Annotated in this window: 174 protein-coding genes and 8 pseudogenes (1 of these 182 only partly in view); 93 read left to right on the top strand and 89 right to left on the bottom strand. The window is 71.3% G+C overall.

The window, feature by feature from the left end:
* Positions 1-167: 167 nt before the first annotated feature.
* Positions 168-1,181: a hydroxyacid dehydrogenase gene (locus IF78_RS0102170; protein ID WP_031475242.1), complete on the bottom strand. Its 1,014-nt coding sequence runs from the start codon at positions 1,179-1,181 to the stop codon at positions 168-170.
* Positions 1,182-1,727: 546 nt separating this feature from the next.
* Between IF78_RS0102170 and IF78_RS0102165 the strand changes: the two genes are divergently transcribed.
* The 6 genes and pseudogenes from IF78_RS0102165 to IF78_RS0102140 form a co-directional block, all read left to right on the top strand.
* Positions 1,728-3,080, top strand: a complete 1,353-nt coding sequence (locus IF78_RS0102165) for an extracellular solute-binding protein (protein ID WP_031475244.1) — start codon at positions 1,728-1,730, stop codon at positions 3,078-3,080.
* A complete protein-coding gene (locus IF78_RS0102160; protein WP_031475246.1) occupies positions 3,077-4,075 on the top strand; it encodes a carbohydrate ABC transporter permease in 999 nt (332 codons plus the stop codon). Before IF78_RS0102165 ends, IF78_RS0102160 begins: the two co-directional genes overlap by 4 nt.
* Positions 4,072-4,935, top strand: a complete 864-nt coding sequence (locus IF78_RS0102155; protein WP_031475248.1) for a carbohydrate ABC transporter permease — start codon at positions 4,072-4,074, stop codon at positions 4,933-4,935. The genes IF78_RS0102160 and IF78_RS0102155 overlap by 4 nt, the downstream gene beginning before the upstream one ends.
* A 113-nt stretch (positions 4,936-5,048) precedes the next feature.
* Positions 5,049-8,384, top strand: coding sequence for an alginate lyase family protein (locus IF78_RS0102150; protein ID WP_234439689.1), 3,336 nt, complete (start codon positions 5,049-5,051; stop codon positions 8,382-8,384).
* A gap of 27 nt (positions 8,385-8,411) precedes the next feature.
* Entirely contained in the window at positions 8,412-9,677 is a 1,266-nt protein-coding gene (locus IF78_RS0102145) for an alginate lyase family protein (protein WP_031475252.1), read from the top strand.
* A 112-nt stretch (positions 9,678-9,789) separates the two neighbouring features.
* Positions 9,790-11,364 (top strand): annotated as a pseudogene (locus IF78_RS0102140) (carboxylesterase/lipase family protein); the annotation flags it as partial.
* Here the strand turns inward: IF78_RS0102140 and IF78_RS50600 are convergent.
* Positions 11,297-11,434: pseudogene (locus IF78_RS50600) on the bottom strand (hypothetical protein); the annotation flags it as partial. The pseudogenes IF78_RS0102140 and IF78_RS50600 overlap by 68 nt on opposite strands.
* Here IF78_RS50600 and IF78_RS50770 point away from each other — a divergent pair.
* Positions 11,367-11,612, top strand: a pseudogene (locus tag IF78_RS50770) (nSTAND1 domain-containing NTPase); the annotation flags it as partial. The pseudogenes IF78_RS50600 and IF78_RS50770 overlap by 68 nt on opposite strands.
* Before the next feature lie 45 nt (positions 11,613-11,657).
* Here the strand turns inward: IF78_RS50770 and IF78_RS0102135 are convergent.
* Entirely contained in the window at positions 11,658-12,713 is a 1,056-nt protein-coding gene (locus IF78_RS0102135) for a LacI family DNA-binding transcriptional regulator (RefSeq protein WP_031475256.1), read from the bottom strand.
* Positions 12,714-13,036: 323 nt separating this feature from the next.
* Between IF78_RS0102135 and IF78_RS0102130 the strand changes: the two genes are divergently transcribed.
* Positions 13,037-14,521: a peptidoglycan D,D-transpeptidase FtsI family protein gene (locus IF78_RS0102130; RefSeq protein WP_031475258.1), complete on the top strand. Its 1,485-nt coding sequence runs from the start codon at positions 13,037-13,039 to the stop codon at positions 14,519-14,521.
* Positions 14,522-14,580: 59 nt separating this feature from the next.
* Here IF78_RS0102130 and IF78_RS50350 read toward each other — a convergent pair whose 3' ends face one another.
* The 3 genes from IF78_RS50350 to IF78_RS0102115 form a co-directional block, all read right to left on the bottom strand.
* Positions 14,581-16,821, bottom strand: a complete 2,241-nt coding sequence (locus IF78_RS50350) for a D-alanyl-D-alanine carboxypeptidase family protein (protein ID WP_267882925.1) — start codon at positions 16,819-16,821, stop codon at positions 14,581-14,583.
* A 282-nt stretch (positions 16,822-17,103) separates the two neighbouring features.
* Complete coding sequence (gene mmuM / locus IF78_RS0102120) at positions 17,104-18,027, bottom strand: homocysteine S-methyltransferase (protein WP_031475262.1); 924 nt, start codon at positions 18,025-18,027, stop codon at positions 17,104-17,106.
* A 100-nt stretch (positions 18,028-18,127) separates the two neighbouring features.
* Positions 18,128-20,242, bottom strand: a complete 2,115-nt coding sequence (locus tag IF78_RS0102115; protein ID WP_031475264.1) for an autotransporter — start codon at positions 20,240-20,242, stop codon at positions 18,128-18,130.
* Positions 20,243-20,420: 178 nt separating this feature from the next.
* Between IF78_RS0102115 and IF78_RS0102110 the strand changes: the two genes are divergently transcribed.
* Together IF78_RS0102110 and IF78_RS0102105 are read left to right on the top strand one after the other, a co-directional pair.
* Entirely contained in the window at positions 20,421-21,503 is a 1,083-nt protein-coding gene (locus IF78_RS0102110) for a glycoside hydrolase family 43 protein (protein ID WP_031475266.1), read from the top strand.
* Between the two features lie 21 nt (positions 21,504-21,524).
* The gene (locus IF78_RS0102105) at positions 21,525-22,937 is read left to right on the top strand and encodes an RICIN domain-containing protein (protein WP_031475268.1); all 1,413 of its coding nucleotides are present in this window, start codon (positions 21,525-21,527) and stop codon (positions 22,935-22,937) included.
* A gap of 7 nt (positions 22,938-22,944) precedes the next feature.
* Here the strand turns inward: IF78_RS0102105 and IF78_RS0102100 are convergent, their stop codons facing one another.
* Positions 22,945-24,612, bottom strand: coding sequence for a rhamnogalacturonan lyase B N-terminal domain-containing protein (locus IF78_RS0102100; protein ID WP_031475270.1), 1,668 nt, complete (start codon positions 24,610-24,612; stop codon positions 22,945-22,947).
* A 194-nt stretch (positions 24,613-24,806) separates the two neighbouring features.
* Here IF78_RS0102100 and IF78_RS0102095 point away from each other — a divergent pair, with 194 nt between their 5' ends.
* The 3 genes from IF78_RS0102095 to IF78_RS0102085 all read left to right on the top strand — a co-directional run bounded on the left by IF78_RS0102095 (position 24,807) and on the right by IF78_RS0102085 (position 29,762).
* Positions 24,807-25,862 (top strand): rhamnogalacturonan acetylesterase, encoded by a 1,056-nt coding sequence (locus tag IF78_RS0102095; protein ID WP_031475272.1) that lies wholly within the window; start codon positions 24,807-24,809, stop codon positions 25,860-25,862.
* A 70-nt stretch (positions 25,863-25,932) separates the two neighbouring features.
* The gene (locus IF78_RS0102090) at positions 25,933-27,621 is read left to right on the top strand and encodes a DUF2264 domain-containing protein (protein ID WP_031475274.1); all 1,689 of its coding nucleotides are present in this window, start codon (positions 25,933-25,935) and stop codon (positions 27,619-27,621) included.
* A 158-nt stretch (positions 27,622-27,779) separates the two neighbouring features.
* Complete coding sequence (locus IF78_RS0102085; protein WP_031475275.1) at positions 27,780-29,762, top strand: hypothetical protein; 1,983 nt, start codon at positions 27,780-27,782, stop codon at positions 29,760-29,762.
* Here the strand turns inward: IF78_RS0102085 and IF78_RS0102080 are convergent.
* Positions 29,734-30,153, bottom strand: a complete 420-nt coding sequence (locus IF78_RS0102080) for a hypothetical protein (protein WP_031475277.1) — start codon at positions 30,151-30,153, stop codon at positions 29,734-29,736. The genes IF78_RS0102085 and IF78_RS0102080 overlap by 29 nt on opposite strands.
* 285 nt (positions 30,154-30,438) lie before the next feature.
* Here IF78_RS0102080 and IF78_RS0102070 point away from each other — a divergent pair, with 285 nt between their 5' ends.
* The 3 genes from IF78_RS0102070 (at position 30,439) to IF78_RS0102060 (ending at position 32,169) form a co-directional block, all read left to right on the top strand.
* On the top strand, positions 30,439-30,897 hold the full coding sequence (locus IF78_RS0102070) for a hypothetical protein (RefSeq protein ID WP_031475279.1): 459 nt from the start codon (positions 30,439-30,441) through the stop codon (positions 30,895-30,897).
* Positions 30,894-31,670: an isocitrate lyase/PEP mutase family protein gene (locus IF78_RS0102065; RefSeq protein ID WP_031497982.1), complete on the top strand. Its 777-nt coding sequence runs from the start codon at positions 30,894-30,896 to the stop codon at positions 31,668-31,670. The genes IF78_RS0102070 and IF78_RS0102065 overlap by 4 nt, the downstream gene beginning before the upstream one ends.
* Positions 31,671-31,743: 73 nt before the next feature.
* Entirely contained in the window at positions 31,744-32,169 is a 426-nt protein-coding gene (locus IF78_RS0102060; protein WP_031475283.1) for an NUDIX hydrolase, read from the top strand.
* Here IF78_RS0102060 and IF78_RS0102055 read toward each other — a convergent pair.
* The 3 genes from IF78_RS0102055 to IF78_RS0102045 form a co-directional block, all read right to left on the bottom strand.
* Positions 32,156-32,884, bottom strand: coding sequence for a hypothetical protein (locus tag IF78_RS0102055; protein WP_031475285.1), 729 nt, complete (start codon positions 32,882-32,884; stop codon positions 32,156-32,158). The genes IF78_RS0102060 and IF78_RS0102055 overlap by 14 nt on opposite strands.
* Positions 32,885-32,950: 66 nt before the next feature.
* On the bottom strand, positions 32,951-34,381 hold the full coding sequence (locus IF78_RS0102050) for a prenyltransferase/squalene oxidase repeat-containing protein (RefSeq protein WP_031475287.1): 1,431 nt from the start codon (positions 34,379-34,381) through the stop codon (positions 32,951-32,953).
* Between the two features lie 61 nt (positions 34,382-34,442).
* On the bottom strand, positions 34,443-35,045 hold the full coding sequence (locus IF78_RS0102045; protein ID WP_031475289.1) for a TetR-like C-terminal domain-containing protein: 603 nt from the start codon (positions 35,043-35,045) through the stop codon (positions 34,443-34,445).
* Between the two features lie 126 nt (positions 35,046-35,171).
* On the opposite strand from IF78_RS0102045, the gene IF78_RS0102040 reads away from it, so the two are divergent.
* On the top strand, positions 35,172-36,080 hold the full coding sequence (locus tag IF78_RS0102040) for an aminoglycoside phosphotransferase family protein (RefSeq protein WP_031475291.1): 909 nt from the start codon (positions 35,172-35,174) through the stop codon (positions 36,078-36,080).
* Here the strand turns inward: IF78_RS0102040 and IF78_RS0102035 are convergent.
* From IF78_RS0102035 to IF78_RS0102025, 3 genes are all read right to left on the bottom strand, one after another.
* Positions 36,070-36,573 carry a hypothetical protein gene (locus IF78_RS0102035; protein WP_031475293.1) on the bottom strand — a complete coding sequence of 168 codons (504 nt, stop codon included), beginning with the start codon at positions 36,571-36,573 and terminating at the stop codon, positions 36,070-36,072. The two genes, IF78_RS0102040 and IF78_RS0102035, sit on opposite strands and share 11 nt — an antisense overlap.
* A gap of 93 nt (positions 36,574-36,666) precedes the next feature.
* Entirely contained in the window at positions 36,667-38,211 is a 1,545-nt protein-coding gene (locus IF78_RS0102030) for an MFS transporter (protein ID WP_031475295.1), read from the bottom strand.
* A gap of 18 nt (positions 38,212-38,229) precedes the next feature.
* Entirely contained in the window at positions 38,230-39,549 is a 1,320-nt protein-coding gene (locus tag IF78_RS0102025; RefSeq protein WP_031475297.1) for a jacalin-like lectin, read from the bottom strand.
* 260 nt (positions 39,550-39,809) lie between these two features.
* Between IF78_RS0102025 and IF78_RS0102020 the strand changes: the two genes are divergently transcribed.
* The 3 genes from IF78_RS0102020 to IF78_RS50345 are packed head-to-tail and all read left to right on the top strand — an operon-like array spanning position 39,810 to position 42,186.
* On the top strand, positions 39,810-41,534 hold the full coding sequence (locus IF78_RS0102020; RefSeq protein WP_031475299.1) for a PHP domain-containing protein: 1,725 nt from the start codon (positions 39,810-39,812) through the stop codon (positions 41,532-41,534).
* Positions 41,531-42,043: a hypothetical protein gene (locus IF78_RS0102015; RefSeq protein ID WP_031475301.1), complete on the top strand. Its 513-nt coding sequence runs from the start codon at positions 41,531-41,533 to the stop codon at positions 42,041-42,043. The genes IF78_RS0102020 and IF78_RS0102015 overlap by 4 nt, the downstream gene beginning before the upstream one ends.
* An 11-nt stretch (positions 42,044-42,054) precedes the next feature.
* A complete protein-coding gene (locus IF78_RS50345) occupies positions 42,055-42,186 on the top strand; it encodes a hypothetical protein (protein WP_267882926.1) in 132 nt (43 codons plus the stop codon).
* On the opposite strand, the gene IF78_RS0102005 is transcribed toward IF78_RS50345, so the two are convergent.
* The 9 genes from IF78_RS0102005 to IF78_RS0101965 form a co-directional block, all read right to left on the bottom strand.
* Complete coding sequence (locus tag IF78_RS0102005) at positions 42,165-42,965, bottom strand: ABC transporter permease (RefSeq protein ID WP_031475303.1); 801 nt, start codon at positions 42,963-42,965, stop codon at positions 42,165-42,167. The genes IF78_RS50345 and IF78_RS0102005 overlap by 22 nt on opposite strands.
* A gap of 1 nt (position 42,966) precedes the next feature.
* Positions 42,967-43,773 carry an ABC-2 family transporter protein gene (locus IF78_RS0102000; RefSeq protein WP_031475305.1) on the bottom strand — a complete coding sequence of 269 codons (807 nt, stop codon included), beginning with the start codon at positions 43,771-43,773 and terminating at the stop codon, positions 42,967-42,969.
* A 1-nt stretch (position 43,774) separates the two neighbouring features.
* Complete coding sequence (locus IF78_RS0101995) at positions 43,775-44,782, bottom strand: ABC transporter ATP-binding protein (protein WP_031475307.1); 1,008 nt, start codon at positions 44,780-44,782, stop codon at positions 43,775-43,777.
* A 128-nt stretch (positions 44,783-44,910) separates the two neighbouring features.
* Positions 44,911-47,781, bottom strand: a complete 2,871-nt coding sequence (locus tag IF78_RS0101990) for a glycoside hydrolase family 2 TIM barrel-domain containing protein (RefSeq protein WP_031475309.1) — start codon at positions 47,779-47,781, stop codon at positions 44,911-44,913.
* A gap of 27 nt (positions 47,782-47,808) precedes the next feature.
* A complete protein-coding gene (locus IF78_RS0101985; RefSeq protein WP_031475311.1) occupies positions 47,809-48,690 on the bottom strand; it encodes a carbohydrate ABC transporter permease in 882 nt (293 codons plus the stop codon).
* Positions 48,687-49,652, bottom strand: a complete 966-nt coding sequence (locus IF78_RS0101980; RefSeq protein WP_031475313.1) for a carbohydrate ABC transporter permease — start codon at positions 49,650-49,652, stop codon at positions 48,687-48,689. The genes IF78_RS0101985 and IF78_RS0101980 overlap by 4 nt, the downstream gene beginning before the upstream one ends.
* A 20-nt stretch (positions 49,653-49,672) precedes the next feature.
* On the bottom strand, positions 49,673-50,935 hold the full coding sequence (locus tag IF78_RS0101975; protein WP_031475315.1) for an ABC transporter substrate-binding protein: 1,263 nt from the start codon (positions 50,933-50,935) through the stop codon (positions 49,673-49,675).
* Between the two features lie 183 nt (positions 50,936-51,118).
* On the bottom strand, positions 51,119-52,366 hold the full coding sequence (locus IF78_RS0101970; RefSeq protein ID WP_031475317.1) for an ROK family protein: 1,248 nt from the start codon (positions 52,364-52,366) through the stop codon (positions 51,119-51,121).
* Positions 52,367-52,489: 123 nt separating this feature from the next.
* The gene (locus IF78_RS0101965) at positions 52,490-53,743 is read right to left on the bottom strand and encodes an FAD-binding protein (protein ID WP_031475319.1); all 1,254 of its coding nucleotides are present in this window, start codon (positions 53,741-53,743) and stop codon (positions 52,490-52,492) included.
* A gap of 148 nt (positions 53,744-53,891) precedes the next feature.
* Here IF78_RS0101965 and IF78_RS0101960 point away from each other — a divergent pair, with 148 nt between their 5' ends.
* From IF78_RS0101960 to IF78_RS0101915, 10 genes and pseudogenes are all read left to right on the top strand, one after another.
* Positions 53,892-54,827 (top strand): hydroxyacid dehydrogenase, encoded by a 936-nt coding sequence (locus IF78_RS0101960; protein WP_078662271.1) that lies wholly within the window; start codon positions 53,892-53,894, stop codon positions 54,825-54,827.
* Between the two features lie 187 nt (positions 54,828-55,014).
* Entirely contained in the window at positions 55,015-56,334 is a 1,320-nt protein-coding gene (locus tag IF78_RS0101955) for a radical SAM protein (RefSeq protein WP_031497977.1), read from the top strand.
* Between the two features lie 200 nt (positions 56,335-56,534).
* A complete protein-coding gene (locus IF78_RS0101950) occupies positions 56,535-58,028 on the top strand; it encodes a cellulose binding domain-containing protein (protein ID WP_031475325.1) in 1,494 nt (497 codons plus the stop codon).
* Between the two features lie 186 nt (positions 58,029-58,214).
* Positions 58,215-58,400, top strand: a pseudogene (locus IF78_RS49395) (ribosome small subunit-dependent GTPase A); the annotation flags it as partial.
* 125 nt (positions 58,401-58,525) lie between these two features.
* A complete protein-coding gene (locus IF78_RS0101940; protein ID WP_031475327.1) occupies positions 58,526-60,364 on the top strand; it encodes a GmrSD restriction endonuclease domain-containing protein in 1,839 nt (612 codons plus the stop codon).
* Between the two features lie 270 nt (positions 60,365-60,634).
* The gene (locus IF78_RS0101935) at positions 60,635-62,158 is read left to right on the top strand and encodes a DUF6880 family protein (RefSeq protein ID WP_031475329.1); all 1,524 of its coding nucleotides are present in this window, start codon (positions 60,635-60,637) and stop codon (positions 62,156-62,158) included.
* Positions 62,159-62,331: 173 nt separating this feature from the next.
* A pseudogene (locus IF78_RS43250) lies at positions 62,332-63,636 on the top strand (AAA family ATPase); the annotation flags it as partial.
* A gap of 271 nt (positions 63,637-63,907) precedes the next feature.
* Positions 63,908-65,002, top strand: coding sequence for a ribosome small subunit-dependent GTPase A (rsgA, locus tag IF78_RS0101925; RefSeq protein WP_031475331.1), 1,095 nt, complete (start codon positions 63,908-63,910; stop codon positions 65,000-65,002).
* A 185-nt stretch (positions 65,003-65,187) separates the two neighbouring features.
* On the top strand, positions 65,188-66,579 hold the full coding sequence (locus tag IF78_RS0101920) for a DNA-3-methyladenine glycosylase 2 family protein (protein ID WP_031475333.1): 1,392 nt from the start codon (positions 65,188-65,190) through the stop codon (positions 66,577-66,579).
* A 2-nt stretch (positions 66,580-66,581) separates the two neighbouring features.
* A complete protein-coding gene (locus IF78_RS0101915; protein WP_031475335.1) occupies positions 66,582-67,085 on the top strand; it encodes a methylated-DNA--[protein]-cysteine S-methyltransferase in 504 nt (167 codons plus the stop codon).
* A 2-nt stretch (positions 67,086-67,087) separates the two neighbouring features.
* Here IF78_RS0101915 and IF78_RS0101910 read toward each other — a convergent pair whose 3' ends face one another.
* The 4 genes from IF78_RS0101910 to IF78_RS0101895 form a co-directional block, all read right to left on the bottom strand.
* Positions 67,088-67,459 carry a PPOX class F420-dependent oxidoreductase gene (locus tag IF78_RS0101910; protein WP_031475337.1) on the bottom strand — a complete coding sequence of 124 codons (372 nt, stop codon included), beginning with the start codon at positions 67,457-67,459 and terminating at the stop codon, positions 67,088-67,090.
* A gap of 61 nt (positions 67,460-67,520) precedes the next feature.
* The gene (locus IF78_RS0101905; RefSeq protein WP_209439675.1) at positions 67,521-67,694 is read right to left on the bottom strand and encodes a hypothetical protein; all 174 of its coding nucleotides are present in this window, start codon (positions 67,692-67,694) and stop codon (positions 67,521-67,523) included.
* A gap of 55 nt (positions 67,695-67,749) precedes the next feature.
* Positions 67,750-68,232, bottom strand: coding sequence for a DUF456 domain-containing protein (locus IF78_RS0101900; RefSeq protein ID WP_031475341.1), 483 nt, complete (start codon positions 68,230-68,232; stop codon positions 67,750-67,752).
* A gap of 65 nt (positions 68,233-68,297) precedes the next feature.
* Positions 68,298-69,287, bottom strand: a complete 990-nt coding sequence (locus IF78_RS0101895; RefSeq protein ID WP_031475342.1) for a helix-turn-helix transcriptional regulator — start codon at positions 69,285-69,287, stop codon at positions 68,298-68,300.
* Between the two features lie 473 nt (positions 69,288-69,760).
* On the opposite strand from IF78_RS0101895, the gene IF78_RS0101890 reads away from it, so the two are divergent.
* Positions 69,761-71,059 carry a protein phosphatase 2C domain-containing protein gene (locus tag IF78_RS0101890; RefSeq protein WP_031475343.1) on the top strand — a complete coding sequence of 433 codons (1,299 nt, stop codon included), beginning with the start codon at positions 69,761-69,763 and terminating at the stop codon, positions 71,057-71,059.
* A gap of 15 nt (positions 71,060-71,074) precedes the next feature.
* Here the strand turns inward: IF78_RS0101890 and IF78_RS0101885 are convergent, their stop codons facing one another.
* Positions 71,075-72,391 carry a helix-turn-helix domain-containing protein gene (locus tag IF78_RS0101885; protein ID WP_031475345.1) on the bottom strand — a complete coding sequence of 439 codons (1,317 nt, stop codon included), beginning with the start codon at positions 72,389-72,391 and terminating at the stop codon, positions 71,075-71,077.
* Positions 72,392-72,644: 253 nt separating this feature from the next.
* On the opposite strand from IF78_RS0101885, the gene IF78_RS0101880 reads away from it, so the two are divergent.
* Both IF78_RS0101880 and IF78_RS0101875 read left to right on the top strand, forming a co-directional pair.
* Positions 72,645-73,262, top strand: coding sequence for a hypothetical protein (locus IF78_RS0101880; RefSeq protein WP_031475347.1), 618 nt, complete (start codon positions 72,645-72,647; stop codon positions 73,260-73,262).
* 565 nt (positions 73,263-73,827) lie between these two features.
* Positions 73,828-74,310, top strand: coding sequence for an ATP-binding protein (locus tag IF78_RS0101875; RefSeq protein ID WP_199921336.1), 483 nt, complete (start codon positions 73,828-73,830; stop codon positions 74,308-74,310).
* A gap of 128 nt (positions 74,311-74,438) precedes the next feature.
* On the opposite strand, the gene IF78_RS0101870 is transcribed toward IF78_RS0101875, so the two are convergent.
* Both IF78_RS0101870 and IF78_RS0101865 read right to left on the bottom strand, forming a co-directional pair.
* Positions 74,439-75,482, bottom strand: a complete 1,044-nt coding sequence (locus tag IF78_RS0101870) for a DUF2637 domain-containing protein (protein ID WP_031475351.1) — start codon at positions 75,480-75,482, stop codon at positions 74,439-74,441.
* Positions 75,483-75,786: 304 nt separating this feature from the next.
* The gene (locus tag IF78_RS0101865; RefSeq protein ID WP_031475353.1) at positions 75,787-76,638 is read right to left on the bottom strand and encodes a (2Fe-2S)-binding protein; all 852 of its coding nucleotides are present in this window, start codon (positions 76,636-76,638) and stop codon (positions 75,787-75,789) included.
* Positions 76,639-76,802: 164 nt separating this feature from the next.
* On the opposite strand from IF78_RS0101865, the gene IF78_RS43245 reads away from it, so the two are divergent.
* The gene (locus IF78_RS43245) at positions 76,803-77,780 is read left to right on the top strand and encodes a GntR family transcriptional regulator (protein ID WP_425314587.1); all 978 of its coding nucleotides are present in this window, start codon (positions 76,803-76,805) and stop codon (positions 77,778-77,780) included.
* Between the two features lie 419 nt (positions 77,781-78,199).
* On the opposite strand, the gene IF78_RS0101855 is transcribed toward IF78_RS43245, so the two are convergent.
* The gene (locus tag IF78_RS0101855; RefSeq protein ID WP_031475357.1) at positions 78,200-78,988 is read right to left on the bottom strand and encodes a hypothetical protein; all 789 of its coding nucleotides are present in this window, start codon (positions 78,986-78,988) and stop codon (positions 78,200-78,202) included.
* Between the two features lie 332 nt (positions 78,989-79,320).
* A complete protein-coding gene (locus IF78_RS0101850) occupies positions 79,321-80,994 on the bottom strand; it encodes a PucR family transcriptional regulator (RefSeq protein ID WP_031475359.1) in 1,674 nt (557 codons plus the stop codon).
* A 399-nt stretch (positions 80,995-81,393) separates the two neighbouring features.
* On the opposite strand from IF78_RS0101850, the gene IF78_RS0101845 reads away from it, so the two are divergent.
* The 5 genes from IF78_RS0101845 to IF78_RS0101825 all read left to right on the top strand — a co-directional run bounded on the left by IF78_RS0101845 (position 81,394) and on the right by IF78_RS0101825 (position 88,212).
* Positions 81,394-82,284: an FAD binding domain-containing protein gene (locus IF78_RS0101845; RefSeq protein WP_031475361.1), complete on the top strand. Its 891-nt coding sequence runs from the start codon at positions 81,394-81,396 to the stop codon at positions 82,282-82,284.
* Complete coding sequence (locus tag IF78_RS0101840) at positions 82,284-82,895, top strand: (2Fe-2S)-binding protein (protein WP_031475363.1); 612 nt, start codon at positions 82,284-82,286, stop codon at positions 82,893-82,895. Before IF78_RS0101845 ends, IF78_RS0101840 begins: the two co-directional genes overlap by 1 nt.
* Before the next feature lie 2 nt (positions 82,896-82,897).
* Positions 82,898-85,282 (top strand): xanthine dehydrogenase family protein molybdopterin-binding subunit, encoded by a 2,385-nt coding sequence (locus IF78_RS0101835; protein ID WP_031475364.1) that lies wholly within the window; start codon positions 82,898-82,900, stop codon positions 85,280-85,282.
* Between the two features lie 263 nt (positions 85,283-85,545).
* Complete coding sequence (locus IF78_RS0101830; RefSeq protein WP_031475366.1) at positions 85,546-87,003, top strand: NCS2 family permease; 1,458 nt, start codon at positions 85,546-85,548, stop codon at positions 87,001-87,003.
* A gap of 48 nt (positions 87,004-87,051) precedes the next feature.
* Positions 87,052-88,212 (top strand): XdhC family protein, encoded by a 1,161-nt coding sequence (locus tag IF78_RS0101825; protein ID WP_031475368.1) that lies wholly within the window; start codon positions 87,052-87,054, stop codon positions 88,210-88,212.
* Here IF78_RS0101825 and IF78_RS0101820 read toward each other — a convergent pair.
* From IF78_RS0101820 to IF78_RS0101805, 4 genes are all read right to left on the bottom strand, one after another.
* Complete coding sequence (locus IF78_RS0101820) at positions 88,155-89,456, bottom strand: lanthionine synthetase LanC family protein (RefSeq protein WP_031475370.1); 1,302 nt, start codon at positions 89,454-89,456, stop codon at positions 88,155-88,157. The genes IF78_RS0101825 and IF78_RS0101820 overlap by 58 nt on opposite strands.
* Positions 89,457-89,488: 32 nt before the next feature.
* On the bottom strand, positions 89,489-89,932 hold the full coding sequence (locus IF78_RS0101815) for a hypothetical protein (protein WP_031475372.1): 444 nt from the start codon (positions 89,930-89,932) through the stop codon (positions 89,489-89,491).
* 266 nt (positions 89,933-90,198) lie between these two features.
* A complete protein-coding gene (locus IF78_RS0101810; protein WP_031475374.1) occupies positions 90,199-91,608 on the bottom strand; it encodes a family 43 glycosylhydrolase in 1,410 nt (469 codons plus the stop codon).
* A gap of 68 nt (positions 91,609-91,676) precedes the next feature.
* A complete protein-coding gene (locus IF78_RS0101805; protein ID WP_051827449.1) occupies positions 91,677-93,182 on the bottom strand; it encodes a family 43 glycosylhydrolase in 1,506 nt (501 codons plus the stop codon).
* A 229-nt stretch (positions 93,183-93,411) separates the two neighbouring features.
* On the opposite strand from IF78_RS0101805, the gene IF78_RS0101800 reads away from it, so the two are divergent.
* Positions 93,412-95,400, top strand: coding sequence for a flavin monoamine oxidase family protein (locus IF78_RS0101800; RefSeq protein ID WP_031475378.1), 1,989 nt, complete (start codon positions 93,412-93,414; stop codon positions 95,398-95,400).
* Positions 95,401-95,428: 28 nt separating this feature from the next.
* Here the strand turns inward: IF78_RS0101800 and IF78_RS0101795 are convergent, their stop codons facing one another.
* From IF78_RS0101795 to IF78_RS0101780, 4 genes are all read right to left on the bottom strand, one after another.
* Complete coding sequence (locus IF78_RS0101795) at positions 95,429-98,104, bottom strand: SpoIIE family protein phosphatase/ATP-binding protein (protein ID WP_031475380.1); 2,676 nt, start codon at positions 98,102-98,104, stop codon at positions 95,429-95,431.
* Between the two features lie 65 nt (positions 98,105-98,169).
* On the bottom strand, positions 98,170-99,306 hold the full coding sequence (locus IF78_RS0101790) for a PP2C family protein-serine/threonine phosphatase (RefSeq protein WP_199921337.1): 1,137 nt from the start codon (positions 99,304-99,306) through the stop codon (positions 98,170-98,172).
* A 105-nt stretch (positions 99,307-99,411) separates the two neighbouring features.
* On the bottom strand, positions 99,412-100,170 hold the full coding sequence (locus tag IF78_RS0101785) for an IclR family transcriptional regulator (RefSeq protein WP_031475384.1): 759 nt from the start codon (positions 100,168-100,170) through the stop codon (positions 99,412-99,414).
* A 173-nt stretch (positions 100,171-100,343) separates the two neighbouring features.
* A complete protein-coding gene (locus tag IF78_RS0101780; protein ID WP_031475386.1) occupies positions 100,344-102,416 on the bottom strand; it encodes a SpoIIE family protein phosphatase in 2,073 nt (690 codons plus the stop codon).
* A gap of 614 nt (positions 102,417-103,030) precedes the next feature.
* Here IF78_RS0101780 and IF78_RS0101775 point away from each other — a divergent pair.
* On the top strand, positions 103,031-105,511 hold the full coding sequence (locus IF78_RS0101775; protein WP_031475388.1) for a SpoIIE family protein phosphatase: 2,481 nt from the start codon (positions 103,031-103,033) through the stop codon (positions 105,509-105,511).
* A gap of 96 nt (positions 105,512-105,607) precedes the next feature.
* Here the strand turns inward: IF78_RS0101775 and IF78_RS0101770 are convergent, their stop codons facing one another.
* The 7 genes from IF78_RS0101770 to IF78_RS0101740 all read right to left on the bottom strand — a co-directional run bounded on the left by IF78_RS0101770 (position 105,608) and on the right by IF78_RS0101740 (position 112,611).
* Positions 105,608-106,351 carry an SDR family NAD(P)-dependent oxidoreductase gene (locus IF78_RS0101770; RefSeq protein ID WP_031475390.1) on the bottom strand — a complete coding sequence of 248 codons (744 nt, stop codon included), beginning with the start codon at positions 106,349-106,351 and terminating at the stop codon, positions 105,608-105,610.
* A complete protein-coding gene (locus IF78_RS0101765; protein ID WP_031475392.1) occupies positions 106,348-107,274 on the bottom strand; it encodes a fumarylacetoacetate hydrolase family protein in 927 nt (308 codons plus the stop codon). Before IF78_RS0101765 ends, IF78_RS0101770 begins: the two co-directional genes overlap by 4 nt.
* A 13-nt stretch (positions 107,275-107,287) precedes the next feature.
* A complete protein-coding gene (locus IF78_RS0101760; RefSeq protein ID WP_031475394.1) occupies positions 107,288-108,226 on the bottom strand; it encodes a VOC family protein in 939 nt (312 codons plus the stop codon).
* Positions 108,223-109,269 (bottom strand): amidohydrolase family protein, encoded by a 1,047-nt coding sequence (locus tag IF78_RS0101755; RefSeq protein WP_031475396.1) that lies wholly within the window; start codon positions 109,267-109,269, stop codon positions 108,223-108,225. The genes IF78_RS0101760 and IF78_RS0101755 overlap by 4 nt, the downstream gene beginning before the upstream one ends.
* Positions 109,266-110,429 carry an FAD-dependent oxidoreductase gene (locus IF78_RS0101750; protein WP_051827448.1) on the bottom strand — a complete coding sequence of 388 codons (1,164 nt, stop codon included), beginning with the start codon at positions 110,427-110,429 and terminating at the stop codon, positions 109,266-109,268. The genes IF78_RS0101755 and IF78_RS0101750 overlap by 4 nt, the downstream gene beginning before the upstream one ends.
* 239 nt (positions 110,430-110,668) lie before the next feature.
* Positions 110,669-111,631: a cyclase family protein gene (locus IF78_RS0101745; protein ID WP_031475400.1), complete on the bottom strand. Its 963-nt coding sequence runs from the start codon at positions 111,629-111,631 to the stop codon at positions 110,669-110,671.
* Positions 111,628-112,611 carry a fumarylacetoacetate hydrolase family protein gene (locus IF78_RS0101740; RefSeq protein ID WP_031475402.1) on the bottom strand — a complete coding sequence of 328 codons (984 nt, stop codon included), beginning with the start codon at positions 112,609-112,611 and terminating at the stop codon, positions 111,628-111,630. Before IF78_RS0101740 ends, IF78_RS0101745 begins: the two co-directional genes overlap by 4 nt.
* A gap of 118 nt (positions 112,612-112,729) precedes the next feature.
* Here IF78_RS0101740 and IF78_RS0101735 point away from each other — a divergent pair, with 118 nt between their 5' ends.
* Complete coding sequence (locus IF78_RS0101735; RefSeq protein ID WP_031475403.1) at positions 112,730-113,641, top strand: LysR family transcriptional regulator; 912 nt, start codon at positions 112,730-112,732, stop codon at positions 113,639-113,641.
* A gap of 95 nt (positions 113,642-113,736) precedes the next feature.
* Here the strand turns inward: IF78_RS0101735 and IF78_RS0101730 are convergent, their stop codons facing one another.
* On the bottom strand, positions 113,737-115,002 hold the full coding sequence (locus IF78_RS0101730) for an MFS transporter (RefSeq protein ID WP_031475404.1): 1,266 nt from the start codon (positions 115,000-115,002) through the stop codon (positions 113,737-113,739).
* A gap of 221 nt (positions 115,003-115,223) precedes the next feature.
* Here IF78_RS0101730 and IF78_RS49390 point away from each other — a divergent pair, with 221 nt between their 5' ends.
* Positions 115,224-115,586: a hypothetical protein gene (locus tag IF78_RS49390; protein ID WP_234439679.1), complete on the top strand. Its 363-nt coding sequence runs from the start codon at positions 115,224-115,226 to the stop codon at positions 115,584-115,586.
* A gap of 64 nt (positions 115,587-115,650) precedes the next feature.
* Here the strand turns inward: IF78_RS49390 and IF78_RS49385 are convergent, their stop codons facing one another.
* The 5 genes and pseudogenes from IF78_RS49385 to IF78_RS0101700 form a co-directional block, all read right to left on the bottom strand.
* The gene (locus IF78_RS49385; protein ID WP_051827447.1) at positions 115,651-116,664 is read right to left on the bottom strand and encodes a hypothetical protein; all 1,014 of its coding nucleotides are present in this window, start codon (positions 116,662-116,664) and stop codon (positions 115,651-115,653) included.
* 514 nt (positions 116,665-117,178) lie between these two features.
* A pseudogene (locus IF78_RS45590) lies at positions 117,179-117,654 on the bottom strand (substrate-binding domain-containing protein); the annotation flags it as partial.
* A gap of 247 nt (positions 117,655-117,901) precedes the next feature.
* A pseudogene (locus IF78_RS0101710) lies at positions 117,902-118,228 on the bottom strand (acetoacetate--CoA ligase); the annotation flags it as partial.
* Between the two features lie 43 nt (positions 118,229-118,271).
* The gene (locus IF78_RS45585) at positions 118,272-118,535 is read right to left on the bottom strand and encodes a hypothetical protein (RefSeq protein WP_031475414.1); all 264 of its coding nucleotides are present in this window, start codon (positions 118,533-118,535) and stop codon (positions 118,272-118,274) included.
* Between the two features lie 20 nt (positions 118,536-118,555).
* Positions 118,556-119,716, bottom strand: a complete 1,161-nt coding sequence (locus IF78_RS0101700; protein ID WP_031475416.1) for a magnesium and cobalt transport protein CorA — start codon at positions 119,714-119,716, stop codon at positions 118,556-118,558.
* Between the two features lie 146 nt (positions 119,717-119,862).
* Here IF78_RS0101700 and IF78_RS0101695 point away from each other — a divergent pair, with 146 nt between their 5' ends.
* Positions 119,863-120,984: a winged helix DNA-binding domain-containing protein gene (locus IF78_RS0101695; protein ID WP_031475418.1), complete on the top strand. Its 1,122-nt coding sequence runs from the start codon at positions 119,863-119,865 to the stop codon at positions 120,982-120,984.
* A gap of 16 nt (positions 120,985-121,000) precedes the next feature.
* Here IF78_RS0101695 and IF78_RS0101690 read toward each other — a convergent pair whose 3' ends face one another.
* The 4 genes from IF78_RS0101690 to IF78_RS0101670 all read right to left on the bottom strand — a co-directional run bounded on the left by IF78_RS0101690 (position 121,001) and on the right by IF78_RS0101670 (position 126,938).
* Positions 121,001-121,648: a LysE family translocator gene (locus tag IF78_RS0101690; protein WP_031475420.1), complete on the bottom strand. Its 648-nt coding sequence runs from the start codon at positions 121,646-121,648 to the stop codon at positions 121,001-121,003.
* 206 nt (positions 121,649-121,854) lie between these two features.
* Positions 121,855-122,643: a S1 family peptidase gene (locus IF78_RS0101685; RefSeq protein WP_031475422.1), complete on the bottom strand. Its 789-nt coding sequence runs from the start codon at positions 122,641-122,643 to the stop codon at positions 121,855-121,857.
* A 314-nt stretch (positions 122,644-122,957) separates the two neighbouring features.
* Positions 122,958-125,888, bottom strand: a complete 2,931-nt coding sequence (locus IF78_RS43235) for a helix-turn-helix transcriptional regulator (RefSeq protein WP_037639400.1) — start codon at positions 125,886-125,888, stop codon at positions 122,958-122,960.
* A gap of 225 nt (positions 125,889-126,113) precedes the next feature.
* A complete protein-coding gene (locus IF78_RS0101670; protein ID WP_037639397.1) occupies positions 126,114-126,938 on the bottom strand; it encodes a response regulator transcription factor in 825 nt (274 codons plus the stop codon).
* 129 nt (positions 126,939-127,067) lie between these two features.
* Here IF78_RS0101670 and IF78_RS0101665 point away from each other — a divergent pair, with 129 nt between their 5' ends.
* Together IF78_RS0101665 and IF78_RS0101660 are read left to right on the top strand one after the other, a co-directional pair.
* Entirely contained in the window at positions 127,068-128,738 is a 1,671-nt protein-coding gene (locus IF78_RS0101665) for an AMP-binding protein (protein ID WP_031475426.1), read from the top strand.
* Positions 128,735-130,321: an AMP-binding protein gene (locus tag IF78_RS0101660; RefSeq protein ID WP_031475428.1), complete on the top strand. Its 1,587-nt coding sequence runs from the start codon at positions 128,735-128,737 to the stop codon at positions 130,319-130,321. Before IF78_RS0101665 ends, IF78_RS0101660 begins: the two co-directional genes overlap by 4 nt.
* Here IF78_RS0101660 and IF78_RS0101655 read toward each other — a convergent pair.
* Entirely contained in the window at positions 130,318-130,821 is a 504-nt protein-coding gene (locus IF78_RS0101655) for a GNAT family N-acetyltransferase (protein WP_031475430.1), read from the bottom strand. The two genes, IF78_RS0101660 and IF78_RS0101655, sit on opposite strands and share 4 nt — an antisense overlap.
* Positions 130,822-130,862: 41 nt before the next feature.
* Positions 130,863-131,669 (bottom strand): hypothetical protein, encoded by an 807-nt coding sequence (locus IF78_RS0101650; RefSeq protein ID WP_031475432.1) that lies wholly within the window; start codon positions 131,667-131,669, stop codon positions 130,863-130,865.
* 230 nt (positions 131,670-131,899) lie between these two features.
* Between IF78_RS0101650 and gcl the strand changes: the two genes are divergently transcribed.
* Complete coding sequence (gcl, locus tag IF78_RS0101645) at positions 131,900-133,684, top strand: glyoxylate carboligase (RefSeq protein ID WP_031475434.1); 1,785 nt, start codon at positions 131,900-131,902, stop codon at positions 133,682-133,684.
* 812 nt (positions 133,685-134,496) lie between these two features.
* Here gcl and IF78_RS0101640 read toward each other — a convergent pair.
* The 3 genes from IF78_RS0101640 to IF78_RS0101630 form a co-directional block, all read right to left on the bottom strand.
* The gene (locus tag IF78_RS0101640; protein WP_031475436.1) at positions 134,497-135,969 is read right to left on the bottom strand and encodes a catalase; all 1,473 of its coding nucleotides are present in this window, start codon (positions 135,967-135,969) and stop codon (positions 134,497-134,499) included.
* A 184-nt stretch (positions 135,970-136,153) separates the two neighbouring features.
* Positions 136,154-137,068 (bottom strand): 2-hydroxy-3-oxopropionate reductase, encoded by a 915-nt coding sequence (locus tag IF78_RS0101635; RefSeq protein WP_031475438.1) that lies wholly within the window; start codon positions 137,066-137,068, stop codon positions 136,154-136,156.
* A gap of 27 nt (positions 137,069-137,095) precedes the next feature.
* Positions 137,096-137,917, bottom strand: a complete 822-nt coding sequence (locus IF78_RS0101630) for a TIM barrel protein (RefSeq protein WP_031475440.1) — start codon at positions 137,915-137,917, stop codon at positions 137,096-137,098.
* Between the two features lie 383 nt (positions 137,918-138,300).
* Here IF78_RS0101630 and IF78_RS0101625 point away from each other — a divergent pair, with 383 nt between their 5' ends.
* The 7 genes from IF78_RS0101625 (at position 138,301) to IF78_RS0101595 (ending at position 144,060) form a co-directional block, all read left to right on the top strand.
* On the top strand, positions 138,301-138,552 hold the full coding sequence (locus IF78_RS0101625; protein WP_031475442.1) for a YkoF family thiamine-binding protein: 252 nt from the start codon (positions 138,301-138,303) through the stop codon (positions 138,550-138,552).
* Positions 138,549-138,917: a helix-turn-helix domain-containing protein gene (locus tag IF78_RS0101620; RefSeq protein WP_031475444.1), complete on the top strand. Its 369-nt coding sequence runs from the start codon at positions 138,549-138,551 to the stop codon at positions 138,915-138,917. Before IF78_RS0101625 ends, IF78_RS0101620 begins: the two co-directional genes overlap by 4 nt.
* Before the next feature lie 149 nt (positions 138,918-139,066).
* Positions 139,067-139,579 carry a 2-oxo-4-hydroxy-4-carboxy-5-ureidoimidazoline decarboxylase gene (uraD, locus tag IF78_RS0101615; RefSeq protein WP_031475446.1) on the top strand — a complete coding sequence of 171 codons (513 nt, stop codon included), beginning with the start codon at positions 139,067-139,069 and terminating at the stop codon, positions 139,577-139,579.
* Positions 139,580-139,583: 4 nt separating this feature from the next.
* Positions 139,584-139,976: a hydroxyisourate hydrolase gene (gene uraH / locus IF78_RS0101610; protein WP_031475448.1), complete on the top strand. Its 393-nt coding sequence runs from the start codon at positions 139,584-139,586 to the stop codon at positions 139,974-139,976.
* Positions 139,977-139,983: 7 nt separating this feature from the next.
* Entirely contained in the window at positions 139,984-140,907 is a 924-nt protein-coding gene (gene pucL / locus IF78_RS0101605; RefSeq protein WP_031475450.1) for a factor-independent urate hydroxylase, read from the top strand.
* 109 nt (positions 140,908-141,016) lie between these two features.
* A complete protein-coding gene (locus IF78_RS0101600) occupies positions 141,017-142,396 on the top strand; it encodes an 8-oxoguanine deaminase (protein WP_031475452.1) in 1,380 nt (459 codons plus the stop codon).
* 290 nt (positions 142,397-142,686) lie between these two features.
* Positions 142,687-144,060, top strand: a complete 1,374-nt coding sequence (locus IF78_RS0101595) for a nucleobase:cation symporter-2 family protein (RefSeq protein WP_031475454.1) — start codon at positions 142,687-142,689, stop codon at positions 144,058-144,060.
* A gap of 74 nt (positions 144,061-144,134) precedes the next feature.
* Here the strand turns inward: IF78_RS0101595 and IF78_RS0101590 are convergent, their stop codons facing one another.
* The 4 genes from IF78_RS0101590 to IF78_RS0101575 all read right to left on the bottom strand — a co-directional run bounded on the left by IF78_RS0101590 (position 144,135) and on the right by IF78_RS0101575 (position 146,457).
* On the bottom strand, positions 144,135-144,584 hold the full coding sequence (locus IF78_RS0101590; RefSeq protein WP_031475456.1) for a hypothetical protein: 450 nt from the start codon (positions 144,582-144,584) through the stop codon (positions 144,135-144,137).
* A gap of 94 nt (positions 144,585-144,678) precedes the next feature.
* Positions 144,679-145,101, bottom strand: a complete 423-nt coding sequence (locus IF78_RS0101585; protein ID WP_031475457.1) for an acyl-CoA thioesterase — start codon at positions 145,099-145,101, stop codon at positions 144,679-144,681.
* Between the two features lie 51 nt (positions 145,102-145,152).
* On the bottom strand, positions 145,153-145,785 hold the full coding sequence (locus IF78_RS0101580) for a hypothetical protein (protein WP_031475459.1): 633 nt from the start codon (positions 145,783-145,785) through the stop codon (positions 145,153-145,155).
* A gap of 72 nt (positions 145,786-145,857) precedes the next feature.
* Positions 145,858-146,457, bottom strand: coding sequence for a histidine phosphatase family protein (locus tag IF78_RS0101575; protein ID WP_031475461.1), 600 nt, complete (start codon positions 146,455-146,457; stop codon positions 145,858-145,860).
* 225 nt (positions 146,458-146,682) lie between these two features.
* On the opposite strand from IF78_RS0101575, the gene IF78_RS0101570 reads away from it, so the two are divergent.
* Positions 146,683-151,245, top strand: a complete 4,563-nt coding sequence (locus IF78_RS0101570; RefSeq protein WP_031475463.1) for a type I polyketide synthase — start codon at positions 146,683-146,685, stop codon at positions 151,243-151,245.
* Between the two features lie 55 nt (positions 151,246-151,300).
* Here the strand turns inward: IF78_RS0101570 and IF78_RS0101565 are convergent, their stop codons facing one another.
* Positions 151,301-152,509 (bottom strand): pyridoxal phosphate-dependent aminotransferase, encoded by a 1,209-nt coding sequence (locus IF78_RS0101565; RefSeq protein ID WP_031475465.1) that lies wholly within the window; start codon positions 152,507-152,509, stop codon positions 151,301-151,303.
* Positions 152,510-152,596: 87 nt separating this feature from the next.
* Here IF78_RS0101565 and IF78_RS0101560 point away from each other — a divergent pair, with 87 nt between their 5' ends.
* The gene (locus IF78_RS0101560; RefSeq protein WP_031475467.1) at positions 152,597-153,223 is read left to right on the top strand and encodes a winged helix-turn-helix transcriptional regulator; all 627 of its coding nucleotides are present in this window, start codon (positions 152,597-152,599) and stop codon (positions 153,221-153,223) included.
* A gap of 51 nt (positions 153,224-153,274) precedes the next feature.
* Here the strand turns inward: IF78_RS0101560 and IF78_RS0101555 are convergent, their stop codons facing one another.
* From IF78_RS0101555 to IF78_RS0101545, 3 genes are read right to left on the bottom strand one after another with little or no spacing between them, the layout of a single operon-like run.
* Positions 153,275-154,078, bottom strand: coding sequence for a hypothetical protein (locus tag IF78_RS0101555; protein WP_031475469.1), 804 nt, complete (start codon positions 154,076-154,078; stop codon positions 153,275-153,277).
* A complete protein-coding gene (locus tag IF78_RS0101550; protein WP_031475471.1) occupies positions 154,078-155,346 on the bottom strand; it encodes a VWA domain-containing protein in 1,269 nt (422 codons plus the stop codon). The genes IF78_RS0101555 and IF78_RS0101550 overlap by 1 nt, the downstream gene beginning before the upstream one ends.
* A gap of 43 nt (positions 155,347-155,389) precedes the next feature.
* The gene (locus IF78_RS0101545) at positions 155,390-156,895 is read right to left on the bottom strand and encodes an IucA/IucC family protein (protein WP_031475473.1); all 1,506 of its coding nucleotides are present in this window, start codon (positions 156,893-156,895) and stop codon (positions 155,390-155,392) included.
* Positions 156,896-156,988: 93 nt separating this feature from the next.
* Between IF78_RS0101545 and IF78_RS0101540 the strand changes: the two genes are divergently transcribed.
* Positions 156,989-158,560 (top strand): IucA/IucC family protein, encoded by a 1,572-nt coding sequence (locus tag IF78_RS0101540; RefSeq protein ID WP_031475475.1) that lies wholly within the window; start codon positions 156,989-156,991, stop codon positions 158,558-158,560.
* Between the two features lie 101 nt (positions 158,561-158,661).
* Here IF78_RS0101540 and IF78_RS45580 read toward each other — a convergent pair whose 3' ends face one another.
* A complete protein-coding gene (locus IF78_RS45580; protein ID WP_078662268.1) occupies positions 158,662-158,868 on the bottom strand; it encodes a DUF2180 family protein in 207 nt (68 codons plus the stop codon).
* A 196-nt stretch (positions 158,869-159,064) separates the two neighbouring features.
* On the opposite strand from IF78_RS45580, the gene IF78_RS0101535 reads away from it, so the two are divergent.
* Together IF78_RS0101535 and IF78_RS0101530 are read left to right on the top strand one after the other, a co-directional pair.
* A complete protein-coding gene (locus IF78_RS0101535) occupies positions 159,065-159,979 on the top strand; it encodes a HipA family kinase (protein ID WP_031475477.1) in 915 nt (304 codons plus the stop codon).
* The gene (locus tag IF78_RS0101530) at positions 159,976-160,257 is read left to right on the top strand and encodes an Rdx family protein (protein WP_031475479.1); all 282 of its coding nucleotides are present in this window, start codon (positions 159,976-159,978) and stop codon (positions 160,255-160,257) included. The genes IF78_RS0101535 and IF78_RS0101530 overlap by 4 nt, the downstream gene beginning before the upstream one ends.
* Before the next feature lies 1 nt (position 160,258).
* Here the strand turns inward: IF78_RS0101530 and aceB are convergent, their stop codons facing one another.
* Both aceB and IF78_RS0101520 read right to left on the bottom strand, forming a co-directional pair.
* Positions 160,259-161,881 (bottom strand): malate synthase A, encoded by a 1,623-nt coding sequence (aceB, locus tag IF78_RS0101525; RefSeq protein WP_031475481.1) that lies wholly within the window; start codon positions 161,879-161,881, stop codon positions 160,259-160,261.
* 209 nt (positions 161,882-162,090) lie between these two features.
* Positions 162,091-162,693 (bottom strand): nucleotidyltransferase family protein, encoded by a 603-nt coding sequence (locus IF78_RS0101520; protein WP_031475483.1) that lies wholly within the window; start codon positions 162,691-162,693, stop codon positions 162,091-162,093.
* A 186-nt stretch (positions 162,694-162,879) separates the two neighbouring features.
* On the opposite strand from IF78_RS0101520, the gene IF78_RS0101515 reads away from it, so the two are divergent.
* On the top strand, positions 162,880-163,200 hold the full coding sequence (locus IF78_RS0101515) for a DUF5955 family protein (protein WP_031475485.1): 321 nt from the start codon (positions 162,880-162,882) through the stop codon (positions 163,198-163,200).
* A 100-nt stretch (positions 163,201-163,300) separates the two neighbouring features.
* Here the strand turns inward: IF78_RS0101515 and IF78_RS0101505 are convergent, their stop codons facing one another.
* Positions 163,301-164,095 (bottom strand): IclR family transcriptional regulator, encoded by a 795-nt coding sequence (locus IF78_RS0101505; RefSeq protein WP_031475487.1) that lies wholly within the window; start codon positions 164,093-164,095, stop codon positions 163,301-163,303.
* Between the two features lie 251 nt (positions 164,096-164,346).
* Here IF78_RS0101505 and allB point away from each other — a divergent pair, with 251 nt between their 5' ends.
* The gene (allB, locus tag IF78_RS0101500; RefSeq protein ID WP_031475489.1) at positions 164,347-165,687 is read left to right on the top strand and encodes an allantoinase AllB; all 1,341 of its coding nucleotides are present in this window, start codon (positions 164,347-164,349) and stop codon (positions 165,685-165,687) included.
* An 89-nt stretch (positions 165,688-165,776) separates the two neighbouring features.
* On the top strand, positions 165,777-166,892 hold the full coding sequence (gene alc / locus IF78_RS0101495) for an allantoicase (RefSeq protein ID WP_031475491.1): 1,116 nt from the start codon (positions 165,777-165,779) through the stop codon (positions 166,890-166,892).
* A gap of 163 nt (positions 166,893-167,055) precedes the next feature.
* Here the strand turns inward: alc and IF78_RS0101490 are convergent, their stop codons facing one another.
* Positions 167,056-167,811 carry an SDR family oxidoreductase gene (locus IF78_RS0101490; RefSeq protein WP_031475493.1) on the bottom strand — a complete coding sequence of 252 codons (756 nt, stop codon included), beginning with the start codon at positions 167,809-167,811 and terminating at the stop codon, positions 167,056-167,058.
* A gap of 130 nt (positions 167,812-167,941) precedes the next feature.
* Between IF78_RS0101490 and IF78_RS0101485 the strand changes: the two genes are divergently transcribed.
* Positions 167,942-168,568 (top strand): dihydrofolate reductase family protein, encoded by a 627-nt coding sequence (locus IF78_RS0101485; RefSeq protein WP_031475495.1) that lies wholly within the window; start codon positions 167,942-167,944, stop codon positions 168,566-168,568.
* Between the two features lie 155 nt (positions 168,569-168,723).
* The gene (locus tag IF78_RS0101480) at positions 168,724-169,110 is read left to right on the top strand and encodes a guanyl-specific ribonuclease (RefSeq protein ID WP_031475497.1); all 387 of its coding nucleotides are present in this window, start codon (positions 168,724-168,726) and stop codon (positions 169,108-169,110) included.
* 61 nt (positions 169,111-169,171) lie between these two features.
* On the opposite strand, the gene IF78_RS0101475 is transcribed toward IF78_RS0101480, so the two are convergent.
* Positions 169,172-169,372 (bottom strand): hypothetical protein, encoded by a 201-nt coding sequence (locus IF78_RS0101475; RefSeq protein WP_031475499.1) that lies wholly within the window; start codon positions 169,370-169,372, stop codon positions 169,172-169,174.
* Between the two features lie 169 nt (positions 169,373-169,541).
* Between IF78_RS0101475 and IF78_RS0101470 the strand changes: the two genes are divergently transcribed.
* From IF78_RS0101470 to IF78_RS0101460, 3 genes are all read left to right on the top strand, one after another.
* Positions 169,542-170,798 carry a sensor histidine kinase gene (locus tag IF78_RS0101470; RefSeq protein WP_078662267.1) on the top strand — a complete coding sequence of 419 codons (1,257 nt, stop codon included), beginning with the start codon at positions 169,542-169,544 and terminating at the stop codon, positions 170,796-170,798.
* Positions 170,799-171,075: 277 nt separating this feature from the next.
* Positions 171,076-171,765 (top strand): response regulator transcription factor, encoded by a 690-nt coding sequence (locus IF78_RS0101465; protein ID WP_031475503.1) that lies wholly within the window; start codon positions 171,076-171,078, stop codon positions 171,763-171,765.
* Between the two features lie 44 nt (positions 171,766-171,809).
* Entirely contained in the window at positions 171,810-172,991 is a 1,182-nt protein-coding gene (locus tag IF78_RS0101460; protein WP_031475504.1) for a cytochrome P450 family protein, read from the top strand.
* Positions 172,992-173,025: 34 nt separating this feature from the next.
* Here IF78_RS0101460 and IF78_RS0101455 read toward each other — a convergent pair whose 3' ends face one another.
* On the bottom strand, positions 173,026-174,048 hold the full coding sequence (locus IF78_RS0101455; RefSeq protein ID WP_031475505.1) for a Gfo/Idh/MocA family protein: 1,023 nt from the start codon (positions 174,046-174,048) through the stop codon (positions 173,026-173,028).
* A 129-nt stretch (positions 174,049-174,177) separates the two neighbouring features.
* Between IF78_RS0101455 and IF78_RS0101450 the strand changes: the two genes are divergently transcribed.
* The 6 genes from IF78_RS0101450 (at position 174,178) to IF78_RS45570 (ending at position 182,631) form a co-directional block, all read left to right on the top strand.
* The gene (locus tag IF78_RS0101450) at positions 174,178-174,915 is read left to right on the top strand and encodes a GntR family transcriptional regulator (protein WP_199921345.1); all 738 of its coding nucleotides are present in this window, start codon (positions 174,178-174,180) and stop codon (positions 174,913-174,915) included.
* Positions 174,916-175,122: 207 nt separating this feature from the next.
* Entirely contained in the window at positions 175,123-176,271 is a 1,149-nt protein-coding gene (locus tag IF78_RS0101445; RefSeq protein WP_031475509.1) for an ROK family glucokinase, read from the top strand.
* Positions 176,268-176,849, top strand: a complete 582-nt coding sequence (locus tag IF78_RS0101440; protein ID WP_031475511.1) for a hypothetical protein — start codon at positions 176,268-176,270, stop codon at positions 176,847-176,849. The genes IF78_RS0101445 and IF78_RS0101440 overlap by 4 nt, the downstream gene beginning before the upstream one ends.
* A gap of 134 nt (positions 176,850-176,983) precedes the next feature.
* Positions 176,984-179,824 (top strand): DEAD/DEAH box helicase, encoded by a 2,841-nt coding sequence (locus IF78_RS0101435; protein ID WP_031475513.1) that lies wholly within the window; start codon positions 176,984-176,986, stop codon positions 179,822-179,824.
* A gap of 696 nt (positions 179,825-180,520) precedes the next feature.
* Positions 180,521-180,649: a hypothetical protein gene (locus tag IF78_RS50765; RefSeq protein ID WP_425314590.1), complete on the top strand. Its 129-nt coding sequence runs from the start codon at positions 180,521-180,523 to the stop codon at positions 180,647-180,649.
* Complete coding sequence (locus IF78_RS45570; RefSeq protein ID WP_425314588.1) at positions 180,628-182,631, top strand: SWIM zinc finger family protein; 2,004 nt, start codon at positions 180,628-180,630, stop codon at positions 182,629-182,631. The genes IF78_RS50765 and IF78_RS45570 overlap by 22 nt, the downstream gene beginning before the upstream one ends.
* Positions 182,632-182,743: 112 nt before the next feature.
* Here the strand turns inward: IF78_RS45570 and IF78_RS44820 are convergent, their stop codons facing one another.
* From IF78_RS44820 to IF78_RS0101405, 4 genes are all read right to left on the bottom strand, one after another.
* Positions 182,744-183,298 (bottom strand): ATP-binding protein, encoded by a 555-nt coding sequence (locus IF78_RS44820; protein WP_051827445.1) that lies wholly within the window; start codon positions 183,296-183,298, stop codon positions 182,744-182,746.
* A gap of 77 nt (positions 183,299-183,375) precedes the next feature.
* A complete protein-coding gene (locus IF78_RS0101415) occupies positions 183,376-184,500 on the bottom strand; it encodes a PP2C family protein-serine/threonine phosphatase (protein WP_031475519.1) in 1,125 nt (374 codons plus the stop codon).
* Positions 184,501-184,999: 499 nt separating this feature from the next.
* A complete protein-coding gene (locus tag IF78_RS0101410; protein WP_031475521.1) occupies positions 185,000-185,827 on the bottom strand; it encodes a class I SAM-dependent methyltransferase in 828 nt (275 codons plus the stop codon).
* Positions 185,828-185,952: 125 nt separating this feature from the next.
* Positions 185,953-187,152: a hypothetical protein gene (locus IF78_RS0101405; RefSeq protein ID WP_031475523.1), complete on the bottom strand. Its 1,200-nt coding sequence runs from the start codon at positions 187,150-187,152 to the stop codon at positions 185,953-185,955.
* Between the two features lie 90 nt (positions 187,153-187,242).
* Here IF78_RS0101405 and IF78_RS0101400 point away from each other — a divergent pair, with 90 nt between their 5' ends.
* The 11 genes and pseudogenes from IF78_RS0101400 to IF78_RS0101350 all read left to right on the top strand — a co-directional run bounded on the left by IF78_RS0101400 (position 187,243) and on the right by IF78_RS0101350 (position 199,903).
* On the top strand, positions 187,243-188,220 hold the full coding sequence (locus tag IF78_RS0101400) for an ABC transporter substrate-binding protein (RefSeq protein ID WP_031475525.1): 978 nt from the start codon (positions 187,243-187,245) through the stop codon (positions 188,218-188,220).
* A 104-nt stretch (positions 188,221-188,324) separates the two neighbouring features.
* Complete coding sequence (locus IF78_RS0101395; RefSeq protein ID WP_234439691.1) at positions 188,325-189,470, top strand: FecCD family ABC transporter permease; 1,146 nt, start codon at positions 188,325-188,327, stop codon at positions 189,468-189,470.
* The gene (locus tag IF78_RS0101390; RefSeq protein ID WP_031475529.1) at positions 189,467-190,474 is read left to right on the top strand and encodes a FecCD family ABC transporter permease; all 1,008 of its coding nucleotides are present in this window, start codon (positions 189,467-189,469) and stop codon (positions 190,472-190,474) included. The genes IF78_RS0101395 and IF78_RS0101390 overlap by 4 nt, the downstream gene beginning before the upstream one ends.
* Before the next feature lie 20 nt (positions 190,475-190,494).
* The gene (locus IF78_RS0101385) at positions 190,495-191,316 is read left to right on the top strand and encodes an ABC transporter ATP-binding protein (protein ID WP_031475531.1); all 822 of its coding nucleotides are present in this window, start codon (positions 190,495-190,497) and stop codon (positions 191,314-191,316) included.
* Between the two features lie 58 nt (positions 191,317-191,374).
* Positions 191,375-191,488, top strand: coding sequence for a streptamidine family RiPP (gene amiA / locus IF78_RS49380; RefSeq protein WP_244889785.1), 114 nt, complete (start codon positions 191,375-191,377; stop codon positions 191,486-191,488).
* 93 nt (positions 191,489-191,581) lie between these two features.
* Positions 191,582-192,427 carry a hypothetical protein gene (locus IF78_RS0101375; protein ID WP_031475533.1) on the top strand — a complete coding sequence of 282 codons (846 nt, stop codon included), beginning with the start codon at positions 191,582-191,584 and terminating at the stop codon, positions 192,425-192,427.
* Positions 192,424-193,905, top strand: coding sequence for a CocE/NonD family hydrolase (locus tag IF78_RS0101370; protein WP_031475535.1), 1,482 nt, complete (start codon positions 192,424-192,426; stop codon positions 193,903-193,905). Before IF78_RS0101375 ends, IF78_RS0101370 begins: the two co-directional genes overlap by 4 nt.
* A pseudogene (locus tag IF78_RS43230) lies at positions 193,902-195,280 on the top strand (YcaO-like family protein). The gene IF78_RS0101370 and the pseudogene IF78_RS43230 overlap by 4 nt, the downstream one beginning before the upstream one ends.
* 14 nt (positions 195,281-195,294) lie before the next feature.
* On the top strand, positions 195,295-196,428 hold the full coding sequence (locus tag IF78_RS0101360) for a nitroreductase family protein (protein ID WP_031497961.1): 1,134 nt from the start codon (positions 195,295-195,297) through the stop codon (positions 196,426-196,428).
* A complete protein-coding gene (locus IF78_RS0101355) occupies positions 196,425-198,164 on the top strand; it encodes an ABC transporter ATP-binding protein/permease (RefSeq protein ID WP_031475539.1) in 1,740 nt (579 codons plus the stop codon). The genes IF78_RS0101360 and IF78_RS0101355 overlap by 4 nt, the downstream gene beginning before the upstream one ends.
* The gene (locus IF78_RS0101350) at positions 198,161-199,903 is read left to right on the top strand and encodes an ABC transporter ATP-binding protein (protein WP_031475541.1); all 1,743 of its coding nucleotides are present in this window, start codon (positions 198,161-198,163) and stop codon (positions 199,901-199,903) included. Before IF78_RS0101355 ends, IF78_RS0101350 begins: the two co-directional genes overlap by 4 nt.
* A gap of 195 nt (positions 199,904-200,098) precedes the next feature.
* Here the strand turns inward: IF78_RS0101350 and IF78_RS0101345 are convergent, their stop codons facing one another.
* Both IF78_RS0101345 and IF78_RS0101340 read right to left on the bottom strand, forming a co-directional pair.
* Positions 200,099-200,791, bottom strand: a complete 693-nt coding sequence (locus tag IF78_RS0101345; RefSeq protein ID WP_199921339.1) for a response regulator — start codon at positions 200,789-200,791, stop codon at positions 200,099-200,101.
* Complete coding sequence (locus IF78_RS0101340) at positions 200,776-201,921, bottom strand: GAF domain-containing sensor histidine kinase (protein ID WP_031475545.1); 1,146 nt, start codon at positions 201,919-201,921, stop codon at positions 200,776-200,778. The genes IF78_RS0101345 and IF78_RS0101340 overlap by 16 nt, the downstream gene beginning before the upstream one ends.
* A 198-nt stretch (positions 201,922-202,119) precedes the next feature.
* On the opposite strand from IF78_RS0101340, the gene IF78_RS48230 reads away from it, so the two are divergent.
* The 8 genes from IF78_RS48230 (at position 202,120) to IF78_RS0101300 (ending at position 210,348) form a co-directional block, all read left to right on the top strand.
* Positions 202,120-202,497: a DUF485 domain-containing protein gene (locus IF78_RS48230; RefSeq protein ID WP_051827443.1), complete on the top strand. Its 378-nt coding sequence runs from the start codon at positions 202,120-202,122 to the stop codon at positions 202,495-202,497.
* On the top strand, positions 202,494-204,161 hold the full coding sequence (locus IF78_RS0101330; RefSeq protein WP_063762117.1) for a solute symporter family protein: 1,668 nt from the start codon (positions 202,494-202,496) through the stop codon (positions 204,159-204,161). The genes IF78_RS48230 and IF78_RS0101330 overlap by 4 nt, the downstream gene beginning before the upstream one ends.
* Before the next feature lie 36 nt (positions 204,162-204,197).
* Positions 204,198-205,769: a long-chain-fatty-acid--CoA ligase gene (locus IF78_RS0101325; RefSeq protein ID WP_031475551.1), complete on the top strand. Its 1,572-nt coding sequence runs from the start codon at positions 204,198-204,200 to the stop codon at positions 205,767-205,769.
* Between the two features lie 90 nt (positions 205,770-205,859).
* The gene (locus IF78_RS0101320; RefSeq protein ID WP_031475553.1) at positions 205,860-206,267 is read left to right on the top strand and encodes a hypothetical protein; all 408 of its coding nucleotides are present in this window, start codon (positions 205,860-205,862) and stop codon (positions 206,265-206,267) included.
* An 87-nt stretch (positions 206,268-206,354) separates the two neighbouring features.
* Positions 206,355-207,020 carry a hypothetical protein gene (locus tag IF78_RS0101315; protein ID WP_031475555.1) on the top strand — a complete coding sequence of 222 codons (666 nt, stop codon included), beginning with the start codon at positions 206,355-206,357 and terminating at the stop codon, positions 207,018-207,020.
* A gap of 122 nt (positions 207,021-207,142) precedes the next feature.
* Positions 207,143-207,766 (top strand): hypothetical protein, encoded by a 624-nt coding sequence (locus tag IF78_RS0101310; RefSeq protein ID WP_031475557.1) that lies wholly within the window; start codon positions 207,143-207,145, stop codon positions 207,764-207,766.
* A gap of 106 nt (positions 207,767-207,872) precedes the next feature.
* A complete protein-coding gene (locus IF78_RS0101305; RefSeq protein WP_031475559.1) occupies positions 207,873-208,541 on the top strand; it encodes a discoidin domain-containing protein in 669 nt (222 codons plus the stop codon).
* 292 nt (positions 208,542-208,833) lie between these two features.
* Positions 208,834-210,348 (top strand): ricin-type beta-trefoil lectin domain protein, encoded by a 1,515-nt coding sequence (locus IF78_RS0101300; protein WP_158751244.1) that lies wholly within the window; start codon positions 208,834-208,836, stop codon positions 210,346-210,348.
* An 80-nt stretch (positions 210,349-210,428) separates the two neighbouring features.
* Here IF78_RS0101300 and IF78_RS0101295 read toward each other — a convergent pair whose 3' ends face one another.
* The 6 genes from IF78_RS0101295 to IF78_RS0101270 form a co-directional block, all read right to left on the bottom strand.
* On the bottom strand, positions 210,429-211,487 hold the full coding sequence (locus IF78_RS0101295; RefSeq protein ID WP_158751242.1) for a GAF domain-containing sensor histidine kinase: 1,059 nt from the start codon (positions 211,485-211,487) through the stop codon (positions 210,429-210,431).
* 308 nt (positions 211,488-211,795) lie between these two features.
* On the bottom strand, positions 211,796-213,307 hold the full coding sequence (locus tag IF78_RS0101290) for a glycoside hydrolase family 32 protein (RefSeq protein ID WP_031475565.1): 1,512 nt from the start codon (positions 213,305-213,307) through the stop codon (positions 211,796-211,798).
* A 38-nt stretch (positions 213,308-213,345) separates the two neighbouring features.
* Positions 213,346-214,218, bottom strand: coding sequence for a carbohydrate ABC transporter permease (locus IF78_RS0101285; protein WP_031475566.1), 873 nt, complete (start codon positions 214,216-214,218; stop codon positions 213,346-213,348).
* A 1-nt stretch (position 214,219) separates the two neighbouring features.
* Complete coding sequence (locus tag IF78_RS0101280) at positions 214,220-215,146, bottom strand: carbohydrate ABC transporter permease (RefSeq protein WP_234439681.1); 927 nt, start codon at positions 215,144-215,146, stop codon at positions 214,220-214,222.
* 87 nt (positions 215,147-215,233) lie between these two features.
* Entirely contained in the window at positions 215,234-216,538 is a 1,305-nt protein-coding gene (locus IF78_RS0101275) for an ABC transporter substrate-binding protein (RefSeq protein ID WP_031475568.1), read from the bottom strand.
* A gap of 138 nt (positions 216,539-216,676) precedes the next feature.
* The gene (locus tag IF78_RS0101270) at positions 216,677-217,711 is read right to left on the bottom strand and encodes a LacI family DNA-binding transcriptional regulator (RefSeq protein WP_031497957.1); all 1,035 of its coding nucleotides are present in this window, start codon (positions 217,709-217,711) and stop codon (positions 216,677-216,679) included.
* Between the two features lie 266 nt (positions 217,712-217,977).
* Between IF78_RS0101270 and IF78_RS0101265 the strand changes: the two genes are divergently transcribed.
* Positions 217,978-219,247, top strand: the 5' end (the start) of a protein-coding gene (locus tag IF78_RS0101265) for a glycoside hydrolase family 32 protein (protein WP_078662263.1). 1,667 nt of this gene lie beyond the right edge of the window; 1,270 of the gene's 2,937 nt are visible here — the first part of the coding sequence; it begins with the start codon at positions 217,978-217,980; its stop codon lies off the right edge, out of view.

Genomic DNA, 219,247 nt, shown 5'->3' with positions numbered 1-219,247 from the left:
CTCCTCCCCCACGCTCGAACCGAGCTTCGCTCGGCTCGCGCGGGGGCACCCCCATCGAGGGCGCTCCGGCGCCTTGCGATCGCACGCGCCCCCACGCTCGAACAACCTCGCGCGGGGGACCCCCATGACGCCGCGCGCTGATCCGGCCGGGGATATGACACAGGCTCTCAAGCCACTCGCCCCAGGTCGGCGAACCGCACCTCATGCACCAGCCGCGCGCCCCCCGCCACCCGCTCCAACTCCTCCACCACAATCCGCCCGAGCCGCTCCAGCTCGTTCCCCAGCGACCCGGCGATATGAGGCGTGAGAAACACATTGGGCAGGTGATACAGCGGCGAGCCCGCAGGCAGCGGCTCCGGCTCGGTCACGTCGAGCACCGCGTGCAGCCGCCCGGAAACCACCTCGTCCGTGAGTGCCTCGGGATCGATCAACGCCCCCCGCGACGTGTTGATCAGCACGCCTCCGTCCCGGATCAGGCCGAGCCGGTCCCCGTCGAGCATCCGGTACGTCTCCGGGATGTCCGGCGCGTGCAGGCTGACGATGTCGCTGTGCCGCAGCAGGTCCTCCAGCGACAGCAGTTCGGCACCGAGCTCGGCGGCCTCCGCGGCACTGACGTACGGGTCGTGCAGCAGCACCGTGAAGTCGAACGGCCGCAACAGTTCCAGCAACCGCCGGCCGACCCGCGAGGCGCCGATGACGCCGACCCGCCGGCCCACGTTGCCGGTCGTGGCCGTCTCGCCGGGCGTCGGATAGGAGTGCGTGGAACGGAAGCGCTCCCGGAAGGCGAAGGCGTCCTTCCCGGCGAGCAGGATCATGGCCAGTGTGTACTCCGCGACCGGCAGCGCGTTGCCGGTCACCGCGCTGGACACCACGACTCCGGCCTTCCACAGCGCGTCCCCGACCAGCGAGCGAACCGAGCCCGCCGCGTGCAGTACCGCACGCAGCTTGGGTGCGGCGATGAGGACGTCGGCGTCGAGGTGGGGGCAGCCCCAGCCGGTGATCAGCACCTCGGTGCGGGCGAGGATCTCGGCCCCCGCCGGGTCGGTGAAGTCCCGTACGACGAGCGCCGGGTCGAGCTCGGACGTCTGCCTCAGCCGGGTCATCAGCGGTGGCGGGAAGAGCAGGGGGAGGTGCACCGGATCCATCGCGAACACGGCCCTCGGCGGGAGCGGGCTGGGCATGGCTCTCCTGAGACAATGGGTGGAAACATTTTCAGAAAGCGCCTTCTACCGTAGATCTGCGGGAAGGGCCGGTCAATCACCTGGATGGGGAGCGGATTTCCGGACGTCGCAGGCGGCGACCGTGCTCGGGCTACCTACGCTGCGGACCGCCCTCCGAAATCGGTTTCCAGGCTTTCCGGAGGTTTCGGCGGGGCGGCGGTCAGGAGGGTCGCCGGCGTAGGAGGTCGTGGGTCGGCGGTGGGCTGTGGTCTGCGGTGGGTCTGCGATGGCAACCGGTTCCCGCCAGGAGGACCAGAATCGGTCGCCCCTTTGCCGCGGACTGCGCTGATCAGGCCCTGTTTCCTGCGGTTCGCAGGCCTTCGCCGACCGTGAAGCCGAGGTTACACAGTCTTTTCGAAAGTTCGTCAAGGCTCTTGACGCCGTTTCCGGACCGCAAGAAGCTCTGCCCCAACCCTACGACAACCGGTTGCCGAACGGCCGGATCTCGGCCAACGCACGGATCGATGGTCGACATCCCGAACGGACAGAGCAGGAGGTGGTGCGCTCATGCGACACCCACAGGCCGGTGCCCCCCTGAGTCGCCGCCGCTTTCTCGGCCTCTCGGCCGGCGGTGCCCTGGGCGGCGCCGCGGCGTTGAGCGGCTGTGCCATGCAGGTGTCCACCGGGGGCCGCAGCTCGGGAGAGACCGTCACCATGATGGTCAAGCCCGACGACATCACGCCTGAACTGGTCAAGCAGGCCCAGAAGGACACCGGCATCACGATCATCCGGGTGGACTTCGACATCACCAAGCTGATCGCGATGCTCACCGCCGGCAACCCGCCCGACCTGGTGCGCGCGGTCGGCGCCACGGACGCCGCGTACTTCGCGGCACGGGACGTGATGCAGGAGCTGGATCCCTACTTCGCCAAGAGCAGCGTCCTCAGGCTCGATGACCTGGACCCGGTCAACGACCTGTGGCGCTACGACGGGAAGACGCAGGGCAAGGGCCCGCGCTACGGCATGGCGAAGGACTTCTCCCAGGACTCCATGTTCTGGTACAACACGTCGGCCTTCGACGAGAAGGGCGTCGACTACCCGGCCGAGCTCGAGCCGATCACGTACGAGGAGTGGCTGGACAACGCGGGGCGCCTCGTCCAGCGCTCGAAGGGCCAGACGACCGTCTTCGGCGGCAGCTACAACGGCCTGACCAAGGGCACGCTGCTGGCGAGCATGACGGCGGCCGCCGGAGGCAGCCTCTTCAGCGACGACTTCTCCCGGGTCGACTTCACCACCCCCGAGGCCCGCAAGGCGCTGGGCTGGTACATCGAGTACTGCAGGACCAAGGTCGGGCCGAGCGCCATCCAGCCCGACCCCAACGGCTGGGACGGGCCGACCTACCAGGCCGGCCGGATCGCCATGTCGAACGCCGGTTACTGGATGGGCGGCCTGATCAACACCGACAGGAAGCTGGCGGAGGTGTCCCGCCTCGCCCCCGCACCGGTCTTCGAGGGCGGCCCGCGCATCAGCTCCTGCCAGGGCGGTACCGGCATGTGGATGCCGCGGAAGGCGAGGAACAAGGACGCCGCGTGGCGGATCTTCGAGTGGTACTTCGGCGAGGCGCCGGCCAAGTCCCGCGCCTCCGGCGGCTGGGGCATCCCCACCCTGAAGTCGCTGCGGTCGCTGATGCCGGCCCAGGAGGACTACCAGAAGCGGGTGCTGAAGGTGCAGGAGAACGAGCTCGAGCACTTCTCGGTGGTCGCCTTCTCCCCCTACACCACGGGGGACTCGTTCGAGGCCCTCTTCAACCAGGCCGCCCCGGCCGCGATGAAGGGCGACATCTCCGTCGACACTCTCGCGGGACGACTGAACTCGGCCATCAACGAGCAGCTCAAGCGCGGTAAGGAGCAAGTGGGATGACGGTCGACCAGATCTCCTCGGTCGCGGACCGGCCTCGCTCGACCGCGAGCGCCGGCCGGGGGCCGGCCGCCGACCGGCCGCGGTCCTCGATGACCACGCGCAGGCACCGGGCGTTCTACATGTTCACCTCGCCGTGGATCATCGGGTTCCTGCTGCTGACCATCGTGCCCATGGCGTACGCGCTGTGGCTGAGCTTCACCACGTTCGACGGCATCTCGCCGAACTGGCACTACGTCGGGCTCGGCAACTACCGCGAGCTGCTGAACGATTCGGTGACCTGGGACGCCCTGCGCCGCGCCGGCCTGTTCGCGGTGACCTCGGTGCCGCTGTCGATCGTCGCCGGGCTCGGGCTCGCCGTCCTGGTCAACCGGCCGCTCAAGGCGCGCGGTGTGTTCCGCACCCTGCTCTATCTGCCGGCCGTGGTGCCTCCGGTCGGCGCGGGCATCGCCTTCAAGAACCTCTTCGACCAGAACGCCGGTGCCACCAACGGCGTTCTGACCCTCTTCGGTTTCGACGCCCTCGGCTGGCTCGCCGACCCCTACGCCCGCTACGTGCTCATCATGACGGTGCTCTGGGGCGCCGGAAACATCATGATCATCTCGCTGGCCGGGCTCCAGGACGTCCCCCGCGAGCTCCACGAGGCGGCCCGTATCGACGGCGCGAGCGCCTGGCGGACCTTCCGCAGCATCACCGTGCCGCTGCTGTCGCCGGTCCTGCTCTTCCAGACGGTGACCGGGGTGATCGCCTCGGTGCAGACCATCATGCCGCTGCTGCTGGCGCCGATTGCCAGCACGGCCGGCACCACCACGGTGCCGCAGTCCAACTACCTGTACATGATCCATGTGTTCGCGCAGTACTTCGCGCTCGGCCGCTACGGCTACGCCTCGGCACTGCTGTGGGTGCTCTTCGCCCTGATCCTCATCGCGACCGGCCTCATCTTCAAGTTCACGTCCGGCGTGGTGTTCTACAACGTCGACCCGGAGGCGAAGAAGTGACCGCCACCAGCCTGAACCCCAAGCCGCCGGTCCGCGTGCGGATACGCGTCAACCGCCTCGTCCTCTACACGGTCCTCGTCGTCGTCACCGGGCTGTTCCTCGGCCCCTTCGGCTGGCTGGTCCTCACCGGTCTGAAGACCTCGGCCGAAACGGCCGCCGCGCCCGTGCACTGGGTGCCCGAGGTCTTCCAGTGGCACAACTTCGCCGACGCCTACAAGCTCATCGACTTCCTCGGATACGCCCGCAACTCCCTGATCATCGCCCTGATCTACGCCGTCCTCGTCACCCTCAGCTCGGCCTGGGTCGGCTACGGCTTCGCCCGGCTGGACGCGCCCGGCAAGAAGACGTTGTTCGGCATCCTGATCGGCTCGATGATGCTGCCGCAGATGATCACCCTGCTGCCGACGTACCTGATCTTCGCCAAGCTCGGCATGGTCGACACGTACTGGCCGTGGGTGCTGTGGGGCCTGTCCGCCGCCCCGTACCTGGTCTTCCTCTTCCGGCAGTTCTTCGCGGGCCTGCCCCGCGAGCTGGAGGAGGCCGCGATCGTCGACGGCTGCGGCTACGCACAGATCTTCTGGCGGATCTTCCTGCCGCAGTCCTGGCCCGTCCTGTCAGCGAGCTTCGTGATCGCCTTCACCTGGACCTGGGGCGACTACATCGCCCCGCAGTTGCTGCTGTCCACCGACCGCACCACGCTCGCCGTCGCCGTGATGACCAGCTACGTCACCACGGGAGGCCAACCCGTGACCAACCTCCAGGCCGCCGGCTCCGTGATGTACGTCGTCCCGATCCTGCTGATCTTCCTGATCGCCCAGCGCGGCTTCGTCGCCGGTATGTCCACCTCCGGCCTCAAGTGACCTCCCGCATTCCTCATCCCTCGCGCGGGCACCGCCACCCAGACCCTCACGCTCACCGTCCAGCAAGCGTGATGCGGCCCCTCAGAACCACCTTGGAGTCACCCGTGTCACCCGTGTTCCCCCTCAGCAGACGGTCCTTCCTCGGTACGGCCGCCCTGGTGGCCGCGGCCGGCGGCGGCCTGCTGTCCGCCTCCGCGGCGCCGGCGTGGGCCCAGGACGCCAAGCAGGCCCGGCTCCGGGCCTTCACCCACCCCGGGCTGCTGCACGGCGCCGCCGACCTGGCCCGCATGAAGTCGGCGGTCGCGGAAGGCCGCGCCCCGATCGCCGCCGGCTTCGCCGCGCTGGCCGCCGACTCCCGCTCCCAGCACAGTTACGCCGTCCGCAACACCGGCCAGATCACCACCTGGGGCCGCGGCCCCACCGACAACACCAGCCAGGCCGCCACCGACGCGGCCGCCGCCTACCAGAACGCCCTCATGTGGGCGATCACCGGCGATGCACGCCACGCCGACAAGGCCCGCGACATCCTGGACGCATGGTCGGCCTCCCTCACCGGAATCACCGGAGCCGACGGTCAACTGGGCGCCGGAATCCAGGGCTTCAAGTTCGTCAACGCCGCCGAGATCCTCCGCCACACCGGCTACGACGGCTGGCCCGAGGAGTCGATACGCCGCTGCGAGCGCTCCTTCACCGACGTCTGGTACCCGGCCCTGTCCGGCTACTGCCTCTACGCCAACGGCAACTGGGACGTCGCGGCGCTGCGCACCATCCTCGCCATCGCCGTCTTCTGCGACAACCCGGTGATGTTCGAGGACGCGCTGCGCTTCGCCGCCGCCGGCTCGGGCAACGGCTCGGTCCCGCACCGCATCGTCACCGCCGCCGGCCAGGGCCAGGAGTCCGGCCGAGACCAGGCCCACGAGCAACTCGCCGTCGGTCTGCTCGCCGACGCCGCCGAGGTCGCCTGGCAGCAGGGCGTCGACCTGTACGGCTTCGCCGACGACCGGATCCTCGCCAACTTCGAGTACTTCGGCCGCTACAACCTCGGTGACAACTCGGTCCCCTTCACTGCCGACCTCGACCGCACCGGCAAGTACATCAAGACGGCCGTGTCCGACCGGCAGCGCGGAGCATGGCGGCCCGTGTGGGAGATGGCGTACGCCCACTACGCCGGCCGGCTCGGCAGGCAGGCCCCCTACACCGAGAAGGTCGTCTTGCGGGGCACCGGCGGGACGGGCGTGGTCGAGGGCTACCAGGAGGACCACCCGGGCTGGGGCACCGTCACCCATGCCGGGACGACGGCCGCCGCACCCACCGCGCCGACGGCTCCCGCCGGCCTCACCGCGACCGGCGACGGCAGCTCCGTCACCGTGTCCTGGCTGCCGTCCGCCTGGGCGAGGACGTACACCGTCCGCCGGGCCACCCGCCTGGAGGGCCCGTACGAGGAGATCGCCTCCGGCGTCGACAAGCCGACGTACAAGGACACCGACGTCAACGCGGGACGGACGTACTACTACACCGTCACCGCCGCCAACTCCCAGGGCAGCAGCACCGATTCGCTCCCGACCGCCCTCACCGCCGGTCTCCCCGAGCCCTGGTCCACCCAGGACCTCGGCGCGGTGAAGATCCCCGGCTCCGCCGCCTTCGACGGCGAACGGTTCGTCCTGGAGGCGAGCGGCACCGCCGACACCTACCGCGTCGCCCACCTCCGGCTGCCCGGCGACGGTGCGATCACCGCGCGGGTCGTCTTCCCGCTCAGCTCGCAGTACTCCAAGATCGGCGTCACGCTGCGCGACTCCCTCGACCCGGACGCCGCGCACGCCTCGATGCTGATCCAGGGGCTGCCGCTGCACACCTGGAGCGGCGTGTGGAGCGTACGCCCGAAGGCCGGGGCATCCGTGTCCGGCACCGGCAGCACGCCCGTGCCGCCGTCGCAGCAGACGGCGATCACCAGCTCGGCCGCCTTCCCGATCTCCGACCTCGGAGCGCTGCCCGAGTCGGCGACCCCGCTGGAAGCCCCCTATGTCGAGGGCGCGGGCGACGGCTACCGGCTGCGGGCCCCGTACTGGGTGCGGGTCACCCGCAGGGGCCGCCGCTGCACCGGCGCCATCTCCCCGGACGGCATCCGCTGGACCGAAGTCGGCTCCACCGAGGTCGAGTTGGGGCACACCGTGTACGCGGGCCTGGTCCTCACCTCCTGCCTCGGCGTCGACGCGGAGTACGCCGAGACCGGCACCGGCGCCTTCGACAACGTCTGCGTGACCTCCAGGACCTCCGGCGAGGTCTGGTCCGTGCCACGCCCCGCCCGCACCGCGACCGGCCTCACGGCCTCCGCCGGAGCCGACGCCGTCGAACTCGCCTGGACCGACCCGGACCACTCCGCCCGCTACAAGGTGCTGCGCTCCACCTCCGCCGACGGCCCCTTCGAGACGATCGCCACCGGCGTCGGCCCGGTCGGCTTCGGCACCCGGGTGCGGTACGCCGACGCCACCGGCACGCCCGGGACGACGTACCACTACGTCGTCGCGAAGACGAACTGCGCCGGCCGCGGCCCGCTCTCCGACCCGACCTCCGCGCGGATGCCGACTCCCAGCGCGCCCCAACTGACCTCGGCCGCACCCGCGTTCGCGAACAAGGGCGTCGCCTTCCGGCACGTCCTGCGAGGCTCGCACGAGCCCGTACGGTTCACCGCGGACGGGCTGCCCGACGGCCTTCGCCTCGACCGGCGCACCGGCCTGATCACCGGAACGCCCAACGAGACCGGCGAGTTCACCGTCACCACCACCGCGGGCAACGCGGCGGGCGACGGTACGGGAACGCTCACCCTGACGGTCGGCACGCCGCCACCGGCCCCCTGGACGTACGGGGATCTGGGCGATGTGGTCCTCGACGAACGGGACTTCGCCACCTTCGGTGTGGCCGCGATCCGCACCCCGGGCAGCACGTCCCACGCCGACGGCACCTTCACCGTACGCGGTGCGGGCGTCGACCTGACCGTCAACAACCAGGGGATGACCGGGCAGTTTGTACGACGGCCCGTCAGCGGCGACTGCGAGATCACCGCCCGGCTCGTCTCCCGCACGGGCGCGAGTGCCGACCGGGTGGGACTGCTGATGGCCAAGTCGCTGTCGCCGTTCGACCAGGCCGCCGTGGCCATCGTCACCGGCGGCACCACCGCGCAGCTCATGCTGCGCACGACCGTCGCCGGACGGTCGACGTTCACCGGGAACGGGCCCGCCACCCTTCCCTCCCTGCTGCGGCTGAAGCGCGTCGGGAACGCCTTCACCGCAGCCCTGTCCACCGATGACGGCGCCACCTGGACCACCCTCGCCACCGGCGAGATCCCCGGGTTCGGTGACGCCCCCTACTACGTGGGCCTCGTGGTCTGCTCACGCGACCAACTGGCCCGCTGCACCGCCGAGTTCGACGAGGTGAGCATCACCACCGACTGATCCCCCCACGGATTGGAGTGCACGACCATGAGCCGCACTTCCCCCCACCAGCACCTTCCCTCCGCCGAGTTGAGCCGCCGCGGTCTGCTGAAGACCGCCGGCGGCCTCACCGCGGCCGTCGCGCTGGGTACTGCATCTGCCGTCACCACGGCGGTCACCGCCACCACGGCGGACGCGGCCCCCGCGACCTTCACCCACCCCGGCATGCTGCACAACGCCGGCGACATCAACCGGGCCAAGGTCAGGGTCGCCGCGGGCACCGACCCCTGGCTGTCCGGCTGGAACCGGCTGACCGCCAACTCCCACTCGCAGTCCACCTGGACGCCCCGCCCCACGGCCACGATCATCCGCGGCGGCGACGGCCAGAACTACCCCCAGCTCTACAACGACATCCACGCCGCCTACCAGAACGCGCTGCGCTGGCACGTGGGCGGCACCGCCGCCAACGGCGACTGCGCCGTGCGCATCCTCAACGCCTGGTCGTCCACGCTCACCGAGATCACCGGCAACGCCGACCGGTACCTCGCCGCCGGCCTCTACGGCTGGCAGTTCGCGAACGCCGCCGAGCTCATGCGCGGCTACGCGGGGTTCGACCTGGGCCGGTTCAAGACGATGATGCTCAACGTCTTCTACCCGCTGAACGACCGGTTCCTGCGCGAGCACAACGACGCCTGCATCACCAACTACTGGGCCAACTGGGACCTGTGCAACATGGCCTCGATCATGGCCATCGGGATCCTGTGCGACGACGGCGCCAAGTACGACCAGGCCGTCAACTACTTCAAGAGCGGCGGCGGCAACGGCCAGATCCAGCGCGCGGTGCCGTTCCTGTACGGCAACGTCGAGGGCTACGACCTCGGCCAGTGGCAGGAGTCCGGCCGCGACCAGGGCCACACCGTCATGGGCATGGGCCAGATGGGCGCCCTGTGCGAGATGGCCTGGAACCAGGGCGACGACCTGTACTCCTACGACGGCCGCCGGTTCATGAAGGCCGCCCAGTACGTTGCCAAGTACAACCTGGGCATGAACGTGCCCTACACCACCTACACCTGGGGCAGCGGCCAGAACTGCGCCCAGCAGTCACAGACGGTGATCGGCTCCGGCAGCCGCGGCCAGGTCCGACCCGTCTGGGCCATGCTCCACTACCACTACAACCGCCGCCTGTACCTCGACGACAGGTACATCTCCCAGATGTGCTTCTCGGTCGCCCCCGAGGGCGGCGGCGGTGACTACGGCTCCACCAGCGGCGGCTTCGACCAGCTGGGCTTCGGTGCCCTGATGTACGCCAAGTAGCCGCCCGTACGCCGAATGGCCGCCATACCCGCTCGTGCGCCGGAATATCGGGCCACAATGAGTTGCTCTGATCTTCACGGTGCACGAGCGCGGTGAGGAGGCTGGTGGACGTATGACGGCAGTCCAGGCAGACCCCGTGGTGAGCACGCCGTACGGTGCCGTACGAGGCCGGTACGAACGCGGCGTCGCGGTGTTCCGGGGCATCCCCTACGCAGCGCCCCCGTTCGGCCCGCGCCGGTTCCGCCCGCCCGTGCCGCCGGAACCCTGGGACGGTGTGCGCGACGCCGTCGCGTTCGGGCCGACCGCGCCGAAACCGCCGTACTCCGAGGCCTTCGCACAGTATCTGTCCGACCCGGTCGTGCCCGGCGACGACTGCCTCAACCTGAACGTGTGGACGCCCGAGCCGGGCCGCGGGGCCCGGCTTCCGGTCATGGTCTGGTTCCACGGCGGCGCCCTCACCCGAGGCTCGTCCGGTGTGCCCGTGTACGACGGGTACACCTTCGCCCGGGACGGCGTCGTCCTCGTCTCGATCAACTACCGGCTGGGCGTCGAGGGCTACGGCCTCTTCCCGGACGCCCCCGCCAACGCCGGCCTGCGCGACCAGCTCACCGCCCTGCGGTTGGTGCACGCCTCCATCGAGGCCTTCGGCGGCGACCCGGACCGCATCACTCTCTTCGGCCAGTCCGCCGGAGCCATCAGCATCGGCGCCCTGCTCGCCGCCCCGCAGGCCCAGGGCCTGGTCCGGCGGGCCGTCCTGCAGAGCGGGCCGCCCGAGGCCGCCGAGCGGGACAAGGTACGGCGGATGGTGCGCCGTATGGCCGCCCGGCTGAAGATCCCCGCCACCGCGGCCGCGTTCGCCGACGTCGACCGCGAGCTGCTCCTGCGCACCCAGGCCGAGGTGGGCAGACTCAGCAGCCCCGTGGTGGGCGGGCCGGCCTTCGGGATCGTCGTCGACGGCGACATCGTCCCCCGCGATCCCCTCGAGGCGCTCACGAAGGGTGACGCCGCGTCCGGCATCGACCTGATGACGGGCTGGACCCGCGACGAGTACCGGCTGTGGCTGGTGCCGGGCGGGCTCCTGGAACGCGTCGACCGGCTCGGCGCGGTCGCCCTCGCCGGGGCCATGGCCCGCTGCCACGTCGGTGCCGACGTGCCCCGCGGCTACCGCGCCCTGCACCCGGAGGCCGGCACCGCCGAGATCGTCGGCCAGATGGTCACCGACCACCTGCTGCGCCGGCCCTTGCACCGCCTGGCCGACGCCCGCCCCGGGTCGTCGTACGTGTACGAGTTCGCCTGGCCCTCCACCCTCCCCGACCTCGGCGCCTGCCACGCCCTGGAGCTCGGCTTCGTGTTCGACACCGGAGACGTCCCCGAGTCCCGCAAGCTGGCCGGCGAGGGCGCCCCGCAGGAACTGGCGGACGAGATGCACGGGGCGTGGGTGCGGTTCGCGCGGGACGGCGACCCGGGCTGGCAGGCATGGGACGACTCGCATCCGGTGCGGGTCTTCGGCGACGGCCCGACCCACACGGCCCGTGGCCCGCGCGACGCCGAGCTCGCCCTGTGGGCGGCGGCCGTCCCGCCCGCGGCCCCCACACCCGCATCGGCCCTTGCCGACGGTGCGCCCACGCGTAGTACGGAACTGCGGTCGGTCGTACGGCGTCTGCGGCTGCCCGGCGCAGTCCGTCGGCAATGACGGCGGTCAGCCCGCCCAGCAGCTCCGGCCCGGGGCGGCACAGGCACTGTGCCGTCGGCAACAACATCGGCTCGCCGCCTGACCCAGTTCGGCATCGAGTCCATCGGCTGGCCCGCCTGCCGGCCGCCGCCGAGCCCGCAAGCCGGCTGCGCGTCGTCCTCGGCGTACGCGCCGACTTCTACGGACGCTGCGCCGAGCACCGCGAGCTCGCCGACGCCCTGCGTGAGGCCAACCTGATGGTGGGAGACCTGGCGGCGGCGCCGCGGCCGGGCGCTCACCATGGACTCCTAGGCGCTGAGCGGTGCGACCGAGTCCCGTACCACCACATGCGTGCCCAGCAGCAGATGCTCGTCCGGGCTCTCCGGGGTCCGGCCGAGCGCGGTGCGTACGGCCAGGCGGCCCAGTTCCTCGTACGGAACGTGCACCGTCGTCAGGGCCGGGTGCAGGTCACGGGCGAAGGGAATGTCGTCGTAGCCGGCCAGGGAGACGTCGCCGGGGACGTCCAGGCCGGCCTCGTGCAGGGCGGTGAGCGCGCCGGCGGCGACCATGTCGGTGGCGGCGACCACGGCCGTGAACTCCAGCCCCTTCTCGATGGCCTCGCGCATCAGCCGGTGCCCGGCGTCGCGGGTGAAGTCGCCGTGCCGGAGCAGCGCCGGGTCGGGCTCCAGGCCGCGGGCGCGATGGGCGGCGAGGTAGCCGCGCTCACGGCCCTGGGCGGTGGTGTGGTCGGGCTTGCCGCCGAGGAACAGCACCCGCTGGTGGCCCTGGGCGAGGACGTGGGCGACCAGGGCATAGGCCCCGCCCTCGTTGTCGTACTCGATGACGGTGACGGGAGCGCCGGGGCCGAGGGGCGGCCGCCCGCACAGCACCAGCCTGGAGCCCGCCGACGCCAGCGAGTCGGCCATGCGGCGGGTGCGCTCGCGGTACTCGGGGGTGTCGGCGGAGCCGCCGACCAGGATCACGGCGGCGGCGCGCTGGGCGCGCATCATCTCGACGAAGTCCACCTCGTGCTGGACGTCGCCCTCCGTCGTGCACACCAGGCACAGATGCCCGAGCCGCCGGGCCTCCCGCTCCACGCCGTGCGCCATGTGCGCGAACGACGGACCGGTGATGTCCTCCAGCACGAACGCCAGCGTGGGGGTGCCGACCCCCGCGACCGCCTTGGCGCGCGCGTCGGCGACGTAGTCCAGGTCGCGGACCGCCCGCATCACGCGCGTACGCGTCGCCGAGCTCACGGGATAGACCCCGCCGAGCACCCGCGAGACGGTCGACGCCGACACTCCCGCACGGGCCGCAACGTCCCGGATCGTGCTGCGCCCCGCGTCCTCGCTCTTCCTGGTCATCCCTGCCTCGTCCCTCTCCCGGGCACCCTCGCCCACCCCCTGGGGAAACCCGCGGCAACACGACGGCAACCGGTTCCCGAGTCGGAGGCTAGCAGCGGGTGAAGGGCGGGGACGAGTCCGGTGCGCTGCGGTGTCCCCGGCGCGCTGGACGGCCGGTCGTCCTGGTCCGTAGTCCCGGAACGCGGCGACTCGCTCAACTATGGTGCACGCATGGTTCTTTGCTATCCGACTCATGTCCGATTAGTGCTGCCGCGAGGGCATCAGCCGGTCGTCCCCGCCTCCCGGGCGACGGGACACGCACCGGTCGCCGGAGGTGCGGCCGCGTGAACAAGCCGCTGAGGCGCATAGCCATCTTCTGCGGGATTCTGATCCTCGCGCTGCTGCTGCGGGCCAACTGGCTCCAGTACCTGGAGGCGGACGAGCTCGCCACCGACGACAAGAATCGACGCGTACTGATCAACCAGTACTCGGCACCGCGCGGCGACATCATCGTGGGCGCCAGATCGATCACGGGCTCGGAGGAGGTCGAGGGCGCGGAACTGAAGTTCCAGCGTACTTACACGAACGGACCCATGTACGCGCCGGTCACCGGATACGCCTCCCAGTCCATGGGCATGACGTTCCTGGAGAGTACGTACGACAGCGTGCTCAGCGGCCAGGACGACCGGCTGGCGTTCGAGCGCTTCACGGACGTCGTCACCGGAAAGGAACGGCGCGGCGGGGACGTCATCACGACGATCGACCCCAAGGCGCAGGAGGCCGGCTACAAGGGCCTGACGGATCTCGGCGCCCGTGGCTCGGTGGTGGCCCTGGACCCGGCGACGGGGAAGGTGCTGGCCCTCGTCTCGACGCCGTCCTACGACCCCGCGTCGTTCGCCGGCAACTCCCTCAAGGAGAGTGACAGGTTCCGGGCGCTCGGCGCCGACAAGACCAAGCCGCTGGCCAATCGCGCGCTGCGGGAAACGTTCCCGCCGGGTTCGACGTTCAAGATCCTCACCGCCGCCGCGGCGCTGGAACACGGCGTGGTGACGGACATCGACGCCGCTACGGGCGCGGCCTCGCCGTACCGCCTGCCGCAGTCGAGCAACACGATCGGCAGTGAGGCCGGGGACGGCGTCTGCGACAAGGCGTCGTTCAAGACGGCCATGCAGTACTCCTGCAACAACGTCTTCCTCGACGCGGCCGTGAAGGTGGGAGCGGACAAGATGCGCGAGACAGCCCAGAAGTTCGGCTTCAACGAGGACGTCTACTCGTCCGACTTCGGCGACCTGCGGGCCATCAAGAGTCTCTACCCCGGGGACCTGGACAAGCCCGGCACGGCGCTGACCGGCATGGGCCAGGGCAGCCTCACCAGTACGCCGATGCAGATGGCTATGGTGACGGCCGCGCTGGTCAACGACGGCAAGGTGATGCAGCCCTACGTCGTCGACGAGTTGCGGTCCCCCGATCTGAACAGCCTGGACAAGAACGAGCCCCAGGTCATGAGCCAGGCCGTCTCCGAGGCCACGGCCGAGAAGGTCCGGCAGATGATGGAGCACACCGCCAAGGAGGGCAGCGCCAAGAGGGCCCTCATCGACGGCATCACGGTGGGCGGCAAGACCGGAACCGCCCAGCGCGGCGTGGATGTGCGCGATCAGGTGCCCTACGGCTGGTTCGTCTCCTACGGCGTGAAGCCCGACGGCGAGTCCGTCGCGGTGGCCGTCTTCATCGACCCGACCGACATGGACATCTCACGCGAGGACATCTCCGGCGGCAGCCTGGCGGCACCCATCGCGCGGGACGTGATGGAGGCCGTCCTGCAGAAGTGACCAGAGGGGCGGGCCCCGGCGTTGCGCCCGAGGGCACCGCCCCACCCGCCCCACCGGTCTCACCCGAGCCGAGTCAGCCTCGTCCCCAGAGACGGCTCCCGAAGCTCCGACCGCAGCGCCACGGGCACGCTCAGAGCACCCGCCCCGCGGCCCACCACCAACTCGCCGACGACGGTCCCGGCCTTGGCCCCTTCGTCCAGGCCCTCGCCCTCGTCGCGCAAGGCGAGCGTCAGCTTCTGCCCCGGTACCCCGACGACCTTCAGGTCCTTCGTGGCCACCACCGGCGTACGGCCGCCGAGACCGTCGTCGACATGCCCGACGACCTGGCCCTTCTTCACCGCCGTCGCCGAGGTGAGCGCTTCCCGGACGGCCCTGATGACCGTCTCGCTGTTCTTCAGCACCAGCTTGAGGCTGTTCGAGCCGTCGGGGTCCGGACCCGTCACGTGCTGGTCCATCAGCGAGCCCAGGATCAGCCGGTCCTCGCCGTCCACGGTCCGGTACGCCGCCCAGGACAGGGTGCCGCCGGCCGCGGTGTTGGAGCCGGTCTTGATGCCCCGGACGCTCAGCCCGGCCACCGTCAGCCGGTCGTTGTTGTTGTAGATGCGCCCGACCCCGGGGATGTCGGCGTTGGGCATCGCGACGACCGCACGGAAGGACTCGAACCTCATGACCGCCTCGGCCAGCTTGAGCTGGTCGACGGCCGTGCTGACGGTTCCCTTGTCCAGGCCGCTGGGATCGGTGTACGTCGTGTTCGTCATGCCGAGCGACTCGGCCGCCTCGTTCATCTTCCGCACGAACGCCGTCTCGTCGTCGCTCTTCGTGTTCCACCGGGCCAGCAGTCGGGCCACGTTGTTGCCCGACGGGATCATCAGCATCTTCAGCATGTCCTGGAGGCTGAACGACTGGCCGACCCGCAGCCCCACGATGCGCGACTCGTGCTTGGACTTGCCGTCCTCCACGGTCCGGGCGTCGACGGTGACGCTCGGGCCCGGCTCGTCCCTCTTGAGGGGGCGCTCACGCAGCAGCACATACGCCGTCATGATCTTGGCCACGCTTGCCGTCGGGACGGGCTTCTGCTCGCCGAACGTCCCGATGGTGCCCGATCCCACGACCATGACCGCGGCCTGCCCCTCCTCGGGCCACGGCATGGTGAAGGCTTCCCCGCCGATGGTGAGGGACGACGCGCTCGTGTCGAGGGCGAGGGCCGGCTCCGGAAGCGGTCGGAGCAGTTGGACGACGAGGAGGACCAGCGCGAGCAGCGCCACCAGCGGTGACCAGATCCTGACCCTGCGGAGGGTCGTGCGGAGCGGGGTGGCCGGTGGCGGCGGCGTGTTGGTGAGCTGCGCGAGCAGGTCGATCGGGGCGGGAGGGGCGGACCGCGCGTCCTCCGGTTCGGCGCCGGGCAGGTCGGCGACGCTGATCGCCATCGTCCGGTCGGCTGCGGGGGCGTCCGCCGGGGGGCGTAGCGCCAGGGTGCGGGTGCTTTCGGAGCCCGAAGGGGTGGGGGTTTCTTCGGGTTCGTCCTTGGTGGTCGCGTCGGTGGCTGCGTCGGTGTTCGTGTCCGATGTGCCTGCGCCGTCGCTGTCGCTGTCGCCGTTGCCGTCGGCAGTGGCGTCGCTGTCCTTGTCCGTCGCGGTGTCGGCGCCCTTGGCAGGTGCCTCGGCGTGCTCCTCCGATGCCGTGCCGGCGTCCTCGGCCTCGGGAGACTCCTTGGCGAGGGACTCGGCGTTCTGGGCCGGCGTTTCGGCGGGCGGGGTGCCCGCATCGCCCTCGTCTGCCTCGCGCTCGTCTGCCTCTTCCGCCGGTTCACCGGCAGGGGCCTTCTTCGGTTCGGCCGGTTCCTCTGCCGGGACTTCGGCGGCGTCTTCTGGCCGATCCGGCTCCTGAGTCTCGTCGGTTGTCTCGGGCCCGTCCGCGCCGACCGCCGCCTCTGCCGCTGCCGGTATTTCCGGCTCGTCCGGTGTCTCGGCCTCGTCCGTCGCCGGCGATATTCCGGGCTCGTCCGGCGTCTCCGCTGATGCGGGCTCGTCCGGCGTCTCCCGCTCCTCCGCCGCTTCCGGCGACTCAGGTTCCCCCGCAGCACCCGCCGCCTCCGGCTCCTCCGCGGCCTTCGATCCGTCCGCCGAATCCGCCGAATCCGCCGAATCCGCCGACTCAGGTTCTGCCATCGCCTCCCCGGACGGCTGCCCGCTGTCCTCCTTGTCGGCCAAGTCCGGGCCCGAGTCGTGCTCTTCGCCGGAGGGCTCCGCCGACGGGTCGTCCTGGTCGAGGACGCTGGTGTCGGGCGTTCGGTCCGCCATCGCTGTCTCCTTCGTGCGCTCGCGGCACATGCGTCCAACGGGACAGGCGGACGGGCACGTCACGGACTTGACGCAGGTGCCGGTGATGCTCGCCGGGCGGTTCGCGGCCCCCAGGTTCCCCCCGACGATCGCCACGCGGCGGCGCGGTCAGGGTAACCGATCACTGTTCGAGGACGGCGAAGAGCGCAGCGTACGGTGACCGGAAACCGACGTGGCTCCGGGCGGGGCACGCGGCAAGCCACGCGCCCGGACCCGCTATCCCGCCCGCACCGTCTCTCCCGGCTACCGCGCCTCCGCCAACGTACGAGCAATGGAGCCGATCGCCTCCGGCCCCACCCTGCAGCACCCCCCGATCAGCCGAGCCCCGGACTCCCGCCACCCCCGCACCTGCTCGGCGGCGAAGGAGGAACGCCCGTCCCAGGCACGGGCCTCGGCGTTCCAGGCCTCGCCGCTGTTGGGGTAGACGACGACCGGCTTGCCCGTGACGCGGGCGGCGATCCGGACGGCGCCCTCGACGTCCTCGGGCGCGCAGCAGTTGACGCCGACGGCGATCACCTCGTCGGCGTCGGCGGCCAGGGCGAAGGCCTCCTCCAGCGGCTGCCCGGCGCGGGTGCGGTCACCGGCGACGGAGTACGACAGCCACGCCGGGACGCCGAGCCCGCGCACCGCCCGCAGCAGTGCCTCGGCCTCGTCGGCGTCCGGGACGGTCTCCAGCGCGAGCACGTCGGGACGGGCCCCGGCGAGCACTTCCAGGCGGGGCCGGTGGAAGCGCTCCAGCTCTTCCACGCTCAGCCCGTACCGTCCCCGGTACTCGGAGCCGTCCGCCAGCATCGCCCCGTACGGCCCGACCGAGGCGGCCACCCACAGCGGCCGCGTGATGCCCTTGCCCTGCGCCTGCCGTACCGCCTCGCGTGCCAACTCCACGCTCAGCGAGAGCAGTTCGGCGGCCCGCTCGTGGCCGATGCCACGTTTGGCGAACCCCTCGAAGGTGGCCTGGTAGCTGGACGTGATCGCCACGTCCGCCCCGGCCTCGAAGTAGGCGAGATGCGCCTCGGTGATCGCCTCGGGCCGCTCCGCGAGCAGCCGCGCCGACCACAGCTCGTCACTCAGGTCGTGCCCGGCGGACTCGAGCTGGTTGGACATTCCGCCGTCGAGCACGACGGTTCCGGCGGCGAGGGCTTCGGCGAGGGTGATGGTGCTGGTCATGATGACGACGGTAGTCGAGTGGGGGCAGGTTCCCGGTATGTCGTCGGTCGAGCGGAACCGGTCCTCGCTGCCGAGCTGATCCGAACGACAGGGCCCAGCCCTACGCCGCATGCCGCCCACCCCGCCGCCGGCCCCGCCCCCGTCCGAGCCGTGTCACCGGTACCGCGAGTCCGAGGAGCAGGCCGGCGGCCAGGACGTACGGCCACCAGCCGAGGCCGCCGGACGCCGTGCCGGCGGTGGTGGTGCCGGGGGAGGCGGCCGGGTCGGCCGCCGTGCGGGGGGTGTCGGAGGTGGGGGACGGGGTTGTGGTGGCGGCGGTGAGGACCACGTCGTTGCCGTCGCCGCCCCGGTAGCTGATCCGGTACGTGGTGTTGTCCAGCCGCAGCTTGGCGCCCTCCTTCAGGCCGGTGAAGGCGCCGGTCGTCCTCGCGCGCCCCTGGTGGTCGAGGACGGTGATCTTCCGTGCGGGTTCGGTCGCGTCGGCGGCGGACGCCAGGTCGAGGTCGCCGGCCAGGCGGACCGTGCCCGTCACCTTCAACGGGCCGTCGCGCAGGACCAGTTCGCCCTTGGCCGACTGCGTGTAGCCGCCGGAGACGGTCAGTCCGGTCGTGACCACACCGCTGTTCGTCACCGCTCCCTTGACCGTGCCCTTGCCGCTCAGCGACTTCCCCGTGCCCACGCGCAGTCCCGACGTCCCCACGTCCAGCCGGGACTTCGCCGACGTGAGCCGGATCGCCCGGCTGCGGGCGAGCGTCGCGCCGTCGCGCAGCGCGAGGGTGCCCTTCTTCACCGTCGTCGGGCCGGTGTACGTCACCGCGCTTCCCGTCAGGGTGGTCGTCGTGGCCCCCGACTGGGTGAGCGACCCGCTGCCGCTGATCCGGGACAGGGACAGGGCCCGCCGCGTGTTGTTCAGCACGAGGGAGCCGTTGTTGACGACCTTGTAGAGGCCGCCCCGCGTGTAGAGCCCCCCGTCGCCGCCCGACCTGCCGCTGCCCAGGCGCAGCACGGCGCCCTTCTCGACCGTGGTCGAGCCGTCGTAGTACTGCACGGCGGCGAAGGTGACGTCGTTGCCCTTCGTCCCCTTGATGACGATGTCCCCGGCCCCGGGCGCGGCCAGCGTGTCGTGGAATACGCCGCCACCGATGGGTGCGCCCAGCGTCACGGGCCCGTTGTAGTCGAACGTGAGCAGCGAACGGGAGCGGGCCGCCAGCAGGTTGATGTAGACCGTCTCGGCCGTGCCCGGCATGAAGATCTTGTTCGTCGTGCCGTCACCCCACTGGACGTTCGCGCCCTTGATGTTGGTGCCGCGCTTGTTGACGTTCTTGCGCGCGGGCGTCCAGTTCAGGGCGGGGTCGCTGAGCGAGGGGTTGGTGTCGCCGCCCTGGTTCGACCAGCTGTACTGGCCGGTGAGGATCACCTTGCTGCCCGGCCGGGACTGGACGTTGATGTCGCTGCCGTACTCGCGCTGGTAGAAGTCCATGCCCATGGTGACGGTCTGCCCGAGGGGCGTGTCCACCGTCCAGGTGCCCTGGTTGAGGACCTTGCGCATGTTCGGCAGCGACGTGGCGAACTCCGGCGCGCCGGCGTTGAGCTGCGTGCCGTTGTCGATCATCCCCGAGAAGGAGTGGGTGCCCGACAGGGCCCAGCTGCCCCACAGGAAGCGCGGCTGCGTGATGAGCCCGGAGCCGCTGATCGTGCCCAGGTTGTAGGCACTCGTCAGGGACAGCCGCAGCGTGCCGTCGACCCGGATGTTGTCCTGGTTGAGCCGGAACGCCGGGGTGTCGTACGGGAAGTGGCCGACGAGGCCGGTCGTGCCGCCGTCGCCGTACTGCAGTGTCGCCCCGCGCTCGACCGTGATCGCGGGTGGATCGGGGTTGGTCGTGGTGACGTACGGGTGGTTCCCGCCGAGGACGCTCACCTTCTGCCGCTGCCGGGACTTCGGCAGTGTGAAGTCGCTGTCCCTGGTCAGGATCAGGGTTCCGGTGCCGCGCACGGTGAGCGTGCCCTCGCCGCGGAAGACACCGTCGTACTTCGTCGTCCCCGACGGCACGGTGACCACCGTGTCGCCGGCGAGGGTCACATCCCGGTCCGCGAGAACGTCGGCGGTGGCGTCTCGCGGGCCGGCGGCCACGGCGGGGGGAGCGGTGACAGTAAGGGCGGCGACCGCCGCGAGGGCGCCGGCGGCGGCTGCTGTCGTATGGGTGAGGCTGCGCACGTGATGGGGGACGGTCGGGGAGGTCGGCCGATAACAGAAATTTCCGTTCCTCTTTTGTCTCGCCGGATCCGTTGACCTCCCGGTAACACACGCTTACCTTTCGGTCGTTCGTAATGTCAGATCTTGTTCGTTATCCCGAACAATCTCGAACATTCCCCCACTCCGAGAGGCAGGCCGCATGAGCCGCGATCACGATCTGCCCGAAGCCCCCGGCCGCCGACTGCTGTTGAAGGGCGCCGTGGCCGCCGGCGCCCTGACCGCCGCTTCGGCCGTCCCCGGCGTCGCCCACGCCGCACCCCCGAAGCCGGCCGCCTACGCCAACCCCCTCGTCCAGCAGCGTGCCGACCCGCACATCCATCGGCACACCGACGGCTTCTACTACTTCACGGCCACCGCCCCCGAGTACGACCGCATCGTCCTGCGCCGCTCCCGCACCCTGAACGGCCTGACCACGGCCGCCGAGTCGGTCATCTGGCGGGCCCACCCCACCGGCGACATGGGCGCGCACATCTGGGCTCCGGAACTCCACCGCATCGGCGGCAAGTGGTACATCTACTTCGCCGCCGCACCCGCCGAGGACGTCTGGCGGATCCGCATCTGGGTCCTGGAGAACGCCCACCCGAACCCGTTCGAGGGCACTTCGGTGGAGCGCGGCCAGATCAGGACCGCCTGGGAGACCTTCTCCCTCGACGCCACCACCTTCACCCACCGCGGGACCCGCTACCTGTGCTGGGCCCAGCACGAACCCGGCATGGACAACAACACCGGGCTGTTCCTCTCCGAGATGGCGAACCCGTGGACCCTGACGGGACCACAGGTGCGGCTGTCCACCCCCGAGTTCGACTGGGAGTGCATCGGCTTCAAGGTGAACGAGGGCCCCTACGCCCTCAAGCGCAACGGCCGTATCTTCCTCACCTACTCGGCCTCCGCCACCGACCACCACTACTGCGTGGGCATGCTGACCGTCGACGCCGACGCCAACCTCATGGACCCGGCCAACTGGTCCAAGTCGCCGACCCCGGTCTTCACCAGCAACGACACCACCCAGCAGTACGGACCCGGCCACAACTGCTTCACCGTCGCCGAGGACGGCCGCAGCGATGTCCTCGTCTACCACGCCCGCCAGTACAAGGAGATCGTCGGCGATCCCCTGAACGACCCCAACCGCCACACCCGCATCCAGCGGCTCGGCTGGAACCCGGACGGTACCCCGAACTTCGGCATACCCGTGGCGGACACCACCGCCGCGACCGTGCAGTGAAAGTGAAGGAGCGTGTGTGAGATGAGACGTGCGTACGCGGTTCTGCTCGCCCTCTGTCTGGTCCTGGCCGGCGCCCTGGCCACCGCCGGCCCCGCCCAGGCGGCACCCCGGACCATCACCAACGGCACCCAGTTCACCGACACCTCGGGCAACCCCGTGCACGCTCACGGCGGCGGTGTCATCAAGGTCGGCTCGTACTACTACTGGTTCGGCGAGCACCGCAACGCCGACAACACCTTCCGGTACGTCGACGCCTACCGCTCCACCGACCTGAAGAACTGGGAGTTCAGGAACCACGTCCTGACCGAGGCCGGCGCCCCCGAGCTGGCCACCGCCAACATCGAGCGTCCGAAGGTCATGTACAACGCGTCCACCGGCAAGTTCGTCATGTGGATGCACAAGGAGAACGGCGTCGACTACAGCGAGGCCCGCGCCGCCGTCGCAGTGTCCGACACCGTGGACGGCGACTACACCTGGCAGGGCAGCTTCCGCCCGCTCGGCCAGCACATGTCCCGCGACATCACGGTCTTCGTCGACACCGACGGCACCGGCTACATGGTCTCCGCCGCCCGCGAGAACTACGACCTGCACATCTACCGCCTGACCAGCGACTACACCGGCATCGCCGCGCTGGTCGCGGACCCCTGGCACGGCGGCCACCGCGAGGCCCCGGCGCTGTTCAAGCGGAACGGCGTGTACTTCATGCTGACCTCGGGCGCGACCGGCTGGAACCCCAACCAGCAGCAGTACGCCACGGCCACCAGCATCGCCGGCCCGTGGACGGCCATGAAGAACGTCGGCGACTCGACGACGTACGGCTCGCAGACCGCGTACGTCCTGCCGGTCCAGGGCAGTTCGGGCACCTCGTACCTCTACCTGGGTGACCGCTGGGGCAACTCCTTCGGCGGCACCGTCAACGACTCCCGCTACGTCTGGCTGCCGCTGACCTTCCCCTCCTCGACCTCGATGTCCATGTCCTGGTCCCCGGAGGTCACCATCGACACGGCCACCGGCTCGATCAGCGGCACGAGCGCCACGTACAACACGCTGATCGCGCGGCACAGCGGCAGGTGCGCCGACGTCACCAGCCAGTCGCAGTGGGCGGGCGCCCAGATCAAGCAGTACGACTGCAACGGCGGCAGCAACCAGAAGTACTGGTTCAAGTCCGTCGGCAGCGGCTACTACCAGCTGATGACCCGGCACAGCTCGCTGTGCGTCCAGGAGAACGCGAGCACGGTCACCCAGGAGAACTGCAACGCCTCGGCGACCAGCCAGCAGTGGTCGGTCACCACCACCGGCTCCTACGTGAACGTCGTCTCCCGGGCGACCGGCGAGTGCCTGGACGTGAACGGCGCGTCCACCGCCAACTCCGCCGCGATCATCACCTACACCTGCAACGGAGGAACCAACCAGCAGTGGACGCGCGGAACCTGAGGTGGTGTCAGGCGAGCAGGTCGATCGCGTCGATCGCCGTGCCCGCGCTGAGATAGCCCGTCGCCCCCGAACCGCTCACCACGTTGATCTTCAGCACGTTGTACTGGCTGGTGTCCGTCTTCCAGGCGGACGCCGGCACGCTGTAGGTGAACGTGTGGTTGTTGCCCCGGTAGGACCCGTTGGTCAGCGACCGGGTGCTCGGCTGGGCGGGCGGGGAGGGGATCGCCGACGTCCAGGTGTCATTGACGACGACCTGCGGCCGGCCGTTGGCGTAGGCCGTCGTCACGCCGATGCGCAGGGTGTGCGCGGCGGCGGCCTGGGCGGCGGTCAGCCGGAAGTACACCAGCAGACCGCTGTTGACGTCCTTCCAGATGTAGCAGGGGAAGGCCGAGGTCTCGCTACCGCTGCCGATGACCACGTTGCCGGTCCAGGCGGCGGCGCGGACGTCCGACGGGTGGGCGTACGTCATCAGGTCGGCGTTCTTGAAGCCGCTCGGCGTGCCGTTCCAGTCGTTGATCCGCCAGATCGCGGTGGCGTTGCTCGGGTCGTTCGACGACGGGACGGCGATGGTGTTGAGGGTGGTCGTGCCACCCGCCGTGACCGTCACCGACCCCGTGTGCACAGCGAGTTCGCCCTTGAAGACGGTCAGCGTGTACGTCCCGGGGAGCACACCCCCGATCGAGAAGTAGCCGTCCGACGACCGCGCCGAACCCCAGTACTGCGCCGCCGAGTTGGCGAGCCCCACGGTGTACGGGTACGCCGTGTTCCGCCCGGTGATGCCGACGCCCGCGACCCGGCCCCGGCCGCTCGCCGGGACGTAGCCCGAGATGCCGAGCGAGTCCGCCCAGGAGGTGGTGAGCGTGCCCGGGAACAGCGACGCGGAGGGGGCGCCGCCGTCCGTGAGGGCGATGACATAGGGGCCCTGGAGGCCGAAGCGCTCGGCCTCGGTCTGGTTCTGCGCGTAGTGCAGGATCTCGTACAAACCGCCGCCGTCCGCGCTCTGGTGGCGCAGCAGCGAGCGGTAGAAGGGGCCGCCGGAGGCCTTCTCGTGGTTGGAGCGGACCATCCACAGGCCGACGCCGTTCGCGCTCCAGCCGACGTAGTCGTAGTCCATGACCCGCAGCTTCGAGTAGTGCTTGGAGCGGGTCTGGCCGTCGGACTTCGCGAACACGTCCGAGGCCTCGATGGCGGTGGGCGCGTAGGTGTAGGAGTCCGGCTCGTCGTTGAGGAACAGGCCGGCCCTGACACGCAGGATGAAGCGGGTCGACGCGACCGACGTGTCGGCCCTGTTGGTCCACAGGTAGATGTTGTTCTCGCCGCTGCGGGCCGCGTAGTAGTGCCGAAGCGTGCCGTACGCGACCGAGATCAGGATCGTCGACCCCGACTGCCTGATGGACACGGTGGAGGTGCCGAGGCCGGACTCGATGTGCGAGTTCTTGCCGCCGTAGCCCTGGTACTCGATGCCCCGGTAGACGAGCGAGGTCAGGTCGCCGTTGGACTTGCTGACCTTGAAGACGAGGTTGGCGCCGGTGTCGACGACGTAGTTGGAGCCGTCGTCGCTCCAGCCGAAGGCCGCGGCGGAGGCGGTGCCGCCGAGGGCCGCCGTGCCCGCGGCTGCCGCGGTGGCGAGGACGAAGGCGCGGCGGCCGACCGGTCTGTTCGTGGATCCGGACATGGGGGGTGCCTCCTTCGGGAGGTGTGGGGGTCTGCGGGTGTCAGCGAGAGTGACAGTTGAATCGATTTCGCGAAAGGGCTTTCACGATGGGGAAGTTGGCAATCCTGTGAAATCGACGAGGGGCCTAGAAAGCGCTTGCAGTCCGCGGTACGGTCCAGCGCCAGGCCTTGTCGTCCTGTGGAGGAGCCGACCGTATGAGACGTTTCAACCTCGCCGTCCTGGCGGCGGTGACGCTGAGCACCGGCCTGGCAGCCGCACCGGCCCAGGCGTACGGGTCGTACGCCGGTCAGCGCCCCCTCGGCATCGACAACTGCACGGCCACCGCCTGCCACTTCGACGTCCCGCCCGGCACCTACGACGTGAAGGTCCTCCTCGGCGGCGAGGCCGCGTCCAGCACGGGCGTCAGCGGCGAGACCCGCCGCGGCCTGCTCTCCGAGACGGCCGTCCCGGCGGGCGAGCGTGTCGCCCGCAGCTTCACCGTGGACGTCCGCACCCCCGAGGGTGAGCCGACGGGCCCCGAGGGAACTCCCGGTCTGGACCTGCTGGTCGGCGGCTCGGCCCCGGCACTTGCCGGCGTCGAGGTCACCCCGGCCGCCCGCCACACCCGCCAGATCTTCATCGTCGGCGACTCCACCGTCTGCGACCAGCCCGGGGACCCGTACTCGGGCTGGGGCCAGCAGCTCCCGCAGTACCTCCGCAAGGGCCTGTCCGTCGCCAACCACGCCGACTCCGGCGAGAGCACGGTCAGTTACCTCGGCGACTCCCGTCTCTGGGCCACCGTCCAGCCGCGGATCCGCCCCGGCGACCTGGTCCTGATCCAGCTCGCCCACAACGACAAGACGACCGACGAGGCGACGTACCGCACGAATCTGGAGGCGCTGGTGGCGGGCGTGCGCCAGAAGGGCGGGGAGCCTGTGCTGGTGACCCCCGTCGTGCGACGCTGGTTCAATGCCGACGGCACGCTGAACAACAACACGGCCCTGCTCGTGAACGGCCTGGGCGTGGACCACCCCGCCGTCATCCGCTCGCTCGCCGCCACCCACGACGTCCCCCTGATCGACCTCACCGCGAAGACCAAGGCGCTGGTGGAGTCGCTGGGCGTCGAGGCCTCCAAGGCGCTGTACCTGTACAACGAGAAACGGGACAACACCCACACCTCGGTGCACGGTGCCACGGTGTACGCGGGTCTGGTCCGCGAGGAACTCGTCGCTCAGCACCTGGTGCCGCGGGGCCTGGTGAGGGTGGGATGAACCCCTGGGGCGCCCCGACCGGAACCGGGGCGCCTCAGGCCTGACCTTCCCGTAGCCGGAAAGAGAACCGATGCAGCTGCCTCCCGACCACCGCACCCTCAGCCCCCACACCGGCTACACCCGCGCCCACTGGGAGGCCGCCGCCGACTCGCTGCTCGCCGCGGTGGAGCCGTACGCCACGGAGGACCGCGCCCTCTACCACTTCCCCGGCGACCACGAGAGCTGGTCGGGCCGCCTCTCCGACGGCCTGGAGGGATACGCCCGTACGCTCCTCCTGGCGGCCTTCCGCCGTGACGAGACGGCGTTGGAGCGCTACGCCGACGGACTAGCCGCCGGCGTCTCGGGCATCTGGCCCCGCATCGAGGACCGCAGCCAGCCGCTCGTCGAGGCGGCGTCGATCGCGCTCGCGCTGCGGCTGACGCGGCCGCTGCTGTGGGACCGGCTGGACGACCCGGTGCGGCAGCGGGCGGCGCACTGGCTCGCGGACGCCCTGACCGCCGAGGCGTGGCCCTGCAACTGGGAGCTGTTCCCGGTGACGGTGGGCGGTTTCCTGCAGGAGATCGGACACGAGACCGAGGAGTCCCGCAAAGCGATCGACCGGGGCCTGGAGCGCATCGAGGACTGGTACGTCGGCGGCGGCTGGTACACGGACGGCGACGGCCGGAAGTACGACTACTACAACGGCTGGGCGATGCACCTGTACCCCGTGCTGCACGCCTGGCTGGCGCGGGACGAGAGGCTGCTGGAGCTGTACGGGGGTCGGCTCTCGCGGCATCTCGAGGACTACGCCCGCCTGTTCGGCGGCGACGGCGCCCCCATGCACCAGGGGCGGTCCCTGACGTACCGCTTCGCGACCACGGCCCCGCTGTGGCTGGGCGCGCTGACGGGCCGTACGCCGCTGTCGCCGGGGGAGACCCGTCGCCTGGCCTCCGGTGCGCTGAGGTACTTCCTGGAGCGCGGCGCGGTGGACGCGAACGGCCTGCTCACCCTCGGCTGGCACGGCCCCGACAAGACGGTCCTGCAAGGCTATTCGGGCCCGGCGTCCCCGTACTGGGCGAGCAAGGGCTTCCTCGGCCTGCTCCTGCCGGCCGAGCACGAGGTCTGGACGGCCGTCGAGGAGCCCGCCCCGGCCGAGCGCACGGACGCGGTCACCGCGATCGCCGCCCCCAACTGGCTGCTGCAGTCCACGAGTTCGGACGGCCTGGTCCGCCTCCACAACCACGGCAGCGAGGACGTCCGCTACGACCCGTACTACACGCGCCTCGCCTACTCGACGGCGACGGTGCCTTCGCGGTGGTACGACAACAGCGTGATCGTCGGCCACGACCCGAGCCGTACCGACATCGAGCCGCTCGGCGTGGGGGAGGGCTGGGCGGCCTCCCGGCACTCGGCGGGCGGGGGAGCCCGGGTGACCAGCCTCGTGCTCGCGCAGGGGGCCGTGGAGGTGCGGGCCCATCTGGTGGCGGGGGCGGAAGCGGGGACGCCGGTGCGGATCACCGGTTGGGCGTGCCGGGACGGTGTGCGTGCGGAAATCCGCCCGGTCGCAGGCCTGGACAACGAGCTCTGCGGCGTCACCGGCACCGGAGACACACTGTTCGTCGCGCTCGCCCGGCTCACCGCCGAGCGGGATCCCGCGCCGCTGGACGAGCTGGTGACGGTACGCGTGGACGGCGAGGGCGGGATCCACGTCCGCTGGAGCGACGGGCGTGAGGCCGAGGCACGGTTGGCGGACGGCGAGGGCGTCAGCGTACGAGCTTGAGCGGCCGCGGGAGTCTGCTGCCGACGGCCCCGCCCCATCACGCCGTCCGCACGCCCAGCCGGAACGACCGCTGCGGCTACCGCCGGGCCCAGGAAGGAACTCACCACCGGCGAGGGTCGCCGCGAGCGGGGCGGGCCGTTTCGGGGAGGATGGCGCTCATGGGTGGGAGAGACGAGCTGGTCGAACTGCTGGAGCGGGCCGGGCTGCTGATCGTGGGGGACTGGCAGGTCGAGGAGGTGCTGCCGCCCCCGATCGCGTGGCGGCAGGTCCTCGCGCCGGAGGCCGAACCGGCCGTCACAGTCGCCGCCGACCGGGCCGACCTGGTGGCGGAGGTCAACGCGCAGTGGCACCGGCTTGCTTGCGAGGCCGGGATCCTCGGCGGAGACGGGATGTTCCTCGTCCACGCCGTCGGCAACCGGTTCGGGCGTTGGGCCAGAGTCCGGCTCGGCGACGGCTGGGATCTGGCCGGAGTGCTGGGCGAGGGGCCCGGGCGGCCGGAGTTCGTGACGGTGTCGCTCGACGGGGACACGCTGGTAGGGGCCGCGACCGGGGAGCGCTCGGTGCGGCTGGTCGTCGTCGACCGGCTGCGGGAGCGGCGGGAGGAGGCGGCACGGGTGGCCGCTGAGGAGACGCCGCAGGAGCGCGAGGCCGCGTGGGCTGCGCTGCTCGAAGCGGCGGAGCCGACGGAGAGGCTGCTCGAGTCGTGGGCGAACGGACTCTCGCTCAACCCGACCACGCCGAAGGAGCTGTGGCCGCGGCTGCTGGAGAGGTCGTCGTACGCGATGTACAAGGCTCTGCCGACGGACGTCGTGGACGTGCTGCTGGCCCACCCGCAGTGGAAGATGCGGTCGAGCGTGGCCGAGCGGCAGCCGAACATCACTGCCGGGCAGTGGAGCCGCCTGATCCTCGCCGAGCAGGAGGAGCGGCACCGGTGGCTCCTCACCATGGTGGCCGCGGACCGCTGGGTCGAGCTCGACGAGGAGACCTGCCGTCGGCTCGCCGCGGATCCGTCCGCGCGTGTGCGTTCCGAGGTCGCCCGCATCAAGAGCCTGCCCGCCTCCGTGGCGGTCGCGCTGGCCGGCGACCCGGAGGGCAGTGTGCGGTCCGTGGCCTGCCCGGCCGCCTGGCCGTATCTCGACGCCCAGGAGCGACAGGAGCTGTTGAACGACCCGCACGGAAGTGTGCGTGTGGCGGCCCTGCTGCTGCACCACCGGGACCACCCCATGGCCCGCTCGGTGTACGAGCGCCTGGACGGCAAGTCCCGTGTGCTGGAGACCTGTTGGCTGGAGGACGAGCTCGCCGAAGACCTCGTGCGCCACGGCGAGTACGACGAACGCCGTGCCCTGGCGCGCAATCCACGCCTCGCCCCCGACCTGGTCGCTCTCCTCGCTGACGACACCGATGCCGCCATCCGCTTCACCGTGTCGACGCGCGCCGACCTCACGGAGGAGCAACGGGCGGGTATCCGCATCGACTTCGACCCGGGTATCCACTACCACGCCCTCGACTGGGTCGTCGCCCTCCACCACGACCACGACGCCATGCGCCGCCTCGCCGCCTCCTCCCACCCCCTCGTGCGCAGAAGCGTCGCCCGCGCCCGGCACCTGCCGCCGGACGTCGTAGAACGCCTGGCCGTCGACGAGGACCGCGTCGTCCAGCTCTTCCTCGCCGAGTCCTGCGACGACGCTCCAGCCGACATGCTCATGAGGGTGTGGCAGTGGTGGACCGGCAGCCTGAGCACGCCCAACCGCCCGCGCGGCCACCCGAACTTTCCCCGCCGAGGCCTCCTGCGGTACGCCGACGACCCGAACCCCCGCATGCGCCAACTCGCCCTGGACGACCCGGAGTCCACGCCCGCACTGGTGGAGCGGCTCAGCCGGGACCCGAGTGAGGAGGTGCGGTGCCGGGCCGCCGCCGATCCGCGCCTGTCATCGGTGGCGGCGGCACGGCTGTTGGAGGATCCGCACGACGACGTCCGGCACGCCGCGGCCCTGCATCCCCGGCTGCCGGTCCGGATCCTGACCTTGTTGCTGCGGGGTGCCGGCAACGCGGAGACCGCCGCCCGGAATCCGGCGCTGCCCGCCGAGGTGATGCGCCGCATGGTCGAGCGGATCAGCGCGGCCGCGGCGGAAGACGGGTGATCGCGACGAAGGTCGCCAGAGTCGCCAGGGTCCAGGCCGCGTGGACGCCGTAGTCGCCCCACAGGGAATCGGAGGCGCCGGGTACGACGACGTGGGCGAGCCGGACGACGCCCCAGCCGACGGCCAGCGCCGCCACGCAGGCCGGCCAGCGATGCCGTACGCCCTTGATGACGTCGTCGAGCAGCGTGAACACGGTCCCCATGGTCATGGCGAAGGTGCCCTCCCACTCCAGGCCGAGGGCGGCGCCGCCGGCTCCCACGGCCAGGAGGAACAACCAGACAAGGAGCAGGGACACCGGCTGCGCAGGGTCGCGTGGCGTCCCCCTGGGCAGCCAGAAGAAGCGCCGTACGCTTTGCACGACGCCGTGCGGCCGCTTGCTCTTGCCGGACATCGCACCGACCTCCCCCGTCCGCGCGTACCTCGCATGGGTGAGACGCGCCGGACGGGGGCGGTGGTTGTACGTCCGGTCCGCCCGCTCGGCCTCAGGGCTTCAGGCGGGCGATCCGCAGGGTCGTCGTGGTCGGGGACGCGCCGGTCAGCGGGGTCGCTTACGACGGGGTGACCGGCATGGACGCCCAGGTCAGCGTGCCGTCCTTCTGCACCGCGATGTCGCCGGTGATCCGGTGGCGGATCGCTTCGGCCAGCACCGAAACGACACGGGCCTAGCGTTCAGGACATGACCGAAGCCGCCTGCCAGAGCCCCTCCGAAGCCGTCATCGCCATGGTCGACCACGTCCTTGCCCTGGCCACGACCTGGCCGGACTGGGACGGCGAAACGGCCCACCTCGACGACCGCGTCTACACCCCGCACAAGGCCATCCGCCGCGTCGCCGACCACCTCATCGACCACCTGGCCGAGTTGGAGGCCCGGCTGGCCGGCGAGAACCCCCAGCCCGACCATTGGCACGCCTCCGCCATCACCACCGAGGCGGACCTCGCGCCCTTCACCCCACAGGACCTGGACGAGGCCCGCAGCCGGCTGACCCGGCTCGCCCGCATCTGGGCGAACCGGCTCGACGCCCTGAGCGACGAGCAACTCGACGACTCGCCGGGCGACGGCTGGAGCTTCCGCGAACTCGCCCGCCACCTGGGGGGATCGACGTACTACGCCGACGCCGTAGGAGATCTGTCGTGACCGCGTTCGCCGACCTTCACCGCGGCGACGAGCCACTCCTCCTCCCCAACGGCTGGGACCACGCCTCCGCCGCCGTCCTCGCGGCCCAGGGCTTTCGCGCGATCGGCACGACGAGCCTCGGAGTCGCCGCGGCGGCCGGGCTGCCGGACGGGACGTCGGACACCCGCGACGAGACGCTGCGGCTCGCTCTTGCCCTCGGCTCGGGGCCGTATCTGCTCTCTGTCGACGCGGAGGACGGCTACAGCGAGGATCCGGACGAGGTGGGGGAGTTCGCCCGGGAACTGGCCGCCGTCGGAGCCGTCGGCGTCAACCTGGAGGACCGTCTCGGCTCCCGTGCGCTGCACGCCGACAAGATCGCTGCGGTCAAGGCGGCGGCACCCGGTCTCTTCGTCAACGCCCGCACGGACACGTACTGGCTGGGCGACGGAGCCGGGACGATGGCCCGACTCGACGCCTATCAGCAGGCCGGAGCCGACGGGGTGTTCGTCCCGGGACTCACCGAACCCCGGGACATCGCCGCCCTGGTGAGGCATCTCGACGTCCCCCTCAACATCCTCTACACACCGACCGGACCCACCGTCCCCCACCTCGCCGACCTCGGCGTCCGCCGCGTCAGCCTCGGCTCACTGCTCTACCGGCGGGCGCTGGGCGCGGCGCTGGAGACGGCCGTGGACATCAGGGAGGGTCGGACACCGGGCGGTACCGTTCCCTCGTACGGCGCCGTGGACGCGCTGAGCCGCCGGCGCGATCCCGCTCACAGCGCGGGGACGTAGATTCCTGTTACCGTTGACACTTTCCCGGGTATCAGACCCTTTGGACTCATCACCGGCGAGGGACCGAGGAACCATGACCATGGACATCCCCGGCGACAGGCGACTGGCGGCCGCCGTCGTGATGGACGACAAGCAGCGGGTGCTCCTGGTGCGCCGCAGTGAGAAGGAGCGGTTCCTGCCACGGGTGTGGGGCGTTCCCTGCGGGAAGCTGGAGCCCGGTGAGAGTGCCGAGGACGGCGCGCTGCGGGAGCTGAAGGAAGAGACCGGACTGCTCGGCGAGGTCGTCCGCAAGGTCGGCGAGTCCTCCTTCGTCAGTGACTTCCGAGGCCATGAGATCAAGAACTGGCAGGAGAACTTCCTGGTCAGGCCCTTGTCCATGGGGGTCACGCTGCCCGAGCCCGACCAGGCGGCCGCCTGGCTGGCCCCGGCCGAGCTGACGGCGGTCGACATCGACGAGTACAACCTCGACATCGTCCGGCAGGCCTTCACAAAGCCCTGAGCCGCTCCGCCAGTTCACGTAACGCGTCCAGATAGTCCGGCACCTCCAGCGGCACCTTCGCCACCGCACCGGGATGCGGTCCCGCCGCCGTGAACACGTCCGTGTGCCGCCGACGTTCGGCACCGGTCTCCAGGAAGAGCGTCACCGTCGGCACGTCCGTGTCGCACCAGGCCCGGTGCAGGGTGTGCGCGGGCAGCGCGTACGAACTGCCCGCCGCGTACTGCCCCACATGCGTCAGCCGCAGCCGCGCCGCACCGGCCGGCTTCAGCACCCAGTCGGCCGACCGCTCCGCCAGCGACTCCTCGTAGCGGACCGCCGCGATACCGCCGGCATCGTCGCCGACCTCGTACAGCTCCATCGCCAACCGGCCCCGGACGACATAGGACGCCAGGGACGAACGGTGATTGTGAATGTCCTCCTCGCCGATCGCGCCCGCGCCCGGATGCCACACATGCGCGCGCAGCATGTGGCGCGGGCCGCCGTCGATCAGCAGCAGCTTGTCGAAGCCGAGGACATGACGGTAGGACAGCCTCGCGCAGCCTTCCGGATCGCCCTCGCCGGACGCGAGTTCGGCGACCAGCTCGGGCAGCCGGTCGGGGGAGCCGAGTTCGGCGATCACCGAGCGGGCGGCGGTCGCCAGCTCGTGCTCGGGCAGTTCACCGTCCAGCGCCCCGGCCAGCAGCCGCCGCGCCGCCAGGACCTGCCGACCGCCCATGCACTCATCCTCCAAGCGACGCTCCTCATCCGTGAGTTCGGCCACCGGGCCGATACCTTCACGAGGTCAGCCACCGGGCCGATACATCCATACGGCATGCGCGCGCAGCGCCGACAGCCCCTGATAGGTCATCCACATCGGCCGCCGCTGCTCGGCGCTGCCGCCCAGCCGCCAGAACCAGATGCCGTCCGTCTGGCCCGCCCACACCGCGGCGAGGGCCCCGTCCAGCCGTACCCGCCACTCGTCCTCCAGCCCGTCGGCGCGGGCGATCTCCAGGGCGCCCGGGCAGAGCAGGGCGCGGACCAGCCAGGAGGCGGTGAAGTGCCGTACGTTCAGCACCTCGTGACGGGAGGGGTCGTCGGTGCGGGGCCGGCGTACCTCCTCGTGCAGGTTCTCCAGGTCCGGGCAGGTGTCGTGCGGTGCGTCCGGGCAGGACAGCAGCCAGCGGATGCCGTCCTCGCGGGCGGCCCGGGCGCGGGCGGCGCGCGCGTCGCCGTCCTCGCCCAGGACCCGGGCCGCCCGGTCGAGGGCGACGACGGCCTGCGCGGTGTGCAGCGGGGACGGCCTGCCGTACGGCGGCTGCAGGCGGTAGCCCCAGCAGCGCAGATGGTCGCGGCGCGGGTCGCTGATCGCGCCGTCCGCGAGGGCCTCGCGCAGCAGGGGCAGGATGTCGGAGCCGGGCGCGGCGCGCAGCAGCCCGCGCAGCACGGTCGTCACCACGTGGGTCGACTCCCGTCCGGCACGGTCGAGTTGACGCGTGAAGGCGCTCGTGCAGCGGTCCACCTCCGCGGCCAGCCGCTCGCCCGACGCGCCCGCCCGGGCCAGCGCGCCCAGCACCAGCGCGGTGACCTCCGGACGGGCCTCGGACCCCTGCGACCGTGCCGACCAGCCGCCGTCCGGAAGACGCAGCCGCCACAGCGTGTCCACCAGGTCGCCGGTGCTCAGCCGGCCGTCGGGCACGCCGAGGTCGAGCATGATGTGCAGCCCGTACGCGGTGCCGACGGGGGTGGGCCGGGACGGCGAGTCCTCGCCGAGGGAGTGCGGCCAGCCGGTGAGGCGCCCCTGCTCGGGGTCGTCGACGACGGACACCTGGTCGACGAGGGTGGCGTAGGCGGAGGCGAAGACCTTCGGGAGCGGGCCGGGCGCCCCCGGAGCCATCGCGGCGGTTCCCACGGCGGGGGCCCGCGCGGGATCGGCGGACGCCGCTGCCGCCCTGGCGCGGAGCAGCGCCGCCGCCAGCCAGGCCGCGACGAATGTGCCGAGGCCGCTGATCCCGGCGATCACATAGCGGGCGGCCGAACCGTTCAGGGAGTCGGGCAGCACACTGAACAGGAACTGGAACACGCCGTACCCGGCGGCCGCGCACCCGAGGCCGCCGAGCCAGCCGACGAAACGCGCCGGGGGCGAGCTGTCCGGGGATTCCTCGTCGGGAGCGGGAGGTGTCGGGCCGGGCTGACGGGGCGTCAAGGGGCCGCGTCCGAGCTGCTGTTGGGACAAGACGCGCTCCCTCCCCCGTGGCGGCGGCGTGTGACCTCCGCGCAGCCTCCAGTCTAAGTGGTCAGGGTGACAACTGGGGCGGCCGCCGGTCGTGCCCGTTCCGTGGCCAGTTCACGAGCGCCACGTGCAGGGCGTCGACCGCGCGCTCCCAGGACTCCCGTACGTCCCGTGGTGCGCCGAACGCGCCGGTGGACTCCAGGGCGCAGTAACCGTGGAAGGTGCTGCGCAGCAGGCGGACGGCGTCGGTGAGGTCGGGTTCCTCCAGGCCGTAGGCGCGGAGCATGCCGTACGTGATCTCGGCGGTGCGGCGCATCGCGGGGGAGTCGGCGACCAGGGCCTGGTCGATCCGGATCTGGGTGGCCGCGTATCGCCCCGGGTGCCGCAGGGCGTACTCCCGGTAGGCGTCCGCGAAGGCGGCGAGCGCGTCCTTCCCGGCCCGCCCCGCCACCGCGGCGGCGATCCGGTCGATCATCTCCCCGCCGGCCAGCAGGGCGACCCGCGTCCGCAGGTCCTGCAGATTCCGCACGTGCGAGTACAGGCTCGCGTCCTTCACCCCGAAGTGCCGGGCCAGCGCGGACAGGCTGACGTTCTCGAACCCGACCTCGTCGGCGAGCTCGGCGGCGGCCGCGGCGAGCCGGTCGGCGGTGAGTCCTGCGCGAGCCATGGGGCGGCTGACCTCCGGATACGTGACCTGGCCTAGGGCATCTAGGAGGAATCCTAGGCCTCGGGGCGTTGTCGCCGTCGTGATATGGCCCGTCGTCGGGCCGTCGACTGGCTACCTTTGCTTCCCATGACCCACACCGAGATCGAGATCACCGCGGAGCTGGTCCGGGACCTGCTGCACGACCAGCACCCGGACCTCGCCGGACGTCCCGTACGACTGGGTGCGCGGGGCTGGGACAACCAGTTGTGGCGGCTCGGCGACGACCTCGCGGTGCGGTTGCCCTGGGCGACGCCGACCGCGGACGCGCTGCTGCGCAAGGAGCACGCGTGGCTGCCCGGCCTCGCGTCGCGGCTGCCCCTGCCGGTCCCGGTACCGCAGCGCCTCGGCGAGCCCTCCGAGCGGTTTCCGCGGCCCTGGATCGTCACCACCTGGGTACCGGGCGCGCCCGCCGACCGCGATCCCGTCACGCGTGGCGCGGAAGCCGCCGACACCCTGGCCGCCTTCCTGACGGCCCTGCACCGCCCCGCACCCGAGGGCGCTCCCGGCGGCCGTGACGGCCGCGGCGGGGCACTGGCCGACCACGCCAGGGGGTTCGCCGAGGGGCTCACCTCGGCCGTCGAGATGGGGCTGATCCCCGACCCGGACGCCGTCCGCGCGGTCTGGGAGGACGCCGTCGCCGCACCCGGGTGGGCGGGCCCGCCCGTATGGGTCCACGGCGATCTGCACCCGGCCAACGTGCTCACGGCGGACGGCACCTTGTGCGGGGTGATCGACTTCGGTGAGCTGTGCGCGGGCGATCCCGCCTGCGATCTCGCCGCCGCCTGGAACCTGCTGCCGGACGGCGCCGCCGACCGCTTCCACGCCGCCTACCGGCCGACCCCCGACGCCGCGACCCTGCGCCGTGCCCGCGGCTGGGCGGTGCTGCGCGCGCTCGGCGGCCTCCTCATCGGAGAGGCGGGGGTCAGGGGTCGCCCCGGAGGCAAGCCCAGTTGGGGTCCGCCGGCACGGGCGGCGCTGGGGCGCCTCATCGGCTAGGAGGTGCCTGCACGGCGGCGACGCGGGCCAACCTCAGCTCGGTCAACGGCCGCTGGCGGACTTCCTGCAGCCTCCAGCCGTACTCACCGGCGCGCTGCACCGCGTGACCGGCGCCCAACGCACGGTACTTGCGCACGCCCAGGTCCATGTCCCGCTGGATCTTGTTGGCCGACCACTTGGCGAGCACGGCCTCGAGACGCGCCCGGTAGAAGGCGGCGTCGCCTTCGTGACGGAGCTCGGGCCAGGTGACGAACCAGCGGGGCCAGAACGGGACGACCCTCAACACGGTGTCCATCAGCTTGTCGTATCCCTTCTCCACGCCGGGTATCAGGCTGAGCACCTCGATCACGAAGGCGAAGGCAATAAGCACCAGGAAGAGTGCTGCCCACAGCAGCCAGTGCACCGGCGCGTACACCGTGGTGAGCAGGAACTGGCACGTCAGTCGAGCGGTGCCGCGGACGGGCAGGGGATCCCAGGACGGGTCGCGATGCATGAGCTTCTCTCAGGCGTGGGGACAGGGAGACAAGGGCCGTCGTGATCACGGCTGCCGACCACATTGTGCAGCGCGCCGCGAACGGGCCCGCACTCAGCAGCGCTTGCCCTCCGTCACCACCAGCGCCACGTCCTCCGCCCGCACCCTGAGCGCGTGCCGTGTGGTGTCCTCGCCCCGGGACGAGGCCGGGTCCCACAGCCATACGGTGTCGCCGCTCGCCTGGAAGGACAGCACCGGATGCCGGGTCGGGACGGGACCGTTGATGACGGGCGTCTTGTCGCCCACGGGCCGGACGCAGACGAGTTCGGGGCGGATGCCGAAATAGGCCGGAGGGCGTCGGCCCTCGGCGGCCGCGTTCATCGTCCGGTCGGCCGCCTTGTCCAGGTCGTCCAGCGTGATCTGCGCGACCGTCAGGACCGCGACGATCCCCGACAGGACAAGCGCCAGCCGGAAGAACCCGCTGACGGGCGCCTGCACATTGAAGTGCCGGGCCCAGCCGGCCAGCGCGATGAGCACCAGGACGAACGCCACGGCCACCGCCAGCGGCCGGAACGCCACGGCGTACTGCCAGTAGAAGCCGACGTGCACCGCACCGGCCGGAACCCCGAACAGCTCCTCCAGGTAGAGGGCGTGCAGGATCGCCCCGACCCACGGCATGACGAACGGCAGCGGGGCCGCGAGCACGGGCAGGAACCACTGCACATTGCGGCTGAACCAGGAGGCGCTCAGTGCGTACCACAGCCCGAAGAGCGTCAGCCCGATGCCCAGGACCCAGCCCAGCCCGGTGAACAGCCCGTCCAGTCCCGTCTCCTGGGAGCGCCCCCACATCCAGCCGGCAAGCGTCATGGCGGCCGTCAGGATCACCCCGCAGCCCAGCCGGACCAGCTTCGGCGGTGGTGCGTTCGAGGTCATCCACGCGCCCACCGGCCAGCAGATGGCGGCGGGCACCAGCAGCGCCGTGAACCGCCACGGAGAGGTGAGGACGCCGAGAAGAATGCCGCTCGCGACGCAGACCAGCACGGTCGCGGAGGTCACCGCGATCGTCCCCACGTTGCGATGCGGTTCGGCCGGCCCGGTCCCCGACGCACGAGGTCCCATCGACGGGCGTATGTCGTGCGTGTCGGGGTCGAAGGGTGGACCGCCGATGTTGCGTGCGGCCAACTCCGCGAGCGCCCCGTCCCGTTGCTCGTCGGAGTACTCCCCGCGCAGATGCAGGGTGTGCCGTACGTCCAGCCCGCCCACGGCGATCCAGTGCTCGGCCAGCCACCGCATGACCGGGCGCACGTTGTCCGGCACCCTGCGGTGCACGTGGTAAGTGGTCTGCCGCTCGGCCGACTTGGCGGGAATCAGCTTGCTCTCCCGCACCCACAGGTCGAGCTTGCGCCGCTTGGCGAGCGAGGTGAGCCGCTCGACCGCCGTCGGCCGAGCGGTCCACCGGGAGCCGTGGACGGGGATCTCGACGACGAGCCCGGCGTACCCGTCGTCGGCGGTGACCGAGTCCCCGTCCCGCGCGGGCCGTACCCCCCATCCCTGGGCGGCGAACACGCCGGTCGCCAGGTCCAGTTCGTCCTGGTCGTCACGGACCTCGACGACCAGGCGAACCCTGCGGTTGTACGGTCCCTGCGGCTCCGGCGTCACCGGGGAAGTCTCGCACCGTCAGCCGATCGGCGCGTACAGCACCCCCAGCTTGTCGATCTCGTCGCCCGACCGCCCGGTGAAGCCGACGATCTGCCGGCCGGGCGGTGCCGTGAAGGTCTTCGTGTTCGATGTCGCCGTACCGGCGGACAGCGTGCGGCCCTTGTCCGTCGCGAACGACGCCGAGAAGATCCTCGTGCGGCCGTCCTTCTGGCCCTGCGTCAGCTTTACGGCGGTGAGGTGCTCGCCGGGGGCCAGCGTCAGGGAGGCGGCCGTGCCGCCCGTGCCGCCGTGGGTGAGGGTCGTGCCGCCGTCGTGGGTCAGCGAGACCGCGTCCAGACGGGAGGCGCCGCGCAGGGTCAGGGTGCGGGGCGCGGGCGTGTTCGGCAGGTCGTCGGCGTCGTTGAAGGCGGTGCCGTGCGGGCCGCCGAAGAAGTCGCTCGCCGTCAGGGCCGAGTTGAGGGTGTAGGAGAAGTCGACCGTGTGCGGGAAGTGGTCGGATAGGTGCTCGCCGTCCTCACGGAGGAACTTCGCCCAGTCGTTGTTGTAGCGGGTGGCGTTGAGGGTCAGCAGCTCGCTGCCGCGGTAGAGGACCTTGTCCACGACCTCGCAGTCGTTCGTCGGGGCCGTCGCGTCGCACAGCAGCGCGTCGCTGCCCGCCGCCGGTGGCGTGCCGCCCTTCACCAGTTGCACCCAGGCGTCCGTCAGACCGTTCTCGCCGGCGAGCGTGCGGATGTTGTCGCCGGTGCGCGTGTAACGGGTGTTGGTGTCGCCCATGACGATCACCGCGTTGCCGGACGAGTTGGCCTGGATGAAGTCCGACAGCTGCTCGACGTTGGCGCGGCGCGCGGCGAGTGCGGCGTCGTCGGAGTCGGCGTTGGTGTGGACGTTGTACAGGTCCACGAACACGCCCTCGGCGAGGCGCACCCGGGCGAGCGTGAAGCCCTTGGGGGTCAGGCAGTTGGTGCCGGTGCAGGCGTTCCACTTGACCCGCTGGAAGTCCTCGAAGGAGTAGTTCGAGAGGGTGTTGAGGCCGTCGCCGATGGCCGCCCCGCCGCTGGTCGCCGTGCGGTGCGGGTGGGTGTCGTTGGCGTACAGCGAGGCGTGGTAGTTGAAGTCCTCCTGGACGTTGACGATGTCGTACGGGGCGAGGCGCTGCCCGATGAGCGGAGTGTTCGTCTCGGGGTCGCTGTCGCCGAGACCCAGGGGGAGTCCGGCGATGTTGTACGTCAGGACGTTGAAGGTGCCGGAGGTGGCGGCCGTCGCGGGCGTCGCCGCTGTGGTGGTGAGGCCGGTGAGGGCCAGGGCGGCCGCCGCGAGGGTGCCTATCAGTCTTCTCATGGTGGGGGAGTCTCCGGTGGATGGTGAACGGTGAGAAGGTGAGCGCTGCTCAGGTTCGATGTCAACCAGGGTGACGTACAAGGGCCGTTGGGGAAACAGTGAGGGACGTGGCGTTCCGCCGTGTCCGGGGCACCCGGCGGCCACTCGCCGCTGGTTCAACGTTCATGTTTCGCCTTGATCCTCCACAGGCGGCGCAGAAGCGCCGCCCGAAGGCGGCCGCGGACAGCAGTCGTTGAAGGCAGCGGCATGGGGAGGCGTTCATGGGGCACGGGCACACGCACGGTCATCATCACCACCACGGGCACGACCACGACCACTCGCACGACGGGGCGGCGTCCGGCGCCCTGCCCGCCGCCTTCGACACCTCCGTCCCCGACGAGGCCCTGACCCCCGAGCAGCAGTCCCGCCGCACCCTGCTGCGCCGGGCGGGCCTGCTGGGCGCCGGTCTGGCCGCCGGCAGCGTGGTCGCCCCGACCCCGGCCGCCGCCTCCGCTCCCGCCGAGTCCCCCGCCTCCGGCGGCCGCAGGACGAACGGCTTCCTGTGGCTGGCCGGTGACCACCACATCCACACCCAGTACAGCAGCGACGGCAAGTACCGCGTCGTCGACCAGGTGCGTCAGGGCGCCAAGCACGGCATGGACTGGCTGGTCATCACCGACCACGGCAGCGCGACCCACGCCAAGATCGGCGTCGAGAAGGTCAACCCCGACATCCAGGCCGCCCGCGCCGCCTACGAGGACACGCTGGTCTTCCAGGGCCTGGAGTGGAACATCCCCGCTGCCGAGCACGGCACCGTCTTCGTGCACCCCGGCAAGAACGAGGTCTCCGTCCTCAAGCAGTTCGAGACCGACTACGACGGCAGCGTCAAAAGCGCCTCCGACTCGACGCCCGCCAACGAGGCCCTCGCCATCGCGGGCCTCAACTTCCTGGCCGAGCAGGTCGAGCGGCGCAAGGTCAAGGACGCGCTGATGCTCGCCAACCACCCGGCGCGGCGCGGTGTCGACTCCCCGCACGAGATCCGCGGCTGGCGGGACGCCGGCCACACCCGGCAGATCGCCGTCGGCTTCGAGGGCGCCCCGGGTCACCAGGCGGCCGGCCTCCCCGCCCCCCTCGGCATGGCCCGCGCCCGCGGCATCTACGACAACAACCCCAGCGCCAACTCCTTCCCCGGCTACCCGCTGGAGAGCTACCGCACCTGGGGCGGCTTCGACTGGATGACCGCGACCGTCGGCGGCCTGTGGGACAGCCTCCTCGCCGAGGGCAAGCCCTGGTGGATCACCGCCAACTCCGACTCCCACCAGGTGTACGCGGACACCGCGGTGCGCGGCACGGGCGGCGACTTCGCCACCGACGGCCGCTATCCGGACCCCGTCTACGGCGGCAAGATCGACATCACCCAGGGCGACTACTGGCCCGGCCAGTACAGCCGCACGCACGTCGGCTCCGACGGCTTCTCCTACGCCGCCGTCATGGACGGCATCCGCGCCGGCCGCATCTGGGTCGACCACGGCCAGTTGCTCAGCGGCCTCGACGTCCGCGTGTCCGGCGGCCGCCGCTGGGCAACGCTGGGCGGCGCGCTGCACGTCCGCAAGGGCACGAACGTCACGCTGACCGTCGACGTGGCGCCGGCCGGTGGCCCCAACTGGGCCGGTTTCGTACCGAAGCTGGCCCGCGTGGACGTCATCCAGGGCGATGTGACCGGCCCGGCCGCCGACAAGGACACCTTCACCGCGCCGACGGCCAAGGTGGTCAAGTCGTACGAGGTGAACAAGTCGACCGGCACGGTCCGCCTCACCTACGACCTCGGCAAGGTCGACCACCCCGTCTACGTCCGCCTGCGCGGCACCGACGGCAACCGCACCGCCGTCGGCCCGATGGGCGCCGCTGTCGACCCGGCCGGCCCGGCCATCGACGTCGTCGGTGACGCCGACCCGTGGCGCGACCTGTGGTTCTACTCCAACCCGGTGTGGGTCCTGCCCTCGTGACGACGTACGTCCTGACCGTGGACACGGAGGTCCGGGACCTCCGCGCGGCCGACCACCTCCTCCACACGCTGGCGGCCGAACTCGCCCTACCCGAAGGCGCGTTCGGCTGCACCCACCTGGTGCGGGGAGAGCGCCCACATGTGGCCCTCTCCCTCACCCTCCGGTCCGAGCCGCTCCTGCGTACCGCCCAGGAGCGGCTCACCGCCCGCGGACACGAGGTGGCGCCCGGTTCGCCGGACGCGGCGGGCCGGGCGGTGATCTACCCGGGCGTCTCGGCGCTGACCGGCACCCTCACGGTCGCCGACCTGCTCACCCGCTCGGCGATCGACCGCGTCACCGTCCTGGGCACCCCCGGCCGGCCGACCTCGGACACCCGGCTGGTGACCGGCGATCACGTACGCCCGCAATGGCAGAACGGCGAACTGGTCCTGACCGCCATGCCCGCGGTGGGCGGCACCCTCGTGCCCTTCGAGGTGCCGGATCCCACGCCGTGCTGCGCGGACCACTGAGGCGGACGCCCGTGGACGTCCAGGCGGTGCCGTCTCCGGAGCGCAGCCTGGCCCAGGACCGGGGCACCGCACTCGTACGGGCCCTGCTCGTCGGCCTGCTGTCCTCCCTGATGCTGCGATGTCATCCGTTCACCCCTGTGTAGTGCCCCAGCGCCCACCGCCACAGCCCCCGCGCCCCCACGTACGCCACCAGCCCCAGCAGGGGCGAGGACGCCGCCAGCCAGTACGGGACGGCCGTGTCGTGGCCCGTGAGGACCGCCGCCGGGAAGTACGCGACGAAGGCGAGGGGGAGGGCGAAGGTGAGGAAGCCGCCCACTGCCTTCGGGAGGACGTTCAGGGGATAGCTGCCGAACGTGCCGAGGAGTTCCTCCAGCCAGCGGCCCCAGTAGTCGGCGGCGGGATAGCGCAGGCACGCGGAGGCCACCGCCGTGAACAGCGCCGCCTCCAGGAGCATCCCGCCGATGACCGCGGCGATCAGGTAGGCGGTGCGGCCCGCCGTCCAGTCCAGCGTGCTGCGGCTGAGCGCGCCCACCATCAGGCCCGCCGCGACCGTCAGGTCGCCGATCGCGTTGGTCGGGAAGTAGTCGAGCTGGACCTGGCGGTGCACCGGCATGGGGCGCAGGAGATAGACGTCGATCCTGCCCTCCTGGATCTGCCGCCCGATGAAGTGCATGCGGCCCAGGAACAGCACGAACAGGCCGTGTGCGAGCATCCGGATCGCCGGGATCAGCAGGACGTCCGAGCTGTCCCAGCCGCCCATCCCGGCGAACCGCGCCAGCAGCACCGTCGCGAACACGATCACCGACACCTGCCAGATCGCGCCGATCGCGATCATCAGCAGGAACTCCGTGCGGTACTCCATCGCGGCCCGGATGTTCAGCAGCGAGATACGCCAGACGATGCGCAGAGCCTTCAGCGACATCTCAGCCTCCCTGCGCGATCACGCGCCGCGCGGCCCGCCGCCACACCCACCGGGTGAGCAGCGCCAGCCCGACGACCCACGCGGCCTGGATCGCCAACTGCGCGCCCGTGTCGGCCAGTTCGATACGGCCGACGTAGATCGACAACGGCACGCTCAGCGTCGCCTGGAACGGCAGGAAGCCGCTCAGCGTGATGAACCAGTCCGGGAAGAACCACAGCGGCGCGTACACCCCCGACAGCAGGTTCTGCGCGAAGATCAGGATCAGCATCGCGGCGTTGTTGCGGATGGTGAAGAAGCACATCTGGTCGAGGATGAGCATGACGTAGTACAGGACCCACTGGCCCAGCAGCATGCTCACCACGAACACCCCTGCCACGCCGGCGGACGCGGGGGGTTCCACGACCCCCGCGGCCAGGCAGACCGCGTATCCGCCCAGGGCCCACGCCAGGCCGTACAACTGCTCGCCGAGGGCGCGCAGGGCGTAGTAGCGCTGGGGTGGCAGCGGGCGCAGATACCAGTAGACGATCGTGCCGAAGTGCATGTGCTGCAGCACCATGTCCCGGCCCGCCGACTGGTCCAGCTCCCGCAGCCGGGAAGCGAGTACGGCCATCACGGCGTAGGTGACCGCCTGGTCGCGGCTGAGTCCGGCGGTGGTGCCCGTCTGGGCGTACAGGCCGCGCCACAGCGAGGCCACGAGGACGACCTGTACGGTCAGCCGCAGCAGGACGGCCGTCATCCGGGGCGGTGTGTGCAGTTCGCCGAGCGGGGTGACGCGGGCGGCGCGCCAGCCGTGCAGTACGGAGGCCATCTCAGGCTCCCTCCGCCGCCGGCTCGGCATGCACGTACGCGGCCCGCATCACGTCCTCCAGGTCCGCCTCGTCGAGGGCGAGGTCCGTCACCTCGTACCGCTCGATGACCCGCTTGAGCGCCTGGTGCACGGTCGGCGCGTCGGGGCCGTCCGGCCCGAAGACCGCATGCGGGCCCTCGCGCCGCAGCAGCGCGATGCCCGGCAGGCCGCCGACCTCGGTGTGCGGGTCGGCGAGCGTCACCCGCACCTGCCAGGTCGAGCCGAACTTGCGGCGGATCTCGTCGAGGGTGCCGTCCAGGACGAGCCGCCCGTGGTTGATCAGCACGACCCGCTCGGCGAGCCGCTCGACCTCCGTCATGTCGTGGGTGGTGAGCAGGACCGTACGGCCGCGCTCCTCCACCTGGTGCCGCAGGAACTCGCGCACCTGTTCCTTCACCACCACGTCCATGCCGATGGTCGGCTCGTCGAGGAAGACGACCGGCGGGTCGTGCAGCAGGGCGGCGGCCAGGTCGGAGCGGACGCGCTGGCCGAGGGAGAGGTGGCGGACCCGGGTGTCCCAGAAGGAGGAGAGGTCCAGGAGGTCGTCGAACTCCTTGAGACGGGTGGCGTGTTCGGCCTTCGGCACCTCGTAGATGTCGCGCAGGATCGCGAACGACTCCCGCACCGGGAGGTCCCACCACAGCTGGGTGCGCTGCCCGAACACGGTGCCGATGTTGCGGGCGTTGCGCTCACGCTCCTCGTACGGCACGACGCCCGCGACGCGGGCCTCGCCGGCGGTGGGGGTGAGGATGCCGGTGAGCATCTTGATCGTGGTGGACTTGCCGGCGCCGTTCGGGCCGAGCAGGGCGAGGAGTTCGCCGGGGGCGACGGAGAAGGTCACGTCGGAGACGGCGTGTTTGGCCACGCGCTCCGGGTTGACGAGTGAACGGAGTGCGCCCGCGAAGCCCGGGCGGCGGACGGTGGTGTGGAAGGTCCGGGACAGACCACGGACCTCGATATTGCCAATCAAACGACATCACTCCCTTGTGACGGACGCAAAGTGCGGCCGGTCGGCATGTCTGCCGAACCGGCCGCTCCGTCGACTGTCCGACGGTGTCGGAAAGTCGATCAATCGGTCAATCGATTAATGGGTCCGTCTCACCTGGCGGTCGAGAAGACGAACGAGAACTCCGTCGGCTCGGCCTTCAGGAAGTACCGCGGCAGCGGACCCGGGCCGCACGACTGCGAGCCGATGCCGTGCTGGCCGTGGTCGAGGTTGACCCAGACCGTGTCGCCCGGCGTGAGGTCGGTCAGGTGCCGGGCGGCGTCCAGCTGCTCGCTGGTCCAGCGACGGGCGCTGAACCAGAACTCCGGGTCGCCCTCGATCCGCAGCCCGCCGAGCTCCACCCAGCGGACGTCGGCCCGGGCGCCGTTCTCCTGGGGGCGCACGTACGGCGTCTGCAACTCGTCGACAGTGGAGTGCCAGAGGCCCACCATCGACGCCGTCCTGGTGTCCGGGTACGCCTCACCGGGACCGCCGCCGAACCACGTCACGGCGTCCGCCTGCGCGAGCCCGAGCCGGAGCCCGAGCCGGGGCAGCGGCACCTTCCAGTCGCCCTCCGGCGTCACGGACACGGTCAGCCGCAGCCGGGTGCCGTCGGAGGTCCACCGGTACACCGTGGCCAGGCCCAGCTCCCAGGCGGCGGGCGCCACCCTGGTCCGCACCGTCAGCGCGTCGTCGCTCAGCTCGACGGCGTCCAGACGGTGCCGCATGCGGTGCAGGCCGTACTTGCGCCACAGCATCCCGTAGCGGGTGTCGCTCTGCCATTCGGCGCCGTCGTCGTTGTCGGTGGGCGCCCGCCACACGTCCAGGCGCGGAGCCGTCACCTCGACGCCGCCGATGGTCTTGAGCGCGCCGGTGCGGACGTCGAAGGAGGCCGGGCCGAGGTAGATCAGCCTCTCGCTCGCGGTGGGGCGGTCGCTCGCAGCCACGGTGGGCAACGGCCGTGCGACGACGGGGAACTGACCCCAGGCGACCTCGTGGTCCTTCCGTCCCCATGCCGTGTCCGCCGCCAGCAGCGCCCGTACCGTCCACTGTGTCTCGGCACCGCGCCCGTCTGCAGGCGGCTGCGGCAGCTTCACGTCGGCCGACTCGCCGGGCGCCAGGTTCGGCACCGACAGGGTGCCCGTCTCGACCGTCTCGCCGTCCACCTGGTACGACCACTCGAAGGCGAGCGCCGACAGATCGGCGAAGTCGTACCTGTTCGTCACGCGTACGGTGCCGTCGGCGCCGTCGCCCTCGATACGGACCGGCTCGATGACCTTCTTGTACTCGACGAGCCCGGGGGAGGGCCGGCGGTCCGGGAAGATCAGTCCGTCGCAGACGAAGTTCCCGTCGTGCAGCTCCTCGCCGAAGTCGCCGCCGTAGGCGTAGCCCAGCTCGGCGTGCTTGACGCCGTGGTCGATCCACTCCCAGACGAAGGCGCCCTGGAGCCGCTCGTACGTCTCGAACAGCCGCTGGTAGTCGGCGAGACCGCCGGGGCCGTTGCCCATCGCGTGTGCGTACTCGCACTGGATGAACGGGAGTTCGCGCCGTTTGTGCGTCCCTCCGTCGAGACGCTGCCCGATCTTCTCGACCTCGTCGTGGAAGGCGTACATCCGCGAGTACACGTCCGTGTCCCGGCAATCGATGTCGCCCTCGTAGTGCACGAGCCGCTCGGGGTCACGGGCGTGGATCCACTCGGCCATCGCGGTGAGCCCGCGCCCGGTGCCGGCCTCGTTGCCGAGGGACCAGAAGACGATCGACGGGTGGTTCTTGTCGCGCTCGACCATCCGGGCCGCACGGTCCAGGAGGGCCGGCGTCCAGCGGTCGTCGTCGACGGGGTTGTCGCGCCAGGCCTGCTCGGTGAAGCCGTGCGTTTCGAGGTCGCACTCGTCGATGACCCACAGGCCGTACTCGTCGCACAGGTCGAGGAAGGCCGGGTGCGGCGGGTAGTGCGAGGTGCGCACGGCGTTGAGGTTGTGCCGCTTCATCAGCAGCACGTCCTCGCGCATGGTCTCCAGGTCGAGGGCGCGGCCCTTCTCGGGGTGCCACTCGTGGCGGTTGACGCCCTTGAAGAGGATCGCCTTGCCGTTGACCTTGATCAGGCCGTCTTCGAGGACGACGGTACGGAAGCCGATGCGCAGCGGCACGCGTTCGCCCGCCGTGACCAGCTCGCCGTCGTACAGCTTCGGCGTCTCCGCCGACCACGGCTCGACCGGGACCGTCACCGGCTCGCCGGTCGCGACATCGATGTCCAGGGCGGGGACGGACACCCGCCCCTCGACCTCGGAGTCGACGCGCAGGGTGCCCTCGCCCCTGGTGTGGTCGTAGGAGGCGTGCACGAAGAAGTCGCCCGCGCTGCCCGTCGGGCGGTGCAGCAGGGTGACGTCACGGAAGATGCCGGGCAGCCACCACTGGTCCTGGTCCTCCAGGTAGGAGCCCGCCGACCACTGGTGGACACGGACGGCGAGCACGTTGCCGGCCGGCTTCAGCAGCTCGCCGACCGCGAACTCGTGCGGCAGGCGGGAGCCCTTGAACTCGCCGAGCTCCGTGCCGTTCAGCCAGACGCGGGCGCAGGACTCGACGCCGTCGAAGCGCAGGACGGCGCCGCCGTCGCCCGGCCAGTCGCCGGGCAGGTCGAAGACCCGCAGGTGGTCGCCGGTGGGGTTCTCGGTCGGCACGTGCGGCGGGTCGACCGGGAAGGGGTAGAGGTGGTTGGTGTAGATGGGCGAACCGAACGCGCCGTCGCCCTGCAGGACCCAGTGGCCGGGGACCGTGACCTCGGCCCAGTCACCGGCGTCGTACCCCTCCGCGGCGAAGGAGTCGTCCTCGGCGTCGACGGTCGGCGACACCCGCAGGCGCCAACTGCCGTTCAGGGAAAGAGACTTCGCGTCCGAGGACGCGTACCAGGCGCGGGGCGGAAGGGCCCCGCGGCCGGGTGAGACGTCCTCTACGTAGTCGACGGGATGGGTGGTGCGGAAAGACATCTGTCTCCAGGTCTGAGGAAGAAGGCGTCAGCCCTTGATGCCGGTCTGTGCGATGCCCTGGACCAGCCAGCGCTGAAGGAACAGGAACACGAACAACAGGGGCAGGATGGAGATGGCCGTGGCCATGAAGATCAGGTGATAGTTGACGGTCTGGTTGGTCGCGTACGACGAGAGCGCGACCTGGACCGTCCACGCGCTGGGATCCTGACCGATGACCAGGGGCCACAGGAAGGCGTTCCAGCCGGCGATGAAGGTGATCGTCGCGATCGCCGCGAAGAAGTTCAGCGAGTTGGGTACGACGACACGCCAGTACGCACCCCAGTAGCTGAGCCCGTCCACGCGCGCCGCCTCCTCCAGCTCCTTCGGGAACCCCAGGAAGTACTGCCGGAACAGGAAGCAGGTGAAACCACTGAACAGGCCCGGAATGATGAGACCCCGGTAGGTGTCGATCCAGCCGAGCGACGAGACGAGCACGAAGCTGGGCACGAACGTGACGGCCGTGGGCACCATCAGGGTGGCCAGTACGGCGTAGAAGATCTTGTTGGCGTGCTTGTACGGGATGCGGGCGAGGCCGTATCCGGCGAGCGAGCAGATCAGCAGGATCCCCGAGGTGTGCAGGATGGCGACGACCAGCGAGTTCCACATCGACCGGGCGAAGTCGACCGTGACGTCGTCGAAGGGCTCCTTGACGTTGGACCACTGGATGTCGGTGGGGAACCACTTCCATTCCTCGCCCGTGATCTCCGGGTCCGTCATGAAGGCGTTGCGGACGATCAGATAGAACGGGATCAGGAAGAGGACGGCGGCCACGCCCGTCGCTATGTACAGACCGGTGTTGCCGATGACGCCGCCGCGGCGCGTGGCCCGCGCCGGCACCTGCTTGCGGACCTCGGGTGCTGTGGTGGTCACTGGGACTCGTCACCCCTTCCGAAGCCCATGATCTTGCCCTGGAACAGGGTCACGAGGCAGATGAGCGCGGTCAGGATCAGCGCACCCGCGCTGCCCGCGCCGTAGTTCTGGTTCTCACCGAGGGCCATCTTGTACAGCTCGACCAGCGGCGGCATGCCCCAGGTGGCCTTGCCGAGCAGGATGAAGAACTCGTCGAAGGCCTGGTAGGCGGCGATGAGTAGCAGCAGGATCACCGCGGTGGACGTCGCCCGCAGCTGGGGCAGCGTGATGTGACGGAAGGTCTGCCAGCCCGGCTTCGCACCGTCGATGGCGGCGGCCTCGTACAGCTCCCGCGGGATGTTCTGCAGCGCCGCCAGGAAGAGGATCATGTAGAAGCCGGACTGCAGCCACAGCCGGACGGTCACGATGACCAGCCAGTACCAGGGCGGATCGGGATTGCCCAGCCAGGCGATGTTCTCGATCCCGAACCAGCCGAGGAAGGTGTTGGCCATGCCGAAGCGGACGCCGTTGAAGATGGACATCTTCCAGATCAGCGCGGCGGCCGCGTAACTGACCGCGGTCGGCAGGAAGAACACCGACCGGAAGAACGCCCGCATGAACCGCAGCCGGTTCACCAGCAGCGCGAGCCCGAGCGACAGGGCCCAGGTGGTCGGCACGATGAACGCGGCGAACACGGTGAACGTGACCAGGGAGTTCCTGAAGTCCGTGTCCGACAGGATCTGCTTGTAGTTGTCGAGGCCGATGAACTCGCTCGGCGTGACGGTGAACCGTGCCTCGAAGAAGCTGAGATACAGGCTCCAGCCGATCGGCACGAAGACGAAGATCACCAGGCCGATCAGGAACGGCCCGGTGAAGAGCCAGAAGTTGAAGGTGCTGTTCGCCTTGAGGCCCCGCCGCGGCCGGTCCTTGGAGACCTTGGCCGGGGCGGGGGAGGCGACCCCGCGCGTGGTGGTGGTCGACATGTCGAGATCCGTCCGGCGGCCTATCCGAAGAGCTTCTGGAGCTCGGTGCTGACCTTCTTCTCACAGGCGGCGAGCTGGGCCTTGGGGTCGCCGTCCTTGCGGACGGAGTTGGCCATCACGTCGTTGAACGCGGCGATCATGGCCTGGGTCCAGCCGATGTTGTCGAAGTGCCCGAACTCGTTGAACAGCTTCACGCCCTCGGCCGGCAGGCCGGACTTCAGCTTCGACGCGGACTCGGCGAGGGAGGTGCGCGGCGGGATGTGGAAGCCGTAGGAGGTGGCGAAGTCCTCCTGGTACTCCTTCTGGTCGATCCACAGCCACTTCACGTACTCCTTGGCCGCCTCGACGTTCTTGCCCTTGGCGTTGACGAACATCGACCAGCCGCCGTTGTAGACCGACTCCTTGCCGGCGGAGCCGACCTTCGGGAAGGGGAAGACGCCGATGTCGTCACCGAGTGCCTCCTGCATGGCCGGCATGGCCCACATGCCGCACCACTGGATCGCCGTCAGCCCCTGGGTGAAGGCCGACGGGTCCCACCAGTCGGCGGGGGCGTCGAGCAGCAGGTCGCCGCTGGTGAACAGACCACGCAGCTGCTTCAGACCGTCGGCGACCGCGTCGGTGTTGAAGGCGGGCTTGTTGTCCGCGGTGAGGGTGTCGGCGCCGGCCGACCAGATCAGGCTGTGCTGGACCGGGGTGAGGTCGTTGCCGAGGTAGGCGCCCTTGACCTTGCCGGTCTTGAGCTTGGCGGCGGCCTCGATCAGCTCCTCCAGCGTGGTCGGCACCTCGACCTTCGCCTTCTCGAAGAGCGAGGGGCGGTAGAAGAAGAACTGGGGGTCGTCGATCATCCGGACCCCGTATATCTTCCCGTCGACCGTGTGCGACTTGATGTCGGCCTGGTTGAAGTCGGACTTGACCGGCTCGATGATGTCGGTCAGGTCCGCCACCTGACCGCTCTTGATGAGCTGGATCTGCGGGTGGAACTCGAACACGTCCGGCGCGTTCTTGGTGAGCAGCGCGGCGAACAGCTTCTGCTCGAAGTTGTTGCCGGTGATCCACTGGGTGGTCACGCTGGTTTCCTTGTACGCCTTCGCGTACCGCTTCACAGCCTGCTCGACGCCCGCCTCGCCGTAGGCGTGGAAGTACTGGACGAGACCGTCGCCCGAACCCCCGCTGCCCCGGCCGGTGTTGCTGCCGCACGCGGCCAGCCCGCCCGCGGCGGCCAGACCCATCGCGGCCCGCAGAACGGTTCGGCGGTCCCAGTTGCTGTTGCTCGATGCCGACATGCTGACGTCCTTGTCTCGAGTGCGGCTGCGCCCGGCGCCGGTGGTTGGAGCGGCTCAGCGCCGGTTGGCTCAAAGGGGCTTGCGGTGCGGGACGTTAACCTTCGGCTAAGGCTTCGGCAAGGGGTTGGACGAAGTCTGTGCGAAGCGTTGCGCAACGTTCGGGATACCGGACGTGACGGGGGTCTACGAAGGCGGTGCGGTACGGCTCCTGGCGGGCGCGGCGGTCCGCTTTGTCTGCCTCTGTCCTACGGACTGCAAGGCCCCCTCCAGCGCGAACGTGGCCGCGCCCAGGCACACCGGGTCGGTGGGGATGGGGGAGAGGACGATCCGGGTGGCGGCCATCGGCCGGGGCAGCGCGTGCCGGGCGACAGCCTCGCGCACCTCGGTGACCAGCGGTTCGCCCAGGGCGGCCGCGACCCAGCTGCTGAGTACGACCACTTCCGGGTTGAACAGGTTGACCAGGTCCGCGATGCCCGCGCCGAGGTAACGGACGGTGTCGCGAAGCGCCTTGAGTGCCACCGGGTCGCGTCCCCGCACTCCCCGGGCGAGCGCGTCGATGGTGGCCGTCTGGTCCTCCGGATGCAGCAGCGCGCTGTCCGCGCTCAACTCCCGCAGGGTCAGCATGATCCCGGACGCGCCGACGTACGCCTCCACGCAGCCGTGCCTGCCGCACCGGCACAGCCGGCCGTCCAGGACGATCGTGGTGTGGCCCCACTCTCCGGCGCTGTTGCTGACGCCCCGGTGCAGCCCGCCGCCCAGGACCAGCCCCGCGCCCACACCGGTGCCGAGGTTGACCACCACGGCATCCCCGCTCCCGCGTGCCGCCCCGAACCACCGCTCGGCCACCGCGCTGGCCCGCAACGGGTTGTCCAGGTACAGCGGGTAGGCGATGTGTTCGGTGAGCAGCTCCAGCAGCGGCACGTCGTGCCAGTCCCAGTTGGGCGCGTACTCGGAGATCCCGGTGGCCCGGTCCACCTGCCCCGGCACGCTCACGCCGACGCCGAGGACGCGCGCGCCCTCGATGCCGGCCTGTGCCACCACCGAGCCGACGGCGGCGGCGACATGCCCCACCACCTGCTCGGGGAGGCTCTCGCCGGGGCGGACGTCCTCCTCGGCGCGGGCCAGCACGTTCAGCCCGAGGTCGAACAGTTCGACATGGACGTACGTCTCAGCGATGTCGACGCCGATCAGCGCACCGCCGGACGCGTTGACGGCCACGAGCCCACGGGGGCGGCCGCCGGCCGAGTCCTCGAACCCGACCTCCGTGATCATACGGAGGTCGAGCAGCTCGCCCACGAGGGTGGCGACCGTGGCGAGACTGAGCCCGGTGGCGGCCGCCAGCTCCTGCCGGGAGGTGGGCGACGAGGCGATGATCTGGCGCAGCACCTCGTAGCGGTTCGCGGTGCGGATGTCGCGTGATGTGCGCTTCACCGGGTGCCCCCGTCCCTTCACGTCAGGCCGGGGCGACGTCGGCACCGGCGCGGCGCAAGGCTATGGCGTGCGGGGACTTTCGACAAGGGGTTAGGAAAGGGGGTTTACGAAGTCCCCCCGGGGTCAGTCACCCAGTATGTCCTGCACGAAGGCGTTGGCGAACTTCCGACCCGGATCCAGCTCCCGCGCCAGCCCCCGGAAGTCGGCCAGCCGCGGATACCGCCCGCGCACGACCTCCGCCGGCACCGCGAACACCTTCCCCCAGTGCGGCCGCGGCTCGAAGGCGTCCAGCGCATCCTCCAGCCGCCGCACCACCGGCATGACGGCCGCGGGGTCCTCGATCCAGGTGAAGTGCAGCGCCACGGTGTCCCGGCCGTACGACGGGCTGAGCCACTGCTCGTCGGCGGTGACCGTGCGCACCTCGCAGGTCTGCAGCACAGGGGCGACCGTCTCCCGGATCCCGTCGACGGCCCGCAGCGCGTCGACGGCGTACCGGCGCGGCAGCAGATACTCCGACTGCAGCTCTGCCCCGCTGCTCGGCGTGAACTCGGCCCGGAAGTGCGGCAGCCGCTGGTGCCACGGCCCCGGCACCCCGAACTGCTCCGTGCAGTTCACCGCGGGCATTCCCGGCACCGGGTGCAGCTTCTCCGTGGCGGGTGCCGCCCACGGGAAGGCGGGCAGCGGCTGGTCGGTGCGCCGCTTGAGCCACACCTGCCGGAAACCGGGCTCACGCCAGTCGGTGAAGAGGCTGACGCTGTACGCCGACGACATCACCGTCTCGAACATCGCCAAGTCCAGCCCGTCCAGCGGAAGTTCGGTGAACACGTGCTGCTCGACGTCGAAGGACGGCTCCAGGTCGAGGGTGAGCGCCGTGACGACACCGAGGGCGCCCAGCGAGGTGACCGCACCGCCGAACCGCTGCTCGCCGCGCCCGACGGTCACCACCGAACCGTCCGCCGTGACAAGCTCGACCTCCCGCACCGACGTGGCCAGCGAGCCGTTGCCGATCCCCGACCCGTGGGTGCCGGTGGCGACCGAGCCCGCCACCGAAATGTGCGGCAAGGAAGCCATGTTGGGCAGCGCCAGCCCGTGTGCGTACACCGCGCGGGCGAGCTCGGCGTACCGTACGCCGCCCGAGACCCGTACCGTACGGGCTTCACGGTCCACGTCGATCACCGGCGGCAGACCCGCGATGGACAGCAGGACGCCCTCGGGGCCCGGCTCGGCGATCTCGTTGAAGGAGTGCCCGCTGCCCAGCACCCGCACCCGGTCGCTTCCCGCCACCAGGGCGCTGATCGCGTCGAGCGAGTACGGGCGGTGCAACTCCTTGGCGGAGTAGGTGATGTTGCCCGCCCAGTTGGTGATCGTCTCGGTCATCCTTGCCGTCCCTCCAGCAGAGTGCCTACGTTGACCCTCTCATTCGCCGCCGCCTACCGTGGAGAGCGGTTTCTCGTGGTCTCTCGCGATGCCTCACGGTTCCTCGCGATCCCTCACGGTCACGCGGCCCAGCGGGAAGGTCACTTCGTTGCCCGAGCGTCACCAGGCGCTGTTCGCCATGACCCCTGAGAACCTGCCGCTCCTCTTTCCGCCCTACGTGCTGGCACGGCTGCGGGAGTCCGTGGACATCGATCCCGCGCTGGTGGCCGAGGACTTCGGTGACCCCGGCGTCGCCGAGGTGCTCGCCCGCACCGAGATCCTCGTCACCGGCTGGGGCTGCCCCCGCCTGGATGCGGCCGTCCTCGACGCGGCGCCAAGACTGCGCGCGGTGCTGCACTCGGCCGGCTCGGTCAAGAGCCTCGCCACGCCCGAGCTCTGGCGGCGAGGCATCGCGGTGAGCTCGGCGGCGGTGGCCAACGCCGTGCCGGTCGCCGAGTACACCCTCGCCATGATCCTGCTCGCCGGAAAGGACCTCTTCGCCGCCCGCGACCGCCTGCGCACCGAGCGCGCCTTCCCCGGCTGGGGGCTCACCTCCGGCATCGGCAATTACGGCCGCCGGGTCGGGGTGATCGGCGCCTCGCGCATCGGCCGCCGCGTGATCGAACTCCTCCGCCCCTTCGACCTGCCCGTGAGTCTCACCGACCCGTACGTCGACGAGGCGGGCGCCGCCGAGCTGGGCGTGCCGCTGCTGCCGCTGGTCGACCTCCTGCGCACCTCGGACATCGTGACGGTCCACGTCCCCGAGACCCCGGAGACCCGCCACCTCATCGGCTCCCGTGAGCTGGCCCTGATGCCCGACGGGGCGGTCCTGATCAACACCGCCCGCGGCGGCCTGCTCGACCACGAGGCCCTGATCGCCGAACTCCGCACCGGCCGCCTCTCGGCGATCCTCGATGTCACCGACCCCGAGCCGCTGCCCGCCGACTCGTCTCTGTACGACTTGCCGAACGCCTTTTCGACCCCGCTCCCAGGGGGCTCTGCCCCCTGGACCCCCGCTCCTCAAACGCCGGAGGGGCTGACTTAGCCCGTCCGGCGTTTGAGGACGAGGCCCCTGCAGGGCCGAAGCGGGGGTCTGGGGGCGGCAGCCCCCAGGGATGGGACGGGTAGGGGCGGCGGGGGCGAGAAAAGACGCCCCACCCCCCGGCGCCGCTCACGCCGGGGCGGGGGCATAACGTGAGGAGTCATACGCCTGAGCCGGGAGGAGAAAACGGATGGGCAGCCGCACCGCACTGGTCGAGGATCTGATGGAGCGATTCCCGCACGTTCCGCGGGAAGCCGTCTTCAAGGAGGACCTGCTCAGGGGTGGCGTGGCCTTCGACCCGTCCGCCCTCAGCGACAACGAGGGCGGCGAGGTCAAGCCGAAGTCGTACTTCATCTTCTCCTTCGACCACGGCACCCTGCCCGAGCTGGGCGAGGCCGCGCTGCGCCGCCCCCCGGAGGAGATCATCCTCACCGGCGGGCCGTACGACCTGCGCCGCACCGTCGTCTCCGTGCGCGTGAACCCGTCGTCGCCGTACCGGGTCGCGGCGGACGACGACGGCATCCTCGGCCTCTACCTCGACGGCAAGCGCATCGCCGACGTCGGGGTGCCCCCGATGCCGGAGTACTACCGGCACAAGCTCGCCAACGGGAAGTCCGTCATGGAGGTGGCCCCGACGATCCAGTGGGGTTACCTCATCTACCTCACCGTGTTCCGGGTGTGCCAGTACTTCGGCGCCAAGGAGGAGTGCCAGTACTGCGACATCAACCACAACTGGCGCCAGCACAAGGCGGCGGGCCGGCCGTACACCGGTGTGAAGGACGTCGAGGAGGTCCTCGAAGCCCTGGAGATCATCGACCGGTACGACACGGCCAAGGCGTCCACCGCCTACACCCTCACCGGCGGCGCGATCACCAAGACCGTCTCCGGCCGGGACGAGGCCGACTTCTACGGCCACTACGCCAAGGCCATCGAGGAGCGCTTCCCGGGCCGCTGGATCGGCAAGGTCGTCGCACAGGCGCTGCCGCGCGACGACGTGCAGCGGTTCAAGGACTACGGCGTGCAGATCTACCACCCCAACTACGAGGTGTGGGACGAGTACCTGTTCAAGATGTACTGCCCGGGCAAGGAGCGTTACGTCGGCCGGGACGTGTGGCACAAGCGGATCCTCGACTCGGCGGACGTGTTCGGCGCGCGCAACGTGATCCCCAACTTCGTGGCGGGCGTCGAGATGGCCGAGCCCTTCGGGTTCAAGACGGTCGACGAGGCGATCGCGTCGACCACCGAGGGTCTGCGCTTCTTCATGTCGCACGGCATCACGCCCCGCTTCACCACCTGGTGCCCGGAGCCCACCACCCCGCTCGGCAAGGCCAACCCGCAGGGTGCGCCGCTGGAGTACCACATCCGGCTGCTCGAGGCCTACCGCTCCACCATGGACGACTTCGGCCTGTCCTCGCCCCCCGGCTACGGGCCGCCCGGGCCCGGCCGCGCCGTGTTCTCGGTCAGCTCCTTCATGGACAGCCTTCCGGCGGGGGAGTCCGCCACGGTATAGGTGACCGTACGGGTGAGACAGATGAGGCTCGCATCCGTACAAGTGGCTGGAGTTGTGGGCGCGACGGTCTGTCATGACATCTGAATACAGCGCTTGTCAGTTGTGTTGAAAACGTGAAAGGCTCATGCCCTGCCGCGAGGTTCCCCCCAACTCCATTGCCAATATGGCGAGTTGACCTCGCTTGTGGATGCAGGAGACTCATGCCCGACCTGCCGACCCCCCAGGACGCCACCGAGGCCGCGCTGTTCTCCGAGTGCTGGGACGCCGTGCTGTCGTACGCCGATCTGTGCACGGCCGGCTCCACCGCGGCCGGCCAGTTGGCCACGGAGGCGTTTTCGACCGGCATACGCGAGGCCCGTGAGGCCGAGGCCGGGACCTTCCGGAGCGCGGGCCGCCGCCCTGCCCGCCTGCCCCGGATACCCCTCCTCCTGACCGCCGTACGCACCACGGCGGCCGCCTGGGAGGAGTCCGGCCAGGGCCACAAGCTCGACCCCGACCTGCGCCTGTGGCTCAACTCCGACAAGGCCGCCCGCTATACCGGACCCCCCCTGCAGCGCCCGATCGCCCTGCGCGGACTGCGCGACATGCAGGAGCCGGACGCCGCGCTGCTGTGGCTGGCCGAGGTGGAGGCGCTGCCGCTGCCCGTCGTGGCCCGCCGGCTCGGCCTCGACCCGGACACCGTCTCCGAGGAACTCAACCAGGTCCGGAGCCTGTTCCGGGACCGCTGCCGGCGCAGCCACCTCGACACGCCGATGGACGCGCGGTGCCGCAGCTACGCCCGCCTTCTCGACGCCGTCACCCGCTCGACGGCCCCCGACACCCCGGACGACCTCTCCCGCCACCTCGCCACCTGCGTGCAGTGCGCCGAGGCCGCCGCCTGTCTGCGGCTGCAGGGCGGCGGGCTGCCCGGGGCGCTCGCCGGCGGTGTGATCGGCTGGGGCGGCCTCGCCTATCTGGAGCGCCGCCGCCGGGCCGCCGAGGTGCGCCTCGCCGGTCCCCGTGACCCGGCGGACGCGGACGCCGGACCGCCGAACCCCGGCGCGCACAAGGCGCGCGTCGTACGCAACGGCCTCCTCGTCGCCGCCGTCCTCGTCTCCGCGCTCGCTCTCGCGGTGTCGGTGATGCCGGCCGGTTCCACCGGCGACGGCGCCACGGCGGGCGGCGACCCGTCCGACCGTCAGCCGGTCGCCGGCCCCGGCTTCACGATGCCGGTGACGTCCGCCACGCAGTCCGCGTCGGACTCGCCGCAACCGTCGCAGACCACCACACGCGACGACTCGCCCGAGGCGGAGAAGCCCGACCCGGACCCGGAGCCGCAGGGCACCACGTCGTCCACGGCCGACGAGGACGACCCGGAGCCGTCCACGAGCGAACCGCCCACCTGCGGCGTCCAGTACGACCTCGTCAACGAATGGCCCGACGGCTTCCAGGCCACCGTCACCGTCACCACCGAACGGGCCCTCGACGACTGGCGCGTCGCCTGGTCCTTCCGCGACGGCCAGAAGGTCGGCCAGATGTGGGACGCGAGCTTCGCCCAGAACGGCTCCCGGGTCACGGCCAAGGCCGCCGACTACAACCGGACGGTCCACGCGAACGGCACCCTCTCCTTCGGGTTCATCGCCTCCTGGGAGGGTGAGAACTCGGCGGGGTACGACTTCACGTTGAACGGGCACGACTGCGCGAAAACCAGTTGACGGGCCTTCGTGGGGCCGGGCTGGAGTGACGGCGGTTCAGGGCGGTGGCCGGTGGCCGCCGCCGTCGAGCGGACGTATATGAGGAGGTGTCGACCGATGGCTGTCCTTGCGATGGGCGCTGCCCGCCTCCAGTTCATCAAGTCCACCTCCGTGGCCCCGGCTGACCTCACCTGATCTCTCCGCGTCCTGTGTACGCGGCTGCGCACCGCCGACGGGGTCGTACGGGCCGACACGGCCTTCGTCACCCCGCACGATCCGATGCGGGTCGTGTGCACCGGTGACCGGGTCGCCGTCGAACCCGCGGGGAGCAATCCCCGCTACGTACGGACGTATCTGCCACGCCGAACCGCCTTCGTGCGCTCCACCTCCTCCTGATGAAGATCCGTTTTGCCGTTCTGGCACCTGATGTGTCATGACAACCAGTAGTTTCTTTGTGACACGAGACAAGTCGACCTCAGGCGCCCACCTTTGGTGTCCGGCAGCCTCAAGGAGCCGATGTGCCCGACGAAGCGTTCAGCATCGACAAGCGGCCGCTGCGAGATCTGCTGCGGCAGGTCGAGGTCGGCAAGGCCCAACTGCCCGAGTTTCAGCGGGGCTGGGTGTGGCCCTACCCGAACATCGCCGGCCTCCTTGCGTCGATCTCGCTGAGCTATCCCGTAGGCACCGTCATGTTGCTCAAGGCGGGTGGCGACGTCCGGTTCAAGTACCGGCCCATCGAAGGGGCCACCCCGGCCGGTGAGCCCGTGCCCGACACGCTCGTACTCGACGGGCAGCAGCGGCTGACGTCGCTGTTCCAGTCCCTGAAGCTGAACGGTCCGGTCGTCACCCAGGACTTACGCAAGCATCAGGTGTCGGGCTGGTTCTACGTCGACATGGTTCAGGCTCTCGACGAGAACAGCGACCGCGAGGAGGCCATCCGGTTTCTGCCGGAAACGCGCAAGGTCCTGAACTTCCGGGGGCAGGTCGTTGAGGACTACTCGACTGCCGAGCGCGAGTACGAGGCACATCTCTTCCCGCTTCACGCCGTCTTCGACGGCGGTGACTGGGGTTACGAGTTCACCGACTACTGGGACGGTGACAAGGAGAAGCGCAGACTGTGGCGCGATTTCAATGAGGCGTTCGTCCGCTCCTTCGACCGCTACCACGTGCCAGTCATCGAACTCGGGCAGGCAACGCCACGCCAAGCCGTGTGCCAGGTGTTCGAGAAGGTCAACACCGGCGGTGTCACCCTGACCGTCTTCGAGCTGTTGACCGCCACCTACGCGGCGGACGAGTTCGATCTACGCAACCACTGGGAGCGGGAGTGCCGGGCTGCGTGGAACGCGCCCGAGTACCGCATCCTTCGGGAGGTGTCCAACACGGACTTCCTCCAGGCAGTCACCCTGCTGGCTACGGCCGAACGGCGCAGGCGCGAGGCCGAACGCGGGACGGAAGAGGAGCGACTGCCGCGCATCGGGTGCAAGCGGAAGGACATGCTCGCCCTCGCCTTGGAGGACTACGTACGCTTCTCGCCGTCCGTCATCGACGGGTTCAAGGCAGCAGCCAAGTTCCTGCACCAGCAGTTTCTCTTCGATACGAAGTTCCTGCCTTACGGGACACAGCTGATACCGCTTGCCGCGATCCTGGCCCTGGCCGGGGATGCCGCGCAGAGCGCCGGGGCCCAGCACAAGCTCGCCCGCTGGTACTGGTGCGGTGTGTTCGGGGAGCTGTACGGGGGCTCGACCGAGACACGCTTCAGCCAGGATTTGCCGGATGTCGCCGACTGGATCCGCGAGGATGCGGCAGAGCCCCGGACCGTCACCGCTGCGCAGTTCGCCCCTGGACGCCTGCTGACTCTCCGTACGCGCAACAGCGCTGCCTACAAGGGGATTTACGCACTCCTGCTCAAGGCGGGGGCCCTGGACTGGCGCACCGGAGAGAAGGCCGAAGTCACCGGGTATTTCGATGAGTCCATTGACATCCACCACATCTTCCCCAAGACGTGGTGCGAAAAAGCTGGATACGCCCCCGCCGACTACAACTCGATCATCAACAAGACCCCGCTGACTGCCCGCACCAACCGAATCATCGGAGGGGCGGCTCCCTCCGACTACCTGGGCCGTCTGGTCAAGACCGCGCAGACCCCTCACGAAAGCGTCGCCGAACGTATTCGCTCCCACCTGGCCCCACCGGAACTCATGGCCATCGATGACTTCGACGGATTCTTCACCGCCCGTAAAGCGGCGCTGCTCCGCAGCATCTCGGACGTGATGGGCAAGCCGATCCTGGAGGACGAGTCGAGCGCCGAGGGCCTGGCGATCAGCCTCGACGCAGTGGACGACACCGACGATCTGTGAGCAACGACAATCGGTGATCAACGAGATCCTCGTATGCACTGTGATCAACGATGGATTCGAGATGCCGCTGCCAGTTGCACCGAGACGAGTTGCAGGACTGGTCGTGAGAATGGCGAGGCCGGACCTTGTCGCGGTCGTGAGCTGCTGCTTGGCGTGAGCTGCCGCTCCACTCCTGCGGTTGAATGTTTCTGTGGCACAGGGCTTCGACTTCGACGAGGACGACCTGCGAGGACTGGCCGGGCCGAGCGGGGTCGAGGGTATCTGGCCGCGGTGTCCGCCGTGGAGGTCGGCGACGGCTGGATCACGGCCACCGTCCAGGGGACGGACACCTACCAGGCGGAGCTGACCCTGCTGGTCGCCCTGGGTCTGACCGTGCTCGCCGAGCCGGAGGCGGTGCCGCGGCAGCGGCGCCAGGCCAGGACTCGTGCTCAGGAGTTGGATGCGTGGCTGGCTGCGCTCTCCAGGGACGAGTTGCTCGCCCTGGTGCGGGAACAGGTCGGTGAGGACCGGAAGTTGGCGCGTCGCCTGGGGTTGCAGGCGGCGAGCACCCGTGGGGATCTGGTCGAGGTTTGCGCCCGGGTCCGGGAACTCCTGGACACCTCCCCCTTCTCGCGGTACGGCTACGTCGAGTACGCCGATGCCCACGCATACGGCGAACAGGCCTCTCAGGCGGCGTCCGCGATCGCCGCGCTGACCGCCGCCGGGCGGGCCGTGCACGCGATCTCACTGTCCCGGGAGGCGATGCGACTGCTGAGCGAGGCGCGAGATGCCATCGACGACTCCGACAGTCACCTGGGCCGAATCGGGGCTGCGCTCGCCGAAGCCCACCTCGACGCATGCCGCGCAGCACGCCCCGACTCGGATGAGACCGCGCGGTGGCTGGTCGGCCATCTGCTCAGTGACCTGGACGTTCTCACCGGCATCGATCCTCTTGACTACGAGGATGCCCTCGGCGCACAAGGGATGGCCCAGGTAAGGGAGTTGGCAGCTGCTGCATGGCGCCGCCACCGTACCGGTCGGGCAGAGAAGCACCTGATGGAACGGCTGGCCAAGGCGGGAGGAGACGTGGACGGATGGGTCGCCGGGCACGCGGCCGACCTCGCCCCGGACGGCAGCACCCACCTGGGCATCGCCTGCGAACTGGACACCGCCGGCCGTCCGGACGAGGCCCTGCGGTGGGCGGAACGCGGCACCGAGGAAACACCCGACGACGTCACCCCCGACAACGCTCTGATCGACTACCTCTGCGACCGCTATACCCTCGCCAACCGGCTCCGTGACGCCGTTGCCCTGCGTCACGGCCAGTTCGCCAGGCGCCGCTCTTTGGCCGCGTACCGGCAGCTACGTGCGGCGGCACAGGCGGCCGGCTGCTGGCAGGCCGAGCGGGAACAGGCGCTTGTGCTGCTGCGCGCCGAAGCCGGGCAGCGGCAGCAGTCCTGGTACGGCGGCCCGGTCCTGGTCGATGCCCTGCTCGACGACGGCGACGTCGACGCTGCCTGGCGGGCCGCGGACGAAACGCGTGCGCACGACCGGCAGTGGCTCGCCCTCGCCGACCAGGCCCGCGCCGTCCGTCCTGCCGGCGCGCTCGGGGTCTACCTACGGCTGGCCGAACCACTCATGAACCAGACGGGCAACGCCGTCTACGAGCAACTCACCAGCCTGCTGCTGAGCATGCGCGATTGCCACCGCCGCCTGGGCACCGAAGACGAGTTCACCGCACACCTCGACGCTCTGCGTGCCGACCAGAAGCGCAAGCGCAACCTGATGCGGCTCCTCGACCGGCACGGCTTGTGATGCTTCTCGTCCCTTCGGCTCATTCCGCTTCGTCGCACTCGCTGGCCCCGGATGGCTGGGACGAGCGAGTGGGAAGCGGGGTTCGCTTCGTCGTTCCGCGGGCCCGATGGAGGTCGAGTGGTTTCCGGCTCCGGTCAAGTCGACGGAGGGATAGATAGGGGTACAGTTTATAGTTCGGCGCGACCGAGGCCGCCGATGCCGAGTCGCTGCGGCGTATCAGCGCCGCGCTCACCACGCATGTGCGACCTGCCAGTCCGTACCACTTCGCCGACTGGGCCGAGGCTGTCGACGCGCTCCTCGCGCTGGGCACAGAGCGGCCCATGCCCGTCGTGATCGACGAGTTCCCATACCTTGCCAAGGCGAATCCGGAGCTCCCCTCGATCATCCAAGAGGCGCTGCGAACCCTGCGCGACCAGCGCAGCGGCTCCCGCACCCGGCTACTGCTGTGCGGCTCGGCGCTGTCGTTCATGGGCAGGCTGCTGTCCGGCAATGCCCCCTTGCGAGGCCGGGCAGGGCTGGAGTTGGTTGTCCGCCCTCTCGACCACCGCCTGGCCGCCGAATTCTGGAACATCACAGACCCGCGCCTGGCCCTGCAGGTCAACGCGATTGTCGGCGGCACACCTGCGTACCGACGGGAATTCGCCCGCGGCGACACTCCGAACGGAGCCGACGACTTCGACGACTGGGTCGTCCGCACCGTCCTCAACCCAGAGACCCCTCTGTTCCGTGAGGCCCGCTATCTGCTCGCGGAAGAGCCCGACCTGCGGGACACCGCCCTGTACCTGTCCGTACTGACCGCGGTCGCCGACGGCAACGCCACCCGCGGAGGTATGGCCGGGTACCTGGAACGCAAGGCCACCGACATCGCACACCCCATCAACGTCCTCGAAGACGCCGGCCTGCTGCACCGAGACGCCGACGCCTTCCGCGACAACCGCCCCACCTACCGCATCGCCGAACCGCTGATCGGCTTCTATCACGCCATCATGCGACCCGTCTGGGACCAGCTGGAACGCCCCGGCAGCGCAGCTCGGGTCTGGCAGGCCAGCCGCCGCCGCTTCACGAGTAACGTCCTCGGCCCTCATTTCGAACAGGTCTGCCGCGACTGGGCGCTGCACCACGCCGACCCAGAACTGATCGGAGGTCTGCCCGCCCGGGTCGGGCACGGAGTGGTGCACGATCCGAAGGCCCGCATCGGACACGAAGTGGACGTGGCGGTCATCGGCATCGCCGACGGTTCCAAGCCACCGCTCCTGGCCATCGGCGAGGCCAAGTGGAACGACACCATGGGCATCGCCCACATCGAGCGCCTCCAGCACATCCGCGACGTCATCACCCAGGCGGGACGCTACGACACCACCGGTACCCGACTCATGTGTTTCAGCGGCGCGGGCTTCAACGACAAGGCATACGCGGCCGCACATGCCGACGCGGATATCCAACTGGTCGACCTGCAGACGCTCTACGGCATGGCATGACCCGTGCCCCGAGGACGTGAACATGGGTCGTCATAATTCGATGGCGTCATGGGCCCATGTACCTCTAGGGTCGAGGCTGTTCGAGCGGTAGCCCCACATTGCCGGGGTGCCTTGACCTGTTCGGGAGGTGTGACCGATGGCTGTCGTTGAGATGGGCGCTGCCCGCATCCAGTTCATCAAGTCCACCTCCGTGGCCGCCGGCTGACCTCACCTGATCTCTCCGCGTCCTGTGTACGCGGCTGCCGGGGCCACCCTTGTGAAGGGTCACCCGTTGACTTCCACCTCTGTTTTCTCCGCGTTGGCTCCCTACGGCTGGGACTCGGCCTGGGCCGACGCGTTCACCCCGTACGACACCGAGGGGCTGGTGCCCGGGCGGGTCGTGCGGGTCGACCGTGGGCAGTGCGACGTCGTCACCGCCGACGGGGTCGTACGGGCCGACACGGCCTTCGTCACCCCGCACGATCCGATGCGGGTCGTGTGCACCGGTGACTGGGTCGCCGTCGAACCCGCGGGGAGCAATCCCCGCTACGTACGGACGTATCTGCCACGCCGTACCGCCTTCGTGCGCTCCACCTCCTCCAAGCGGTCCGAGGGGCAGATCCTCGCGGCCAACGTCGACCATGCGATCGTCGCCGTGTCGCTGGCCGTCGAACTCGACCTCGGCCGTATCGAGCGGTTCCTCGCGCTCGCCTGGGAGTCGGGCGCCCAGCCGGTCGTCGTCCTCACCAAGGCGGACCTCGTGCCGGACCCGGTGACGCTGTCGCATCTCGTCCAGGACGTCGAGACGACTGCGCCGGGGGTGCCTGTGCTGCCGGTCAGCGCCGTGGACGGGGACGGGCTCGAAGTGCTCGTCGCCCTCGTCTCCGGTGGTACGTCCGTGCTGCTCGGGCAGTCCGGTGCGGGCAAGTCGACGCTCGCCAACGCGCTGCTCGGCGAGGACGTCATGGAGGTCCAGGCCGCGCGTGACGTCGACGGCAAGGGGCGTCATACGACCACCACGCGCAATCTCCTCGCCCTGCCCGGCGGCGGGGTCCTCATCGACACCCCGGGGCTGCGGGGTGTCGGGCTCTGGGACGCCGGGGCCGGGGTCGGTCAGGTCTTCTCGGAGATCGAGGAGCTGGCCGAGGGGTGCCGATTCCAGGACTGTGCGCATGATGCCGAGCCGGGGTGCGCGGTGCGCTCCGCCATCGACGCGGGTTCGCTGCCGCTGCGCCGACTGGAGAGCTACCGGAAGCTGATGCGGGAGAACCAGCGGATCGTGGCGAAGACGGACGCGAGGGTCCGTGCGGAGCTTCGGCGGGACTGGAAGAAGAAGGGCGCTGAGGGGAGGGCGGCGATGGAAGCGAAGCAGCGAGGCTGGCGCTGACGATCTCGGTGTTCGTGTGGCCGTCTCTGGGGGCTGCCGCCCCCAGACCCCCGCTTCGGCCCTGAAGGGGCCTCGTCCTCAAACTCCCCCAGAGGGGGTACCCCCAGACGGGCTGGATGTGGCTGAGCTTCGTGTCCGATTCCCGCTAGCTCCGCCCATCCTCCCGGCGGACACTGGACACCGTGATGGACGAAGACACCAGGTACGAGGCGGTGCGCAGCCGGGACGCGCGGTTCGACGGCGAGTTCTTCTTCGGCGTCGAGACGACCGGCATCTACTGCCGCCCCAGCTGCCCGGCCGTCACGCCGAATCGGCGCAACGTGCGGTTCTTCGCGACGGCCGCCGCCGCGCAGGGCTCGGGTTTCCGGGCCTGCCGGCGGTGCCGGCCGGACGCCGTGCCGGGGTCCGCCGAGTGGAATGTGCGGGCCGATGTGGTGGGGCGGGCGATGCGCCTGATCGGCGACGGGATCGTCGACCGGGAGGGCGTCGCCGGGCTCGCCGCACGGCTCGGCTACAGCGCGCGGCAGGTCCAGCGGCAGCTCACCGCGGAGCTCGGCGCCGGGCCGGTGGCGCTCGCCCGGGCACAGCGGGCGCACACCGCGCGTGTGCTGCTGCAGACCACCGGGCTGCCGATCACCGAGATCGCGTTCGCCTCCGGGTTCGCGAGCGTGCGGCAGTTCAACGACACGATCCGGGACGTGTACGCGTCGACGCCGAGCGAGCTGCGGGCCGCCGCCGCGCGGAGCGGCGCCCGGCGTGCGGGCACTCCGTCGGCCGGGATTCCGCTGCGGCTGGCGTACCGGGGCCCGTATCAGGCCGGTGCCGTTTTCGACCTGCTGGAGCGCCAGGCCGTGCCCGGCGTCGAGGAGGTCGGCGGGCCGGTCGGGCGCCGGACGTACCGCCGCACCCTCCGCCTTTCCCACGGCACCGGCATCGTCGCCGTCGACGAGCGGACCGGTGCCTCCGGGGCGCGGGGCGGTGCCCATCCGGGCGGCTGGCTCGACGCCCGTATCCACCTCACTGACCCCCGCGACCTGACCACCGCCGTCCACCGGCTGCGGCTCCTGTTCGACCTCGACGCCGATCCGTACGCCGTCGACGAGCGGCTCGGCGCCGATCCCCGGCTCGCGCCGATGGTCGCCGCCCGGCCGGGGCTGCGGTCGCCGGGTGCCGCCGACGCGGAGGAGCTGGCGGTCCGGGAACTGGTCGGTGCCGCGGAGGCCGCGAGGCTGGCGGCGAGGTACGGCAAGGCACTCGACTCGCCGTGCGGCAGCCTCACCCATCTGTTTCCCGAGGCGGCCGTCCTCGCCGAGGACGAGCCCGACGGCCCCCTGGGCGTGCTCTCCGCCGCCCTCGCCGACGGAGCCCTCCGGCTGGACCCCGGCGCCGACCGGGACGAGGCGCGGCGTGCGCTGCTCGGTATACCCGGGCTGGACGCCCGTACCGTCGCCGTCATCCGCACCCGCGCCCTCAGCGACCCGGACGTCGCCCCGCCGGGCGTCGCCGCCCCCGACAGCTGGCGCCCCTGGCGCTCCTACGCCTGGCAACACCTGCGCGCAGCAGGGGAGTTGGAGTAAGCATGACCACCCTGATCCACTGGACCGAGCTCGACAGCCCGCTCGGCCGTCTCCTCCTCACCGCCGACCCGACGACCGGTGCCCTCACCTCCCTCTCCGTGCCGGGGCAGAAGGGCGGCCGGACGGTCCAGGACGGCTGGCGGCACGACCCCGAGCTCTTCCGCGCGGCCGAGGAGCAGCTCGCCGCCTACTTCGCCGGTGAACTCAACGAGTTCCAGCTGGAGTTGCGCGGCGAGGGCACGGAGTTCCGGGAGCGGGTCTGGGCCGCCCTCGACTCCGTTCCGTACGGGGCCACGACGACGTACGGCGAGATCGCCGCGCGGATCGGGGCGCCCCGCGCCGCCGTACGGGCCGTCGGCGGAGCGATCGGCGCCAACCCGCTGCTGATCCTCCGCCCGTGCCACCGTGTCATCGGCGCCGACGGGGCGCTGACCGGGTACGCGGGCGGCCTCGACCGCAAGATGCGGCTGCTCACGCTGGAGGGCTCGATCCGGGCCCCCGAATGAGGTCAGTCCTCCTCCAGTCCCCAGCTGCGGATCCACCGCGGATGGATGCGGATGACCTCCTCGCTGAAGTAGGGGCCCAACTCGTGCGGACCCGTGAGGAGTTCGGCGTCCCCGCGGATCTCGATCCCGCGCACCCGCCACGGCCGTACGCTGACGAGGTCGTCGACGACCAGGGCGACCTTGGGGTTCTTCCGCAGATTGCGCCACTTCTTCGTGCTGCCCATGGCCTGTCCGCCGATCAGGATCGTCCCGTCGTCCTGGGGGAAGAACCCGACCGGGTTCGCCTGCGGCTGTCCCGCCGGGTCGACGGTGGCCAGCCGTCCCAGGCGCTGTGACCGCAGGTACCCGTGTTCCGCCTCGCTGAATTCGGTCATGCGGCCAGCGAAACACGCCGCCCGCACCGGCGCATCGGCTCCTCGTCCTAGGACCGTCGGCCTACTCCGTGCGCCGACCCCGTGCGTCCCGTACCTCCACCGGTCCCGCGATGCCACGGCGTACGACGCAGGGGGCGCCCGCCTCGCTCGCCAGGCGCACCCAGCGGGTGGCCCCGCCCTCGCGGACCGCCGACAGCAGGAAGGCGCCCTGCGTGCGGAACCCGTGCACCGTCACGTCCGCGAGCAGGGTACGTCTGGACGGGCTGGACATGGTTCGGCAGCCCGGCGCATCAGCCCCAGATCACCGCCCCCACCCAGGCCCCCACGATCAGCTGGCATGTGAACAGCTCCGCCAGCACGCTCGACCCGCCCGCCCGCATCGCCGTGCGCAGCGCGGCCCGCGCCTCGCCGTGGCGGCCCAGGCGGAGCCGTTCCCCGAGATAGATGCCCGCCATGAAGCCGGGGATCGAGCCGAGCACGGGAATCAGGAAGAAGCCCAGGAACGACCCGGCGCCGGCGTACACCGTCATGCGACGGCCGGCCCAGTTGGGGCGCAGCCGGCGGGGCGGGAGGGCCCAGCGCACGACCTGGGAGAGGAACAGCGCGACGGTGGCTCCCACGAGCACCCACCACGCGACCGGCTGGGGGTCCTGCAGCGCCCACCACATGACCCCTGCCCACACCAGCCACGACCCCGGCACTCCGGGCACCAGCACTCCGCACAGGCCGAGCAGGAGGACCAGGCCGGCCAGCACGAGGTCCCACACTCCCATCTGACCAGAGTGCCGGAGCCCACGAGAAAGCGCAGATCAGCCTTGTGGCCGCAGGTGCAACCGCGTCACCCCTGCCGCTTCCGGGCCACCCACCCCCGCTCGTACGCGTGCCACCCCAGCTGCAGCCGGGTCGTCACCCCGGTCAGCTCCATCAGCCGCCTCACCCGGCGCTGCACGGTCCTCAGGCCCAGGTCCAGCTGCTTGGCCACGCTCGCGTCGGTCAGGCCGGCCAGCAGCAGGGAGAGCACCTCCAGGTCGGTTTCGTCGGGCCCGTCCGGCTGCTGCTCGGTGATGCCGGACGCACCTAGGCGTACCGGCAGCGCCTCCCGCCACACCGACTCGAACAGCCCGGAGAGCAGCTCCAGGAGCCCGCTCGCGTGGACGACCAGCGCGGCCGGCTCCGAGGTGTGCGAGGTGAGCGGTACGAGGGCGAGGGTGCGGTCGGCGATCACCAGCTTGGTCGGGACCTGGTCCACGACCCGTATCTGCTCCTCGCGCCCGAGCGCGGCGGACAGCTCGGTCATGCCGTGCGGCTGGTCGAGGACCGAGCGCTCCAGGACCACCCGGTAGCGGACGCCGCGCTCGGCGGCCTGCTCCTCCGCGTGGTTCTCCATGCCGGTGACGGCCACGGGACTGCCGGTGACCAGCGCGCACACCTCGTCGCTCGCACCGAGCTGGAGCTGCAGGAACCGCTGCGCCACCGCCGCCGCCCCGATCACCACCTCGACCAGGTCGTGCACGGCGGGCTCGGTGGCCCCCGCCCGGTACTCCTCGGCGAGCACCGCGGCCGCCAGCTCCGCCTTCTCCAGCTCGTGCCGCTGCCGGGTGAGCAGCGCGCCCAGCGCCACCCCGGGCGGCGCGGCGACCCAGCGGCCGGGCCGGGCCGAGGACTGGGCCGCGAGCCCGTGCCGCTCCAGCCGGCGCAGGGCGCGCTCGGTGTCGTACTCGCCGAGAGTCAGCCGCCGCGCGAGATCCGGTACGTCGGCGGCGCCCACGGACACCAGGGCCCGGTACGCCGACTCGTGCGTCTCGTCGAGACCAATCGCTCCCAGCATCGGGCCGCGCCCCTCCCCAGGTCGAACACCGGTGTCCGGTCCGTGGCGGAAAACAGCCACGGCGTAAAACCGCCTCGGCACATCATCGCCGCACCACCCGTCACTCTGCCAAGGTGTCGCCACCGCAGCATCATTCGGTGCCCGCTTTGCCTGACTTGGGCCATCTTGGCCTGCGCTTTCGTGTCCTGAGGCAGGCGGCAGCACGGGATGAGGCGATGTTGGGAGAGCGACCTGGTCCTTCCGCTCGGCCCTGGACGAGGACGCGTGCTCGCAGGGCATACCGCTGCTGTTCCCGAGGTACACGCTGCCGGAGGACGGCCTCAAGACGCTCCCCGCCGAGGACGGTCGGACGATCAACCCTTCGCAAGGTTGTTCAACACCTCACCCGGCAACGGCTTTTCCCGGCCCTTCACCGGGTCGGATTTTCCGGATGCCCCGTTTTCATCCGGCCCGTGCGGTGGACAATTGGGGGCATGAGCCAGCAGGGGGGAAGGCCCACCGGTCACGAGGACGACTGGTGGGGGCAGCTGTACGGCGACTCCGCCGAAGACACGGGTGCCACGGCCGCGGCCGACACACTGGACGACCGGTTCGCCTCGGCCGCCGGGGTGTCGGGGAAGGGCGCCCCGGTCCCGTCGCCGCGGGTGGGCGCGGATGCCGTGGAGGTTCCGTCGACCTTCCCGCCCGGACTGCCGAAACCCCCGGGATTCACGGTGAAGGCGCCACCCCGGGAGCGAGCGACGCCCACGCTCGACGACGACGAGCCCGGCCCGGCCACCCACGTGGACGTTCCCACCCTCTTCCCGGCCCCGCGCGACTACGTGGGCAGCGGCCCACCCACCTACGCCCCCGAACCCACCGCCCTCCCACCCGCGGACCCGGACGACCTCGACGACCTGGTCGCCGACACCGTCCTGGACGGCGCGCACTACGGCGCCTGCACCCTGCGAGCCGCCTCCCAGCGCGGCGACTCCGCCCGCTACCGGGGCGAACCCCGCCGCGACTCCCTCCTCACCGCCCGCTTCGGCACCGGCGAACACGCCGTGATCCTCGTGGCGATGGCGACCGGCGCCCGGGCCACCCCGAACGCGCACCGCGCCGCCGCCGAGGCCTGTCACTGGATCGGCCGGGCCGTGGGCCGCAGTCACCCGAAGCTCGCGGAGGACATCAGGGCCGCACGACGCGGTGAACTGAAGTCGGGCCTGCACCGCCTCACCGACCGCAGCCTCGGCAAACTCCGCGCCAGCGCCGCGGAACAGGGCATCGAGCCGGAGGAGTACACGGCGACCCTGCGCTGTCTGCTCCTTCCCGCCGACCCCGACTGCCGTACGCGCGTCTTCTTCGGCGTCGGAGGGGGTGGACTCTTCCGCCTGCGCGACGGCGAGTGGCAGGACATCGAGCCGCGCGTCACCGACGCCACCGGCGAACCCGTCGTCGGCTTCGGCTCGTTGCCCGCCGAGACTCCCGAGGGCGACCGCCTCACCATGGACCTCGGCATCACCACACCCCCGAGCCCCTACGATCCGGCGCCCGACCCACCCCGCGAGCCCTTCCGCTTCCGCGCCTCGGTGGCCCGCCCGGGAGACACCCTCCTGATGTGCACCGGCGGCCTCGCCGACCCACTGCGCGGCGAACCCGAACTCGCCGCCCATCTGACCGGACGCTGGTCCGGCCCCGAACCGCCCGGCCTGGCCGCGTTCCTCGCCGACACCCAGGTCAGAGTGAAGGGCTACGCCGACGACCGTACGGCGGCCGCCGTCTGGGAGACGTAACCGAGGCCGGCCCTCCTACTCCCAGGGCACCCACTTGCGGGCCGAGGTGTCGTACGAGTACTTCGGCAGCCCCTTGATGCTCGTCGTGCGGAACGGGCGGCCGTGGTCGTCCATCCGGACCGTGCCGGTGCGGCCCTGCGAGGACCAGTCCAGTTCCAGGTACCAGCTGCAGTCGCAGCCCTCCGTGCGCGCGTCGACCAGCAGCACCTCCGGGTCCTCGGCGGACACGCGGTACGGCAGCTTCATCGCCGGGATCGGGGTGCCCGTGTCGTTGCCGTCGGCGGGGCGGGCGATGGGCCGGTCCATGTCCAGGTCGACGTCGAAGTAGCGGGGCGTCAGCGCTCCGCCGCAGCCGTCGCTCATGGAGTAGGCGTTACCCTCCACGGGCGCCGAGCGGCCGACGACACGTACCCGGAGCGCCTCCAGGACGACGGCCGTCGACGTCCGCCCCTGCACGCTGATCTCCACCATCGTCTGCCGTCCGTGCACCGCGTTCTGCGACGCCGCCCAGGTCGCGGCGTCCTGCGGAGCCGGCGGCGGGGCCACGTGCTGGGGGGACTCGGTGAGGACGTAGTGGTGGCCGCAGCCGGCCTGCCAGACATGGGAGTCGGCGCTCCAGGTGAGGGGGACCCCGGTCGCGGGCGGCTGCTGACCGGTTTCCTTCGGAGGACTTCCGGCGGTCGGCGTGGCCTTCGGCGAGGGTTTCTTCGAGTCCGAGGGGCCGGCGGGTGGAGAGGGCGTGGTGCGGGAGGACTTCGGAGACGGGGTCGAGGTCGGGCGGGAAGGGCCCGCTGGCGTCGTACGGGTGGGATCGACGCCCTGGACGGAGTCGCTCGCCCGCGGCCGGTCGTCGTCGTCCGGCAGGGCGGAGAGGCTGCCTAACGTGGCGAGGAGCGCCGTCGCCACGGCGGCGGCGACCAGGAGGCGACGGCGGCGGTACCAGGGGCGGCGGGAGAGCTCGGCCGGTGATGGTTCGTCGGGGCGCTCCGAAGGGGAGCCGTCCGCAGCCGAGGGGGCGCTGTCCGGCGAGGGGACGTTGTCCGCCGTGGCGGCATGCGTACTTGTGGTCCGCGCCCGCCGGCGCGCCGCCACCGCAAGGAGCCACAGCCGGTGCAGCTCCAGCCGCTCCTCCGGTGACGCCTGGCACAGCGCCGCAAAGCGTTCCACGGGCGCGAAGTCGAGGGGGACGGCGTCACCGGCGCAATAGCGGTGCAGCGTGGAGGTGTTCATTTTCAGGCGGCGGGCCAGCTGGCCGTAGCTGCGGTCGGTGCGCTCCTTGAGCCTTCTGAGCAGCGCCGCGAACTCCTGGACGTCGTCCCGCACTTCCGACACCGTTCCCCCGGGTCCTCCGCGTCCCGGGACGGCATCCCAGGCACTCCATATACCTGCACGTCAGAAGGGCTGGGATGGTTCCACCGTCGCGGATCGGGCGCCGGCGGTTGCGTCCGCAGGCTGTGACGGCTGATGCTCTTGGTGTCGCACCGACCAGGGCCTGACGCACTGGCCTGAGCCGGACCGACCATCCGGCGCCGGTGACGGCCCACTTCGATCGTTCACGCTCTCATCTCACTCACGGGGGACACCCATGCCCAAGCGCACCCGAGCCGGCACGCTCGCCGCACTCGCCGTCGCCGGCCTCACCGCAGGCGCCGCACTCTCCGCCGCACCGGCGGGCGCCGCGACCAAGGCGCCCGCGCCCAAGTTCCTGTCGGCGTCCGAACTCCCGCCGCACCCCTCCTCCGCCTGGACCGCCGGCAGGATCACCGACGGCGTCCCGGAGGAGATGCAGGGCTGCCTGGGCGAGGCGCTCCTCGCCTACGACTCGCGCTACCGCACCTTCCGCACCGACGTCGAGGCCGGCGCCGAACAGCTCAACGTCGTCGTCGGCGACAACACCAAGGCCAAGGCTCTGGCCAACCGCCTCAACAAGGAGATCCGGGCCTGCGCCGCGCGCAGCGACGCCGACCCGGAGATCGAGGCCGAGTACCGCAGCTTCGGCAGCCTGCCGGTCGAGGAGGGCGCCCGTGTCCACGGTGTGAACACCCGTGCCTCCTGGGGCGCCATGGACATTCACCTCGTCTCCGTCGGCCGGGACGGCGGCACCGTCACCGTCGTGCAGTGGGGGCAGATGGGCGACTTCACGAGCGCGCCGGTGAAGGCCTTCAAGAAGACGACCACCACCGCCGTCAACAAGCTCTACTGACCCACCCACCACCGGGCCACCACACCAGCGGGGCCGCCCTCCCGGACGGGGGTCGGGCGGGCGGCCCCGCACCAACCCAATTCCGGCCAGTTTCGCGGCCCTCGGGCACCGGCGCCGACCGTGCCCCGACGTCGAGCCCCAACCGCCACAGCCCTTCGTCGGGTACGGCGGAGTCGGCAGGCCGGAATCGGCGAACGGACCGATCCGCCACCGTCAGGACGCCGTCGGGGCCGTCGGCACGTGACCGTGCGGTTCTGCCCTGGTCGGCCGCCCTGGCCGGAAGCAGATGAACCGCCTCGCCTCCCCTCGCCGGAAACCCGCGCCCGGCCTGGCGACAGCCTGCGTCGCCGGTGGCCGACACGGTTCGGTCATCGCGTCCGGCGACTTTCGGGCGGCCGGTGGGTGACGTTCCAGGTTTCATCCACCGGGCCTGGACCGCCACAACCATGGCCGAACACCCGGTCGTTGACGATTCGACATGACTGTCGGGGGTCCGACTGGGAAATGGTTCCCGTGAACGTGTTCGAGCAGGAGGGGAACCGACATCGGCACGCAGGCGGGGGTCATGAAGAGGCAGGCACGGGGAGGCGGTCCCACAGCATTCGGGGCCTCCTCGGTGGAGACGGTGGAGGACAGGGTCGCGAACGCCGGGGAACACGCGCAGACGCCTCAGCTCAGGCGCAGACTCGGGCGGGCGGACCTGCGGGCCGTACCGGAGGCACGCAAGGCGCTGCGCGAACTGTTACGGACCTGGGGGAGGCCCGGACGATCGGACATAGCCGAACTGCTCACCAGCGAGCTCGTCACCAACGCGATCGTGCACACCGACCGTGAAGCGGTCCTGACGGCCACCGTCGGACCGGGCGGACTCCGGGTGGAGGTGCGGGACTTCGTGGCCCGCCGGCCCAGACTGCGCGTACCGAACGCCGACGACGGTACGAACGGCAGAGGCCTGGTCCTGGTCCAGTCCCTCGCGGACTCCTGGGGCGTGCGGGCGCACGGCGTGGGGAAGGCGGTGTGGTTCGAGCTCGGCGCGGGTGCCGCGTGAAGCCGTACGGCAACGGAGGCGCCGTAGGGCATCGGAGGCGCCGTAGCGCAACGGCAAGGGGCGCGACCCGAGTCCCGGGTCGCGCCCCTTGCCGTCATCAGAGGCGTGCGGCGCTCACAGCCTCAGCGTCAGCCGAACTGCTGCTCGAGATCCTTGAGCTTGCGCTCCAGGGAGTCGAGTCGCGGCAGCGCCATGGTGTCGTCCTCCGCGGTGAGGTCGACGGTGACCGGATCAGAACCGGTGCGGACGGGCTGCAGTGAGGGACGTGATCGCACGGGCAGTTGCTCCGGCGTCGATATGGCAGGCTCCGCGGAGACCTGGGCCGAGGCGCGCTCCAGGGCCGCCTGCGGCTCCGCGTGGCGTCCGCCGCCGCGGCCGACGAAGCCGCGGTGGCCCCTGCTGATGGCCTTCAGCTGGGCACGCTCCATACGCTGCTGCTCCCGCCGGCGCAGCCGGGCCTCGTCCTTGGCCCGCTTGTCCTCGCGGACCTCGTCGACCGCCTCGTCCAGGCTGCGCACGCCCTCGAGGAGCATCAGCGACCAGGCCTTGTAGGTCTCGCGGGGAGCCCGCAGCCAGCGGACGATGCGGATCTGCGGGAGGGGCCTCGGCACCAGGCCCTGCTCGCGCAGGGCGGCCCGGCGGGTCTGCTTCAGCGCCCGGTCGAACAGCACCGCCGCGGACAGGGACATGCCTGCGAAGAAGTGCGGGGCGCCGTCGTGGCCGATGCCCCTGGGTGCGTGCACCCAGTTGAACCAGGCCGCGGCGAACGCGAACGTCCACACGAGTATGCGGGAGCCGAGGGCCGCGTCACCGTGGCTGGCCTCGCGGACGGCGAGGACGGAGCAGAACATGGCCGCCCCGTCGAGGCCGAACGGCACGAGGTACTGCCAGCCGCCGGAGAGTCCGAGGTTCTGCTCACCGAAGCCGACCAGGCCGTGGAAGGAGAGCGCCGCGGCCACCGCCGCACAGCAGAACAGCAGGACGTAGGAGACGGTGCCGTATATGGCCTCCTTGCGCCTGCGGCGCTCCTCGCTGCGCTCCCACGAGTCGTCCGCGCTCGTGTCCTTCCCCGAGGCCTTCCCGCGCCGGAGCACCGCTATCGCCGCCAGCAGGCCCAGGAGCAGGACGGCGCCCGGAAGCAGCCAGTTCAGCGATATGTCGGTCAATCTCATCTGGGGTCCCTTGCATTGGGATAGGGCGTAACGCCCGCCATAGTGGCCCAATCCCACCGGCCCTCAGGGGGTTTCGGGGCAAGAGGCCGCCAAGGAGGTGCAAGGGGATGCCCAGGGCGGCGTTCTGCTCGAACTGCCGCTTGAGGGGCGGGAGTTGAGTTCGAACAAGACTACCCGTACGGGTGGTTCCACGGAAAGTTCCTGTGGTGAGTGAGGAATTTGTGAAACGCCTGTAACCGTGGCGGGTGCTCTGCTCGCGGGTGATCTTACGGCACGGCGAGTTACAGCCAAGTCTGAGGGGGCCTCAACTGGCGGCGGCCAGAAGCCTGGTGACCCGATCGGCGTCGCAGGTGCGCGGGCAGGTGGCGCAGGTGTCCTCGGGACGCAGCGTGTAGAACATGCAGCAGCTCGCCCGGTCCCTGGTCGGAAGCGATTCCCCGTTCGGGCCGGTCAGCTCACGGAAGGCGGCCGATCCGACGTACGGCTGCGTCGCGCCCGGCAGCAGCAGTTCGAGTTCGCGCCGCGCCCGGTCCTGCTCGCCGTCGCCGAACAGATGGGCGACGTACCACAAACCCTCGACGACCTCGTCGGTCACCATGCCCCACAGCGCGCGTCCACGTCGCCGCATCCGCGGCCCGAAGCCGCCGAGGACGGGCTCGAGGTGCTCGGCGACGGCCGACCGCACCTCCGCGCGCAGTGCCTCCTCGTCCGGTACGACCCTGGCGCCGGGCAGGGCTGCCGCCGGGTCGCCGGGGAGGCAGGCGAAGCCGGCGGGGCGGGCGGCGAGGCGGCCTATGGAGAGGCCGGGGGCCGTGCGGTCGTACGAGACATGCGTCACGGGAAAGCGGGGGACGCGGCGCAGCAGGAACCAGGGCACGGTGATCAGCAGGCAGGCGGGCCAGGCGTAGCGGTGCAGGCCGAAGCCGGCGACCACGTCCGGGCGTGCGGGCTGTCCGTAGTCGCGCAGTGTCTGTGCGTCGTCCCAGGCCAGGAACGCGTCGAGGCCGGTGCCGCCCTCTGCGAGGGCCCTGGCCGGGATCCAGCCGCCGTGGCGGGGGAGCTGCTCGTCGGTGGTCGGCTGGGTGATGTCGAGCCCCGGGAAGACCTCGGTGAGACGGGTGTAGGCGTCTGCGAGAACTATGGGGGGCACGGGCATGGGGGGCCGCCGATTCGCTCGACTTCATAGGTAAGGCTTACCTTACCAAAGATCGCTTCGGTTTGAACTGTCGAGTTCTGCGCCTAAGGTGCTTGACGGGTGAGTAACAAGCCGCCGTAATGACGCTAATGATCCCAAGTACCGACACGTCCGGAGGAGGACCCGTGAAGCAGGGCGCGCAGGGCTCCGCGGGAACGGGGAATCCGCGGGTCTCGGACGTCTCGGACGTCTCGCGGGGCGCGGAGGTCTCGGGGGGTTCGGCCGCTGCGGAGGCTCGGTCGGGTCGGGCAAGTGTCCCGTCGGGTGTGCCGCGGGTGCCGCCGCAGGGTGGGGCCGCAGGCGTGGGCCGGGGCCTGGAGTCGGGGTCGGGGTCGGGGTCGGGCCTGGGGTTCGGTGTGGGTTCGGGTCTTGGGGCCGGTGAAGGCCAGGCACGGTCGCTGGGGGCCGCCGGGGTGGCTGCGGCGCGTGGTGAGCACACCCACAGCGAGCAGCCCATTCCGCGGCCGCGGCCGGTCGTGCAGCGGGCCTCGGTGCGGGGGCAGATCCTCGACGCGCTGCGCACGGCGCTTGTCACCGGTGAGCTGACGCCGGGGGAGGTCTACTCGGCTCCCGCGCTCGGCGAACGCTTCGGGGTTTCCGCGACGCCGGTTCGCGAGGCGATGCAGCAGCTCGCGTTGGAGGGGGCTGTGGAGGTCGTTCCCAACCGGGGGTTCCGGGTGGTCGAACGCGGGGCCCGGGAGCTGGCCGAGTTGGCCGAGGTCCGGGCGCTGATCGAGGTGCCGGTGATGTTGCGGCTGGCGCGCAGCGTGTCTGCCGAGTGCTGGGCGGAACTGCGGCCGTTGGCCGAGGCGACGGTTCGGGCGGCGGCGACGGGGTGCCGGGCGACGTACGCGGAGTCGGACCGTACCTTCCATCGCGCCGTGCTGTCGCTCTGCGGCAACGAGCAGCTGGTCCAGATCGCCGACGACCTCCACCGCCGGGCCCAGTGGCCCCTGGTGGGTCCGGGTCGGCCGGTCGGCCGTGGCCACGCCGACCTCATCGCCGACGCGGCTGAACACATGGCGCTGCTGGATGCGTTGATCGCCGGGGAGTTGGAGGTTGTGCGGTCGTTGGTGGGGGAGCACTTCGCGGGGGCGGGCTGAGTGTGGGTCGGGGTGCGGCGGCCTGTTGCTGTTCGGTGGGGGTGTGCGTTGATGCCTGCGGCGCCTGTGCGGGTGTGGTGGGGGTTCGCGTAGCGCCTGCGGTCGTGTTGTGGGTCGGGGCCGGGGGGTGTCCGTCCTCGGACCGGCGGCTGGACTTAGGCCGGGAGGTGCTGCGTGTTGACGCCGGCCACTGCGGGCGGACACCCCCCGGCCCGTCCCCTTCCCGCTGTACGCGACTGCGGGCCCGTGGGGTACGCGCCGATCCCCCCGTCACCATCCGCAGGGCCGGCGCGCGTCATTCAGCCCGTCCGGCGTTTGAGGACGAGGCCCTTTTGGGGCCGAAGCGGGGGGCTGGGGGGCGGTAGCCCCCCAGGGGTGGGACGGGTAGGGGCGGCGGGGGCGAGACAGTGGGCGGTGGTTCAGGCCGTGGCCGCGCCCGCCGCGGGCGGCATCGGTGCCAGCTGGTGGGCCAGCCATGTGGGGACGCCTCCCAGGAGGCGGAACAGGCGGCGGGCCTCCTCGCGCAGCCGTGTCGCCTCAGGTTCGGCCTCCGCGTCGGCCAGGGACGCCAGGGCGGGGGCCGTGCCCACCAGATAGCCCAACTCCTCGCGGATGCGGAGGGATTCGGCGAATCCGTGCCGGGCCTCCGCCAACTCGCCGTCGCGCAGCGCGAGTCCGGCCAAATGGCGCCAGGTGAAGGAGAGGAGGAGGGGGTTGGCATGAGCCGTCGCGCCCGCGTGTGCGCGACGGTATGCCGCACGGGCCGCCTGCGGGGACCGGGCCAGGTTCTCCGCCAGCAGGCCCCGCCGGAAGTCCAGCGTCGCCCGCCCCGCCGCCCCCGGAGGGATCAGCGCCGCCGCCCGCCCCAGCGCCGCCCGCGCCTCGTCCGCCCGGTCGCGCACCGAGTGCAGGGTCGCCGCGTACGCAAGTTGCCCGCGTTCACAAGCGGCAGCCCCCCGCTCCTCGTCGCTGTGGGCCAGCGCCTCGGCCGTGCGCAGCGCGTCCTCGGCCTCCTCCCAGCCCTGCTCGGTGTAGAGACACCGCTCCACCAGCAGCGCGGCCCGCTGCAGCGCGGCCTGCGCGGTGACCGGCTGGAGCAGTGCCGCCGCGTCCGCCCAGCAGGCGCGTGAGCGCAGCCGCCATACCGCGGTCTGGAGTGGATCGTCACCGGCGGTCGTTCCGTTACCAGACATGGCGGTATGCGCCACCTCGCCCTCCCCAAGGTCCTGTCCTGCGGATCAGCTCGGGGTCGCGGCACACGGCACGCGCGTCCGCTGAGGCTGTGTCGTCGGTCGTCGACGCCCGCCCACGGCTGCACGCACCACGCCCCGCTCGCCGGCGTCGCCGGGCACCATCCCTGGACACCCGACCTGCTCCGCGGAACAGGCCCAGCACGCCATCGAGCTGTTGAGTGGTGGCGGCATCTCAGCACGAATCTCCGGGCCCGGCCAAGAGGGTGGGTGAAGGATTTCACAAAGTCGTGGGACAGCGGCGGCACTTGGTGCCATCCGTGCGGCCGTCGGAGAGGGCTCGCGCGGGCTCAACTCATCCGCAGTGCCAAGAAGAAATCCAGCTTGTCCTCCAGGCGGGAGAGGTCCCGGCTCGTCAACTGCTCGATCCGGCCCACTCGGTAGCGCAATGTGTTGACGTGCAGGTGGAGGCGGGTGGCGCAGCGGGTCCAGGAGCCGTCGCACTCCAGGAAGGCCTCCAGGGTGGGGATCAGTTCGGCGCGGTGGCGGCGGTCGTAGTCGCGGAGTGGGTCGAGCAGCCGCGCGGTGAAGGCTCGGCGTACGTCGTCCGGGACGAAGGGGAGCAGCAGGACGTGCGACGCCAGCTCCTGGTGGCCGGCCGCGCAGACCCGGCCCGTGCGGGCGGCCGCCACCCGGCGGGCGTGGCGGGCCTCCTCCAGCGCGCCGCGCAGGCCCTCCGCCGAGTGCACCGCCGCGCTCACGCCCAGGGTGACCCGGCCGTCGTCGTCCAGGCCCGCCGACAGCGGGTCCCGGATCGAGTCGAGGAGGGCGTCGGCGAGGATCCCGGCCTCCGAGCCGTCGTGCTCGGAGGAGACGGCGGGCAGCGGGACCAGCGCGATGGCCTCGTCGCCCGTGTGGGCCACGGCGATGCGGTCGGAGGGTTCCGGGCCGGTTGCCAGTGGGTCCACCAGGATCTCCTCCAGGAGGGATTGGGCGATGGGGCCCGCTTCGATGTCCCCGCCGTCCCATTCGACGCGGGCCACGACCACCTGCCAGTGCGGGGCCGCGCCCAGGCCGGGCAGCAGCACCGGGGCCGCGACCCGCAGGCGCGCGGCGATCTCGGCGGGGGCCGCGCCCGTCTGGACCAGTTCGAGGACCTCCTGCGCGAGGCGGCGGCGGACCGTGCGTGCCGCGTCGCGCCGGTCGCGTTCCACCGCGATCAGCTGGGTGACGCCCTGGAGGAGGTCCAGGCGCTCCTCGGGCCAGTCGCTCGCGTCCGCCTCCACGGCCAGCAGCCAGTCCGACAGCACCGTCTCGCGCACGTCCCGTGAGGCCTGTGGGGAGCGGCCGCTGCTGCGGATCGGGAAGAGGGAGTACGTCGTGGTGCCGAGGGTCAGCCGGTGCGGGCCGCGGCGTCCGGTGCGGGCGGCCGACAGGTGCTCCGCCGCCAGCCTCGCGCAGATGTCGGCGGGCAGCGCCGGGCCCGCGACCTTCGGGTCCGCGATCAGCCGCCCCGTCGGCGACAGCACCCACGCGCGCAGGTCCAGGTCCGAGCCGAGCAGGTCGAGGACCACGTCCGGGCCGCCGCCCGCCGGGCCCGACGTCATCATCCGCCGGTGCCGGTCGACGACGGCCGCGAGGTCCCCGGCCCGCTCGCCGCTCACCTGCCGTACGACATGCTCGGTGATCGTCGCGAACGCCACCGACTCGTGCACGGCGAACAGCGGCAGCCGGTGCCGGGCGCAGGCCACCACCAGGTCCTCCGGCACGTCCCCCAGCTCCGCCTCGCCCGCCGCCAGGGCCACGACCCCGTTCTGCACGAGGAGGTGCACGAAAGGATCGGAGTCCGCGGCGTTCCTTCGCCACGCCAGCCCGGTGAGGACCAGCTCACCGCCCGAGAGATAGCGGCTGGGGTCCCTGAGGTCGGTGGTCATCACACCGCGCACGGTGCGGTCCAGCTCGTCCTCGCCGCCGAGCAGCTTGAGGCCCAGCGCGTCGGTGTCCAGCAGTGCGCGCAGCCGCATTCTCGTCGCCGCCGTTCTTTGTCTCGAAATCTACGATGGATCTAGAGGGTCGTGTGGTGAGCGGCCCGTTCGAGGGCCCGTGAGTGGTGACCGGCGTCCGCCGGGGCCGTGTCCCGGCTGTGTCCCTGGTCACAAGGGCTGTGTCTCACGTCTTCCCGGAGCTGTGCTTGATGTTTCCCAGGGAAAACGGGGAGGTTACTGGTGACCTCCGTTCATACGAATCTACAAGATGACCTCCCTGGCCAGCCAACTCCTTCATGGTTTCCGTGACTGACCCCGGTGGAGGACGGCGCTGTGTACTGACGTCAATGCGCGTTAACAGCACATGAACGAGCCGGGCCCGCCGCACCAGATCTGGCTCAAACCGTACGACCCACGAGACCAAGAAGAGAGCCGGTCATGGACTTCCTTCGCCCCGCCAGCTGGGAGGAGGCGCTCGCCGCGAAGGCCGAGCACCCCACCGCTGTGCCGATTGCGGGTGGCACCGACGTGATGGTCGAGATCAACTTCGACCACCGCCGGCCCGAGTACCTCCTCGACCTGAACCGCATCGGTGACCTCTACGAGTGGGAGGTCGGCGAGGACAGTGTGCGGCTCGGTGCCTCCGTCCCGTACACCAAGATCATGGAGCACCTGCGCGCCGAGCTGCCCGGGCTCGCCCTGGCCTCGCACACCGTGGCCTCCCCGCAGATCCGCAACCGCGGCGGCGTCGGCGGCAACCTCGGCACCGCCTCCCCGGCCGGAGACGCCCACCCCGCCCTGCTGGCGGCCGGCGCCGAGGTCGAGGTGGAGTCGGTGCGCGGCAGCCGCCGTATTCCGATCGACGAGTTCTACACGGGTGTGAAGCGCAACGCGCTCGCCGCCGACGAGCTCATCAGGGCCGTACACATCGAGAAGGCCGACGGGCCGCAGCAGTACTCCAAGGTCGGCACCCGCAACGCCATGGTCATCGCCGTGTGCGCCTTCGGTCTCGCGCTGCACCCCGAGACGCGGACCGTCCGTACGGGTATCGGCTCGGCCGCCCCGACGCCGGTGCGGGCCAAGGCCGCCGAGGAGTTCCTGAACGCGGCGCTCGAAGAGGGCGGCTTCTGGGACAACGGCAAGATCATCACTCCGTCGGTCGCCAAGCAGTTCGCGGACCTGTGCTCCGCTGCCTGCAACCCGATCGACGACGTCCGGGGCACGGCGAGCTACCGCCGGCACGCGGTCGGCATCATGGCCCGCCGCACGCTGACCTGGACCTGGGAGTCGTACCGCGGCACCGCCGCCACCACGGAGGGAGTCGCCTGATGCGCGTCAACTTCACTGTCAACGGACGTCCGCAGGAAGCCGACGACGTCTGGGAGGGCGAGAGCCTTCTGTACGTGCTGCGCGAGCGGCTCGGTCTGCCGGGATCCAAGAACGCCTGTGAGCAGGGTGAGTGCGGGTCCTGCACGGTTCGGCTCGACGGCGTGCCTGTGTGTTCCTGCCTGGTCGCCGCCGGTCAGGTCGAGGGCCGTGAGGTCGTGACCGTCGAGGGGCTCGCGGACTACGCCAAGCAGCGTGCGGAGGGCGGCGGTTGCGCCTCCGGTGCCTGTGGTACGTCCCTCCAGGACGCCCAGCTGGGGGTCCCCCCGGGCGAAGCCTGGGGGAGGGCGGCCAAGGGGCAGGACTCCCAGACCGGCGAGGGCACCGAACTCTCCCCGATCCAGCAGGCGTTCATCGATGCCGGCGCCGTCCAGTGCGGCTTCTGCACGCCGGGTCTGCTGGTCGCCGCCGACGAGATGCTGGAGAAAAACCCCAACCCGACCGACGCGGACATCCGCGAGGCCCTGTCGGGCAACCTGTGCCGCTGCACGGGCTACGAGAAGATCATGGACGCGGTCCGCCTGGCGGCCGCCCGGCAGGGAGAGGCGGTCTGAGCATGCCCACCAACGGCGCTCCTACGAAGATCACCCAGGGCTCCCAGACCAAGGGCGGCATCGGTGAGTCGACCCTCCGCCCGGACGGCACCCTCAAGGTCACCGGCGAGTTCGCGTACTCGTCCGACATGTGGCACGAGGACATGCTCTGGGGGCAGATCCTCCGGTCGACCGTCGCGCACGCCGAGATCGTGTCCATCGACACGAGCGAGGCGCTCGCCATGGCAGGCGTCTACGCCGTCATGACGTACGACGACCTGCCGACCGACGTGAAGAACTACGGCCTGGAGATCCAGGACACCCCGGTTCTCGCACACGGCAAGGTACGCCACCACGGCGAGCCGGTCGCCATCGTCGCCGCCGACCACCCGGAGACGGCCCGCCGCGCCGCCGCCAAGATCAAGGTCGAGTACCGCGAGCTGCCCGTCATCACCGACGAGGCCTCCGCGACCGCCCCGGACGCGATCCTCATCCACGAGAACCGCGACGACCACCACTCCGGTCACGTCCCGCACCCGAACATCGTCCACCGCCAGCCGATCATCCGCGGCGACGCCGAAGCGGCCGCGAAGCGGGCCGACTTCGTCGTCAAGGGCGAGTACACCTTCGGCATGCAGGACCAGGCCTTCCTCGGCCCGGAGTCCGGCCTCGCCGTACCGGACGAGGACGGCGGCGTCCACCTCTACATCGCCACCCAGTGGCTGCACTCCGACCTGCGCCAGATCGCGCCCGTGCTCGGCCTGCCCGAGAAGAAGGTCCGCATGACGCTGTCCGGCGTCGGCGGCGCCTTCGGCGGTCGCGAGGACCTGTCGATGCAGATCCACGCCTGCCTGCTGGCACTGCGCACGGGCAAGCCGGTCAAGATCGTCTACAACCGGTTCGAGTCCTTCTTCGGGCACGTCCACCGTCACCCCGCCAAGCTCTACTACGAGCACGGCGCCACGAAGGACGGCAAGCTCACCCACGTGAAGTGCCGGATCGTGCTGGACGGCGGCGCGTACGCCTCCGCCTCCCCGGCGGTCGTCGGCAACGCCTCCTCGCTGTCGATCGGCCCGTACGTCGTCGACGACGTCGACATCGAGGCCATCGCCCTCTACACCAACAACCCGCCCTGCGGCGCCATGCGCGGCTTCGGCGCGGTCCAGGCGTGCTTCGCCTACGAGGCGCAGATGGACAAGCTGGCCGACGCGGTCGGTATGGACCGGGTGGCGTTCCGGCAGCTGAACGCCATGGAGCAGGGCACCATCATGCCGACCGGGCAGCCGGTCGACTCCCCGGCGCCGGTCGCCGAACTCCTGCGCCGCGTCAAGGCGATGCCGATGCCGCCGGAGCGCCAGTGGGAGTCCAGCGAGGGTGCGGACGTCCGGCAGCTGCCGGGCGGTCTGTCCAACACCACGCACGGTGAAGGCGTCGTACGCGGTGTCGGCTACGCGGTCGGTATCAAGAACGTCGGCTTCTCGGAGGGCTTCGACGACTACTCCACCGCCAAGGTGCGCATGGAGGTCATCGCGGATGAGCCCGTCGCCACCGTGCACACGGCCATGGCGGAGGTCGGCCAGGGCGGTGTCACCGTCCATGCCCAGATCGCCCGCACCGAGCTGGGCGTCACGCAGGTGACGATCCACCCCGCGGACACGCAGGTGGGCTCGGCGGGTTCGACCTCGGCATCCCGGCAGACGTACGTCACCGGCGGTGCCGTCAAGAACTCCTGCGAGCTGGTCCGCGAGAAGGTCCTGGAGATCGGGCGCCGTAAGTTCGGCTCCTACCACCCCGCTTGGGCCACGGCGGAGCTGCTGCTGGAGGGCGGCAAGGTCGTCACCGACGGCGGCGAGGTCCTCGCCGACCTGGTGGACGTACTCGAAGGTGAGACGGTCGAGGTCGAGGCCGAGTGGCGGCACCGTCCGACCGAGGCCTTCGACCTGCGCACCGGTCAGGGCTTCGGCCACGTCCAGTACTCCTTCGCCGCGCACCGCGCCGTCGTCGAGGTCGACACCGAGCTCGGCCTGGTGAAGGTGATCGAGCTGGCCTGCGCCCAGGACGTCGGCAAGGCGCTCAACCCGCTGTCCGTCATCGGCCAGATCCAGGGCGGTACGACCCAGGGTCTCGGCGTGGCGGTCATGGAGGAGATCGTCGTCGACCCCAAGACGGCGAAGGTGAAGAACCCCTCCTTCACGGACTACCTCATCCCCACGATCCTCGACACGCCGACCATCCCCGTCGACGTGCTCGAACTCGCCGACGACCACGCCCCGTACGGGCTGCGCGGCATCGGCGAGGCCCCCACCCTGTCGTCCACCCCGGCCGTTCTCGCGGCGATCCGGAACGCGACCGGGCTGGAGCTCAACCGCACGCCGGTACGTCCGGAACACCTCACCGGTACGGCGTAAGGAATCCCGTAAGTCCCTCCGGGCGGCGTGTGGGAACGTCACACACTCCGCCGCGCCGCCCGGAGTACTCGGACCGCCGCACCGCTCGCGGTCGTCGGAGAACCAGCACGTACCAGCCCCACAGATCCTGTTCGTTCGTCTCGGGCCGTCCCCCGGGTCGTGCGGCCGAAGCACCTTCCCAAATCCCGCCGCCGCGCACGCGGTTGATCGACCGTCAGGGTGGTCGACGCGGGTGCCCCTTTGAACCTTGGGAGTAGGCCCACATGACCCAGCAGTCACTGGAGCCGACGACCACTGCCGAAGACGCGGGAGAAGGCACCCGCGTCCCCGCCGGCAGGTCGTGGCTCGACCGGTACTTCCACATATCCCACAGAGGATCCACGGTCGCGCGTGAGGTGCGCGGCGGCGTCACCACCTTCATGGCGATGGCGTACATCCTGCTGCTCAACCCGCTGATCCTGTCCGGCAAGGACGCCGCCGGGGACACGCTCGCCCAGAAGGCGCTCATCACCGCGACCGCGTTCGCGGCGGCCTTCACCACGCTGCTGATGGGCTTCTTCGGCAAGGTGCCGCTCGCCCTCGCCGCCGGCCTCTCCGTCTCCGGCGTGCTCGCCTCGCAGGTCGCCCCGCAGATGACCTGGCCGCAGGCCATGGGCATGTGTGTGATGTACGGCGTCGTCATCATGCTGCTGGTCGTCACCGGCCTGCGCGAGATGATCATGAACGCGATCCCGCTCGCGCTGAAGCACGCGATCACCATGGGCATCGGCCTGTTCGTCGCCCTGATCGGCTTCTTCAAGGCCGGTTTCGTGCACCAGGGCGAGGGGACCCCGGTCACCCTCGGCCCGGCCGGCGAACTGGCCGGCTGGCCCGTCCTGCTCTTCGCGGTCACCCTCCTCGCGATCTTCATGCTCCAGGCGCGCGGCATCCCCGGCGCGATCCTGATCGGCATCGTCGGCGGCACCGTGCTCGCCGTCATCCTCAACGCCCTCGACGTCATCGACCCCAAGCAGTGGGCCAGCGGCGCGCCCGAACTGCACGGCAGCGCGGTGTCCATGCCCGACTTCTCGATCTTCGGCAACGTCGAGTTCGGCGGCTGGGGCGAGGTCGGCGCGATGACGGTCGGCATGATCGTGTTCACCCTCGTGCTCGCCGGGTTCTTCGACGCGATGGCGACGATCATCGGCGTCGGCACCGAGGCCAAGCTCGCCGACGACAAGGGCCGGATGCCGGGCCTGTCCAAGGCGCTGTTCATCGACGGTGCGGGCGGTGCGATCGGCGGTGTGTCCGGCGCGTCCGGTCAGACGGTGTTCGTCGAGTCGGCGACCGGCGTGGGCGAGGGTGCCCGCACGGGCCTGTCCTCGGTCGTCACCGGCCTGTTCTTCGCGGCCTGCCTGTTCTTCACGCCGCTCACGGCGATCGTGCCAGGCGAGGTCGCTGCCGCCGCCCTGGTGGTGATCGGCGCGATGATGATGATGAACGCGCGGCACGTGGACTGGGCCGACCGGGCCACCGCGATCCCGGTGTTCCTCACGGTCGTGATCATGCCGTTCACTTACTCGATCACCGCGGGCGTCGCGGCCGGTGTCATCTCGTACGTCGCCATCAAGATCGCCCAGGGCAAGGCGCGGGAGATCGGGGCGTTCATGTGGGCCCTGACAGGCATCTTCCTGGTCTTTTTCGCCCTCAATCCCATTGAGAGCTGGATGGGCGTGCACTAGTCAGTGCGTGAATTGCCCTTCACACAACCGCTTTAAGGAGACCGACAGATGCTGGACATCGCCGAAGAGCTGCACCGGTGGGTCGAGCAGGGACGCGACTTCGCCGTGGCCACCGTGGTGGCCGTCGGCGGCAGCGCACCCCGCCAGCCCGGCGCCGCGCTCGCGGTGGACGCGGACGGCACGGCGATCGGCTCGGTCTCCGGCGGCTGTGTGGAGGGCGCGGTCTACGAGATGTGCCAACAGGCGCTGCAGGACGGCGAGACCGTCCTGGAGCGCTTCGGCTACAGCGACGAGGACGCCTTCGCGGTCGGCCTGACCTGCGGGGGCGTCATCGACATCCTGGTCACGCCGGTCCGGGCCGGGGATCCCTCCCGCCCGGTGCTCGCGACCGCGCTGCGGGCGGCCGCGGGCGGCGAGGCGGCGGCGGTCGCAAGGATCGTGTCCGGGCCACGGGAACTGCTGGGGCGCGCAACTCTCGTGCGTCCCGACGGTTCGTACGACGGCGGCTTCGGCGCCCATCCCGAACTGGACCGCACGGTCGCGGCGGAGGCGGGCGCCTTCCTGGACGCCGGCCGCACCGGCACCTTGGAGATCGGCGAACAGGGCTCGCGCTGCGGAGCCCCGCTCACGGTGCTGGTCGAGTCCTCGGTCCCGCCGCCCCGGATGATCGTCTTCGGCGCGATCGACTTCGCGTCGGCGCTCGTGCGCATCGGCAAGTTCCTGAACTATCACGTGACCGTGTGCGACGCCCGCCCGGTCTTCGCGACGAAGGCCCGCTTCCCGGAGGCGGACGAGATCGTCGTCGAGTGGCCGCACAAGTACCTGGAGCGCACGGAGGTGGATGCGCGGACCGTCCTGTGCGTGCTCACCCACGACGCGAAGTTCGACGTACCGCTGTTGCGGTTGGCGTTGCGGTTGCCGGTGGCGTACGTGGGCGCGATGGGGTCGCGGCGGACGCACCTCGACCGGAACGACAGGCTGCGTGAAGTCGGCGTCACCGAGCTGGAGTTGGCCCGGCTCCGCTCCCCGATCGGCCTGGACCTCGGCGCCCGTACCCCGGAGGAGACGGCCCTGTCGATCGCCTCCGAGATCGTCGCCAACCGGCGCGGCGGGAGCGGCGTCTCACTGACGGGCGCGCACACGCCGATCCATCACGACGCGACGTCCACGTCGTCGTCGCCGGCGGGCCGGATCGGGTCGGTGGCCTGAACCCGCGGCACCGGCTGGTCGGGCCAGGCGAAGGAGTACGCCGGGTCACCGCCCCGGCCGATCCTGATGTACCGCAGGAGCTCACGGACGATCCCCGCGTTGCCCATGGCCCACCCCGTCTCCGGTTCCAGGTCGCTCGGGGTGGCGCGGTGCTCGACGTTGGACCAGCGGGCGCCGTCGGCGTCCCGGGTGGCGTGGGCGGCGATGTCAGCGACGAGGACGCCCGCGAACTCGGGGGAGTCCCCCTGTTCGGCGATCCGGTCGCAGGCGAGGGCCAGGACGCCCGCGGTGCCGCAGCAGCGCCCGTTGTTGTCCCAGAAGCCGGGGCGCAGCCGGCGGGGCAGACCGGAGTGCGTGACCGTGTGCCAGCAGCGGTCGGCGAGGGCCGACCAGGCGGGGTCAGCGGTGATGTCCCGCAGCAGCCGGAAGACATGGGCGTCACCGGCCGGACCATGACACCAGCCGTAGCTGTGGCGGTCGATCAGGTCCGGGGCGCGCTGCGGGTCGGAGTGCGGCACGAGGAAACCGTCGGGACCGCCCTCGTCGCGGGCCACGACGTCAGCGATCCCGGCCCGCGCCAGCTCTACGAGATCCGCACGGCCGGTGGCCGACCCGACGGCGGCCAACGCGTACGCGATCCCGAGCGTGCCGTGCGACATGTGGTGCAGCCGCGACTCGATGCCGCGCCGGTACTCCCAGGTGATGCCCGCCGCCGTCGTCTCAGCCGTCCGCGCGTACGGCTCCAGCGCCAGTACGGCCAACTCGGCGTCGCCCGCCGCCAACGCGCCAAGGCCGATGCCCGCGTTGCCGCCCATCAGCTCGAACAACTCGCCCCAGCGCGTCCCGTCGAACCGTGACCGCACCCGGTCGAGGGCGCGACCGGCGGCCAGGTCGGCGTCCGGGTACCCGAGTTCGCGGTGGACGGTCCGCAGGACGAGCGCGATGCCGGTGAGCCCGAAGTAGAGCGAGTCGTCCGGGTACTCGTCGACCGTGTCCGCCAGGGAACGCGCGGCGCGCAGCGCGAGGTCGGCATACGCGTCGTCACCGAAGTGCCGCCACGCCTCCAGCAGCACCGGCACGACCCCGGCCGTACCGTTGTAGAGCATCGGGTCGACTTCGTCGTCCGAGCCCCGGACGGGCCACCCGAGCCCACCGTGCCCGGTCTCCCGCGCACCCGAGACCATCCAGCGCAGGCCGTCCACGGCGAGTGCCTCGACCTCGCTCGACTCCACTGCCACGGTCATCATGTCCTCCCCGTCGACCCGCTCGACACCTGTCACGGCCGCCGCAGCAGCCGGTTCACCGCCCGACCGAACACATACCGAGCCGTACGCTCCACCACACCGTCCAGGCCCCCCGGCACGAACCGCACCCGCAGCTCCTCCCGCCACACCACGCGTGCCCGTCCGCCCGGCCCGGGCCACACCTCGATCTCGGCCCAGCCCATGATCACGCGGCCCCGCTTCTCCAGTCGGCACAGGCCAGGCGTGTCGTCGTCCCCCGGCGGCTGCCACACCGTCACCTCCATCGGGTCGTCGAAGGACAGCGGGCCCAGGCCGGAGCGGGCGACGAAGAGGGTGCCCACGTGGGTCGGTACCGGGGGCGTGACGCGGACGCGGGTCAGGGGGACCACGTCGGCGTGGCGGGGCCACTCCGTCAGGCGACGCCAGGCCTCCGTGAGGGGGAGTGGAACGGTGCGTTCGAGGAGGATGTTCGCCACGGACGCGATCCTACGGAACGGTCCTGCGGAATCCGGCCTGGTCAGGGCGCGCTCGTATATGGGTCGTGCAGGCGGTCCAGTCGGCTTCGGGCAATCCGCCCGTCCCCAGGGGGAGTTGACCGGCTGGCACATCCAGGACCGGCTGGGCCAACGGTCCACGGTCCCGCCCGGCCCGATCGCGGCCGGCGCCTGCCTCACCGTCCGCCCTCAGCGGGGCGCCCAACTGGGTACTGCCCTGAGTGGGGCCGGAGCCGCGGCGAGGTGCCCTATTGGGCGTAGAACGTGGCGTCCGCCCTGTCCGTCGCCGTGCTCAGCGACTGCACCCGCAGCAGGTAGTCGTAGTGCCGGAGGTAGCGCCCGGCGTAGTTGTACGACTCGTACGAGACACCTGCCGAGTCGGACAGCCCGGCCCGCTTGTGGAAGCTCGCGTCGCTCGCGAACCGCGCGGTGCCGTCGTTCTTCTCCAGCCACACCTCGAAGTTCTTGTGCCGCAGGTAGTAGCCGGGGAAGTTGGCCGACTCCAGGGAGACCGTGCCGCTGCCCGTCAGGCCGGTGACCACGCGGAACTGCGAGTCCGCCAGCGGGGAGACATTGGCCTCGATCCGGGCCCGGTACTCCCAGTGCCGGATGAACCGGTCCGCGAAGTTGTACGACGAGAAGCGCTGCGGCGTGACCCCGTCGGCCACCGGGATGCCGAAGTCGGGAGTGCCGTCGGCCTTCCAGTACAGCTTCTGGAAGCGGGTGCGGCGGTTGGGGTCGTTGAGCGGGTCGCCGCTGATGTTCTTGTAGTCGCGGTCGTGGTAGACGAGGATGTCCGACTTGCCGTCCTCGGAGACGGTGAAGCTGTTGTGACCGGGACCGTACTGGCCGGTGGCGTCGTTGCTCTTGAAGACCGGCTCGGGGTTCTTGGTCCAGGACGCCGGGTTCATCAGGTCGGCCGTGGCGTCGGCGGTCAGCAGACCGAGGCAGTAGTTGGCGTCGGTGGCGCTGGCGGAGAAGGTCATGAAGACCTTGCTGCCGTGCTGGATGAAGGCCGGGCCCTCGTTGACGGTCGCGCCGACCTTCTCCCAGGCGTGGGTGGGCCGGGCGATCATCACGGGGCTGCCGGTGATGGTCCATGGGCTGGACATCCGGGCCAGGTAGATGTTGGTGCCCGCGCCGACGGCGGGGTCGTTCTGCGCCCAGCTGAGGTAGCGGGTGCCGTTGTGCACGAATGTCGTGGCGTCGAGCGAGAAGGTGTCCAGGGGCAGGGAGATGCGGCCCTTCTCGGTCCAGGTGCCGGTGAGCGGGTTGGCGGAGCTGGACTCCAGGACGTACGGCCGGATCCGCCACTTGTCGTTGGACCACCCGGCGGTGAAGTAGACGTACCACTTGCCGTCGATGAAGTGGATCTCCGGGGCCCAGATGTGGGCGCCCATCTCACCGCTCGCGTGCTTGGTCCAGATCGTGGTCTCCGGGGCGGTGGAGAGCCCCTGAAGAGTGGTGGCCCGGCGCATGACGATCCTGTCGTACGCCGGAACGGTCGCCGTGAAGTAGTAGAAGCCGTCGGTGTGCTTGAAGATGTGCGGATCGGCGCGCTGCAGTGCTATCGGGTTGGTGAAGGTCACGGCGGGGGAGGCGGGCACGGCGGCCCGGGCGGCAGGACCGGGCCCGGCGAGGCAGGCCGCGAGGGCCATCAGGACGGCCGTGAGCAGCCGTACGGCGTTGCGTCTCAAGGTGCTTCTCCGATACAGGAGTTGGAAGATCAGGTTGCGGGTACGAGGCGCCACTGCTGGCAGTTGTTGTTCAGCCAGGTCCACTGGCGTACGTCGGTGCCGTTCGCGGTGCCGCAGTCGGCGACGTCGGCGACCTTGCCGCTGGACTCGTTGACGATCCGGACGTGGTCGCCGCTCGCGGTGAACACGAGCCGGTAGCGCTGGCACTTGTTGTTCAGCCAGGACCACTGCCGGATGTCGGCGCCGTCGGCGGCGGAGCACTCGGCGGTGTCCATCACCTTGCCGGTGGCGACGTTGACCAGGCGATTGGTGTCGTCGCCGAGGTCCTCGACCCGCCACTTCTGGTTGGCCCCGCCGGTGCAGGTCCACTGGAAGATGTCGGTGCCGTCGGCGGTGTTGCCGCCGTTCACGTCCAGGCATTTGCCGCTGTTGCGGTTGACGAGGGTGTACGACGTCGGCGTCGCGGCCGTTTCGCCGGACGGGCCGGGGAGGGTGGTGCCGAGGGCGACGGGGGTGCCGAAGTTCGGGGTGCCGTCGGCGTTCCAGGTGAACTCCTGGGCGCGGGTGGTGCGTCCGTTGCCGCAGCCGCCGTTCGACGCGGAGTTGGCGTGGTAGACGATCCAGTTCTCGGTGCCGTCGGGCGAGGTGAAGAAGCCGTTGTGACCGGGTCCGTAGACGCCGTTCGCGTCACTGCGCTGGAAGACGGGGGTCTGCTTCTTGGTCCAGGACGCCGGGTTCAGCGGGTCGGAGCCGGTCAGCTCCAGCTGGCCGAGCTTGTAGTCGGGGGTGCCGCAGAAGCTCGCGGAGTAGGTCAGGAAGGTGCGGCCGTTCCGGTACAGCGGCTCGGGTCCCTCGTTGACGGGGCTGCCGGAGCGCTCCCAGTCCAGGGTCGGGCTGGAGATGATCGTGAACGTGCGGCTGGCCAGGGTGTACGGGTTGCTCAGCGGGGCAATGACCAGGCTCTGCGTACTGCCGTTGATGAACCCGCTGCCCACCAGGTACAGCTTGTTGTTCGCCTGGAGCACACTCGCGTCGATCAGCCAGCCGCCCGGGGTGAGATTGGAGCCGGTGAGTGAGCCCTTGTAGGTGTACGGACCCATCGGGTCGGTGCCCGAGCTCTCCAGGACATGCGTGCGCTGGGAGTCGCAGCAGGCGACGCCGCTCTGGCCGGCCGAGTAGTAGACGTACCAGCGGCCGTTCAGGAAGTGCATCTCCGGCGCCCAGATGTTGGTGTTCCGGGTCGACGTGGTGTCCGACCACACCTGCACGTTGGGCGCGGTGGCGAGGCCCGCGAGCGTCGGCGACTTGCGGATGCCGAGGATGCCGGTGAACGTCGTGGTGATCAGGTAGTAGTTGCCGTCGTGGTACTGCAGCCACGGGTCGGCGCCCTTGGCCGACTTCAGCGGGTTCGTGTACGGGCGGCCGTCCGCCGCGGACGCCGGTTGCGTCGTCGGAAGGGCGAGAAGGGCCGCGAGTACGCAGAGGATCAGTGATCTGCGGCGTTTCCCGAGCGGTGGGGGAGACATCCGGGGCATACGGGACCATCCCTGTCCGTTATTTCGAACGGAGTTCGTAATTCCGATCGCGATTGGGACAGAAGATAAAAGTGGGCCATCTTCGCGTCAACGGTTTCGTCATACGCGCTTTACAAACCCGCGTGCGGACGCACACCCCGCGCGGATGCGCGATCATGCGCTTGCCCGTTCAGGTGATGAACCACCCATTGCGACTGCATCCGTCCAACTGCCCCCGTATCCAAGGCTCATGGACACTCACCGCGCGGGCCCAAACGGCCTCTCCCGTCGGCAGTTCACGACCGCGTCCGCCACGACCGCCGGACTGGCAGCGCTCACCTCCACATCAGCGGCAGCCGCCCCTCACCTGGCTCCCGCCCGACCGAAGTCCACCGCCGACTGGGACACCTGTCTGGCCGTAGCCCGCGCCCTCCTCCTGGTCGACGACCGGGACCGGCCGCTCGCACCGGCGTACCGGAAGATCCTCGACTCCGGGCTCCCGCGCGCGAAGACGAAGACCGCCAAGAAGGTCCTCGTCATCGGCGCCGGCCCCGCCGGCCTGGTCGCCGCCTGGCTGCTGAAGCGGGCCGGACACCACGTCACGCTGGTCGAGGCCAACGGCAACCGCGTCGGCGGCCGCATCAAGACCTTCCGCACCGGCGGGCACGAGCACGCGGCGCAGGCGTTCGCCGATCCGGCCCAGTACGCGGAGGCCGGCGCCATGCGCATCCCCGGCAGCCATCCGCTGGTCATGCAGCTGATCGACCAACTCGGCGTGAAACGCCGCCGGTTCCACCTCCTCGACGTCGACGCCGAGGGCAAGCCCGTCAACAACGCCTGGCTGCACGTCAACGGCGTCCGCGTGCGCCGCTCCGAGTACGCGAAGGCGCCCCGCAGGATCAACCGCTCCTTCGGCGTGCCCCGCGAGCACTGGGACACGCCCTCCTCGGCCATCCTGCGCCGGGCCCTGGACCCGGTACGCGACGAGTTCAGCACCGTCGGCCCGGACGGCAAGCGCGTCGACAAGCCGATGCCCGAGCGGGTGCGGGGCTGGGCGCGGGTCGTGCAGAAGTACGGCGACTGGTCGATGTACCGGTTCCTGACCGAGGAGGCGGGCTTCGACGAGCGGACCATCGATCTGATCGGCACCCTGGAGAACCTCACCTCGCGGCTGCCGCTCTCCTTCGTCCACAGTTTCGTCAGCCAGTCCCTGATCAGCCCCGACACCGCGTTCTGGGAGCTGGTCGGCGGCACGGCGGCCCTTCCGGACGCGCTGCTGAAGCAGGTCGCCGACGTCCTTCGCCTCGACCGGCGCGCGACCCACATCGAGTACTGGGCGCCAGGCCGGCCCGGCGCCGACGACACCTCCCACGTCAGCGAAAAGGGGCCGCACGTCTGGATCGACACGGTCTCCGAGGGGCGGGACGGCAAGGTCGTGCGCGAGGAGTTCACCGCCGACCTCGCGATCGTCACGGTGCCCTTCTCGGGGCTCAGGCAGGTGCAGGTCAGCCCGCTGATGTCGTACAAGAAGCGGCGCGCGGTCGCCGAGCTGCACTACGACAGCGCGACCAAGGTGCTGCTCGAGTTCAGCCGCCGCTGGTGGGAGTTCACCGAGGCCGACTGGAAACGGGAGCTCGAGGCCGTACGGCCCGGGCTCTACGACGACTACCGCAAGGGCAAGGCGCCCGCCGACGGCAGCCTCCTCGGCGTACATCCCTCCGTCCCGGACGGCCACATCAGCGACGCACAGCGCGTCCACTACGCCGCCAACCGGTGGGCCACCCGCGACCAGCCCGAGGCGGCGCACATCATCGGGGGCGGCTCGGTCTCCGACAACTCCAACCGGTTCATGATCAACCCCTCCCACCCGGTCGAGGGCAGCAAGGGCGGTGTCGTCCTCGCCTCCTACAGCTGGGCCGACGACGCGTCCCGCTGGGACTCCCTCGAGGAGAACGCCCGCTATCCGCACGCGCTGCGGGGTCTGCAGCAGGTCTACGGCCAGCGCGTCGAGGTCTTCTACACCGGGGCCGGGCGCACCCAGAGCTGGCTGCGCGATCCGTACGCGTACGGCGAGGCGTCCGTGCTCCTTCCCGGCCAGCACACGGAGCTGCTGGAAGCCATCCGCACCCCTGAGGGTCCGCTGTACTTCGCCGGAGACCACACCTCCGTGAAGCCGTCGTGGATCGAGGGCGCCGTCGAGTCGGGCGTGCGCGCGGCGCTGGAGGTTCACGGGGACTGAGCCTCCGCCCGGCTCCGTCCGGACACCGCTACGAGCCCGCCAGGGGCTGTTCCGTCCAGATCACCTTGCCGCTCGCCGTGTACCGCGTGCCCCACCGCTCGGCGAACTGCGCCACCAGGAACAGCCCCCGGCCGCCCTCGTCCGTGGTGGCCGCGCTGCGCAGATGCGGGGCGGTGCTGCTGCCGTCGGACACCTCGCAGATCAGGGCGCGGTCGCGGATCAGGCGGACGCGGATGGGGCCGGTCGCGTGGCGGAGGGCGTTGGTGACGAGTTCGCTGAGGATCAGCTCGGTCGTGAACGCCTCCTCCGCGAGGCCCCAGTCGTCCAGCGTGCGGGTGGCCGCCGCCCGGACACGGGCCACGGCGGCGGGGTCCTCCGGGACGTCCCAGGCCGCCGTGCGGTCGGCGGGGAGCATCCGCGTCCGGGCGACGACCAGGGCGACGTCGTCGCGCGGCCGCTCCGGCAGCAGGGCCTCCAGGACCGCCTGGCAGGTCTCCTCCGGCGTCCGGCCGTGCGTCGGCGGCGCGGCGGCGAGCGCCCCGCGCAGCAGCTCCAGCCCCGCGTCGATGTCCCGTCCCTGGTGCTCGACCAGCCCGTCCGTGTACAGGACCAGCCCGCTGCCCTCGGGGAGCCGCAGCTCGGTCGCCTCGAAGGGCAGGCTGCCGCTGAGGCCCAGCGGCGGCCCGCCGGGGACGGTGGGGAACGCGACCCGTCCGTCGGGGTGGACGAGGGCCGGTTCGAGGTGGCCGGCGCGGGAGAGGGTGCACAGCCCGGTGGACGGGTCGTACACGGCGTACAGGCACGTCGCTCCGGTGACCGGCGCGATCTCGCCGTCGCCGCCCTCGTCCTGGTCGATGCGGGCGACCAACTCGTCCAGATGGCCGAGGAGCTCGTCGGGCGGGAGGTCCAGGGTGGAGAAGTTGTGGACCGCCGTACGCAGCCGTCCCATCGTGGCCGCCGCGTGCAGTCCGTGTCCCACGACGTCCCCGACCACCAGCGCCACCCGCGCGCCCGGCAGCGGGATGACGTCGAACCAGTCCCCGCCGACCCCGCCCTGCGCCGCGTGCGCGGGCAGATAGCGGTAGGCGACCTTGAGGGCGCTCTGGTCCGGCAGGGCCCGGGGCAGCAGGCTGCGCTGGAGCGTGACCGCCAGGGTGTGCTCGCGGGTGTAGCGGCGGGCGTTGTCGATGCTGACGGCGGCGCGCGCCACCAGCTCCTCGGCGAGGGAGACGTCTTCCTGCTCGAAGGGCTCCGGCCGGTCGGCGCGCCAGAAGGTGGCCATGCCCATGATGACGCCGCGGGCGCGCAGCGGGACCGTCAGCATCGCGTGGATGCCGAAGTCGACCAGCCTGCGGGCGTTGTCCGGATCCTGCCTCTGCCAACCCGAGAAGGCGGGCATGTCCGGTTCCAGCACCGACCTGCCGGTGCCGAAGCCGAAGGCCTGCGGGGTGTCCTTGGCGAAGTGGATCAGCTTGCCGACCGGATACAGCGGGCTGCCCTCCCGTACGCCCTGGAAGGCGACCCGGCGCATGTCGGTACGGCCCTCCTTCGGCTCCTCGCCGCGCAGTACCGGGTCCGCCAGGTCGACGGAGACATAGTCGGCGAACCGCGGCACCGCGAAGTCGGCCAGTTCCTGCGAGGTGCGCGTGACGTCCAGGGTGGTGCCGATCTCCAGCCCCGCGTCGTACAGCAGCTTCAGCCGCTCCCGCGCGACGTCCGCCCGGCCGGTCATCGTCCGCAGCTCGGTCGTGTCCCGCAGCGTCGCCACACTGCCCGCGGGCCCACCGTCCCGGTCGGTCGCGCGCTGGCTGACGGCCAGCAGCCGGCCCTGCGCGAGGTGCACCTCGTCGGTGGCGTCCCGCCCGGAGGTGAACAGCCGGGCGAGGTCGCTGCCGATGCCCAGGGCGAGACAGGGCCGCCCCTCCGCGTCCGCGGCCAGCCCGAGCAGCCGGCGCGCCTCGTCGTTCGCGAGCGCCAGGCGCCGCTTGCCGTCCAGGATCAGCACGCCCTCCCGTACGGAGTGCAGGACGGCGTCGTGATGCTCGTACATCCGCGTCATTTCCTCGGGCCCCAGCCCGTGCGTCTGCCGCAGCAGCCGTCGGCTGACCAGCGCGGTCCCGCCGGTGGCGAGGGCGAGCGCGACCGCCGCCGAGCCCAACACCCACGGCAGCTGGTGGTCCACGACCCCGCCCACGCTGGCCAGCGTCACACCCGCGGCCACCAGGCCGACGATCTCGCCGCCCTCGTCGTTCACGGGGACCACGGCCCGCACGGACGGACCCAGGGTTCCGGTGTACGTCTCCCGGACGACCCCGCCCGCCGCGGCCGGGGCGATCGTGCCGACGAAGTGCTTGCCGATCTGCTCGGGGTTGGGGTGGGTGTAGCGGATCCCGTCCCTCGTCATCACCACGATGAAGTCCACGTCGGTCGCCACGCGCGCCGCCTCGGCACGCGGCTGGAGCACCGACGACGGATCCGGTTGCGCCAGGGCCTCGACGACGCCCGGCGAGTGCGCGAAGGCCTCGGCCACCGCCAGGGAGCGGTTGCGGGCCTCCCGCTCGGTGTCGGTGCGGACCTGCAGCACCAGGGCCACCACCGCGGCGACGACGAGGAGCGCGACGATCGCCGCCTGCAGCACGAAGACCTGCCGGGCGACGGTACGCGCGCTCAACATCGAGCGCAGGCGGCCGAGGAATCCGGCCATGCCTCTTTTTTAACACCGTTGGGTGGGGGTGGGCAGAGTGTGGGCGTGGGTGGGGCGCGCGGCAGCTAGGTACAGCTGCGTACGGTGCGGTCGGTGGCGGCCGGCGAGTGGGTGACTGCCGTCTCGGGGGCCGTGGGCTTGTGGAGCAGGAGGAGGGCAGCGTCGTCGTGGAGGCGGCCGCCCACGTGGGCGAGCAGTTCGTCGTGGAGGGCGGTGACGGTGCGGGTCGGCTCGTCGCAGGTGTGGCGGGCCAGGCCCTCGGCGAGCGGGTAGAACTCGCGGGCGTGGTTGCGGGCCTCGGTGACGCCGTCGGTGTACAGCAGCAGTTGGTCGCCGTCGGCGAAGGGCAGCACCTGCAGTGACGGCGTCTCGCCCGAGAGGGTGCGCAGCCCGAGGGGCGGGGCCGGGCGGTCCGGGTCCACCGGGACGACGGCGCAGTCGCGCACCAGCAGCGGCGGCGCGTGGCCGCAGTTGACCACCTCCAGCTGCCCTTCCCCGGGGTACCCGGCGACCACGGCGGTGACGAAGTCGTCGCTGCCCAGGTTGCGCGCCAGGCTCCGCTCGATCCGGGCGACGACGGCGAGGAGGTCGGGCTCGTCGTAGGCGGCCTCGCGGAAGACACCGAGCACCAGCGCGGCGGTCCCCACGGCGGGCAGCCCCTTGCCGCGGACATCGCCGACGATCAGCCTGACGCCGTACGGCGTCGACACGAGCGCGTAGAGGTCGCCGCCGATCCGGGCCTCCGCCGCGGCGGCGCTGTAGCGCACGGCCACCCGGAACGGCCCGACGGTCGCCGGTATGGGCTGCAGCAGCGCGTGCTGGGCGGCCTCGGCGACCGAGCGGACCGCCGCCAGCACCCGCTCGCGCCGCCCGCGCAGCACGCTGGTGAGGCCGCATGCCAGGGTGACCACGGTGAGGGCGGCGAGCGCGATCGCCAGCTCGGTGCCGGGGGCGCCGCCGCGGATGCCGAGGGTCACGCACAGGGCTACCGCGAGCAGCCCCACGAGAACGACCCAGCGCGGCCCGCAGGTGGTGGCGGCGAGTGCGGGGCCCGTGGCGAGCAACGGGACCCACGTCATCCCCGATCCGCCGATGAGATCGAACAGCACCAGGGCGGAGACGATCAGTATCGGCAGTACGGGCGTAACGGCGACCAACCGCCTCGGCCAGTGGTCACGACCGTGGTCTGGGGCGTGGCTCATGTCTTGTCCGCTGTCCTCACTTGTGCGCGGGGGCAGGCACCCTCGTTTTATGTCCGGTTTATTCATGAAATCGGGTGATGCCCGGACGGGACAAGGAGCGCAATTTCAGATAGTGAGCGACAGCCCTCTGGTCACCCGGCTCGCGGTCGGGATCAGGCGCTCCTTGATCTCCTCCAGCCGGGAGAGCCGGTCGGCGCGCAGCGAGACGCCGAGCGAGCCGAGCGTGGTCCCGCTGTAGACGGGCACCGCGACACAGACCGTACCGAGGGCGTACTCCTCCAGGTCGGTCACGGCCGGGGCCATCGGCTCGGCCGCGAGCCGCCGGAGCAGCTCCGGACGGTCGGTGATCGTCCTGGGCGTGAGGTCGGCGAGCGCGTGCCGGGAGAGGTAGTCCTTGCGTGCCTCCTCGTCCAGCTCGCGCAGCACCGACTTGCCGAGCGCCGTGGCGTGCCCGGCGTCCTCGAACCCCACCCAGAGATCGACCCGGGGCGCACGCGGCCCGTCGACGATCTCGGCGACCCGGATCTCGCCCTCCTCGTAGAAGGTGAGGTAGGCGGCGGTCGACAGCTCGTCCCGCAGCGCGGCGAGCGTGGGGCGGATCCGGCTCAGCAGCGCCTGCGTCCGGCCCGCCGTGTGCAGTGTCTGGAGCCGCTCGCCCAGGATGAACCCGCCGTCGTCGAGCTTGCGCACGTATCCGTCGTGGACCAGCGTCCGCAGCAGGTGGTAGGCCGTGGCCAGGGGCAGGCCCGTCTCCCGGGCGAGCTGCTTGGCGGGCGCGCCGTTCTCGTGCGCGCTCACCGCCTCCAGCAGGCGGAAGGCGCGCTGGACGGACGAGATGAGCGTAGGGCCGCTCTCAGCACCCATACGAACAGCGTGCGCCGGGCGCGGGCCGTGGGCAAGCAGGGCCTGCCCGGCGGATCGGACCGGATCCGGGAAGCCGAGCCCTTCGGCCGACCCGAGCGCCGGGCGACGGCGGAGGGCACGGCAGTAAGACCTGGTCCCCGCGACGCCGGGATGGTCCGTCGGACGGGTCGGCCCTAAAGGACCCGCGCGACGAGCAGTGCGACGTCGTCGTGGTCGTCGGGATGGCGCAGCCCGTACAGCAGCAGGTCGCAGGTCTCCTCCAGGGGGCGGCCGGGTTCGTCGAGGAAGCCGAGGAGGACGTTCAGCCGGTCGTCGATGGCGTGGTGGCGGGTCTCGACGAGGCCGTCGGTGTAGAAGACCAGCAGATCGCCGGGGTCGAGGGCGACGGTGGTGGTGCCGAAGGGGATGCCGCCGACGCCGAGCGGGCCCCCGGCGGGCAGTTCGAGCAGTTCGGCCGGGCGGCCGGGGCGGGCCAGCGCGGGCGGCATGTGTCCGGCGTTGGCGATGTGACACCGCCTGGTGAGGGGGTCGTACGCGGCGTAGAGGCAGGTCACGATGTAGTGCTCCAGATCGCAGGTGATCTTGTCCAGGTGCTGGAGCACCGCGCCGGGTTCGAGGTCGAGGTCCGCGTAGGCGCAGGTGGCGGTGCGCAGCCGGCCCATGGTGGCGGCGGCGTCGATGCCGTTGCCCATGACATCGCCGACGACCAGGGCGGTTCTGTCGTCGGTCAGCGGGAGGACGTCGTACCAGTCGCCGCCGACCTCGGTGGTGGCCTGGGCGGGCTGGTAGCGGGAGGCGAGCTCCAGGCCGGTGTGGTGCGGAGGGTGGTCGGGCAGCAGGCTGCGCTGCAGGGTGAGGGCGGTGTTGCGCACGCTCTGGAACCAGCGGGCGTTGTCGATGGCGACGGCGGTACGGCTGGCCAGCTCGCTCGCCAGGACCACGTCGTCCTCGTCGAACGGCACCGGGTTGCGGGTCCGCTTCAGATCCAGGGCGCCGAGCACCTCACCGTGCGCGATCAACGGCACCGCGAGATAGGAGTGCACGCCGGCGCGTGCCAGCAGCGAGGTGGCCTCGTCGTCCCGGGCGATGCGCCGCAGATCGTGCTCGCCGACATGACGCACCAGCACCGGGCGGGCGGTGTGTACGCACAGGGTGACCAGGCGGTCCCCGTCGTAGGCGGCGAGGTCACCGGGCGGGTCGGCGGCGCGCAGGGCCACGCTGGGGTAGGCGGCCTTGAGGGCGAGGGAGCGGAACAGCTCGGGGCCGTTGTCCGGCTTGCGCATACGGCGGCAGGCCAGCGCGGAGTCCAGGACGTCCACGGCGACCACGTCGGCCAGCTCGGGCGTGGCGATGTCGGCCAGTTCGCGGGCGGTCTGCTCCACCTCCAGCGTGGTGCCGACGCGGGTGGAGGCGTCGGCGACCAGCGCCAGGCGCCGCCGGGCCCGGTCGGCCTCGGCGGCCGCGCGGTGCCGTTCGGTGACGTCGACGAACGAGATGGCCGCGCCCAGGACCCGCCCGCCGGAGTCCTCCAGCCGGTAGAAGGACAGCGACCAGGCGTGCTCGTGCTCGGGGTCGGCCGGCGGGCGGCCCACGTGGTACTGGTCGAGCAGCGGAGTGCCCGTGGTCAGGACCTGGCGCAGGGCTGACTCGATGGTGTCGATGTCGGGCAGCGGCAGGGTCTCCCGCAGCCGGCGGCCGATGTGCTCCTCCGCCGGGGTGGCGTCGATGCGCTCCAGTGCCGGGTTGACCAGCAGATAGTGCAGGTCGGGGTCGAGGAGGGCGATACCGATCGGAGACTGGCTGATCAGCCGTTCGCACAGCGCCAGGTCGGTCTCGACGCGCTGGAGCAGGGAGTGGTCGGCGGCGATGCCGAGGGCGTAGACGTCGCCGAGGTCGTCCAGCAGCCGCATGTTGCGGAACTCCGTCAGCCGGGTGCTGCCGTCCTTGTGCCGCACCGGGAAGGCGCCGGCCCAGCTACGGCCGGTCTCCAGCACGTCGGCGAACAGCTTGGCCACGGCGGGCAGGTGCTCGGCGTGGATGAACAGCCGCGCGGCGTACGTGCCGAGCGCCTCCTCGGCGGTGTAGCCGAACAACTCCTCGGCCTGCGGGGTCCAGAACACGATGCGCCCGGCGGCGTCCACGACCACCGCGGCCACGCTCAACACGTCCAGCAGGCCGGTCGGGCGGGGCGGCTCCTGGCCGTACCCGCCACCGTCGGACTGGAAGGATTCGGATTCGGCTGTCATCCCAGCTCCTCCGCACCGGCCGGCAGCTCTGCCGACCCCGGCCACCCCCGGGTACCACGGCAACGCCAACCGGCACCTCCATGCTCCCCTCGCCCCGGCGCATTGCCCAGCCCGGCCGCCGCGAGCCCGCCCTCGGGACGGCACATGAAGCCGCCGACCTGCACGGATCGGGACTCCGCCGTGCCTGAGCCTCAAGCCCGGCGTTGGGACGGACGGGGGCGTCGGACTGTGAGGACGGGGGCTCTTCATCCCCGCGCCTTCGACCCGGCCCTCGGGACGGACGGGGGGCGTCGGTCTGTGAGGATCGGGGCTCTTCCCTCCTCGTGCCTGAACTGGGCTTTCGTGACTGGCCAGGACCGTCGGTCACTGCGGCTCGGGCTCCTGAGGCCTGGCGCGACGTGTCCAGCTCGCGCGCCCCAAGCCCGCACGCGGGACAGGCGGGCCGTCGCCCGTGCGGATCGGGGCTCCTTCCTCCCCCGCCCTTCTGCCCGTCCCGCGTGCCTCAAGCCCGCCCCTCCGGACGGGCCGGTGCCCGTCGGCCCGTGCACATCGGGCGGACAAGCAGGAACATGGTCGTGTACGGGACGGGACCCATGGACGCTGCGTGAGGACCCATGGATGCACCGCGAGAAGAACGGGACGCGCCCACGTCCGAAGGACCGCGCGCGCTCTTCGACGCGTCCTCCGACGCGGCGGCGGTGCTGTCCGGACACGGCGTGGTGCTCGGCTGGACACGGGCCGCCGAGGAACTCCTCGGTCACCCGGCCCCGGAGATCGTCGGCGGCCCGGCCGCGCGCCTGCTGGCGATGCCCGGCGATCCGATGCGGGTGGCCGGCGTCGCGGAGCGCTGCCGCGCCGGGATGGGGTGGAGCGGGCTCATCCCGCTACGGCACCGCGACGGCCGCCGTATCGACGTGGACCTGCGGGTCTCCGCGTCCTTCCGGATCGGCGCCGACGAGTGCTTTCTGATCTCGGCGCGGGAGCGGCGGCCGCAGTGGACGGTGGGCCAGTCCGTCCTCGACGGCTTCCTGACCCGCTCGCCGGTCGGCATGGCCGTGATGGACACGCAACTGCGCTACGTCTGGCTGAACGACACCCTGGAGCGCTTCGGCGGCGTACCCCGTGAGCAGCGCCTCGGCAAGCGGCTGAGCGAACTGCTGCCCGGGCTGCAGGCGGAGACCATCGAGGGCCTGATGCGTAAGGTCCTCGACACCGGCGTCCCGGTCACCGACTACGAGTACGTCGGATGGAGCTGGGCCGACCCCCACCGCCAGCACGCCTACTCCACGTCCTTCTTCCCGCTCGTGGACGCCGACGACTCGATCACCGGGGTCTGCTACATGGTCCTGGACGTCACCGAGCGCTGGAACGCCCGCCAGCTGCTGGCGCTGGTCAACGAGGCCGGCACACGGATCGGCACGACGCTGGACGTGCTGCGCACCGCCCAGGAGCTCGCCGACTTCGCCGTCCCGCGCTTCGCGGACTTCGTCCTCGTGGACCTGCTCGAGCCCGTCCTCAGCACCGAGGGCCACGGAGCATGGCTGACCGACGCGGGTCCGGCCCCCGCCAAGCCCGTGATGCGCCGGGCCGGCCTGAGCTCGGTGCGCGAGGGCGCCCCGGAGGCCGTCGCGCGGGTCGGGGACCGGGTGGACTTCGTGCCTCCGCCGCACGACGCGAACCTGCTCATCGACGGCGAGCCGATCCTCATCCCGGTCCTCGACCCGTCGGACGAACTGTGGGCCACCGAACAGCCCGAGCGAGCCGCCAGCATGCGGGAGTTCGGCCTGCACTCCCTGATCTCCGTGCCGATGCGGGCACGCAACACGGCCCTGGGCCTCACCACGTTCGTACGGTCGCTCAATCCCGTGTCGTTCCAGCCCGACGACATCCTGGTCGCCCGCGAGCTGGTCGCCCGGGCGGCGCTGTGCGTCGACAACGCCCGCCGTTACACCCGCGAGCACACGGCGGCCGTCACCCTGCAGCGCAGCCTGCTGCCCCAGGCACTGACGGGCGGTACGGCACTGGAGGTGGCCTCCTCCTATCTGCCGGCGGATCCGACGGGCGGCGTCGGCGGCGACTGGTTCGACGTGATCCCGCTGTCCGGCGCCCGGGTGGGCCTCGTCGTCGGCGACGTCGTCGGCCACGGCATCACCGCGGCCGCAACCATGGGCCGGCTGCGCACCGCCGTACAGACCCTCGCCGACATGGAGATGCCCCCCGACGAACTGCTGGCCCACCTCGACGACCTCGTCCTGCGGCTCAGCGAGGAGCAGCCCGACGGCGACACGGCCGAGGACGCCGAGGCGATGCGCCGGAGCACGACCGGTTTCCTCGGCGCGACCTGTCTGTACGCCGTCTACGATCCGGTCACCAGGCGCTGCACGATGGCCCGGGCCGGGCATCCGCCCCCGGTCGTCGTCGCACCCGACGGACAGGTCACCTTCCCGGAGCTCCCCGCCGGGCCGCCGCTCGGCTTGGGCGGGATGGCGTTCGAGGCCGACGAGATCGAGCTCGCCGAGAACAGCCTGTTCGGCCTCTACACCGACGGCCTCGTCGCGGCGGTCGACCGCGACGTGGAGCGGGGCATGCACCGGCTCGGCGACCTGCTGTCCCGGCGTGACCTCGACCTCGGCACCCTGTGCTCGTCCGTGGTTCGCCAGCTCGTGCCCGCGCCACAGCCCGACGACATCGCCCTGCTCCTGACGCGCACCCACGCCCTCGGGGCCGAGCACGTCGTCTCGTGGGAGGTGCCCGTGGACCCGGCCGCCGTCGCCGACGTCCGGGCCCGGGCGACCCGCCAGGTGGAGGCCTGGGGCTTCGCAGAACTGGCCATGACGACGGAGCTGATCGTCAGCGAGCTGGTCACCAACGCGATCCGCTACGCCGACCCCCCCATCCGCCTACGACTGCTTCGCGACTCCCGCCTGACCTGCGAGGTCGCCGACGCCAGCAGCACCGCTCCGCGCCTGCGGCATGCTCGGAGCACGGACGAGGGCGGCCGGGGTCTGTTTCTGGTGGCTCAGCTCGCCCATCGCTGGGGGGCGCGCTACACGGCCGATGGGAAGATCATCTGGGCCGAACAGGAAATCGCCTGAACAATGCGCCGAGTCCACCCGGCGCGCTCGCCTACGAGCGCGGGTGGCCCGTCTTGTCGGACCTTGTTCACAAGGGGCCTTTCTCGCAGTGACGTCTCACGAACGCAGGGCGTCCGAGAGGGACTTGACGCCGCCGTGCGCGGTGAGACCCCCGTCCACGGGGATCTCGGCGCCGGTGACGAAGGACGCCTCGCCGGACAGCAGGAACACCACGAGCGGGGTGATCTCGTCCACGGTTCCGGTGCGGCCGAGCGGCGTCTCGCGGATGTTCGCCTCGCGGAAGGCGGGGGCCGCGGAGGCGGTCATCTCGGTCTCGATGTAGCCGGGATGGATGGTGTTGACGCGGATGCCGCGCGGGCCGAGCTCCAGGGCGGCCGCCTTGGACAGGCCCCGCAGCGCCCACTTGCTCGCCGTGTAGGCCACCGGGTAGTGGCCGGTGAGCGCGGCCGTCGAGCCGACGTTGACGATCGACGAGCCCGGCGGCATCAGCGGGGCGAGATGCTGGATGCCCAGCAGCGGCCCCGTCACGTTGACGGCATGGACGCGGGCGAAATCCTCCGGACGCACCTCACCGAGGCGGGCCCGCCAGGTGATGCCCGCGTTGTTGACCAGGCCGTGGACATGGCCGTACGACTCCCCGAGCTCGGCGGCGAGTGCGGCCCACTCCTTGTCGCTGGTGACGTCGAGCCGGCGGCATCCGGGTGCCTCCGTGACGTCGGTGGCGATCACCCGGGCGCCCTCGCGTGCCAGGGCCTCGGCCTCGGCGGCGCCTTGGCCACAGGCCGCTCCCGTGACGACCACGACCTTCCCGAGCAGCCTCCTGGGACATGGTTCGCTCACGGCCGCTCCCGGCTGCGGCGGCGGCCCGTGGGTACCGGCACCGGATCCACCCCCGGCACCACGGTGTTGGACACGGAACCGATGCCCTCCACGGTGAGCGTCACGGTGTCACCGGGCTTCAGCGGCGGCGGGTCCTGCCTGCCGCGCACGCCCCACAGCTCGGCCAGGCAGCCGCCGTTGCCGCAGGTCCCGGAGCCGAGCACGTCTCCGGGACGTACCCAGGTCCCGCGCGAGGCGTAGGCGACCATCTCCTCGAAGGTCCAGCTCATGTTGGACAGCAGGTCCTGGCCGACGACTTGGCCGTTGACCTCGGCGGTCAGGGCGAGCCGCAGGAAACCGTCGGCGTCCCGGTACGGCTCCAGCTCGTCGGCGGTGACGAGGCAGGGGCCCAGGGTGGTGGCGGTGTCCTTGCCCTTGCAGGGGCCGAGTCCCACCTTCATCTCCGCCGACTGCAGGTCACGGGCCGACCAGTCGTTGAAGATCGTGTAGCCGACGATGTGGTCGCGGGCCTGCTCGGGGGTGAGGTCACGGCCCTCGCGGCCGATCACGGCGGCGACCTCCAGCTCGAAGTCGAGCACGGCCGACCCAGGCGGCATGGGGATGTCGTCGTGCGGGCCGTACACCGCGTAGGGGTTGGTGAAGTAGAAGCTCGGCGCCGCGTACCAGCGCTCCGGCACGCCGACGGCCCCGTCCACCGAGCGCCGTACGCCCTCCACGTGCTCCTCGAAGGTGACGAAGTCCCGCACGGTGGGCGGCTGGAGGGGCGGCAGCAGGAGTACGTCGGACAGGGGGACGGCTTTACCCACGGGGCGGGCACCCAGGGCGTCGAGGGGGGAGGTGCCGTCCGGCAGGGCGCGGACGAGGGTGTCCTCCACGACCCCGCAGTGACGGCGCCCCTCGTACAGGTAGGTGACGATGCGCAAGCGTCGGCGCCCCTTACACCGGCGGGGCGACGAAGCAGCCGCGGTCGACGTCGTTGAACGACTCCTTGGCGACCAGCTCGTTCATCGGGTTGGCCGTGCCCCACTGGTCGGTGACCTCGGGCTGGGAGAAGTCGTAGACGTGGGGGTGCCAGGTGTCCTCGTCGAGCTCCTCCAGCTCGGTGGTGTACTCGACGGTGTTGCCGTGCGGGTCGAGGAAGTACGTGAAGGTGTTGTCCCCGGCCATGTGCCGACCGGGACCCCAGATCTTGCGGACGCCGGCCCGCATCACCCGGCCGGAGCCGCGCATGTACTCGTCCAGGCCGCGCATCTCGAAGGAGATGTGGTGCAGCGAGGTGTGCGGGCACTGGGCGATGGCCATGGAGTGGTGCTGGTTGCTGATCCGCATGAAGTGCATGACCTCGCCCATGTGCGGCGAGCTGAGGGTGTCGGAGAGACGGAAGCCGAGGTGGGTCTCGTACCACTCGCGGGTCTTGTTCAGGTCGGGGGAGTTGAGCACCACGTGCGACAGGCGGACGGGGATGGCCTCCTTCTCCTCGATCCGGCGGTGCTGCCGGGCCTCGACGTCGGCGGAGACCTCGATGGTGCGGCCGTCGCCGTCGAAGAAGCGGAAGCCGTAGCCGCCACCGGGGGTGTCGATCTTCCCCGGCCGCGCGATCAACTGCACGCCCTGGGAGAGGAGTTGCTCGGCGAGGGCGTCCACGTCGGCCGGGCTGCCCGCGCCGTAGGAGACCAGGTCGAGGCGCTTCTCGTCGGCCTTGCGCAGCCGCACGACGTACTGCTCGGGGCTGCCCTCGGCGGCGAGGAAGGAGATCCCCGAGTCCTCCGCGACCTTGGTCAGGCCCCAGACGCCGGCGTAGAAGTCGAGTTGCTTGTCGTAGTCGGGCACGGCCAGGTCGACGTGCCGCAGGTGGGTGAGCAGACGGTTGCTCATCGGGGGGTTCCTCCTCGGGCGAGGTTGAGCAGGGCGGCGGCGTTGCCGCCCCGCACCGCGTGGAAGTCGTGGTTGGGCAGGCCGGCCGCGCGCAGGGCGCCCAGCGGATCTTCGGTGCCCATGTCGAACGGGAAGTCGGAACCGAGCAGGACCCGGTCGGCGCCGACGACGCGGATCAACTCCCGCAGGACGTACGGGTCGTGGACGAGGGAGTCGAAGTAGAGCTGTCCCAGGTAGCTGCTCGGCTCCCGGGAGCAGACCTGGGCGTCGGGGCGGGCCCGCCAGGCGTGGTCGGAGCGGCCGATGTGGGTGGGGAGGTAGCCGCCCCCGTGCGCGGCCACCAGCTTCAGGCCCGGATGGCGGTCCAGGGTGCCGGAGAAGATCAGATGGGACAGCGCGACGGCGTTCTCGGTGGGCTGGCCGACGGTGTTGGACAGGTACCACTGGTCCAACCGGTCGTCGAGCGTGCAGCCGAACGGGTGCAGGAAGACCAGGGCGCCGGTCTCCTCCGCGCGCGTCCAGAAGGGCGCGAGCCGCGGGTCGGAGAGCTCGACTTCCCGTGTCCCTCCCGGGCCGGGCGCGTGCGAGGAGATCTCGACGCCCTTGAGTCCCTGCTCCAGCGCGTGGTCGAGCAGAGCGACCGCGAGGTCGGGGTGCTGGAGGGGGATGAGGCCGAGGCCGTGCAGGCGGTCGGGGGCCTTGGCGCAGTGTGCGGCGGTGCCCTCGTCGGCCAACCGGCAGATGCGCTCGGCCAGTTGAGGGTCGGCCCAGTAGTGGTAGTGGCCGGGCGAAGGGCTCACCAGCTGCACGTCCACGCCGGCCTCGTCCATGGCCGCCAGGCGCACGGCGACCTCCGTCAGCCTCGGCACACGCGCGCCCACCATGGGGCCGTTCACGGCGAGGGCCGCGGGCCCGTTGCGGCGGGCGTCGAGGGCACGGGCCTCGGCGAGACCTGAGTGACCGGCGACGGCCTCCTCGATCTCCGGGAGCAGGAGGTGGGCGTGGACGTCGATGGTCGGCGCGGAGGATGCGGTGACCGTCACGGGAGCTCCTTGAGGACGTTCATGGTGCGGCCGATCAGCCCCGGCACGTCGGCGTCGCGCACGCGGTCCAGCTGCCACTGGCCGATCTGCACCGACGCGTCGACGACGGTGCGCACCCGGGGGACCCGGCGGTCGTAGTAGGCCTGGAACAGCTCGTCGTCCCACTTCCGGCCGCTGGTCAGCAGCTCGGCGAGGACGGAGGCGTCCTCCAGGGACATGGCCGCGCCCTGCGCCATGGTCGGCGGGCAGCAGTGGGCGGCGTCGCCGGCGAGCACGACCCGGCCGCGGTGCCAGGAACCCTCGACCAGCATCCGGGTGAACCAGGTGTAGTTGACCTGCTGCGGGTCGGTGATGTGCTTGGTGATCTCCGGCCAGGCCCCGCCGTACGACTGCGCCAGCCGGCGCATCTCGTCGGCGCGGTCGGCGGGGTCGACGCCGGAGCGCTCGCGGCATCCCTCGACGACGAACGCGTAGATGGTGTTCTCGCTGGTGGGGGTGTATCCGGCGATGTAGGCGGGCCCGCCGTAGGCCAGGTCGCTGCGCTCCACGCCCTCGGGGCGCGGGGCGGCGATGCGCCAGATGGCCATGCCGGTCGGCTCGGGCTTGTCGGTGATGCCGATCGCGGCGCGGGTGGCGGAGTTGAGCCCGTCGGCGGCGATCACCAGGTCGTAGCGGCCCTCGCTGCCGTCGCTGAACCGCACCGAGACGCCATCGGCGTCCTGCTCCAGCACCTCGGCGACGGTGCCCAGACGCACTGTGGCACCGGAGGCGCGGACCGCGTCGATGAGGATCTGCTGGAGCTGCGGGCGCCGCATGCCGAGAGTGGCCGGCAGGTCCTCGCCGCCGGTCTGGATGTCCTCGGCGACATGCAGAACGGTGCCGTCGGGGGTGGTGATGCCCAACGTGCCGAAGGGGAATCCGGAAGCCGCCACCCGTTCCCACACGCCCAGTTCGCGCAGCACCCGCAGGGCGTTGCCCTGGAGGGTGATGCCGGAGCCGGTGGTGGCGTTCCAGTCGGGCTTGGCCTCGACCAGGTCGACGGCGATGCCGGCGCGGCGCAGCAGGATGGTGACGGCGTTGCCGGCGGCGCCCCCGCCGATTACGAGGACGGTGGGGGTGCCCCCAGCCGGTGGCTGGGGGAGGGTGCGGCTGTCGGTCATGTCGGGGGTCCCTCCCGAGGTTGGGCCGCACGGCGTCGGGCGGCTGGGGTAACGGGGATGCGGCGGGTGCGGTGGGTGGGGTAGGTGCATGCTCGGCACGCTCCGAGTGCGGGCCGGACGATCTCGGCGGATACTCGAAGTCGGTGGTGTGAGCGGCCACCCGGCAGTGAGCGGACTGGCGGGTGGCCAGGGGGTCGGATGTGCCGCCGGGGATGTGTGACGGCGTCGGCAGCCGGGGGCTACTTGACGGCGATGGGGTTGACGGGGGAGCCGACGGCGCCGGTGATGGGCAGCGGAGCGGCGGTCAACCAGAACTCGTACACGCCGTCACCGGCGCAGTCCTCGGAGAGGGCCTCCAGGTCCCACATCTCCCCGATCAGCAGCCCCATGTTGGGGATGACGACCTGGTGCAGCGGCTGGAAGGCGTTCTCGAACTCGTTCGGCCGTACCTCGAAGCCCCAGGTGTCGGTGGCGATCGCGGCGATCTCGGTACGGTGCAGCCAGCCCGCCGTCGTGAAGGACAGCCCCGGCGCGGGCCCGCCCGCGTAGTCGCCCCAGCCGTCGCGGCGCACCCGGGCCAGCTGCCCGGTCCGTACGACGACGATGTCACCGCGTCCGACGGTCACCCCGTGCGCCTCGGCGGTCGCGGCCAGGTGCTCCTCGGTGACGGCGAAACCGTCGGGCAGCTCTCCACCCTCGCCGACCACGCGGCCCACATCCAGCAGGACGCCACGCCCGGCGACGTACGGCGCCATGTGCTCGATGCCGGTGACGAGGTCGCCGTCGGAGGTGACGACCGTCTCCGCCGCCCGCCCGTTCCAGGCGTTGCCGTGGTCGAAGATGTGCCCGAGCCCATCCCACTGGGTGGAGCACTGCAGCGGCATCGCGATCACGTCGTCGGCGCCGCCGATGCCGTGCGGGAAGCCCTGGTTGCCCAGCGCCGCGTCGGTGCCGGTGTCGAGCATCGTGTGCACGGGGTTGGTGCGTCGGCGCCAGCCCTTCTGCGGGCCGTTCATGTCGAATCGCTGGGACAGCGAGAAGCTCACGCCCCGCCGCACCAGCGCGGCGCCCTCCCGGCGCTTGGCCTCGTCGAGGAAATTGAGGGTGCCGAGTACGTCGTCCTCACCCCAGCGCCCCCAGTTGGAGTACGCCTTGGCGGCTTCGGCGACGGCGCCCTCCGGGTCCTGCCGGTTCGGGCTCATCGCCGCTTCTCCGCCACGCAGCGGGTGCGCTGCACGCCCAGCCCGGTGATCGACCCCTCCATGACGTCGCCGTCGCGCAGCAGCCGTCCCCAGTGGATGCCGTTGCCGGCGGGGCTGCCGGTCAGCACCAGGTCGCCGGGCAGCAGTCGGGCGGTCTGGGAGATGTACGACACCAGCCGCGCGATGCCGAAGAGCATGTCCTTGGTGGACTCGTCCTGCATGGTGTCGCCGTTGAGCTTGAGGGTGACCCGCAGGTCGCCGGGGTCGGCGATCGACTCGGCGGGGACGAGCCACGGCCCGAGCGGTGTGAAACCGGGGGCGTTCTTGCACCGCAGCCAGTCGGTGCCGATGGCCTTCATGTCCCGCCGGAAGACGGTCGCCCGGTCGGTGAGGTCGTTGGCGATCGTGTACCCGGCGACGTACTCCAGCGCCTCCGCCACGGACACCCGGTGGCAGGGCTTGGCGATCACGGCCGCCAACTCCAGCTCCCAGTCGGGCTGTTCGGCCCACGCGGGCAGGACGACATCGTCGTACGGACCGGCGACGGTACTCGGCAGGCCGATGAACACGTACGGCAGGTCCTCGGCGGCCCGCCGGTCCATGACGGCGGCGATTTCGGCGCGGGCCTCCTCGACCGAGCGCGGGTCGTCGGGGGAGCGGTGGGCGATCTCCAGGTCGATCACGTGCTGCCGGTAGTTGGCACCGGACTGGAAGATCTGCCGGGGCTCGACGGGGGCGTGCACCCGCAGGCCCTCCAGAGGCTGCCACTCCTGCTCGTCGTCGTCCGCCAGGGCACGGAGCACCGGGAGCGTCTCCGCCCACCGCTCCAGTACGGCACGCACCTCGGACGGCGCCGAGTCCAGGGCACGGCCCAGGTCGAGCACCCGGCCCCTGGCCAGGAGACCGGGGAACGGGTCCCCGCCCGGGGCGGAGAACGTGCCGAGCGCGAACGGGCCGGCAGGTTGCGCGAGCGTTGCCATCAGATTTCCTCCTGCTGGGTTGCGGTCTACTCTGACCCCGTTCGACTGATCACGGAAATCAATCTTGTGGATGCACCGCATCCACGACATGGATGGCCCTCTTGCCAGGTGGTGCCCGGTGAACCTGTCCCGACTCGACCTGAACCTGGTCGTCGCCCTGCGCGCGCTGCTGGAGGAGCGGAACGTCACCCGGGCCGGCGAGCGCATCGGACTCAGCCAGCCGGCGATGAGCGCGGCACTGTCACGCCTGCGCCGCCACTTCGACGACGAACTGCTCGCCCGGACCGGCAACTCCTACGAACTGACGCCGCTCGGCGTCGCGTTGCGGGACCGCAGCGCCACCGCCTGCGACCTGCTGGAACGCGTCTTCGCCAGCCAGGCCGACTTCGACCCGGGCGCCGAGTCCCGCGAGTTCACACTCCTCGCCTCCGACTACAGCACGGCGGTGTTCGGCTCGGCGCTCGCCCGCGCCGTCCACCACGAGGCGCCCGGCATCCGGCTCGCCTTCCAGCACCCGGCGCCCTCCGTCACCGAGAACACCGCATCCCTGCTGAGCACAGTCGACGGACTGCTGATGCCGCACGGCGTCATCGACGGTTTCCCCGCCATCGACCTCTACCAGGACCGCTGGCTGTGCATGATCGCCGACGACCACCCCGAGGTCGGCGACGCCCTCACCCTCGACCACCTGGCCCGGCTGCCCTGGGCCGTCTACCAGCGGCCGTACGACGCCCCCGCCGCCCGCCAGTTGAGCATGCTCGGCATCAGCCCTCATGTGGAGGTCTCGGTCCAGACGTTCCAACTGCTGCCGTACATGGTCAAGGGCACCCGCAGGGTCGCGATGATCCAGGAGCGGCTGGCGCGCAGCGCGGTGCGGTCGGCGGGGGTGCGGGTGCTGCCCTGTCCGTTCGAGGCGGTACCGGTGCAGATGGCGTTGTGGTGGCATCCGGTGCATGCGCAGGACGCGGCGCACATCTGGCTGCGGCAGAAGGCGGCGGAGGTGGGGGCGACGCTGACGGACGGGAGCTGAGGTTACGGACCTACGGTGAGTGCCACGATGGGCCGTCCTGCGGCTGCGGGTCCCTCGTGGCTGGTCGCGCCCGTGCGGCGGAGCCGCACATCAATTCAGCCCCGCGCCCCTGAGGGCGTTGCGCCGGCCGTCAGCCCAATTGCCGCCGCCACCAGCGCCGCAGCCAGCCCCAGCACCCCCACCGCACCCGCGAGGCTGCCGACCGCCGACTCCCCGGCGAGCAGCACCAGCGGGCACACGAACTCGCCGCCGAAGAAGGCCGCCGTCCACAGCCCCGTCCCACGCCCGCGGTCCTCGAACGCCAGCCGGGACATGGCGCTCGTCAGCAAGGCGGGCAGCAGCATCCCCGTCCCCAGGCAGTTGATCACCGCTCCGACGACCAGCAGCGGCGCGTTTCCCGCCAGGGACATCACCCCGAACCCGGCCGCGCAGACCGCGAAGACGGCGGGCAGCATCGGGTCCGGGGAGCGCTTCAGCCGGGCGAAGGTGATGGCACCACCCACGGTGGCGGCACTCGCGATCGCGGTGGCCAGACCGATCACACCGGAGTTCTCCACGCCGAGGTCGTCGAGCAGGTACGCCATCTCCACCGGGACGGTGTAGAAGACCATCGCTCCGAAGAAGGTGAGGGCGCAGATGCCCGCCAACTGCCGCCAGGGGAAGGGGCGTCGGACCGTCGGGCCTGCCGCCTGCGCCTCGGCCGGGGCTTCGTCGGTGGTCGCGCGGGCCGCCGGGTCGGGCAGGGCGGACGCCATCAGCGGAGCGAGGACCAGGCTCACGGCGTAGACCCAGAAGGGCACCTTCCAGCCCGCCGAGCCCACGGCGCCGCCGAGCACGAAGAAGACGGTGGCCGACGCGGAGGCGCACATGGTCTGCAGGGCGAGGTACTTCACCCGCCGGTGACCGCTGTAGTAATCGCCGATCAGGGTCGTGCAGCAGGTCATGATGGCGGCCTCGGCGACACCGACCAGGGCCCGGCCGGCGATGATCGCGCCCAGCGAGTCCAGCCAGAGCGGCGCCGTGCCGAACACGGCGTACAGGACGGTCGCCACGATCAGCAGCCGCTTGCGGCCCAGCCGGTCCACGATCACCCCGGCGAACGGGGCCAGCAGGGCCAGCGACAGCGCCGGAACTGTCAGCGCCAGGGGAACGAGCGCCTTGGCCCCCGCGGTCGACGCGAAGTGGTCCTCCATCTTCGGCAGCACCGGGGCGATCAGCACCGCACCCAGGATCGGCAGACAACTCCCCGCCATCAGCAGGGTCAGGCGCAGCAGATGGGCCGGGCCCGACACGGCGACGGGCGACGGCGCGGCGTCGTCGACCGCTGAGGTGGGCGGGGTCGGGGACACGGAACCGGGCATGGCGACTCCAGGGGACGGTGTGCGGGCGCGGGCATGCCTCTCACGGGCGCCGACGGCGCACGGCATGCTGTGGATGCCCACACGGCGGACGCGGTGGGCGACCGCAGATCAGCCGCTGGTCCGGACTGCGGCGTGCGGGTAGGACGACTATGGGCCGTCCGATTCCCCGCCGCCATCCTCCGGGCGATCCGAATCCCGGATCCGGCTCATCCATGCCGTGGATGACCTTGGGAAGTGCGGGGGCCCGCGCGGGCCGGCGCGCGGGTCAGCGCGCCGCGACCGAGGCCGAGGTCGGCGTACCGCTGCTGGAACCGGTCGGGCGGCGGGTACGGCTGACCGAGCAGGCGGAGATCCTCGTGGCCCACACCCCAACGTCGGCTTCGAACCCGACGTACGGTTCGAGACCACCGACCTTCTCCGCCACGTCCGCCTGGTCGAGCAGCGGACCTCCGACGGTCCCCCTGCGGCAACTCCCACGCGGCCAACGCACCCGCCGCGTCTTCACCGTCGTACGCCGCGGCCGCGGCCGCCATCCAGCAGTCCTGGCCTGCAGGAACGCCCTCCACCGCGCGGCCGCCGGCTGACAGGGAAGTGCCGGGCCCGGATACCCGGGCCCGGCAGGGGGTCAGCCTTTCCTGGCCGGTGTCATCAGTCGTGCTTCTCGGAGTCCTTGTGATGCTCGGACTTCTCGTGGTGCTCGGACTTCTCGTGGTGGTCGGACTTCTTGGGGTGCTCGGACTTCTTGGGGTGGTCAGGCTTGGAGGGCTTGGAAGGGAGTTCCGGCTTGGAGGGGAGAGAGGGCTTGGAGGGGAGTTCCGGCTTTGTCGGCTTGACCGGGATGGCGGGCTTCGAGGGAAGCTCCGGCTTCGTCGGCTTGGAGGGGATGGCGGGCTTGGACGGCAATTCCGGCTTGGCAGGAAGTGCAGGCTTGGCGGGGAGTGCGGGCTTTGCGGGGAGCGCGGGCTTTGCGGGGAGCGCGGGCTTCTCTGGGAGTGCGGGCTTGGCCGGCAGTTCCGGCTTGGCGGGAAGGGCGGGCTTTGCGGGGAGTGCGGGCTTGGCCGGGAGTTCCGGCTTTGCGGGGAGTGCGGGCTTGGCCGGGAGTTCCGGCTTTGCGGGGAGTGCGGGCTTGGCCGGGAGCTCCGGCTTTGCGGGGAGCGCGGGCTTCTCCGGGAGTGCGGGCTTGGCCGGCAGTTCCGGCTTGGCCGGCAGTTCCGGCTTGGCCGGCAGTTCCGGCTTGGCGGGAAGGACGGGCTTTGCGGGCAGCGCGGGCTTCGCGGGGAGTTCCGGCTTTGCGGGGAGCGCGGGCTTGGCCGGGAGTTCCGGCTTGACCGGCTTTACCGGGTAGGCGGGCTTCGCGGGGAGCACGGGCTTGGAGGGGAGTTCCGGCTTTGCGGGGAGCACGGGCTTTGTCGGGAGCTCCGGCTTGACCGGGTAGTCAGGCTTCACGGGCTTGACCGGCAGTTCGGGCTTGACCGGGAGCACGGGCTTCTCGGGCTTGACCGGGTAAGCAGGCTTCACCGGCTTGACCGGGAGCACAGGCTTTGCGGGGAGTTCCGGCTTGACCGGCTTGACCGGGTAGTCAGGCTTCACGGGCTTGACCGGCAGCTCAGGCTTGGCCGGGAGCACGGGCTTGACCGGCTTGACGGGGTACTCCGGCTTCACGGGCTTGTCCCCGGCCTCCGGGGGGCGCCCCGGACACGGGGGCTTCCCCACAGGGGGGGGGGGGGGGGGGGGGGCCGGGTACGGCGGGTGTGGGTTGGTGTGGTCCTGGGCGCCGGCGGGGCCGGCGCTCCCCAGCGCGGCTGCGGCGAGTGCGGCAGCCATGGCCGCCGGCGTCAGAACAGATCGCCATCTAGGCGATGTCGTCATTGTCTCCACTCTCCTCGACTTGGTTCAGGGCCTCGTGACGGATGGTCAGCACCAAGAGCCGGACAGTGAAATGAATAGGAAATAAGGTGATATGAATAACCCTGTAGCGGCTATAAGCCACCGGATGGGGTAGCGCCAGGGGTGGTCCGTCACTTGAGTCCGGACGTCGAGACGCCCATGGCGACCCAAGATCAGCCGTTTACCCGGCGCGTCGAGGCGGGCGTAGCCGAGGTGGTCGAAGAAAGGTCAGCGCCTGCTGGAACTTGTGCACGGCGGCGGCGTGCTGCCCCATGGTCGTCCTCGGCCGGAGACTCCTCGCGGCGAACACCGCGGTGAACCCCGGCCCGGCGCGCACCGCGTCGCGGGTGCGGACATAGCCCGAGGAGCGGGTGTACGTCCCGGTCGTGTCCAACTCCTCGACGTGGTCGGCGCCATGGGCGCAGGGCGTCCCGGTAGCCGGCCCGCCGCTGCTCGGCGCTGCTGATTCCGGCCTCCCCGCCGAGGAACAGCAGGCGCCGGTGCCGGACGGCCGACGAGGACCAGCCGGGAGCCCGCGGCGTCCAGTGCCTTCGCGTATCCGGCGACGCGACGGTCGTAGGCCTCGTCCGGCACCACACCGCCGACGAGGAGCACGGCGGCGGCGTGCTGCTCCCGCATGAGCTGCACCAGGTCGTCCTCGCGGACCGTGTCGTCGTGCGGGGCGCAGACCGGGCTCAGTCTGCCGCGCTCGGCGGCCGCCTGTTCCACTCCATCGGCGACGTGGGCGAGCGACGGACCGGTGATGTGGACGACCTGGTCCGCGTACGTGGCGTCGTCGCTACCGGGCTGTGCGTGCCGCAGTGAGCTCGCGCCGACATCCGCGAGTTCGGCGATGTCCAGGATCGAGACGTCGGTGCGGCCCTCGGCGAGCAGCCGCTGGGCCGCGCACACCAGGGCGGCACGTCCACGCGCCCGCCGCTGGACGTTGACTCAGCGAACGTCCCGGGCCACCCCGCGCTGATGCGGCGCGGTGGCCCTTCGGGTGCCGTTCTCAGGGCCCGGTGCTTCGCCGCTCGCGGCGCTCGGCTCCCAGGCGGGCGTAGTAGTCGATGAGGTCGGGCGCGTCCACCGCCGCGGGGTTGACGACCTGCTCGGCGGGGGCGCCCTGCAGGAGGCGCTTGACCGGGACCTCCAGCTTCTCTCCGGTGCGGGTGTGCGGAATGGCCGGGACCTCGAGGATCTCGTCGGGAACATGGCGCGGTGAGGCGCCGGTGCGGATCGCGTCGCGGATCCGGTCGCGCAGGGCGTCGTCCAGACCGGACCCGGCCGTGAGGACCACGAACAGCGGCATCCAGTAGCCGCCGTCCGGCTCCTCCGCGCGGCTGACCGACCTCGGCTGACGAGGGGACGGCTGCCCGGCGTCACGCGGACGTCGAACTCGGGCGGAACGTCACGGACTTGCCCGTGAAGCGGGCCTCGATCCCGTCCGCCGTGGTGGTCACCGACCTCAGGCGCAGCCCCTCGGGGATGTTGTGGAGGGGGACGGGTGCTTCCAGGGCCTTGTCGAGCAACGCCTCGGCGGGCGGGACGAGTTCGCCCTCGGTGACCCGGACGCCGATGTCGGAGCTTTGCCCGCACCTACGACGAGGGCGGTCGCGGCTGCAGTGGGAGGCCGTCGACGGCAATGCGAGTACCTCGACTCGGCTCAGAGCCAGTCCCGCCGCTTGAAGATCGCGTACAAACTGGTGCACACCAGTGCCATCAGGGCGATGGCGAAGGGGTATCCCAGCACCCAGTGCAACTCCGGCATGTGCTTGAAGTTCATCCCGTAGATCGTCCCGACCAGCGTCGGAGCGAACAGGATCGCCGCCCACGACGAGATCCGCTTGATCTCCTCATTCTGCTCGAACCCCGCCTCCGCCAGCGCCCGCATCTCCGCGTTCTGCTGCTGCGTGACCAGCGTCGCGTTCACCGTGAGGATCTCGGTGAGGGCCTGGCGGAAGCCGTCGACGCGTTCGCTGGTGTGGGTGACGTGGTCGGCCACGTCGCGGAGGTAACGCTGGAGTTCCTCGTCCGTGCCGTACTTGGAGAAGCCGGCCATCAGGCCGTGCAGCATGCCGACCAGCGGCCGGGTTGCGCGCTGGAACTCGACCATTTCACGGGAGAGTTCGTAGATACGGCGGGAGACCTCGGGGTCGCCGCGGAAGACCTCGGTCTCGATTTCGTCGATGTCGTTCTGGACGCCCGCCACCACCGGCTCATAGCCGTCGACGACCGCGTCCAGTATCGCGTAGAGCACCGCCTCCGGGCCGAGCTTGAGCAGCTCAGGCGTCTCCTCCATGCGCCGGCGCACCGCCGACAGGTCGGGGGCCGCACCATGGCGCACCGTGATCACGAAGTCCGGTCCGACGAACACGTGGAGCTCGCCGAAGTCGACCTCCTCGGGCGCGTCGAGATAGCGGGCCGCGCGCAGGACGACGAAGAGCGTGTCGCCGTAGCGCTCCAGCTTGGGCCGCTGGTGTGCCTCCATCGCGTCCTCGACGGCGAGGGGGTGCAGGGAGAACTCGGCGGCCAGGGAGAGGAGTTCGGACTCGGTGGGGCGGGCCAGGCCGATCCATGCCATGCCGGACGGCTGGTCGCGCAGCTCACGGTAGGTATCGGCGAGGGTGGCGGGGGAGGACACGCGCACGCCGTCCCGGTACAGCACCGCCTGCACGACGCTCGCCACCTCGGAGGCGTCGGGTGCCGAAGAGTGGGCCGGGGGTGCCGGCGGCTCCGGCTCCGGTGGCTGCGCCGGGTTGGCGGCCCGGCGCCAGACGGATTTCATCGGGTTCTTCGAGGCGGGGCGTGCGCGTCGCTCGGACATCGCGGCTGCCTCCCGGTCGGGACGACGAGTGCGTGATCTCGGAGCAGGATATACGGGGGCGAATGGCATGGGTGGGGCGGGCCGGTCCTGGATTACGTGAGAGTTGCGGACGGAAGGTGTCCGCAAGTCTCGCTAGCGTGCCGGGTATGACGAAGCGCAGCACCAAGAAGACGACGGCCGCGGCAGTCCCCGTGCTCAGCACGCGCGCCCTCAACCGCGCCACCCTCGACCGGCAGCTGCTGCTGCGCCGCTCCCCGCTGTCCGCCCTCGCGGCCGTGGAGCATCTGGTCGGCCTCCAGGCCCAGGAGGTCAAGCCGCCCCACTACGCGCTCGCCGCCCGCCTCGACGGCTTCACGCCCGAGGAACTGTCGGGGCTGCTGGCCGACCGTACCGCCGTGCGCATCGTCACCATGCGGTCGACGATCCATCTGCACTCCGCCGACGACAGCCTCACTCTGCGCCCGCTGGTACAGCCCGCCCGGGACCGTGAGATCAACTACTTCCGCAAGGGTCTCGTCGGCGTGGACCTGGACCGGCTCGCCGTACTCGCCCGCGAACTCGTCGAAGCCGAGCCCCGCACCATGAAGCAGCTCCGCGAGGCCCTCAGCGGCGAGTGGCCGGACGCCGACCCGCAGTCCCTGGCCGTCGCCGCCCGCTGCAAGCTGCCCCTCGTCCAGGTCACCCCGCGCGGCATGTGGGGCCGCAGCGCCCAGGTCGCGCTCACCACCGCCGAGCACTGGCTGGGCCGGCCCGCCGAGCCGGCCGCTTCCGCGGAGGCCACGGTGCTGCGATATCTGGGTGCCTTCGGGCCCGCATCGGTGAAGGACATGCAGACCTGGTCCGGCCTGACCCGGATGCGCGACGCCTTCGAACGGCTCCGCCCCGAGCTCATCACCTTCCGGGACGAGAACGACGTCGAACTGTTCGACCTCCCGGACGCCCCGCGCCCGGACCCGGACACCCCGGCCCCGCCCCGCTTCCTGCCCGAGTTCGACAACCTCCTCCTCTCCCATGCCGACCGCACCCGAGTGATCCCGCCCGCGAACCGCGGCCGCACCTGGCAGGCGAACACGCTCTACTGCCCGCTCCTCGTCGACGGCTTCCTCGTGGGCGTGTGGCGGATCCTCGGCGACGCCCTCGTCATCGAGGAGTTCACCGAACTCACCAAGGCCCAGCGTGGGGAGGTGACGGAGGAGGCGGAGCGGATGCTGCGCGTGATGCATCCGGAGGCGTCGTACGACATCCGCTTCGGGACCGTCATCCCGTAGGCGATCGACTCGGGCGTCAGTCCGCCCGACCCGTCACCGCGACCGTCACTCCGAGCCCGATCATCGTGCACCCACCCGCTCCGCCTATCAGCGACAGCCGGCGGTCGGAGCGCGCGAACCAGGTGCGGGCCGCCGACGCGGTCAGGCCCCACAGGGTGTCCGTGACCAGGCCGATGGTGATCGGGACCAGGCCCAACAGGAGCATCTGCAGCGGGACATGGCCCGCCGAGTGGTCCACGAACTGGGGGAGTACGGCGGCGAAGAACACCACGCCCTTGGGGTTGGTGACACCGACGAGGACGCCGTCGAGGACCGTCCGCAGATCACCGCGTTCCGGACCCGTCGACCTGGCCCGTATCGCCGACGCCTTCAGCTCCTTGCGGTGCCGGAACGCCTGCACGCCCAGGTAGACCAAGTAGGCCGCGCCGGCGAGCTTCACCGTCAGATAGACCGCCACCGACCGCTCCACCAGGGAGCCGATGCCCACCGCGACGGCCACCACCAGCAGATACGAGCCGAAGACATTGCCGACGGCGGTCGCCACGGCCGAGCGGCGGCCGTGCGCCAGGGCGCGGCCGATGACGAACAGGACGCTCGGCCCCGGAATCACGATCACCAACACCGACATCGCCGCGAAGGCGAGCAAACGGTCTGCGGACACCATGCCCATCACCCCCATCCGGCAGCCATTCAAACAGGCGCCACTGACAACGGCCATGGACGCGGGGCGGCGGACCTGGCCGGGAGGCATGGATGAGGCATGGATGAGGCATGGATAGGGGGCGTTGCGGGCCGCTCGTGGAGGCCCGCAACGCCCCCTGGTCTTGCGCCTGAGGTGTGCTCAGGAGACCTTCTGGGTGCCGTTCCCGGTTACGACTCGACCTGTTCGGTCACTTCGTCCGAGAAGGTGGTCAGCCGGGTGTAGACACCCGGGTAACCGGCCTGGGCGCAGCCTTCGCCCCAGGAAGTTATCCCTGCCAGGACGCCCCCGATGAGCAGGGGACCGCCGCTGTCGCCCTGGCAGGTGTCAACGCCGCCGGAGGTGTATCCGGCGCAGACCATGTCGGACGCGATGAAGCTCGAACCGTAGGAGCTCGAACAGCTGGAGTTGGAGACGATCGGCACGGTCGCCGTGCGCAGCTGGTTGGAGGAGCTGCCGTTCGAGGAGGTGGTGCCCCAGCCGATGATGCGGGCGGTGGCGCCGGTCGCGTACACACCGGTGTCCGAGGAGTCGACGTACGAGGCCGTCGTGTACGGCATCGAGGTCGACAGGGTGAGCACGGCCACGTCGTTGCCGTCGGTGGCGTCCGTGTAGTCGGGGTGGATCCAGATGTCGCTGACCCGGCTGACCGTGCCGTTCGTGCCGTTGCGGTAGGTGCGGCCACCGACGACCCGGACGCTGCTGGTGGTCTCGTCGACCATACAGTGCGCGGCGGTGACGACCTTGGTCGCGGAGACGAGCGTGCCACCGCAGAACTGGCTCTGCGAGGCGTCCGTGATCTGCATCATGAACGGGTACGCGGTCGTCGTGGTCGTCGTGCCGCCCACGATGCGCGTGGACGCGGCCTCAGCGGTGGGGGCGCTGAGCAGTGCGGCCGCGGCGGCGGCCGCGGTCGCCGCGACGGCGGCGGTCTTTCTGGCACGGGTGAGCCCGAACATGAGTCTCCTCATTGGGGGTTGCTGCCGGTGGGGGGTCGCGCGGGTGGGGGGTGTGCACGGGGGCGCGGGACCGACCCCCGTGTGCCCGGGCGAGCGGCACATCCATAAGGTAGGTCCCGGAAGTTCCCCTTCCCAATGAGGGAACCCCCTAAGGGAGTTGGGCAGGGAAAACCCTCGGTCGTGCCGGATAAACCCGCGCGGACCGACAAAAACGGGTGAACTCACGTCGCAGGGCGCCCCGAACGCACATCGCACGACGTCACGAACTCAAGGTCGTACGGCGCCACGAACTCAGTTCGCCCGACCTCGGGAAGTCAGCTCGTACGACGTCCCGCCGCGAGTCTGACGATGTCGACCCGCGATCGGATCCCCAGCTTGCGATAGACCCGGGTAAGTGTCGCCTCGACCGTTTTGACGCTGATGAACAGACGCGCGGCGATCTCCCGATTGGTCGCGCCCTCCATGACGAGCGCGGCGACCTGACGCTCCATCGAGGCGAGCCCTTCCAGGGCGTCGGGGCCGACGAGGACCTCGGGCGCGGAGACGGGGGCGGGGGCGGCCTCCGGGGGGCGTGCCTCGGCCGCCGCCTCGACCTGCCGCAGCCAGGGCAGCGCCCGGCAGCGGCGGAACAGCCGGGCCGCCTCGTCGTACGACGTCGGGCCCGGAGTGCCGGTGCGCAGCTGGGCCAGGGCGAAGGCGGCCCGGGCTTCCTCCAGGCCGTAGCCCAGCTTGCCGAGCCGGTCCTGTGCCGACGTCAACTGGGCCGCCGCGGCGTCCTGTTCGCCCCTGGCCGCACGGATCAGTGCCTCGGCGCGATCGAGGACGGCGAGCACGCTGTAGCGGTCCAGCCGCAGCGCCTGCTCGCGCGTGACGTCGACGACGTCCTGCGCCTCCGCGAACTCGCCGCTGCGCACCAGGGCCTCGGCGAGGTCGCCGTGCCACCGGCCGCGCGCCGGGTCGGTGATGCCGAGGCCCTGTTCCACCTCGCGCACCCGGCGCAGCGAACGCACCGCCGCCTCCGCGTCCCCGGCTACCAGCTGGGCGTGGCCGAGGGCGGCCAGGGCACGGGAGACGTACATCTGGTCGCCGTCCTCCTCGGCGTGCTCCACCGCTTCCCGGGCCAGCGCGAGGGCCCGGTCCACCTCCCCGCCCGCGGCCTCCGCGAGCGAGGTCAGCACCGCGGAGGCCACCTCGCCGATCCCGGTGTCGCGGGCCAGCCGCAGGCTCTCGCGGGCCAGGTCGAGGGCGCGACCGCAGTGCCCGGAGTGCAGCTCGGTCTCGGCGACCCCGCGCAGGAAGTGCACCTCGCTCTCCACCCACCCGTGCCGGCGCACCTCGCGCAGCAGCGCGGTGACGGCCGCGCGCGCCTCGGGCAGCTGGTCGCTCATGATGAGCCAGCGGAAGCGGGAGTAGCCGGCCCCGTTGTGATGGCAGGCCACCCTCGGGTCCTGGGGTTCCTCCAGCGCCCGCCGGATGGTCGCGGGGGCGTCCGGGTGGCCCATGAGGGTCTCGATCTGGGCGCGGAAGGCGAGCGCCATGAGCTCGGTGTACCGGTCGCCAGCCCGCGCGGCCAGCTCCGCCGAGTACGTGGCCTCCTCGCGAGCCTCGTCGAAGTCGCCCTTCACGAGCAGGGCGCGCCAGGTCAGTTGGTAGTGGACCAGGGCGAGCAGCTGCGGGTCGTCACCCGCGTCGGCAAGCGCCTGCGGAAAGATCGCGTCGACCTCGTTCATCGCGTGGCCCGCCGTGTCGATCACGGCGATCCAGGCCCGTACCCGTTCCGCGGGCACGGTCGTGCGGGCGAGCACCTCGCGGGCGATGTCCCGGGCGAGGTCCAGCTCGCCGGCGGTGATCGCGTCCTCCACGGCCTGCAACCGCAGTGCCTCCGGGCTGGGGCCGGTCCTTCGGATCGGCCCGGCGTCGCGAGATCCGGCAGTGCCGCCTGCGACGGCGTCGTCGGCCGCCGACTCGCCCGGGCCCGCGGCTTCGCTCGAGCGCGCACCGTCCGCCGGGGTGTGCCGGGCGGCGAGCAGGCAGAGCTGTGCGGCGACCGACGGCGCTCCCCGGTCCCGGGCCAGGGTGGCGGCCTCGGCGAGGCTGGCGGCGACCTCCGGGTCGGTGCCGGTGGTCGCGAGGGCCAGGTGCCGGGCGCGCTCGATGGGGTCGGAGGCGGCCGTGGACAGCGCGGCGTGCGCGGCCCGGCGCTCCTGCGCGGGCGCCTCCGCGTACAGCGCGGCGGAGATCATCGGGTGCGCGAACCGTACGGCGGGCCCCTCGGGCTCGGTCGCCAGCAGGCCGAGCCCGGCGGCCTGGGCGGTCTCGGCCTCGGCGTTCGCACGGCCGGCCGCGTGCAGTAGGGCCAGCGTGGGGCGGGCGCCGGCGCTCGCGACCAGGAGGGTGCGGCGGGCCTCCTCCGACAGCATCTCCAGGCGGTTGAGGACGAGCGCACGCAGTGAGGTGGGCACCGGCAGGGGTTCGCCGGGGCGGGGCGGCGTGGGGTTCTCGGCGAGGGCGCGGCCCAGTTCGAGGGCGAACAGGGCGTTGCCGCCGCTGGTGCGGTGGATGTCCCGGACCGTGGAGCGGGGCAGGCCGGTGAACCCTCGGTGATCGAGGAGGGCGGACATCTGGGCGCGGGAGAGCGGGCCCAGCCGTACGGCGAGGGTGTCCGGCGGGGACGCGCGTAGATGGCGGTCGTACTCCTGGCCGTCGGTCCGCACCGCGCACAGCATCCGCACCGGGGTGTCGCCGAGGCGGCGGGCGGCGAAGCCGAGGAGTTCGGCGCTGGCCGGGTCGAGCCACTGGAGGTCGTCGGCGACGACGAGGACGGGGCCGGTGTCGGCGAGGGCGCGCAGGGCGGACAGCACGGCCAGGCGCAGCGCGAGGCCGTCGCGCTGGAGGGTGGACTCGCCGCGGCCGGTGAGCGCCGACTCCAGGGCCGTGAGCTGGGCGGCGGGGATCCGGTCGGCCACCTCGTCCAGGACCAGGCCGAGAAGGTCGGCCAGGGCGAGGAAGGGAAGGTGGGATTCGGACTCCGTGGGCGAGCAGCGCAACACGGTGCGGGCCGCCTCGCCGTATTCCGTGGCCAATGCCCGCAGGACGGTCGACTTCCCAATTCCGGCAGGCCCGTGAAGCAGCACGCTGCCGCCCCGCCCGAGCTGCTCACGCGCCGCGCCGAACAGCTCCTCCCTGCCGATGACCTGGTCGGGGCGGCATCTCGCAGGCTCCTTGAAGTCCCGTCGCACGGTCACCGCTCCCCTCCGTGTGTCGTGTTCGGGCCAATATTAGGCAACGGATCTTTGAAATTCGGACCGACGGAGAGGTGAGGCAAATAACAGCGGTGGAGCATGGGGAAATTCAGAGCGCGGATGAATGAATGACAGGTGGTCGGGATGGGCTGGACCACCGCTGCACCCTCGCAGGGCAGAACCGCGCGCCCACGCAGGACAGGACAACCGCCCCGTGCCCCCGCAGGGCTACGGCAGCAACCCCGCCCGGCGTGCCGCGACCACCGTCTCCCCGCGGGTGTGGGTGCCCAGCTTGCGCATGGCCGAGCGCAGATAGCCCTTGACGGTCTCCGCCCTCAGCCCCAGCCTCTCTGCCGTGGCCGCGTTCGTCGCGCCGGCGGCAACACACGCCAGCACGTCCAGTTCGCGGGGCGCCAGCTGCACGCCGTCGCGCCGGGGCCCGTCCGTCAGCAGCCCGCAGGCGGCCAGGAGCTCCGCGCGCAGGGCGGGGTCGCCGATACGCGGTGCCAGGGCGCGCAGCGTGGCGTGCGCCTCACGGACCTGTTCCCAGGCCGCGTCCCGGTCGGACGGCACCGCCTGCGGACGCGCCGTCTCCAGCAGCCCCCGCACCTCGTCCCGCACCACCAGCGCCTGCTCCACGTCCCGCGCCGCGTCCACGGCAGCAGTCAGCGTGCGGTCGCCCAGGGGCTGCACCGTGCGCAGGGCGCCGTACAGGACACCGCGCACCCGGCGCCGTACGACGACCGGGACCGCCACCACCGAGCACAGCCCCTCCATGGCGACGGCGGCGTCGTACTCATGGGTGATCTGCCGTGAGGCCGAGTAGTCCGTTACCGCGCAGGGGCGGGCGAGGGCGACGGCCTTGCCGCCGAGGCCGTTGCCGGCGGCCACCGTGAGTCTGCGCAGGGAGTCGGTGGCCGTGCCGTTCAGTTCGCTGATGCGCATCCGCCGGTGCCCGGCCTCGACCAGGCCGCCGAACGCGACCGGCAGTCCGGTCGAGCGGCGCAGGCGCACCAGCGCGCTCCTTATCTCCACCGATGCGGCCGCGTCCACTGCCACGCACTCGCCCTTTCGCCGCTGCTTTCCGGAGCGCACACCCCCGTTCGGGGGTAGTGAGACCCACGTCACGGATTACACGATGGCAGAGAGCCGCCCGGCAAGGTCCGGAGACCAGGAGGACAGATGACGACGGGGACGGAGCTGTTCCGCAGTGCGCGGGATTTCCTGCTCGACCACCGCGAGGACTACGCGAAGGCCTACGAGGGCTTCACCTGGCCCCGGCCGGACCGCTTCAACTGGGCGCTCGACTGGTTCGACGTGATCGCCGCGGGGAACGACCGCCCCGCCCTGCACATCGTCGAGGAGGACGGCAGCGAGGTCCGGCTGTCCTTCGCCGAGATGGCCGAGCGCTCCGACCGCGTCGCGGGCTGGCTGCGGGCGCGCGGTGTCCGGGCCGAGGACCGCGTCCTCGTCGTGCTCGGCAACCAGGTCGAGCTGTGGGAGACCGCCCTCGCCGCGATGAAGCTGCGCGCCGTCGTCATCCCGGCCACCCCGCTGCTGGGCCCCGCCGATCTGCGCGACCGGGTGGAGCGCGGCCGCGTCCGGCATGTGCTGGTGCGGGCCGAGGACACCGAGAAGTTCGACGAGGTGCCCGGCCGCTACACGCGCATCAGCGTCGGCGGGGCGCGCGAGGGCTGGCAGACGTACGAGGACGCGTACGCCGTCTCCGCCGACTTCACGCCCGACGGGCCGACCGCCGCCGACGACCCGCTGATGCTCTACTTCACCTCCGGCACCACCGCCCGCCCCAAGCTGGTCGAGCACACCCACACCTCGTACCCGGTCGGGCACCTGGCCACCATGTACTGGATCGGCCTCAAGCCCGGCGACGTGCACCTGAACATCTCCTCGCCCGGCTGGGCCAAGCACGCCTGGTCCAACCTCTTCGCGCCGTGGAACGCGGAGGCGACCGTCTTCATCCACAACTACACGCGCTTCGACGCGGCCCGGCTGATGGCGGAGATGGACCGCGCGGGCGTCACCACGTTCTGCGCCCCGCCGACCGTCTGGCGCATGCTCATCCAGGCCGACCTGAGCGCCCTGCGTACCCCGCCCCGCGAGGCCGTCGCCGCCGGTGAGCCGCTCAACCCCGAGGTCATCGAGCGGGTCGGCGAGGCCTGGGGCGTGACCATCCGGGACGGCTTCGGGCAGACCGAGACCGCGGTCCAGGTCTCCAACAGCCCCGGCCAGCCCCTGAAGACCGGCTCCATGGGCCGCCCCAGCCCCGGCTTCCGCGTCGAACTCCTCGACCCGGTCTCGGGGGCGCCGGGGGCCGAGGAAGGCGAGATCGCCCTCGACCTGTCCGCCCGCCCCGTCGGCGTGATGACCGGCTACCACGGCGACGCCGACCGTACGGCGGAGGCGATGGCCGGCGGCTACTACCGGACTGGGGACATCGGTTCACGGGACGCCGACGGATACATCACCTATGTCGGGCGCGCCGACGACGTCTTCAAGGCGTCCGACTACAAGATCAGCCCCTTCGAGCTGGAGAGCGCCCTGCTGGAGCACGAGGCGGTGGCCGAGGCGGCCGTCGTGCCCGCGCCGGACGAGCTGCGGCTCGCGGTGCCGAAGGCGTACGTCGTCCTGGCGGACGGCTGGGAGCCGGGCCCCGACACGGCGAAGGTCCTCTTCGAGCACTCGCGCGAGGCCCTCGCCCCCTACAAGCGCGTGCGCCGCCTGGAGTTCGCGCCGCTGCCCAAGACCGTCTCCGGCAAGATCCGCCGCATTGAGCTGCGCGAGGCCACGGCAGCGGGTTCGGACGCCGAGTACCGCGAGGAGGACTTCCGGTGAGCTCCTACGCCCATGGGATCGGCGACACCCCGCTGCTCGGCGAGACGATCGGCGCCAACCTGGACCGCACGGTCGCCACCTGGCCGGACCGGGAGGCGCTCGTGGACGTACCGTCCGGACGGCGCTGGACCTACGCCCAGTTCGCCGCCGACGTCGACGAGCTGGCGTACGCACTGCTCGCGAGCGGGGTCGTCAAGGGCGACCGGGTGGGCATCTGGGCGGTCAACTGCCCCGAGTGGGTCCTCGTCCAGTACGCCACCGCCCGCATCGGCGCGGTCATGGTGAACATCAACCCGGCCTACCGCACCCACGAGGTCGAGTACGTCCTCAACCAGGCCGGGATCTCGTTGCTGTTCGCCTCCCTCAGCCACAAGACGAGCGACTACCGGGCGATGGTCGAGCAAGTGCGGGGTACATGCCCGCAGTTGAGGGAGACGGTGTTGATCGGGGACCCGAGCTGGGAGGCGCTGATCGCGCGCGGGACGCCGGTGCCGTTCGAGGCCCTGTCCTGCGACGACCCGATCAACATCCAGTACACGTCGGGTACGACGGGCTTCCCCAAGGGGGCCACCCTCTCCCACCACAACATCCTCAACAACGGCTACTTCGTGGGCGAGATGATCGCCTACAGCGAGCAGGACCGGATCTGCGTCCCCGTGCCCTTCTATCACTGCTTCGGCATGGTGATGGGCAATCTGGCCGCCACATCCCACGGTGCCTGCATGGTGATCCCGGCCCCCTCCTTCGACCCGAAGGCCACGCTGGAGGCCGTCCAGCAGGAGCGGTGCACTTCGCTCTACGGCGTACCGACGATGTTCATCGCGGAGCTGAACCACCCCGACTTCGCGTCGTACGACCTCTCCTCCCTGCGCACCGGCATCATGGCGGGCTCGCCCTGCCCGGTGGAGGTGATGAAGCGGGTGGTCGCGGAGATGCACATGGCGGAGGTCTCCATCTGCTACGGCATGACCGAGACCTCGCCGGTCTCGCTCCAGACCCGGCGCGACGACGACCTGGAACACCGCACCGGCACGGTCGGCCGGGTCCTCCCGCACGTCGAGGTGAAGATCGTCGACCCCGCGACGGGCGTCACCCAGCCGCGCGGCACGGCGGGCGAGTTGTGCACGCGCGGCTACAGCGTGATGCTCGGCTACTGGAACGAACCCGAGAAGACCGCCGAGGCCGTCGACGCCGGCCGCTGGATGCACACCGGTGACCTCGCGACGATGCGGGAGGACGGCTACGTCGAGATCGTCGGCCGCATCAAGGACATGATCATCCGCGGCGGCGAGAACATCTACCCGCGCGAGATCGAGGAGTTCCTGTACGCCCACCCCAAGATCGCGGACGTCCAGGTGGTCGGGGTCCCGCACGAGCGGTACGGCGAGGAGGTGCTGGCGTGCGTCATCCCGCGCGATCCGGGTGACGCGCTGACCCTGGAGGAGCTGCGGGCCTTCTGCGACGGCCGACTGGCGCACTACAAGATCCCGAGCCGCCTGCGCATCCTCGACTCGTTCCCGATGACGGTCTCCGGGAAGGTGCGCAAGATCGAGCTGCGGGAGCGGTACGCCGCGGGCGACTAGTGGCGGCGCATGCAGACCCGGGGCCACTCGTCGAGGCCGAGTTCCGCCTCGTGGGCGCGGATCCTCCGGAGCCCGGGGGTGAGTTCGGTTTCGTCCAGGACGCGGAAGCCGAGGCGTGCGTAGTACGGCGCGTTCCACGGGACCTCGGTGAAGGTGGTCAGGGTGAGACCGGTCAGGCCCTCGTCGTGTGCGCGGTCGGTGGCGTACGCGAGGAGGGCCCGGCCGATGCGGCGGTGCGCGAAGTCCGGGTGCACCGTGACCTGCTCGATGTGCAGGGCGCCGTCGACGGGTTCGCAGACCAGATAGCCGATCGGGTCGTCGCCGCCGGCGCAGGCGACCCAGGCGCGGCCCGCCCGGCGGAAGCGCTCCAGCGCGTCCAGGTCGGGCGGCTCGTCGTCGGCGATCGCCGCCATGTCCAGGGCGCGGAACGGGGTGCCCGCGGCACGCTCGATGTCCTGAAGGGCCGGGAGCTCGACCGGCGTGGCGGGGCGGATGCGCATGCGCCGAGTGTCTGTCGGCGGGGGTGCCGGGCGCGAGCGGATTACCGGGCGCCCGTCGCGTCCAGGTCGTCGGCGAGGCTGTTGACCGGCTGCGGGGTGCCCGTGAGGTCGAGGACGAAGAGGGGGACGCCCAGGGTGTCGGCCCGGGTGCGGGCGTCGGGGGCGTATCCGGCGAGGGAGAAGTAGACACAGGCCGCGGACTCCGTCATGGCCGTCAGCCACAGACACTCCACGTCCCGCAGGGAGGCCGGCCGTACGGTCGGGTCGACCTGGGCGAGCAGACCGTGGGCGGCGATGCCGATACCGGTCGGCGGCCGCTGGTCGGCGCGGCGGATGTCCCGGTAGCCGAGCCAGCGCAGATAGACGGCGGCCGCCGTGACCGCGTCGCGCGCGGTGCGGATCGTGACGGGCTGGAAGGGGCGGCGGGTGGAGCGGGTCTGCCGGTGCGGCGTGCCCGTGACGCCCTGCGGCGCGCCAGTGGCCGTGTGCGGTACGTCCGTGGCCTCCTGCGCTGAGTCCGTTGCGCACCGCGGTGCGTCCGTCGCCTCCCGGCGTGCGTCCGTGGTTTCGCGCTGAGCGCCCGCGGACTCCTGCGCCACGGGCACGCGCAGCACGGTCCCGCAGGTGCAGCCCAGCTCCGGACGGGGCCACTCGCCTTCCCGGCCGCACGCCGCACAGCGCGCGGTGATCCATTCGTCGTCCCAGGCGCGATGGGTGACCGCCGAAGCGATCCCCTGCGGGTCGAGCGGCGGCGAGACGGGCGCCCCGCACTCGCAGGGATACGCGGGTGCCTCGTACAGATGCTCGCGCCGGCAGACCGGGCAGCGCACCGACACGCTCTCGGACATGGCCACTCCAGGACGACCTCGCAGCGGGACAGCGCACCCATCGTCCTCCAGGGCGCGCCCGGTTGTCCGCCCCTTGACGGTCTTCACCCGTCCACTTACATTGCTTCCAGATAGTAGAAAAATATTTCCGCGATACGGAATAACTGATCGCGGACTTGTCATCGTCACGGAATTGCTCACCGCGGGGCGCGACGGGAGTGCGAATCCGACAGCCGAAGCAGGAGTACTCAATGGCTCGTATGACCGCTGCCCGAGCGGCAGTCGAGATCCTCAAGCGCGAGGGCGTCAGCAACGCGTTCGGTGTGCCGGGCGCGGCGATCAACCCCTTCTACGCGGCGCTCAAGGCCTCCGGCGGCATCCAGCACACCCTCGCCCGCCATGTGGAGGGCGCCTCGCACATGGCCGAGGGCTACACCCGCACGCACCCCGGCAACATCGGCGTCTGCATCGGCACGTCCGGCCCGGCCGGCACCGACATGATCACCGGCCTGTACTCCGCGATCGGCGACTCCATCCCGATCCTGTGCATCACCGGCCAGGCGCCGACCGCCGTCATCCACAAAGAGGACTTCCAGGCCGTCGACATCGCCTCGATCGCCAAGCCGGTCACCAAGATGGCGGTGACGGTCCTGGAGGCCGCGCAGGTCCCCGGCGTCTTCCAGCAGGCCTTCCACCTGATGCGCTCCGGCCGGCCCGGCCCGGTCCTCATCGACCTGCCGATCGACGTCCAGCTCACCGAGATCGAGTTCGACCCGGAGACGTACGAGCCGCTCCAGGTCTACAAGCCCGCCGCGACCCGCGCCCAGATCGAGAAGGCGATCGGGATGCTGAACGCGTCCGAGCGGCCGCTGATCGTCGCGGGCGGCGGTGTCATCAATGCCGACGCCGCCGAACTCCTCGTCGAGTTCGCCGAGTTGACCGGCACCCCGGTCGTCCCGACCCTGATGGGCTGGGGCCTGCTGCCCGACGACCACGAGCTGAACGCCGGCATGGTCGGCCTGCAGACCTCGCACCGCTACGGCAACGCGACCTTCCTGGAGTCCGACTTCGTCCTCGGCATCGGCAACCGCTGGGCCAACCGCCACACCGGCAAGCTGGACGTCTACACGGCCGGCCGGAAGTTCGTCCATGTCGACGTCGAGCCCACCCAGATCGGCAAGATCTTCGCCCCGGACTACGGCATCGCGTCCGACGCGAAGGCGGCCCTGGAGCTGTTCGTCGAGGTGGCCCGGGAGCTGAAGGTGGAAGGCAAGCTGCCCGACCGCTCGGCGTGGGCCGCGTCCGCGCAGGAGCGGAAGGCGACCCTCCAGCGCCGTACGCACTTCGACGACATCCCGATCAAGCCGCAGCGCGTCTACGAGGAGATGAACAAGGCCTTCGGTGCGGAGACCCGGTACGTCTCCACGATCGGCCTCTCGCAGATCGCCGGCGCCCAGATGCTGCACGTCTTCAAGCCGCGGCACTGGATCAACTGCGGCCAAGCGGGCCCGCTCGGCTGGACCATCCCGGCCGCGCTGGGCGTGGCGAAGGCCGACCCGGAGGCGCAGGTCGTCGCCCTGTCCGGGGACTACGACTTCCAGTTCATGATCGAAGAACTGGCGGTCGGCGCGCAGCACAAGATCCCGTACGTCCATGTCCTCGTGAACAACTCCTACCTGGGCCTGATCCGTCAGGCGCAGCGGGCGTTCGACATCGACTTCCAGGTCAAGCTGGAGTTCGAGAACATCAACTCGCCCGAGCTGGGCGTCTACGGCGTCGACCACGTCAAGGTCGCCGAGGGGCTCGGCTGCAAGGCGATCCGGGTGACGGACCCGAGCGAGCTGGGCGCGGCCTTCGAGCAGGCCAAGAAGCTCGCCGCCGAATTCCAGGTGCCGGTCGTCGTCGAGGCGATCCTGGAGCGGGTCACCAACATCTCCATGTCGACGACCAACGACATCAGCAACGTCGTCGAGTTCGAGGAGATCGCGACGGAGCCGGGTCACGCGCCGACGTCCATCAGGACGCTGAAGGTCTGACACACCCCGGACGACCAAGAGGGCGGCCCGACCTTTCGGTTGGGCCGCCCTTTTCCGTCCCCCGTGCCGGTGCCCGCCGCCCCCGTGCCGGCGGGCACCGTGTGACGAGAGTGTGCCCGCGGCGGGGGGCGGTTGAAGCCTTCCGGCGCATGTTCAGAGGTTGATCTGAGGTTCCGTAGCCGGCATACGGCCGCCGGCGTAGGCGACCCGGCGGGGGCCCGGGCGTCGGAGCCACTCGGCTGAAAGGGCGTCACATGGTGGAGCGCCGGTGGCAACTGGCGGGGCGCGGAGCCCAGGGCAACCAATGGGGCGATCGCGGCACAGTTGCGGAAACAACGGCCTGATCATGGCTGATGCGCAGGCATTCGACGATGACTGGCCCCCGGATTGGCACCACATTCCCAGCGGGGAGTACCGATCGCGGTGGATCCAGCACCTGCGGTAGGCAGTGCAGCAGGAGGACGCCGAAGAGCGCCGTATGCGGGACCGTCCGCATACGGCGCTCTTCGGCCGGTGAGGTATTCGGTTGTGGCCGTCCGGCGGTGCGAGGCTGGGCGCGACAGGACTTTCGCGCCGCCGGACGGGGTCTGGGGGGCTCGGGACCGCGGCGGCAGCGACGGAACCGGGGCTCCTTCCCTCTGGTCGAAGAAGGAGACCGGACCTTCACCACCGCACTGGCTCGCACGCCGCCGCGGTCCTCACGTTGCCCGCGCTCGTGCTGATCGACCACCCCTCATCCGGGTCGCTCAGTCGAAGCGCGGGCGGTGCGTCCGGCCTGACCTCCCGTCAGGAACCGGACGCAGTCTTGGGGTTCAGCCCTCGCGCAGGGCGCGGACCGCCTCCTCCACGCGCTTGCCGTACTCCGGGTCGGCGGCGTGGAAGTGGGCCAGGTTCTTCTCGATCACGTCGTCGCGGGAGACCTGGGACAGGCCGCCGGCGATGTTGGCGATCAGGCGGGACTTCTCCTCGGCGGACATCAGGCGGTACAGCTCGCCGGCCTGGAAGAAGTCGTCGTCCTTGGTGTGGAGAGGGGCGGAGTGGGTGCCCGTGTGGCCGCTCACCGCCAGCGGGGCCGACAGCGGGCGGCCGGTCTCCACCGGGCCGTCGTAGGAGTTCGGCTCGTAGTTCTTGGCGTACCGGCCCTGGGAGTTGGTCGCCATGAAGCCGTCGCGGCCGTAGTTCTGCGCGGTCGTCGCCTTCGGGGCGTTCACCGCGAGCTGGGTGTGGTTGACGCCCAGGCGGTAGCGGTGGGCGTCCGCGTAGGCGAACAGACGGCCCTGGAGCATCTTGTCGGGGGAGGGGCCGATGCCCGGCACGAAGTTGTTCGGGGAGAACGCGGCCTGCTCGACCTCGGCGAAGACGTTGTCCGGGTTGCGGTCGAGGACCAGCCGGCCCACGCGCTGCAGCGGGTAGTCCTTGTGCGGCCATACCTTGGTGAGGTCGAAGGGGTTGAAGCGGTAGTCGGCCGCCTCGGCCGCCGGCATGATCTGGACGTAGAGCGTCCAGGACGGGTGTACGCCCCGCTCGATGGCCTGGAGCAGGTCCGTGTGGTGGGAGTTGGGGTCCTTGCCGGCGAGCTCCGCGCCCTGCTCGGCGGACAGGCAGCGGATGCCCTGGTTGGTCTTGAAGTGGTACTTGACGAAGAAGGCCTCGCCGTCGGCGTTCGTCCACTGGTAGGTGTGCGAGCCGTAGCCGTTCATGTGGCGGTACGACGCCGGGATGCCGCGGTCGCCCATCAGCCAGGTCACCTGGTGCGTCGCCTCGGGGGCGTGCGCCCAGAAGTCCCAGACGTTGTCCGGCTCCTGGCGGCCGGTGAACGGGTCGCGCTTCTGCGAGTGGATGAAGTCGGGGAACTTGATCGGGTCCTTGATGAAGAACACCGGGGTGTTGTTGCCGACGAGGTCGTAATTGCCCTCCGCCGTATAGAACTTGACGGCGAAACCGCGCGGGTCGCGCACGGCGTCCGCGCCGCCGAGACTGTCGGCCACGGTCGAGAAGCGCAGGAACACCTCGGTCCGCTTGCCCACCGCGCTGAGGAAGTCGGCGTGGGTGAAACCGGTGACGTCGTCGGTCACCTCGAAGTGGCCGTACGCGCCGGAGCCGCGGGCGTGCACCACGCGCTCCGGGATGCGCTCGCGGTTGAAGCGCGCCAGCTTCTCCAGCAGGTGCTGGTCCTGGAGCAGGAGCGGGCCGCCGACGCCGGCGGAGGCGGAGTTCTGGTTGTCTGCGACCGGGGCGCCGGACTCCGTAGTGAGAGTTCGCGCCGAGAGCACGCGCTTCGACATCGTGGACCTTCCGTGCGGTGGCACTTCCGTGCGGGTGGCAGCGGAAAACACTTTCCGCTTGATGGAGCCTAGAAGTGGGAGAAACTGAGCGTCAACAGTTTGTTGAAGTTGATTCCGGGCGGCGCCCCGCCTGGGCGCGACAGGACAGGTGTCAGCGGAGCGCCGCCCGGAAGTCTCGGGTGGGTCAGACCTGGGCGCCGGAGAGGCGCTCGACCGCGCGCAGCAGCGCGGAGTGGTCCAGCCCGCCGTCGCCCTGGGCGCGCAGGGACGCGACCAGCTGGGCCACCACGGCACCGACCGGCAGGGCGGCGCCGACGTTGCGGGCGGCGTCCGTCACGATGCCCATGTCCTTGTGGTGCAGGTCGATACGGAAGCCGGGCTTGAAGTCCCGGTTCAGGAAGTTGTCCTTCTTCCGCGTCAGCACGGTCGAGCCCGCCAGGCCGCCGTTGAGGACGTCCAGCGCGGCGTTCAGGTCCACGCCCGACTTCTCCAGGAAGACCACGGCCTCGGCGCACGCCTGGATGTTCACGGCGACGATCAGCTGGTTGGCCGCCTTCACGGTCTGACCCGAGCCGTGCGGACCGCACAGCACGATGGTCTTGCCGAGGGCCTCGAAGATCGGCTTGGCCTGGTCGAAGTCGGCCTGCTCACCGCCGACCATGATCGACAGTACGGCCTCGACGGCACCGGCCTCACCGCCGGACACGGGGGCGTCCAGGACGCGGATGCCCTTGTCCTTGGCGGCCTTCGCCAGGTCGACCGAGGTCTGCGGGGTGATCGAGGACATGTCGATCAGCAGGGCGCCGGCCTTCGCGTTCTCCAGGATGCCGTCGGGGCCGTAGGAGATGGCCTCGACGTGGGGGGAGGCCGGGACCATCGTGATGACGACGTCGGCGTCCTTCACGGCCTCGGCGATCGAACCGGCGGCGGTGCCGCCCGCGGCGGCGAGGCGGTCCAGCTTGTCCTGTTCCAGAGTGAAGCCGGTGACCTGGTAGCCCGCCTTGATCAGGTTCTCGGACATGGGGGAGCCCATGATGCCGAGGCCGATCCAGGCAATCGCCGGGCGGGTCGGGTGGGAAGAACCTGCGAGGTTGCTCATGATGGGGGTGCCTTTCAGGTAAAGGGGTCAGCGGGGCAGCCAGTCGAAGGCCTCGGCGCTCGGGCGGTCGCCCGGCTTGTACTCGAGGCCGACCCAGCCGTCGTAGCCCGCCTTCTTCAGCTGGTCGAGGAGGTCTTCGAGGGGCAGCGAGCCCGTGCCCGGCGCGCCACGGCCCGGGTTGTCGGCGATCTGCACATGGCCGGTCCTGGCGGCGTACCGCTCGATCACGGCCGGCAGGTCCTCGCCGTTCATGGACAGGTGGTAGAGGTCCATGAGGAAGCGGGCGTTGCCCAGTCCCGTCGCCTCGTTGACCTTGTCGACGATCCCGACCGCGGCCGGTGCGGACACCAGCGGGTACAGCGGCGACTCGGGCTTGTTCAGGGCCTCGATCAGCAGGATCGCGCCGATCCGGTCGGCCGCCCGGGCCGCGAGAACCAGGTTCTCCAGCGCCAGCGCGTCCTGCTCGGCCGGGTCCACGCCCTCGACGCGGTTGCCGTACAGGGCGTTGAGCGCCTTGCAGCCGAGCGACTGCGCGAAGTCGGCGGCCACGTCGATGTTGGCGCGGAACCTCTCCGACTCCTCGCCCGGTAGAGAAAGGGCGCCACGGTCGGGGCCGGGCAGCTGACCGGCGTAGAAGTTCAGGCCGGTGAGCTGGACGCCCGCGTCCTCGATCGCCTTCTTGAGGGCGTCGAGCTCGGACTGCTCGGGGGTGGGGGAGTCGACCCAGGGCCACCACAGCTCGACCGCGGTGAAGCCGGCCGCGGCGGCGGCCGCGGGGCGCTCCAGGAGCGGGAGTTCCGTGAAGAGGATCGACAGGTTGACGTTGAAGCGCTGCTCTGCGAATCCCATGGGGGCCGGCGCTCCCTTCCGTTGTCGAGATTCCGTAATGCGGAAGTTCGTTTCTGCTTAATGGAAGATTGCCGTCGGGCGTCGTGGCTTGTCAAGGGGGTGGGGCAGTCGGTCGGTCAGTCGCGGCGCGCGCGGTGCGGCGACCGGCGGCGCCACGCGGCGCGCGCGGTGCTCATGTCATGCCTCTCGAACCCGGCGGGTGGGTTCGCCGTCGGATACAGTCGCTGCTGGGCGGGCGACCCGGCTCCGCCGCCGTGAATTGATCGGCCTGCGGTGCATCGTGGCCCTGGTGCTGTCGATCGTGCCTCCCGTTGTGCCCTGGTGCGCCCTCGCGGTGTGCCATCCGGGCTGAAGTGCAGGTCAGAGGGTTTTTTGGGGGCAGCATGCGATTGCGAGTGGAGTTCACTACCGAACCCTTCGACCTCGACGAGGCACCCGCGCACGCGCTGGTCGCCCGCGAGGTCATCGAGGCGGCCGAGCTCGACGCGGTGGACGTCGGCCCGTTCGGCAACACGGCGGAGGGCGGTGCCGACGCCGTGCTCACCGCCCTGGACGCCCTGCTGCGCAAGACGCTGGAGGCCGGCGCCACCCGGATCTCCCTGCAGGTCAACGTGGTCGGGGAGGGCGAGCAGTGACCGGCACCGGCGAGGAGCCCTTCATCGCGGCCGTGAAGCCGCTGGTCGACGCCATGGGCGGCGAGATCATCCCGCCGGACGAGGCCGGCCCTGAGGATGTCGTGCTCTCCTGGGAGGGTGCGGACGTGGTCGCCGTACGCCTGCCCCAACTGGCCGACTCTCTGGACCACATCCTGGCCGCCATGGAGCGCCGGAAGGGCAAGCCGCTGGCCGACCTGGACCGCAAGGCGAAGCAGGAGGTCGTGCGGATACTCGAGGCGCGTGGCGCCTTCTCCGTGCGGCACGGCGTGGAGACCGTGGCGAGCGCGCTCGGGGTGAGCCGCTTCACGGTCTACAACTACCTCAACCGGGACAAGAACGCCTGAGAAGACCGGCCTCTGGGCGCCGGGGCGACCGGCCCGGTTTCGTTACCGCGAATTTTCAACAAAGTGTTGACGTCTCGTCGTCGTAGGGCGTTAGCTATCGGCACGCCCGTTCAGTACGAAGGCCGCCCTGCGCGGCCACGGAGGCTCCCGTGACGTCGAATTCCACGCCCCCGGGCCTGGCCCGGTTCAACGCCCTGGAGGAGCACGCGGCGCACGCCGCTCTCCACGAGGCGTGCGCCGCCACGGCATGGGTGAAGCGGCTGCTCGCCGCCCGCCCCTACGCCACCGCCGACGACCTCTACGCCGCCAGTGACGCCGCCATGGCCGAGCTGACCGCCGAGGACCTGGCCGAGGCCATGGCCGGGCACCCGCCGATCGGCCGCCCCAAGCCGGGCGACCCGACCTCGGCCCGGGAGCAGCGCGGCATGGCCGGCGCCTCCGAGGAGCTCAAGGCCGAGATGCTCGAACTCAACCTGGCGTACCAGGACAGGTTCGGCCATGTCTTCCTGATCTGCGCCACCGGCCGGACCGGCGAGCAGATGCGCGACGCGGTCAAGGAACGGATCGGCAACTCGCCGGAGCAGGAGCGGGAGATCGTCCGCATCGAGCTGGGCAAGATCAACCGTATCCGGCTCGCCCGCATCGTCGAAGAGGAAGCCTGACCTCATGAGCACCAGCACCACCGCCTCCGTGTCCACGCACATCCTGGACACCAGCCTCGGCCGCCCCGCCGAGGGCGTCGCCGTCCAGCTCGCGGCCCGCAGCGGCCGGGACGCCGAGTGGCAGGCGCTCGGCGGTTCCGCGACCGACGCGGACGGGCGGTGCAAGGACCTCCCGGCGCTGCCGGAGGGGGCCACACACGTACGGCTCGACTTCGCGGTGGAGCCGTACTTCGAGAAGAAGCAAGCCGATGCGCAGCAGGACGCCCCCGCGAATCGGGACAGCGGTGCCGTGTTCTTCCCCGAGGTGGCGATCACCTTCGCCGTGCAGCCCGGGGAGCACTACCACGTGCCGCTGCTGCTCAACCCGTTCGGCTACTCCGTATACCGAGGGAGCTAGCAGACACATGCCCACGATCCTGGGACAGAACCAGTACGGCAAGGCCGAGAACCGAGTCGTAAAGATCACGCGGGACGGCGCCACCCACCACATCAAGGACCTCAACGTCTCCGTGGCGCTGAGCGGCGACATGGACGAGGTCCACTACTCCGGCTCGAACGCCAACGTCCTGCCAACCGACACCACCAAGAACACGGTGTACGCGTTCGCCAAGGAGTACGGCATCGAGTCGGCCGAGCAGTTCGGCATCCACCTGGCCCGGCACTTCGTGACCAGCCAGGAGCCGATCAAGATCGCCCGGATCCGCATCGAGGAGTACGCCTGGGAGCGGATCGAGGCCTCCGACGCCAACTCGCAGTTCATCGGCGCGGACGAGGTCAAGCACTCCTTCGTCCGCAAGGGCCAGGAGACCCGCGTCACGCAGATCACGTACGACGGTGAGAAGTGGGAGGTCATATCCGGCCTCAAGGACCTCGTCGTGATGAACTCGACGAACTCCGAGTTCTGGGGCTACGTCAAGGACAAGTACACGACGCTCCAGGAGGCGTACGACCGCATCCTGGCCACCCAGGTCTCCGGCCGCTGGCGGTTCAACTGGACCGACGACGAGCAGCGGATGCCCAACTGGGAGAAGTCCTACGAGCAGACCAAGAAGCACATGCTCCAGGCCTTCGCCGAGACCTACTCGCTGTCGCTGCAGCAGACGCTGTACCAGATGGGTTCGCGGATCATCAACAACCGCAGCGAGATCGACGAGGTCCGCTTCTCCCTCCCGAACAAGCACCACTTCCTGGTGGACCTGGAGCCGTTCGGGCTGAAGAACGACAACGAGGTGTACTTCGCCGCCGACCGCCCCTACGGCCTGATCGAGGCCACCATCCTGCGGGACGGCTGCGAGGCGAAGATCCCGGTGGACCTCACCAACCTCTGATCCTCCCCCTTTCGGCACCCGTGACCGGGGAACCCGGCTCCCCGGTCACGGCACTCAAAACTCCCAGGGTCCTGCCGTGCCCTCTCCACATCAGCGCAAAGGACGAACCATGGCAGCAGCCCAGCGCATCGTCGTCGAGAACTGTTCGATCGCGACCGTGGACGCGAACGACACCGAGTACCCGACCGGCCACATCGTCATCGCGGACAACCGCATCGAGTCGCTCGGCGCGGGCAGTGCCCCCGAGGGCCTGGAGAACGTCGTACGCCGTGTCGACGCCACCGGGCACCTGGTGACCCCCGGCCTGATCAACACGCACCACCACTTCTACCAGTGGATCACCCGCGGCCTGGCCACGGACCACAACCTCTTCAACTGGCTCGTCGCCCTCTACCCGACCTGGGCGCGCATCGACGAGCAGATGGTGCGCTCAGCCGCGCAGGGCTCGCTGGCGATGATGGCCCGCGGTGGTGTCACCACCGCCATGGACCATCACTACGTCTACCCGAAGGGCTCCGGCGACCTGTCCGGCGCGATCATCGGGGCCGCACGCGACATGGGCGTCCGCTTCACGCTCGCCCGTGGCTCCATGGACCGCAGTGAGAAGGACGGCGGGCTGCCGCCGGACTTCGCCGTCGAGACCCTCGAAGGCGCGCTGGCCGCGACCGAGGAGACCGTCAAGCAGCACCACGACGCCTCCTTCGACGCGATGACCCAGGTCGCCGTCGCCCCCTGCTCCCCGTTCTCCATCTCCACCGAACTGCTCAGGCAGGGTGCTGAGCTCGCCCGCCGCCTCGGCGTGCGCATGCACACCCACGGCTCGGAGACCGTGGAGGAGGAGAAGTTCTGCCACGAGCTGTTCGGCATGGGCCCGACCGACTACTTCGAGTCCACCGGCTGGCTCGGCGAGGACGTGTGGATGGCGCACTGCGTCCACATGAACGACTCCGACATCGCCGCCTTCGCCCGCACGAAGACGGGTGTGGCGCACTGCCCGTCGTCGAACGCCCGCCTCGCGGCCGGCATCGCCCGCGTCCCGGACATGCTCGCGGCCGGCGTCCCGGTCGGCCTCGGCGTCGACGGCACGGCCTCCAACGAGTCCGGCGAACTGCACACCGAGCTGCGCAACGCTCTCCTCATCAACCGCCTCGGCGCCCACCGCGAGGCCGCCCTGAACGCCCGTCAGGCGCTGCGGCTCGGGACGTACGGCGGTGCCCAGGTCCTCGGCCGGGCGAGCGAGATCGGCTCCCTGGAGCCGGGCAAGCTGGCCGACCTCGTGCTGTGGAAGCTGGACACGCTCGCCCACGCCTCCATCGCCGACCCGGTGACCGCGCTGGTCTTCGGTGCCGCGGCACCGGTCACCGCGTCGTTCGTGAACGGCCGGCAGATCGTGGAGGACGGACGGCTGCTCACGGCCGACGAGGACGCCATCGCGCGATCGACGCGGGCGGAAGCACAGCGCCTCGCGCGGATCTCGGCGCAGGCCTGATCGCCGTACTGAAATCTCCTTACTCGATACGGCACTTGATCTCCGGCCGGGAGGGACGGCTCCCGGTCGGCAGCCGTGGACCCGAGCGGGGTCCATGGCGGCCGTCGCCGGGGCGCGTGTTGGACGCACGCGCCCCGGAACGGTCTCCGTTTCCCCCAGAACGGGCCCGTCCCTGGTCCCTCCCCCACTCTCGAATTCGCTCGAGCGGGAGGTACCCCCATGACCGCTTGCACCACCTCCTTGAACCCGCGTCAGAGCCGACGCGTTCAACCGACCGGAGGAGAGCCGCAGTGTCCGCCCAGCCCGTTTCACCCCACCCTGTCGACGAGAAACTCCCCGCCCTGAAAATGGCGACCACCGGCCTGCAGCACGTGGCCGCCATGTACGCGGGAGTCGTCGCCCCACCCCTGATCGTCGGGGCGGCCATAGGCCTGTCCGCCACCGAACTGACCTTCCTCACCGGCGCCTGCCTCTTCACAGCGGGCCTCGCCACCTTCCTCCAGACCCTCGGCATCTGGAAGATCGGCGCCCGGCTGCCGTTCGTCAACGGCGTCACCTTCGCCGGCGTCGCCCCCATGACCGCGATCGTCGCCTCCACCGAGGACAAGTCCGACGCGCTGCCGATCATCTTCGGCGCGGTCATCGTCGCCGGCCTCCTGGGCTTCCTCGCCGCCCCCTTCTTCAGCAAGGCGGTGCGCTTCTTCCCGCCGGTGGTGACGGGTACGGTCATCACGCTGATCGGCATCTCGCTGCTGCCGGTCGCCTTCGGCTGGGCGCAGGGTCCCAATCCGGCGGCGGACGACTACGGTTCGGCCACGAACCTGGGACTGGCGGCCGGAACCCTGCTGATCGTCCTGCTGCTGCGCCGCTTCACCCGCGGCTTCGTCAAGCAGATCGCCGTACTCCTCGGCCTGGTCGTCGGCACGCTGATCGCGATCCCGTTCGGCGTCACGGACTTCGGCCCGGTGGCGGACGCGGACGTCATCGGCTTCCCGACCCCGTTCCACTTCGGCGCCCCGCAGTTCCAGCTCGCCGCGATCATCTCGATGTGCGTGGTGATGGTGGTGTCGATGACCGAGTCGACCGCCGACATGCTGGCGCTGGGGGAGATCGTCGAGCGCCCGGCCGACGAGAAGACCATCGCGGCGGGCCTGCGCGCCGACACCCTCGGCTCGGCGATCAGCCCCCTCTTCAACGGCTTCATGTGCAGCGCCTTCGCGCAGAACATCGGCCTGGTCGCGATGACGAGGATCCGCAGCCGGTACGTCGTCGCCGTGGGCGGCGGGTTCCTGGTGCTGATGGGCCTGTGCCCGATGGCCGCGTCGCTCATCGCGGTCGTCCCGCGCCCCGTGCTCGGCGGCGCCGGCGTGGTCCTCTTCGGTTCGGTGGCCGCCAGCGGCATCCAGACCTTGGTCAAGGCCGGCCTGGAGAAGGACAACAACGTCCTGATCGTCGCCGTCTCACTGGCCGTCGGCATCGTCCCGATCACCGCGCCGGAGTTCTACCACGCCTTCCCGGAGACGGTGCGGATCGTGCTGGACTCGGGGATCTCGACGGGCTGTGTGGCGGCGGTGGTGCTGAACCTCGTCTTCAACCACCTGGGCAAGGGACGTGAGGCCGACGAGGTCACGGCCCCGATGGAACCGGTGACCACCACGCCTTGAGGCCGGCGAACACGCGTTCGCCCTGGCAGAACTCCGCGAGTCCTGCCAGGGCGAGCCGTTCTCACTGTGCCGGGTCAGCGGGTGTAGGTGACCCGGTGCTCCTTCAGGGCGCCGCAGTTGGAGCCCGTGATCTGCACGTACACGTTGCTGATGTGACCGCCCCAGTCCACGCAGTGGGCCTTGCCGTAGACGTAGGTCGGCCCGGCGTACGACGTGTAGCGCCCGTAGTCCTCGTCGTACTCCTCGGTGTCCGGGATGTACACCCACGCGGACATGTCCCTGGCGGTGCCCGGGTTGTTCCGGATGGTCGCCACGCAGTTCTTGCCGTTGGAGGCGTTGTACGTCAGGTAGACGGTGCCGAGCGAGCCGACGGGTGCCGAGTTCACGGTCTTGTAGGCGCTTCCGCAGACCTTCTGCGGTGTGGTGTTGGGCGCCGCGGAGGCGGGTGCCGTCAGGGCGGCCGTGGTCCCCACCGTCAGGGCCGCTAACGCGGCGGCGGACAGCGCAGATCGGGTGAATCGCATATTTCCCCCTGGTAACCATTGGAGGTGGTTGCTCCTGCATGGTGTGACCCGCGGGGCATGCGAATGGTTGTGCTCTCCCGTGCCGTGCCGGTGACTAGAGCCCGAACAGGCTCGGGTCCGTGGCCAGTTCCTTGAAGTAGTCCTGCGGGTTGGCCACCATCCTGCGTTCCTGGAGGTCCAGCAGGCCGCCCACCGCCGTGAGTTCGGCCGCCACCGTGCCGTCCGCCTTGCGCATGGTCTGGTGGATGCGGAAGGTCTTGCCGCCCGACCACTCGAAGGAGCAGGTCACGTCGACCTCGTCACCGGCGAGGAGCTCCCGCTTGTAGCGGACGGTCGTCTCCAGCGCGACCGGACCCACCCCCTTGCCTATGAGCCCCGTCTGGGTGATGCCCGCGGCCTGGAGCAGCGACCACCGGGCGTGCTCCGCATAGTTGATGTACACGCTCTGGTTGACGTGCCCCTGCACATCCGTCTCATAGCCGCGCACGGTGATCCGGACGGAGAACGGCTCGCTCACTGTTTCCCCTTCTCATGCTCGATGCCCTGTGCACCGATCTTGGCATGCCGGTCATGCCCGGCGTGGGGACGCCAGCAGATAGCGCGCTCTGGTGCGGGGCTCGGTGTGTTCGCCGACCTGCCAGCCCGCCTCCTCCAGTGTGGCCGCGCAGGCTCGCAGACGCGCACCGTCCGGCTCGTGCACGGCCACGGCCTCGGGCTGCGGGGTGGCCCGCACCCGGTACCCCTCCGCCGCCTCCCGCTCGGCCGGAGCGTGCCCGGCGGCCTCCAGGGCGAGCGCGGCGGCCTGCACCAGATGCGTCCGCTCCCACGCGCACGGCCGGTCCATGGCCCCGTCCGGGTTGGTCATCCGGCGCAGCTCCAGCAGCCCCTGCCAGGCGCTGTGCACCTCCCGGACGCGGGCCGGTCCGGTCTTCGGCGCGTCCTCCTCCCCGCCGATCCGGGCGGCGAACACCCCGTCGGCCGCGGGAGCCGCGGGCTGCGGAGGCGCTGTCGGCTCCGCCTCCTCCCGTATCCGATGCCCCGCCGGCGTCAGAAAGTGATCGTGCGGGGGCCGCGGGTGCCGGAAGGCCAGCCCCCGCTTCACCAGCGCCGCGAGCTGCGCCTGCGTACCTCTGACCCGACCGGTCACGGGATCGGCGGCGTCGATGACACGCCGCTGAGCCGCGGTCGGTGGTCTCGTCACGGCGTGCTCCTCCCCAGACGTCGGGCACGGGCCGCACCTCTCGCGCAGGCACCGCCCTGTCTGCTGGGAAGGCTACGGCCCGGGTCTGACATTCCACCCGGCGATCACCGGCCGCCCATGCTCCGTGCCCAGCCGGCACACCGTCCCCGTGGCCAGCTGGAACAGCGCCCCCTGCGCGGCCGGCAGCCCGAGCCGCCGGGCCGTGAGCACCCGCAGGAAGTGCCCGTGCGCCACCAGCACCACGCACCCCTCGTTGTTGGCGAACGCCGCGTCCACCTTGGCCAGCATCCGGTCCGCGCGCTCCCCGACCTGTTCCGGGCTCTCCCCGGGACGGTCGGGCGGCCCGGGCGCGACCCCGTCCGTGAACAGGAACCACCCCGGCCGCTCGCGCTGGATCTCGACGGTCGTGATCCCCTCGTACCCGCCGTAGTCCCACTCGCGCAGATCCGGGTCGACCCGCACGTCGTGCAGCCCGATCAGCTCGGCGGTCTCCCGGGCCCGCTGCGCCGGGCTGACGAAGGCGGCCCCGATCCGGTGCGACCGGATCAACGGCACCAGCCGCCGCGCCTCCTCCCGCCCGCGCTCGGTGAGGGGCACGTCCGTCCATCCCGTGTGCCGCCCGGACCGCGACCACTCGGTCTCACCGTGCCGGACGAGAAACAGATCAGCCACGCGCGCACCCTTCCAGCTCGCCTTCCCGGCACCGTGCCACAGGGCTGCGGCGGCCCGCAGGACGGGCTGGGCCGGACGGCCGTTCCCGTGGGAACCGGGCCCGTCTAGCGGATGAGCCGCCACCCGTCAAGCGGCGAACAGCCGGGGCTGGAGCGCCTCCCCGGTTGCGGGGGAGCGTGGCAGTCGACCGCCCGCCCCGGCCACCCGAACCAAGCAGGTCTCCCCATGAATGACATCGCCATCGTCGGACTCGGCTGTCGCTTCCCCGGCGCCCGGGACAGCCAGGCGTACTGGAAACTCCTCCACGGCGCGGAGCGGCAGTTCGCCCCGGTGCCCGCGGACCGCTGGAACCACGACACGTTCCACGCACCCGCCGACCGGTCCGCCGGCGACACCGCGTACACCGACCAGGTCGCCTTCCTGGACGAGGTGGACCGCTTCGCCGCCCTGCACTACGGCATGCCGCCCCGCCGCGTCGAGGCCATGGATCCGCAGCACCGGCTGATGCTCGACGTGACCCGCGAGGCCCTCGACGACGCGGGGATGGGCCGGGGCGGCTTCGACCGGGAGAACACCGGCGTCTTCTTCGGCCTGTCGGTGTCCGACTACAAGGAGCTCATGACGGCCCGCCTGCGGGCCGTCGCCCTCGCCGACGGGTCGCTCGGCGGCACGGCCGACCCCGACCTCCTGCGGGCCCTGCGGGACCGGGCCACCGAGCAGCTCAGCCCCCTCCAGGCCTTCGCCCTGCCGGGGAGCCTGCTCAACATGGCGCCCGCCGCCGTGAGCCGGCACTTCGACCTCGGCGGCCCCAGCTTCGCCGTCGACGCCGCCTGCTCCAGCTCCCTGATCGCCCTCGACCAGGCGGTGCTCCAGCTGCGCCGGGGGACCTGCGCGATGGCCGTGGTCGGCGGTGTCTACCTCAGCCTCACCCCGGACAGCCTCGTGGGCTTCTCCCGCCTGGGCGCCCTGTCGGCCAGCGGGGTGTGCCGGCCGTTCGACGAGCGGGCCGACGGCTTCGTCCTCGGCGAGGGCGCCGGCGTCGTCGTCGTACGGCCGCTGCGGGACGCGCTCGCCGCCGGTGACCGTGTCTACGCCGTCATCAAGGGCATCGGCTCGGCGAACGACGGCACCGCCCCCGGACCCCTGGTCCCCACCGCCGAAGGCCAGCTGCGGGCCATGCGCCGTGCCTTCGCCGACGCGGGTCTGCCGCCCTCCGCCGTGGGCTTCGTCGAGGCCCACGGCACGGCCACCTCCGTCGGCGACCGCGTGGAGGTGGAAGCGCTGCGCCGGCTGCGGACCGAGCACGCGGACGGGGACCCCGGCCCGTGCCACCTCTCCTCGGCCAAGGCCCTGATCGGGCACTCGCTGTCCGCCGCGGGCATCGCCGGACTGATCAAGACAGCGCTGGTCGTGCATCACCGTACGGTCGTTCCGCAGCCGGACTTCACCCCCCGTCCGGATCTCGGGCTGGACGCCGCCGGCCTGCGCATCGCCGACACCCCTCGGCCGTGGCCGGACGGCGACGCCCCGCGGTGTGCGGCCGTCAGCTCGTTCGGCTTCGGCGGTACGAACGTCCACGTGGTCCTCCAGGAGGCACCGGCCCCGGCCACCTCGGGAGGACCGGTCCGCACCGCATCCGTGGCCGAGCCCCACCTCGCCCTGATCTCGGCGGGCGGTCGGGAATCGCTCCTGGAGCACACCGGGGCGCTGCTCGACACTCTGGACCGCACGCCGGCGCCGTCGATGGCGGCGCTTGCCCACACCCTGGGCGGGCGCGAGCCGCTGCCGAGCCGGCTCGCGATCGTGGCCGCCGATCCGGCCGCGTTCACCGAGCGGCTGCGGCGGGCCCGCCGGCAGCTGGCCGACGGCGCCCGGGGCGATCTCGGCGACGGTGCCTTCGCCGCCGACGCTCCGCTGCCGCCCGCCGAGCGCCGGGTCGCCTTCGTCTTCCCCGGTCAGGGCAGCCAGCGGCCGGGCCTGATGCGGGACCTCCACCAGCGGTTCCCCGACTTCCGGGAGACCGTCGGCAGGCTGGGCGAGGTGGCCCGGCAGGCCGCCGGCGTCGACGTCGCCGGTCTGCTGTACGGCGGGACGGACGACGCGGCCGAGGCGCGGCTGGCGCTCAGGCGACGGCTGGCCGGGACGGAGGTGTGCCAGCCCCTGCTGGGCACCGTGCAGATCGCCGCCACCCGGCTGCTGGCCGCTTGCGGTGTCGCCCCCGGCCTCGTACTCGGCCACAGCGTCGGGGAGTTCGCGGCAGCCGCGGCCGCCGGCTTCCTCAGCGACGACGAGACCATACGGCTGCTGGCCCACCGCGGCGCGGTGCTGCGGGAGGCGGAGGCCGAGCCGCACGGCGGGATGCTCGCCCTGCAGGCCGACGAGGAGACCTGCCGTGAGCTCGTACGGGGCATCGACGACGTATGGCTCGCGTGCTTCAACCAGCCGCGGCAGATCGTGGTCAGCGGCAGCGAGGAGGGGCTCGGCGCGCTACGAAGCGCCTGCTCGAAGGCCGGCGTCGTGACGTCCGCGCTCGATGTGTCGCACGCCTTTCACTCCCCGCGCCTTGCCCGGGCCGACGACACCATGCGCGCGGACCTCGAACGGCGCCCCCTCGCCGCCCCCCGCGTGCCGTTCGTCTCGGCGGTGAGCGGGGCCGTGTGCGACGAGCCCGAACGGCTGCGCGAGCTGTGGGCGCGTCACGCGTCCGCGCCGGTCCGCTTCGGTGACGCCGTGCGCGGCGCCTACGACGCGGGCGCGCGCGTCTTCCTCCAGGTGGCGGGCGGCGGTTCGCTGCTCACCTCCGTCCGCCGCAACCTCGCCGACCGGGGCGACATCCACGTCGTCTCCGCCGACGGCACGGCGCCGGACGACGCGTACGGGTTCCTGCGGGCCCTCGCCCGGCTCGCGGTCCTGGGCGTCCCGGTCGACCCCCGGGCCCTGGTGCGGGAGCGGGATCGCCGGCTGCTGGACCTGCCGGTGGCCCGGCTGGAGACGCGGCCCTACTGGGTGCCGCGACCCGCGGGCGACGGAGCCGGCCGCGCCGTGCCCGTTTCGGCCCCGACCGGAGACCCGAACGACGAGCAACCGACGAACAGGGAGAGCCAGATGAGGAAGGAGAACCCGATGTACGAACTGCTCGACCTCATCCAGCAACAGGTGTCGGCCCTCAGGCGCCTCAGCGACACGCTGCCCGCCGTGGAAACCCCTCGCCCCGACGTCGCGAACGCTGCCCCGGCCGTCGCTCCCGCCACATCCTCCCGGCCGTGCGCACCACCCCGTCTCGGATCCGGTGCCGAGGCTGAGGACGCGGTGCTCGAGCAGATAGCCCGCATCAGCGCCTTCCCCGTGGAACACCTGCGCAGCGACCAAGTGCTCGTCGAGGATCTCGGATTCGACTCGCTGATGCTGACCGACCTGTTCGCGTCGCTGCGACGCCGGTGGCCGTTCCTGAAAATGGACGAGAACAGTGCCCGGGCGACCGTCGGAGGCATCACGGCGAAGATCACGGGCACCGCCGGGACGGCCGAACCGGTCACCGCGCCCACCGCCGAGGCCCCCGCACTTCCCGAGGAGCAGACGCGCATCGAGAGCTTCCCGGAGGTCACCGCACACCAGGAGCGCATGGCCACACTGGGCCGACTCCGGTTGCCCAACCCCTACTTCCTGGTCCACGAGGGCGGGATGACGGACCGGACGGTCGTCGACGGCCGGGAACTCGTCTCCTTCTCCGGCTACAACTACCTGGGCCTGGCGACGCATCCCGAGGTGAGCGAGGCGGTCGGGGAAGCCGTCGAACGGTACGGCACGTCGGCGTCCGCCAGCCGGCTGCTGTCCGGGAGCCGTCCGCTCCATGTGCGGCTGGAGGACGAACTCGCCCGCACGCTCGGCACGGAGGACGCGATCACCATGGTGAGCGGACACGCCACCAACGTCACCGTGATCGGGCATCTCGTCGGGCCGGGCGACCTGATCGTCCACGACGCGCTCGCCCATGACAGCGTCCTGCAGGGCTGCCGGCTCTCCGGCGCCACCCGGCGCCCCTTCCCGCACAACGACGCGGGCGCCCTGGACGCCCTCCTCACCCGGGTCCGCCACCAGTACCGCCGGGTGCTCGTCGTGGTCGAGGGCGTGTACAGCATGGACGGCGACATCGCGGCCCTGCCGGACCTCGTCGAGGTCAAGCGCCGGCATGGGGCCCTGCTGATGGTCGACGAGGCACACAGCATCGGGGTGCTCGGAGCCACCGGGCGCGGCGTCGGCGAGCACTTCGACGTCGAGCGGCCGGACGTCGACCTGTGGATGGGCACCCTGTCCAAGGCGCTGGCCGGGTGCGGTGGTTATGTCGCCGCGAACCGCGCCGTCGTCGAGTACCTCCGGTACACCGCGCCGGGCTTCGTCTACAGCGCGGGCATGACCCCCGCGAACACGGCCGCCTCGCTGGCCGCACTGCGGCTGATGCGGGCCGAGCCGGAGCGGCTGGCGCGGCTGCGGGAGAACTCCGCGCTGTTCGTGCGCCTGGCCCGCGAGGCGGGGATCGACACCGGGCACAGCCACGACACGCCGATCGTGCCGTGCGTCGTGGGGGATTCGGCGCGCACGCTGTGGCTGGCCCGGGAGCTCTTCCGGCGGGGCGTGAGCGTCAACCCGATCCTGCACCCGGCGGTCCCCGAGGAGCTGTCCCGGCTGCGGTTCTTCGTGACGTGCGACCACACGCCCGACCAGATCCGGTTCACCGTGGCGGCGTTGGCGGAACAGCTGCGGGACGTCCGTGTCGCGGCCGCCGCGTGACCGGACCCGGTCATCATGCGGGCGCGGTCCCGGTCACCCCACGGCGGGCCCTGCGCTATTGGCGGTACCCGCTCAGGAACCGCCCGATCCGCCCGATGGCCGCCTCCAGGTCCTCCGCGTACGGCAGGGTCAGGATCCGGAAGTGATCGGGAGTCGGCCAGTTGAAGCCCGTGCCCTGGACCACCTGGATCTTCTCCCGCAGCAGCAGGTCCAGGACGAACTTCTCGTCGTCGTGGATCTTGTGGACCTTGGGGTCGAGGCGCGGGAAGGCGTACAGCGCGCCCTTCGGCTTCACGCACGAGACGCCGGGGATCTCGTTGAGCTTCTCCCAGGCCACGGTGCGCTGTTCGTGCAGGCGGCCGCCGGGGTTGGTCAGCTCACGGATCGACTGGCGGCCGCCGAGCGCGGCCTGGATGGCGTACTGGGCGGGCGCGTTGGCGCACAGCCGCATGGAGGCCAGCATCGTCAGGCCCTCCAGGTAGTCCTTCGCGTGCTGCTTCGGGCCGGTGACGACCAGCCAGCCGGAGCGGAAGCCCGCCACGCGGTACGTCTTCGACAGGCCGCAGAAGGTGAGAACGACGAGGTCGGGGGCGAGGGCGGCGGCCGAGTGGTGCACGGCGTCGTCGTACAGGATCTGGTCGTAGATCTCGTCGGCGAAGACCATGAGGCCGTGGCGGCGGGCCAGGTCGAGGATGCCCTCGACGATCTCCTTCGGGTAGACAGCGCCCGTCGGGTTGTTGGGGTTGATGATGACCACGGCCTTGGTGCGGTCCGTGATCTTCGAGGCCATGTCTTCCAGGTCCGGGTACCACTCGGCCTGCTCGTCGCAGAGGTAGTGCACCGCCTTGCCGCCGGCCAGGGTCGTCACCGCCGTCCACAGCGGGAAGTCCGGGGCGGGGATGAGGATCTCGTCGCCGTCCTCGACCAGCGCCTGTACGGCCATGGACACCAGCTCGGACACGCCGTTGCCGAGGAAGACGTCGTCGACGCCGACCTCCAGGCCGAGCGTCTGGTAGCGCTGGGCCACGGCCCGGCGGGCGGAGAGGACACCGCGCGAGTCGGTGTAGCCGTGCGCCCGGGGCAGCATCCGGATCATGTCCTGGAGGATCTCCTCCGGCGCCTCGAAGCCGAAGAGCGCGGGGTTGCCGGTGTTCAGGCGCAGCACGCTGTGGCCCGCCTTCTCCAGCGCGTCGGCGTGCTCGATCACCGGGCCGCGGATCTCGTAACAGACCTCGCTGAGCTTGTTCGACTGCCGGAACTCCATACGCGCTCGCCCCTCCGGTTTCGTGTGTTGCTTGGTTTTACCAAGTTCGAGCTTGGAAAGTCCAACAACATGTCTAGACTGCGTCGCATGTCACCTCGCCGAAGCTACGACCAGTACTGTTCCGCCGCCCGCGCGCTCGACGCCGTCGGCGACCGCTGGACCCTGCTGATCGTCCGGGAGCTGCTGGCCGGCCCGCGGCGCTACACCGACCTGCACGCCGACCTGCCGGGCGTCAGTACCGACGTACTCGCCTCTCGGCTGAAGGACATGGAGCGGGACGGCATCAGCACGCGGCGCCGGCTGCCGCCGCCCGGAGCGGCGTACGTGTACGAACTCACCGGTCGGGGGCGGGAGTTGCTGCCCGTGCTGCAGGCGCTGGGGGAGTGGGGGCAGGCCGAGCTCGGTGAGCGGCGGCCGACCGACGCGGTGCGCGCGCACTGGTTCGCGCTGCCTCTGCTGCGGGCGTTGGAGGGGGTCGGCGTCGTCGAAGTGCGGCTGGAGGAGGGGGAGTTCCACTTGTACGTCGGGGCCGAGGACGGGCCGGTCTACGGGGACGGGCCCGCTCCGGGTGAGCCCGATGCGCGGCTGGTGCTGGACTCCGGGACCTGCGAGGCGGTCGCACGGGGGGAGTTGAGCGTGGCCGATGCGGTACGGAACGGTCGTATCGAGGTGAGCGGGGACGGGACCCTGGCCAAGGCGCTGCTCGACATCTGAGCGGCGAAAGGCCCGCCGTACGGTTGAGTACGGCGGGCCATTCGAGAACCGTCAGGCGCTCGGCGGCACCCGAGACGGCCGGCCCGCACCACGTGTCAGCGCGTATCCGCCGACGCCCGCGAGCGCGGCCAGCGCGCCGCCGATCGCCGTCCACACCCATCGGTCGGACCACCACCCGGACGCCCAGCCGCCGCTGGGCTCCAGGCTCGCCAGCAGTTGGTCCTTGGTGTACTCGTCCTCGCCGCTCTGGGATATGGCGCCTGCCCCCGGCACCAGCGGATGTGCCAGCGAGCCGTCGACCGCCGCCGCCCCGCCGGTGTCCTCGGAGTCGACCCGGACCTCGGCGTCGACCGGCAGGCCGAGGTCGGAGGTGGGCGGGTCCAGGACCGTCAGCCGGATGTAGTACGTCCCCGGCAGCGGATCATCGGCCCACGGCTCCGACCACGCCCGGACGGTGCGCAGCACGCAGGTCAGGTCCACGGAGGCGGCGTCCGCTCCGGCGGTGCGCGTCTGGGCGCCGTACTGGCAGGCCTGGCGGCGCCGCAGTCCGTCGTACACGTCGATCTGCCAGGTCTGGGCCGCGTGCGTGTCCGGCAGCTTCACCGTCGCCTTCACGGTCGGGCGCTGTCCGGCGTCCGCGGGGAACGACCAGTACAGATAGTCGCCCGTGGAGGCGCTCGCGATGGCCGTCTGCCCCTGCTCGATCTCGGTCGCCGTACGGAAGGAGGTGCCCGCCTCGGTCGGCGCGCCACCGTTCTCCGACGCGCTCGGCGACGGCGAGGAGTCGGCGACCGCGGGGGTGACCGTGAGGCCGAGCATCAGCGCCGCCGCGCTCAACACACCTGTGATCCGCATCAGTTGGTCCTCCAGACCGCGACCCGCCAGCGCGACAGCCAGCCCCACACGAGACCGGCGAGGAAGCCGGTCAGGATCAGCGCGCCGAGCAGCCACCAGCCGCGCCCGAGGCCGAAGGAGGCCACGTCGCCCGACTCGCTGGGCCCGCCCACGACGTCGATGGTCAGTTCGAGCGGCAGACCGGGGGTGGTCTGCACGCCGCCCGCTGGTGCGAAGGAGTGGGTGACCTGGAGGCACACGCTCTCGGGCGGCAGCGCACCGTCACCGCTCTCCAGTTTCGCCCTCGGGTAGCGCAGCCCGGTCGAGACCACATCGGTACGGCCGTTGCCCGCCGCCTCGCCGCGCACGATCTCCCGCCCCTTCTCGGTCACCGCCCGCAGCAGCAGCCCGTACGAGGGGTTCACCGCCCGGTCCGCCGAGACGCTCACCGAGGCGCGCAGTTCATAGCCGTCCGGGACGTCCACGCGGTACCAGCGCTGCTGCCCGAACTCCTCGCGGTCGGTGTACAGGCCGGACTCCAGCTCGGGCGCCTTCGCGCACTGGTCCGCGCCCGTCGTCGCGACCGGCGTCACCACCGGATCGGCCGCCCGGTCCACCAACTGGTTGACCTTGTCGGCGAGTTCGTCGGTGTGCTCGACCGAGGTGAACGTGCCGCCCGTCGCCTCGGCGATGCAGCTCAGCTGCTGCCGCATCTTCGTGTTCGGGACCAGGCCGAGCGTGTCGATGGTCAGCCCGATGCCCTTGGCGGCGATCTCCCGGGCCACCTCGCACGGGTCGAGCGGGGCGCAGGTGTCCTCGCCGTCGCTGATCAGCACGATGCGCTTGGAGCCCTCGCCGCCGTCGAGGTCGTCGGCGGCCTTCAGCAGCGCGGGGCCGATCGGCGTCCAGCCGGTGGGCGCCAGGGTCGCCACCGCCGCCTTCGCCTCGGTGCGGTCCAGGGGGCCGACCGGGTAGAGCTGCGCGGTGTCCTTGCAGCCCGTCCTGCGGTCGTCGCCCGGGTAGTCGGCGCCCAGCGTGCGGATGCCGAGCTGGACCTCCTCGGGCGTCGCGTCCAGCACCTCGTTGAACGCCTGCTTCGCCGCGGCCATCCGCGACTGGCCGTCGATGTCCCGCGCCCGCATCGAGCCGCTCACATCCAGCACGAGGTCGACCTTCGGCGCGGTCGCACCGGTCTCGTCGGCAACCGCCCCGGCCGGGAACGCCATCCCGGCCGCGAGCGCGGCGAGCAGGGCGCAGGCCCCGGCCGCCAGCCGTGTTCTTGTGATCATCGGCGGATCTTATTGATCAGAGGTGCCCCGCTTCAAAACGAGGTCAGAACACCTCGGTGAGCAGCGGATTGGGCAGCTCCGCCCACTGATCCCCCGGTGTCCCCGGCGACAGCCGCATCAGCGACAGCGCCTTCGTGGGCAGCGCCTCCTCGCGCAGCGCCGCCAGGTCCACGGTGCCCGGCAGATCCCGTACGACCGCCTCCAGCGCCCCGCGCAACGCCGCGCCCGACCCCGCCGCACCCGCGAGCGCCCCCGCCACCAGAGAGCCGAACAGTTTGCGGCGCAGGGCCGGCACGTCGTCCGTGACGATCCGGCCCGACAGCTCCGGCATCGCGATGCCGTGCCGGGCCAGCCGCGCCGGGCTGACCCGGATGTCGGCGAGGTCGCGGTAGACCAGCCGCACCGGGGAGCCGTCCGCCGACAGCACCACGAGCAGGTTCTGACCGTGCGCCTCCAGCGCCACGCCCAGCTCCAGCAGCCGCAGCCCCACGGTGAGCGCGAGACGCGTGAACTCGGCCGCCCAGGCGGGGGATCGGGGCAGCTCGGTGGCGACGAGCGCGGCCACCGCGACCACCTGCTCGCCGGGCCCGGCATACTCCTGCGGCGACTCGCGCACCACCGCCGCCAGATCCGGCGAGTCGGCCGTGGCGGCCCCCAGCGTGCGGGTGACGTGCAGCAGCCCGTCCATGCGGGCCGCCAGGGTCTGCGCGAAGTCCGACAGCGTGGCCGACAGGCCGATGGAGTACACCGAGATGTCCCGCACCGACGACGTCAGCCGGGCGCTCAGCGCGGTCTTGACGTGCGGCCCTCCGGGGACGGCGAGCGTACGCAGGGACATCAGCGGATGCGCGGCGACCCCCTCGTCGGACGGGCGCTTGAGCACATGCTCGGCCTGCCAGGGATGCACCGGGATCAGCAGCCGACCCCCGTCCCGCATCTCCTGCGGCCACTCGCCCGTCACGAGGCACTCGGCCGCCCGCACCGGAACCCGCCCCAGCGTCACCACCGGCCGGTGCTCGGGCCCGTACGCCAGCTGCTCGGCGACCGAGAGACCGGGCCGGGAACGGCAGTTGGGATGGAAGGGATGTCCGTCCACCACCCGCTGCTCCCACTCCCAGTCGTGCCGGGGCCACTCCTTCGAGTGGGCATCCTGTCCCGCCCGTGACAACGCCAACGAGGCCACACTGTGACCGAGTTCGGCGGCGAACGACGTACCGTGCGGTACGCAGAGGTCGGTCAGCAGCCGGGCCGGATCGTCGTACGACGTCTCGTCGAGGCGTACGGCGGTGACGTACGCGGCGGTGGCGAACGGGTCGGCCTGCGGGCCGTGCAGCCGGCGGCCGTCGGAAAGGCGCAGGGTGAGGCCCTCCCGGCCCCGCTCACGGCGGGCCACCCAGGGCAACGGCTCGTACGCGAGCGCGCGCCACAGCCGGGTCAGCACGGCCGCCCGGGCCCCGGGGAGCTCGGCCGCGTACCGCGAGGCGAGTTCGGGGCGTACGTCGGCCAGTTCGGCGGCGACCTCGGCCTCGGCGCTGGGGGGACGGTGCACGGGCGGGCTCCTCGGGTACGAGTAGGGCGTCGGGCAGGCGCCGACGACAGACATACTGATCGTCTTCCCGCCTGAACGGACCGTAGAGAACGAGTGGATCGCGTGCACCTCAACCCTCCACCCGCCGCCGACGTCGCGGAACGCGCCGACGCCTACGCGGTCGCGCCCCTGCTCAACTGCCTGCTGCGGGAGGTGGCCGAACCGCACGGCGGGTCCGGCGAGGCGGACCCGGCCGCACCGGACGGCGAGCGGCGCGTGTACCGGCTGCCCGGCTCGGGCCGTCTGCTGCGCGTCCTCGGCGAGCGGCGGCCCGCGGAGCCGGAGGTGCGGGCGGCCGGCGCGTGGCGGCGCGTCGGGCACACGGAGCTCGTCAAGCTCGTCGCCGAGGAACTGCGCCGCCACACCGGTCTGTCCAACCACGAACTGCCCGCCGAGATGGTCGACAGCCGGGACGCGGTGGCCGCACTGCTCACGGCACGCGCGCGTGCGACGCCGCCGGACGACCCCTTCCTCCGCTCCGAGCAGTCCCTCCTCACCGGCCACCCCCACCACCCCGCCCCCAAGGCGCGCGGCGGCGGCCCGGTCGCGGCCTGGCTGCCGTACGCCCCGGAGGCCCACGCCCGCTTCCCGCTGACGCTGCTCGCACTGCGCGAGGACACGGTCGTCGAGGAGGGCGACACCTCGGCCCTCGACGCCCTCGGCGAGGCCCCGCCCGGCTACCGGCTGCTGCCCGCACACCCCTGGCAGCTCGACCTGGTCGGCCGGGAACTCACGCAGGCCTTCGCGGACGGCAGGCTGCTGCGCCTCGGCACGACCGCCTTCGACGCCTGGCCGACAGCCGCGATCCGCACGCTCTACGCCCCCGAGCCTGACCTCTTCCTCAAGTTCAGCCTCGATGTGCGCATCACCAACGACATCCGTCGCCTGTGGCGCCACGACCTGCAAGGACTCCGCCGTACCGACACCGCGGCGGCCGCCGCCCTCGCCGCGTCCGACGCCCCCGCCGCCTGGCTCGGCGACCGCGGCTACCGCACCGCCGACTTCGCCTTCGAGGAACTCGCGGTCCTGGTCCGCGACGGGCTGCGCGACCACGTCCTGCCGGGCGCGACACCGCTGCTCGCCGCCGGGCTCGTCGAGGGCTTCGAGGGCAGTCCGCTCGACGGCGCCGAGGACCCGGCGGCGTGGTGGGAGGCGTATCTCGCCCAGGTGGTCCCGCCCGCGCTCACCGCCTTCGCCGACCACGGCGTCGTACTCGAAGCGCACCTGCAGAACACGCTGGTCGCCGTCGACACCGACGGCATGCCCGTACAGGCCCTGTTCCGGGACGCCGAGGGCGTGAAGCTGCTGGCGGACGTGGAGCGGGCGGCCGGCTGGGAGCGGCTCGTGTACTGCCTGGTCGTCAACCACCTCGTGGAGCTGGCCGGAGCGCTGGCCGAACGCCGTCCCGGTCTGGACCCCTGGCCGGCCGTACGCCGCGAACTCGCCCGCCACGATCTCCCCGAGATCGCCGGCCTGCTCACCGCGCCCACCCTCCCCGGCAAGACGAACCTGCTCCTGCGCTGGACGAACGCCGACGGCGCCGCCGCCCGCTACCGGCCACTGCCGAACCCGCTGGCCGGTACGCGATCCGCCGAGCACCGGGGTGGGGACAGGCGATACCGGTGAGGGCGAGGAAGGAGCCGGTTCGGGGGGCGGTGCTGCTGCTCGCGGGGTGCAGCAACGCCCCCACGGGCTAGAGCGAGATCGTCAGGGGTCGGGCGGGCCCGTCAGGCCGACTCCTCCGCCGCACGGCACACCGGGCAGGTCAGCCGGCGGGCCCGCTGATCATGTATCACCTTGCCCGGCTGTGCGGGCTCACGAACCTGGATCGTCTCGCTGTGCACGTGGTCGGCGCATACGCCGGCTCCGCACAGCCGGCAGACGGCCACTGCTTCCGAGGCGCGCCCCTGCTGGACGCATTCATAGCAGTTCATATGGGACCCCTCAGCCGAAAGAGCCGACGGCGGAAGCCGACTCGGTTGCCGGGGACTTCGGAGTGCCCCCGCACCGGCGCCGCAAACGTGGCTTCCCGGCATCTCTGCGACACTGTTGGGGCGAGCACGTTCGTAAGGACCGTGGCGCGGGACCGGTCGTGGATTGCAAGGCTGAAGACGGGGGTGGCCTGAGGAAATGCTGAGAGAGGTCACCGCTACCCGCTACATCGCACCCCTGAGGTCTGGCGGCTCCGTGCCCGGAGTGGTCGAGGCCGACGACCTGGGCACCTACGTCGTGAAGTTCACCGGCTCCGCGCAGGGCCGCAAGGCGCTGGTCGCCGAGGTGATCGTGGGCGAGCTGGCCCGCGCGCTGGGGCTGCGCTTTCCCGAGCTGGTCCTGGTCCACTTCGACCCCGCGGTCGCGGGACACGAGCCGCACCAGGAGGTGCGGGATCTGCACGCGTCGAGCGGTGGCGTCAACCTCGGTATGGACTACCTGCCGGGGGCGAAGGACTTCACCCCGGAGGTCGCGAAGACCTTCCGCGTCGACCCGCTGGAGGCCGGCCGGATCGTCTGGCTGGACGCCCTGACCGCGAACGTCGACCGTACGGTCCACAGCTCGAACCTGATGATCTGGCCGACGTTCGGCACGGTCCCGCCGCGCCTGTGGCTGATCGACCACGGAGCGGCCCTGGTCTTCCACCACCGCTGGGACGGCTCGGACCCCGAGAAGGCGTACGACTTCCGCCACCACGCCCTCGGCCACTACGCCCCGGACGTGCGCGCCGCCGACGCGGAGCTGGCGCCGAGGGTGACCGAGGAGCTCTTGCGCGAGATCGTTGCGGAGGTGCCGGACGCCTGGCTGACCGCCGAGGCGGGCCTCGCGACACCCGACGCGGTCCGTGAGGCGTACGTCGGATACCTCCACGCGCGCGTGCGGGCCTCCGCGGCCTGGCTCCCCACCGACTTCCCCACCAGGGAGGAACTGGCCGCCGAGGAGGCCCTCAGGGCGGCGAGAACACAGCAAGGCAGGCCGAAGTGGCTGAAGCGGGTCCCCGACCTGCACGGCAAGCCGGCCGCGGAACAGGATTGGTCGGTGCACCTCGGATGAGCGGCCGTGTCGAGATCGAGTACTGCACACAGTGCCGCTGGCTGCCCCGCGCGGCCTGGCTGGCGCAGGAACTGCTCACCACCTTCGAGGCGGAGCTGTCCGAGCTGGCGCTGAAGCCGGGCAAGGGCGGGGTGTTCGTCGTGCGTGTCGACGACGAGGTGGTCTGGGACCGCCGGGAGCAGGGCTTCCCGGAACCGACGGCCGTGAAGCAGGCCGTACGCGACCGAGTGGCCCCGGGGAAGTCCCTGGGCCACTCGGACAAGCCTGCGCAGGAGTAGGTCAGCCCTTCAGCTGCTCGTACGCCGGCAGCGTCAGGAAGTCCGCGTAGTCCTCGTCGAGGGAGACCTCCAGGAGCAGGTCGTGGGCCTGCTGCCAGTGGCCGGCCGCGAAGGCCTCCTCGCCGATCTCGGCGCGGATGCTCGCCAGCTCCTCGGCGGCGACCTTGCGGGCCAGCTCCGGGGTGGCCTTCTCGCCGTTCTCGAACTCGACGCCCGCGTTGATCCACTGCCAGATCTGGGAGCGGGAGATCTCGGCGGTGGCCGCGTCCTCCATGAGGTTGAAGATGGCGACCGCGCCGAGACCGCGCAGCCAGGCCTCGATGTAGCGGATGCCGACCTGGACGGCGTTGACCAGGCCCGGGTACGTCGGCTTGGCGTCCAGGGAGTCGACGGCGATCAGGTCGGCCGCCTCGACGTGGACGTCGTCGCGCAGGCGGTCCTTCTGGTTCGGCTTGTCGCCGAGGACCTTGTCGAAGGACTCCATGGCGATCGGGACCAGGTCGGGGTGGGCGACCCAGGAGCCGTCGAAGCCGTCGCCGGCCTCGCGGTCCTTGTCGGCGCGGACCTTCTCGAAGGCCACCTTGTTGACCTCGGCGTCCCGGCGGGACGGGATGAACGCCGCCATGCCGCCGATGGCGTGCGCGCCGCGCTTGTGGCAGGTGCGGACGAGGAGTTCGGTGTACGCCCGCATGAACGGGGCCGTCATCGTGACCGCGTTGCGGTCCGGCAGGACGAACTTGGCGCCGCCGTCACGGAAGTTCTTGACGATGGAGAACAGGTAGTCCCAGCGGCCGGCGTTCAACCCGGCGGCGTGGTCGCGGAGTTCGTAGAGGATTTCCTCCATCTCGTACGCCGCCGTGATCGTCTCGATCAGGACGGTCGCGCGGACGGTGCCCTGCGGGATGCCGACGTAGTCCTGGGCGAAGACGAACACCTCGTTCCAGAGGCGGGCCTCCAGGTGCGACTCCGTCTTCGGGAGGTAGAAGTAGGGGCCCTTGCCGAGGTCGAGCAGGCGCTGGGCGTTGTGGAAGAAGTACAGGCCGAAGTCGACGAAGGCGCCGGGGACCTGCTCGCCGTCGATCTGCAGGTGACGCTCGTTCAGGTGCCAGCCGCGCGGGCGCATGACGACCGTCGCCAGTTCCTCGTTGGCCTTCAGGGTGTACGACTTGCCCGACTTCGGGTCGGTGAAGTCGATGTTCCGGGTGTAGGCGTCGATCAGGTTGAGCTGCCCGAGGACGACGTTCTCCCAGGTGGGGGCGGAGGCGTCCTCGAAGTCGGCGAGCCAGATCTTCGCCCCCGAGTTGAGGGCGTTGATGGTCATCTTGCGGTCGGTGGGGCCGGTGATCTCGACCCGGCGGTCCTGCAGCGCGGGCGGGCACGGGCCCACCCTCCAGGAGTCGTCCGCGCGGATCGCGGCGGTCTCCGGGAGGAAGTCGAGGGTGGAGGTGCGGGCGATCTCGGCGCGGCGCTCCGCACGGCGGGCGAGGAGTTCGTCACGCCGGGGCGTGAACCGGCGGTGCAGCTCGGCCACGAAGGCGAGGGCCGCCTCCGTGAGGACCTCCTCCTGCCGGGGCAGGGGCTCGGCGTCGACGATGGCCAGCGGGGACGGCGCTGGTGCGGACATGAGCGTCACTTCCTTCAGCGAGCTACAAGCGACTTGCGTAGGAGCTTTGGCACCGGGTGCCAGTCTTCCCGGATACGGCGAACAACGCCCGCGGAGCGGTCGGGCGCTTCTGAACAGTGGATACTAGTTTCCTCATGGTGGAAGTTCAATGGTTTGTTGACATCGAGATTCTCTGAGTCGAGGCAAGGTGGCGCTCAGTGCCACCGTGCTCACTCAAGGTGGCTCAGATCGGCCTCCGTGTCGATGTCGTACGGCCGGGCCACGTCCCCGCACTCGACGAGCCGAATCCCCTCCTCGTGCTCCTTCAGATAGGCGCGTGCCCCCCTGTCGCCGGTCGCGGTCGCGGCGATGCCCGCCCAATGGGCTGCGCCGAAGAGCACGGGATGCCCGCGTACCCCGTCGTAGGCGGCCGAGACGAGCGACGTCTCGTCCTCGTACGCGGCGAGCACCCGGGCCACCGCCGCCGGCCCGATGCCGGGCTGGTCGACGAGCGCGACGAGCGCCGCCGGCGCCCCCGTACCCGCGAGCGAGGCGAGCCCGGCGCGCACGGAGGAGCCCATTCCGTCGGCCCAGTCCGGGTTCTCCACCAGTACGCAGTCACCGAGCTCGGCCTGCTCCCGTACGGCATCGGCCCGTGCACCCAGCACCACGTGCACACGGGCACAGCCGGCCGCGCGCAGCACCCCGACGGCGTGCTCGACGAGCGGTCGGCCGCGGTGTCGGAGCAGGGCCTTGGGCCGTCCGCCGAGTCGCCGCCCACCGCCTGCGGCGAGGAGTAGACCGGCGACCGGGGGCGCGTCTTTCTCAGTCATGCGTCCTGCATACCTGACAGGTGCGCGAGCGCCCGACTTCCAACGACTGAATTTCCGCTCACGCGGTGGCGCATCGGCAACGCGTGGCGTTTACTGACCCGCGTCCCCGGCGCCCGACCAATGCCAGGGGGGCTCGACGGGGCAGCGGGACTACTGGCGCACAACGGCGTGCGAGGGGGGAGTGCTGTGTTGCGGAGCTTGGGGCAGAGGCCGGTGACGGGCAGCGACGAGGACCCGAGGGTGGCGGAACTGCGGACGGCGGTGTCCCGTCTGCGCCGCGAACTCGCCGCGCACCCCGCCGAGTTCCCGGACCGGGTGATCGCCGAGGACGAACTCGCCGCGCTGGCCGCCATGGCGATCGACGGAGTGCCGGAGATGCCGCGGCTGCGGAGGTCGCTGCTGTTGCTCGCGGGGGCGATCGGCTCCGTGAGCGCGCTGTCGCGGGGCTTGTCGGAGGTCCGGCAAGCGGTGGATCTGTTCGGGGAGGCGCCGCGGGGGCGGGGCTAGCCGATCGTCGTAACGATCGACTCCCGGCCGCCCGAGCCGAAGACGGCCTCCTGGGAGTCGTGCGGTCCGGTGCGGCGCCCGGGGCGGCGCCGCATGGCCGTCACCCGTGGTTCTGGGTGACCAGTGCCTCCGACAGCTCCCCGGCCACCTGCTGGAGCACCGGCACGATCTTGTCCGTCGCGGCCTCGGTGACCCGCCCCGCCGGACCCGAGATCGAGATCGCGGCCGCGGTGGGGGAGTTGGGGACCGAGACGGCCAGGCAGCGGACGCCGACCTCCTGCTCGTTGTCGTCGACCGCGTAGCCGTTGCGCCGCACGTCCTCCAGGGCCGCGAGGAAGCCGTCCGGCGTGGTGATCGTCTTCTCCGTGGCGGCGGGCATGCCCGTACGGTTCAGTAGCGCGCGCACCTCCTCCGGCGGGAACCCGGCGAGCAGCGCCTTGCCGACCCCTGTGGAGTGCGGCAGCACGCGCCGGCCGACCTCCGTGAACATGCGCATCGAGTGCTTGGACGGCACCTGGGCGACGTACACGATCTCGTCGCCGTCGAGCAGTGCCATGTTCGCCGTCTCACCGGTCTCCTCGACGAGCCTGGCGAGGTACGGCCGGGCCCAGGTGCCGAGGAGCCGGGAGGCGGACTCGCCGAGGCGGATCAGGCGCGGGCCGAGGGCGTAGCGGCGGTTGGGCTGCTGGCGGACGTAGCCGCAGGCGACGAGCGTCCGCATGAGGCGGTGGATGGTGGGCAGCGGCAGCCCGCTGCTCGCGGAGAGCTCGCTCAGGCCGACCTCGCCGCCCGCGTCCGCCATCCGCTCCAGCAGATCGAAGGCGCGCTCGAGGGACTGGACTCCGCCGCCATTGGACTTGGCGGAGTCGGTGGTGCTGGCGCTGGACGTCGGCACGGCGCGTTCCTTTCGGGACTGGCGGGAAGGGCAGAAGCCTACCCGGCAGTCGGTTGACTCCCCGGTTGTGCGTAGCTACGTTCTGCTTGCTGGAATTCTAATTCCGCTTTGTGGAAACGTCCAGAGAGCGGGCGTTGGGTGCACTGTGGAGAAGTGTGCCCTTGACGGCGCGGGAACGGGAGTGAAGACTCCTTCAACAGAAAGTTGAATTCCGTTACGCGGAAGTAAACCGGCGGCAGAGAGGGGTCCGGGTGTCCGACGCTGAACTGGTGCTGCGCTCGACGCGCGTCATCACACCCGAGGGGACGCGGGCCGCCTCGGTCGCGGTCGCCGGCGGAAAGATCACGGCCGTGCTCCCGTACGACGCCGAAGTCCCGCCCGGCGCCCGTCCGGAGGACCTCGGCGACGACGTCCTGCTGCCCGGCCTCGTGGACACGCACGTGCACGTCAACGACCCCGGCCGCACCGAGTGGGAGGGCTTCTGGACCGCCACGCGCGCGGCGGCGGCCGGCGGCATCACCACGCTCGTCGACATGCCCCTCAACTCCCTCCCGCCGACGACGACGGTCGACAACCTTCGTACGAAGCAGGAGGTCGCCGCCGACAAGGCGCACATCGACGTCGGCTTCTGGGGCGGCGCCCTGCCCGACAACGTCAAGGACCTCCGCCCGTTGCACGAGTCCGGCGTCTTCGGCTTCAAGGCCTTCCTGTCGCCGTCCGGAGTGGACGAGTTCCCGCACCTGAACCAGGACCAACTCGCCCAGTCCCTGGCCGAGATCGCCTCCTTCGGCGGCCTGCTGATCGTGCACGCCGAGGACCCGCACCACCTCGACGCCGCCCCACAGCAGGGCGGCCCCAGGTACGCGGACTTCCTGGCCTCGCGTCCGCGCGACGCCGAGGACACCGCGATCGCCCAGCTGATCGCCCAGGCGAAGCGCCTCCACGCGCGCGTGCACGTGCTGCACCTGTCGTCGAGCGACGCGCTGCCGCTGATCGCCGGGGCCAAGCGGGAGGGCGTGCGGATCACCGTCGAGACGTGCCCGCACTACCTGACCCTGACCGCCGAGGAAGTCCCGGACGGCGCCAGCGAGTTCAAGTGCTGTCCGCCGATCCGCGAGTCCGCCAACCAGGACCTGCTCTGGCAGGCGCTGGCCGACGGCACGATCGACTGCGTGGTGACCGACCACTCGCCGTCCACGGCCGACCTGAAGACCGACGACTTCGCGACCGCCTGGGGCGGTATCTCCGGGCTCCAGCTGAGCCTGGCGGCCGTGTGGACGGAGGCCCGCAAGCGCGGGCACGGCCTGGAGGACGTGGTCCGCTGGATGTCCGCGCGGACGGCCGAACTGGTCGGGCTCGACGACCGCAAGGGCGCCATCGAGGTGGGCCGCGACGCCGACTTCGCCGTCCTCGCGCCCGACGAGACCTTCACCGTGGACCCGGCCGCCCTCCAGCACCGCAACCGTGTGACGGCGTACGCGGGCAAGACCCTGTACGGCGTCGTGAAGGCCACCTGGCTGCGCGGCGAACGCATCGTCGCGGACGGAGAGTTCGCCGAGCCGAAGGGGCGGCTGCTCACCCGCGATCACTGACCCCCCGTCCCCGGGCTCTCCGCTCCGCCCGAGCAGAGGACCCGTCCCGCACCCGCACCGGCCGACTCCAGAAAGGCAGAACCAGCACCGTGACGGCGATACCCAGCTTCACCGGCGACGCGAACCCCTACGGAGGCGGCGACCCGTACGCGGACTACCGCACCGCCGACTTCCCCTTCACCCAGTACGCCAACCTCGCCGACCGCCGGCTGGGCGCCGGAGTCATCGCCGCCAACGACGAGTTCTTCGCCCAGCGCGAGAACCTGCTGGTGCCCGAGCGGGCCGAGTTCGACCCCGAGCACTTCGGGCACAAGGGCAAGATCATGGACGGCTGGGAGACCCGGCGGCGGCGCGGTGCCTCCGCCGAGCACCCCTGGCCGACGGCCGAGGACCACGACTGGGCGCTGGTGCGGCTCGGGGCGCCCGGCGTGATCCGCGGGATCGTCGTCGACACGGCCCACTTCCGCGGCAACTACCCGCAGGCGGTGTCCGTCGAGGGCGCCTCCGTGCCGGGCTCTCCGTCGCCTCAGGAACTGCTGGCGGACGACGTGAAGTGGACGACGCTGGTGTCGCGCACACCGGTCGGCGGCCACGCGGCGAATGGTTTCTCCATCGCCGTCGAACAGCGCTTCACCCACCTCCGGGTCAACCAGCACCCCGACGGCGGCATCGCGCGCCTGCGCGTGTACGGCGAGGTGGCACCCGACCCCGAGTGGCTGTCGGTTCTCGGCACCTTCGACGTGGTCGCCCTGGAGAACGGCGGCCAGGTCGAGGACGCCTCCAACCTCTTCTACTCGCCCGCCACGAACACCATCCAGCCGGGCCGCTCCCGCAAGATGGACGACGGCTGGGAGACGCGCCGCCGCCGCGACCAGGGCAACGACTGGATCCGCTACCGGCTGGCCGCGCAGTCCCAGATCCGGGCCATCGAGATCGACACGGCGTACCTGAAGGGCAACAGCGCCGGCTGGGCGACGGTGTCGGTGCGGGACGGAGCGGACGGCGACTGGCAGGAGATCCTCCCGCGCACCCGCCTCCAGCCCGACACCAACCACCGTTTCGTCCTGACGACCCCCGCCGTCGGCACGCACGCGCGCGTGGACATCTACCCCGACGGCGGCATCTCCAGGCTGCGACTGCACGGCTCGCTGACGGAGCAGGGCGCGGCGGGGCTGGCGGCCCGGCACCAGGAGCTGGGCGGCTGAGACAGAAGGCGCTCGCTACTCGAACGCCGGTCCGGATCTTTCAGCCCGTCCGGCGTTTGAGGACGAGGCCCTTTCAGGGCCGAAGCGGGGGCCTGGGGGCGGCAGCCCCCAGGGACGGTCACCCCCACTCACCCGCACCGTATTCGGCTCAACCGCCGGAGGCCTACGCCGCGTGACCTCCGTCCACGGCGAACTCCGCTCCCGTGACGTAGTCCGCCCCGGCCAGGTACGCGACCGTCGCCGCCACCTCGTCGGCCGTGCCGAAGCGGCCCAGGGCGGTCATCGCCGCCTGACCCGGCGCGTACGGGCCGTCCGCCGGGTTCAGGTCCGTGTCGATGGGGCCGGGGTGGACGATGTTCGCCGTGATGCCGCGCGGTCCGAGCTCCCGTGCCAGGGCCTTCGTCAGGCCGATCAGGGCCGACTTGCTCATTGCGTACAGCGTCCCGCCAGGCCCCGGCACCCGCTGCGTCATGCACGTACCGATGGTGACGATCCGGCCGCCGTCCCCCATCAGCGCGGCCGCCGCCCGGGAGGTCAGGAAGACGCCGCGGACGTTCACCGCGAGGACCCGGTCCACGTCCGCGATCGACAGGCTCTCCAGCGGGCCCAGCACGCCCACGCCGGCGTTGTTCACCAGCACGTCCAGGCCCCCGAGCGCCTCAGCCGTACGCCCCACCGCGCCGGCCGCCTCGTCCGCGTCCGCGGCGTCCGCCCGCAGGGCCACGGCCCGCCGCCCCAGCGCCTGAACGGCCCGTACCACCTCCTCGGCCGCCTCCTTGTCGTTCACATAGGTCAGGGCGACATCCGCGCCCTCGCGCGCGAGCCGCAGGGCCGTCGCCGCGCCGATGCCCCGGCTGCCGCCGGTGACGAGAGCCGCCCTGCCGTGCAGGGTTCCGGTTTCGTAAGTGGTTGTCGTCATGGGTCCATCCCAGCCCCGCGCGCGTCGAGGTGCTGGCGGCGAACGGACACCGAGGCACCGATGAGTTGCGCGTGCGCACGGGGTCTGAGGTGATGACAGAAGACCGCACACCCGGAAAGAGGCACTCCTCATGGGCAAGCTCGTCTCCACCCTCTTCGTCACGCTCGACGGCGTCTACCAGGCACCCGGCGGCCGGGAGGAGGACACCCGCGGCGGCTTCGAGCACGGCGGCTGGGTCTTTCCGTACGCCGACGAAGACTTCGGCCAGTTCATCAACGAGGTCTTCGAGCGCCCGGGAGCCTTCCTCCTCGGGCGCCGTACGTACGACATCTTCGCGGCGTACTGGCCGAAGGTGACCGACCCCGCCGATCCGGTCGCGTCCAAGCTCAACGCCCTCCCGAAGTACGTCGTCTCCTCGACGCTGACGGACCCCGAGTGGGCCGAAACCACTGTGATCAGCGGCGACCTGGCCAAGGAGGTCACCGCCCTCAAGGAGCGCACCGACGGCGAGCTCCAGATCCACGGCAGCGGCGCCCTCGTCAGGTCGCTGCTGGCCCATGACCTCATCGACACCCTTCACCTGCTGACGTTCCCGGTAGTGCTCGGCACGGGTCACCGTCTGTTCGCGGAGGGTGCCGTGCCCACCAAGTTCGAGCTCACCGCCGGCCGCACCACGAGCAAGGGCGTCGCCATCCACTCGTACCACCTGGCGGGACGCCCCGACTACGGCACGTTCGGACTCCCCGAGAACGCGTGATCACCCTTCGCCGGCGTTCTCGCACGGCCTCCTCATGGAGATCGGGTGAGAACGCCGGGGCACACGTTAACTTCCCGAAAACTCATCGGACTTGCCGGGAAATTCTCCATCGTTGTCATTGACATGCCACTGTCTACGCGCGTCATCATGAAGTCATGAGATTCCCCCCACGAATCACCCGCATCGGCGCCGCAGCCGCCGTCCTGTCCGCCCTCCTCGTCGGAGGCACCGTCACGGCGACCCCGGCGGCCGCCGCGGTCGGCAGTATCTGCTACAGCGACCTGCCCTCGCAGGCCTACGACACGCTGGAGCTGATCGAGCAGGGCGGCCCCTACCCGTTCTCGCAGGACGGCACCGTCTTCCAGAACCGGGAACGCATCCTGCCCAGCCAGCCGTCCGGGTACTACCACGAGTACACGGTCATCACGCCTGGCTCCTCCACGCGCGGAGCTCGCCGGATCGTCACCGGTGAGGAAAACCAGGAGGACTACTACACGGCCGACCACTACGCGTCGTTCGACCTGATCAACTACGGCTGCTGAGCCTGCTGGACGACGATCGACGCCGAGGAACGGCGCCAACAGCCGGGAGTCCGGTCCGCGCTCAGCCGGACTTCCGGCTCTCGGCGGCGGCGAACAGCGCGAACGCCAGCACGAGCAGTGCGACGCTCGCGTAGATCTCGAAGCCGTCGAAGAAGTCGAGTCCCTGCACGAGGCCCCAGTTCCAGTCGGTGAACTCGTTCACCAGGCCTACGACGCCCTGTGCCAGGGCGATGACTCCGAGGAACTCCAGCAACTGCTTCATGCCATGACTCTCGCCCCGCGGACCCCCCACGCCAATCGGCCGCGGGGCGAGCCATGTGCGACGGAAGTCCACGTTCCGGCCGGCTCGCAGCGACCAAGGTCGGTGATGCCGCGACTTTGGTCGTCGATCACGCGCGCGGGGCCACGTCGGGGCCCGGCACTGCGTAGATTTGTCGACCGTGAGTGGTGACAACCAGGTGTCCGCACCGCAGGCGTTCGCGGGGCGGCGCTGGCTGCTGCCCTCGGCCCTGATCAAGGAATTCGACCTCGACCCCGAGCGCTCCGGGCGGCGGCCCCGGCGCACCGCACGCGACTGGGTGGTCGACTTCTCCTGCTTCCTCATCGCCGTGTTCGTCGGTCTGCTGGCCGCCGACACGATCGAGGACGAGAACCTTCCCGACGGCTACGCCGCCTTCGACCAGCTGCTCGGCGCGCTCTCCTGCGCCGCGGTGTGGCTGCGGCGCCGCTGGCCGGTCGGGTTCGCCGCCGCGATGGTCCCGGTCTCCCTGGCATCGAGCACCGCGGGCGGCGCCAGCCTGGTCGCCCTGTTCACGCTCGCCGTGCACCGGCCCTTCCGGTACGTGGCGTGGGTGGCCGGGACGTACGCCGTGCTGAACCCGGTGTACTTCCTGTTGCGCCCCGAGCCCGACCTGTCGTACCCCTGGGCGGTCGCCCTCGCTTCGCTGCTGACCGTCACGGTGGTCGGCTGGGGCATGTTCGTACGCTCCAAACGGCAGCTCATGCTGAGCCTGCGCGACCGTGCCCGGCGCGCGGAGACGGAGGCGCGGCTGCGTGCCGAGCAGGCGCAGCGGCTCGCCCGTGAGGCCATCGCCCGGGAGATGCACGACGTCCTCGCCCACCGGCTGACCCTGCTCAGCGTGCACGCGGGCGCGCTGGAGTTCCGGCCCGACGCGCCCCGCGAGGAGATCGCGCGGGCGGCCGGCGTGATCCGGGAGAGCGCCCACGAGGCCCTCCAGGACCTGCGGGAGATCATCGGCGTGCTGCGGGCGGCCGAACCCGATGACGGCGGCCGCCCGCAGCCGACCCTCGCGGCGCTGGAGGCGCTGGTCACCGAGTCCCGCGAGGCCGGCATGAAGGTCACCCTCGACCAGCGCGTCACCGACCCCGCCACCGTGCCCGCCTCCGTCGGCCGCACCGCCTACCGCATCGCCCAGGAAGGCCTGACCAATGCCCGCAAGCACGCCCCCGGCACCGAGGTCACGGTGACGGTGACCGGCGCGCCCGGCGAGGGCCTGTCCGTGGCGGTCCGCAATCCCCCGCCCGAGGGCGAGGTTCCGCATGTGCCCGGCTCCGGACAGGGCCTGATCGGCCTGACGGAACGGGCCACGCTGACGGGCGGCCGGCTGGAACACGGGCCGGCCGCGGACGGGGGATTCGAGGTGCGGGCTTGGCTGCCGTGGGGGTGACGCCAGGTGGTCCGGCCGAGCGGTGCCCAATGGCCGACTGGGCGGGGGCTGTCGCCGGACCGGCGGTTCCCGAGCCACCCGCGCGTGCGTCTCTTGATCCACGCGCGCGTCCGTTTCCGGATCTACGCGCGCGGGTCTCCGGATCCATGCTTGTGCGTCTCCGGCTCCACGCGCGCGTGAGTGTCACGGGATTACCGGGACCACCTCGTGTGCCGGAGGGCCACACTCCACCCCGTCCGGCACCGCCACGCCGTACAACCGTGATTACGTAAGGCACATGACTGCGATCAGACTCCTCCTCGTCGACGACGACCCGTTGGTCAGGGCCGGACTGTCCTTCATGCTGGGCGGCGCCGACGACATCGAGATCGTCGGAGAGGCGGCCGACGGCGCCGAGGTCGAGACGCTGGTCGACCGCACCCGCCCCGACGTGGTCCTGATGGACATCCGGATGCCCTCGGTCGACGGGCTCACGGCCACCGAGCGGCTGCGCGGCAGGAAGGACGCCCCGCAGGTCGTGCTGCTGACCACCTTCCACGCCGACGAGCAGGTGCTGCGCGCCCTGCGCGCCGGAGCCGCCGGGTTCGTGCTCAAGGACACCCCGCCCGCCGAGATCGTCGACGCCGTGCGCCGTGTCGCGGCCGGCGACCCGGTCCTGTCGCCCACCGTGACACGCCAGTTGATGGACCACGCGGCCGGTACCGCCGCCGACACCCGCCGCACGCGCGCGCGTGAGCGGCTCGCCGTACTCAACGACCGCGAGCGCGAGGTCGCCGTCGCGGTGGGCCGGGGCCTGTCCAACGCCGAGATCGCCGCGGAGCTGTTCATGAGCGTCGCCACCGTCAAGACCCATGTCTCCCGCGTCCTGGCCAAGCTCGACCTCAACAACCGTGTGCAGATCGCCTTGTTGGCCTACGACGCGGGACTTCTGGAGGAACTGGAGGAACTGGAGGACGACGGGCACTAGCGGGCTTTCCCGCGCGTTGTCGGTGTGGTGGGAAGGGGAGGGGCATGGCTGAAGTGATCGACCTGGGGGAGTTCGGGGGAGCGGGGTTCCGCGAGAACCCGCATCCTGTGTACGCACGCCTGCGTGACCGGGGCCCCGTACACCGGGTCCTGCTGCCCGACTGGCAGTCCGAGGTCTGGCTTGTCGTCGGGCACGAGGAGGCACGCGCGGCGCTCGCCGATCAGCGGCTGTCCAAGGACGGTGCCAAGATCGGCCTGAAGTCGCTCGAAGAGGAGCTGATCGGGAAGAACCTGCTGGCCACCGATCCGCCCCAGCACACCCGACTGCGCGGGCTCATCTCACGCGCTTTCACGATGCGCCGCGTGGAGGCACTGCGCCCGAGGATCCTCCAGATCACCGACGGCCTGCTCGACGCGATGCTGCCGCTGGGCCGCGCCGACCTCGTGGAGTCGTTCGCCCACCCGCTGCCGCTCACCGTCATCTGCGAACTGCTGGGCGTGCCCGAGATGGACCGCGTGGAGTTCCGCAAGATGTCGACGGAGGCGATAGCGCCCACCACCCCGGGCAGTGAGGTCGAGGCCTTCACCCGCCTCGGGGCGTACTTCACCGATCTGATCGAGGACAAGAGGTGCGCCGGCCCGAGCGGTGACCTGCTGAGCGACCTGATCCGCACCACGGCCGAGGACGGCGACCGGCTCTCCCCGGACGAACTGCGGGGCATGGCCTTCATCCTGCTGATCGCCGGCCACGAGACCACGGTCAACCTCATCACCAGCGGCGTCCACGCCCTGCTGGCCCACCCCGACCAACTCGCCGCCCTGCGCGCGGACATGACCCTTCTGGACGGCGCGGTGGAGGAGATGCTGCGCTACGAGGGCCCGGTGGAGACGGCGACGTTCCGGTATGCCGCCGAGCCGCTGGAGATCGCCGGCGCCCACATCGAGAAGGGCGAAGCGGTGATGGTCGGTCTCACCGCGGCCAATCGGGACGCGAGCCGCTATGCCGCTCCCGACACCTTCGACATCCGGCGCGACACCCGGAGCCACGTCGCCTTCGGCCACGGCATCCACTTCTGCCTGGGCGCACCCCTGGCCCGCCTGGAGGCGCGTACGGCGATACGGTCCCTGCTGGAGCGCGCTCCGGACCTGGCGCCGGACGGCCCGCCGGGGGAGTGGCTGCCGGGGATGCTGGTACGGGGGATGCGGAGTCTGCCGGTGCGCTGGTAGTCGAGCGGGTGCCAAGGCCTTGTGCGACAGCCCTTCACAGCGCCGGGGTCGGAGACCCGCCCGCGATCTCCGCGAGCGCGACCGGTCTTCGCTCGCGCCTCGACACCTCGCACGCCTCCGAGATCCGCAGCGCCTGCAGGGCCTCCCGCCCGTCGCAGGGGTTGGCCCGCTCCCCGCGGACCACCTCCACGAACGCGTTCAGCTCCGCCTCGTACGCCGGCCCGAATCGCTCCAGGAACCCCGACCACGGCTTGTCCGCCGCGGGCGGCCCGGTCGGCTCGGTGGACGCGATCGGCGTACGGTCGTCCAGCCCGACCACGATCTGGTCCAACTCCCCGGCCAGCTCCATGCGTACGTCGTACCCGGCGCCGTTCAGCCGCGTCGCCGTGGCCGTGGCGAGCGTGCCGTCGTCCAGCGTGAGCACCACCGCCGCCGTGTCGACGTCGCCGGCCTCACGGAACATCGCGGGCCCGGCGTCCGACCCGGCCGCGTACACGTCGACGACCTCGCGCCCGGTCACCCAGCGCAGCACGTCGAAGTCGTGGATCAGCGCGTCCCGGTACAGCCCACCGGACAGCGGCAGCCACGAGGCCGGCGGCGGCGCCTGGTCGCTGCTCAGCGCCCGCACCGTGTGCAGGCGCCCGAGCCGCCCCGAGCGCACCGCCTCGCGCGCGCCCATGTACCCCGCGTCGAAGCGGCGCTGGAAGCCCATCTGCAGAATCGTCCCGGCCGTCTCCACCTCGCCGATCGCGTGCAGCGTGCCCGGCAGATCGAGTGCTATGGGCTTCTCGCAGAACACCGGAAGCCCCGACCGTGCTGCCCGACCGATCAGTTCGGCATGGGCCGACGTCGCTGTGGTGATCACCACAGCGTCCACGCCCCACCTGAAGATCTCGTCCACCCCGGGCGCCGCCGTCTCGCCCAACCGGTGCGCCAGCGCCTGGGCCCGGGCGCCGTCGGCGTCCGTGAGGATCAGGGAGCCGACGTCGCGGTGGCGGCTGAGCGTGTTGGCGTGAATCGTGCCGATACGGCCCGTACCGATGACCCCGATGCGCATGGAAACAAAGTGCGGGTTCAGCACGTACGCTGTCAATGCATATGTCAGGACAACCGAACTACACTACTTCCCGTCAACAACGCGTAGAGCTACGCTCGGCCCGTGCCGAAACCAGAAGTGGACCCGACCGTGGAACTCGAGCTCAGTGTGGACCGGAGCAGTCCGGTGCCGTTGTACTTCCAGCTGTCACAACAGCTCGAGGCCGCGATCGAGCACGGAGCGCTCACCCCCGGCAGCCTGCTGGGCAACGAGATCGAACTCGCCGCACGCCTCGGCCTGTCCCGGCCGACCGTCCGCCAGGCCATCCAGTCGCTCGTCGACAAGGGCCTCCTGGTGCGCCGCCGAGGCGTCGGGACGCAGGTCGTGCACAGCCAGGTCAAGCGGCCGCTGGAGCTCAGCAGCCTCTACGACGACCTGGAGTCGGCCGGCCAGCGCCCGGCGACCAAGGTGATCGTCAACACCGTCGTCCCCGCGTCCGCCGAGGTCGCGGCCGCGCTCGGGGTGGCCGAGGACAGCGACGTGCACCGGATCGAGCGGCTGCGCCTCGCGCACGGCGAGCCGATGGCGTACCTGTGCAACTACCTGCCGCCCGCCCTGATCGACCTGGACACCGCACAGCTGGAGGCCACCGGTCTCTACCGCCTGATGCGCGCCGCCGGGATCACCCTGCACAGCGCCCGCCAGACCATCGGCGCCCGCGCGGCCACCGCCGCCGAGGCCGAACGCCTCGCTGAGGAGGAGGGTGCCCCGCTGCTCACCATGCAGCGCGTGACGTTCGACGACACGGGCCGAGCGGTGGAGTACGGCACGCACACGTACCGGCCGAGCCGCTACTCGTTCGAGTTCCAGTTGCTTGTACGGTCGTGACCGCGCTCTGGTTCGTCGCAATGTCCGGACAATGCGACTCGACGTCGGGGACCGCAGCGCCGTGAGGGGCGCGGGGCTGTATCGATTTGCGGCTCCGCCGCGTGGGCGCGACCAGCCACATACAAGCTGTAGACGGCGTACGTCATGAACCACCCCATTGTTCCCCCGTACGGCACTCATCCCGACGGTGAGGCAGAATCGGCGGCGATGAGCACCTACCGCGACTTCACCGCCCCCATCGGCTCCCGACGGGCCCCCGTTCTCCGGACGGTGGGCCCCAGAGAGCGCCGCTCACACCTGTCGGCACCGCGTGTGCCAACGGTTGGCATCGACATCGGCGGCACGAAAGTCATGGCGGGCGTCGTAGACGCCGACGGCAACATCCTGGAGAAGCTCCGCACGGAGACCCCGGACAAGTCCAAGAGCCCGAAGGTCGTCGAGGACACGATCGTCGAACTCGTCCTGGACCTGTCCGACCGCCACGACGTGCACGCCGTCGGCATCGGAGCGGCCGGCTGGGTCGACGCCGACCGCAACCGCGTCCTGTTCGCGCCCCACCTGTCCTGGCGCAACGAACCCCTCCGGGACCGCATCGCCGGCCGCCTCGCGGTCCCCGTCCTGGTGGACAACGACGCGAACACTGCCGCCTGGGCGGAGTGGCGCTTCGGCGCCGGCCGCGGCGAGGACCACCTCGTCATGATCACGCTGGGCACCGGCATCGGCGGCGCGATCCTCGAGGACGGCCAGGTCAAGCGAGGCAAGTACGGCGTCGCGGGCGAGTTCGGGCATATGCAGGTGGTCCCCGGCGGGCACCGCTGCCCGTGCGGCAACCGCGGCTGCTGGGAGCAGTACAGCTCCGGCAACGCGCTGGTGCGGGAGGCCAAGGAGCTGGCCGCCGCGGACTCGCCCGTGGCGTACGGGATCATCGAGCACGTCAAGGGTCAGATCGGCGACATCACCGGCCCGATGATCACCGAGCTGGCCCGCGACGGCGACGCCATGTGCATCGAGCTGCTGCAGGACATCGGCCAGTGGCTCGGCGTCGGCATCGCCAACCTCGCGGCCGCCCTGGACCCGTCCTGCTTCGTCATCGGCGGTGGCGTCTCGGCCGCCGACGACCTGCTGATCGGCCCCGCGCGGGATGCCTTCAAGCGCCATCTCACCGGCCGCGGCTACCGCCCCGAGGCGCGTATCGCCCGGGCCCAGCTCGGCCCCGAGGCCGGCATGGTCGGCGCCGCCGACCTGGCCCGCCTGGTCGCCCGCCGCTTCCGCCGAGCCAACCGGCGCCGGGTCGAGCGCTACGAGCGCTATGCGCGGTTCGCGGAGGCCCGCCGGTCGTCGCAGGGGTCGGCGTGACCATGAACGTGCCCCGCCAGGCAGACTCCCCGGACGAGCCGCAGCAGCCGACCGAGGACCGTCGCCACATGATCCGCCGCAGGGCGCTGACCCTGCTCATCATCGTGCTGCTCATCGGCGTGCCCGCCGGTTATCTGGTGATCTCCGCCAACCAGAGCCGCGAAAGCGGCAAGGACAAGGAGGAGAAGTACTCCGCGACCGGCCTCACCCCGCACTGGCCGTCGAGGGTGCAGCGCCGCATCTACCAGGTGACGATCCCGGTTCCGTCGTACAACGTCGGGTACTACGAGACGAACAACTGGCGGACCAGCAGGCTCTACGTCCAGTTCTCGACCAGCGACGAGAACCTGGACGCCTACCTGGAGACCATGGGCCTCACCAAGAACGACCTCAAGCGGGACGACATCGCCATCGGCGCCCGCGACCAGAAGATCACCGGCTGGGACTTCAAGGGCCCCGGCCCCTGGTACGGCATCGTCCACAAGCAGAAGGACCCGGCTCCCACGCACGACATCGTCGTGGGCATGGCCGACCCGGAGAATCCGTTCGTGTACGTCGTCTCGCGCACGGTGCCGTGACACGGCGCGTCTCGTAGTGCGGCGGGTGCCGGGACGGGCCGGGATCTCGATCCGTCGCCGGGGCCGATTGTCAGACCCCGCCCGTAGAGTCGAAGACGGTTGATCCGACTCACGGGCGGGAGGTGACAGGACGTATGAGCGACATGACCGCGCACAGCGGCGGCACGGCGGTGACGGAGCGCGCCGGGGAGGCCGTCCCCGTCCGGCTCGCGGCCGTCTTCCTGCCCGCGCCCCTGCCGCGCGAGGGGCGGATGGCCTTCTGGGACCCCGAGGGCGGCCCGCTGCCCGCTGTGGACACCGAACTCACCGTCGTACGACGTCATGGAGCCGGTGTCCGCCGCAGGACCACCCCCGCGCTGTCGCTGCCGCTCGGCGAGGCACTGCCCCTGCTCGTGCGCGCCCGGCGCGACCCGGCCGCCCACCCCGCCACCGCCTGCTGGGGCGCGGCCGCGCTGCACGCCCTCCGGCTCACCGCGCGCGGCCGGCTGCTGCCCGGCCTGACCCCCGCGGGCCACGACGCCTGGCGGGCCGGCCCGCTCGACCCGGACGACATCGCACACCTGCGAGCGGTCGCCGCGGCCCTGCCGTACGAAGGCCACGCGGTCCCCCTCACCGGCCCGGGCCCGCTGCGGCTGCCCGAGCCGGAGGCGCTGATGCGCTCCTTCCTGGACGCGGTCGCGGACACCCTGCCCCGCACCCCCGCCGCCCCGCACGCCTCGGGAAGGCCCTTCGCCGCCCGCGAGGCGCAGCGCCTGCCCGACGCGCACGAGTGGGCGGCCGAGGTCGCCGCGGGCATGGACGCGGGCGTGCGGATCTCCCTCCGGCTGGACCTGTCGGCCTACGACCTCTTCGACGACGGCGGTGACGGCGTACGCAGCGCGGGCGCGGCGATCGTCCAGGTGCACAGCCTCGCCGACCCCACCCTGGTGGTCGACGCGGCCGCCCTGTGGTCCGGCGAGGCGGACGCGGCGTTCGGGCCACGCGCGCGGGTGGACGCGGCGCTGGCGGTGCGGCGCGCGGCCCGGGTGTGGGCCCCGCTGGACCGGCTGTCCGAGCAGGACGCGCCCGATGTGCTGGCCCTGTCCGACGAGGAGTTGGGCGACCTGCTGGGGGTGGCCGCGACCCGGCTCGCGGCGGCCGGAGTGGCGGTGCACTGGCCCCGGGACCTGGCGCATGACCTGAGCGCGGCCGCGGTCGTACGGCCCGCGCCCGGCTCGGCGACCGACGGCACCGGTTTCTTCGAGAGCGAGGAACTGCTCCAGTTCCGCTGGCAGTTGGCGATCGGCGGCGACCCGCTCACCGAGGCCGAGATGGATGCGCTCGCCGAGGCGCACCGCCCGGTCGTCCGGCTGCGGGACCGCTGGGTGCTCGTCGACCCGGGCCTCGTCCGCAAGGCCCGCAAGCGAGAACTGGGCCTGCTCGACCCGGTCGACGCGCTCTCCGTCGCCCTCACCGGCAGCGCGGAGGTAGACGGGGAGACGGTCGAGGCGGTGCCCGTCGGCACCCTGGCCGCCCTGCGCGATCGCCTGACTTCAGGGGTACGACCGGCCGAACCGCCACCGGGACTGCGGGCGACCCTGCGGGACTACCAACTCCGGGGCCTGGCCTGGCTGGACCTCATGACGTCCTTGGGGCTCGGCGGTTGCCTCGCCGACGACATGGGACTGGGCAAGACGATCACGGTCATCGCCCTGCATCTGAAGCGCGCCCGTACGGCCCCGACCCTGGTGGTCTGCCCGGCCTCGCTGCTGGGCAACTGGCAGCGGGAGATCACCCGTTTCGCGCCCGGCGTCCCCGTCCGCCGTTTCCACGGCCCGGACCGCACCCTGGAGGACCTGGACGGCGGCTTCGTCCTCACGACGTACGGCACGATGCGATCGACGGCGCCGACCCTGGCACAGCACGCCTGGGGCATGGTCGTCGCCGACGAGGCCCAGCACGTGAAGAACCCGTACTCGGCGACGGCGAAGGCCCTGCGCACGATCCCGACCCCCGCGCGCGTGGCACTGACCGGCACGCCGGTCGAGAACAACCTCTCCGAGCTGTGGGCCCTGCTCGACTGGACGACGCCGGGACTGCTCGGCCCCCTCAAGTCCTTCCGCGCCCGGCACGCGCGTGCCGTGGAGAACGGCGAGGACGAGGAGGCGGTGGCCCGGCTCGCCCGCCTGGTCCGTCCCTTCCTCCTGCGCCGCAAGAAGTCGGACCCCGGCATCGTGCCCGAGCTGCCGCCCAAGACGGAGACGGACCACCCCGTTCCCCTCACCCGTGAACAGGCGGCGCTCTACGAGGCGGTGGTGCGTGAGTCGATGCTCGCGATCGAGACGGCGGAGGGCATCGGGCGCAGGGGCCTGGTGCTGAAACTCCTCATGTCCCTCAAGCAGATCTGCGACCACCCCGCGCTGTACCTGAAGGAGGAGGCGGCGTCGCCGACCGAGCGACTGGCCGTCCGCTCCGGCAAGTTGACGCTCCTGGACGAGCTGCTGGACACGGTGCTGTCCGAGGACGGCTCGGCGCTGGTCTTCACGCAGTACGTGGGGATGGCCCGGATGATCGCCTCCCACCTCGCCGCCCGGGCGGTTCCGGTCGACCTGCTGCACGGCGGCACGCCGGTCCCGGAGCGGGAACGGATGGTGGACCGTTTCCAGAGCGGCGCCACGCCGGTCCTCGTCCTGTCCCTGAAGGCGGCGGGCACCGGCCTGAACCTGACCCGCGCGGGCCATGTCGTCCACTTCGACCGCTGGTGGAACCCGGCCGTGGAGGAACAGGCCACCGACCGCGCCTACCGCATCGGCCAGACCCAGCCCGTCCAGGTCCACCGCCTCATCACCGAGGGCACGGTCGAGGACCGCATCGCGGAGATGCTGGAATCCAAGCGAGCCCTGGCCGACGCGATCCTCGGCTCCGGCGAGTCCGCCCTCACCGAACTGACGGACCGTGAACTGTCCGACCTCGTGTCGTTGCGGAGGGAGTCGTGAGTGGGGTGGGGGAGTGGGGGAGTTCTGCCGGTCGGGAGGTGGAGATGGCTGCCGGGGAGGAGGCGGCCGTGCGCCCCGCGATGGCGGCCGAGGACGCGAGGATTGCGGCCGAGGAGGCCGAGAGGACGACCGGGGAGACGGGCGTGGCGGCCCACGAGGAGCTCACGGACGCCAATCCGACGGCGGACGAGCCGAGCCGATCCGGGAACCCCGAGCTACGACCGGCCGATGCGGCACGCCGGGCGCTGCGGGCCGCGCGGGAGCGGCGGGAGGGGGTGCCGGGGAGGACGGCCGGGCGTGGGTCGGGGGCGAGGAGGCCGGACGAGAGCGGGGCGCGGTCCCGGGGAGTGGCCGAGCGCGGGTCGGGGTGTGCTGCGGCGGACGGGCGTGGGTCGGTGTCTCCGGGGGAGGTGGAGCGTGGGCCGGTGTCTCCGGAGGCGGCGGAGCAGGGCTCGGCGCAGGTTGTGACTGAGGGGCAGGGCTTCGCGTCGGCGGTGTCGGAGGGGCTGAGTTCGGCGTCGGCGGCGTCGCCGGGGCTGGGTTCGGCCTCGGCTGTGTCGGACGGGCGCGATTCGGGGTCGGCCGCCTCGGCGGGGCGGGACTCGTTGCAAGGGGGGACCGCAGGCGAGGAGTTGGCAACGGACGGGCGTAACCTCCCGGCCCGGCCGGGCGATGCGGCCCGTGCGGCGCTGCGGCGTGCGGCATCTCGACCCTCCGGTGCCGATGCGGGCACGGGTGCCGGTGCAGGCATGGATGCCGGTGCGGGCACGGGTGCGGCTGCCGGTGCGGATGCTGATGCGGATGTGGATCGGGCCGATGCCGTAGAGGCAACCGCGACGGACGCGTCCGCCACCGCGTCCGGACAACAGGGGGCACGTCCCGCGGACGCCGCCCGTGAAGCACTGCGCGCCGCGCTGGAGGAGAAGCGGCGGGCTCAGGCGAAGGCGGCTGACAGGGGCGCCGAGAGCACACGACGGTCACGCCGAGCCGCACCGACCGATTCCGGGGGCCGGCAAGGCGCAGGCACCGGTTCCGGGGACCGACGAGGCGCAGGCACCGGTTCCGAGGGCAGGCGAGGCGCGGAAACCAGTGCCGAGGCCAGGCGTGCCCGTGATGTACGGAGCTTGCTCGCCGGTGCCTTCCGGATGCCGCCGTTGGACTCACCCTCCGGCGCTGGCCCGGCGACCCCAGAACCGTTCGCAGAGCCGTCCGCCCAGCCGCGGAACCAGCCGACGAGCCCCACCTCGCCCTCACCCTCAACTCCGGCTTCCGCCACACCTTCCGCGGAGACCCCGGCGCCCCTGCCGCCCTCCGATCCAGGCTCGCCCGGGGGAGAGGAATCCACAGCCCCCTCGGTGCCCACCGTCAGCCGGTCCTCACCAGCTCCGGCCGATCCCACCACACCCACACCCACACTCCACCCCGAAGACGATTCCTCACCGGCCCCCGCCGACGTCGCCGCCCACTCCTCACCCCCCACCCCCTACTCCTCCCCGAAACGCACCACCCCTCCCGCCACCCCCCAGGTCCCCCGCTCCATGGCGGCTCCCGGCCGTGACGGTGAACTCCGCCGTACCTTCCCCGCCTTCGCGCCCCGCCCCTCCGGAGACGACGCCCGCTTCGCCGAGACCTGGTGGGGCAACGCCTGGGTGACCGCTCTGGAAGAGGGCGCCCTCGATCCCAAGCGGCTGGCCCGCGGACGCGGTTACGCGGAGCAGGGACATGTCGACGCCATCACGGTGACGCCAGGGCTGGTGCTGGCGTACGTGCGGGGCAGCCGTCCGCGGCCGTACCGTGTGCAGGTACGGCTGCGGACGTTGGACGACGCCGACTGGGCGAGGTTCCTGGACGCCGCGGCCGACAGGCCGGGACACATCGCCGCGTTGCTCGACAAGGAGATGCCCGAGTCGCTCGCCGAGTGCGGCGTACCGCTGTTGCCGGGCCCCGGCGACCTCGACCCCCACTGCAGCTGCCCCGACCGCGGCCACCCCTGCAAGCACGCCGCCGCCCTCTGCTACCAGACCGCACGCCTGCTGGACGCCGACCCCTTCGTGCTGCTCCTGCTGCGCGGCCGAGGTGAACGGCAACTGCTCGACGCCCTGTCCCGCCGCAACGCTGCCCGTGCGGCCCGCGCGGCCCAGGAGCGGGAGCCGGCGCCCCTCCCGGGCGTGCGGGCCACCGACGTCCTCGCGCCGGACCGCCGACTCCCACCCCTGCCGATGCCGTCGCCCGTGCCCGCCCACCCGGAGCAGCCCCCGGCCTACCCGGCGGCACCGGGCGGCCCCGACCCCTTCGCGCTGGACCAACTGGCGACCGACGCCGCCGCCCGCGCCCACGCCCTGCTGAGCACCGGCCGCGATCCGGTCGGCGAGCTGACCCTGTGGCAGGACGCGGTCCGGCTCGCCGCCGCACGCCCCGGTTCCGGCCTCACCGCCGCCACTCGCGCCCTGTACTCCTCGCTCGCCTCCGCCGCCGACCGCACTCCGGCCGAGCTGGCCCGCGCGGTCGCCGCATGGCGCCAGGGCGGCCTGGAGGGGCTCGCCGTACTCGAAGAGCCCTGGGACCCACCCGCAGGCCGCTTCGACCGGGCCCGCCCCCTCCTCCTCGCCGCCGACCTCCCAGCCTTCCGCCCCTGGCGCAACCGCCTCACCCATCCCCGCGGCCATCTCCAACTCCGGCTGGGCCGCGACGGCCTCTGGTACCCGTACGAGTCGGAACCCGGCCACGACGACTGGTGGCCCCACGGCACCCCCGACCTGGACCCCGTCGGCGCCCTGACGGGCCTGGGCGCCTCACCGGAAGCCTGACAGATTGGGAGACGGGGCGCTGCGCGATGAGGATGGCATCGGATGCACCGGGGCGGGTGCCGGCACTGGACGGGCGCGAATAGGAGCGGTGACCAGCCCGTCAGGTCTTCGTTCACACCGCTGCGGGGACGGCGAGGTCGGCCCATACGGTGTGGCCGTCATTCAGCACCTCGTGCCCCCACTCCGCCGCCAGCGCGTCGACCAGGTGGAGCCCCCGACCGTGGCACTCGTCGGCATCGGCGAATGGGCTGCGAGAAGCGGGGCCGTCCCACCCGCGCCCGCTGTCGACGACCTCGACCCGCAGACTCGTCGTGCGGTCCGGGAGAGGCATCAGGCGCAGTGAGTGCCGGACGGGACCGCCCCCGTGCATGATCCCGGGAGGCGCGGGTGGGGGGCGAGGACACCCGCCGCCAGCAGGTGCGCGAGGGGGCGGGCCCGGGTCGTGGGGGACGCGGTCGCGCAGCCAGGCCTCTGACACCGCCGGGCTGGAGCGCAGGCAGGTCAGGACGGCTGTCATGGCCGGCTCGCGGTCGGCGCGCTCGATCGCCGCGTCGGTCAGGGCGCCGTTGTGCAGCACGGCCTGCCCACCCCCGTCGTCCTCCGGATCGAAACCGAGGGCCTCCAGGAACGCGGTGACATCGGCGGCGGTGGCCTCGACGCCGAGCAACTCGCCGTGCTCGCGCGAGCCGCCCGCCGGGACGCTTCGTGGGCAGGGGGGTGCTTGACGCTCATGATTCCGACGATCTAGCCGCGGCTCTGGCGTTCGATCGCCACCATGGCAGCGTCGTCGCCCAGATGCCCTCCCGGCGTGTAGGCGAGGAGGTCTTCCTGCAGATGACGCAGCAGTCCCTGAGGCTCGCCTTCGGGCACGGCGCTCAGACGCTGGGCCAGCGGGTAAAAGGTCCCCGAGCCGTCGCGAGCCTCGATGACGCCGTCGGTGTACAGCAAGAGGGTGTCGCCGGGCTCGAAGGGGAAGGTTTTCGCGGCGAAGGGGGAGGCGGTGAACTCGGTGAGCCCCAGGGGCGGGGCCGGATCGTCCACATCGAGCGAGATGACCTGGCCCCTGTGCAGCAGCAGAGGCGGTGGGTGGCCGCAGTTGATCAGACGAAGGACCGGTGTGTCGTCGGGGATGTCCAGGATGGCGGCGGTGATGAAGGCTTCGCTGGGGGATCCGGGTCCCGACAGGGCCGCTCCCGGGTCGTCCAGGTCCGAGGAGACGGTCCCCTCCAGGTAGGCGACCAGCGCGGCGAGGTCGGCCTGCCGGTGGGCGGCGGAGCGGAAGGCGCCGAGAAGGAGGGCAGCGTCCCCGATCGCCTCCAGGCCCTTGCCCCGGACATCCCCGACGATGAACCGGGTCCCCTGCCCGGCACGCGCTGCGGCGAACAGGTCGCCGCCGATCTGTGCCTCGGCTTCGGCGGCCAGGTAGACGGACGCGATCCGCAGCGGGCCGATCCGGCGCGGCAGCGGTCGTAGCACGACCTGCTGTGCGGCCTCCGCCACCGAGCGCAGCTGCATCAGTTCCTTCTCGTGTCGCTCGCGCCGGTGGGCGAACAGCGTGACGAACACCGAGATCAGGACAAGCGCGGTGAGCTGGAAACTGTGGTTGAGGTCGGTGAGACTGGTGCGCACGATCGCGATCACGGCCTGAGCGAGAACTGCGACCGCCCCGACGCACCCGGTGGTGCGAGGGCCTGCGAACGATGCGGTGATGGCGGGAGCGGCGGCCAGGAAGGGGCCGAGATGCACTTCGGGGGGAGCGAGGATGTCGCCCACCGTGACGACGACGATGAGCCCGAGCGGTACCGCCAGCAGAGCCTGATATGGCTCCCGTGATCGGCGATGGCTGCCGTGCGGTCCTCGAGCACCCATGCAACCTGGATACACCCCCGAGACGTTTTGTACCTCCGCTGACCTGTTGCACGCGCGGCCTCCCCGCGATCAGGTGCAGTCGAGTCCCGTTACGCTTCGCCGCAGCGCAGTGCCTCTCTACTGACACGTGGCGTCGAGGCGGTGGAGTTACTCCTCAGTGGCCGGCAGGTCGCTGAGCCTCGCGTGGATCATGCCGTGAGCATTGCTCTTGCGCTGACGTAGTCTGCGGAGTTCCCCGTGCGGGCGCGCAACACAGCCCACGATCGCCGGTTGGCCAGCGGCGGCCCCTTGTTCTTCGACGGCCCGGCACGGCTCACGCCTACCAGGGCCTTCTCCATGGCGCGCGGCCGCGCGGGGACCGAACTTCATGCGTTCCGGTCTGGCGGATTCAGTGCGCGATCCACTCAGGTAGCTGCCCAGTCAACGTGGTATCGCTGGCTGGGCGGTGATGAGCGTAGGCACTTGCCACGCCATGCGGGTCGGTGCGCACCTGCGGTTGTCAGGGCAGCCGGACCAGGTTCAGCCGGTAGTCCTCGACCCGGGGCAGCCGCTGGGCGGCGAGACCGCTGAGCATCTGCTGGACGGGGGCCGGAAGTTCGTTGTACATCGCGGCAGGAAGGCTGCTGAACGTGTGGGAGGCCAGTACTTCGACTCCCGTTCGCCACTCAGCGAGCTTCGCCGGATCGGCACAGTTCCACTGCATCCGGGCGTCGACCTTGCTCAGCGCGTCGTGCTGGTCCTGGGTGTCGAAGTGGCCGGGGCCGGACGTGTCGAGGGCCAGCAGGGAGCCGGGGAAGCGGTCGGCGAGCAGGCCGATGACCTCGCGGACGTCCGTCTCCGGGAGATAGGGCAGGACGGCTTCGGCGGCGAAAAGGCAGGGGCCGCCGGAGTGCACGGCGACGGTGTCCGCCCACGCCGCGTCCGTCACGGACGCGGGGATCATCGTGCGACGTGGCGTGTCGGTGAAGAAGGTGCGGCGCAGTTCGATCACGTCGGGCAGGTCGAGGTCGAACCAGCGGGCCCGGCCGTTGTCGGTGCGTTCGTAGCGGGTGTTGAGGCCGGTGCCGATCTCTACCACCGTGCCGGTGGGATGTTCCGCGAGGAAGTGCGCCACCCAGCGGTCGAACAGGCTGGTGCGCAGGACCGTGCCGAGCAGACTGGGCAGGCCGTCGAAGCGGGCGAAGTCGTAGTCGATCGCCGCGACGAGCTCCTCGGCGACGGGGTCGCGCAGGACCGCGTCCCGCTTACGGCTCTCCACTGCCCGGCCGTACAGGGGGATGAGAAGCGTTTCCTGGACCGTGCCCAGGCGCGCGGTGCGCTCTGCCATGACTGCCTCCCTCTCCTGTGGGAACTGGGAGCCTTTGACGCTATATGAAAATGGATCCCATTGTAAGAGCTTGGCCCGGGCCGAGACCGCCTGCCCTGCACCGGCCTCGAGGCGCGGCCCGGCTGTCAGCGGCCCACGGCATCGCCTTGGGCGCCGTCGGTCTGCGTGCGCAGCATCGCGTGGCCGCCGTGGCCCAGGGGGGTGTCAAGCTTCCATCGGGCTGCTTCGCTGCCGGTTCGGGCGTCGAAGACGTGGACCTCACCGTGCCCGCCGCGGGTGACGGCGACCCAGTCGGAGCCCGGTGAGGCGGCCACCGCACGGCGTTGGACGCCCTCCCAAGGGGTGCCGCCGCGGCGGGGTGCGCCGTCCATGGCGGGAAGCGGGACGCGGCGGGCGGTGTCGTCGGCGTCCAGGAGGATCAGTTCGTCGCCGTCCGGGTGAATGCGGGTGAACGCCGTGTGGTGTTGGGCGAGGGCCAGCCGGAAGACCAGACCGGGGCCGAGCTCCGTCAGAGTGGTGCGGTTCGTCTCCAGGTCGTGGCGCCATGCCTGGTTGGTCCATTCCGGCCACCGCAGCGGGTCCGCGGGGCCGCCCCGCAGTGTCGACCACAGCGCTCGTCGCCGAGGGTCGAGCCGCAGGTACCAGCCCCGGGCAGGGGAATCCCAGGGGATCGTCCGCTCCGGGACGAGTACGTCGCCCTCACGGCGTGCCCGGTGCACCCCGTCACCCGTGGCCGCGAACACGTGGCCCGAGTACGGGTCTTGAGCGTCCCCGTGTCCGTCGTCCGGCAGCGGAAGGTGTGCGTGGGGCGTGACCGGAGGGCAGCCGGGCGGTGCCGTGAGCAGGTCGGTGAACCGGTGGACGGTCAGCGTGCCGGGCTCCCGGTGCCGTAGGACGACCAGCGGATCGCCGTTGCCCAGAACCGTCACGCCTGGTTCGCCGACGCGCGTGCGTACCCGGGCCGCGTCGCCCGTCGTGAGGTCGACGACCGTCAGCAGGTCCGACCAGGGCTCGGCGTTCTCGCCCAGGCCCGTCGTCACGGCCGCCCACCGGCCGGACGGGTCGCAGGCCAGGTGCTCGGCCGGCACGGCGACCGGGATCGCGGTCTCCACCAGCTCGTCGCCGAAGGGGTCGAGCACCAGCAGCTCGCCCCTGCGGTCGTCGACGCAGGCCGCTCGCCCGCCCGGCAATGCCAGGAACCCGGCATGTTCCGAGAGGTGACGGCCGGTGAGGCGGCCCGTCTCGGTGCCGTCCGGCACTGTCAGCACGTGGATGCATCCCTCCACGTGGTCGGAGACGAGCAGCAGAGCAAGGGCGGCTGTCATCGATGCCTCCATGGAAAACTGGTCCTTTTGAAAACGATTATCATGTATCTTCGGTGCGTTCCGGGTCCCTGAGAAGAAGCGAGGGCATCGATGCTGCGCTCACCGTCGAGATTCGTCCGAAGCTGGATCACCGCAGCGCTAGTGGGCTCGGTGCTCGTCGGGTGCGGATCGTCCACCGAACCGGCGAGTGAGAAGGCCGCCGCGGCCGGCCCGAAGACCGACGTCACCGTCGAACCCATCAAGGCGACACGGGCGTTGACCGACGCGGGCGGCGTCAAGGTCTCCCTCGAGAAGGAACCGCAGCGCATCGTCTGCCTGTTCGCGCTCTGCGACGACATCCTGACCGAGCTGGGCATCGTCCCCACGGCCACCAACAGCGCAGTCCTCGCCCAGCCCGACTTCCTTGGGGAAGAGAAGGCGAAGAAGGTCGACGTCATCCCGGGCGGGTTCATCGCGCCCGAGGTGGAGGCGATCCTCTCCCACAAGCCCGACCTGGTGATCGGCCTGGAGGACACCCACGGCAAGCTCGCCCCGGCCCTGAAAGGCGTCACCACCTTCTGGCCCATGCAGCCCGAGACGTGGGAGGACAGCGTGGGCTACCTGCGTGATGTGGCCGCACTCACCGGCCGCACCGCCGAGGGCGAGAAGGCCGAGAAGACCTTCCGCACCAAGCTCGCCGAGGCCGAGAAGACCAGGAGCGACAAGACCGCGCTCATCATCTACGGCAGTGACGAGAACTTCGGCGTCGCCACCCCGGAGACGGACGTGGGCGCCAGCCTGTTCCCGAAGCTCGCCGACTACCCCTGGAAGTCCCGTGGAGTTGAGGGTAGTTACAGCCTCGAAGAGATCCTCGCGGCGGACGTCGACGTGCTGTTCGTCGAGACACTGAGCTTCGGTGAGGCGGACGGCAAGCTGTCGGAGAAGCTGGCGAAGAACCCCCTGTGGGGCAAGATCCCGGCGGTGAAGAACGGCGACGTCCACGAGGTGAACTCCGAGGTGTGGGCCAAGGGGCGCGGTACCCGTTCGCTGGGCATCATCCTCGATGAGGCCACGGCCGCGCTGCGGTGAGCGCGCCCACCGCGACGCACACCACAGCAGGTGACCCGGCATCCGGCGGACGGCGATCCGTGCGCGGAGCGGGACTATGGCAACTGCCCGTAGTGGTCACCCTGTTGGTCGCCGCGTCGGCCTGCGCGCTGAGCCTGGGCACGCCGTATGTCCCGCTGCACCGGCTGCCCGGTGCGCTGATGGACGCGGACAGCACGCTCGCCGGGATCGTCGTCACCGAGCTGCGCGTGCCCCGGCTGGTGCTGGCGCTTGTCGCCGGGGCGTGTCTGGGTGCGGCGGGGCTCGTGCTGCAGGAGGCGCTGCGCAACCCCTTGGCCGTCCCCGAGATGCTGGGTGTGTCGTCCGGTGCCGCGCTCGGGGTGGCCGCGCCGCTGGTGCTGTCGGTGTCCCTTCCTGCCGCTGTTCAGCCCCTGTTGGCCATCGGTGGGGCCGCGCTCGGCGGCGGGCTCACGCTGCTCGCCGCGGGGCTGGGGCGCAGTCCGTCCGCCGTGCTGCTCACCGGCGCCGCGGTCGCCGCCGCGTTGCAGGCCGCGCTGCTCGTGCTGATGGTGATGGCCGACCAGCTCGACCTCCAGCTGATCTACCGCTACCTGCTCGGCTCGCTCTCCGCCCGTACCTGGGACGACGTCACCGGGCTGTGGCCCTGGCTGCTCGCCGCGGTCCCCGCGCTCGTGCTGTGCGCGCCGGTGCTCTCGGTGCTGCGGCTCGGGGACGAGGACGCCGAGGCGCTGGGTGTGCGCGCCCAGCGGGCCCGGCTGGCCGCGCTGGCCATCGCCGTCGTGCTGATCGCGCCCGTGACGGCCGTGTGCGGGCCGGTTGCGTGGGTCGGTTTCCTCGCTCCGCACCTGGCGCGGTGGTTCGATCCCGCGGCGGACGCGGTGCGTTGGCTGCCCTGGGCGGCGGCGTGGGGCGCCGTCGTCGTGGTCGTCGCCGATGTCCCGGCCCGCCTTGCGTTGGCGCCCGTGGAGACGCCGGTCGGCGCGTGGACGGCTCTGGTCGGTGTGCCCGCCGGGGTCGCCCTGCTCCGGTCGGGCAGCCGCAGGCCGGCGGCCCGGCGTCGGGCGGCTGGCACCGCTGCCGCGGGCTCGGCGCGGCAGGGCGCCCAAGCCGTGCCCTCCAGTCCTTCGGAGAAGGAGGAGCCTTCCACGGGGGCCCGAGAGGGTGTCCGTCGAGGGGCTCCCGGGAGCGACGGCCCTTCCGGTGTTTCCGCTTCACGCGGTGAGGCGACCGGAGCGGAGGAGGTCCGGTGAGCCGGCGTTTCGCGGTACTCGCCGCACTCACCGTCGTATGCGCCGGTGTCGAACTGGTGGCCGGGCGCGGCATGTCCCCGGCCGTGGTCTGGGACGTCCTCGGCGGAGGCGGCGATACGACGGAACGGCACATCCTGTTCCAACTCCGGCTGCCCCGACTGCTGGTGGCCCTCGGTGCGGGGGCGTGCCTCGGCGTGGCGGGCCTGGTGCTGCAGTCGGCGCTGCGCAACCCGCTGGCCGGACCCGAGGTGACGGGGGTGACGCCGGGTGCGGTGCTCGGTGCCGTCGCCGCGACCGGCCTCGGACTCGCGGGGTGGGAATCGCCCCTCGCCGTGGTCGTCGCCGCGTGCGTGGGCGGCTGCGCCGGGGCCGCGCTGCTGTGGCTGCTCGCCGGACGAGGCCGGAGCGACCCGGCGCAGACCGCCGTGCACGGGGTGCTGGTGTCGGCGGTGCTCGGCGGGCTCACCGCCATGGTGCTGCTCGTCGCACCGGGCGAACTCGGCAGCGTCGTGCAGTGGCTCGTCGGCACTACGGAGGGCCGGGTGTGGCAGCACTGGCACCTGCTGTGGCCGTGGGCGCTGGCCTGGGGTGCCGCCGCCTGGCTGCTGGCCGGACCGCTGACCCTGCTGCGCTGCGGGGACGACATCGCCCTCGCCGCCGGGCTGTCCGCCGCCCGCGCCCGGGCGCTCGCCCTGCTGTGCGCGGTGGCGCTGACAGCGGGTGCGGTGGCCGCCGTGGGGGCGCTGGGGTTCGTCGGGCTGCTCGTACCGCACCTCGCCCTGGCCGTCTTCGGCGCCGACCTGCGGGTGACCCTGCCCGGCGCCGCCCTGGTGGGCGCGGCCGTGGTGTGCGGGGCGGACGCGGCGGCGCAGCTGTCCTCGCGGCTGCTGGCGGCCGCACTGGACTCCGGGCGGCTCACGCTGCCGGTCGGGGCCCTCACCGCCTGCCTCGGGGCCGCGCTGCTGCTGCTCGTCGTGCGCCGCGCGCCGAGCCGTACGTTCTGATGTCGACTGAAGGACAGAGCATGACCGAGTCCGTGGGGATCCGCGCCGAGGGGGTCCACTTCGGTTACCCCGGCCAACCCGTGTTGCGGGGCGTCGACATGACCGTCGGGCCGGGTGAGCTGACCGCCCTCATCGGCCTCAACGGCTGTGGGAAATCAACCCTGCTGCGGCTCGCCGCCGGGCTGCTGCAGCCGGACGAGGGGCGTGTCCTGCTCGCCGGGGACGACCTCGCCCGGCTGTCCCGGCGCGCCACCGCCCGACGGGTCGCGCTGCTGCACCAGTCGGCCCCGGCCGTCCCCGGCATGACGGTGCGGCAGCTCGTCCGGCAGGGGCGGTACGCGGCGCGCGGTCCGCTCGGCATGCTGCGCGAGGGCGACGATCCCGTCGTACGCCGCGCACTGCGCGACGTCGGTGTGGAGCAGTGGGCTGAACGTGATGTCGACGCGCTGTCCGGGGGTGAGCGCCAGCGGGTGCGGCTCGCGATGGCGCTCGCCCAGGACACCCGGGTCCTGCTGCTGGACGAGCCGACCACCTACCTGGATCTGCACCACCAGCTCGACGTGCTGCAGACGGTGGTCCGGCTGCGTGAGGAACGCGGCCTCACCGTGGTGATGGTGCTGCACGACCTGGCCCACGCCGCCCGGTTCGCCGAGCGGATCGTCGCGCTGCGCGACGGCCGGGTGGTGGCCGACGGCACGCCGAAGGAGGTCGTCACGCCGGGGCTGCTCGCGGACGTCCTCCGGGTGGCCGGCCGGGTCGGCCGGGACCCCGAAGGCGGCTGGCCCGTGTGTTACCCAGATCACCCTCTCCTGGCACTAGAATATGAAAATCATGTTCATTAGTGTTCTTTGTGTGGCGCTCCCCAGAGCGACCCATCTCCCTGACGAAGAAGGAGAGTTCATGGACAACGAGAAGGTCTTCGCGCCGATCGCCGACCCGGGTCAGCTGGCTCACGCCTCGGCCACGCACTCCAACGCGCTCGTCGAGAACCCCTTCGAGGACACCGAGGAGTAAGCAAGGGTCCAGCGCCCTCGACCGTGGGCCCGTCCGGCACCGTGCGGGCGGGCCCACGCCCTTCCAAGGCCCCTTCCCCACAGGAGGATCGACGTGTCCCGCAGCCAGCTCGCGCCCGGTGTCGAGGTCGTCGCCGTACCCGGGCGGGGGCTCGCCGTCCGCACGGTGGAGGGCGAGTTCCTCAGTGTCAGGACGGGGGACGCGGACGAGGACGCCCTGCTGTCCCGCCTCTCCGGTACGACGACCGCAGCTGAGCCGGACGGCGAACTCAACCGCATCGTCCGGGCCTTCGAGGGCGCCGGGTACCTCGCGGGTGAACCTCAGCGCCCGCGATGGCCCGCAGATCGCCGGGACATCCGGCTGCTGGGCGACGCCGTCCTGACCGAACCACTGGCCGTGCTCCTGCGCGCGCTGGGCGCCGAGCCGCGAACGGCCGTGCACAGCGGCACGTCACCGTCACCTGACGACCTGTCCGCCGGAGATCCCGCCGCCGTCGTGTGGTGTCTCGACGGGCCCGTGCCCGAAGGGCTGTGGGACGCAGCCGACCGGCTGCCCGAGCGAGGCATCGCCTGGCTGCGCTGCCACCGCGAGGGCTGGCAGGCGTACGTCGAGCCCCTCGCGGCCGCTGCCGGGGACGTCACCTCGGCACACGTCCGGGCCCGCCGGCTCGCCGCCACCCCCGCGCACCGGGAGCTGGCCGCCTACTGGAGCGGGCCTCGTACGTCCAGTGCGCCGGTTCACCTCACCGCCCCCGCCGCGGGGCTGCTGGCCGCTCTGCTCGCCGACGACCTCAGCCGGTGGATCACCGGCGCGCCCGACGCGGACGGCCTCCCGGCCCGGCGCCGGCTCCGGCGCGTCGACCTGCGCACGCTGACCGTCACCGAGCACCCGGTGCTGCCCGTTCCCGACGTCGCCCCGACGCCGAAGCAGGCCGGATGACGCTGTTCACCGTGGCCGTCGAAGGGCTCGCCACCGACATCCACCTCCCGGACGGCGACGGCCCCTTCCCGGCCGTCCTCATCCGCACGCCCTACGACCGGACACGGCACCGCGCCGAGCTGCGCGGCTGGGCCCGCCGCGGGTTCGCCGCACTGGTCCAGGACGTACGGGGCCGGCACACGTCGCCGGGGGAGTGGCACCCGTACGAGAACGAGGCCGCCGACGGAGCGGCGACCGCCCGCTGGATCCGCCGACAGCCATGGAATGACGGGCGGTTGGTCGCCGTCGGCGCCTCCTATGCCGCCCACTGCGCCCTCGCGCTCGCGCTCGACGCGCCCACGGACGCCCGGCCCGACGCCGTCATCGCCGCCGTGCCCGCGCTGGGCCCCGCCGAGACGGCCCGCGAGCCCTCCGGCGTGGAACGGCTGCTGGCCCGCGCCGGATGGTGGGCGGCCCACGGCGACCGGCCGGACTCCGACGGCAACGCCCTGGACAAGGCCCTCGCCGCGGACCCCGGCCTGCTCACCCATCTGCCGCTGACCGGCCTCCCCGACCGGCTCGGCCGGAGCCTGCCCTCGTGGCCGGGCCTGTGGCGGCACCGCGAACGCGGCCTGCTTCTCTCAAGAGCGGAGTACGCCGGGATGCCCCTGCTCGCGGTGGGCGGCCACCACGACCACTTCACCGAGGACACTGTGACGCTGTGGCGCCGCTGGGGCGGTCCGTCGGCGCGGCTGCTGCTGGGACCCTGGGGGCACGGCCTCGTCGCGGAGCCCGGACCCGACGCCGATCCGGCGCACCGGGTGAGCCTCGGCGAGCTCTACGTGCGATGGGCCCGCCGCGCTCTCGCCGGGGACCTCGCTCCCGGGCGGCGTGGCGTGGTCGGCCTGGGCGGCAGCACTCTGTGGGTGCCCGCCGACGCAGAGGGAGAGCCGCGCACGCAGAACGTACGTCTGCTGCACGGCTGCTCCTTGACGGCCGATCCCGAACGCCCCGTGTCGTCCGAGGACCTGGCCGTTCCCACGAACGGTCCGCCCGACCGCTGCCTGCTGGTCACTCCGCCGCTGCCGCGTCCGCTGGACGTGGTCGGGCCCGTGGAGGTGCGGCTGCGGGCGACCGCCCACACGCCGTCCGCCGACTGGGCCGTCCGGCTCGTCGCGCTCACCCCCGAGGGGGTTGTTCAGCGGCTCGGCGTCGGGGTCGTCCGGCGCGAGGAACCGCCAGGAAGGCAAGCCGAGTTCACCGTAGGACTCGGCCGGCTCGCGCGGCGGCTGCCCGCGGGCACCCGGCTCCGCCTGGAGATCGCCGGGCACCACTTCCCGGCCCACGCCCGCAACCCCCACACCGGCGACGACCCGGTCACGGCCACCCGGCTGCTCCCCTCCCGGCGCGAGGTCGACGCCGGGAGCGTGGCGCTCCGGCTGCCCGTGCTCCGATCCCGTCCCACGTCCGCCCATCCCGCAGAGGAGATCCCGCGATGACGGCGCTGCCGCTCGAAGCACTCGTCGACCCCGTCTGCGGCATCGTCCGCGACGTCAAGCCCGTCGAGCACCCCGTGGGCGCACCGCCCCGCTACACCGCGCTCACCGCCGAGATCGCCGACGCCCGCCTCCTCGGCCTGTGGCCCGCCGACCGGGTGTCGCTGGGCACCACCTTCGGCGACCCCGAGAGTTCTCGAACAGCCGCGATAGCCGAAGGGATCGAGCGGTACTGCGGCAACCGGGTGCCGCCGCCCGGCCATCCCGACGCCCCCCTGCGTGCCACGGCCGCCGAACTGACCGAGAAGGGGCTGCGGCTGTACGGGCCGGACGAACTGCCGGCCTACGCCGACTGGCAGTACGCCCGGGAGAAGTTCCCCTACCGCCCCTCACCGCCGACACGCCGTACCTGTGGACGCGTGGCACCGAACGGCTGCCCGAGGGCGGGGCCGTCGAGGTCTGGGCGCCCGTCGCCCTCACCCACCTCAACTGGCGCCAAGGCGAGTTGCGTTCACTGCCGCGCACCCACCACCTCAACTACGCGGGCATCGCCACCGGGCAGGGCTTCGACGACGCGGCCGAGCGCGGCCTGCTGGAGATCGTCGAACGCGACGCGCTCGAACTGTGGTGGCACCTCGACGGCCCTGCCCGCGGCATCGATCCGGGCACCGTGCCCGGCCTCACCGACGACCTCGCCGGATCCGCGCTCGACGTCCATCTCGTCGAGATGCCCTCGGAGTTCGCCCCCTGCATGGCCGCGCTCGTCCACGACCCCCGGCTCGGCCTGTACGCCGCCGGTTTCGCCTGCAAGTACGACCCGGCCGAGGCCGCCCGCAAGGCCGTCCTCGAAGCCGTCCACACCTGGGTCTTCACCCGAGGTCTCACCGACCCCGACGGCTGGGTGTTCCAGGCCGTCGAGGCCGGGCTGCTCGCCCGCGGGCTGTACCTGGACCACCGCGAGGACGGCCGCTATCTCGACGTGTGCGGCGAACAGTTCGAGCACGTACGGGACCTGGGCGCGCACGTCCAGGTGTGGCTGGACGAACGGATGACGCCCGAGGCCCGGCGGTTCACCGACCCCGCGCACGGGACCGTCTCCATCGACGCGGTCGAGCCCGGCAGCCGGGACCGGCTGGAGCGCGCCCTCCACGAGGGCGGCCACCGCATCATGACGTTCGACCTCACCACCGAGGACGTGGCCGAGACGTCGCTGCGCGTCGCCCGGGTCCTCGTCTCCGGGCTCCTGCCCAACGCCCCCGCCGCCTTCGGCTACTTCGGCTGCCCGCGCCTGGCCGAGGCGGCCGTCACCCGCGGCTGGCGGACGACCGCGCCCAGCGCGCCGGAGGACTACACGCTGGCTCCTCCGCCGCACATGTGAAGGACCTCCTCCCCGTGGACCTCCTTCCTGAGCGCGTGGACCTCGTCACCGCCCTCGCCCGCGCCCGTTCACCCGAGCGGCCCGGCCCGGACACGTCCGCCGGTCCCGTCGTCCGCGCGTGGCCGGGACCGCCGCACGCCCTGCCGCAGGCCGCCCCCGGGCAGCTGGACCTGGGCCGACTGCTCCGCCTCTCCCTGGCGGCCTCGGACGGCTCCGGGCGGCTGCGGCCCGCCCCGTCCGCCGGCGGGCTGCACCCGGTGGACGCCGTGCTCGTCGTGGGCACCGGCTGCCCGCTGCCGCCCGGGCGCTACGGCTACGACCCGCTGGGCCACCGCGTGCACCGCCTCGGTCCCGAAGCGGACGGCACGCTGCCCGGGGCGACCGTCGAACTCTCCGTCACCCCACGGCGCACGGTCTCCCACTACGGCCACCGCGCCTGGCCGCTGATGCTGCTGGACACCGGGCACGTCGCCGCGGCGCTGTGGCTCGCGGCCCGTGCGCTGGACATGGCAGAGCCTGTACTCCGCTTGGACGGGCTGAGCGATGGCCCTCTGGCCGCACTGCACTTCACCCTGCCGCAGAAGGCAGGCCGGGTTTCTCAGCCTGAGGGGCCGAGCCGGCCCATGGACAGGCCCGCCCCCGGCGAGCTGCTGGCTCGCCGCAGCGCCGCGACACCGCTCACCGGCACCCCGTCACGGGACGTTCTGCGTGCGGTGCTCGCCACCGCCGTCCAGGCGAGCGCCGGTGACCTCGCCTGGTGCGCGGCCGTGGGCGAACCGCGGCCCGAACTGGTGGAGTCGGCCCCCGACGGCACACTGCGGCGGCTCGCGGCGGGGGAGGCCCGGCCGACGCTCGCCGTCTGGGCCGCGGGTCAGGCGTGGATCGCGGACGCGGGCGCCGTCCTCCTCGCGTACGGCTGCCCGGCAGACGCCGACGCCGCGCTGATCCGCCGAACGCACCTACGGGCCGGCTTCGCCGTCCACCTCGCCCACCTGGCCGCCGTACGACACGGGCTGGCCGCCCGGCCCGTCGGCTCCTGGCAGCAGGCGGACCTGGGCGCTGCCCTCGGCGCCCCACCGGACCGGGACTGGATCGTCCACGGCCTGGCCCTCGGCACCACCCACCCCGACGAGGAGAAGACCTCGTGATCGTCCACCCCGAGCTGCGCCGCGCCGCACGGCACGCCAGGCGCCCCTTGGTCGCGGCCACCCTCCTACAGGCGGCCGTCACTCTCACCCACCTCGCGCAGGCCGTACTGCTGGCAGTGGCCCTCGCCGACCTGGCCCGCGGTGAAACGGACCGGCTCCCGCTGCTCCTCAGCGCGGTGCTCGGCGTCGTCGCCGCACGCGCCGGGCTCGGCAACCGGCAACGGCGCACCGCCACCCGCGCCGGGGCCAGGGTCAGGGTCGCTCTGCGGGACGAACTCCTCGCGCACCTCGGACGGCTGGGCCCCGCGCACCTGACCAACGCCCGCGCCGGAGCCGTCCGCACCACCCTCGTCGACGGCGTGGAGGGCGTCGACGCCTACGTCTCCCGCTACCTACCCCAGCTCCTGATCACCCTCACCGTGCCGCCCCTGCTGCTCGCCGCCTTGGTGGTCATCGAACCGGCCGCCCTCCTCGGCCTCGTCCCCGCACTCCTGCTGGCCCTGGTCGGGCCGCGCGCCTGGGACCGGCTCCTGGCCCGGCGCGGCAAGGAGCACTGGGACACCTACGAGGAACTGGGCGCCGACTACCTCGAAGCACTTCAGGGCATGCCCGCCCTGCGGGCCGCAGGCGCCGTCGGGCGCACGCGGGAGCGGCTGGAGAAGCGGTCGGCGGCGCTGCACCGGGCCACCGTCGCCCAGCTGCGTGTGTCCCTCGTCGACACCGGCCTCACCGACCTGGCCATCCAGGGCGGCACCGCGGCCGCCGCGCTGCTGGCCTCCTGGTCGGCCGTCTCCGGATCCACCACGGCGACCGGCACATACCTGGTGCTGCTCCTGGCCTCCGAGTGCTTCCGTCCGGTCCGCGACCTGTCCCGCGAATGGCACGCCGGCTACCTGGGCGTATCGGCCGCCGACGGGCTCCGGGCGCTGCGCACCGCCGAACCCGCCGTCCCCGACACGGGAACGGCAGCGGCGCACTGGCCGGGCCCGCCCGAACTGCGCTTCGAAGACGTCGAGTTCACCTACGACGGTGCCGATACGCCCGCGCTCCGCGGCGTCTCCTTCACCGCCGAGGCCGGACGTACGACCGCGATCGTCGGCCCGTCCGGCGCCGGCAAGTCCACGCTCCTCGCCCTGCTCCGGCGCCACCACGACCCGCAAGGCGGCCGGATCACCCTCGACGGCCGTGATGTGACCGAGTTCGCGTTGGACTCGCTGCGGCAGGGCATCGCCGTCGTCTCCCAGGAGACGTACCTCTTCCATGCCACCATCGCCGACAACCTGCGCCTGGCCCGGCCGGGCGCCACGGACGACGAGCTGACGCGCGCCGCACGCACCGCCGGCATCCACGACGAGATCGCCTCCCTCCCCGACGGCTACGCCACCGTCCTCGGCGAACGGGGCGCCACCCTGTCCGGCGGCCAGCGCCAGCGGCTCGCCCTCGCGCGGGCCCTGCTGGCCGACGCTCCGGTGCTCGTCCTCGACGAGGCCACCAGCGCGGTCGACGAACGCCGCGAGGCCGACATCGTCCGTGAACTGCTGGAGGCCGCGGGGGGCCGGACCGTCCTCGTGGTCGCCCACCGGCTCGCCGCCGTCCGGCACGCCGACCGCATCGTCGTCCTCGACGGCGGACGCGTGGACGCCGTCGGCGAGCACACCACCCTCGTGGCAGCCGGGGGCGTCTACGCGGAGCTCGTCAAGGCGGGCCACGCTCACCAGGGAGGGCTCGCCGCATGAGCAGCAGCACCACCACCGATCTGCCCGCACGCGGCTCACTGCGCGCCCTGCTCCCCGCCCTCGCCGGGCACCGGATCATGATGGCCCGCACGTGCGGCGCCGCACTCATCGAACAGGGCTCACTCGTCACGTTGCTGACGCTGGCCGCACACACCGTCGGAACCGCCGTCATCGAGGATCGCGCCCCCTCGGCCGGTACGGTCACCGCGCTCACCGTCCTCGTCGTCGTACGCGCCCTGATGACCTGGCGCGAAATGGACCTCAGCCACGACCTTGCCTACCGAGTGCTGGCCGAACTGCGTGTGCGGGTCTTCGACGGGCTCGCCCGCAGCGCGCCCGCCCGCGTCGCCGGCCGCCGCAGCGGGGACCTTGCCGCCACCGCCATGGCCGACGTCGAGGCACTGGAGTTCTTCTACGCCCACACCACCGCCCAACTCCTCGCATCGGGAGCCGTGTTCACCGGCGGCGCCGCTGTTCTGGCCACGGTGGAGCCATGGCTGCTGGCGGCGGTGTTGCCGGTTGCCGCGCTGCTCGCCGCGGCGCCCTTCGCCGACGCGCGCGGACGTGCGGCGCGCGGAGCCCGCACCCGGGCGGCCGCCGCGAAGCTGTCGGCCGACACCGTGGAGACCGTCGACGGGCTGCGTGAGCTGCTCGCCTTCGGAGGGATGGCCGAGCGGCGCCGCCGACTCGCCGAACAGGGCCGGCAGGTGGGGGAGGCCCAGAGGGCCGAGGCCACTTGGGAGGCCATGGCCGCCGCGGTCCGCGACCTCCTCATCGTGCTCGCGGTCCTCGGCGTGGTGGCCGCCGCGGCACAGTCCGTGACCTCCGGGCGCCTGCACGGCGCCTGGGCACCGGCGGCGATGGCGCTGGCCCTGTCGGTGCTGGGCCCCGTCGCCGAGTCGGCTCGGGCGCTGAGCCAGGCAGTGGGACTGCGCGCCGCCGCCGCCCGCGTCGGCGCGGCCGTGCAGGCCCCCGCTCTCGCCCCGCGGCCCGCCGCACCCCGCCCGCTTCCCCCCGGTCCGCTGGGCGTCCGGCTGCACCAGGTGAGCTTCGACTACGGCGGTCAACCCGTGCTGGACGGAGTCGAACTGACAGTCCGCGGAGGGCAGACCCTCGCCCTGGTCGGTGTCTCGGGGGCCGGCAAGTCGACCTGCGCCCACCTGCTGGCCCGCTTCTGGGACCCGTCCAAGGGCACCGTCCACCTGATACCCGGCGACGGCGAGCCCGTCGACGTACGTGATCTGAGCGATGCCGAACTCCGACGAGCCGTCGCCGTGGTGGGCCAGGACACCCCCCTCTTCCACGGCACCCTCGCCGACAACCTGCGGCTCGCCGCACCAGAGGCGGACGACGACCTCCTCGCCGAAACCGCCCGGCTGTGCGGCGTCGACCGCATCGCCCCCATGGAAACCCTCGTCGGCGAGCGCGGCTCCACCCTCTCCGGCGGCCAGCGCGCCCGGATCGCCCTCGCCCGCGCGCTGCTCAAGCGGCCCCGCGTCCTCGTCCTCGACGAGACCACCGCCCACCTCGACAACGCCGGCGACGCCCAGCTCGCCACCGCGCTCGGCAAGGAGAGCCGCACCACGATCGTCATCGCCCACCGCCCCGCCACCATCCGCCGCGCCGACCGCATCGCCGTCCTCGAAGCCGGCCGCATCACGGAGGAAGGCACCTGGGACGAACTCACCACCCGCCCCGACAGCGCACTGGGCCGTGTCCTCGCCGTCACCTCATCCTGAGCGCGGGCCCGACCTGCGGGAAGCTCGACCACGCGCGTACGGAAGAGTGTCCAAGCCTGTTCGTGCCATGGTCGACGACGGACTGCCAACACGGCGGGCCGCGAGGCTGTCCGTCAGGGGAGCGCGTTCCGATGCAGAGCCGTCGAAGGGCACACGGGCGGCGTCGCGTGAGCAATCCCTATGAGGGCCGGGGCTCTAGAGGATTCCGCATTCGTTGGCGCGGGTGAGCGCCTCGATGCGGTTGCGGGCGCCCAGTTTCTCCAGGGTTCGTTGCACGTACGTCTTGACCGTGTTCCGGGTGAGACCGAGGGCTTCGGCGATCTCCGGGTTCGTCTCGCCCATCGCCATGCGGCGCAGGATGTCGTACTCGCGGCGGGTCAGTCCGCGCTCCCTGAGCCGTTTGGCCAGCAGGACGTTCACGTCCTGCTCGAGGCTGGTGGAGACGACGCGCTCGCCGGCGTTCACTCGCCGGATGGTGTCGACGAGGTCGGCACGCTCCGTGTCCTTGAGGATGACCGCGTGCGCTCCGGCGTCGAGGGCCGCGTTCAGCGCGGCGTGCTCGGGATACGCGGTGAAGATCACGACTTTGACGCCGGGACGGTGGGCGCGCAGTTCGCGGACCACTTCGGGTGCGAGCATGTCGGGCAGGCGCAGGTCGAGGAGGACGATGTCGGGGCGCAGGAGCTCGACCGCGGTGACGGCTTCTCTCCCGGATCGGGCGAATCCCGCGACGGCGATCCACGGGGTGTTGCTGAGGGCCACCGTGACGCCGTCCAGGACGATGGGGTGGTCGTCGACGACCAGGACGCTCACCTTCTCCTCGTCGCCTGTCGTCTCCCGGCTCGGGTTCTGCCGACCCGACTCCTCCCGGCTCATGCGGGGACCCACGCCTGTACCGTGACGCCGCCGTCCTCGTTGCGGCCCACGTTCAGGCGTCCGCCCACGCGTGCCAGTCGTTCGGACATGGCCTGCATACCCAGTCCTTCCGAGCTGTTCCCGGCGGTCGGAAGCCCCACGCCGTCGTCCGCGATCCGCACCGTGACCCCGCCCGCGCCCGCGAACACGCTGACCACGACGGACTGGGCCCGGGCGTGCTTCTCCACGTTCAGCAGGGCCTCCCGTGCCGTGCCGACAAGGGCTCTGACGTGGGCCGGCGGCAGCGGCGGCACATCGGTGACCGTGATGAGTCGGGCAATGATGCCGGTGCGTTCCTGGAAAGCCCGGCAGTCGCCGCGCAGCGCCACACAGCCGGCGATGTTGTCCGGCGGAACGTTCAGCGCGTGCAGCGACGTGCGCAACGCGGCTGCCGCCTCCGCCGTCTGCTGCTCCAGGTCGCTGAGCCGCCCTTGCAGCGCGTCCCCCGGCGGCAGTTCCTCGGCCAGCCTGCGGATGCCCGCGCCGATCGTGAAGAGCATGGCCCCGACGGTGTCGTGGAGATCGAGGGCGACCCGGCGGCGCTCCTCGTGCACCGCGATCTCGGCGGCGTGCCGAGCCCGCTCCGCGACGACCACCGCAGCCGCCGCGCGGGCAGCGGCCTGTACGAAGAGCTGCGTGGCTCGGTCGTCGTACGACGCCGCGTAGCGGTTGGAGCCGTACAGCACGCCGAGCAGCCGGTCCTCGTAGACCATGGGAACGGCGATCATCGAGGTCATGCCCTCGGCCTCCACCACTGACTTGAAGTGGTGGGTGATGCTCTGAGCGTGCTGGTAGTCGCGCACCCACTTCGGTGTGCGCTCGACGAGGACCTGGCCGCCCAGACCACAGCCGACGGGCACCACGAGTCCGTCCACCATGTCGGTCCGCAGGTTCAGCGGATGCCTCAGGACGATTTCGTCCGGGCCTTCCGGTTCGCCGACCCAGGCCGTGTCCGCGCCGCACACAGTGGGTACCGTCGCCACGATCCGGCGCATCGCGGCGGGCCCATCGAGGAGCGCGAGGATCTCCCTGTAGCCTTCGGTGAGCTCGAACAGCTCGTCCGGCAGCGCGAGTTGGTCCTGCCCGTCCACAAGACCGGTCATGCTCGGGCACCCCCCGTCGGTCTCGCCAGGTCCATCATCCGGGGACGAAGACTCCTCCTGCCCCATGGTCATCTTTTTCGTTCCGGAACGCCATCTCCATGTGGAGACCTCCGCATGGGGCTGCCCGGCGTCCGCGCACACGCCCAGGATGCGTCCGTACCCCGCAGGCCAGTCGCCCCGGACGGACACGTAGCCCTCATGACACCTCGCGCCACCCCCCATCCCGACCACCGCGATCCCTGGCACGAACTGGGCGGAGAGCCCTGGAATCGCCGGGACGAGCGGGTCGACGACCCCGTGGCCGACCTGCTCGCGTTGCGCGGCGCGCGGCTCAGGCCGGTTCGGTCCGTCACGGGCGCCGTCCTCGGCCTCTTCCTGCTCAACGTCGTACTCGCCGCCCTGGCACCGGAGTTCATGGGTCTGGTCCTGATCGGCCGGCTGTCCGTCGGCCTCGCCGGAGGCCTCGCGCTGTGCGCAGCCACCGCGGTCGCCGTTCACTGGTACATCCGCTACTGCGCCTCCCACGTCGACCCCGTCACCGAGGAGCTGAAGAGCCACGCAGGGGGCGCCCGATGAGCCTCGCCCTCGAACTGACCGCCGCCCCGTCCTTCCACGTCTTCACCGTCTTCGCGCCCTTCGTCTGCTGCGCGCTGTTCCTGGCCGTGCTGGTCACCACGGGGGACGGCGCCGACGGCGCCGACGGCGGCTTCTACCTCGGCGACCGGCGGCTGTCCCCGGCCCGGGCCGGGCTGGCCCTCTTCGGCAGCTACATGTCGGCCGCCACCCTCCTCGGTACGCCGGGTCTGGTGGCGTTGACCGGCTACGACGGCATGATGATCTTCCTCTTGGGGCCGGTCGTCAGCTGGATCGTCATCCAGTTCCTGATCGCCGAGCCGTACCACAGCACGGGCCGCTTCACCGTCGGAGACTGTCTGGCCCGGCGGCTGAACCCGCGCCCGGTGCATGCCGCCGCCGGGCTGGCCACGCTCGTCATCTGCCTGCTCTACCTCATCCCCCAACTCGTCGGCGCGGGCGCCCTGGCCGCACCGGTGCTGGGCCTGACCGGGGTGGCGGCCGAGCGGAGCATGGTCGCGGCGCTCGGCTTCGTGATGATCCTCTACGTGGCCATCGGCGGCATGCGGGCCACCACCGTCGTACAGCTGCTGAAGGCCGGTCTGCTGGTGGGCGGCGGCCTGCTCCTGGCGTACCGGGTGCTGTCCGAGGCCGGCTGGAACCCGGGCGAGGTCCTGCACCGGGCGGCGGTCAACAGTGGCGCCGGGGACCGGTTCCTGAATCCCGGGGCGGCCGTCGGGAGCGATGCGGTCAGCAGGGTCGACGGGCTGAGCCTGCAACTGGCCATCGTGCTCGGCGCGGCCGGACTGCCTCATCTGCTGATGCGGATCAGCGCGGTGCCCACGGCGCGCGCGGCGCGCGCAACGGTCCGTTGGGCGGCTCTCCTCACCCTCGCGTTCTGCCTGATGGCCGCGCTCATCGGCCTGGGGGCGGGAGCCCTGGTCGGACCGGCCCGCATCACACGCGAGAGCCCGAGCGGCAACACCGCCACGTTCCTGCTGGCGGACCAGCTCGGCGGCACGGTCCTGCTGACCGTGATCTCCTGCGTGGCCTTCATGACGATCCTCGCGGTGGTGTCGGGGACGACACTCGCCGCCTGCGCCGCCGTGGCGCACGACCTGTACCAGGCCGCGTTCAGGCAGGGCCGGGCACCGGAGACCCGGGAGGTCGGCCTCGCCCGAACCGCGGCCGTCCTGATCGGCGTGATCGCCACGGCGCTGTCCATGTACGCCCAGGACATCAACGTCACCACACTTGTCGCGCTGGCCTTCGCCGTCGCCGCGTCGACCGTCCTGCCCGCGCTGCTGTACACCCTGTACTGGAGCGGATTCACCAGCAGGGGAGCATGCTGGACGCTCTACGGAGGGCTCGTCTCCAGCCTGACGCTGTGGGCCCTGTCGCCCGGGCTGTCGGGGAGCTCCACCTCCCTGCTGCCGGCCGCGGACTTCGCCGTCTTCCCGCTCCGGTACTGCGGAATCGTCTCCATCCCCCTTGGCTTCCTGCTCGGCTGGCTCGGCTCCTTCCTCGACCGCAGACCGCCCGACGTCCGGAAGTTCGCCGACCTTCAGCACCGCGTCGCCGTGGAGGGCGCGATCGGAAGCCCGCGTGCCGAACCCGTCGCGAGGGCCACCCCGGCCGGCCCGGGCTCCTTCTTCACGGCCCGCTAGCCACACAGCCGTACCGCTTCCTCCGAGGAGACACCCATGCTCAACCTCGCCGTCCTGCTGGAAAACACCGCACGCGAGGCGCCCGACCGCGACGCCGTGGTGCTGGGTGACACACGGCTGACGTACGCGCAGATCGACGCCGAGGCCAGCCGGGTCGCGGCGGCACTGGCTGCTCGCCGTATCGGGCCCGGCGACCGGGTGGCCCTGAGCTGCCCCAACCTGCCGTACTTCCCCGTCGTCTACTACGGCATCCTCAAGGCCGGCGCGACCGTCGTACCGCTGAACGTCCTGCTCACCGAGCGGGAGATCGCGTACCACCTCCAGGACTCCGGAGCGACCGCCTACTTCTGCTTCGAGGGCACGGACCAGCTGCCGATGGCCGAGGTGGGGCTGCGGGCGTTCGAGTCGACGCCGGGCTGTGAGCATTTCGTGCTGCTGACTGGCGCGCCCTCCGATGTGACCGGGCCGGAGAACACGCGGACGACGACGCTCGCCGAGTTCATCGATGGGATGCCCGCCGCGTTCGACACCGTACAGACGAGGGAGACCGACACCGCGGTCATCCTTTACACCAGCGGTACCACAGGCTCCCCCAAGGGCGCCGAGCTGACGCACAGCAACATGGTCCACAACGCACTGCTGGCGAGCCGCCTTTTCGCGCTGGTGCCCGACGAGGTCCAACTGCTGGCGCTGCCGCTGTTCCACTCCTTCGGGCAGACCGCGCAGCTCAACGCGGGATTCGCGACGGGTACGACCATCGTGCTCATGCCGCGCTTCGAGGCCCAGGCCGCCTTGGAGCTGATGGTGCGTGAACACGTCACCTTCTTCGCCGGAGTACCCACCATGTACTGGTCCCTCCTGAACCACGAGGGCGTCGACGGACCGGCCCTGGCGGCCATCGCGGCGAACCTGCGCCTCGGGGTCTCCGGTGGATCGGCCCTTCCGGTGGAGGTGCTGAAGGGCTTCGAGGAACGCTTCTGCGTGCCCATCCTGGAAGGCTACGGCCTCTCCGAGACCAGCCCCATCGCGACGTTCAACCGCATCGACCGGCCCCGCAAACCCGGCTCGGTCGGGCTTCCTGCATGGGGTGTGGAGGTGCGGGTCGTCCGGCGCGACGGCACGGAGGCCGAGGTCGGCGAACCGGGCGAGATCCGCATCCGGGGGCACAACGTGATGAAGGGCTACCTCAACCGCCCCCAGGCGACGGCGGAGGCCATCGATCCCCACGGCTGGTTCAGCACCGGCGACATCGGCAGGCGCGACGCGGACGGCTACGTCTACGTCGTCGACCGCACCAAGGACCTCATCATCCGCGGCGGCTTCAACGTCTACCCCCGTGAACTCGAAGAGGTGATCCACACCCACCCGGACGTCAGCCTCGCCGCCGTCGTCGGAGTGCCCCACGTGAGCCACGGAGAAGAGGTCAAAGCCTTCGTCATCCGCCGGCCCGGAGCCGCGCTCACCGAGGCGGACCTCGTCGCCTGGTGCCGGCAGAACATGGCCGGCCACAAGTACCCCCGGATCATCGAGTTCCGGGAGGAGCTGCCCATGACCGCGACCGGCAAGATCCTCAAGCGAGAGCTTGCCGACCGCCTGCTCGACGCGTGAGGCGGCGGCGGAGTCGAGCGCGTGATCACGCGAACCGAATCGCGCCGAACAGACACACGTAGACCGACCAAGAAGAAGGGAGCGGGCGCTTTGTCCCGTTCACTCCGTAAGAGCGTTGCCAGCATCGTCGGCGTCGCAGGAATCGCCGCGGCTTACCTGGCCCTGGGCGCAGGCCCGGCGAGCGCCGTTCCGCACTGCAACTCACCCGTTTTCACCGGGTGCGTCTGGATCGACAACCACACCCATGGCGTCCACAGTTGGCGCCTCAACGTGACGCAGCCCAACGGCAGGACATGGAACCGGTGCCTGATCGGCTCCAGGCCCGGCGGTCACACCAGCACCTATTCCCAGGTGTGGTTCTCCGGCAGAGACAAGGTCTCCGTCACGGCGTACACCGCCAAGAACTGCGAGGGCTGGTCCAAGTCCGGCGCCTGGCACGGCTACTGGGTCGGCCCGAGCCAGGACCAGTGGTGGGTGCTCAAGGCTTACTCCGGCTGAGCCGGAACGCCTGAGCCGGAAGACCCGAGAAAAGCCTTGCCGCACCCGCGTGCAATTCACGACCCACATGACCACAGGAGTAATCAAGTGCAGCCCCCCACTGAGGCGACCCATGACGGGAAGCCTGCCGAGAGGCAGATGAAGAGCCAGAAGAACAGCCGGCGCCGCCGCTGGCTTGCGCCGGCCATGAGTCTGGGTCTCGCTCCCCTCATATTGCTGGCCGCTCCGGGCACTGCCTCGGCGCGGACCTGGTGCTTCAAGTCGGACGGCTACAGCTTCCGCAAGGGCGACACCACCTGGGCGAAGGGGCAGACCCAGGACCGCAAGACCTGGCAGGACTCGGTATGGCGAGGGCCCACGTTCCGGTGCCCCTGGAATGTTCCCAGCTGCTCCTACCGCTGGGACGAGTCGAAGACGGCGGGCTGGCAGTGGCAGGTCGGCCTCAGCATCAACGTCCCCATCCCGTACGTGAAGGACGTACTCGGCAGTCTCACCCCCTCCTACGGGCGCAACGGGTCCACGACCACCACCTACAGCTTCACCGTCAACCTGCAGCCGGGGCAGTACGCCCAGCCCGTCTCCGTCGTGGAGCGCCGCTGGACCCAGGGCACCTTTGTCGGTGCCTTCCGGACCGACGGTTCCACCTGCGGTGACGGCAAGCAGCGGTTCTGGTGGGACGGCGACTACCAGTGGGGCAAGTGGCAGACCAACCTCCGGGTCAGGGACTACGGGACGTACAACGTCTACTCCTGACCGCCCGGGCCGGCCCGGCCTCGCTATCCCGTGTGCCCACGGTGTACGGGCCGGGCCGGCCCCCGCCCCCGTTCCGACCCGCTGGTCGGTGCACCCTCTCGACCTCGCGAGGAACCCCTCCCATGAACCTGCGCCGTTCCGTACGCGCCGCCCTCCCGGCCACCGCCGTCGCCCTGTGCGCTCTGCTGACGTCCTGTACCAGCGACAACGCCTCCTCGGCTCCCGACCCTGCCCAGCATTCGGCCGCCTCCCCGACTCCCGTCTCCGCTCCTTCCCCCTCGGTCAGGACACTGCCGCCGTCGCGACTGTGCACCGCCTTCGACCTGACCGCGGCCCGAAAGGTACGGCCCGACCTGCAGCCCGCAACTCAGGTCGACCCCAACAAAGGCACCGCCCCGGATGTCTGCAGCTACGCCAATGCCGACGGCACGGCTCTGCTGAGCCTCACCCCCGCCACGCGCTCCTACGACGCCGAGCTCTCCGCGGCGCACAGCCTGGTCAAGGACCCCTCGTCGGCAGGCATGCGTGACGTACGGGTCACGGAAGTCTCCGGGCTGGGACAGGCCGCCTTCAGTGAACGCGGCTACGTTGTGGAACAGGCGCAGAACATCGCTTTCTTGGTGTGGCGCAACGGCGCGCGCGTCTGGGTACTCACCCTCGCGGAGACCGGCGGATCAAACGGATCAAAGGGCACCGACCAGCTCGTACCGCTGGCCCGCCAGATCACGCCCCGCCTGCCGCACTGACCGTCAGCTGGATGTGCCCGCGAGGTCTGCCAGGAGTGCTTCGGTGACCAGGGTGCGCAGACTGGCGTAGCCGTCGCGGAAGTACTCATGGGCGGGGTGGCCCTCGGTGACGCTCTCGGCCGAGAGCGCGGCCTACAGCCGCGACCGCGGCGCCGACGAGCGTGATCACCTGCGACAGGGCCTGCTCGCCCGGCAGGCATCGGCCTCGTCAAGCAGCACCGACGACCCGCCGTCCAAGGCCATCGACGGCGACCCCGCCACCCGGTGGAGCTCCGGGCACGGCATGCAGTCCGGGGACTGGTTCCAGGTCGACCTGGGCTCGAAGCGGACGTTCAGCCAGATCGTCCTGGACAGCACCGCCTCGTCCGGTGACTTCGCCGGCCAGTACGAGGTGTACGCCTCCGACGACGGCGCCACCTGGGGCCGACCGATCGCCACCGGACCGGGCAGCACCGTGACCCGGATCCAGCTGCCCGCCACGAGCGCCCGCTACATACGGGTGGTCAACAGGTCCGCATCCGGTAGCTGGTGGTCCATCCACGAGGTGTCCGTTCTCGCTCCCGACGGGTCGGCCACCGCGGCTTCGCCCTCGACCGCGGCCACCAACGGCGGTGTCCAGCGCAAGAACGCGACCCTGCCCGACGGCACCCGGCTGTCGGTGGCGTACAACTCCGGCGCCGACCCTGCCACGTTCGACGTCCGGTGGGGTGCCACGACCTACAGCTACCGACTGCCCGCCCGAGCGGCCGCGATCTTCACGACGCGGCCCGCCTGAACCAGGGCGTGACGGCGGTCCGGGGAACGGCTGCGAAAGGCCGTCCACCCGGCCACGGGTCCCGTGCGGGGGAGGGAACCGCGCGGGGCCCTCTCCGTGCGAGGTGCCGCGGGGATCCGTGCAACGGGACGGTGTCCGTCTGCGGATGGAGACCTCCGAGTGGAGCTTCCGCACAGTTGCCCACGGGCGCAAGATCGCCCTGTGTAGCAGTGGGTACGTGGCGACGGGGGCTCGGATGCTTCTGAAACGCACTACGCAGGTGGGCCGCGACGGCACCGAGCACGGTCGGCCGGTGACCGGCGATGACGGCCGGGCCGACGTCGACGCCGAGGAGCGGCCTTCTCACCCGCTCCGTACTGGGCCGCGGCCGTCGACGGTCTCACCTCTCGTGACGGACCTGCTCGCACGGCACTGGGCGCCCGTCCTGGAGTACACGACGCTGTGCACGAATTCCTCCCAGGCCGCCAAGGCGCTCGCACAGGCGGCGTTCCGGCGGCAGCTCGACAGCGCGGCCGGGCCGAGCTGGCCGTGGCGCTGCCATCTGCTCGGAGCCGTCATCGAGACCGCCGAGGAGTGGGACGCCGACGAACGGCGGTTCGATCTGCGGGAGGGCCTGCGCACCGGGGCGGACGGGCAGGTGCCGTCCGCGACCGTCCTGCGGCGCGAACGGCACCTGCTCCTCCATGGCTTCCAGCAGCTTCCGGAACAACTGCGGTCATTGCTGTGGCACACCGAAGTCGAGGCGGAGGACCTTGCGGAGGCCGCCTCCCATGCCGGACTGGACCTGGCCACGGCCCGCATCAAACTCCACCGGGCCCGCGCTCAGTTACGAACCGTGTGCCGCCAGGCCCACCTCGACTTCGCTCCCGAGCAGGACTGCCGCCGCTACAACCGCCTCATCGATGTCTCCACCGACCGCGGTCAGGTCACGGAGACCGTGCCGGACCTGCACCACCACCTGACGGAGTGCGCGTACTGCCGCGCTGCCACGGATCAGCTCGACCGCACGCCGGAGCGCCTGCCTTTGCTGCTCGCCGAAGCGGTGCTGGGCTTCGGGGCGGAGGACTACCTCACCCTCTGCCGAGCCCGCCGCGCGCGTGCGTCCACGGCGGTGCCCACACCCCATGCGCCGCCACAATCCCGGCCCTTGTACACGCCAGTGGCCCGCGCCGGGATGCGCAGTGCCCGACGGGCGGCTCGTCGTCGAGCGGGCCTCCTCTTCGGCGGGATCGTCGTCACCTCGGGGGTCCTCGTGGGAGCGGTCACCGGAGTCCTCCTCAGCGGATGGCCGACCGATCCCAGGGCCGATGACGGGACAGCGGAATCGACCCCCACGCAGGCCGCATCCGCGCAAGCCACTCCCGGCGGCAACCGGCCGGCCCCGGTCCTGAACGCCCGCTTCCACAACGTGGCGACCGGTCTGTGCCTCGACATCGGGAACCGTGAGGCCGTCGCCGGCGCCACCGCGGTGACCTCCACGTGCGCGCCGGTGGCCACCCAGCTGTGGGACCTGGGCCCGGACGGGCTGCTGCGCAGCCACGCCGACCCGGGCCTGTGCCTGGACTCGGCAAAGGTGGTCGAGCTCGAAATGCGTCCATGCACCGAGGCCGCCGATGACTGGACCGCGGGCTTCCAGTTCGTCCTGTCGGACGGCGGACTGCTCATCCCGGGCCGGAACAGTCGCCTTGCGGTGACGCCCGCCGCCACTCGCCGGGTGGTGGGTGTTCCTGTCGTACTCAGGGAACCGGACGCGTCATTCCCGAGGGGGTTCGAGCATTGGCTGACTGAATCGGGTCAAGGGTCCTGAATGGCGTGCACCTGGCGGATTGTGCCGACGAAGGACGGTCGGGTGTTCGTCGACGACCAGGACGCCCACCTTCTCCTTGCTCATGCCGGAACCCACGCCTGGACGGTGACTCCGCCGTCCTCGTTGCGACCCATGCTCAGCCGTCCGCCCACCCGTGCCAGACGCTCGGACATGGCGGCCACGCCGAGCCCTTCGCGTGTTCGTCCCGCAGGCGGGAGGCCCACACCGTCGTCGGCGATCCGCACGGTGACCCCGTCGGAGGCGGCGAACACGCTGACCACGACGGATCGAGCCCGGGCGTGCTTCTCCACGTTCAACAGTGCTTCCTTCGCCGTGTCGGTGAGTGCTCTGACATGCGCTGGCGGCAGCGGCGGCAGCTCGGTGACGGTGATGAGCCGGGCGACGATGCCGGTACGTTCCTGGAAGGCGCGGCAGTCGCCGCGCAGGGCCACCCCCAGCGCGACCCGGTCCGGCGGAGCGCTCAGCGCGTGCAGTGACCCGCGCAGCGCGGCTGCGGCTTCGGCCGCCTGTTCTTCGAGGTCGCTCAGCCGACCGTGGAGCCTGTCTCCAGGGGGCAGTTCGGCGAGGAGACCCCGGATTCCGGCGCCGATGGTGAAGAGCATGGCCCCGACGGTGTCGTGAAGATCGAGGGCCACCCGCCGCCGCTCCTCGTGCACCGCCACCTCGGCAGCATGCCGGGTTCGCTCCGCGACGACCGCCGCGGCCGCCGCCCGTGCGCCGGCCTGCTCGAAGAGCTGTGTCGCCCGGTCGTCGTACGACGCCGCGAACCGGTTGGCGCCGTACAGCACACCCAGCAGCCGGCCCCCGTGGACCATGGGTACGGCGATCATGGCGCCGACGTCCTCGGCCTGCACCACGGGGTTGAAATGGTGGGTGATGGTCGCCGCCCGCGTGTAGTCCCTCACCCACAGCGGGCGGCGTTCCACGAGAACCTGACCACCCAGTCCACGGCCCGCCGGGATGACAAGTCCATTGACCTCGGGCGAGCGGATGTTCAGCGTATGCCTCAGGACAAGACTGTCCGTGCCGTGGGGTTCGCCGACCCAGGCCGCATCCACGCCGCACAGGGCGGGCACGGTTTCCACAACCCGGCGTATCGCGGCGGGACCATCGAACAAGGCGAGAATCTCTTTGTATTCCGCGGCGAGTTCGAACAACCCGTCAGGCGGCGTCCGCCTTTGCTGATTTCGCACCACGGCAGCCATGGTATGGCGCCTTCCAGGGGCCGAACAGGTTCAACCGGTCGGTAACTAAAGGGCTTTGAGTGTCGACTGTCAGCAGAACCTTGTCTCGGTATCTCCATATGGAGACCTCCCCAGGACGGAAATTCCTTTGGGGCTCCGTGCCCTGATGACCGGCCGATGGGCCAATGGGATTCGTGGACTTCGAATGTCTGGAGAGCCGGGGTGGTTGACGGAAGCGGAATTCACGCACGGCTCCGGAACCCTTCGGTATGGACGAGACCGATGTCCGTGAGTGTGGACTCGGCGTTTGTGTCGTTCGCGTACCGCATGGTGTACGGACGCAGGTTCCAGACCCCGACCGTGTAGCCGAGGACCCCCTCGCCTCCGGAGCGGGCCTCGATCCGCCAGGGTGTGCCGCCGGTGGGGTAGAACCGCAGGGTCATGGTCTGGCCCGATGGCAGGTAGAGCTCGGCGACGGAGCGGTCCACCACCAGGCGCAGTTCGACCGGGGCACCTGCCGCAGCCTTCATCTCGGGGCAGGGGACGCGGAACGTGCCGCCGTGGGCGCGCGGGTCGAGGGAGGAGTGGTCGCGGTCGACGACGAGTTCGCCCGCGTCGGTGTCGATCCTGATGTCCAGGTACTCGGTGCCGTCCGCGGAGGTGACCAGACGCAGCCCGGTTGCCGAGGTCGCGGTGCGGGGTTCCAGGCGGGCTGTGAGGTCGAAGCTCGGGCCTACCGTTCCCAGTACGGCGGTTCCGTTGGTCTCGCCCGCGGCGGTCACCGCGCGCTCGTCGCGCAGCGCGAGGAGTTCCGCGGCCGGTCGCTGTCGTACGGAGCCGTCCTCCGCGAGTGTCACCTCGCGTGGGAAGGTCAGCAGCCCGGCCCAGCCGGCCTCGCGTACCCACTCGGGGTCGCGGGCTTCCCAGGCCCAGCCCCACAGCAGCCACCGTCCGTCGGGGGCGGCCAGCAGGGCCGGGGCGTAGAAGTCGGGGCCGTGGTCGAGGAGGGCGGGGGTGTCGGCGAGGAAGCGGCCGCCCTGTTCGCGGCCCGGGTAGAACACGGTGCGGCGGGGTCCTAGTTCCGGGTCCCAGGCGCCGACGAGCAGCGCGCCGCGTCCGTTCGCGTGCAGGTACTGCGGGCACTCCCAGCCCAGCCCGGTGTCGGCATCCGGTGCCACCGGCTGCGGGGCCCGGTCCAGGAACTCGCCCCGGTACTCCCACCGTTCCAGGTCTTCGGACTCGTACAGCAGGGCCGCCGCCCGGCCGTCCGCCTGGGCGGAGCCGACCAGCATGCGCCAGCGGCCGTCCTCGCGCCATACGTACGGGTCGCGGTACATCGTCGCGCCGTCGGGCAGCTCGGGGATGAGCAGACTTCCCCGGGGGATCCAGGTGACACCGTTGTCCCGTGACTCGGCTGTGGTGACCGGCTGTGCCCAGCGGTCGGTGCGGTAGGCGGAGTAGAAGGCGACGAGCCGTTCGCCGGCCGAGACGGCGTTGCCGGAGAAGCAGCCGTCGGCGTCCTCACCACCCGGCGTGGGGGTCAGGGCGACGGGGAGTTCCTCCCAGCTGATCAGGTCGGGGCTGCGGAAGTGACCCCAGTGCATGTTCGCGTGCTCGGGTCCGTACGGGTTGTACTGGAAGCACACGTGGTAGTGGCCGTCGTGGTACGCCAGCCCGTTGGGGTCGTTGATCCAGTTGCGGGGCGGGCGCAGGTGCGCGACGGGCAGGTGGGGGTCTGCGGGCAGGACGGACACGCAGATGTCCTTTCGGGTGGGGAGTCGAAGGAGCGCGGTCAGCCCTTGACGCCGGTGGAGGCGATGCTGTTGACGAACGAGCGCTGGAAGGCCACGAACAGGGCCAGGATCGGCACGGTGATCATGGAGGAGTACGCCATGATCTGGCCCCAGCCGACGTTGAGTTGGAAGAAGTAGGAGATGCCCACCATCACCGGCCGCAGCTCCTCGCTCTGCACGACCATGAGCGGCCAGAGGTAGGAGTTCCAGGCGGGCAGGAAGGTGAGGATGGCGACGGTGGCGACGGCCGGACCGGACAGCGGCATGACGATGCGGCGGTAGATGGTGAACCAGCCGGCGCCGTCCACGATGGCCGCCTCGTCCAGCTCCTTGGGGATGCTCTGGAAGTACTGGTGGAAGAAGAAGATCGAGAAGGCGTTCGCGACGAACGGCACGATCTGGACCTGGTAGGTGTCCATCCAGCCGGTGGTCCACTCCAGGTGGAAGCCGTTGACCCGCAGCAGCGGCAGCTGGTTGACCCACCACACCAGCGGCAGCGCGAAGGTCTCGAACGGCACGATGAGCGTGGCGATGACCGCGGTGAGGACGGCCTTGCGGCCGGGCCAGCGCATCCGGGACAGGGCGAACGCGGCGAGGCTGTTGACGATGATGCCGAGCACGACGGTGATCGAGGAGATCATCACGGAGTTCAGCAGGAACCGTGCCGCGGGGACGCGGTCGAAGACGCCGGTGTAGTTGTCCAGTGACAGGGCGCCGACGGGGAGGAAGGCGCGCAGGGAGCCGAGGTCGCTGAAGATCTGGTCGTCCGGCTTGAACGACGACACCAGCATGAACAGCAGAGGCAGCGCGAAGACCAGGGCCGGGACGACCCGGCCGGCGTGACCGCCGAGGTGCTTGAGGACGGAGGTCATGTCAGTCCTTCTCCCGGGTCAGGAAACGCTGGACGAGGGACACGGCCAGCACCAGCACGAAGAAGACGAGCGAGATCGCCGACGCGTACGCGGTCTGCTGCTGGTCGTAGCCGGTGTGCACCGCCTGGTAGACCACGGTGGTGGTGGAGTCGAGCGGGCCGCCTTGCGTCATCACCCGGATCTGGGTGAACAGGCTGAACGCCGCGATGGTGATGGTGACGAGCACGAACGTGCGTGTCTCGCGCAGGCCGGGCCAGGTGACGTGGCGGAAGCGGTGCCAGCGGGTGGCGCCGTCGAGGTCTGCGGCCTCGTACAGTTCGGCGGGGATGGTCTGCAGCCCGGCCAGCCAGATGATCATGTGGAACCCGACGCCCTGCCACACCGACATCAGGATGATGGCGGGCATGGCGGTGGCCGGGTCGCCCAGCCAGTCCGGGCCTTGGACGTGGCCGAAGGTGAGCGCCGAGAGCACCCGGTTGACGAGGCCGTCCTGCCGGTAGAGGAAGGTCCACAACAGGGACACCACGACCATCGAGGTGACGACCGGCAGGAAGTAGACGGTGCGGAAGAAGTTGACGCCACGCACCTTCGCGTTGACCAGCAGCGCCAGCACCAGGGCGAGCCCGGCCTGGAACGGGACGACGACGGCGGCGAAGTAGGCCGTGTTGCGCAGGGACTTGTAGAAGACCGGGTCTTCGAAGAGCTGGGTGAAGTTCCTCAGGCCCACGAAGCGGGCCGGGGTGGGCGAGATGAGCCTCGCATCGGTGAACGCGAGGGCGAAGGCGAGGGCGACCGGTACGACGAGGAAGACGATCAGCAGCGCGACGGCCGGGGTGGCCATGCCGAGGGCGGTGAGGCCCTCACGGCGGCGGGCGTTGGTCGTTCGGGTTCGCCGGACCGGACGCAGCCGGCCGAGGGCTGCGATCATGGTGGTCACGGTAGCTCCAGGAGAAGCCGGTCCGGTTCGGGCGCGCGGAGGGAGCGCGGTCGGGGTGCCCGAACCGGAGCGGGCGGGTCAGCCGGCGTAGTAGTTGTTCGTCTTGAGGTTGTTGTCGATGTCCTTCGCGGCCTGGCCGAGCGCGGTCTTCGGGTCGGCCCCGGCGAGGATGTCCTGAGCCGCCTTCTCGAACACGGTGGAGATGTACGGGTAGGCCGGGGTCACCGGGCGCACCACGGCGAACTCCCGGGCGAACTCGACGAGTTCGCTGAACTTCCCGCCCGGCTGGTAGCCGTCGACCTGCTTGGCGGCGGCCTCGGTACCGGGGAGGGTTCCGGTGGCCTTGGCGTAATCGACGAAGTACTTCGTCTGGCGGGAGAACTTCAGCCACGCCTGCGCCCCGTCCTTGTTGGAGCAGCTGGAGCTCATCGCCCACTGCCAGGACGCACCGCCGATCTTGGGCCCGTCGCCGAAGTCGACCGGCGGGATGATCGCCAGGTCGTCGCCGAGCTCGTCGGCGTTCTTGGCCGCGTTCCAGCTGCCGTCCCACTGGATGGCGCTCTTGCCGGCCAGGAAGTCCTTGTTGGGGTCGGCCCCGGACTTCTTCGCCATGTAGCCCTTGGACACCAGGGAGCGGAACCAGGTCGCCCACTCCAGGGACTTCTTGCCGTCGAGCGTGCCCGAGGCGGTCTTGTAGCCGTCGCGGTTGATCAGGTCGCCGCCGAAGCTCTGCAGCTGCGGGGAGTAGGCGTACGACCACCACTCACCGCTGCCGCCGGTGCCCATCTCCAGCGGGTACTGGAACTTCCCGCTCTTCTTCAGCTTGGCCAGCGCCGCGTCGAACTCGGTCTTGGTCCACGGCTTGTCGATGGTCGGTATGCGGATGCCGTTGTCGTTCAGTACCGACTTGCGGGCGAAGAAGGTCAGCGAGACGTCATAGAAGCCGAACCCGTAGACCTTGTCCTTGTAGCGACCGACGGTGCTGGGCAGCTGGTCGGACAGCGGAACCTCGGCGCCGGAGACGTCGATGGGTGCGAGGTAGCCGCCCCAGGCCCAGTTCGCCACATTGGGGCCGTCCACATCCAGCAGACAGGGCAGCTTGCGGGCCGAGGCGGCGGCCACGACGGAGTTGTTGTAGTCGCTCTGCGGGAATGCCTGGAGCTTGACCTTGTACTTGCTCTGGGACCCGTTGAAATCCTTGATGATCTTCTTGACGACGTCCAGCTCGGCCGAGTTTCCGGCGTTGTGCGTCCACAAGGTGAGCGTGTCGCCGTCGGCTCCGGACGAGCCGCTGCCACTTCCGGTCGCACATCCGGCGACCAGCGCGGTCGCCGCCAGGGCGGCTACACTCGCACCGGCGAGGCGCCTGGTTCTGAACACCACGAGGTTCCTCCATCTCACTGAGACGGGTCTTGCCGGACCCGCCTTGGCGACCGGTTGCGACGGTCGCTGTTCTTGGTGGTCGTCCCGCCGCCCGGGTCTCGTCCGGACGGCGGGACAGCCGTCTTCGGGTGTGCCGCGTCAGCCCTCGGCGGGCTCACCGATGGAGCCACGCTCCTGCAGCGGCATGGGCACACGGTGGACGACTGCTTCGAGCGGCCCCGTGCGGAGGATCAGCTCCACGGCAAGGCGGCCGAGCTGGTAATGCGGCAGCTTCAGCGTGGTGAGCGCCGGGCGCAGGACGGCCGCGATGTCCTGATCGTCGAAGGAGACCACCGACACATCGCCCGGCACCGACAGACCGGCCTCGCCGAGCGCCTGGTACGCGCCCATGGACACCCGGTCCGTCAGGCACACCAGCGCCCGGGGCCGGTGCCCCGCCGCGAGCAGCGCGGACACCTCCCGGTAGCCGTCGCGTGTGTCCCAGTCGCACTCGATGACACCGTCCAGGCGCGCGCCGCCCGCCCGCAGGACCTCCTCCAGACCGCGCATGCGCTCGTTGCCGGCGATGATCCCCTCGGGCGTGGCCGGGACGGCCTGGTGGCCGCCGATCGCCCAGATGCCCTCGGTGTGACCGGCGGCGAGCAGGGCACGAGCCGCGTCCCGGCCCGCCTCCAGCTCGTCCGGCACGACGGACGGCGCGTCGAAGCCGGGGGCCAGGCAGTTCAGCAGCACGACCCGGCGCCCGAACAGCTCCTTGGGCGGAGTGACGTACCGGGTGAACATGGACGCGTAGATCACCGCGTCGACCTGCCGGTCCAGCAGAGCATGGACCAGCGACGACTCGGCATCACGGTCGCCGCCCGCCTCCGTGATGAAGAGCAGGTTGTCCCGCTCCCGGGCGGCCTCCATCGCGCCGCGGATCACGTCGCCCGCGAAGGGGGTGGTGGTGATCTGGTCGGAGACGAACCCGATGGTCTGGGTCGACTTGGTCCGCAGGCTTCGTGCGGTGACGTTGGGGCGGTAGCCCAGCTCCCGGGCGGCCTCCAGCACCTTCTGGCGGGAGGTGTCGGAGATGCGCATGTCGGTGCGGCCGGAGAGGGCGAACGACGCGGTCGTCGGCGAGACGCCCGCCTTGCGGGCGACGTCGGCCATGGTCACGCGGCGTTCGGACATCAGCGGCTCAGCTCCGTTGTTAAATCGGATTAGCAAGTTGCGACGAGACTGGGCCGTGCGTGGCCCGATGTCAACACTCCGGCTATATCGAACGGGAAACGGTGACCTTATATGTCGTTTTGGTAGGTCTCTAGGTGACGCCAAAGTAAAACGGTATGCATTAGCTCTTGCGTTAGCAGGAGCGGCGCGCGAACGATGCCGAGCCAGCCGATTAAACCGATTTGGCACGGCGTCAGGCCCTGCCGCGCCCCACCCAGGAGGCAGCCATGAGGAGAAGAACCGCCCTCACTGTCGTGTCCGCCGCCATCGGCGGCGCCGTCGTACCACTCTCGTTCGCTCCCACCCCCGCCGCTGCCGCCGAGGAACGGCGCGGTCCTCAAAGCCCCACCGCCCGCTGGGATTTCGACGAACGCACCGGCACCGTCACCCGCGAGGCGGTCTCCGGCTCCGCCGACTCCATCGCGTACGTCTTCACCGACGCCCGCTACAAGCCCGACAGCGATCCTGTACGTAGCCGCGGCGTGAGCGGCCGGGCGCTGTACTTCGACGGGTACTCCACCGTCGTCACCGCCGACGGCCCAGGCAACCTCGACCCCAGCGGGGGCGTCACCATCGACACCTGGATCGCCCCGTACGCCTACGAGCACGGCGTCGACGGCAAGCCACAGGCCCTGGTCAACCAACACGACCCGGACGCGAAGACCGGCTTCCTGCTCGGCCTGCGCCGCTTCGGGCAGATCGTCTTCCAACTCGGCTTCGGCATCGACCTCATCGAGGTCAAGGGAGCCGCCGACCAGCCCGCTGCCAAGGGCCGCTGGACCCACGTCGCCGCCACCTACGACCCGACTGCCCGGCAACTGCGCCTCTACCGCGACGGCCGGCCGATCGGCACCGCCACCACTCCGGACAAGGCGCCCCAACTGGCCGCCGCCGAACCACTGCTGATCGGCCGGCACAACCGCCCCACACTGTTGAACGGCGAGTTCCACGCCAACATGTACATGGGCCTGATGGACAGCCTCGTCATCCGCCCGGGCACCCTGGACGACGCGACCGCGCAGCGCGAGCACGCCGATCGACTCGCGGCGCTCCCCGGCCACACCGTGCCGCGCCCGGAGACGACCCTGAACCGGGCTCGTTTCGACGGCGACCGGCACCGCCCTCAGTTCCACATGCTGCCGCCCTGGCACTGGATGAACGAGCCGCACGCGCCCGTGTACTTCAAGGGCAAGTACCACATCTTCTACCAGCACGACCCGCTCGGCCCGTACTGGGGCCAGATCCACTGGGGGCACGCGGTCAGCACCGACATGGTGCACTGGCGGGACATGCCGATAGCCCTCGCGCCGGCCGCCGACTCGATAGGCCCGGACGGCTGCTGGTCGGGCTCGGCGTACGTCGACGGCGACCGGGGTCCGGTGCTCTTCTTCACCGGCGGCGACGACCGCCTCCCTTACCGCCAGCGCACCGGCATGGCCGTGTCCTCCTACTCGGCTGACGGGGATACGGACCTGCCCACCTGGACGATGAAGTCCG

This window comes from Streptomyces bicolor (assembly GCF_000719285.1).
Taxonomy (GTDB): domain Bacteria; phylum Actinomycetota; class Actinomycetes; order Streptomycetales; family Streptomycetaceae; genus Streptomyces; species Streptomyces bicolor.
This window is presented reverse-complemented; position numbering and strand designations above follow the sequence as displayed.

What these genes read in the sequence shown, in the direction of transcription:
- IF78_RS45580 (WP_078662268.1), bottom strand. Translation starts at nt 158,868, where the DNA reads ATGAACTGCTATGAATGCGTCCAGCAGGGGCGCGCCTCGGAAGCAGTG.
- IF78_RS0102025 (WP_031475297.1), bottom strand. Translation starts at nt 39,549, where the DNA reads ATGAGAAGACTGATAGGCACCCTCGCGGCGGCCGCCCTGGCCCTCACC.
- IF78_RS0101640 (WP_031475436.1), bottom strand. Translation starts at nt 135,969, where the DNA reads ATGTCGAAGCGCGTGCTCTCGGCGCGAACTCTCACTACGGAGTCCGGC.
- IF78_RS0101555 (WP_031475469.1), bottom strand. Translation starts at nt 154,078, where the DNA reads ATGCGGATCACAGGTGTGTTGAGCGCGGCGGCGCTGATGCTCGGCCTC.
- IF78_RS0101750 (WP_051827448.1), bottom strand. Translation starts at nt 110,429, where the DNA reads ATGACCGACAGCCGCACCCTCCCCCAGCCACCGGCTGGGGGCACCCCC.
- IF78_RS0101405 (WP_031475523.1), bottom strand. Translation starts at nt 187,152, where the DNA reads ATGACAGCCGCCCTTGCTCTGCTGCTCGTCTCCGACCACGTGGAGGGA.
- IF78_RS0102045 (WP_031475289.1), bottom strand. Translation starts at nt 35,045, where the DNA reads ATGGCTCGCGCAGGACTCACCGCCGACCGGCTCGCCGCGGCCGCCGCC.
- IF78_RS0101665 (WP_031475426.1), top strand. Translation starts at nt 127,068, where the DNA reads ATGACGACGGGGACGGAGCTGTTCCGCAGTGCGCGGGATTTCCTGCTC.
- IF78_RS0101950 (WP_031475325.1), top strand. Translation starts at nt 56,535, where the DNA reads ATGCCCGACCTGCCGACCCCCCAGGACGCCACCGAGGCCGCGCTGTTC.
- IF78_RS0101965 (WP_031475319.1), bottom strand. Translation starts at nt 53,743, where the DNA reads ATGACCGAGACGATCACCAACTGGGCGGGCAACATCACCTACTCCGCC.
- IF78_RS0101865 (WP_031475353.1), bottom strand. Translation starts at nt 76,638, where the DNA reads ATGCCCGTGCCCCCCATAGTTCTCGCAGACGCCTACACCCGTCTCACC.
- IF78_RS0101690 (WP_031475420.1), bottom strand. Translation starts at nt 121,648, where the DNA reads ATGGTGTCCGCAGACCGTTTGCTCGCCTTCGCGGCGATGTCGGTGTTG.
- IF78_RS0102095 (WP_031475272.1), top strand. Translation starts at nt 24,807, where the DNA reads ATGAGACGTTTCAACCTCGCCGTCCTGGCGGCGGTGACGCTGAGCACC.
- uraH (WP_031475448.1), top strand. Translation starts at nt 139,584, where the DNA reads ATGAGCACCAGCACCACCGCCTCCGTGTCCACGCACATCCTGGACACC.
- IF78_RS0101745 (WP_031475400.1), bottom strand. Translation starts at nt 111,631, where the DNA reads ATGAGCCCGAACCGGCAGGACCCGGAGGGCGCCGTCGCCGAAGCCGCC.
- IF78_RS50350 (WP_267882925.1), bottom strand. Translation starts at nt 16,821, where the DNA reads ATGGCGGACCGAACGCCCGACACCAGCGTCCTCGACCAGGACGACCCG.
- IF78_RS0101490 (WP_031475493.1), bottom strand. Translation starts at nt 167,811, where the DNA reads ATGACGACAACCACTTACGAAACCGGAACCCTGCACGGCAGGGCGGCT.
- IF78_RS0101455 (WP_031475505.1), bottom strand. Translation starts at nt 174,048, where the DNA reads ATGCGCATCGGGGTCATCGGTACGGGCCGTATCGGCACGATTCACGCC.
- IF78_RS0101870 (WP_031475351.1), bottom strand. Translation starts at nt 75,482, where the DNA reads ATGAGATTGACCGACATATCGCTGAACTGGCTGCTTCCGGGCGCCGTC.
- IF78_RS0101285 (WP_031475566.1), bottom strand. Translation starts at nt 214,218, where the DNA reads ATGACCTCCGTCCTCAAGCACCTCGGCGGTCACGCCGGCCGGGTCGTC.
- IF78_RS0101625 (WP_031475442.1), top strand. Translation starts at nt 138,301, where the DNA reads ATGCGATTGCGAGTGGAGTTCACTACCGAACCCTTCGACCTCGACGAG.
- IF78_RS0101635 (WP_031475438.1), bottom strand. Translation starts at nt 137,068, where the DNA reads ATGAGCAACCTCGCAGGTTCTTCCCACCCGACCCGCCCGGCGATTGCC.
- IF78_RS0101825 (WP_031475368.1), top strand. Translation starts at nt 87,052, where the DNA reads ATGCTGGACATCGCCGAAGAGCTGCACCGGTGGGTCGAGCAGGGACGC.
- IF78_RS0101820 (WP_031475370.1), bottom strand. Translation starts at nt 89,456, where the DNA reads ATGACCGTGGCAGTGGAGTCGAGCGAGGTCGAGGCACTCGCCGTGGAC.
- IF78_RS0101445 (WP_031475509.1), top strand. Translation starts at nt 175,123, where the DNA reads ATGAGCACCTACCGCGACTTCACCGCCCCCATCGGCTCCCGACGGGCC.
- IF78_RS0101910 (WP_031475337.1), bottom strand. Translation starts at nt 67,459, where the DNA reads ATGACCGAATTCAGCGAGGCGGAACACGGGTACCTGCGGTCACAGCGC.
- IF78_RS0101895 (WP_031475342.1), bottom strand. Translation starts at nt 69,287, where the DNA reads ATGCTGGGAGCGATTGGTCTCGACGAGACGCACGAGTCGGCGTACCGG.
- IF78_RS0101845 (WP_031475361.1), top strand. Translation starts at nt 81,394, where the DNA reads ATGGACTTCCTTCGCCCCGCCAGCTGGGAGGAGGCGCTCGCCGCGAAG.
- IF78_RS0101480 (WP_031475497.1), top strand. Translation starts at nt 168,724, where the DNA reads ATGAGATTCCCCCCACGAATCACCCGCATCGGCGCCGCAGCCGCCGTC.
- IF78_RS0102070 (WP_031475279.1), top strand. Translation starts at nt 30,439, where the DNA reads ATGACCGAAGCCGCCTGCCAGAGCCCCTCCGAAGCCGTCATCGCCATG.
- IF78_RS0101830 (WP_031475366.1), top strand. Translation starts at nt 85,546, where the DNA reads ATGACCCAGCAGTCACTGGAGCCGACGACCACTGCCGAAGACGCGGGA.
- IF78_RS0101270 (WP_031497957.1), bottom strand. Translation starts at nt 217,711, where the DNA reads ATGTCCGAACGCCGCGTGACCATGGCCGACGTCGCCCGCAAGGCGGGC.
- IF78_RS0102110 (WP_031475266.1), top strand. Translation starts at nt 20,421, where the DNA reads ATGAGCCGCGATCACGATCTGCCCGAAGCCCCCGGCCGCCGACTGCTG.
- IF78_RS0102000 (WP_031475305.1), bottom strand. Translation starts at nt 43,773, where the DNA reads ATGGCCTCCGTACTGCACGGCTGGCGCGCCGCCCGCGTCACCCCGCTC.
- IF78_RS0102145 (WP_031475252.1), top strand. Translation starts at nt 8,412, where the DNA reads ATGAGCCGCACTTCCCCCCACCAGCACCTTCCCTCCGCCGAGTTGAGC.
- IF78_RS0101805 (WP_051827449.1), bottom strand. Translation starts at nt 93,182, where the DNA reads ATGCCCCGGATGTCTCCCCCACCGCTCGGGAAACGCCGCAGATCACTG.
- IF78_RS0101775 (WP_031475388.1), top strand. Translation starts at nt 103,031, where the DNA reads ATGGATGCACCGCGAGAAGAACGGGACGCGCCCACGTCCGAAGGACCG.
- IF78_RS0101760 (WP_031475394.1), bottom strand. Translation starts at nt 108,226, where the DNA reads ATGAGCAACCGTCTGCTCACCCACCTGCGGCACGTCGACCTGGCCGTG.
- IF78_RS0102020 (WP_031475299.1), top strand. Translation starts at nt 39,810, where the DNA reads ATGGGGCACGGGCACACGCACGGTCATCATCACCACCACGGGCACGAC.
- IF78_RS0101330 (WP_063762117.1), top strand. Translation starts at nt 202,494, where the DNA reads ATGAGCCTCGCCCTCGAACTGACCGCCGCCCCGTCCTTCCACGTCTTC.
- gcl (WP_031475434.1), top strand. Translation starts at nt 131,900, where the DNA reads ATGGCTCGTATGACCGCTGCCCGAGCGGCAGTCGAGATCCTCAAGCGC.
- IF78_RS0101790 (WP_199921337.1), bottom strand. Translation starts at nt 99,306, where the DNA reads ATGAGCCACGCCCCAGACCACGGTCGTGACCACTGGCCGAGGCGGTTG.
- IF78_RS0102085 (WP_031475275.1), top strand. Translation starts at nt 27,780, where the DNA reads ATGGGTGGGAGAGACGAGCTGGTCGAACTGCTGGAGCGGGCCGGGCTG.
- IF78_RS0101900 (WP_031475341.1), bottom strand. Translation starts at nt 68,232, where the DNA reads ATGGGAGTGTGGGACCTCGTGCTGGCCGGCCTGGTCCTCCTGCTCGGC.
- IF78_RS0101795 (WP_031475380.1), bottom strand. Translation starts at nt 98,104, where the DNA reads ATGGCCGGATTCCTCGGCCGCCTGCGCTCGATGTTGAGCGCGCGTACC.
- IF78_RS0101840 (WP_031475363.1), top strand. Translation starts at nt 82,284, where the DNA reads ATGCGCGTCAACTTCACTGTCAACGGACGTCCGCAGGAAGCCGACGAC.
- IF78_RS0102055 (WP_031475285.1), bottom strand. Translation starts at nt 32,884, where the DNA reads ATGGGCGGTCGGCAGGTCCTGGCGGCGCGGCGGCTGCTGGCCGGGGCG.
- IF78_RS49390 (WP_234439679.1), top strand. Translation starts at nt 115,224, where the DNA reads ATGACCTTGGGAAGTGCGGGGGCCCGCGCGGGCCGGCGCGCGGGTCAG.
- IF78_RS0101435 (WP_031475513.1), top strand. Translation starts at nt 176,984, where the DNA reads ATGAGCGACATGACCGCGCACAGCGGCGGCACGGCGGTGACGGAGCGC.
- IF78_RS0101685 (WP_031475422.1), bottom strand. Translation starts at nt 122,643, where the DNA reads ATGTTCGGGCTCACCCGTGCCAGAAAGACCGCCGCCGTCGCGGCGACC.
- IF78_RS0101530 (WP_031475479.1), top strand. Translation starts at nt 159,976, where the DNA reads ATGAGCGGCCGTGTCGAGATCGAGTACTGCACACAGTGCCGCTGGCTG.
- IF78_RS0101415 (WP_031475519.1), bottom strand. Translation starts at nt 184,500, where the DNA reads ATGGGTGCTCGAGGACCGCACGGCAGCCATCGCCGATCACGGGAGCCA.
- IF78_RS0102160 (WP_031475246.1), top strand. Translation starts at nt 3,077, where the DNA reads ATGACGGTCGACCAGATCTCCTCGGTCGCGGACCGGCCTCGCTCGACC.
- IF78_RS0101875 (WP_199921336.1), top strand. Translation starts at nt 73,828, where the DNA reads ATGAAGAGGCAGGCACGGGGAGGCGGTCCCACAGCATTCGGGGCCTCC.
- IF78_RS0101350 (WP_031475541.1), top strand. Translation starts at nt 198,161, where the DNA reads ATGAGCAGCAGCACCACCACCGATCTGCCCGCACGCGGCTCACTGCGC.
- IF78_RS0101915 (WP_031475335.1), top strand. Translation starts at nt 66,582, where the DNA reads ATGACCACCCTGATCCACTGGACCGAGCTCGACAGCCCGCTCGGCCGT.
- IF78_RS0101600 (WP_031475452.1), top strand. Translation starts at nt 141,017, where the DNA reads ATGGCAGCAGCCCAGCGCATCGTCGTCGAGAACTGTTCGATCGCGACC.
- IF78_RS0101560 (WP_031475467.1), top strand. Translation starts at nt 152,597, where the DNA reads ATGTCACCTCGCCGAAGCTACGACCAGTACTGTTCCGCCGCCCGCGCG.
- IF78_RS0101955 (WP_031497977.1), top strand. Translation starts at nt 55,015, where the DNA reads ATGGGCAGCCGCACCGCACTGGTCGAGGATCTGATGGAGCGATTCCCG.
- IF78_RS0102060 (WP_031475283.1), top strand. Translation starts at nt 31,744, where the DNA reads ATGACCATGGACATCCCCGGCGACAGGCGACTGGCGGCCGCCGTCGTG.
- IF78_RS0101695 (WP_031475418.1), top strand. Translation starts at nt 119,863, where the DNA reads ATGACGAAGCGCAGCACCAAGAAGACGACGGCCGCGGCAGTCCCCGTG.
- IF78_RS0101835 (WP_031475364.1), top strand. Translation starts at nt 82,898, where the DNA reads ATGCCCACCAACGGCGCTCCTACGAAGATCACCCAGGGCTCCCAGACC.
- IF78_RS0101740 (WP_031475402.1), bottom strand. Translation starts at nt 112,611, where the DNA reads ATGGCAACGCTCGCGCAACCTGCCGGCCCGTTCGCGCTCGGCACGTTC.
- IF78_RS0101890 (WP_031475343.1), top strand. Translation starts at nt 69,761, where the DNA reads ATGAGCCAGCAGGGGGGAAGGCCCACCGGTCACGAGGACGACTGGTGG.
- IF78_RS0101280 (WP_234439681.1), bottom strand. Translation starts at nt 215,146, where the DNA reads ATGATCGCAGCCCTCGGCCGGCTGCGTCCGGTCCGGCGAACCCGAACG.
- IF78_RS0101700 (WP_031475416.1), bottom strand. Translation starts at nt 119,716, where the DNA reads ATGTCCGAGCGACGCGCACGCCCCGCCTCGAAGAACCCGATGAAATCC.
- IF78_RS0102170 (WP_031475242.1), bottom strand. Translation starts at nt 1,181, where the DNA reads ATGCCCAGCCCGCTCCCGCCGAGGGCCGTGTTCGCGATGGATCCGGTG.
- pucL (WP_031475450.1), top strand. Translation starts at nt 139,984, where the DNA reads ATGCCCACGATCCTGGGACAGAACCAGTACGGCAAGGCCGAGAACCGA.
- IF78_RS0101340 (WP_031475545.1), bottom strand. Translation starts at nt 201,921, where the DNA reads ATGACCGGTCTTGTGGACGGGCAGGACCAACTCGCGCTGCCGGACGAG.
- IF78_RS0102005 (WP_031475303.1), bottom strand. Translation starts at nt 42,965, where the DNA reads ATGTCGCTGAAGGCTCTGCGCATCGTCTGGCGTATCTCGCTGCTGAAC.
- IF78_RS0101535 (WP_031475477.1), top strand. Translation starts at nt 159,065, where the DNA reads ATGCTGAGAGAGGTCACCGCTACCCGCTACATCGCACCCCTGAGGTCT.
- IF78_RS0101980 (WP_031475313.1), bottom strand. Translation starts at nt 49,652, where the DNA reads ATGTCGACCACCACCACGCGCGGGGTCGCCTCCCCCGCCCCGGCCAAG.
- IF78_RS0101565 (WP_031475465.1), bottom strand. Translation starts at nt 152,509, where the DNA reads ATGGAGTTCCGGCAGTCGAACAAGCTCAGCGAGGTCTGTTACGAGATC.
- aceB (WP_031475481.1), bottom strand. Translation starts at nt 161,881, where the DNA reads ATGTCCGCACCAGCGCCGTCCCCGCTGGCCATCGTCGACGCCGAGCCC.
- IF78_RS0101630 (WP_031475440.1), bottom strand. Translation starts at nt 137,917, where the DNA reads ATGGGATTCGCAGAGCAGCGCTTCAACGTCAACCTGTCGATCCTCTTC.
- IF78_RS0101460 (WP_031475504.1), top strand. Translation starts at nt 171,810, where the DNA reads ATGGCTGAAGTGATCGACCTGGGGGAGTTCGGGGGAGCGGGGTTCCGC.
- IF78_RS48230 (WP_051827443.1), top strand. Translation starts at nt 202,120, where the DNA reads ATGACACCTCGCGCCACCCCCCATCCCGACCACCGCGATCCCTGGCAC.
- IF78_RS0101810 (WP_031475374.1), bottom strand. Translation starts at nt 91,608, where the DNA reads ATGGCCCTCGCGGCCTGCCTCGCCGGGCCCGGTCCTGCCGCCCGGGCC.
- IF78_RS0101550 (WP_031475471.1), bottom strand. Translation starts at nt 155,346, where the DNA reads ATGATCACAAGAACACGGCTGGCGGCCGGGGCCTGCGCCCTGCTCGCC.
- IF78_RS0102105 (WP_031475268.1), top strand. Translation starts at nt 21,525, where the DNA reads ATGAGACGTGCGTACGCGGTTCTGCTCGCCCTCTGTCTGGTCCTGGCC.
- IF78_RS0101485 (WP_031475495.1), top strand. Translation starts at nt 167,942, where the DNA reads ATGGGCAAGCTCGTCTCCACCCTCTTCGTCACGCTCGACGGCGTCTAC.
- IF78_RS0102090 (WP_031475274.1), top strand. Translation starts at nt 25,933, where the DNA reads ATGCAGCTGCCTCCCGACCACCGCACCCTCAGCCCCCACACCGGCTAC.
- IF78_RS0101410 (WP_031475521.1), bottom strand. Translation starts at nt 185,827, where the DNA reads ATGGCAGAGCGCACCGCGCGCCTGGGCACGGTCCAGGAAACGCTTCTC.
- IF78_RS0102165 (WP_031475244.1), top strand. Translation starts at nt 1,728, where the DNA reads ATGCGACACCCACAGGCCGGTGCCCCCCTGAGTCGCCGCCGCTTTCTC.
- IF78_RS0102035 (WP_031475293.1), bottom strand. Translation starts at nt 36,573, where the DNA reads ATGCATCGCGACCCGTCCTGGGATCCCCTGCCCGTCCGCGGCACCGCT.
- IF78_RS0101325 (WP_031475551.1), top strand. Translation starts at nt 204,198, where the DNA reads ATGCTCAACCTCGCCGTCCTGCTGGAAAACACCGCACGCGAGGCGCCC.
- IF78_RS0101975 (WP_031475315.1), bottom strand. Translation starts at nt 50,935, where the DNA reads ATGTCGGCATCGAGCAACAGCAACTGGGACCGCCGAACCGTTCTGCGG.
- IF78_RS0101780 (WP_031475386.1), bottom strand. Translation starts at nt 102,416, where the DNA reads ATGACAGCCGAATCCGAATCCTTCCAGTCCGACGGTGGCGGGTACGGC.
- IF78_RS0101590 (WP_031475456.1), bottom strand. Translation starts at nt 144,584, where the DNA reads ATGCGATTCACCCGATCTGCGCTGTCCGCCGCCGCGTTAGCGGCCCTG.
- IF78_RS0101310 (WP_031475557.1), top strand. Translation starts at nt 207,143, where the DNA reads ATGAACCTGCGCCGTTCCGTACGCGCCGCCCTCCCGGCCACCGCCGTC.
- IF78_RS0102135 (WP_031475256.1), bottom strand. Translation starts at nt 12,713, where the DNA reads ATGACCAGGAAGAGCGAGGACGCGGGGCGCAGCACGATCCGGGACGTT.
- IF78_RS0101570 (WP_031475463.1), top strand. Translation starts at nt 146,683, where the DNA reads ATGAATGACATCGCCATCGTCGGACTCGGCTGTCGCTTCCCCGGCGCC.
- IF78_RS0101990 (WP_031475309.1), bottom strand. Translation starts at nt 47,781, where the DNA reads ATGTCTTTCCGCACCACCCATCCCGTCGACTACGTAGAGGACGTCTCA.
- IF78_RS0101655 (WP_031475430.1), bottom strand. Translation starts at nt 130,821, where the DNA reads ATGCGCATCCGCCCCGCCACGCCGGTCGAGCTCCCGGCCCTTCAGGAC.
- IF78_RS0101520 (WP_031475483.1), bottom strand. Translation starts at nt 162,693, where the DNA reads ATGACTGAGAAAGACGCGCCCCCGGTCGCCGGTCTACTCCTCGCCGCA.
- IF78_RS0101880 (WP_031475347.1), top strand. Translation starts at nt 72,645, where the DNA reads ATGCCCAAGCGCACCCGAGCCGGCACGCTCGCCGCACTCGCCGTCGCC.
- IF78_RS0101800 (WP_031475378.1), top strand. Translation starts at nt 93,412, where the DNA reads ATGGACACTCACCGCGCGGGCCCAAACGGCCTCTCCCGTCGGCAGTTC.
- IF78_RS0101475 (WP_031475499.1), bottom strand. Translation starts at nt 169,372, where the DNA reads ATGAAGCAGTTGCTGGAGTTCCTCGGAGTCATCGCCCTGGCACAGGGC.
- amiA (WP_244889785.1), top strand. Translation starts at nt 191,375, where the DNA reads ATGGACAACGAGAAGGTCTTCGCGCCGATCGCCGACCCGGGTCAGCTG.
- IF78_RS0102080 (WP_031475277.1), bottom strand. Translation starts at nt 30,153, where the DNA reads ATGTCCGGCAAGAGCAAGCGGCCGCACGGCGTCGTGCAAAGCGTACGG.
- IF78_RS0101920 (WP_031475333.1), top strand. Translation starts at nt 65,188, where the DNA reads ATGGACGAAGACACCAGGTACGAGGCGGTGCGCAGCCGGGACGCGCGG.
- IF78_RS0101465 (WP_031475503.1), top strand. Translation starts at nt 171,076, where the DNA reads ATGACTGCGATCAGACTCCTCCTCGTCGACGACGACCCGTTGGTCAGG.
- IF78_RS0102040 (WP_031475291.1), top strand. Translation starts at nt 35,172, where the DNA reads ATGACCCACACCGAGATCGAGATCACCGCGGAGCTGGTCCGGGACCTG.
- IF78_RS0101385 (WP_031475531.1), top strand. Translation starts at nt 190,495, where the DNA reads ATGACCGAGTCCGTGGGGATCCGCGCCGAGGGGGTCCACTTCGGTTAC.
- IF78_RS0101400 (WP_031475525.1), top strand. Translation starts at nt 187,243, where the DNA reads ATGCTGCGCTCACCGTCGAGATTCGTCCGAAGCTGGATCACCGCAGCG.
- IF78_RS0102100 (WP_031475270.1), bottom strand. Translation starts at nt 24,612, where the DNA reads ATGTCCGGATCCACGAACAGACCGGTCGGCCGCCGCGCCTTCGTCCTC.
- IF78_RS0101370 (WP_031475535.1), top strand. Translation starts at nt 192,424, where the DNA reads ATGACGCTGTTCACCGTGGCCGTCGAAGGGCTCGCCACCGACATCCAC.
- IF78_RS0101850 (WP_031475359.1), bottom strand. Translation starts at nt 80,994, where the DNA reads ATGCGGCTGCGCGCACTGCTGGACACCGACGCGCTGGGCCTCAAGCTG.
- IF78_RS0101650 (WP_031475432.1), bottom strand. Translation starts at nt 131,669, where the DNA reads ATGTCCGAGAGCGTGTCGGTGCGCTGCCCGGTCTGCCGGCGCGAGCAT.
- mmuM (WP_031475262.1), bottom strand. Translation starts at nt 18,027, where the DNA reads ATGACCAGCACCATCACCCTCGCCGAAGCCCTCGCCGCCGGAACCGTC.
- IF78_RS0101730 (WP_031475404.1), bottom strand. Translation starts at nt 115,002, where the DNA reads ATGCCCGGTTCCGTGTCCCCGACCCCGCCCACCTCAGCGGTCGACGAC.
- IF78_RS0101785 (WP_031475384.1), bottom strand. Translation starts at nt 100,170, where the DNA reads ATGGGTGCTGAGAGCGGCCCTACGCTCATCTCGTCCGTCCAGCGCGCC.